Genomic DNA, 230686 nt, shown 5'->3' with positions numbered 1-230686 from the left:
TCTATAATATAATTAACAATAGATTCCTTTTTCAAAGAAGTCTTTGATTTCATCAATATTATTAGTCTTTCCAAGAGCTAAAATAAGTTTTATTCTAGCTTTTTGACCTGGAAGGTCTCCACCAAATATACATCCTATATTTTTTAAGTCTCTACCAGAACCAAAGTAACCATAACTATCAAATACTCTACCTGAATGGCATCTAGAAACTATAACAACAGGAAGTCCTTTTTCCCTTGCATATTCAACGCCAGAAAGCATTAGAGGAGGAATATTGCCTCTACCCATAGCTTCAATAACTATACCTTTATATCCACTATCAACAGCAAATCTTATAAAATCTGCATCTTCTCCAACATATGCTTTAAATAGTGCAACTTTAGATTCTACTTTATCAGTATCTATAATGGTTCTATTTACAATATCTCTCGTAAGAACAAGTTCGTTACAGTCGATTATTCCCAATGGACCACTAGTTAAAGATTTAAATGTATTTAAAGAAAGTGTATTTGTTTTAGTAGCTTCAGAAGCCAATAGCACTTCGTTGTTTAAAACTACAAGAACTCCTTTACCCATAGCATCTTTAGATACGGCAGTACAAACTGATGCAGATAAATTGCTTGAACCATCATAGCCAAGTTCAGAGCTACTTCTCATAGCACCTGTAACTATTACAGGCTTAATATTATCAATTGTAAGGTCTAGAAAATAAGCAGTTTCTTCTAAACTATCAGTACCATGTGTTATTACAACTCCTGTGATATCTTTTCTTGCTAATAAATCATTTACATAATTTTTTAATTCCATCATTCTACAAGGTGTTATGTGAGGTCCTGGAATTTCATCAAAATTAAAAACTTCAACATCTGCAACTTTATCAATATTAGTGACCATAGATAATATTTGTTCCCCAGATAAAGTTGGTATAGCAGCACCTACTTTATCATCTACTGTCATAGATATAGTTCCACCAGTAAAGACTATGGCAACTTTTTTCTTAATACTCATAATATTCTCTGCCTTTCACAAATAAAATTTATAATTCCGATAGGATTATATCAAAAAAAATTATTTAGGTCTATATAAATCCTTTTATTCACATAATTTAGACATTTCAGTGTAATAGGATTATTTTTTTGTTTTTTCCCATTCAGCAATATAACTATTCAATATTTCTCTTATGGCTTTCCCTATTTTAGTGTAGGCTTCATCATATAGATTTGCTAAAGATATTCTAATTGACCATTCAGGTCCATAGAATCCATTTCCACTAAGTAAGACTACTGAATAATCATTAGCCAATCTATAAAGTATATCTACTGGAGAGGCATTCTTACTTATAAATTTGAATAAATCTTCTCCATAGTTTATTTTAGCCCATTCTTCAATATCAAATTGAGTATAATATGCAGCATTATTTTTACTTTTATTAACTGGAAGCTCTAAAGCTTCAAACAATAGTTTTTGACGTCTATGACATATACTCATATTAAGTTTTTTGTAAGCATCAACTTTATCAATTAATGCAAAGGCAGAGAAAAATGACATTTGAACTTGTTGTGGAGTTGAAAGACCAGCAGTATGATTAAGAGCAACAAGTCTACTATCAGCAACAACTCTTTCCATAAATGAAAGACTAGAAGGATTAAGACTCATATCACTGTAACGCTTATCTACTGATTTCTTCAATTCTCCAGTTAAATCATTTATTTTTTTATCAAAAACATTCTTTTTATGAAGAGCGAATGTACCAAGTCTCCATCCTGTAACTCCAAAATATTTTGAATAAGAATAAACTCCAACAGTGTTATAAGGAAGTTTTGACATTAATGATGAGAAATCTTCTACAAAAGTCCCATATACATCATCTGATATTATCATTAAATCCTTATTATAATTTTCAATTACATCTATTAGATTATTACAAGATGTCTCATCCATAGCTATAGATGCAGGGTTGTTAGGATTAACAACAAATAAAGCCTTAATAGAATTGTCACGAAGCTTTTCTAATTCTTTTTTAGTATACTGCCATGTATGAGCACCTTTTTCATCAACTGCATTTGCGTTTATGTTTACAACTTTAAAATCATAGCGAGGAAGATTAGGTATCTCAAGATAAGGTGTAAATATAGGAGTCATTAAAGCTACTGTATCACCTTTTTTTAAAAGTTCATTTGCCATTAATGAATCAAATATATAACACATAGCAGCTGTAGCACCTTCAACAGCGAATATTTCTACATCACCATATTTACCTGATATATCATATTTCATTTCTTGAACTAAATAATCATGCACTATTTTTTCCATATGAGGCAACATTCTATCTGGAAGTGGATAATTATCACCAATAATCCCATCAGCTAGTTCATGAACAAATTCATCGCCATCAAATCCAAGTTCATTTATACCAAAATTTATAATATCTCTAGCTAAGTATGCTCCAGGCATATCTATATTTTCATTTATATATTTAAAGAATCTTTCTTTAATGCCCTTTTTTTGAGGCATACCAGCTAAATGTCCTAAATCCCAATTAGAACGTGTTTCAGTAATCGCAAAATGACCAAAAGTGAAAAAAGCTTCTCTAGCAGTTGAACAAGTCCAATTTGGATTTCCACGACCTGCATCAAGCAGTTCTCTATGATTTTCATTTGCAGTATGTTTCGCAATATCTATTAATTTGTCCTTAAATTCAAAAGGACTTATTTTTCCATATATGTTTTTGATTTCTTTATAAGTATTATTTTTCATGTTTAATTCCTCCTTATGTAATAAGTTTCACATTTTTATAATAAAATAAACAAGTTCCTAAAATGATTATACTTTAATTATAATAGGTTTATAGAAAAAGTAAAGTATAAAATTAAAATAATAACTCTATTTAGCTTTATAAAATGTATGTTAAAAGATAAAATACCTTTTAATAAAAAATGATTACTATATAAAATAAAACTCTAATTTAACTTGTATTTTATTTTTTTTGTTATATTTGTTGTAAAAGGTACAGTTTTATTATTATGAAAATGTATAAAATAAAACTTTTTTTATTTAATGTTGTTTATAAAAATATTTTAGGTTAGATGTGGTAATATTAATGTTATTAAAGAGAATAAAAAAACAATTTTTAATTAAGTAAAATAATATAAATATAAATTTTAATAAAAATAATAAAGAATAAACTGTTATTTTGATAAAAATGTAAAAATTATTTTAATATTATCATTTAGCGTAATCTAACTTAATTGAATAGATATGTTTATTGTATTCAATTGTTGTATTTTTAGTTTTTTTGTGATTAATTAAAAAATTATAAAAATCGTTTACATGTTGATTTTTAAAAAAAAAAGATATAGAATTATATAGAAAGTAATAAATAAAAATTGGATTTACGGGAGTGGAATAAAATGATAAATGTTACCTTAACAGATGTGAAAGAAGCTAGAGAGACCATTAAAGACATAGTTAAAAAAACTGATTTACTTGAAAGCGTTAAACTTAGCGAAAAAACAGGAGCGAATGTTTTCTATAAATGTGAAAACCTTCAAAAAACAGGGTCTTTTAAATTAAGAGGAGCTTGTAATAAAATAGCAAGTTTAACCGATGAAGAAAAAGCAAGTGGAGTAATAGCTTCAAGTGCAGGAAATCATGCACAAGGTGTCGCATTAGGCGCAAAAATGACTGGTATAAAATCTACAATAGTAATGCCAGCAACAGCACCATTGGCAAAAGTTAGTGCAACTAAAGGTTATGGAGCAGAAGTAGTTTTAAATGGTGCAGTTTATGATGATGCATATGCAAAAGCTGTTGAAATACAAAAAGAAACAGGAGCAACTTTCTTACATCCATTCAATGATAAATATGTTATAGCAGGGCAAGGAACTATATCTCTTGAAATTTTCGAACAATTAAATAATAAGGTTGATACTATACTATGCCCAGTTGGTGGTGGAGGAATAATATCTGGTGTTGCTGTTGCAGCAAAGGCATTAAATCCTAATGTAAAAATAGTTGGTGTTCAAACTGCAAATATACCTTCAATGAAAGAGTCAATTAAAAACGGAAAAGTAACAACAGCATTTAATGATAGTACAATAGCTGATGGTATAGCTGTTAAAACTCCTGGAGACTTAACTTTTGAAATAATAAATGAATTAGTTGATGAAATAGTAGTAGTTGAAGAAATAGAAATAGCTGAATCAATATTATTTATGATGGAAAGTCAAAAGATAGTTTCAGAAGGTGCAGGGGCTGTGTGTACAGCTGCAATATTAAGTGGTAAATATGCACCAGCAAAAGATGAAAATGTAGTGTGTATAATATCTGGTGGTAATATAGATATAAATACATTATATAGAATAATAGGTGTTGCTCTAGCTAAAGAAGGAAGAAGATATTCATTTAGTACAATTATGGAAGATAAGCCAGGAAACTTTGCTGAATTAACTAGAATAATAAGTGAGAATGGTGGAAATATTTTAAGTGCTAATCAAGGTAAATTATCAGCAGGTGAAGCTCTAGGAAAACAAAGTGCGGAATTTATATTAGAAACAATAGATTATGACCATATAGCAAAAATAAAGAACGCAATAGAAGAAAAAGGTTTTAAAATTATAGAATTATAATAAAAGTGTATATAATATACAAGAAAAATAGTATAATAGTGTATGAAGATACATTTTATGTATAGTAGATTAACCAATTAGGAGGATTTTAATATGAAACATGAAGTATTACATACTAATGATGCACCAGCAGCGTTAGGACCATATTCTCAAGCTATAAAAGCTGGAAACTTATTATTTGTATCTGGACAAGTTCCACTTGTGCCAGAAACTATGGAAGTAGTTGAAGGAGATGTACAAGCTCAAACTGCTCAATCTCTAAAAAATCTTAAAGCAATATTAGCTGAAAGTGGAGCTGATTTTTCAAATGTAGTTAAAACTACAGTATTTATAAAAGATATGAATGAATTTGGGTCTATAAACGAAGTTTATGCTGAGTATTTTGGAGAAAATAAACCAGCAAGAGCTTGTGTAGAAGTTGCTAGATTACCAAAAGACGTTAAAGTTGAAATAGAAGTAATAGCTGTATTATAAGATTACAATATTTTTCAAACTGAAAAAAAGAGATGTTTTAAGATTTTAATCTTAAAACATCTCTTTTTTTATTTTAACTTCTAACAGTTTGTCGCTCTTTTATAAAACATATTGATACAATTAATCCAATAAATGCAAGTGTAGCTGCTATTGAAAATGCTACATCTATTCCATGGATATTAGACAGGATAGCTGAACTCATGTGAGCTTTTTTAGTAGCAGTTGTCATTATAGTAATAAGTACAGCAGAGCCTATAGCACCAGATATTTGACGAAGTGTACTATTAATTGCTGTAGCATGAGATATAAGTTCTCTATCTAGTGTTTTAATTCCCCATGTAGTTAATGGCATTAGAACCATTGAAATACCAATCATACGAATACAATACATTAATGATATATGAATTAAAGATGTATCTTTGCCTAAAAACGCAAAAGATAAAGTTCCTAAAAATAAGCATCCAGTTCCTAATATTGATAGAGCGTGAGGACCATATTTATCTAGGTGACGTCCTGCAACTGGATTTAATGCAACCATTAGTATAGCACCAGGCATCATTAAAGAACCTGAAGCAAGTGCAGAGAATCCCCTTACAGATTGAATATATAGAGGTATCATTAATGTAGCAGACATCATTGAAGCATATACAATCATAATTAATAATGTAGAAATAAGAAATGGTTTATTTTTAAAAACTCTTAGTTCTAAGAATGGTTCTTTAGATTTTAATTGACGCCATGTAAACAAAATTAATGATACAATTCCTAATATTATTGGTAGATATGTTGCACTATTAGTCCAGCCATAATTACCTTGATTAGTAAACCCAATCAATAAACCACCAAAACCTAAAGAAGATAGTATTATTGAAGGTATATCCAGTTTTAGTTTCTGAGCTTCTCCAACATTTTTTAATAATATAAATGAAAGTATAACATCTAATATAGCTATAGGTGAAAGAAGCAAAAATAAACTATGCCAACCAAATGAATCTACTAACCATCCAGATAAAGTTGGTCCTATTGCTGGAGCAAATCCCACTGTAATACCAACTAGACTCATAGCTGTACCACGTTTTTCTATAGGACATAAATATAATATAATAACTTGTAAAAGTGGCATTAAAGAGCCAGAACCTACTGCTTGTAACACACGAGCAATCAACATAGTTGAAAAATCACGAGAGAAAAGTGCAATAACACATCCTAAAGAAAAGATAGTCATTGATGTAATAAATAATTTTCGAGTACTAAATCTATTTATCAAGTAAGCTGTTGTAGGAATAATGATACCTGCAATAAGTAGATAAATCGTAGTTAACCACTGACCAACATCAGCAGTAATTTTAAAATCTGACATTATATTGGGAAGTGCAGTTGCCAGTAATGTTTGACTAAGAGAGCTTATAAAAGCACCAGTCATTACGATTGCTATTATCAAATTTCCTTTTTTATTGTTTTTGCTATTACTTTGTATTTCCATAGTTTATAACGTCTCCTTTTTTAATTGATTTTTAATACTATTCAATAAAAGTACTTTTGGTCTCAAAATGTCTTCTTTTTCTAGATATGTAATCATTGCATCCATAATTAAAGAATCATATAGTTGATTTTTTCCTTCTTCATATAATTTTTTTGATGCTTCTAGTAACTTAGGGTTTTCAACAAGAGAAGTGTTTGTTTTGATTAGCTCTTCTATATCCTCTATTGTTTTAAAAAATAATGATTTACTATAAAGAGAAGAATAAGCTTCATCTTCTTGTTCATATAAAAACATTGATTTTTCAATTAAAGGATTTAGGTTATCCGCATTTTCTACAACTAAATCAAGCATTTGTATAGTAAATTCAGCAATAAAGTATACATTTATTTCTCTTTTTTGTATATGAATAATATATGTAAACTGGTGAATTAGAGCATCTAGTAAGAAAACTAAATCAAATAGAATGTTTTCTATTTTGTCGCCATAATTATCAAATAAACTCAGCTTATATTCATTTAATAAATTAGCTCGAGATTTTTTTTGTAACTTACTTGTCGTTTTACGTTGCACTTCAGAAAAATTTTCCCTAACATAAGTATTTATAGTAGTTCTAGAAAAAATATTTCCCCATACAGCTATTATTTTTCTTTTTAATTTTTCAGATGGATGAATATCATTGTTTTCATTAATAGAATGTATAATTTCTAAAAATTTTTCGTCATAATAATTAATTATTTCACAGATAAAACTTTCTTTAGTTTCAAAATGTTTGTAAAAAGTAGCTTTAGACATTTTACATTCTTTTACAATATCTAGTATTGAAGTATTTTGAAAACCTTTTTGGTCAAAGATTCTTTGAGCAATAGTTATAATAAATTTTTGTTTGTCAGTCAATTGGCTATCTCCTTTCATGTAAAAACGATAAGTACTAAGTAGTACTTTAAAGTTTCCATAAATACATTATACATCATTTGGAAAAAAAATCAATATCTGGACCTGTGATATAAAAAAATTGAAAAAATATTGTTAGTTTTAGTAACATAAAGAAGAATTTAAGAGTTTCTTAAGAATTGTTTAAAGAATTTGCAATAAATTAATGATATGATTATACTATGAAGTAAAATGTCTTTAAATTTTTTAGATATTAAATCTAAATTATGGGGGTGCAGTATATGAAAAAGAAAAGAGGCTTGATTATAGTTTTTGCATTTTTTCTAGTTTTCGCAAAAATGTTTATTAATATATCTAGTGGAGAAAATAAAATCATGGCATATGAAATAAGTAAGTATAGAAAAGGTGTGAACGTTTTATCAATAAATAATATTGTAGTAGCAAACAAAAAGTATAGCTTACCTGAAGACTATTCTCCACAAGAAAGTAATGAAGCAAAAGATGCTTTTTATAAAATGAATAAAGAGGCTCAAAAAGCAGGATTAAATCTAAAAGCCTTCAGTACATATAGAAGTTATAAATATCAAGAAAATTTATTCAACACATATGCAGAGAAACATGGTGAGAAGGAAGCAAACAGATTTTCAGCTAAGCCAGGAGAAAGTGAACATCAAACTGGACTTGCATTTGATATTGGAGGAGACGACCAATCTTGTTGGGCAAATAAAAAATTTAATAATACAAAAGAAGCTAAGTGGCTGTACGAAAATGCATATAAGTATGGATTTATACTTAGATATCCAGAGGGAAAAGAAAGCATAACAGGATACATGTATGAATCATGGCACTATAGATATGTTGGAACTGAACACAGTAAAAACTTTGCAATGAACAATCTAACACTAGAAGAATATTTACATATAGATTAAGCCATAATTTGTTAAATTTAGGTTAAAATAAAAAATAATCTAGACTATTAATTATGTAAGGTGTTATAATGTAAATACAATTAAAGATAACTACTCGAAGGGGAGTAGCTTACACGAAAGTGGTAATTAATCGTCAGGACAGTAGAGATACTCGGTTAATTAACAAGGAATTCCTTGATAGCAAGACCTTCAAAATAAGCATTAAGTATGTTTGTTTTGGGGTCTTTTTTTATTCAAGGAATTTTTTATTTAAAAAATTTAAAATTTCAAGTATACATAAGAGTCCCCAAACATAAAATAAATTTATTAAAGAGGAGGGCAACAAATGTCTTACAAAAGTACTTATCAAGAAATAATTAAAAATTTAGACTCAAGCTTAAATGGTTTGAGCAAGGAAAGAGCAGAAGAGCTATTAGAAAAAAATGGAACTAATGAATTAAAGGAAGCAGATAAGGTTCCTACGTATAAGCTTTTCTTAGAAAGTTTTAAAGACCCACTGGTAATAATTCTATTGATAGCTGCTTTAGTACAAATATTTTTAGGTGAAACTGTAGAGTCAATAATAATTTTTGCAGTTATTATTATCAACTCTGTTTTAGGAGTTGTACAAACAAAAAAAGCAGAAAGTTCATTAGAAAGTTTGAAAAATTTATCTGCACCAAATGCAAAGGTAATAAGAGATAATAAGAAAATGACAATTCCAGCAAAAAATTTAGTAGTTGGAGATATTGTATTTTTAGAAGCTGGTGATTACATACCAGCAGATGGAAGACTTATAGAAGCACAATCATTAAAGGTTGTAGAAGGGATGTTAACTGGTGAATCAGAACCAGTTCTAAAACATACAGAAAAAATAAGCGAAGATGTAAGTTTAGGTGACCAAAAAAACATGGTATTTAGTGGTGCTGTAGTCGTTTATGGTAGAGGTTCATTTGTAGTAACTGGAACAGGTATGAATACTGAAATGGGTAAAATAGCTGGTCTTTTAGAAACTGCGGAAAATAAGTTGACACCATTACAACAAAAAATAGAAGCTTTCAGTAAAAAGCTTGGTGTAGGTATTGTAGTACTTGCACTCTTAATATTTATAATTCAGGTAGCAAGAAATTATATGATGGCTGGAAATGGAGAAATGACACAAATTATTCTCGATTCATTCATGTTTTCTGTAGCAGTAGCAGTAGCAGCAATACCAGAAGCTTTATCATCAATAGTTACTATAGTGCTGGCTGTTGGAACAAACAGTATGGCAAAGAAACAAGCTATAATAAGAAAATTACCAGCTGTCGAGACTTTAGGTTCAACAAGTGTCATATGTACTGATAAAACAGGTACTCTTACACAAAATAAAATGACAGTTGTGGACTGTTATATGTATGGAACTAACAATGATGAGCTTAATAAAGAAAATATAAATTATTCTTATCATGCTAAATTGTTGACTATGGTTTCTACATTATGTAATGATTCTCATATAACTAGTGATGGAAAAGAAGTAGGTGACCCAACAGAAGTTGCACTAATAAATTATTCAAGCAAAAATGATTTAGATTATGATAGATTAAGAAGTAAATATATTAGAATAAATGAAATACCATTTGATTCAGATAGAAAGCTTATGTCTACAGTAAATAGTATATATGGAGATTATATAATGTTTACAAAAGGTGCTCCAGATATTGTATTTAGCAGATGTAAATATGCTTTAAAAAATGGCTCAAAAGTAGACATAACAGATGAGATAATAGAAGAATACAAGAATAAAAATGAAGAGTTTTCAAATAGAGCACTTAGAGTATTAGCATTTGCAATAAAAGATGTTCCAGAAGAAGGTTTTACACCTTCAATTGATGACGAACATGATATGATATTGGTTGGGATAATGGCAATGATAGACCCACCAAGAGAAGAAGTAATGGACGCAGTAAAAGAAGCAAAGAGCGCTGGCATAAAAACAGTTATGATAACTGGAGATCACAAAACAACCGCAGCAGCAATTGCAAAAGAAATAGGTATAATGGAAGATGGAGATTTAGCACTTACTGGAAAAGAGTTGGATGCATTAAGTGAAGAAGAATTAAATAAAAAATTAGAAGATATAAGTGTATATGCCAGAGTTTCACCAGAAAACAAAATTCGTATAGTAAAAGCATGGCAACATAAGAATAACATAACTGCTATGACTGGTGATGGTGTCAATGATGCACCAGCTTTAAAACAAGCAGATATAGGTATAGGTATGGGAAGTGGTACTGATGTAGCAAAAGATGCTTCTGCTATGGTCTTAGTTGATGATAACTTTGCAAGTATAGTAAATGCTGTTGAAGTTGGTAGAACAGTATATAGCAATATAATAAAAGCAATAACTTATTTATTTGCAGGAAACTTGGGTGCTATAGTGGCTATCTTGTTTGCAGTATTTGCAGGATGGTCGAACCCATTTACAGCTTTACAACTTTTATTTATAAACCTAGTAAACGACTCTTTGCCAGCAATAGCATTAGGATTTGAAAAATCAGAAAAAAATATAATGAATAAACCTCCTAGACATCCAGATGAAAGTATATTAGCAGGAGGAACATTAAAAGCAGTGGCTATAAGAGGTTGTATAATTGGTATAGTTACAATAATTGCACAATATATAGGATTACAAGTGTCACCAGAACTTGGTGTAGCGATGGCGTTTTCAACTTTAATATTAGCGAGAATAATGCAAACATTGCCTGCACGTTCTAATAATCAGACAATAGTAAAACTAGGCTTTTTTAGTAATAAATATGTTATAGGAGCAGTTTTAATATGTTTTGGACTTTACTCTTTAACATTAATGCCAGTTTTGAGAGGGATATTCTCTATACCAACAGTATTTGGTTTATATGAATTAGGAATTTGTTTAGGTTTAGCATTACTTTCATCAATATTGATGGAACTTAATAAATTAATGAATAGAAATATTGTAGAATAATTAAAAATACTAAACTAAAGGGACATATTGATTTTATCAATATGTCCCTTATATAGTTAGATTTATTCTAGATTATCGATTATTTGGAATGCTTTTATAACCTCAGGAAGTTCTTTTTCTTCAGGCATTCTAAATCTTATAAAGTTTTTATCAAGTCCAGTAAAATCGCTACCAGATATAACTCTTATTTTTAATTTTGCAAATTCTTGTTGTAAATTTATATCTTTATTTTTATGTTCAACTGTCATTATAGATACAGTATCACTAGTCTCAGCTATGTTAAGGTTTTTCCATGGAATCAATAGTTGATTTTTTATAGCTTTTGTTTTTTCTTTTAATTCTTCTATAAATTGAACATCATCTAATAAATTAGCTGCAATACTACGAGAGATTTCAGATACTTCGTAAGGAGTAGAAATCTTTTTAATAGGATTAACAAGTTGTTCAGGAAGGACTGCATATCCTGCTCTTAGTCCAGCCAAACCAAAACCTTTTGAGAATGTTTTTAGAACAATTACATTATCATAATCATTTAAAAGTTTTACAGCTGAATTTTCTTTTGGCATATATTCACCATAAGCCTCATCTATCATAACAGCTATATCATATTTTGCTGCCTCTTTTACTATATTTTCAATTGATGATAGAGGTATAATTTGTCCAGTAGGATTATTTGGGTTATCTATGTAAATTAATTTATATTCTGAATTTATTTTTTCAATAAATTCCTTTTCATTAAACTTGAAATTATTTTCTTTCTTTAAAAGAACATAGTCATAAGTAGCACCATGCATTTTTATATCTGTTTCATATTCTGAAAATTGAGGTGAATATCCTAAAACCTTATCTCCTTTTTCAATAAATAATCTATTTAAAAGATAAATAACATGTATAGAACCATCAGCTAGACAAATTCTATCAGTAGTTAGTGCTGTAAAGTCTTTCCAATAATCAACTATATTGTTTTTTAGACTAATTGAATGAGGGTATCCTCTTATCATATCAAATTCTAAAGCATTAAAAGCTTCTACAGCTTTATTTGAGAAAGATACTGTATTTATACCTTCGCCACAATCTATCTCAAATACATCTTCGCAATGACCAGATTCTATGGCATAACTTTTTTTCAACTGCATTTCAATAGCTTTGTTAATTTTTAATTTCATAGCTTATCACTCCTTATTTAGTCAATAATAAATGTTAAAAAAGTTGCTAGATTTAAAATATTGTGAAAATACATAATAGTAAAAAACAAATATAAATATTATAATAGCTCACTTTATTTAATATGATTATATATCATATATTGTAAAATTTCTAGCATTATAAGACTATAAATTGAAAATATTCAGAAAAATACTACAAGAAACGATTTATTTTGCCTTGATATGGAAGTATAGGAATGTTATTAATTTTATAAATTGGAATAGTTTAAGTGTAAAGTTATGATATAATTTAATAAGGGTAATTCTTTAAATTAGATTAAGGAAATATAAGTATACAATAAAATGTTATGGAGTTGGATGATGGGATATAAATTGATTGTAACAGATATGGATGGAACTTTATTAGGAAATAACCATAAAGTTACTGATGAAAATAAAATTGCACTGCAAAAAGTTATTAAAAGTGGTATTAATGTAACTTTAGCAACAGGAAGAACTTTCGATTCAGCTAAATGCAATGTAGATTTTCTTAAAGAAGATATGCCAATAATAGCTTGTAATGGCTCATTGATAAGGGAGCAAAATGGAAATATAATATATTCAAATAAAATTGATACAAAAACATGTCTAGATATTTTAGATGTGTTAGACAAATATAATATTTACTATCAATGTAATAGTATAGATTCCATGCTTTCAAAAAAAATAGAAGGGCGTGAAGATAGAATAAGTGTGTTTTTGGGCTCTGAAACAGAAGTAATTATAAGGGATGATTTAAGAGAAGAGATTTCTAAAAATGACATATTAAAGTTTGTAATAATAGAAGAAAAAAATCCAGCTATTTTAGACGAAATAAGAAAAGAATTAAAAAAAGTTCAAGGCATAAAAATAACTTCTTCTTGGCCAAATAATATTGAAGTTATGAATACTGGTGTTGATAAAGGCAATGCGGTTAAAATTTTAGCTGAAAAAATGAATATAGATAGAGAAGATATAATTGCATTTGGAGATAATTACAATGATATAGAAATGATACAATTTGCTGGTCTTGGTGTAGCTATGGGAAATGCAGAAGAATTGATTAAACAAGAGGCTGATTATGTGACAGATAGCAATCAAGAGAGTGGAGTTGCAAAAGCAATTTATAAGTTTTTTGAGTTAAAAGAGTCACTTAGTTCTTAAAAAAGGCATTTAAAGGAAAAAATAGGTTGACTATTTTATAGATAGTAATTATAATACAAATAGGTAAAATATAAAAATTTAGATTCAGTGAAGAAGAGAGTAGATATAAAGCAGGTCTCAGCGAGTTAGGGATGGTGTAAGCCTAATGATAATACTTTATATTGAATAGAGCTTTGGAGAATATTACTTGAAATTCAGTATGGTAATAGGTAATCTCGCCTTAAGAGAATAGAGTGGGTAAACATAGTTTATCAACTAGAGTGGTAACACGGAATATTTCGTCTCTTGGTCTTTTTGACCAAGAGATTTTTTATTTTTAGCTAAAGTAAAAATATTATAATTAAAATATAAAAAATTAAAATATGAGGTGAAAAATATGAAATTATGGGGTGGACGCTTTAGAAAAGCTGAAAATCAACTTATGGAAGAATTTAATAAATCTTTTGGGTATGACTGTATACTATACAAAAAAGATATCGAAGGAAGTATAGCACATGTCTATATGCAAGTAAAATGTGGGCTTTTAACAGATGAAGAGGGAAAAGCTATAACAGAAGGTCTAAATGGAATACTTGAAGATATTGAAAATGGGAAATTGGCATTAGATGGAGATTATGAAGATATACATAGTTTTACTGAGATAAACTTGATTCAAAGAATAGGTGATGTTGGGAAGAAACTTCATACAGCTCGTAGTAGAAATGACCAAGTTGCAGTTGATATGAGATTATATGCCAAAGAAAAGGCAAGTGATTTAGTGGGGTTAATATCTGGATTTAAAGAAACTATAAAAGATGTTGCTGATAAAAATTCAGTAATGATGCCAGGATATACTCATCTTCAAAGAGCGCAAGTGGTAACTTTTAAACATCATTTGATGGCATATTATAGTATGTTTGATAGAGATGAGAAAAGAATAAAAAATGCTATAGAAATATTAGATGAATCACCTTTAGGTTGTGGAGCTTTGGCAGGAACTACACATGATATAGATAGAAATATAACTTGTGAGCAATTAGGATTTAAAAAAGTTGTAGATAATTTTATGGATGGTGTAAGTGATAGAGACTATTTATTGGAACTAATGAGTGATTTTTCAATTATAATGATGCATTTAAGTAGACTTAGTGAAGAATTGATACTTTGGAGTTCTCAAGAATTTGGGTTTGTTGAAATAGATGATTTATATACTACTGGAAGTAGTATAATGCCTCAAAAGAAAAATCCTGATGGTGCAGAACTTATAAGAGGTAAGACTGGTAGAGTATATGGAAATTTATTTGGTCTTTTTACAGTGATGAAAGGTATACCACTAGCTTACAATAAAGATATGCAAGAAGATAAGGAAGGCTTCTTTGATAGTGTACACACTCTTGAAATGTGTATACAAATAATGGAGAGAATGATAGCTACATTAAAGGTAAATGAAGATAAAATGAAACAAGCAGTTAAAAATGGGTTTTTAAATGCTACAGAAGTTGCTGACTATCTAGTTAAAAATAATGTTGCCTTTAGAGATGCACATGGAATTGTTGGAAGTATTGTGATATATTGTGAAGATAATAAAAAAGCAATAGAAGATTTGACACTAGAAGAATTACATAAGTTTTCAGATGAATTTAAGGAAGATATTTATGACTTTATTAACTATGAAAGTATATTAAACAAAGGAATAAAAAAGAATTTAAAATAATATAGGATATTAAGTTTTAAAAGCTGTGAATTTTAATGAGTGGTATCATTAAAACTTACAGCTTTTTATTATATAAAACATTATTTATAATGCAATATCAATAACTTTTAGAGCCAATAAATTTAAATTTATTAACACTAAAAAGTTACTAAAAATAAAACCTTCTATTATTAAAATGATAATTAATATCAATAAGTATTGACAAAATTATTTTTAGATATTATTATATATAGTATAAATAATAATGAAAATCAATATCAAATAAGGCGGGAGGCAGTCTAATGAACTTATTAGTGATTGGTGGCCATGAAAGAATGGAAAAAGATTATATGGTTATGGCCAAGAAAAAAGGTTATAAAACAAAAGTATATACTACTATGTCATCTAAATTAAATAACTCTATAGGAAAACCTGATGCTGTTGTTATACTTACATCAACAGTTTCACATAAGATGTCTAGAACAGTTGAGTCTCAGGCTAAAAAACAGGATATACTAATTGTAAGACATAAAAATAGTAGTAAGGTAGCATTTAATGAATGTCTAGATATGGTTGATGAATGTCTAGGAAACTGTTCAAAATGTAAACTTAACGATAAGCAAAAACAGAAAAATACATAAATATATAATTTAATAAGTTTGAGAATACATATTCAATATGTGTTGAGTGTGTGAAATAAAGTGTGCATTCTTCCAAAAAGTTGTGATAGTAAAGATATCACAATATACAAGGAAGGAGCACATTTTTATTTTTTAACAAAAATAAAATGTTAAAGAGATTATTGAAAAATATTATTTTAATTATTTTTAAGTTAAGTGCATTTTTAGTAAAATAAGAAAACATAAATAAAAACATATTAACTTAATTTTTGTAGAATTAATTGTCAATTTTTTATTTAAATGGTAGAATATTCATGGATGGTATCTTGTTATAAGAACTATACTTTAAATGTTTTTAATTATTTTGTCTTATATAACTCATATCTTCATGAATGAGATTGGAAATTAAGATGTTGTATCACAAGTTGGAGGTGATACTATTAAAATAGGATTTATTGGTTCTGGAAAAGTTGGGACATCTTTAGCAAATTATTTTTTGTCAAAAGATTATTGTGTAACGGGCTTTTATGGAAGAAATCAATTATCTTTATTAGAATCAACAGATTTAACAAAAACAAAGATTTATAGTAACTTGAAAGACATTATTTATGAAAATGATATATTATTTATTACAACATCAGATGATTCTATTGAAATCATAGACAAAAAACTTTCCAAATTTAATTTAAAACATAAATACATTTGCCACACAAGTGGTTCTTTAAAATCTAGTATATTGTTCTGTTCAAAAAAAGCAGGTGCATTAATTTATTCTGTCCATCCTATATTTGCATTTTCCAATAAAAATACTGATATTAAAAAAATGAAAGACATTTGTTTTTCCATAGAAGGTGATAATGAAAAAGATGATTTATTTATTCAAAATTTTATAAATAGCTTAGGAAATCGATTTTTCATAAGAGATAAAAATACTTCATCCACTTATCATGTGGCCAATGTTTTAGTTTCAAATTTAGTGTTATCTTTACTATATGTAGGAGTAAGTTACTTTATTAAATTGGGTCTATCTGAAGAAGAAGTTTTAAAAGCTATAAATCCTTTGGTCAAAATAAATATAGAAAATATACTTGATAATGGATTTACTAAATCCCTTACTGGACCTGTTGTTCGTGGTGATATAACACCAATAAAAAAACATTTATCAGCATTAGATAAAAAAGATGAAGATATTTACAAAATACTCTCCTTAAATCTACTAAAAATAATAGCCTTGGAAAATGAAGATTCATTAAAATGTACAAAAAATATTTCTATAGAAAATGCAGTCGAAGATTTAATGAGTAAATCTGAAAAATATAAAGAGATTTACAAAATTTTAGGAGGAAAAAACAATGAAAAATACTATACTGACTTTTAAAAATGCTAAAAGTGATGGAAGGAAGCTATCTATGCTTACTGCTTATGATTACTCAATAGCAAAAATAATGGATGAATGTAATATAAATGGTATTTTAATAGGAGATTCATTAGGAATGGTCGTAAAAGGTGAAGAAAACACTCTATCTGTTACTATAGATGAAATTATATATCATACAAAAGCTGTAAAAAATGGTGCCAAAAATGCCTTAATTGTAAGTGATATGCCATTTCTATCTTACCATGTTTCTACAGAAGAGGCTGTTAAAAATGCTGGCAGACTTGTAAAAGAAGGTGGGGCACATGCTGTAAAATTAGAAGGTGGCTCAAACGTTATAGAACAAATAAAAAACATTGTAAATGCTCAAATACCTGTAATGGGCCATTTAGGACTAACACCTCAATCTGTAAATTCATTTGGTGGATTTAAGGTTCAAGGAAATACTAGTGAAACAGCAAAACAACTTATTGAAGATGCTAAATTAATAGAAAAAGCAGGAGCATTTTCTATTGTCCTTGAAGGAGTTCCTGCTAAAATAGCTGAGAAGGTGACTAATTCTATTTCAATTCCCACAATAGGGATAGGAGCAGGAATTAATTGTGATGGTCAAATTTTAGTTTATCAAGATATGTTGGGGATGTTTGGAGATTTTGTACCTAAATTTGTAAAGCAATACGCAAATATAGGAGATATAATGAAAGATTCAATTAAAAATTACATACTAGAAGTTGAAACTGGCGTGTTTCCACAAGAAAAACATAGCTTTTCAATAAATGAATCTGAATTAGAAAAATTATACTAAGATTAAGGATGGTACAAAATGCTTGTAAAAGAAATAAAATCACTAAGAAATATAATTAAAGATTGGAAAAAAACTGGCTATTCTATAGGACTTGTTCCTACTATGGGATTTTTACATGAAGGACATCAAAGCCTTATTAAAAAAGCTGTAAAAGAAAATGATAAGGTAGTAGTAAGTGTATTTGTAAATCCAACTCAGTTTGGACCAAATGAAGATTTTAACAGTTATCCGAGAGACATAGAAAAAGATTTTAAATACTGTATAGATAGTGGTGCATCAGTAGTCTTTAACCCATCATCAGAAGAAATGTATTTGAAAGGCAATTGTACTACCATAGATGTGTCTGGACTTACAGATTTTCTTTGTGGTTCTAAAAGACCTGTTCATTTTGGTGGTGTATGCCTAGTTGTTTCAAAACTTCTGAATATAGTAACTCCTGATAAAGCTTATTTTGGAGAGAAAGATGCTCAACAATTAGCAGTAATTAAAAGGATGGTCAAAGATTTGAATATAGACACAAAAATAATAGGATGCTCTATAATTCGTGAAAAAGATGGTTTAGCAAAAAGCTCAAGAAATACATATCTTTCAAAAGAAGAAAGAAAAACTGCTTTAGTTTTAAATGAAAGCCTAAGCTTGGCAAAAGAAGAACTGGCAAAAGGAAATCTAGATGTAAAAAAAATAAAAGAATTAATAACATCTAAAATAAATTCTGAAGATTCAACAAAAATAGATTATGTTGAAATTGTAGATAGTGAGACATTACAACCTGTTGAACATATAGAAAATTCTGTACTTGTAGCAAGTGCTGTTTTCATAGGAAAAACTAGATTAATTGATAACTTTACATTTCAATTTGATATATAGGTTGTTGTTTTATACAGTATAGATAATTAAAAAAATGATATTTTATAAAAAGAAAAATTTAAAAATTAGATTTGCTTAAGATTATGATTAATTGTAATTATATGGGAGGTCTCAAAATAAAAATTTGGGTATCTCCTTTTTTGTATAAAAAAGAAAAGGGATTCCTAAGAACTCCTTTTCTATGTGATAATTGTTCTTTAAAAAAACATTATAATTATAGCAGATAAGGGTGTTATAAATAAGTGGTATTGCTATTTTCTCATATTTCTTTTTCCTCTAGACTTTCTTTTATTATTCTTTTTAATATTTGAAGCTATTATAAATATAACTAGAAGTACTAAAATAGCCATAATAATTTTAATAGAAAGCATCAAAGTTTTATTTTCAGTTATAAATGGAAGACTACTATCAAGGTTATTTTTTGCAACTAAATCTATACTCTTTTCTAGCTTACCACTATTATATATATTTAAAGTACCAACCTTAGTACCTTTTTTTACAGGTAAATCAATTTTATCTAGTTCAGTTTTAGTATTGTAGTCACCTTGAGACTCATTTTGTCCTAAAGTTATCTTATAACTATATTTTGGTTCATAAATTAATTCATGTTGTTTTGTAAATAATACTTTTTTAGTATCAGTATATTTTTCTTTATCAACAATAGTAGCGCATTTAAAGTTATCAAATCCATAATCAATTAAGATGCGTGAATCTAAATATAAATCGTAATTAGTTGAATTAAATACAGCAGCAATGACTCTTCTTCCATCTTTTACTGCACTAGATAAAAGACATTTACCAGCAGCATCAGTATATCCTGTTTTTATACCATCAACTATATCGTATTTTATATCTATAGATTGACCTTTATATGTAATCTTATCATGTGATGTTAAAAATTTATTAGTATTTACAAAATATCTTTCATAAGGGTATGCTTTTGTAGCATCAAACTTAAGTGACTTAGTTTTTACAATCTGTCTAAAAACATCATTATTCATAGCTTCTCTGGCCATAAGAGCCATATCATGAGCTGTAGTGTAATGATTTGGGTCTGGTAATCCATGAGGATTGTTAAAATGAGTGCCAGTAGCTCCAATATCTTTTGCCTCAGAATTCATAAGGTCAACAAATTTTTGTACATCTCCTTCACCAACATATCTAGCTAATACAAAGGCAGCATCATTAGAAGAATGAATCAAAAGAGCGTTTAATAATTGTCTTACAGTGAAAGCTTCGCCTTCTTTCAAGTACATACTAGAACCCTCTATCTGAGGTAGGTTTTTAATTTCTATTACTTGATTTAAATTCTTAACCTTTTTCAGAACTAAACAAGCTGTCCATGCCTTAGTTGTTGAAGCTGGATAAAGCTTAGAATCTCCAGATTTATTATACAATATTTTTCCAGTTTCATAGTCCATTAAAACGGCATGTTTGGCAACTATAGCTGGTTCATCATCTGCAAAAGATATATTAGAACTTCCTAAAAATGAAGCAAATATCAAGAAACAGATTAATAAAAGTGATAAATTTCTTTTCATTGTGAGCCTCCAAAATTTAAATTCATCTTTTAGTATAGCATATTTTTGTCAATAATTAAAATGAAGGAGTGATTAATATATGAAAAAAAAGGTAAAAATTATTTTGTTTTCTATGGTATGTTTTTTAACATTGTCAGCAATAATCATTAATCGGTTAGATGTCTTCAAAGAAGATATTTATGTTGTAAGTAAAAATAATTCACATAATAAAAAAACAGATAAGGTAGACAAAATAGTTAAAAATGAAGTAAATAAGCATAATAAATATGAGGGGAAAATAGATAAAAATATTCAAATTAATAAAATAACTATATACATAAGTGGAGCAGTGAATAGACCAGGGATTGTAACTATAGAATCAGATAAGAGACTTTATGATGCTGTAGAATTATTAGGTGGAACAACAAAAGAAGCTGATTTAAATGGAATTAATTTATCACTAAAGTTAGAAGATGAACAACATTACATAATACCTAAAATAGGAGAAACAATATCTGTTACAAGCAACAGCGATTCTAATAAGCCAAGTCTAGAAAACGAACCTAAAAATGAATCTGAAAGTAAAAATAATAAAAATCTATCTGATAAATCAAAAATAAATATAAACACAGCAAAATTAGAAGAACTGGATGCTTTACCTGGAGTTGGAGAAGCTACAGCTAATAAAATTTTACAACATAGAGAAGAAAATGGACAATTTGATTCAATTGAAGATATAAAAAATGTGAATGGGATAGGAGATAAAAAATACGAAAATCTAAAAGATTTAATTTGTATAGACTAAAAATATAATACAAAACTCACTTATAGATATGGTATTATAAATATGTATGTATATGTGTGTATATGCGGAAATTTAGTAAAGGAGGTACTTTTATGAAGAAGGAACAAAAAAAACTTACAGAGATGACAACAGCAGGTGGATGAGCAGCTAAAATAGGGCCAGAGGTTCTGGCATCAGTTTTATCTCAACTGCCTAAAAATGATAATATAGAAAATTTATTAGTAGGATTAGATACAGCAGATGATGCTGCTGTGTATAAGTTAAATGATGATATGGCACTTATTCAAACACTGGATTTCTTTACACCAATGGTAGATGACCCATTTGTATTTGGTCAAATTGCTGCATCAAATTCACTATCAGATGTATATGCTATGGGAGGAAAGCCTTTAGTTGCAATGAATATTGTTTGTTTTCCATCATGTCATGATATGGATGTACTTGCAGAAATATTAAAAGGTGGATTTGATAAAGTAAAAGAAAGTGGTGCACTATTAGTCGGAGGGCATACTGTAGATGACCAAGAACCTAAATATGGTCTTTCAGTTTCTGGAATTGTAAATCCAAATAAAGTTTTATCAAATGCTACTGCAAAGCCTGGCGACAAGTTAGTTATAACAAAGCCAATTGGTGTGGGTGTATTAAATACAGCCATGAAAGAAGGTATGGTAGAACAACATGTATGTGACAAAGTAGTAGAAATAATGATACATTTAAATAAATATGCAGCAATGAGTTTTGATAAAATTGATGTAAATTCAGTTACAGATATCACTGGATTTGGTTTACTTGGGCATGCTTTAGAAATGGCTAAAGCTTCTGAAGTGAGTATTGAAATTGATTCAAAGCATGTTCCAATTATCGAGGGTGCTGTAGAAATGGCAGAAATGGGAATCATACCTGCTGGGATGTATAAAAACATGCATTATGTATCAAAAGATGTAGAAATTGTAGGAGATGTAGAAGTTGCAGTTCAAGATATTTTATATGACCCACAAACTTCTGGAGGGTTATTGATTTCTGTAAAAGAAGAATTAGCAGAAGAACTTGTAAGAGATATGAAGTTAAATGGAGCAATAGAAGCAAAAATCATAGGTTCTGTAGTGAAAAAAGGGGAAAAATATATTAAAGTTTTATAAAATATTATATGTAGAGAAAGAGTGATTATTTTGAGCAAAAGAGAATTATTTGCAATGTTACCTTCAGTTGATGAAGTATTAAGTGATAATAGAATAGTAGAAATAATAGAGGAATATCCTAGAAGTTTAGTTTTAGAATCTGTAAGAGAAGTGATAGATTTTAAGAGACAATTTATTTTAAGATTAAAAGAGGATGCATCTAATTCTGTAACAATAGAATTTGATGAGATAATAGAATCTTCAATAGAGAGAGTTAAATTAAATTACTCATTATCATTAAAAAAAGTTATAAATGCAACTGGTACAGTTATTCATACAAATTTGGGGAGGTCTTTACTTAGTGAAGATATAAAAGATGAATTATGGTGTGCTGCTTCAAGATATTCAAACTTGGAATATGATTTGGATAATGGAGAAAGAGGCTCAAGATATTCTCATTTAACTAATACAATAAAAAGACTTACTGGTGCAGAAGATGTACTAGTTGTAAATAATAATGCAGCAGCAGTGCTTCTTGTACTTAGTACAATGGCAAAAGGAGGAGAAGCAATTGTATCACGTGGAGAGTTAGTGGAAGTAGGAGGTTCTTTCCGAATTCCAAGTATAATGGCTCTTAGTGGTGCAGAATTAGTGGAAATAGGCTCAACTAATAAGACACACTTAAAAGATTATAAAGAAGCTATTACAGAAGAAACTAATGTATTGATGAAAGTTCATACAAGTAACTATAGAATTATGGGATTTACAGAGAGTGTATCTATCGAAGAACTAGTTAATTTGGGTAAAAAATATAAGTTACCTGTAATAGAAGACCTAGGAAGTGGAGTATTTATAGATTTATCAAAATATGGATTATCTTATGAACCAACTGTATTAGATTCTATAAGACAAGGTGCGGATGTAGTTACTTTTAGTGGAGATAAAATGCTTGGTGGGCCACAAGCAGGTATTATAGTTGGGAAAAAAGAGTATATAGAAAAAATGAAGAAAAATCAACTTACTAGAGCTCTTAGAGTCGATAAGCTTACAATATGTGCACTTGAAGCAACTTTAAGGATGTACCTAGATGAAACAAAGGCTGTAGAAAACATACCTACTTTAAAAATGTTGACATATAGCATTGGAGAATTAGAAGCAAAGGCAAATAAATTATTTGAAAAAATAACTGACTTAAATCTAAATGCTAAGATAAACATAGAAGATGGATTCTCTCAGGTAGGAGGAGGGTCTATGCCTCTTGAAACAATAGCCACAAAGGTAATAACAATAACTCCTGAGCATATGAATGTATCATCTTTAGAAAAAAAATTAAGACTCAGTGAAGCTCATATAATAGCTAGAGTATATGATAATAAATATGTTTTAGATGTAAGAACTATATTTGATGATGAATTTGATGTAGTAGTTGAGGAATTAAGAAAAGCCTTTAATTAACTAAATTTGATATAGTAATACTATTAATTTTAATTGAAAATTAAAAGCATTGAAGCTTTGATAGGGGGCAAAAAATGAAAAACGTAGTAATTGGAACAGCAGGTCATATAGACCATGGAAAAACAACTCTTATAAAAGCATTGACTGGAAGAGAAACTGATACCTTGGATGAAGAAAAAAAGAGAGGTATATCAATAAATTTAGGGTTTACTTATTTTGATTTACCAAACAATAGAAGGGCTGGTATCGTAGATGTACCAGGACATGAAAAATTTATAAAAAACATGCTAGCTGGAGCATCAGGACTTGATATAGTTTTACTTGTTGTAGCAGCAGATGAGGGTGTTATGCCACAGACAGTTGAGCATTTAGACATCTTAAGTTTTTTAAATATAAAAAATGGAATAGTAGTTTTGACTAAATCTGATACTGTAGACGAAGAATTTAGAGAACTAGTAAAAGAGGATGTTTGTGAAAAAATAAAAGGTACTTTTCTTGAAAGTGCAGAAATAATTGAAGTTGATTCTGTATCTAAAAAAGGAATAAATACTCTTATTGAAAAAATAGATAAGATGAGTGAGGCAATAGAAGATAAAAACGAAAATTCTCCAGCAAGACTTAATATAGATAGAGTATTTTCTATAAAGGGATTTGGTACTGTAATAACAGGTACATTAATAGAAGGAAAGATAAGTATAGAGGATGACTTGGTTATATATCCACAAGTATTAAAAACAAAGATAAGAAGTATACAAGTTCATGGGGAAAGTAAAGATACAGCTTATGCAGGACAAAGAACAGCAATCAACATATCAAATGTAAAGGTAGATGATATAAAAAGAGGAGATGTTTTGGCTGCTCCAAATTCATTAGAAGAATCAATGATGTTAGATGTGAAATTATCATTGGTAAATCATCTAGAAAAAGGGATAAAGCATTGGGATAGATTGAGATTGTATCATGGGACTAGAGAAATACTTTGTAGAGCAGTTCCACTAGATAAAGATTTAATTGAAAACGGAGAGAATGGATATGTTCAATTAAGACTTGAAGAAAGTATAGTATCTAAGAAGGGTGATACTTTTGTTGTCAGACGTTATTCTCCAATGGAAACTATAGGTGGAGGTGTGATAATTGACCCATCTCCTAAAAAGCATAAGAGATTTGATGAAAAAGTTATAGAGGGATTAAAAATAAAAGAAAAAGGTGAACTTAAAGATATAATAGAAGAATATTTAAAGAGAAATCTAAAAAATTATCCAAATCTAAAAGAAATAATGAGTTATAGTGGTGCTCATGAAGAGCATGTAAAAAAAGCTATTGAGATACTTATATCAGAAAATAAAGTATTGCTTATTGGAAACATGTACATGCATATAAATCAATACAATAAACTGAAGGAAAGTACAATAAATCTTTTAAGTGAGTACCATAAGAAGTATAGATTGAGAAAAGGTATGTTAAAAGAAGAAGTAAGGTCTAAGGTAGAAAGTAATTTTAAGACTAGAGAAATGGATATCTTATTAGAAAAATTATCTACAGAAAATATTATAAAAATAGAAAATAATATAATATCATTATTTGATTTTGAAGTTATCTTAAATGACAAACAAAGAGAAATAGCAAAAAAAATAGAAAAAAAGCTAAAATCATGTGGAGTTTCTTCAATATTGACAATAGATGAAGTTTCTGAAGGAAATCATAACTATGCTGAAGTATTAGAGTCAATGATAGGTAACAAGGTAGAAAAATTGGATGATTTGTATATAATGGATAAAGATATTTATGAAGATGCAAAGAATACTTTAATAAATTATATAAAAGAAAATAAGGAAATAACATTAGGAGAATACAGAGATTTGATAGATTCTAGTAGAAAAAACTGTATGATTATATTAGAAAACTTTGATAGAAACAAAATAACTAAAAGAGTAGAAAACAAAAGAATTTTGTTTTAGCGGAAAATGTCTGTTTTTGCTTTGAGGTATAAAGAAGGAATTATAATGTCGAGTATCGTATAAATTAATTAGTATAAAATATTAATTAAGAGGAAGTGTAAAGTATTGAAGAATATAATACCTGCTGTGAAACCAGATATAAAAGAAAGAGAAGACATGAGCCTTTTATTTATAATAATGGGCTCAGTGCTTTTGTTATTTATTATAAAAGATACAAATAAATATGAAATTTTACTGCATGCTGTATATGCTACATTCTTAATAGCTACAGGAATGATTATATTTAATACTACAAAATTTAAAGTAGATTCATTTTCTACATTTTTAGGATTAGTATTTGCAGCAACTGGAGTATTGGAGTGTATATATTTATTTAATTGTTTAGGTACTAGAGCAGAAGCTGTAATTGGAATTAACATTACAATATCAGCAATGACAGATTTATTTCCTATATTAGGTGTGTATTTAAGTTTTAAATTTGTTAAGGATAATAAACAAATTCATTCGAGCATAATTTTATTTGTAGTAACTGTAGTTTTAACAATATCATCTTTATTCATAATATCTGAAATTTGTAACTCTTTAGATAGAGGGACATTACACTATACTTTAGGGGTTGTTACATCTATATTTATGATAATTGTCTCTATTATGAGTGGAATTGAACTAAACTCAAGTTCAAACGCAAATAAATGGGAATATAGTGAGAAAAAGTTTTTTAATAGAATAATAATAATAACAATCTTATCAAGAGCTCCAAATTTACTACATATAGTAATTGGTAATATACATATAGAAGGTATGTTATCACAAATAACAATAAATGTAGCATTATATTATTTATATAATTATATAGTATCTAAGAATATTAAGAAAACAGCATTGGAATTACATGATACAAATGAAGAATTAACAATAAAAACGGAAAGTTTGAAAGAAAAAAATAAAAAATTAATATATGAAACAGAAAAAATAGAAGAACTTAAAGAAATACTTATAAAAAGAGAATTACGACTACAATCTACTTTAGATGTTGCTGTAAATAGTATAGTTGTGTTTAGTAAGGATGGAGAAATTACATATGCAAATAAAAGTTTTAGAAATATTTTTGGAGATTATAAAGAACAAGATAAATTAAGTTATAAAGTTAAAAATTTTAGTGATTTAATAGAAAGCATTAATTATGTATTTATCAATAAAAAAAATATAGAAAAATTTATTGATACAAGTGACAATAAGGTTTACCAAGCTATATTTGCTCCTTTAATTATAGCTACACAAATAGAAGGAGTCTTATGTGTATTAAAGGACAAAACTAAGAAAAAGGAATACGAACGAAAAGTTATTGAAGCAAATAAGAGAAGTGAAGACTTTTTGGAAAGTGTTGGAGATGGTATAGTAGTACTTGAAGGTAGTAATAAAATATATGTAAATAATGCATGTAGACAAATATTTAAAGAGACATTAGAAAACATCGATTTTTCCTCAATATGTAAAAGTGAAGAAAATATAGAAAAAAGGTATGTAATAGAGGGTGAAGTAAAATATGTAGAGATGAGTTTTTCTCATTATAATAATGAAGGAACTTATAAAACTATTATTGTAATACGTGATACAACTTCTCGAAAGATATCTCAAATAAAACTTGAAGAAAGTCAATCCTCTTATTCAAGATTTATAGATATACTACCTGATGGTATATGCTTGTTAAGAGAAGACTTAAGTGTAAATTATGCAAATAAATCATTTTTGGATATGCTATCTTTTACAAGTATAGATGATGTAAAAGATTCTAATATTAAGATATTAATGAATGCAAATACTGAAGAAAAAATGAAATTTACTGAAAATATGACTAAAGTTTTAAATGAAAATAAGAGTATACTTTTACTAGAATATGAATTAATAAATAATTATGATGATATAGTAGAAGTAGAATTAAGCGCCTTGCCTTTTTCGATATATAACACTAGATATATAATGCTTATTATAAAAGATTTAGCACATAAAAAATACTCTGAACAAGCTGAAAAAGAATTACTTGAAAGATTTAAAACAGATAAAATAAAAACTGAGTTTTTTGCAAATATGTCTCATGAGTTAAAAACACCATTAAATGTTATATCAAGTTCAAATCAATTGGTAGATTCTTTCTATAGAAGTGAAAAAATAAAAGACTATAATAATAATATTAAATCTCATGTTGATTTAGTTAGACAAAGTTCCTATAGACTTCAAAGATTGATAAATAATATTATAGATTTGACAAAGATGGAGTCAGGATTTTACACACTTAAACTTGCAAAATACAATATTGTATCTGTAATAGAAGATTTGTTTATGAATATAGAAGAGTATGCAAGCAGAAAAGATATAAGAATTCTATTTGATACAGAGCTTGAAGAAATCAATGTCTATGTAGACAAGGCTGAAATTGAGAGAATTATACTAAATCTATTATCAAACTGTATTAAATTTACTGATAATGGAGGATGGATATATGTAAACATCTACTATAAAATTGATAAAGTAATAATAAGTGTTAAAGACACTGGTGTTGGTATACCTCAAGATAAATTGGAGTTGATTTTTGAAGAGTTTTCACAAGTTGACAAGACTTTATCTAGAAATACTGAAGGAAGTGGAATAGGACTTGCTATAGTTAAGAACCTAGTAAGTCTTCATGGTGGAGATATAGAAGTAATAAGTGAAGTTAATAAGGGTACAGAATTTTTAATCTCACTGCCAATGAAAAGCTTTAGTAATGAGTATTATACAGAAGATAAGAGAATATACAATCTTCAAGAAAAAATAAAAATAGAATTTTCTGATATATATTATTAGAAAGTTATTAAATTGTAAAAGTAAAATAAAATATTCTATATTTAATAGAGTACATTATAAAAAGCTAGGCTATCATAAAAATAAGTTTTTATGATAGTCTAGCTTTTTTTGATGTTAATTGTATTTTGTATCTATATGTGAGAACATATGATTTCTAGATTACCTTCAAATCCAAAACTTCCAAAGTTATTTGGTAATATAAAATGCATACCTTTCTTTAAATCATACTCTATAGAATTGTGTATCAATTTACCAACTCCATCTAGGATACTGTACAAAGAAAAAGGTGTATTGTGAGTAAAATCACATTTTCCAAAAATATCTAATTTATAGACACTAAAAAATTCATTTGATACAAATGTTGTACATTTAAAGTTTGGTGTTGATACAATTTTATAATCAGTATCAAAATCTGTATGAGGAACATTTGTAACTTCTATTGATTTTTGAACATGAAGTTCACGTTTATTTCCTAAGTTATCAGTTCTATCATAATCATAAACTCTATAAGTAGTATCTGAGTTTTGTTGAGTTTCTAAAATTAATGTTCCCTTACATATAGCATGTATAGTTCCGCTTGGAACATAGAAAAAGTCACCTTTTTTTATATTAACTTTTCTAAGCAGTTTGTCCCATTCGTTATTATTTATCATTTCTATAAATTCTTCACGAGATTTTGCATTGTGACCTATTATAATTTCTGCATCATCAGAACAGTCTATTACATACCAGCATTCTGTTTTACCCAATTCTCCATTTTCGTTTTTTTGAGCATATTCATCATTTGGATGAACTTGAACCGATAAATTGTCATTGGCATCGAGTATTTTTGTAAGCAAAGGGAATTTATCTCCAGGTGTATTACCAAACAATTCTCTATTTTTCTCCCATAATTCAGATAGCTTTTTATTTTTATATTCTCCATTTTCTATCAGACAATCTCCATTTTTATGAGAACTTATAGCCCAACATTCACCTGTTGTAGGTGATTTTATCTCATAGTTAAATTTATCTTTAAGTGCAGTACCACCCCATATTCTATCCATAAAAATAGGCTTTAAAAATAATGGTTCCATAATCTTGTTCCTCCTATGATATTAAATTTATCCTACAAATAATTATATATAAATAGATTATAAAATCAATAGCAAAAAAGTTTTGTCCCTTGAAATGACATAAAGTATAAGGATTTATGAAACAAGATAAACTATGATATATAATATAAAGGTTTAAATTGGAGTGATAATCATGGAGAGATTTAAAGAAGAAAATCAAAAATATAAAAAAGAATTCTTGAAATTGTTGGAGGAATGGGTAAGTATACCTTCCTTTTATGATAAAAATACTGTATCTAAAGATATGCCTTTTGGAAAAGGTGTATATGATGCATTAAAGTGGTTTGAAAATTTAGGTAGAGAAAATAATTTTACTGTTAAAAATATAGATAATCATGCTGTTTATATTGAATATGGAGATGGTAAAGATTATATAGACATATTTGGGCATTGTGATGTTGTAAATCCAGGAGAAGGATGGGATAGTGAGCCATTTAAGCTAGATATTATGGGTGACAAATTAGTTGCTAGAGGTGTTTCCGACAATAAGGGCCCTATGATAGCAAATTTTTTGGCATTAAAAATGATAAAAAGTCTAAATATAGATTTAAAGAGAAAAGTTAGATTAATTGCTGGAGGAAATGAAGAAAGTGGATTTAAGTGCATAAAGCACTATTATAGCAAAGAGCCACATGGTGTATATGGATTTACTCCAGATGCTAAATTTCCTGTATTAAATGGAGAAAAGGGTGGAGCGATAATAAAGCTAATGCTGGATATAGATGATAAATATCTAGATATAAGTGGTGGAATAGAGTTTAATACAATTCCAGACAAAGTGTATATCAAAAATATTGAAAATTTAAGTAATGATTATATAAATTCTGATTTTAATAATGTTTCAATAAGTTTTAATGATGGTAAGTATATTGTGAATGGGAAAGGTGGACACTCATCTAAACCTGAAAAAGCAATAAATCCCATATTAGATACAATTAAAATTTTAGCAGAAAATCTTGATGAAGATTGGGCAAAAGATTTGTACAGGCTAATAAATAAAGATAATATAGATGGAAAACTGTTTGGCTTAAATGTTGAAGGAAAATGTGGAATTCTTTCAATGGTTCCAACAATAATAAATATAAAAGAAGGAAAGCTTGAAGTAATTTTAAGTGTTAGGTATCCTGAAGTATTGACAGTTGAAGAAATAATAGAAAAATTTGATTTGTATATAAAAATAAATAATATTAATAAATTTAAGTTTATTGGGGAAAATTTAAAGCAAGCAAATTATATAGATGAGAATTCGAAACTTGTAAGACGTTTACATGAGATATATGTAAAGTATTCTGGAGACTCAAAAAGTGTTGTTAGAGTAACCAGTGCAGGAAGCTATGCAGCTGAAATGAAGAATTCAGTAATATTTGGGTGTGAATTTCCTGATGGTAGTTTTGGAAATGTTCATAGTGCAAATGAATTTGCCAGTTTAGATAGGTTTATAACTGCGATAGGTATCTATGCGGAGGCAATAGTTACATTATGCAATAATATATAAATACAAAATGTCCCTTATATAGACATATTATATATACAACTAAAATTTTATTTGATATATAATTGAAATCAAAGAGAAGGTGATACAATGATAACTAAGAAACATGCAGTAATAGTAAAAAGTTTAAGCAATAAAGATGGATATATGACATCAAATGAACTAGCTATTAAATTAGATGTATCTACTAAAACTATTAAAAGATATATAGCAGATTTAAATGGTATTTTGAGTAAGTATGATTTAGAAATAGATTCTTCAAGAGGTATAGGATATAAGCTAAGTGGCTCTAAAACCAACATATCAAAAGCTGTAAAAGAAGCAAATAAATATATAAATGGTTTCTTGGATGATTCTGAAGAAGCAAGGATGTCAAATATAATATGTATGCTGATTAACAGAAATTATATGAGTATAGAAGTAATGGCAGAAGAATTAAATCTAAGTATAGCAGCCATAAATAAATTATCTAGTAAGCTTAAAAGAAAACTTGAAAAGTATGACTTAGTTATAAAATCTAAACCTTATTATGGAAGCTATATATATGGTGAAGAAATTAATATAAGACAGTTGATTACTGATTATGCAATAAAGTTGGATGAGAAGAGTAAAATCAAAGTATTTTTGGATGATATCAGTGAAAACGATATAAATTGCATAGAAAGTATTTTAGAAAAGCATTTAAGAGAAAAAGAAACAATAATTTCAGATAAAGACTTTAATCTTTTACTTTCAAAAATAATAGTTTCTGTGTTTAGAAGTAAGAGAGGTCATAGCAAAAATATAAATTTAATAGATACAGGATATAGATTTCATAATTACAGTTTTATAGAAAAGCTTATGAAAGAAATATCTGATAAAGTTGGATTTAAACTTATTGAAGATGAAGTAATTTATATTTCCAATTATTCTGGTGTAATAGCATATAGAGGTGCACAAGGAATAAAAAATGCAAGTGAAATTGAAGAAAGAATAAGTAGCGTTATAAGTAGTGCTCTTCAAGATATACTTCTTATTTCAGGAAGTGACTATACAAAAGATGAAGAGTTTATGATAGCGATATCTGACCATATAAAGAGGTTTTTAAATAGAGCAAAAGCTAATATAAAATCTAATAATCCTCTGCTTCATCAAATAAAAGAGAAATTTCCAATAGCTTTTAACTTAGCTGTGTTTTTATCAAATAAGCTAGAAACTGAATTTAATTTAAAATTAGATGAAGATGAACTTGGATATATAGCTATTCACTTTGCTGCTTCAAATGAAAGAATGAAAAAAAATACAAGTAAGAAAATTTGTATAGTTTGTCATTATGGTATAGGCACAGGTCAGCTTCTTTCTGAAAAATTAAAGCAGAATATAAGTGACTTAAATGTTGTAGGTGTTTATCCATTTAGATATCTTGATATGGCAATAGGTCAAGATGTTGATTTGGTAGTATCAACAGTTGAATTAAAAGGATATGAAAAGCCAGTCTTATATATAGAAAATATATTTGATGATAGCCTAATTGAAAACGTAAACAAAGCCTTTTATGAAAAGGAAGAAAGAAGAAAAATAATAAGTAATATGTTTGATGAAAGAGCTTTTTTCAGTATAAAAGCAAATACAAAAGAAGAAGTTATACTTTCGCTTTCAAACAAGTTAAAAGAAAGAGACTTTATAGAAGAAAGCTCAATAAAAAGTATAATAGATAGAGAAAATATTTCATCAACTGAAATAGGAAATCTAGTAGCTATACCTCACACAATAGTGAAGGGAGATAAAAAATCTATAATCGGAGTTGGAATACTTGAAAATCCAATAATTTGGGATAAGCAAGAAGTTCAACTAGTATTTATGGTATTTTTTAATACTAAAGAAAAACATAATTTTTCAATATTTAAATACCTTTACAATTTTATAAAAGATGAAGGTGGAGTAAGAGGAATTATTAAAATATGTGACTTTAATAAATTAATGGCACTGATAGGTAATTAAGGAGGAAATTAACAATGGGAACAAACATATTTAACAAAGAATATGTATTTTTAAATACTGAGGCTAAGTCTAAGGTTGAGGTTTTAAAATTTATAGCTAAGAAAGCTAAAGAATTAAATTTAACAGAAGATGAAAATCTAGTATACGAAGGCTTAGCAGCTAGAGAAGAGCAATTTACTACAAATTTGGGAGAATCTATAGCAATACCTCATACTAAAAATGATGCAATTGAAAATCCAGCAGTAGTGGTACTAAAGTTTAATGATAATGTTGTTTGGAATGAAGGTGAGGACAATGTCAAATTGGCAATAAGTTTGCTTATGCCAGGAAAAAGTAAAGAAAACATACACCTTAAATTATTATCGTCTCTTTCAAGAAAATTAATAAATAAAGATTTTAAAGATTCTCTTTTAAAGAGTGATAATGTGGAAGAAATCGCTAATTTAATAAATGAAGCTTTAGGTTTATAGATAAATACTAAAGTTAAAATAAAAACAATTAATTAAAGTAAATAGGAGGAATTTAAAATGAATAAAAAATTAGTAGCATTATGTGCTTGTCCAATGGGACTAGCTCACACTTTTATGGCAGCAGAAGCAATAGAGCAAGCTGCAAAGGCATTAGGTTATGAAGCAAAAGTTGAAACTCAAGGTGCAGATGGTGTGCAAAATGAATTAACAAGAGAAGACATATTAGGAGCAACTATGATAATACATGCAGTAGCAATAACACCAGAAGGTATGGAAAGATTTGATGGTTGTGAAGTTTATGAGGTTGAATTACAAGAGGCTATAAAGAATGCAGAAGGTGTTATAAAGGAAATAGAAGAGGATTTAGGAATATAATAAATTTACTGTGGAGGAAATAGAATGGCAATCAAGAAAAAAGTTATAAACAGTTCAGGTGCTTCTACAACAGGAGGCAATAACGCAGGAAAAACTACTCCATCTAATCCAACTCAATCAAAGGGAAATGGAAAATGGAAAGAAATTAGTAAACATATAATGACAGGTATATCATATATGATACCAGTCTTAGTAATGGGTGGACTTATAGGAGCTTTATCTCAATTAATACCATATGCAATATTAGGGCTTGACCCATCTGTAGGTATAGTTGATGCTATGAACTCAGGTGAATTTACAGGATTTAAACTTAGCCTTTTAAACATGGCACAATTAATGTCAAACTTCGGATTTACTCTGTTTGGATTTGCAATACCACTATTTGCAGCATTCTGTGCAAATTCTATAGGTGGAAAAACAGCCCTAATCGCAGGATTTATAGGTGGATATATAGCTAATAAACCTGTAGGTGTACCACAATTCGTAGATGGACAATGGACAGAAGTTGTACCAGTTGCATCAGGATTCTTAGGTGCCATATTAATCGCATTTATAATAGGATATTTTGTAAAATGGTTAAATAAATCTATAAAAGTTTCTCATAACTGGTTAGCTTTTAAAACAACATTTTTAATACCACTAATAGCATCATTAACTTGTATGGTATTGATGATATTTATAATAACTCCATTTGGTGGATTAATTAATGAAAGTATGAAAAACTTCTTAACAGCAGCAGGAGCAGCGGGAGAATATGTATATGCAACAGCTTTAGCAGCAGCTACAGCATTTGACTTAGGTGGGCCAATAAATAAAGCAGCAGGATTCGTTGCACTTGGTTTGACTACAGAAAATGTACTACCAATAACAGCAAGAACAATAGCTATAGTTGTTCCTCCAATTGGATTAGGACTTACAACTTTATTAGATAAAAGATTAGTGGGAAGAAGAGTATATGATAGACAATTCTATCAAGCAGGAAAAACTTCTATATTCCTATCATTTATGGGTATATCAGAGGGAGCAATACCATTTGCACTTGAGAGACCAGGTTTTGTTATACCTTTAAATATCGTAGGAAGTATAATAGGAGCTATTACAGGTATAGTTTTAGGGGCAATTCAGTGGTTCCCAGAGTCAGCTATATGGGCATGGCCTCTAGTAGATAACTTATTTGGATATGTAATAGGTATAGCAGTTGGTGCTATATTCATAGCTGTAGGAAATGTATTTTACAGAAATAAATTAATAAAGGATGGTAAACTTGTTGTAGATTATATTGATTAATTTATAAATTTTACTATCTATAATAACATTGGCTGGTAATATTGATTGAAACAATATTACCAGCCTTACCTATATGATTAATTAAGGGTGGTGAAGATAAAATTATGAATAAAATAGAAAAAATAAGAAAGTATCTTAAAGAGTATAATGTAGATGGAATTCTTATTAATAGTTCTACCAATAAGTTTTATATTGGAAATCTATTTAGTTCATCAGGCTATGTTTTTATAACGAAAGATAAACAATATATAATAGTAGATTTTAGATACTTTGAAGAAGTTAAAAGAAAATCAGATTTATTTGATGTTATATTAATGGATAAAAATAGAACGTATTTTGATATAATTAATGATATTTGCAGAAATCAAAATATAAAAGAAATTGGCTTTGAAGGAAGTGAAGTATCTTTTGACTCATATAAAAGTATGAATAACAAATTAAATGTAACTTTAAAATCAATTGATTTATCTACTTTAAGAAAAGAGAAAGATGAAGATGAAATAAAATATATAAAAAAAGCTTGTGAAATAGTAGATGCTACGTTTTATCATATAATTGACTTTATAAAAGTTGGTATGACTGAAAGACAAGTAGAAAATGAAATTGTAAGATTCATAAAAGAATTAGGCGGACAAAAAGAATCATTCGACACTATAGTTGCATCTGGTTTGAGAGGAGCCTTACCTCATGGAAAAGCTAGTGAAAAAATTATAGAATATGGAGATTTTGTTACATTCGATTTTGGAGCAAAGTATAATAATTATTGTTCAGACATTACTAGAACTATTTGTATGGGAACTACAAATAAAGAACTAGAAAAAATATATAATATAGTAAAGAAAGCTAATGAAGAGTGTATAAAGGTTTTAAAGCCAGGCATGACTGCTGGTGAAATAGATAAGGTTGCAAGAGATATAATTAGTTCATATGGATATGGTGATAATTTTGGACACAATCTGGGTCATGGTGTAGGTATTATGGTTCATGAGTATCCAGCATTAACTTCAGAATCAAATGAAGTATTAAAAGAAGGCATGGTTGTAACTATAGAGCCTGGTATATATGTGCCAGAACTTGGAGGAGTAAGAATTGAAGATGATGTACTTATAACTCAAGATGGGTGTATGAGATTGACTGTATCTACCAAAGATTTAATAGTTGTAAATTAAAAATAAATTGTAGCTAAGTATTTTTATAATAATAAGAAAAGACGAGGTAAATTTAAATGTATAATTTTGATGATAGACCAGATAGAGTAAGTGAAAAGTGTAGAAAGTGGGATTTAAATATTATAAGAGATAAATTTGGAGATATTAAAGAAGATTTTGTACCAATGTGGATTGCTGATATGGATTTTAAAATACCAACAGAAATAGAAAGTAAATTTATTGAAGCTGTAAAAAGAGGTGTATTTGGATATACATACTGTTATGATGAATTTTATGATTCAGTTATTGGGTGGCAAAATGATATGCATAAAGTAAATGTAGAAAGAGAATGGATTACATTGACTTATGGAACTGTGTCAACACTTCACTATGTAGTACAAGCTTTTTGTAAAAAAGGAGATAGTATAATATTAAATACACCAGTTTATGACCCATTTGAATCATCAGCTAAAAAGCAGGGTGTAAATGTAGTTTGTAATACATTAGATGTGATAAATGATAGATATTATATAAATTTTGATAGATTAGAATGTCAAATTAAAGAAAATAAACCTAAGTTAATGATGTTTTGTACACCACATAATCCATCAGGAAGAATTTGGTCAATTGAAGAAATGACGAAAGTAGCAACTATATGTAAAGAAAACAATGTTATTTTAGTTGCAGATGAAGTACATGCAGAGCATATTCATTATGGCGAATTTAATTCTATTCTTAAGCTTGAAAGAGAACTTTTAGAAAATATTATCCTATTGACATCACCAAATAAAGGGTTTAATCTTGGAGGATTAAAGACCTCTTATTCAATAGTTATAAATAAGGATATAAGAGATACTTTTAGAAAGAAACTAAAACAAAATTCTATAACTTCTCCAAATGTATTTGGAATAATAGGATTAATAACAGCTTATGATGAATGTAGAGAGTGGTTAAGGAACGTAAATGAGTATATAAAATCAAATTATGAACTTTTAGAGAATTGGGTAAATAAATATGAGAAGATTAAACTAATGAAGATGGAATCGTCTTATTTGGCTTGGATGGACATAAGCAATCTAGGACTAAGTGCAAGTGAATTTACAGATAGGTTAGCTGTCAATACAGGAGTGCTAATAGAAGATGGAAGTCACTTTGTAAAAGATGGAGAAAAGTATGTTAGGATAAATTTAGGAACTCAAAAAGAAAATGTAATTGAGGCATTAAATAGAATGGATTTGTTTGTAAAGTCGTTATAAAAAGTTAGTTGAGTTATTTATTAAAAATAAAAAAATGTAGGTTGTTTCAAAGATGTACTAAAAAAGATTAAAAAATAAGGTTTATAGACATCAAGATGTAATTCAATTATAAAATTAAATATGTTTAATGATAGGCATTTCTAATGAAATGTCTATTTTTATATATATTTTGTAAAGTTTCCTTTACAAAAATAAAAGCAAGTGGTATATTATAAATGTAAAGGAAACTTTACAAAAAGGAGGCAATCTTTTTGAAAAATCGTGTAGAGGATTTAAGAAAGAAAAAAGGTCTTAATCAAGAAGATTTTGCAAAAATTCTTAAGGTTTCAAGGCAGACGATTAGTTCTATTGAAAATGGAAAATATAATCCATCTTTAGAACTTGCATTTCAAATATCTGATTTTTTTGAAATGTCGATTGAAGAAATATTTTTATGGAAGGAGAAATAGTTCATGGAAAAGAAAAATTTAAGAATAGGAATTGTATTTGTAGTTTTAGGTGTTATTTTCTTGTTTCTTTGTTTAATGAATGGTGATAAGTTAGGTTCTTTGTTTGCTGGACTAGCAGGAGGCTTTGGATTTGGTGGAATTTCTGCCATTTATCGTTACTTTTACTGGAATAAGCATAAAGAAGAATACAAAGAAAAGCTCGAAATAGAAAACATTAATCTTCATGATGAAAGAAATGTTATGTATAGAGATAAAGCAGGAAGATATGCTTACATTGTATGTATGATAATAATTCCTATATCTGCTTTTGTTTTCTCTGTACTAAATGCATTAGATATATACAACTCATTGGTAATAATCAGATATTTATTTGTTTTGTGGATTGTTTTATATGTTGTAGGAGTTATTTATTATCGAAAGTTAAAGCGTAATGGGTAGTGTTTTATACAAATCAAGCTATAAATATGGTATATACATAAGTACAATTTGTTTTAGACTACTTAGTATATACCATATTTTATATAAAACTTAAATTTACATTAGTTATATTAGAGTTATTTAAATTTGTATGTATAAATTTGTATGCATAATAGATATAGTTATTATTTAAACTCATTATTTATTGAACTTTTTAATAGAAAAAGCTTTGTCTGTAAGTTTAAAATTATTTTGTATGCCATTAGTTAAATATACTTTTTTATCTTTGGTTATAAATATAGCATCTACATTATCAATACTATTAATTAAATCCATACCTTTTTCAAGTCCAAGTCCAAATGTAGAAGTGGATAAAGCATCACAATTAATAGATTTATCAGAGATTATTGTAACACTGCTTAAGTTGTTTTCAAAAGGGTATCCTGTAAATGGATTTAACATATGGTGATATATTTTACCATCTTTTTCTATAAATCTCTCATAAATTCCAGATGTAACAACAGATTTATTTGTAGTTTCTATATTCCCTATAGATTCTCCATTTTTGCTAGTTGGGTCTTGAATACCAATTTTAAAAGGTTTGTTATTTTTGCTATCTTCTAAAGTAAATATATTACCTCCCAAGTTTACTAAAGCTTTTTTTATACCTTCTGATTTCAAATAGCCTACGATTTTATCAGCAGCATATCCTTTAGCTATTGCCCCTAAATCAATTTTCATATCTTCTTTAGCTAACTTTATAGATTTATTTTTTTCATCTAATATAATATTTTTGTAATCAATGAGCGGCAGAAGTTCGTTTATCTCAGAGTCATTTGGGACTTTAGCCTTGTCTGTTCCAATTGCCCATAGATTGGATAGTGGACCAACTGTTATATCAAAGTATCCATTTGACAACTTAGAGTATTCTATAGCCTCTTGTACAACAAAAAATGTATCATCAGAAACTTTGACAAAATCTTTACCAGCATTATCATTTATTTTAGAAACATCGCTTCCTGGTATATGGGTACTCATCTTGTTATCAATATATCTTAAAATTGAATCACATTCATTTAAAATTTTATCACTTTTTGATTCTTTTATATTAAATATAGTAACTTCATTTACTGTACCAAGGTAATAGCTTGTCTTACTATATTTAGTATTTTGACTTGAACTCCTAAAAAATGAAAATAAAATTAATGCTAAAATCAATATCACAAAAATAAATGTGATTTTTTTCTTATTCATGGTATATTCCTCCTATGAAATTGTGTTATTATCTTATTATAGCATAATTTCATAGGAGGACAAAAAATGAAGAAAAAAGACATTCTTCTTATTTTAGGTGTTTTGATTGTTATCACAGCATGTTATGGAATAATAAATGTTATAAATTCTAAAAATGCTGGAAGTATTGAAATTTATGTAGATAATAAATTGTATAAGACTGTTTCAATAAATGCCAAAGAAGAATTTAAAATAGAAAATAGAGGAGGGTACAATATAGTTAAAATTCATGACAAAGGTGTGGAGATAATAGATGCTTCATGTCCTGATAAGGTGTGTGTACATACAGGTTTTATAAACAAACCAAGTCAAAGTATAGTTTGTATACCTAACAGAGTGAGCATAAAAATAAATACTAATGAAAAGAATGACAATCAAGAGGACATAATTTCTAAATAAAACAATAAATAAAAATAGCTGAAAGGAATTGGTGATAACTATGGTTAATTTAGGAAACGATTGGAATGAATTATTAAAGGAAGAATTTGAAAAAGAATATTATTTAAATTTAAGAAAATTCCTTATAGATGAATATAAGACACGTCAAATTTTTCCTAATATGCATAACATATATGAAGCTTTAAAACACACTTCATATAAAGATACAAAAGTTTTAATACTAGGACAAGACCCCTATCATGGAGATAATCAAGCTCATGGTTTAGCTTTTTCAGTTCAACCACAAGTAAAAACTCCACCATCTCTATTAAATATGTACAAAGAGTTGAAAGAAGATTTAGGATGCTTTATACCTAATAATGGATACTTAATGCCTTGGGCAGACCAAGGTGTGTTACTTTTAAATACAGCACTTACTGTTAGAGCACATGAAGCCAATTCTCATAAAAATAAAGGGTGGGAAATTTTCACAGATAGAGTGATTTCTATTTTAAGTGACCGTGAAGACCCAGTAATTTTTGTACTGTGGGGAAGTAATGCGCGTAAAAAAGTAGAATTGATTGATACAAGTAAGCATTATATTTTGGAAGCACCTCATCCAAGTCCATTATCAGCAAGTAAAGGTTTTTTTGGATGTAAGCACTTCTCTAAGATAAATGAAATTCTCGAAAAGCTAGGAAAAGAACCTATCAATTGGCAGATAGAAAATATATAAAGATAAAAGGTAACAAAATGATAACAAAACAACAATAAACAATGACATTGTTGTAACTAATAGAAATATGCTTCAATAGTTGAAAATACTATGTATGCATATTTCTATTTTTTTGTCAAGTTGACAACTCTTGAAAAAATAGTTACAATTTAGTTACACAAAAAACAAAAAAGAAATTTACGAAGCAGAAGATTACGAAGCAAAATATATAGTGTAAAAAATTTGAGGGAGGAAATTTTATATGAATTTAAAGAAATTGAGTAATGTTAAAGTCTCGGCAATGGCGGTTGTTTTATCAGTTGGAATTTTATCTGGATACTCTGCACTTAATAAACAAGTAACATTAGTAGTAAAAGGAGAAGAAAGAACTGTATCTACATTTAGTTCTAATGTAGGAGACCTTTTGGAAGCCCAAAACATTAGCTATGATGGAAATGATATAGTTAGTTTGGATGTAAATTCAAAGTTATCTAATGGAGATAAAATAGAAGTAATTGATGTTAAGGAAAAAACAGTTGTAGAGACTAAAGACATTCCGTTTGAAGTTACAGTTGTTGAAGATAACTCTTTGTCAAAAGGAGATTCTAAAGTTAAAGAAGAAGGAAAATCTGGTAAAAGTGAATTAGTATATAAAGAAACTTATCACAATGGCAAGAAAGTAGAAAAGGAATTTGTGAAAAAAGTTGTTACATCTGAGCCAGTTAATAAAGTTGTAAATAAAGGAACAAAAGTAGAAATGCAAGTAGCTTCATCAAGGGGAGAAAGTTCAAGAAGGATGGCTTCATCTTCTTCAAGTAGTAGCAGTAGTAACAATGGTAGAAGTATGAGAGTTGTAGCAACTGCATATTCTGGTCATAGTATAACTGCAACAGGAACAAAGCCTAAGTGGGGAACAATAGCTGTAGACCCTAAGGTTATACCATATGGAACGAAAGTATATATACCTCAATTTGATATGGTATTTACTGCTGAAGACTGTGGTGGTGCGATAAAAGGAAATAAAATTGATATATTTATGAATGACTCAAAGACAGTTTATAATTGGGGAAGAAAAACTATAGATATACGTATATTAAAATAATTAAATAATTTATATTTATACTGGAAATTGTATTTTGATTAAATAGAGGAAAAATTCTTTATAGATAATTAAAATATGGTTTCCAGTTTTTAAGTTTATAAATATAGTTATAAATATAATAAGAAGATATATAAATATTAATTGCTATAGATAAAAACTATTTAAAATATGATTTGCTATCAAATTAATCTATAAAAATTGTTGCAAAGAGTCAAAATATATGATATTATAGATTTCGTTGAGAAACGTTTCGTTATGGGAGTGGATGGGTGCCGGTGTGCCCTCTAGTCTTCAAAACTAGTATGAGGGGTTAAGAGCCTCTTAGGTGGGTTCGATTCCCACGCATTCCCGCCAGTATAAAAGGTATCTTTTAATATTAAAAGATACCTTTTTAAATTTAAAAATTATTTTGAGATAATTTAGTTTTAGTAATATATAATATCTAGTATTATATAATGTAAATTTTCTAATACTAATATTAGGTATATAAAAGTCTAGGAGAGTGGAAAAATGGAAAATAACTTTACAACGAGAACTAGTTTTCTAGTTGGAGATGATGGTATAGAAAAACTTAAAAATTCAAATGTAATAGTATTTGGAGTTGGAGGAGTAGGTAGTTTTACTGTTGAAGCTTTAGCAAGAGCTGGAGTGGGTAATCTCACTATTGTTGATTTTGATGATGTAGATATAACAAATATAAATAGACAAATACCAGCATTACATTCAACTGTGGGAAAATATAAAGTCGATGTTATGGAAGAAAGAATTTTAGATATAAATCCTAATATTAATATAAAAAAAATAAGAAATCTTTATAATAAAGATACTAGTAGTGAAATACTAACAGAAAGATATGATTATGTTGTGGATGCAATAGATATGGTAAGCTCGAAGATACATTTAATTGAAACATGTGAAAAAAGAGGTTTAAAAATAATAAGTTCTATGGGTATGGGAAATAAATTGGACCCAACTAAAATAGTTGTTACTGATATACACAAAACAAGTACTTGTCCTTTAGCTAAAGTCATGAGAAAAGAGCTTAGAGATAGAGGAATTAAAAAATTAAAGGTGGTATATTCAACTGAACAACCAATAGAACTTAAAAAGAAAGTCATGAATGGTAAAAAGGTAACACCAGGTAGTGTATCATTTGTGCCATCTGTTGGAGGTCTAGTAATTGCATCTGTAATAGTTAATGAATTATTAGGGTAATAATGCTAAATATTTTATCTATAAATTTTATGGACATATTTTAAAGGCTAAAAGCATCAATATAAAACCATTTTATGTTGATACTTTTAGCCTAGTTCTGTTATGTAGTTACAGTTTTATTTCTTATGTTAAGTGTCTATTTTATATTTGTGTTTTGTAAATATCATTTTACCATCACTATAAAAAACAATATCACCTATTTTATCTGTCCTATAAATTGATATATTGTTTTGTTTTAAATTATTGATAACTTCCTTATGAGGATGTCCATATTGATTTTTATATCCACACGATATTGCGGCTATATCTGGATGAATTTTTTCAATAAATTCTAAAGTAGTTGATGAATTGCTTCCATGATGACCGATTTTTATAAAATTGATGTTATCTAATTTAAAATAATGTAAAATTTCTTTTTCAATTGCTTCTTCAGCATCGCCCATAAATAAAAATGAGGTGTCATTAAAATTTAATTTAAAAACTATTGAGTTTAAATTAGGTTCTTCCTGTATATATGAAGGACTTAATACATATATATTTATATTGTTATCGATATTTAAAACATCATCTCTGTATAGATACTGTATAGATAGGTTTTTATCATTACAAGAACTTATTAGATTTTGATAAGCTTCACTTTCTGTTGATTGTTCAGGCATATAGATGGAGTTTACATTAAATTTTTTTATGACATTATCAAGACTTCCTATATGGTCTGAATCTGGATGCGTAGCTATTATTATATCAATGGTTTTTATTCTTTTTTGTTTCAAGTAACTAGTAACTATATTTCCACTATCTTCATCACCTCCATCAATTAATATATTTTTCTTTGTAGGTGTTTGAACTAAAAGACTATCACCTTGTCCAACATCTATCATATGTATAGATAGTAGAGATTTTTTGTCACAAGCACTTAAAAGTGATATTATAATAAGTATTAATAAAAAAATTTTATTTCTCAATAAAAAATCACTCCAGTCATTACATGTTTATATAATTTTATGATGGGTAATATAAGATATATGGGAACTATCCTATTTTATATTTTAGACAATATAAGTGAAATTAATACCATAACTAAATTGGAGTTTTTATAGATACAAAATAAAATTTTAAAAAATTAAGCAATAAAAAGGTAGGAGGATTTTATGTTTTTCAAAGATATTGAACTAAATTCAAAAAAGGAGCTAGACCCTTATTTTGATTTAGTAGATTATGAAGCTTGTGAGTACTGTTTTAGTACTTTATATATGTGGCAACATGTTTATAAGACAGGATACTATATAGGTGAAGATTTTGCTGTTTTAGTTGGTGAATATGAAGGAGATAGTTTCTCAATATTACCACTTGCTAAAAAAGACAAACTTCCAGAAGTTGTAGATTTTGTACTTGAGTATTTTTCACATAACAACAAAAAAATATACTTAAGAGGTATTACTACTGAAGTGGTAGAATTTTTAAAAGAAAAATACCCAAATAGATTTGAGTATATAGAAGAAAGAGATTTATTTGATTATATCTATGATGCAGAAAGTTTAAGAACGCTAGCAGGTAAAAAGAATCAAAAGAAGAGAAATCATATAAATTATTTCTTAAAAGAATATGCAGGTAGATATGAAGCAAGATTATTAGATAAAGAAAACTTCAATGAATGTTTAGTATTAATGAAAGAATGGGAAAGTAACAAAGAAGAAAATAACGAATTTGATGAAAGTATGGATGATGAATTAGTTGGTATCAAAAAGATATTTAACAATTATGATATTTTAAAAGATAAAGTAAAAGTATTTGGTGTATATGTGGATGGAAAATTAGAAGCATTTAGTATCGGAGAGCTTTTAAATAAAAACATGGCATTAATTCATATAGAAAAAGCCAATCCAGATATAAGAGGTTTATATCCATTTATAAACCAACAATTTTTAGTAAGTGAATTTAAAGATGTTGAGTTTGTAAATAGAGAAGAAGACTTAGGTATTGAAGGTCTGAGAAAAGCTAAACTTTCTTACCACCCTTGTAGATTTGTTGAAAAGTACAGTGTTAGGGAGGCTTAATAAACTATATGGAGATTAGGTATGCTAAAGAAGAAGAAATAGAAAGTATAAAAGAAATATGGAGTTATTGCTTTAATGATAGTGAAAGTTTTATGAAATACTATTTTAATGATAAATATAAATATGAAAATACTGTAATAGCTTTAGATGAAGGAAAAATTGTTTCCTCTCTTCAGCTAAACCAGTATAAATTAAGTTTAAATAGTAAGGTATACAATACATCGTATGTAGTAGGGGTTTCCACACTTCCTGAGGGGAGAGGAACTGGCTATATGAGTAAAGTTATTAAATTTACTTTAAATGAGTTGTATAAGAAAGGACAACTAGTATCTATATTAATGCCAATTGATTATAGACTTTATAGAAGGTTTGGATATGAGCATTGTTATGACCAAATTGAATATACTATCAAAACAGATGATTTAAAAACTTTCAAGGCAAATGGAAAAATGATAAAAGCTAATTTATCACAAATTGATGATTTAATTAAAATAGATAAAGTATTTTTAAATGAGGTTAATGGTAATGTGTTAAAAGATGAACATTATTATGAAAACTTATTTAAAGAAATCCAAAGTGAAGATGGACATTTATATATCCATGAAGATAGTGAAAAAGATGGATATGTAATTTATTTTCTTCAAGGAGATAAAATGTTTGTCAGAGAGCTATTTTATAAAAACATAGATGCTCTTAAATCAATGCTTAAATTTATATATAATCACAATACTCAATGTAAGATAGTTACTATAGCTACTCCTATGATAGATAAGATAAGGTTTATATTAGACAATCCTAAAGACTGTGAGATAAAAATAAAACCTTTTATGATGGGAAGAGTTATAAATGTAAAGCAATTTATTGAAGATATAGATATTGATAAGGATATTAATGGCTCTATAAAATTATATATAGAAGATAAATATATAGAAGAGAATAATGGACTATTCAAAATATCTATACAAAATAAAAAAGTAATGTTAGAAAAATTAAATAAAGAATGTACAGATGAGCTTCAAGAGTGTTTTGATATTAAATTAGATATAAATGCTTTAACACAATTGGCATTTTCTTATATAGACATTGAAGAAGCACTTTTATTAAATAATATAAAGGGTATTTCAAAAAAAACAATAGAAATACTTAATTGCATTTTTTCTAAAAAAGATAATTATATAAATGAATATATATAGAAGTGAAAATACGTCAAAAGATTTTAATAAATCTTTTGACGTATTCTTTTGTTTATAGAATAATTTCTTTTGTTTAAAAAATATTTATTTGAAAATAATCTAAATAATATGTTTTCTAGAGGAGTGATTATGATTCAAATAAGAAGACCTTTACTAATTATATTAATATTTGTGATAGCTGTATCTTTTATTATCACAAATAAGAAGAAAGAGGATGAAAAATTTAATGATAAGATAATAACTATACAAGGAACAGTTAAAGGAAGATTTGAAAAGCCTAGATATAATCAGTATAAAGTAGGCGCTTTCTTAATAAATGATTACACAAGAACTAAAAATTTGAAAATTGGTCAGAAAGTTAATATTACAGGCAAATTTAAAAGTTTAGCTAAAATGAAATATGAAGATTTTGATTATGGAAGGTATATAAAAAGCACTGGATATAAAGGTATAATATATATAAATAGCTATAAAATTATTGGTAAGAATAAAATATATGACTTAATAGGTAAAGTAAAGTTTTACATAAATAAAACGTATAGATATTTATATAAGAAAAATTCGGATTTTATAAATTCTATATTGTTAGCAGAAGTTGAAAATCTGACAGATGAGCAAAAAGAAATGTTCACCAGAACAGGAACTAGCCATGTAATATCTATATCTGGTCTTCATACAGGCATACTATGTGTTGTAATTGCTTTTTTATTAAGAGGTATAAATAAATTGTATAAATTATTAATATTGTCGATTTTTATATCTTTATATTGTATAATGGTAGGTGCGTCTCCATCTATAATTAGGTCTATAACATTTGTTATGGTTTTCTATTTATCAGTCTTTATTAATAGAAAAAAGGATGGAATATCAACACTGTCTCTAATAGGGATAGTTTTAATTATAAATAACCCCTATGTTATATATAATGTAAGTTTTCAATTATCTTTTTTAGCTACATTCTCTATACTAATATTTTACAATAAAATAAATAGTATTATAAAATTAAGTATGGTATCATTGACAATATCGTCAAATATATTAACCTTGCCTATAATATATTATACATTTAAAGGTATACCATTGGTTTCAATCATAGGAAATTTAATCATAGTACCATTTATAGGTATAATAATGTATTTGAGTATTGCAAGTTTAATAATATTTAAAATAAGTGTAGTAATAGCTAAAATAATAGCTTTATTTAACAGTACATTGATAGAAATCATATTTTTTTTACTAGAGAAACTCAGCAATTTAAATTTTACATATATTGATATAGATAACCCTAAACTTTATATTGTAGTGATTTATTACATAGGAGTATTTTTTTACATATTTTACATAGAAGGAAAAGAGATAAAGGAGCAAGAAAATGGATTACAAGGATATTATAAGGAATATAAAAGATAAAAAACTTGAGAAAATGTATCTTTTTTATGGCAGAGAGTATTATTTAATAGAAAATGCAATAAAAGTCTTTAAAGAGAATTTAAACGAAGGAATGCTCGATTTTAACTTAGATATAATAGATGGAAAGGAAATAGTCTTAAATCAGCTTATAAGCTCTATAGAGACACTTCCTTTTATGGATGATAGAAAAATAGTAATAGTAAAAGACTTTGAGTTACTAAAAGGAAAGAAAAAGAATTTTACAGATAGTGACGAAAAATACTTGATAGAGCATTTAGATAATACTCCAGACACTACTACCATAGTTTTTGTTGTATACGGAGATATTGACAAAAGAAAATCTTTAGTTAAAAAGATAAGTAATAATGGAATTGTTTTTAACTGTGACAAGCTTTCTGATATGGACTTATTTAAGTGGATAAAAAAATCTTTTGCTCTAAATGAAGTTATAATAGAAAACTCTCAGATAATGTATTTTATTGAACAAGAAGGATATAGAGATAAAAGTAGTGAAAAGACTTTATCAGACTTAGAAAACGAGATAAATAAAATTAGCTCATTTGTTGGAAAGGGAAATAGTGTAACTAATGATATAATAGATAAATTATCTCCTAAAAAGGTTGAAAATGATATATTTAAGTTAATTGATTATATTGGAGAGCAAAGTGCTTCTAATGCAATGAAAATATTGAATGATATGATACAGGAGGGCGAATCTGTTTTAGGTATATTTTCTATGATAGCTAGACAGTTTAAAATAGTTATGCAAGTAAGACAATTACAATTAGAGGGATACTCAGCAAAACTTATAGCAGATAAATTAAAAATTCATCAATTTGTAATAGGAAAAGCATTAAAGCAGGCTAAGAACTTTTCTGATGATATAATCATAGAAATTTTAAACTATATATTAGAAAGTGATTATAAAATAAAAACAGGTCTTATAAGGGATACCTTAGCAGTAGAAATGTTGGTTAGTAGATACTGTAAAAGACAAGCAGTGTAAAAAAATTATACATTAATAAAAAATAAATAGCAAGATATGTTATAGTTCAAAGTACAAGTAGGCTAGATTGAGTCTAAGAGTATATAATCTACTATAATATGTCTAACTATTTATTTTTTATTGTATAAATTTCCAAAATAAAAAACCCCTACATAGGGGTTATTATATATAAGAAATATAAACTGGTAATTAAGCGTTCATACCGTTTAACTTTTGAGCTAATTTAGCTACTTTTCTAGCTGCAGCATTCTTATGTATAGTTCCTTTAGAAGCTACTTGGTATATTCTTTTTTGAGCGTATTGGAACTTAACAACAGCATCCTCTCTGTTTCCAGCTGCAACAGCATCTTCGAATCTTCTTATTGCAGTTTTTATTTGAGATTTTCTAACTCTATTTAAAGCAGTTTTCTTTTCGATAACACTTATTCTTTTCTTAGCTGATTTTATATTTGCCACCGTGTTCACCTCCCTGTATTTTTTTCTCATATTCATCGTCAACATATTAGATTTTAACAGAAATAAATCTAAAAATCAAGGATTATTATTTATATATTTTAATAATGTTTTTTGTTTTGATTTTTTAGACTATAAATTATGTATAAATAATTTGAAATATTTTGTTTTTATGTTGATATATTTTGTTCTTTAAATATTTTAATAGATACAATTTAATATTTTATTTTTGTAACATATATCTTGAAATAATACAAATTATTAACATACATTTTGATAGTATTTCCAATAATTATAAGATAATACAAGAAATTACTCATTTTTATGGACTTAGTAATAAATTTTATAAAAATATGAATTTATATGGTTAATATGAAAGTTTTTCTATTAATTAAAGGTAATTTTTTTATTGTTGCAGATAAGCAGAACTATACTATCGCTATTTTTATTACTGTTGACTGTTTAATAGTTTTATATCATACTCTTGCATAGTCTAAAAAATTAGACTATAATAATTTTATGGATTAAAGAAAGGATTGATAAAGTGGATACAACAAAACTAATTTTAAATCCAGCTAGACTCCGAATTTTACAGTATATCAGAATTCATGGTAGTGTTCGTACATCTGATATTGTGAAGTATCTAAGTGATATTCCTCGTGCAACAGTTTACCACCATGTTAAAATTTTGGAAGATAACAATATGATTGAAGTAGTTAAAGAAAATCGTGTACGTGGTACAATTGAAAAAATTTATTCATTAAAGGAATATGCTTTGGATATGGAAGTAGATGCATCTGTTTCACTCTCTACAGCATTTCATATGGGTTTGATGCAAGAAATGAATGAGTATTTTAGTTTGAAAAATCAAGCCCATAAGAAAGACAATGTATTTTTCACTTCAGCATTGTTATATATAACTGATAGAGAATATGAAAATCTTCTTCAAAGTATAGTTGATTTATTAAAGCCATACATAGACCAAGAACCCAAATCAGATTTAAAACTCCGAAAACTCTCAATTATATCTTCTCCACCTGCAAAAAATGATGAGAAGAAGAAATAACAAACATTTTGTTTTTATAAGGAGGTATTATATATGAACTTTCATGAATTTGGGAATAAAAACAATCCACATATCATGCTGATTCATGGAGGTGGGAATGCATGGTGGAATTATTTACGACAAGCACGAGTATTGTCTGAATACTATCATGTAATACTTCCTACACTGGATGGTCATGGAGAAGAATACAAGACTGCATATATTTCTACAGAGGATACAGCAGATAAATTGATGAAATATATAGATGAAAAGTGTGGTGGTCATCTTTTTTCTCTGTGTGGAGTATCTCTTGGTGGACAGATTGTTATAGAGATTTTATCTCGAAAACCAGATATTACTGAAAAGGCAATTATTGATGGCAGTATTTGCTATCCTAGACCCAATATGGCACGAGCTTGTATGATGTCGATTCGATTTTTTAGAGGGCTTTTATTTAGTGAAAAAGCTTGTAGATTTCAAATTGCTATGATGTCAAAATTATTTCCAAAAAACATGCAATATCCAGATGAAATTAAGAACTATTATATGAAAGATATGCCACATGTCAGAAAAGAAACACTCTATGCTATGTATCGTACTTATATGATGAAGTACACACTTAAGGAGAGTTTAAGAGAAACTACAGCACAAGTGATGTATTGGTATGGTGAAAAGGAAATGAAATGTGTAAAAAACTCTGCAAAGATATTTCAGTCTTATGTACCTTCTTGTAAAATTTATGAAGCTAAGGGATATAATCATGGTTATCTAGCTATTTATTTGCCAAATGAGTGGTTGGAGATTGCTGAACCATTTTTTCAACAGAATGAAATGATATAGAAATTATAAAGTTATTTTGATAAAAAAGAAATGTATAATGAATGAAAATTTGACAGGAATTTGATAATATGAAATTGATAAATAGATTAAAAGGTAGCACCTATATAAATAGTTGCTACCTTTTTATATTTGTAAATAGATGATAGTTAAGGAAGTTTACTGACTATTTACTGACCAAACTCAATTTTCTTACATTGAAAGCCTTAATTTTACTTGTTTTAAATAAATTTATAGTTTTTTGTTATAAAATACTAAATTTTGTTAACAATTATAATTAGCATTTAATTTATACTGGAGGTTTATATGATTAATGTAAGAACAGATTTGGCTTTAGAAGCTAGTGAAATGTGTGAAAAATCTCAAGAAGGAAGTAGTATTCCTGGGGTGGAAATAGAAACTAAAGAATTAGAAAATTGTGTTGTAACAAAAGTTGAAGTAATAGATGAACAAGGTTCAGAGATAATGAACAAAGATATAGGAAAGTATATAACCCTAGAAAGTAATCTTATGAAGTTTGATGATGATGAGTCAAGAGAAGAGATGATAAATTATCTAAAAGATGAATTAGTAGATGTATTTGGACAAGACAAAAATAAAAAGACACTAGTAATTGGTCTTGGAAATAGAAATATTACTTCTGATGCATTGGGTCCCAAAAGTGTATCTAAAACACTAGTAACTAGACATCTCTTTAAAAATTACAACAAGGATTATGATGATGATTTTACTGAGGTATCAGCTCTAAGTCCAGGGGTTATGGGTGTTACTGGGATAGAAACTAGTGAAGTAGTGAAGTCACTAGTTGAGAAAGTTAAGCCAGATAGAGTAGTAGCAATAGATGCACTAGCATCAAGAAAAATGGAAAGAGTAAACTCTACTATACAAATATCAACAGCAGGAATATCACCTGGTGGAGGTGTTGGTAATACAAGAAAATCTCTCACTAAAGAAACCTTAGGAGTGGATGTTATTGCAATAGGAGTTCCAACTGTGGTTGACGCAGCAACTCTTACTATAGATGTTTTGGATATGGCAATAGATAATTTAATATCTCAATCAGAAGAAACAGAAAGTTTTTATAATATGTTGAAAAAACTTAAAGAGGAAGAAAAATATCATCTAATAAAAGATTCATTAGATCCATATGATAAGAACTTAATCGTAACACCAAAAGATATAGATGATACAATTGAAAATCTATCTATAATAATAAGTGAAGGTCTGAATAGGTCTTTACATCCAGGTAGATTGTAAAATAAGGAGGAGCAAATATGTTTAAAAAATGCATTAAAGTAGTAACCTTGACTTTTATATTAGCATGCATTTTACCAGGAAAATCATTGGCTTTAAATCAAGATGACTTTTTAAAGTTTTTAGTAAATTCATCTTATCCAGAAGCTAAAGTCGAAGGAAATAATACAGAAAATAAAAAGAGTGATAAAAATAAAGAAGCAAGTAAAGAAAGTAAAGATGAAAATAAAAAATCTGAGGATGTAAGTAAGTCCGACAATAAGAAAGAAAGCGAAAAAGAATATATAAAACTTTATGTTGGTAAAGAAAATGTTCCAGATATTGAGTCAAAAAACTCAGATACAACTGAAACTAGTACTGCGTCTAGTGCAGAGTATAAAGATGACTTAAGAGTGACTAAAGAAAATCCAAGAATTTTGATATATCATACTCATGGGTGTGAAACTTATTCAAACTCACCTGATGGAAATTATCATTCAAGAGATAAGAAAAATTCAGTAATGGAAGTAGGAAATGCATTAACTAGTGCTTTAGACAGTAAGGGATGGGGTGTAGTCCATACTACTAAATACCATGACTATCCATCTTATAATAACTCTTATGCAAGTAGTTTAAAAACAATAAAAAGTATACTCCCTAAATATAATACAGTGGACATAGCAATAGATTTACATAGGGATGCTAGGGATTTAACTAATCCAGCCACTAAAGAAAAAGACCATTTGAAATATACAACTATGATAAATGGAGAGAGAGTATCTAAATTCTTCTTTGTTGTAGGAGGAAAAAATGAAAATAAAGCACAACTTAGAGCTTTAGCAGATGATATAACTGCTTTTGCTGAAAAGAAATATCCAGGCTTGGTGTCTCCAATAGTAGAAAAAGACTATGCTAGATTTAATCAATTTGCAGTTAAAAATCACATGTTAATAGAAATTGGAAATAATGCAACGAGTATAGAAGAATCTAAGGCTACTACAAAGTATCTTGCTGAAATTTTAGATGAATATTTTAAACAAAAAAATTAGATTGTTTAGTGTAATTAGGAGCATGTTGAATGAGCCGATTAGAAAGAAATATAGAAGGTAAAAGTAAACAAAGAAAATATAAGTATATTATGAGAATTATATTTTTAGTTATTATGATTATAGGTACATCCATTTGTGTATTTATAGTTGATAGTAATGCTAAAAGTATGTTGGGAATAAAACAACATAATTATTTCTCAAGTATTAAATTTGATATTACAAAGTTTGATATACCAAAGATTGACATACCAGATTTTGATATACACAAAATCGTTGAAAAATTTAATAAGTAGGAAATAAGTGAATAAGGTTTATTGATTAAAATAAGCCTTATTTTAGTTATGTATCTTTAATTGTATAAAATAAAAACACATTAACTATATTTTATAGGATTTACTTTAAGTTTATGATATTATATAATATTTAGTGTTAGACTTGATAATCCACATATAATGTGGATAATTTTGTTTAATGCCAATTAGTTTATATTCAAAAATTTAAAATTTGATATATAAAAAGTTTTTATATAATATAAAATGATAACTATAAGAATAATCAAGAGGAGGGAATTTAAGGTGGACAATAAACAAAGTAGAACTAGAAATTTTAGTATAATTGCACATATAGACCATGGAAAGTCTACCTTAGCTGATAGATTAATACAACAAACGGGGCTTGTCAGTGAAAGAGACATGAAGAGTCAATTACTTGATAACATGGATCTTGAAAGAGAAAGAGGAATCACTATAAAGCTTCAAAATATAAGATTAATGTATAAGGCGAAGGATGGAAATGAATATTATTTAAATCTTATAGATACACCAGGACATGTAGACTTCAATTACGAGGTATCAAGAAGTTTAGTAGCATGTGAGGGAGCATTATTGGTAGTCGATGCAGCACAAGGTGTTGAGGCACAGACTTTAGCTAATGTGTATCTTGCAATAGACCAAGATTTAGAAATATTACCAATAATAAATAAAATAGATTTACCAAGTGCAAGACCAGATGAAGTAAAACATGAAATTGAAGATATAATAGGGCTTGATGCAAGTGAAGCACCTCTTATTTCAGCTAAAACAGGTTTAAATATAGAAGATGTTTTAGAAGATATTGTAAAAAATGTCCCTGCACCTAAAGGAGATAATGAAGCACCATTAAAGGCGTTAATATTTGACTCTTATTACGATGCTTATAAAGGTGTTGTAGCCTATGTTAGAGTGTTTGAAGGAACTGTTAAAAAAGGTATGACAATAAAAATGATGAATACTAAGAAAAAGTTTGAAGTAACTGAAGTTGGTGTTATGGCTCCAGGGCAAACTGAACTTAGTGAATTATCAGCTGGTGATGTTGGTTATATTGCTGCTAGTATAAAAGACATAAGAAGCTGTCGTGTAGGGGATACAATAACAGATTCAAATAATCCTACAGAAGAACCTTTACCAGGATATAAAAAAGCTACTCCAATGGTATATTGTGGTATATATCCAGGAGAAGGTGAAAAATATGAAAATGTAAGAGATGCTCTTGAAAAATTACAAGTAAATGATGCTGCCCTTGAATATGAGGCTGAAACTTCAGCTGCGCTAGGGTTTGGGTTTAGATGTGGATTTTTAGGTCTTTTACATATGGAAATAATGCAAGAAAGACTTGAGAGAGAATTTAATCTTGATATAATAACTACAGCACCATCTGTTATATACAGAGTTACAAAAACTGATGGAGAAGTTGTAATGATACAAAATCCTGCAAATTTGCCAGAAGTAGCTGAGATAAGAATGATAGAAGAACCTATAGTAAAAGGTGATATAATAGTTCCTAAAGATTATGTAGGTGTTGTTATGGAACTTTGCCAGGAAAGACGTGGAAATATGTTAAACATGGAATATATAGATGAGAGAAGAGTAATGCTTCATTACGACCTTCCTCTTAATGAAGTTGTTTATGATTTCTTTGATGCCTTAAAATCAAGAACTAGAGGATATGGTTCTCTTGATTATGAGATTAAGGGATATGTTGCATCTACTCTTGTAAAACTTGATGTTTTAATTAATAAAGAGCAAGTTGATGCACTTAGTTTTATTGTACATGAAACTCGTGCTTTCCCTAGAGGAAAGGCAATGTGTGAGAAATTAAAAGGCGAAATTCCAAGACATCAATTTGCTATACCTATACAAGCTGCTGTTGGTAATAAGGTTATTGCAAGAGAGACAATAAGTGCTTTAAGAAAAGATGTACTTGCTAAATGTTATGGTGGAGATATATCTCGTAAGAAGAAACTTCTTGAAAAACAAAAAGAAGGTAAGAAGCGTATGAGACAAATTGGCTCTGTTGAAGTTCCTCAAAAAGCATTTATGTCTGTACTTAAGTTGGATGAATAATTTATTAAATTTTTATAAATTTAGATAAATATACTTAAAAGCTAGAGTGATTTTAGAATTATTTCTAAATTAATCTAGTTTTTTTGTGGTATATTTTAATTAAACACATAGAGAATATAAGTAAGAGTATATTAAAGAAAAAATAAAAAAAGGTGATATTTATGACTAATATAGAAATTCCTAAAAAAGTGGATTATATAATTAAAGAATTAGAAAAGAATGGTTATGAGGCATATGTAGTTGGAGGATGTGTGAGGGATTGTTTATTAGAAAAAATTCCAAATGACTGGGATATAACAACTAGTGCAAGACCTGAAAAAGTGGTAGAGATATTTGAAAGGACTATTCCAACTGGTATACGACATGGTACTGTAACAGTCATGATTGAACATGAGCCATTTGAAGTGACAACATATAGAATAGATGGAAGTTATAGTGATGGTAGACATCCAGATTCAATAGAATTTACAAATGATATAGTTAAGGATTTGTCAAGAAGAGATTTTACTGTTAATGCAATTGCATACAATTCAAAGACTGGATTAGTTGACCCATTTAATGGTTGTGAGGATATACAAAATAAGTGTATTCGTTGCGTTGGAAATCCAGTAGATAGATTTGAAGAAGATGCACTTAGAATGCTTAGAGCGATTAGGTTTTCTGCACAGCTTAATTTTAAAATAGATGAAGATACTAAACAAAGTATCTACAGAAACGCAGATTTAATAAAATGTGTGTCTATGGAAAGAATTCAAGTAGAATTCAATAAAATGCTAATATCTGATTCATCTAAGTTAAATTTATTAATTTCAACAGGATTATTAAAATTTATAATTCCTGAAATATGTGACTTAGAAGATGTTATTCAAAATAATCCATATCATATTTATAATGTTGGAAAACATACATTGATAGCTACTGAAGTAATTGAAGATGAATTATATCTAAAGCTTACAATGTTATTTCATGATTTGGGTAAAAAAATTACTAAAACGACAGATAAAAATGGAATTGACCATTTTTATAGTCACAGTAGGGAGTCTGTCAAAATAGCAAAGCAAATTTTGAAGAGACTTAAGTATGATAATTATACTATTAATAAAGTTTTAATATTAATACAATATCATGATTATAGAATAGAACCAAAAAGAAAAATTATTAAAAAGTTATTAAATAAACTTGGAGATGTTGAACTATTTGAAGATTTAATAAAGGTTAATTGGGCTGACACACTTGCTAAAAACCCAAAATATGCAAAACAGAAAATATTAAACCTTATTGAGAGTGAAAAGGAATTTAAACATATAATAAGTCAAAATGAATGCTTTCATATTAAAGACTTAGCTATTAATGGAAACGATTTAATGTCTATAGGTGTTAAACCAGGTAAAGATATAGGGTATCTATTAAATAAGATGCTTGAAATTGTTATCAATAATCCAGAACTAAATGAAAAAGAAATTTTAAAAGGAAAAGTATTAGATATATACACATTTTAAGTTAAAAGATTAAACTTTAATTTAATTAATTTAAGATAGTAAATATAATTTACATTAAAAAAATAGACAGTCTTTATAAGGTTGAAATTATGAAGGTTGGTATTCTATAATTTTAAATGTATAGCAAATTAATATAAAGTTAGTAAGTTAATATAAAAAAAAACTTTGGGAATACTAAAACCATAAATTTATAAAATTAATATTTTATGCACTTATAAAACAGTAAGGAGGGACATCATGCGTACTCAACTACAAAAGACGATTGGTCTTTCAGCAGCTCTTTCTACTGTTGTAGGTATGGTTATAGGTTCAGGAGTTTTTTTTAAGCCACAGGCAATATATACCACAACTAATGGAGCTCCAGGACTAGGTATTATAGCATGGCTTTTAGGTGGATTTATAACAATAACAGCTGGACTTACAGCTACAGAAATATCAGCTGCTATCCCAAAAACTGGTGGTATGATGATTTATATTGAAGAAATATATGGAGAAAAATTAGGATTTTTAACTGGATGGATGCAAACTGTATTATTTTTTCCAGGTACGTCAGCAGCATTAGGGGTAATATTTGCTCAACAAGCATCTGAACTTTTAAATATGAGTCCAAACAATATGTCAGTTGTGCTTCCAATAGCAATTGGAGTAATACTGTTTTTATCATTACTTAATATAATAGGTTCATCATTGGGAGGAAAAGTTCAGACAGTAGCTACTATTGGAAAAATGATACCATTAGCTCTAATAATAATATTTGGATTTATTAAAGGCCAAAGTAGTGAGATATTAAATCCATTTGTAGGTGATGGAGTTAGTGTATCAAGCGCACTTGGACAAGTATTAATAGCAACGTTGTTTGCATATGACGGATGGATAAATGTCGGTGCTATCTCAGGAGAGATGAAATCTCCAGAAAAAGATTTACCAAGAGCAATAGTTGGTGGGCTATCATTAGTTATGGCAATATATATTATAATAAATGTAGCATATCTTTGGGTTGTGCCAGCAAGTGAATTAGCAACTGTTACTTCACCAGCAACATTAGTTGCAAAAAAATTATTTGGAAATTTAGGTGGAAAAGTAATAACTGTGGGTATATTAATATCAGTGTTTGGTACATTAAATGGATATTTATTAACAGGGTCAAGAATACCATATACATTAGCTGAAAAAGGAACTTTGCCTGCTTCTAAGGTTTTATTAAAAGTAAATTCTGGTGGGTCTCCTGTAAATTCAATACTGCTCATAACTGTATTAGCATGTATATATGCTTTATCTGGTCAATTTAATCTTTTGACAGATTTAACTATATTTTCAATATGGGTATTTTATGTATTGACTTTTGTTGGAGTTATAAGGCTTAGAAGAGAACAACCAGATTTACACAGACCGTATAAAGTTCCTTTATATCCAATAATACCAATTATAGCTATATTAGGTGGATTATTTGTAATAATAAATCAAATACTGACTTCAACAGCAGTATCTTTAGGTGGTATATTTATAACCCTACTTGGATTACCAGTTTATTATTATATGAAGAAAAAATAGTCATTTATTTTAAGTTGAAAAATTTGGATAAAAGTAAAAATCTACTTTTATCCAAATTTTTTATGATATTACATAGTGAAGATGCTTTATATGTTATTTGATGAGTTATTTTGTTTGATTTATAATTTAATAACTGATGCTTTAAGATAATTTTAAGAAATGAGGAATATAAAATGTTAGGACTTTATATACATATCCCATTTTGTGTGAAAAAATGTAAGTATTGTGATTTTAATTCTTATAAAATGGACCTAGATTCAAAAAAAAGATATATAGAAGATTTGAAAATAGAAATGGAGTTATACAGTAATAAATTAAATAGAGATGATAAATACAAAAATAAAGAAGATTTCAATATAGACAAAAACGATATAATAACAAGTATATTTATAGGTGGAGGAACACCTAGTATTTTGACATCTGAAGAAATAAGAGAAGTATTTGTAAGTGTAAAAGAAAAATTCAATATAGACAAAAACGCAGAAATAACCATAGAATGCAATCCTGGCACACTGACACTAGAAAAATTAGAAACTATGAAAGAAGTTGGTATCAATAGACTTAGCATAGGGTTACAAGCTGTCCAAGAAAAGCATTTGAACTTTATAGGAAGAATACATAGTTATAAAGAATTTGAGAAAAACTATATGGACGCACTGAGTGTAGGATTTAAAAATATTAATATAGACTTAATGTATAGTCTTCCCAATCAAACACTATGTGATTGGAAGGAAACTCTTGAAAAAGTTACAGATTTAAATCCAACACATATATCAGCATATTCTCTTATATTAGAAGAAGGTACTGAACTGTATAATATGTATGAAAATAATCAATTTGACCTTATAGATGAAAATATAGATATAGAAATGTATGAGTATACAATAAACTATTTAAAATCAAAAGGATACAATCAATATGAAATATCAAATTACTCACAAGAAGGCTATAATTGTAAACATAATATTTTATATTGGGAATGTGAACACTATATAGGTCTTGGAGCAGGAGCTTCTGGTTATATTGATAATAATAGATATAATAATTTAGAATCTTTAGAGGATTATCATTTAAGTCTGATTAAAGGAGAGAAGCCAATACAAGATAGTGAAAATCTTTCTATAAAAGATATGATAGAAGAAAAGATATTTATGGGCCTTAGAATGAATAAGGGAATAAAATTTAAAGATTTTGAAAAAAATTTTGGAATAGATTTTAGAAAAAAATACAGTAAGCAGATAGAAATGTTACTAGCTAGAGACCTTATAAACCAAAGCTTTGAGGGAATACAATTAACTCAAAAGGGAAGAGAAATATCTAATAGTATATTTATAGAATTTATGGAATGATTTTTAGGGTGTTGACAAAATAAATTTATAATGGTATATAATATATATAATCTTTTTAGCACTCGAACTTAGTGAGTGCTAACAGCTAGGAGGTATAATAATATGGAATTAAATGAAAGAAAATTAAATATCCTCAAAGCTATAGTTAAAGATTATATAGAAACAGCTGAAGCTATAGGTTCTAGAACAATATCTAAAAGGCATGATTTAGGTGTTAGTGCTGCCACCATAAGAAATGAAATGGCTGACCTTGAAGAATTAGGATATTTAATTCAGCCACATACTTCTGCGGGTAGAGTTCCATCTGAAAAAGGCTATAAGTTATATGTAAACTCTCTTATGAGTAAAAGTGAATTAGATGATAATGATAAGATTCTTATTGAACAATGTATGAATCATAACATAAATCATATAAAAGAATTAATTCATGAAACGTCTAAGCTATTATCTCAATTAACTAACTACACAACTGTAGCAGTTACTAAGAGTTTAATAAATCAAAGCGTCATAAAGCATATACAGTTAGTTGCTATGCATGACAATAATATTTTACTTATAGTTGTAACAGATAAAGGGGACTTAAAAAAAGCTAACCTTACAACTAATGTATATTTAGATCAATCTAAGTTAAATTTGATTTCTGATAATCTTACAAAGAAGCTCTTAGGAAAAAGTATAACAGATTTAGATGATAATCTGATTGCTTTTATTAAATATGAAATAAGTGAGTATTCAGGGTTTATAGATGAACTTTTAAATGCCCTAAACTCAAATATGGAAGAAGAAGATTTTTCTCTATCATTAAATGGAGCCACTAATATATTTAGTTATCCAGAATTCAATGATGTGTTAAAAGCAAAGTCATTTTTAAATATGTTAGAAAGAAAGGAAACAATAGCTGACATAATTAAATCAAAGGGAATACAAAAAGAAAATCTAAATATAATAATTGGTAGTGATAATGATTGTAAATTGGCACAGGATTGTAGTATAGTTACAGCAACTTATAATGTAGACAGAGACTTAGTTGGGCGAATAAGCTTCATAGGACCTACAAGAATGGATTACGCTAGAATTTACTCTATAATAAATTATATGAGTTTATTAATTAATAGAAAGTAAAGAAATTTTAAATTGAGGGGTGTAAAGTCTTGGATAAAAAAAATGAGCAACAAGAAGTAAAAGAAGAAAATGATACTTCTATTAACCAAGAATCTGAAACTCAAGTAGAGTTAGAAGATGAAGTTGTTAATGAAGAATGTGAAGAGTCAAGCGAAAAAACTGATGAAGAAAAAGCTGATGATGAAAATGTAACAGATATAAATTCTAAATTAGCAGAAAAAAAATTAAAAGATGAAGTAGATGAATTAAATGACAAATATCAAAGACTTCAAGCCGAATATGCAAACTATAGAAGAAGAACTCAACAAGAAAAAGAAACAATTGGTGTGTTTGCAAATGAGAAAATAATAACTGAGTTAATACCAGTTATAGATAGTATGGAAAGAGCCTTAGATGCATGTGAAGATAAGGAAGATACTATGTATAAGGGTATAAGCCTTGTACATAAACAATTAATAGATACTCTAGTAAAATTTGGAGTAGAAGAAATAGAAGCAGAATCTAAGGAATTTGACCCAAACTTACATCTAGCAGTTATGCAAGAGAGTGTAGATGGAGTAGAAGCAAATCAAATAGTGATGGTACTTCAAAAAGGATATAAGCTAGGAACTAAAGTTATAAGACCTTCAATGGTTAAAGTTTCTTGCTAAGTATATAAATTAAGGTTAAAATATTTAGCCTAATATAAAATACACAAATAAGTAAAATTTAATTATACAATTACTCAAGGAGGATTTTTAGTCATGGGAAAAATAATAGGAATAGATTTAGGAACAACAAATTCATGTGTTGCAGTATTAGAAGGTGGAGAAGCACAAATAATAGCAAATAATGAAGGTATGAGAACTACTCCATCAGTAGTGGCATTTACAAAAGATGGTGAAAGAATAGTTGGAGAACCTGCAAAAAGACAAGCAGTTACAAATGCAGATAAAACAATAACTTCAATAAAAACTCACATGGGAACTGATTACAAAGTGAATATAGATGGAAAATCATATACTCCACAAGAAATATCAGCAATAATATTACAAAAATTAAAATCAGATGCAGAAAGTTACTTAGGACAAACAGTAACAGAAGCAGTTATAACTGTTCCAGCATACTTTACAGATGCTCAAAGACAAGCTACTAAAGATGCTGGTAGAATAGCAGGGCTAGATGTTAAGAGAATAATAAACGAGCCAACAGCAGCAGCTCTTGCTTATGGTATGGATAAATTAGACCAAGAAAAGAAAATATTAGTATTTGACTTAGGTGGAGGAACTTTTGACGTATCTATACTTGAAATAGGTGATGGTACTTTTGAAGTTTTAGCTACAGCTGGTAACAATAGATTAGGTGGAGATGACTTCGACCAAATAGTAATAGACTATTTAGCAGATGAATTCAAAAAAGCTGAAGGTGTAGATTTAAGAAATGATAAAATGGCTCTTCAAAGATTGAAAGAAGCAGCAGAAAAGGCTAAGAAAGAATTATCATCAACAATGAATTCAAACATAAACTTACCTTTCATAACTGCTACAGCAGAAGGTCCAAAGCATTTAAATATAGATTTATCAAGAGCTAAATTTGAAGAATTAACTAGAGGTTTAGTTGAAAAAACTATGGAACCAACTAAGAGAGCTTTACAAGATGCAGGACTTTCTACAAGTGAAATAGATGATGTATTACTAGTTGGTGGTTCTACAAGAATACCAGCAGTTCAAGATGCTGTTAAGAAATTTATAGGAAAAGATCCTCATAAAGGTATAAACCCAGATGAATGTGTTGCAGCAGGAGCTTCTATACAAGCAGGAGTTTTAGCAGGAGATGTTAAAGACTTATTATTACTAGACGTTACTCCATTATCTCTTGGTATAGAAACTATGGGTAATGTAATGACTAAGATAATAGAAAGAAACACTACAATACCAACTAAGAAATCTCAAGTATTCTCAACTGCTGCTGATAACCAAACAGCTGTTGATATACATGTACTTCAAGGTGAAAGAAGTATGGCTTATGACAATACAACTTTAGGAAGATTCCAATTAACTGATATACCACCAGCACAAAGGGGAATACCTCAAATAGAAGTTACATTTGATATAGATGCAAATGGTATAGTTAATGTTTCAGCTAAAGATTTAGGTACAGGAAAAGAACAAAAAATAACTATAACATCAAATACTAATTTATCAGAAGCAGATATAGAACAAAAAATAAAAGAAGCTGAGATGAATGCTGAAGCTGACAAACAGAAAAAAGAGAAAATAGAAGCATTTAACCAAGCTGAATCTACTATATATCAAACTGAAAAAACTTTAAATGAACTTGGAGATAAAATAAGTGCAAGTGATAAAGAAGATATAGAAAAAGCAATAGCAGACTTAAAAGTTGTAAAAGATAATCAAGATGCTACAGCAGAAGAACTTAAGAAAGCTACAGAAGAAGTAATGACTAAGTTCCAAAAAGTATCTCAAGAAATGTACCAAAAGGCAGCTCAAGAACAACAAGCAGCACAAGGTGCAGAGCAAGCTCAAGATAATGGACCTAAAGATGACAATGTAGTAGATGCTGACTTTAAAGAAGTAGATGAAGATAAATAAGCTATATAATATAACATCAAATGATAATTGAAGAATAGATTATTTATGAAAATCATATAGATATTAAAGATATATGGACAATATACATCATAAAGAATATAATATATCATAGATTATATAACTTAAAGTAGAATATAAGAATTAATGATAGCTTGTAGTTTATTATTCTACAAGCTATCGTTTTGTAAAATGAAGGTGGTGTCAATTTTTGAGTACAAAAAGGGATTATTATGAAGTCTTAGGTATCAGTAAAGGTGCAGAAGCTCAAGAGATAAAAAAAGCTTACAGAAAGTTAGCAATGAAGTACCATCCAGATAGAAACCCTGGTGATGAAGAGGCTGAAGAAAAGTTTAAAGAAATAAATGAAGCTTATGAAGTACTTTCAGATGATACAAAGAGAAAGACTTATGACCAATTTGGACATGATGGGCTAAATGGTCAAGGAGGCTTTGGAGGCCAAGGTGGATTTAATGGCCAAGGCTTTGGTGGATTTGAAGATATGTTTGGAGATATATTTGGTGACATGTTTGGAGGGGGCTTCGGAGGTGGAAGACAAAGAAGAAGAGGTCCACAACGTGGTGCAGATATAAGACAAAATGTTACTATATCTTTTGAAGAAGCTGCATTTGGTAAAAAAATGTCTATAAAGCTAAATAGAAGTGAAGAATGTGATGAGTGTGATGGAACTGGAGCAAAACCAGGAACATCAAAGAAAACTTGTTCAACTTGTAATGGAACTGGTCAAGTTAGAACTGTTCAAAGAACTCCATTTGGAAATATAGCAAGCTCAAGACCTTGTAGTACTTGTAATGGAACTGGAGAAGTAATTGAATCTCCTTGTAGCAAATGTCATGGAACTGGAAACACAAGAAAAGTTAAGACTATAGAAGTAGATATACCTGCAGGTATAGATGATGGTCAAATGATAAAACTTGCTGGTCAAGGTGAAGTGGGAGAAAAAGGTGCTCCAAGAGGAGACTTATACATTGTAGTTAATGTAAAATCTCATCCATTGTTTACTAGAGATGGAAATGATATTTACTTTGAGATGCCAATTACATTTGTTCAAGCAACTTTAGGTGATGAAATAGAAGTACCTACTTTGGATGGAAAAGTTAAGTATAGTGTGCCAGAAGGAACACAAACTGGAACTGTATTTAGACTTAAAGAAAAAGGAATTCCTAGAATTAGAGGTAATTCAAGAGGAGACCAATATGTCAAAGTTGTAGTCGAGATTCCTAAAAAATTAAATGATAAGCAAAAAGATCTGTTAAGAGAATTTGCGAAGGAGTGCGGGTCGAACGTCCACGAAAAGAAAAAAACATTCGGACAGAAAATAGAAGATATGTTTAAGAAAAAGTAGTTAAAATAGCCAATATAATGTAATCATATTCTTTAGAATCTAAATTATTTAGTTATAAGATTTTGAATTAATATAATATGATTTTTATATTGGCTATTTTTAATTTATAAATATATAAAAATAGTTTTTCTCTAAAAAGATAAAACTGAATATAAATAATTTTCTGAAAAAATGCTTGTCCCTACATATCTAATATGCTATAATATAATCAAATAAGAGAAAGGGGTGATTCCAGTGGGAACGGATGTGGCACAGCCAAATGATGAAGAAAACTCAATTATAATCTATGAAATAAAGTTAGATGTTTTTAGTGCTATATTAAGTACTGGAAAAACTCAAAAGCTGGGATAATTATTGGAATTGCCTAGACTTAAAATTTTGGTAGTAAAATAGTCATATTGTATAGCCAAAGCATCTAAGTTTTAAAGTTATTTGTAAGAATTAAAACTTTTGCAAATTGCATATTTGCTTATAATTTAGTTAGAAAAATTTACGTGAAAAAGTGCTTTCGATATGTGCATATGTAAAGAAATATGTATGTATGGTTAGGTAATAGGCTAGATATGTATGTAAAGAAATATGTATTTAGTCAAATATATGTATATGTAAAGAAATATATATATTATGTGTATAAGATTTTTAGTATAGATTGGTGAATAATAAAAGCAACTTATTATGTTATGGAAAACTAATTTATGTTTGTAAAAAATATATTTAAGATTTGGTTGATATATAGTTGCAAAAATATTGTTTAGTACGAAAAAATAAGTCGAGATAAAAGTTTAAAATAATTGATTTAAATATAGTTTGTTTTGACATCTAATAAATTGAAATAATTTATAAAAATAGACATCTTCTCATAGTGAAAATATACTATGGGAAGGTGTTTTTGTTTTGTATTAAAGATATTATTAAAGATTTGCATGGTTTTACATTTTAATATAATATAGACATGATAATATATATATATTAATAAAATTTAAAAGAGAAAGGTGAGAAAGATGTATTATATAGGTGTAGACATTGGAGGAACAGGCATACAAGCAGGTGTGGTTGATAATCAAGGAAAGATACTTTTTAGAACAGAATGTAAAACTGTGGTTGAAAAGGGATTTGAAGGAATACTAGATGATATAAAAATAATGATTGATAAATTGTTAGAAGAAAACAATCTAAAGATGAAAGAGATAAAGTCTATTGGATTTGGAGTACCTGGGTTTATAAATAAAAAAGGTTTAGTAACTTGTGTAAACTTAAAATGGGATGGAGAAAGTTTTGAGAATGAACTAAAAAGAAGATTTCCAAATGTTGAAATTCATGGAGAAAATGATGCAACAGTAGCAGCACTTGGAGAATCAAAGTTTGGAAGTATGAAAGGTGCAGATGTTGGAGTTTTATATACTTTAGGAACTGGAGTAGGTGGAGGAATAGTAATTAATCAAAAAGTTTTTTCTGGAGCCCATGGATTAGGCTCAGAAATAGGGCATCAAGTAATAGGAGAAAACTATTTTGATTGCAATTGTGGAAATAATGGTTGTGTGGAAACTTTTTGTTCAGCAACTGCCATTATAAAATATTCTCAAAAACTTATACAAGAAGGTAGAAAAAGTATGATTTTAGATTTAGCAGAAGGAGATTTGAAAAAAATAAATGCAAAGATGGTGTTTGATGCACATAGAGAAAACGACACAGTTGCAATTGAAGTAATAACTAGATTTAAAACTTATTTAGCAAAAACATTTGCAAATACAATAAATACATTAGACCCAGAAGTGATATCAATTGGTGGAGGAGTTTCTAAAGCAAGTGATATAATACTTGATGGGATTGAAGAATTGGTAAGAAAGTTTGTTTTATACAAAAAAGAAGATATAGCAAAAATTGTATGTGCAACCCTAGGTTCAGATGCAGGAATTATAGGAGCAGCTTTTTTATAAGATAAATGAATCAAAAATATTGGGGGCATGATATATGAGTAAGATAAATGCTAAAAGAACTCTTTTTTTAGTGGCTATAGGCTCAGGAACTATGCTGAATCCTCTTAATTCATCTATGATTTCACTTGCATTACATAGTATACAAAACGATTTTAATATTAGTTTTACAACTGTGTCTTGGATGGTTTCAGCCTTTTATTTAGCTAGTGCTATTGCACAGCCAGTTTCAGGAAAGATTGGAGATTTAATAGGTAGAAAAGTTTTATTTTTAAGTGGTTTAATACTCGTAAGTTTTTCAGCATTTATGGTACCATTTACTCAATCATTCTTTATATTGATTTTTATAAGAGTAATTCAAGCTATTGGAACAAGTACATTGTATCCATCTGGAGTTGCTCTTATACAAAATAATATAAAGGAAAGACAATCTTCTGCATTAGCAGTTTTAACTATTTTTGCTTCAACTACAGCAGGATTAGGTCCAACTTTAGGCGGAGTATTGCTTGATTTAGGTGGATGGCATGCTATATTTCTTGTAAATATACCAATTGTTATGGTTGCCATTTGTCTAGGATATTTTTTATTTCCAAAAGAAATAAAAGAGAAAAAAAGTATAAAAGAGACTTTTAAGAATGTTTTATCAAGATTAGATGTTGTTGGTATAGTTTTATTTTCAATTGCAATGATTTTTATATTACTATTCTTATTATCAGTTAAGGAGTCTTTTAATTTAGAGCAATTTGTATTAGGATTAATTTTGATGTGCATTTTTATTTGGCATGAACTGAGAACGAGATTACCCTTTATAGATATTAAACTTTTTATGAGTAATCCTAAGTTATCAAAGGTATATTTACAGTTTATTATATTAAACTTCTTCAATTATATCTTATTTTTTGGTCTTCCAAGTTATTTTCAAGATGCACTACATTACAGTGCTAGGTCAACTGGTCTATTTATGTTGTTCATGTCTGGTATAGGAATTTTCATATCTCCATTGACTGGAAAATGGATAGACAAATCTGGAACTAGAGTACCTCTTATAGTGTCATCAATTTTTATGTTGATTAGTGCAATACTTCTTTCATTAATCTTTATTCAAATACCAGTAATAGGTAAGGGGATAATTTTATCATTAGCAGGTGTTAGTTATGGAGTTGGTAATGTAGCATTACAATCTTCAATGTTTAAAGAAAGTCCTCCTGAGAGCATAGGTACAGCCTCTGGTCTATTTCAAACTAGTCGTTATTTAGGTTCAATTTTTGCTACTGTACTACTTGGAATGGTATTTGAAGCAACTATAACATCAAGTCAATTTAAAATTTTAGGATATGTTATGGTGATTTTAGGTACAATAAGTTTTTTGCTAAACTTTGTTTTTACAAAACAATTAAAGCAAGCGAAATAATGTATTAAAGAAATAATAGATTCAATAAGATTAAAGATATTATTTATAAAAAAGGATATCTTATCAAATATTTACAAGTTTAAAGGAGAGAATATTTGATAAATAACATTTGATAAAGTATATAGTATTTTAACTTAAAATCAAGCAGAAATGTGAGTTAGCATTTCTGCTTGATTTAGCAGTTAATTTTTTTTATATAGAAAATAAGATTTTACACTTAGATAAAAAATCATTGCATTTTCAAAGTTTTTTAAATCAAGGTTGAGTATTTCATTAATTTTTTCCAACCTATATACCAGTGTATTTCTATGTAAAAACATATCACTAGATGTTTTAGAGATGTTTAAGTCATTATTTATAAATTTTATTCCTGTAGATAGAAGTTCTTCATCAATAGATTTTATTTTATTGAAGTCTATCAGTCTATTAAGTACATCGTCTTTGTTAATTAAGTCTAAAGTTTTATACCTAATAAGGTCAAATAAATTTAAAAATTTATCCTTAGCATTATCTTTTACAATATAAGATAGTAAATTAGAGCATAACTGCAATCTAAAATTAAAATCAGATTTGTTATCTAACTCACCAAGATAGAAAATATAAGTACTTTGATAAGTTTCAGTTTCAATTATATTTTGTGTAGTTACATTAATGTCTAAGTTATACTTAGAGTTTACTACAAAAAAACTACTATGTTGAATTGTATTTATATCATCATATAAGTTATAAAAAATACCTTTTAGATATTCAAAATCTATATGTGGCTGATAAATTAAATAAAAGTGACCATTTAGATTATCTAAGTTATTTTCATCTAAAAAATCAATAACATAAACAGTATCATTAAAAGTAACTAAATGACTATTGGCATCTAAACTTTGATTTTTATAAGGGTAAATATTTATTTTTTTATTGAGTTGTTTTTCAAAAAAACTTTTCAAGTCTTCCATAAAGTCTCCTTAGAAATAAGATTATACTCTTATCTTATAGCTAAGTCAGTTTCTTTGTCAAATAAGTGTACTCTATTATTATCAACTGAAAGAGTTAAATTATCACCAACATCAACTCTATTTTTGCTGTCAAATCGAATTGCTATTGTATTTACATCTAATTTTAAATGAGCATAGGTCTCTGCTCCCATAAGTTCTTTTATTTCAACTGTTGATTTAAAGCAAGTATCTTGATTAGATTTAACAAAAGTATCTTCTATATGTATATCTTCTGGTCTAATACCCATAATAACTTCTTTTTTAATATAGTTGTCTTTTATTAAATCATAGTGTTTTTCTCTATTTAATTTTATCTTAATGTATTCGCTTTTAGCATATATTTCTTCATTCTCTTCTATTAATGTAACATTAATAAAGTTCATCTGTGGAGCTCCAATAAATCCTGCAACAAACACATTAGCTGGATAGTCGTATACATCTTGTGGAGTTGCAATCTGTTGTACCACTCCGTCTTTCATTACTACTATTCTGTCAGCCATAGTCATAGCTTCAACTTGGTCATGTGTTACATAGATGAATGTAGTTCCAAGCTGTTGATGTAACTTAGTTATTTCTGTTCTCATGGCAGTTCTAAGTTTTGCGTCCAAGTTAGATAAAGGTTCATCCATTAAGAATACCTTAGGATTTCTAACTATTGCACGTCCTAGAGCAACTCTTTGTCTTTGTCCACCAGATAGTGTTTTAGGTTTTTTATCTAAAAGAGGGACTAAATCCAATATTTTAGCGGCTTCTTTAACTTTTTTATCTATTTCATCTTTTGGCATTTTTCTAAGTTTAAGTGCAAATGCCATGTTTTCATAAACAGATAAGTGAGGATATAAAGCATAATTTTGAAAAACCATTGCTATGTCTCTATCTTTTGGTTCTATATCATTGACAAGTTTATCTCCTATATATAATTCTCCAGAAGATATTTCTTCAAGACCAGCAATCATTCTAAGTGTTGTCGATTTACCACAACCAGATGGTCCCACTAAAACTATAAATTCCTTATCTTTAATATCTATATTTATATTTTTTACTGCATTAAATCCATTAGAATAAAGTTTTGATATATCTTTTAATATTACTTCTGACATTGTAATTCTCCTTAATAATTTAAATTTTAATTATATAATATCAGATGATTTTATTGTAGGAAACATATAAAATAACCAAAAATTTTTGTTTACAATGTATATCTTGCTAATTTGTATATAATAAATATAATGTGAACTATTTAAAATGTATTAAGGGAAAAGCATAATCAAATAAAGTGCTAAAAATAAGTTAGACAATTTATTATAAATTAAGTAAATTAACTATAATGTAGATATAAACTAATAAAAAATTTATAAAACAAAAAAGTATGATATTTGTGATATAATAAAAGTTATGGAAAAATAGGAAAATTAATATAGAAAAGAGAGGTAAACTTATGAATAATTGGATAGAAGTAACTATAAAAACAACAACAGAGGCAGTTGAGCCAATAACAAATATACTATATGAACAAGGTGCTGGAGGGGCTGTAATAGAAGACCCAAAAGATTTCTTATTTCAAAAGAAAAATGAATTAGATTGGGATTATGTAGAAGAAGAAGTATTTAAAAAGAATGAAGAAGATGGTGTACTGATAAAGACTTATGTGTCAGAAGAAAAAAATGTGATGGAATTTGTCGAAATAATAAAGCAAAAAGTTTTAGGACTAAGAGATTTTGGTATAGATATAGGTGAAGGAAGTGTGTCATTAGACCAAGTAAATGAAGCTGATTGGGCAAATGCATGGAAAGCATACTATAAACCAACAAAAGTAGGTCAAAAGGTAGTAGTAAAACCTACATGGGAAGATTACGATATGCAAGAAGGGGATTTGATAATAGAGCTTGACCCTGGTATGGCTTTTGGTACAGGAACACATGAGACTACTAGTATGTGTATTAGAGAATTAGAGAAATATGTAAATAAAGATTCTAAAGTATTTGATATTGGTTGTGGTAGCGGAATTCTTGCAATAGCAGCAGCTAAATTAGGGGCAAAAGAGGTTGTAGCTGTAGATTTAGACGAAGTTGCAGTGAAAGTTGCAAAAGAAAATGTGCTTGAAAATAAAGTTGAAGAGAATGTATCTGTAATGCATGGGAATTTAACAGATGTAATAAAAGATAAAGCTGATGTTGTAGTTGCAAATATAATCGCTGATATAATAAAAATACTTGCAAAAGATGTACAAAATTTTATGAAAGAAGATGCTATATTTATATCTTCAGGTATAATTTTGGACAAAGTAGAGGAAGTTAAAGAAAGCTTAATCGAAAATGGATTTGAAATAGTTGAGGTTCAAAAACTAGGTGAATGGTCAGCGATAGTTTCTAAACTTAAAAAGTAAAAGGCTGGGTGGAATATAATGGATAGATTCTTTGTTGAAAAAAATAATATAAATTTACAAGACAAAGCCTGCATTATAGAAGGTGAAGATGTAAAACATATTTCAAAAGTTTTAAGGTGTAAACTAGGAGAAAAACTTGAGATATGTGATAAAGATAATAATGAGTATATTTGCGAGATAACAAATATAGAAAAAAATATGGTTAATTTAAAAATTTTAGAAGAAGTTGATATAAATAGAGAATCTAAACTTAAGGTAAAATTATATCAAGGTCTTCCAAAAGCTCCAAAGATGGAGATGATACTTCAAAAACTAACTGAAGTTGGTGTAGATGAAATAATATTAGTTCAAACTAAGAGAAGTGTTGCTAAAGTTGATGATAAAAAAGAAGATAAAAAATTTGAACGTTGGGAAAGAATAATTTATGAAGCCGCAAAGCAAAGTAAAAGAGGTAAAATTCCAAATTTAAGAGGTGTTTTAAGTTTTAAAGAAGCTTTAGAAGATATGAAAAAAAATGATGTAAATATTTGTCCTTATGAGAACGAAAGAACTGTCTCAATAAAACAGGCACTTAAAAATTGTGATTCTAATATAGATAGAGTTGGAATTTTTGTAGGTCCAGAGGGTGGTTTTGCTGAGGAAGAAATAGAGCAAGTTCAAAAAGATAATTGCAGTACTGTATCATTAGGACCTAGAATATTGAGAACTGAGACAGCTTCTGTTGTAGCATCAACAATAGCTTTGTATGAGCTAAGTGATTTAGGAGGAGAATAATAAATTGAAAAAAGTAGCTTTTTATACACTTGGGTGTAAAGTCAATCAATACGAAACTGAAGCTATGCTAGAACTATTTGAAAAAGATGGATATGAACAAGTTAATAGTGAAGAATATGCAGACGTTTATGTTATAAATACATGTACCGTAACTCATATGAGTGATAGAAAATCTCGTCAATATATAAGACGAGTTAAAAAGAAAAATCCAGATGCAATAATAGCCGTTGTGGGATGTTATTCACAAGTATCGCCAGAAGAAATTTTGGATATAGAAGAAGTAAACCTAGTCATGGGTACAAATGATAGAAGGAAGATTGTTGAAGAGATTAGAAGGATAGATGCAAGTAAAAAAGTTAGCACAGTTGATGATATAATGAAGGTAAAAGCATTTGAAGAAATAGAAATTAGTCAAACTAATGGAAAGACTAGAGCATTTATGAAAATTCAAGATGGATGCGACAGATTTTGTACCTACTGTATCATTCCTTATGCCCGAGGACGTGTTAGAAGTAGGGATATTGATAGTATAGTTGATGAAGTGAAAAAATTGGCTAAAAATGGCTATAAAGAGGTGGTATTAACAGGAATACATGTAGCCTCTTATGGAAAAGATTTAAAAGATAAGGATATTAAACTTCTTGATGTAATAAAACAAATAAATGAAATAGATGCAATAGAAAGAATTAGACTTAGCTCTGTTGAACCGATTTTGTTTACTGATGAATTTGTGAATGAAGTTTTAAAGATGGAGAAGGTTTGTCCTCATTATCATCTATCTCTTCAAAGTGGATGTGATGAAACTCTAAAAAGAATGAATAGAAGATATACAACTGAAGAGTATAAGACTATTGTGGATAGATTAAGAGATAAAATACCAAATGTAGCAATAACTACAGATGTAATAGTAGGTTTTCCAGGAGAAACTAATGAGGAATTTAAACAAACATACAATTTCTTAAAAGAGATAGAGCTTTCACAAATGCATATTTTTAAATATTCGCCAAGAAAAGGAACTCCAGCTGCAACTATGGAAAATCAAATTGACCCTCAAATGAAACACTTTAGAAGTGAACAACTTTTAAATTTAAGTAAAGAAAACTTTAGTAAATTTGCAACTAAATTTATTGGTAGTGAATTAGAAGTCTTATTTGAACAAAATATAGAGGGCAATAAGTTTGAAGGACTGACTTCAAATTATATAAGAGTTGTTGTTGAAAGTGACAAAAACATACAAGGTCAGATATTAAAAGTAAAAATAAATGATGTAAAAAATGAATATGTAGAAGGAATTTTGCTATAACATGTAGAAATTATAATATTTATAAGATAGGAGGTGGAAGGAAATGGATTGTATATTTTGTAAAATAGCGAACGGAGAAATACCTTCAACTAAAGTTTATGAAGATGAAAGAGTATTGGCATTTAATGATTTGAACCCAGTTGCTCCATATCATATATTAGTTGTACCTAAAAAACATTATGATAGTGTAATTGATATTCCTGATATAGAAATGGATATTGTGTCACATATTCATGTTGTTATTAATAAAATAGCTAAAGAGAAAGGTTTTGACCAAACTGGATTCAGAATCATAAATAATTGTGGAAGCGATGGAGGGCAAGAAGTTAAGCATTTGCACTATCATATTTTAGCAGGTAAAAAGCTTCCTAATTACGAAGCAGAACAAAACTAAACTAAATTATTGAAAAATTGAGTTCCTTCTTGATAAAAATACTTGATAAAAGTAAAAATTTAGTTTATAATAAACAAAGTGTTAGGTTGTAATGCATATTATGCAAAAAGAACATAGTTACAGTCCCAGCATAATTGCGCTATTGGAGGGAGGGAAAAAGAAATGTCAGAAGTAAGAGTTAGAGAAAATGAAACATTAGACAGCGCTTTAAGAAGATTTAAGCGTCAATGTGCAATGTCTGGCATCATGTCAGAAGTAAGAAAAAGAGAGCACTATGATAAGCCAAGCGTTAAGCGTAAGAAAAAAGCTGAAGCAGCAAGAAGAAAAAACGCTAAAAAATAGTAGTAAATAAGAATAAAGAGGTGAAGGGGATGTCCCTTAAGCAAAAGTTACAAGAGGATTTGAAATCTTCGATGAAAAACAAAGATACAGTGAGAAAATCTGTAGTAACTTTAATAAGAGCTTCCATAAAGCAGTATGAAGTTGATAATAGAACTGAACTTGATGAAGATGGAATTATCGATGTAATAGCAAAACAATTAAAGCAACGTAGAGATGCATTAGTTGAATTTGAAAAAGCTGGAAGAGAAGACTTAGTAAAAGAAACAGAAGCTGAAATTGAAGTTTTAAAAGAGTACCTACCTCAACAATTAAGCGAAGAAGAGTTAGAAGAAATTGTAAAATGTACTATATCTGAAGTAGGGGCAACATCTATGAAGGATATGGGAAAAATAATGTCAGTTATTCAACCAAAAGTTAAGGGTAGAGCTGACGGAAAACTTATAAATAAGTTGGTAAAACAAAACTTACAATAGATTGATATAGCCTAGAGAGAAATCTCTAGGCTTTTTATAATTTTTGAGAATAACAAGTCATATCTGAGCATATCTATAATCAAAGAAAATTTTGAAAGAAGGGGAAAAATTTGATTATATCGGTAAGGGAAATTAGAAATTTTTTGATAAACATATCAATACCATTAATAATAGGTTATTTAAGTAGTATTTTGACCATGTTGATTAGTGGAACAGATATTTCAACGTACTATCTACAACTTACAAAACCAAGCTTTGCACCACCAGCTTTTATCTTCCCTATTGTTTGGACTATATTGTACATATTGATGGGTATATCTTCATACCTAATATTAAAAAAAGGTTACAACTTGCCTAAAGTAAGAGATGCAGTGTTTTATTATGGATTACAACTTGCATTAAATTTTGTCTGGAGTATACTATTTTTTGGATTTGGACTTAGATTTACAGCTTTAATAGACATAATAATAATGATTATGGTTTCTATAATAGTTATTTTAAAATTTTCTAAAATAGATAAGAGAGCTGGATATATAAATTTGGTTTATTTGATATGGCTGGTTTATGCTGGATTTTTGAATTATTTTATATGGTTTATTAATAAATAGAATGTAAAGGTTTTGTAAATTACCCCGTACTTTTAATAATATCATATCAAATAAAAAATGAATAGACTATTAAAAATAATCATTTTCATATACAATTATATTAATTTAAATATAATAAATGTATCAAAAATATATTTAAAGATTAACATATTAAAGTATTAGAATTGGAAAGGCTCGAAGGGAGAGGTTTTTATGCAAATAATAGTATCTGGAAGACAAATGAAATTAACTGACGGAATAAAAGGATACGTAGATGGAAAATTAAGTAGGTTAGAAAAATACCTTGATCCTGAATCAGAAGTGAAAGTAACAGTAAGTGCGAAAAAGGATAGACAGAAAGTGGAGGTTACAATAATTCCTATTAATGGTCAAATAATAAGGGCAGAAGACGTAGAAGAAGATTTATATGCAGCAATTGACATTGTTTGTGACAAATTAAGTAGACAAGTTGTAAAGTATAAGACTAAGGTTAAAGACAAAGTTCAAAATAATAAAAGCATAAGATTTGAAAATATTGACTTTATAGATAATAGTAGCGAATTTAATGATTATGACTATGATGATGAGGAAGATGAAAATATAGTTATAGAGAGAAGAAAGAAATTTAATGTAAAACCTATGAGTTCAGAAGAGGCAATTCTTCAAATGGAGTTGGTAGGACACAACTTCTATATGTTTAGAAATCAAGATAACTTTGAAATAAATATAGTATATAAGCGTAAAGCAGGTGGATATGGTTTAATAGAGCAAGACTAATAAAAAAATTGTATACTTTTTATATTTTATATACAAAAAAGTAAAAAGGTAATCATGTTGATTTTTATCAATATGATTACCTTTTTCTTGTTTAAATAATATATTAAATATTAGGTATTTACTGTCTAAAAAAATTTAAAACTACTCCATGATAGTATCAATAAAGTGCATAAATACCTATTTTAAGCATAAAATTAATTAAGGGGGTAATGCTTATGTTAGAAATATCCACTGATTTACAAGTAAATCAACCAGTTGTTACTGTTACAAGTAATACTTTTATGAGTATAGAAAATTATCTATCAATACTAGAATATGAAGTTGATTTAATAAAAATAAAGACTAAGGTAAAAACAATTAAAATATCTGGGGATAAACTTTCGCTTAAGTATATTACTGACAGTGAGATAGGTATAAAGGGAATTATATACAATGTGGAGTATGTTGATTAGGAGGAGATACACTTGATAAGTTTTATAAGGGGATACTATGTTATAGTTGTGGAAGGAGTAGGGCTTGAACAATTTTTAAATCATCTTATAAGAAATGGAATAAATGTTTACAATGTAACTAGAATAAAAAATACTAAAATCGAGTTTAATATAAATAGACAAGATATAAAAGAATTTAAGAATATTTATAGAGGAAGTAAGTTTGATATTAAGGTAAAACAAAAAACAGGAGTTCCTTTTATTATTAAAAGAATTTATAAGCACAAAGGTATGTGGATTTGTGCTATTGTTTCTTTACTTTTATTGATGTCAACATCACAATTTGTAACGGATGTATATATACAATCTCCAGAAGGTATAAAAAAAGAAACTCTTAGAAGTGAACTTTATAAAGTTGGAGTAAGACCAGGAGTATACAAAAAGAGTATTGACAGAAAAGAAGTTAGGGACCATATGATGTCAAAATTTAATGATGTCGCATATTTATCTATTAATGTAAAAGGAACCAATATATTTGTTACTGTTACAAAAAAGGCTGAATCCTTAAAATCTACAGACCAATCAAATTATTGTAATGTAATTGCTTTAAAAAATGGTATAATAGAAAAGGTAATCCCTAGAAGTGGTAAGTCTGTTGTTAAATCTGGAGATATAGTCCAAAAGGGCGCTGTTTTACTAAATGGTGCTAATACAAAATCAATACCCGAAGTATGGGCAAGTACTTTTTATGAATCTACTAAAAAGGCAAGCTATGTAGATACTGTAAATAAAAAAACTGGAGAAAAGAAAAAGGTACACACAATAAGTTTTTATGATAAAGAATTTACAATTAGAAAAAATATAAAATATAAAAATTATGTTGTTGAAAATAAAGAAAAAAGACTTTCAATGGGAGATTATACTTTCCCTATAAAAATAAAGACGAGTACTTTTTATGAAACCAAAAAAGTTGAAGTGAAAAAGAACAAAGAAGAGTTGAAAAAAGAATTATCTGAAAAAGCTTTAAAAGAATTAGAATACATAATACCAGCTTCGGCTAGAATAATAGATGTAAAACATAGCTATAAGGTTAATAAAAATATGTTAGAATATTTAATAACAGTTCAAACTAGTGAAAATATCGCTAAAATTTATCCTCTTAGTAAAGCAGAGGCAGAAAGATTTATAAAGGAAGATAGTAAACCAAAAGAGGGAGAAGAGGAAGTTCCTTCTAATCCACAAAAAAGACCAATAAATGATATAAGAAATGAGTTTAATGAGGATAATAAAGATAATAACGACCAAAATAATTCTGATGGAAATAATAGTAATCAAAATAGTAACAATAGTCAAAATAATAATAGTAACAACAATTAATAAAATTTAACCTAAAACTTGAGGAGGATTAATTCAATTGATAATACAAAAAAAATTTACAATAGCAGATGGCAATTTTGAAAGAGAGTTATTTGGCAACTTTGATGAAAATGTAAAATTGATAGAGAAAACTTTAAATATAGATGTAATACTTAGAGAAGGCAATATAATTTTAATAGGAGAAGAAAAAAATGTAGATTCTGCATTAAAACTTATGAATGAATTGCATCAAACTGTATCAAATGGTAAGCATTTAGATAAACAAAGCATTTCTTATTCATTATCTCTTTTACTTGAAGGTAGTGAGCAAAAGATAAAAGAACTTGAAGGTACAATTGTTATAACTCAAAGAGGTAAAGCTGTTCAACCTAAAACTTTAGGGCAAAAAGAGTATATAAAGCTTATAGAAAATAATGATATAACTTTTGGTGTTGGTCCTGCTGGAACAGGAAAGACTTATCTTGCTGTGGCTATGGCAGTGAAAGCTTTTAAAAGAGATGAAGTTAGTAGAATTATACTTACAAGACCAGCAGTAGAAGCTGGAGAAAGTTTAGGATTTTTACCAGGAGATTTAAAAGATAAAGTAGACCCATATTTAAGACCATTATATGATGCGTTATTTGAAATGTTGGGTGCTGATAAGTTTAATAAATATTTAGAAAGAGGTACTATAGAAGTTGCACCACTTGCATTTATGAGAGGTAGAACTCTTGATAATTCTTTTATAATATTAGATGAAGCTCAAAATACAACTTCTGAGCAAATGAAAATGTTTTTAACTAGATTAGGATTTGGTTCTAAGGCTGTAGTTACAGGTGATATAACACAAACAGATTTGCCTCAAAATAAAAAAAGTGGTCTTATACAAGCTACAGAGATTCTTAAGGGCGTTCAAGGGATAGGCTCTATAATGTTAACAGACAGAGACGTTGTAAGACATGAGTTAGTACAGAGAATAATAAGAGCTTATGAGAAGCATGATAAAAAAGAAGAATTTAAAAAAGAAGAGCGCAAAAAAATGAAAATACAGGAAAAGACTTTCAAAAGAAAGTAAAAGTGTAGTAATATAGATGTATAGCATTATTAATGAATAAAAAGTAGGTGTAATTAATGGATTTGATATTAGATGATAGACAAGATAAATTAGAAGTAAATGAAGAACTAATAGAAAAAATAAAAGATATAATTTTAGAGTGTTTGGATTATGAAGGATATGATGATAATTATGAAGTGAGTCTTTCTTTTGTAGATAATAAAGAGATTCATGAATTAAATAGAGAATATAGAGGAGTTGATAGACCAACTGATGTTTTATCATTTCCTCTTTTAAGTGATGATTTTGAAGATGTTGAATTGGAAGAAGAATCTTTAGGAGATATAGTAGTATCTCTTGAAAGAGCTTTAGAGCAAAGCATAGAATATAATCATAGCTTTGAAAGAGAAGTATGTTTTTTAATATGTCATAGTATGTTTCATCTTTTAGGGTATGACCATGATACAGATGAAAATACAAAAGAAATGAGAGAAAAAGAAGAATACATATTAAATAAGTTAAACATAACAAGGGAGTAATTCTTATGAAAACAGGAAAAACTCGTCAAGGTATAATTAAAGCTTTTAATGCAGCTATAGAAGGAATATTATATACATTTAAATTTGAAAGGAATATGAAAATACATTACTTAGGCTCAGTTGCTGTGCTTATAATAAGTTTATTTTTTAACTTTTCAAAATTGGAAATGATAATGTTACTGATGTCTATATGTTTAGTTGTAGTTGCTGAGATGTTTAATACAGCTATAGAAAAAGCAGTAGACCTGGTAACTGATGAATATCATGTACTTGCAAAAATAGCAAAAGATGTTGCAGCAGGTGGTGTACTAGTAGCAGCATTAAACTCAGTAGTAGTTGGATATATTTTATTTTATGATAAATTGACAGATATATCTGGAATGTTAATTTACAAGATAAGAGAATCAGAATTACATATAACCTTGATATGCATATTATTGGTTCTTATAGCTGTAGTAGTAGTAAAAGCATTGACTTCAACAGGGACACCTTTAAAAGGAGGTATGCCAAGTGGTCATGCTGCTTTAGCATTTGCTATAGCAACTGCAATTACACTTATGACAGAAAGAGTAGTTGCATCTACTCTTGCATATATAATGGCTGTATTGGTTGCTCAAAGTAGGATTGAGGGAAAAATACATACATTCTGGGAAACCATAGCAGGAGCTTTGTTAGGCGTGTTAATAGCAGTATTAGTATTTCAGCTTGGAATGTTTTATAATTAAAATGAATGTACATAAAATATTTAACAATGAAACAAATCTGTTACAATTAAATTTTTATGATATAATGTAGAGTATTAAATAAAAATAAATTCTAATAAGTGTATACAGGAGGAGATGTTGTGGACAACATAGAATTGTTAAAGTTGGCAGAAGATGCTAGACAACATTCTTATGCTCCTTACTCAAGTTTTAGAGTGGGTGCAGCTCTTTTGACTAAGAGTGGAAAAGTTTATACTGGATGTAATATAGAATGTGCATCATTAGGTGGAACAAATTGCGCAGAAAGAACAGCTATTTTTAAAGCTATATCAGAAGGTGATAAGGATATATATAAAATAGCAATAGCAAGTGATAACTCAGAAAATAATGAACAAACATATCCTTGTGGAATATGTAGACAAGTAATTATAGAGTTTGGTTCTGATATAAAAATAATAACAGGATATACTAAAGGAGAGGTGTTTGAGCATGATATAAAAGATTTGCTACCAAACTATTTCTCTGGAAATGATTTAAAATAAATTAAAAAACTAAAATAAATTTAAAGCAATTAAATACAAGAAGATAAAAGTTAGGAGACAGTTAATGTTCAAATCAGGATTTGTCAGTATAGTAGGTAGACCAAATGTAGGGAAATCTACTTTAATGAATAATGTAGTAGGGGAAAAGATAGCTATAATGAGTGATAAACCTCAGACTACAAGAAATACAATACAAGCAGTCTATACAGATGAAGAAACTCAAATAGTATTTTTAGATACACCAGGTATTCACAAACCTAAAAATAAATTAGGTGAATTCATGGTAAAGGCAGCAACAGAAGCTTTTAAAAATGTAGATTTAATATTATTTGTAGTTGATGATTCTAAAAAAATAGGTCCTGGAGACAGAAAAATAATAGAGGATTTAAAATCTGTTAAGACACCAATAATTCTAGTTGTAAATAAAATAGACCAACTAGGTCAAAAAGATGAATTATTTGATATAATAAAAATGTATGATAGAGAAGGTATTTTCAAAGAGATAGTACCAATATCAGCGTTAAAAGGAAAAAATACAGATACTCTAATAAAAGTTATACAAAATTACTTAGAAGAAGGACCAAAGTATTTTCCAGATTATATGATTACAGATCAACCAGAGAGAGTATTAATAGCAGAACTTATAAGAGAAAAAGTTCTTCATTATCTTAATGATGAAATACCTCATGGTGTAGCTGTTGAAATTGAAAAAATGAAAGCAAGAAATGATAAAGAAATAGTAGATGTATCTGCTGTAATATATTGTGAAAGAGATTCACATAAGGGAATAATAATAGGAAAGAATGGTAGGAAACTAAAAGGAATAGGTAAATCAGCAAGACAAGATATAGAATTACTTTTAGGTTCACAAATAAATCTCCAGTTATGGGTTAAGGTTAAAGAAAATTGGAGAAATTTACAAAATTATATAAATAATTTTGGATATAATGATAAATAAAGGTGGGTTATATGGATAGGAAACTGGATGCTTCCCAAGATTTATTATATGAAGTAAAATCATTAATTGATAATAATAAAGTATTGGAGTTAAGAGAATTAATAGAGGAATATCATATAATTGATATATTCGATATAATGGAAAATTTAGAGGAAGACATGAAAATTCAACTGTTTGAAGTACTTCCTCTAGATATGGCATCTTCTATATTAGAAGAAGGTAGTGTAGAGTTTTTTATTAGTATTTTATCTAAGTTAGATGTAGAACATGCAAAAAACATACTTGAACTTATGTCTCTTGGAGACATGGCAGATAAACTTAGTGAACTTGAAGAAGAAGAAAGAGAACATATAATAAATCTTTTAAATCAAGAAAACGCTGACTATGTAAAAGAATTATTATTCTATGATGAAGACTCTGCAGGTGGAACAATGACCACTGGATATATTTCTATAAATAAAGATATGACAGCTCTTGAGGCAATAGAACATATGAGAGAAGAAGCTGATGAAGCTGAGACTATTTATTATATATATGTAGTTGATGATGAAGAAAAGCTAGTTGGAGTATTATCTTTAAGAGAGCTAATAATAGCGAGAGATGCAAATATAGTAGAAGATTTAATGAGTGAAAATATAATTTCTGTTTATGTAGATGAAGATAGAGAAGAAGCGGTTAGGTTAGTATCGAAATACAATTTAATAGCAATTCCAGTAGTAGATAGACAAGAAAAGTTAAAAGGGATAATAACAGTAGATGATATAATAGATGTTATGGAAGAAGAAGCAACTGAAGATATGTATAAATTTGCAGGAAGTTCAGAGCATGAAAGAGAAGTTGCTGAAAAGGAAAATCCTACATTGAAAGAGCAGACAATATCAGCTCTTAGAGGTAGACTGCCATGGTTAATTATTACATTAATTGGAGGTCTATTGGCTTCTCTAATACTTTCTAATTTAGATTATATAATGAACCCTATATATGCTCCACTGGTATTTTTTATACCTGTAGTAATAGGTATGGGTGGTAATATTGGAACACAATCATCTTCTGTTACAGTAATAACACTGTCTAATAAAGATTTGAATTTTAGCAATGTGGTAAGAGAAGGTATTGTAGGAATTATTACAGGTCTTTTGTGTAGTATAATAACAGGTATTGTAATTTACTTTGTTATGAAAAAATTAGACATTGTATTAATTGTTTCAATATCATTATTTATAAATATGGTTTTGGGTGCAACAATAGGTGCATTTATGCCTGTTTTATTAAAAAAGATGGATGCAGATCCATCTACAGTTTCATCACCAATTATATCTACAGCTCTTGATATAACTGGTATAGCAGTTTATTTTATAATAACGACAGCGTTATTGTCAAAAATTGTTTAATAACTTTATGTATGATTTATCCTCTTCTTACTAAAAATATAAGTATAAATGTAAGAAGGGGGTTTTTTAAAAATGAACAATATCAGTTGGGAAGTTTTTAAAAAAACAGGCAGTATAGATGCATATCTATACTTCTGTGATTGCAAAAACCTAAGTGAAGAAGTCGAAGAAGTAAGGGAGAAAAAAGAAGACGATGATAATCCTGAACACCCAGGGGATAGTACTTAAAGCTATAAGGTACAAGGAAAGTGATATAATACTTACTCTGTTTACGAGAAAGCTTGGAAAAGTATCTGCAATAGCAAAAGGAGCTAAAAAAAATAAGAGCTCTTTACTTTCATCATCACAGTTATTTTCTTATAGCAATTTTACTTTAAAAAAACAAGGAAATATGTACAAGGTTACTCAAAGTGAAATCATAAAGAGTTTTTATAATATATCCTACGATATAGAGGCATTTTCTTATGCTACATATATTACAAAATTAGTTGAAAATTCTATACTTGAAAATCAGACTAATAATAGGTTATTTATATTACTTGCACAGACGCTGTATTTATATACACAAGAAAATACAGATAATAGATTTGTAACAGCTGCATTTGAGTTAAAGTTCTTGGACTATATAGGATTTAAACCAATAGTAAATAAATGTATTAATTGCGGAAGTAAAATTTTGCAAAATTCTATGTTTAATGTTTATGAAGGTGGTATACTATGTAGTAAGTGTAATACACTTTTTGATAATAATATAAAACTGGATTTAACAACTGTTAGTCTCATGGAATATGTATTAAGGAATGATATTTTAACATGTAGCAAAGCTAAAGTATCAAAATATATAACACATGAACTCGAAAATATACTAGAAAAATATTTGAAAGTTTATGTTGATAATATTAATCTAAAATCATTACACGTATTGCAAAGTGTAAAAAACAATAAGGGAGTGGATAATAATGAGTAGTAATATAACTATTGAAATGGTTGATTCAGTCTTTGAAAGAGTTCCAGGAGCAACTTATGCAGAAGCAAAAGAAGCATTAGTGGAATGTAATGGAGATGTAATTGAGGCAGTAATATATTTAGAAAATAAAAAGAATACTTGTAATTGTAAAGCTAAATCTGCTAAAGAAACTATGGAAGAAGTATTTGGTAAAGATGGAGAAAATATAAAATATCAATTAAAAGAACTTCTTAAAAAAAGTAGTGTTGTAAGAGTAATAGTTGAAAAAGATGGAAAAACTATGATGAATATTCCTTTAACAGTAGGAGTTGTTGGATTAGCTTTTGTACCATTAGCTACTCTAGTTGGTTTATCAGCTGCTGTTATAAGTAAATATCGTATAAAAGTTCAAAATGAAGAAGATGGTGAAGTTGTAGACTTAGGTGAATTAAATGAAGAAAAACTTCATGTTTTGAAGAATATGATAACTAATGCAGCCAAAGATGTAAAAGATGTAGTAGTTGATAAAAAAGAAGATGATAAAGATGTAACTGTTGATCTAATGAAAGAAGAATCTGAAAAGAATAATGAAAACGAAGACGAAAATAAATAGATATAAAGTGACTTTTAAAAAATGAAAAGAAGATAATTATAAGAATTATCACTAACATTGACAAATTTTATAGAATTTGATATTCTAAAAGTTGTAGAAGAACTATTAAAATAGCCTTTCGTGTAGACGAGAGGCTTTATTGTTATAGGAGGGATTTTTATGAATTTTCAAGAAATGATACTGGCATTGCAAAAATACTGGTCAAAGCAAGGTTGTATCATGATGCAACCTTACGATGTCGAAAAAGGTGCTGGAACTATGAATCCTAATACTTTTTTAAGATCATTAGGACCTGAGCCTTGGCAAGTATGCTATGTAGAGCCTTCAAGAAGACCAGCAGATGGAAGATATGGTGAAAACCCAAACAGATTATATCAACATCATCAATTCCAAGTTATACTAAAGCCATCTCCAGATAATATACAAGAATTGTATTTAGAGAGCTTAAAAGAAATTGGAATTGACCCAAGTGAACATGACATAAGATTTGTTGAAGACAACTGGGAAGCTGCCACAGTTGGTGCTTGGGGACTTGGATGGGAAGTTTGGTTAGATGGTATGGAAATAACTCAATTTACATACTTCCAACAAGTAGGTAATATTGAATGTGAGCTTGAGACAGGAGAAATTACATATGGGTTAGAAAGATTAGCTATGTACATTCAAGAAGTTGATAGTGTTTATGATTTAAAATGGAATGATAAAATAACTTATGGCGAAGTGTTTAATAAAGCTGAGTATGAAAATTCAGTGTATGCGTTTGAATTATGTGATGCAGATATGTTGTTTAATCTGTTTGATATATATGAAAAAGAAGCATTAAGACTTATGGAAAGTGGTCTTGTAATACCTTCATATGATTATGTATTAAAATGTTCTCATGCATTTAATACATTGGATGCAAGAGGAGCAATAGGTGTTAGTCAAAGAGCTTCATTTATAGGTAGAGTTAGAAATATGGCAAAAACTGTTGCAGAAACTTTTGTAAAACAAAGAGAAGAAATGGGATTCCCTCTTTTAAAGGACGGTGACAAATAATGAAAAATTATCTTTTATTTGAAATCGGTGTTGAAGAAATGCCATCAAGATTTATGGGTAGTACACTAGAACAATTAAAAAACAATCTTAATAAATTATTTGAGGAAAATAGAATATCTTTTAATAAAATAGATGCCTATGGAACACCAAGAAGATTGACTTTAGTAGTTGAAGGTTTAAGTGATAAGCAAAGTGATTTAGAAGAAGAAATAAAAGGTCCAGCTAAGAAGATTGCTGTTGATGAAGACAATAATTTCACAAAACCAGCTTTAGGATTTATAAAAAGTAAAGGATTAAGCGAATCTGATATATATTTTAAACAAGTTGGAAAAGATGAATATATTTTTGCTACTATAAAGCAAGCTGGGAAAGACACTTCAGAAGTGTTAAAAGAGATATTACCAGAAACTATAAAATCTGTAGTATTTCCAAAAGCTATGCGTTGGGGAGGAAAAAACCTAAAATTTGCAAGACCTATAAGATGGATAGTTACATTGTTAAATGATAAGGTATTAGAATTTGATTTAGAAGGAATAATATCTTCTAATGTAACAAAAGGGCATAGATTCTTAGGAGAAAGTACAATAGAAGTTAATTCTATAGAAGAATATTTTGAAAAATTAGAGAAAAATTATATAGTTTTAGACCAAAATAAGAGAAAAGAAATTATAAGAAAACAATGTATAGAAGTAGCCAATTCTTTAGGTGGCGAAGTTGAGTTTGATGAAGATTTACTTGAAGAAGTAACTTACTTAGTTGAATATCCAACTGCTTTTTATGGCGAATTTGATACAGATTATATAAAACTACCAAAAGAAGTTGTCATAACTCCTATGAAACAACATCAAAGATATTTCCCAGTTCTTAAAGAAGGAAAACTGTTACCTAACTTTATAGCTGTTAGAAATGGAGATTCTTACAGAATAGATAATGTTAAAGCTGGAAATGAAAAAGTTTTAGAAGCAAGACTTGCTGATGCTTTATTTTTCTATAGAGAAGATACTAAGAGAAACTTAGAAAGCTACATAGAAAAATTAAAAACTGTTGTTTTCCAAGTAAAATTGGGTACTATTTATGACAAAACTTTAAGACTTGAAAAACTAAGTGCTGATATACTTGATAGTTTAGGATTAGCAGATGAAAAGGCAGACACTATGAGAGCTGCTAAATTATCTAAAGCAGATTTAGTTACTGGAATGGTAGGAGAATTTGATGAATTACAAGGTTTTATGGGAAAAGAATATGCGAAGGTTGGAGGAGAAAATGATGTTGTAAGTGAAGCTATTTTTGAACATTATTTACCAAGATTTGCAGGAGATATTCTTCCTAAAACTAATGCAGGGGTAGCTTTATCAATAGCTGATAAATTAGATTCAATAGCAGGATTTTTTGCTATAGGAATACAACCAACAGGTTCTCAAGACCCATATGCTTTAAGAAGACAAGCTTTAGGTATACTTAGTATACTTATGGATAGAAAAGTAGCTGTAGACTTAAAAGTACTTATTGAACATGCTTTAGATAATTATTCTAACTTAGATTTTAATAAAGAAGATGTTGTTGAACAAATAATGAACTTCTTTAATGAAAGAGTAAAAAATCTATTTAAAGATTTAGGTATAAGATATGATGTTGTTGATGCTGTTTTAAGTTCTGATATAAATGATATTTCTGATATGCATATGAGAGCTTTAGAGCTTAATAATTGGCTAGAAAAAGATGAATTAGTGGAAATGCTTACTGCATTTAATAGAGTTTCTACTTTGGCTCAGAAAGCAGAATGTGATAAGGTTGATGAAAGTCTATTAAAAGAAGATGCTGAAATTAAGCTTTATAATGAATTTAAGCAAGTAAAAGTAAGAGTAAAAGAATTATTAAAAGATAAGAAATACGGTACTGCTTTAGATGAGTTTGCATCTTTAAGACCTGTAGTTGATAACCTATTTGATTCAGTTATGGTTATGGATAATGATGAAGCAATTAAAAATAACAGACTTGGTCTACTTAAACAAATATATGATACTATGTTAGAAATTTGTGATTTATCTAAAATAGTTTATAAATAGTATAAAAACATAAACGATTGTAAAAAATGAGATAGTTATAAGCTATCTCATTTTTTATAATCATTTATGTTAAGTCATATTTTATACTTATCAATTATTTTATTTAATAAATCATCATTTGAATCTATCCATTCATAAAAATTTTCTGATGAAACCTCAGCTATTTCATAAAGCATTTTAGGAATGTCACTAGCCTTAAAATCTCCTAGAGATTTTCCTAGTCTAGTCTTACCTATTTCAAAACTACCTCCAACAAATAATTCAAATGCATCAGTAGATACTCCATTGACATTTTTCTTTTTACCACATAATCCTATGCTACCAATTTGGTGAACACCACATGAATTTAGACATCCTGAAATATACAGTTTAGGAGCTTTACTTAAAACTTCTTCATTGTTTTGTAATCTAAAATAATCTATTATCTCATGTAATATTTTTTGGCTATTTTGTATACCCATCTGACAAATAGGAACACCTATGCAGGAGATACTCTGTTCTAATTGAGAGTTACAACTAATAGTCTTGCTTATTTCTAATATCCTTTTTGCCTCATTTCCATCTAAATTTAGAATGTACAAGCCTTCTGTCATACCTAATCTAATCATAGGATTTTTAATATTATCTAACTCTTGAAGTAAAAATTTTAAATCTTTAGTAGATAATAGACCTCCAATTGGATGTATATATACAGTATATAAGCCAGATTGTTTTTGATGGATTAATCTAGAGTCATGTAAATCTATCTTAATTCCAGGTTTAGAATAGTCAATTTGTTCAACATTAAGTTCAAGATTACCTTTTTCTTTTTCTAATTTATAGTATTCTTTAAATTTTTCTAAAAACATATTTTCTCCAAGCGTTTCAACCATATATCTAACCCTAGCTTTGTTTTTATTTTCATAATTACCATAAGCCATAAAGAATTTAATCATTCCTTCTACACAATATAATGCATCTTTAGGTTTTATAACTTCATCAAGTTCTAAAGCAACTTTAGGTTGTTTACCTAAACCTCCACCTAAGAAAACTCTAAAATATGGTTTGCCATTTTTTAGAGTAGCTACAAATCCTAAGTCTTGTATACTACAATGGGCAGAATCTGTGTAACAACTAGAATAGGAAACTTTTAGTTTCCTAGGTAAGTGATATGTAGTAGCATTTTTGATAAAATATTTATCAGTAGCAACTGCATAAGGGGTAACATCAAAAGCTTCGTCAGGGTCAACTCCTGATAATGGAGATAAGCCTACATTTCTAGGATAGTTACCACCACCGCCTCTAGTGAAGATATCATTTTTTATTCCCTCTTCCATAATATCAACTATAGAGTCTATAGACAAGTCATGTAATTGTATAGCTTGTCTAGTTGTTAAGTGTATCTTATCTAGCTTATGTTTGGTAGCCATTTGGTAAATTTTTTTAAGTTGAGATTTCGACAATACCCCAGCAGATACTCGAAGTCTTATCATAAATGATTTTTTGTCTCTTTGAGCATAAACTCCATATCCACCAGAAAATCCTTTGTATTGCATTTTATTTATTTCTCCATTTAATAATTTTAAAGAATATTCTTTAAAATTATCTAGTTCATTTAACAATGTCTCTTTTAAATTATCCATTATTTCACCTCATTATTAGACTTGTATAAAAATAAATATGCTGTATAATTATATATATATTATTATCTAGAGTTGGTAAAAATATAACAGTAGAGTACTATTAAAAGTCAAAATAAGGAACATATACTTAGTATGACTCTTTATTTTGTTAAATAAGTATAATATTTTTGTTTTATAAAATATAATTAAGATAAATAGATAATTTTGTAATTTTAATATATAATATTTAGTATAGTGTTGAATAAACGCTTAATATTCGCAGGAGGAGTACTTGTATATGGGAGAAATAATAAATGCATTAGATAGAGCCCTAGACATAATTTTGCTATTATATCATGAAAAGAGAGAAATGGGAATAACTGAAATAAGTAAGATTATGGGAGTATATAAGAGTACTATACATAGAACTTTAGTAACTCTTGAAAACAAAGGTTTTGTTATACAAAACACTGAGAATGGTAAGTATTGGTTGGGAATAAATTTATATGCAATAGGTATGGTTGTGGGAGAACAGATGTCATTGACTGAAATAGTAAAACCATATACGAAAAAATTAAATCAAGAATTTAACGAAGTGGTGAATGTGTCTATACTAGAAGAAAGAGCTCAAGATTCTCCAAGAAGTATCATAATACATAAAGAATATGGTTCAAATCAATTACTCTCAGTAAATCCGTCAGTTGGTTCTAGTAGCGAATGTTATTGTTCAGCGGTTGGGAAATGTCTTATGGCATTTAATGATTCTATAGATTTTGAAAAATACAGAAAAACTCCAATACACAAATATACAGAACATACAATTGATAATTGGGATGATATGATGATTTTTTTGGCAAAAATAAAAGAGCAAGGATATGCTCTAGATGACCAAGAACTAGAACATGGTTTAACTTGTATTGGAGCACCTATTTTGGATAAAAACAATAAAGCTATAGCAGCAATAAGTCTATCAGGTCCGACTATAAGGATGCGAGAAGGAGACTTTGAATATAAAATTAAAAGGGTTATAGAAACTGCAAAGAGCATATCTGAACTTTTTAGATAATTTTAAGAAATAAATTTGAATAATAAAAAGAGACTAAATTTAAATTGTTATTTGTAAATACCAGTTTAGATATGGTCTCTTTTTTATTGAATATAAAAATTAAATATTTTTAAAATTGAAAAAATTATTGAAATATATAAGCGAATGTGATATCTTTTAATTAAGCAATACAAAACAGAACAGTGTTCTAAAGAATAGAACAATAATAAAATATATATATAATAAACCCACATGAATATTATATATTTAAAATTAGGTAAAAAAATTACTACATAAGAGGGGAGATTTGAAAAATGGAAAAAGTCAAGTTGAGTGTTGAAAGATGTAAGGGGTGTTATCTTTGTATTGAAGCTTGCAAAAAAGAAGCAATAAGTCTTTCTGATTACACAAATAAAAAAGGCTTTGTAACAGTCAAAGTCGATGAAGAAAAGTGTGTTCAATGTGGCGCTTGTTATACAATGTGTCCTGATTTAGTATTTGAGATATTATAAATAACTTTTTATTGGAAGGGAGAAAACGTATGCAAAGTTTATTAATTAAGGGAAATGAAGCCTTAGCAGAAGGAGCTATACGTGGTGGATGTAGATTTTATGCAGGTTATCCAATAACACCACAATCAGAAATATTAGAAATGATGGCTTGGAGACAAAAAGAGGTTGGAGGAGTATTTATTCAAGGTGAATCTGAAATAGCCAGCGTAAATATGGTTATGGGGGCAAGTGCACTTGGAGCAAGAGCTATGACATCTTCATCTGGACCTGGATTTTCATTAAAACAAGAAGGAATTGCATATTGGGTATCAGCTGGTTTACCAGCAGTTGTAGCATGTGTACAGAGATATGGTATAGGAGATGGATTTATAGGAGCTGGTCAAGATAATTACTGGCAAGCTGTAAAAGGTGGAGGAAATGGAGATTATCATTTAATTGTATTAGCACCTAATAGTGTTCAAGAAAATATGGATATGGCATATGAGTCTTTTGAATTAGCTGAAAAATATATGCATCCAGTACTTATACTTTCTGATGCTACAATAGGTCAAATGGTAGAACCTTGTATAGCACCACCAATGAAAGAATATGATAAGGATAAAGCTCCATGGGCAGCAAAAGGAACTCCTGTTGGAGAAAAAAATAAAGTAATAACTGATATAACATATTTTGAGGACCAAGATACATGGCAAAAAGGTTATATAGAAAAAATGAGAAAAGTTCAAGAAAATGAACAAAGATGGGAAGAAATAGAGATAGAAGATGCAGATGTGGTATTTGTTGCATATGGAATTTCTTCAAGAATAGCAGAAGGCGCAGTTAGAGATGCAAGAGCAAGAGGTATAAAACTTGGATTAATAAGACCAAAAACATTGTGGCCTTACCCAAGAAAAGCTTTTAAAAAATTAAAAGATTCATTAAAAGGGCTTGTAACAGTTGAAATGAATATGATGGCACAAATGAAGGAAGATGTAATTATAGCATGTAATAATAGATTCCCAGTATATTCAGTAGCAACAGCTCAATATATGGCAGAAGTAAATCAATTAATAGATTTTGCTCAAGAGATTATAGATGGAAAAGCTAAGCAAGAGGAGGTATTTTAATTATGGCTAAAAAAGCACCAGCAATAATGATGTGTGAAAATATGTTCTGTGGAGGCTGTGGACACTCTATAGTCGATAGAATTATTGGAGAAGTATTAACAGAAATGAATATATGTCAAGATACGATTATATGCTCAGATATAGGATGTAATCATATGTTTCAATTTAGTATGAATGTAGATGTTGTTGTTCCTCCTCATGGTAAAATGGGTGCAGCTATGGCAGCTATGAAAAGAGTTAGACCAGATAAATATATATTTACAATAGCTGGAGATGGTGGAGCTTATGCAATAGGGCTTGGAGAAACTATGTCAGCTGCTACTAGAAATGATAATGTAATATTTTTAGTTATGAATAATAATATGTTTGCAATGACAGGTGGGCAAATGGCTCCAACTACTGTACAAGGTCAACATACAGCTTCTACTCCAGCAGGTAGAACATATGAAGACCATGGCTCAACATTTGATGTTGTAAAAGTTATGGGAAATTTAGATATAGCATATTTGGCAAGAGGAACAATAACTAACCCTAAAGAAATAAATACAACAAAAAGATATATCAAAAAAGCACTTGAAAAACAAAAAGATAAAAAGGGCTTTTGCTTAATAGAAATACTTGTACCATGTCCAACAAACTGGGGATTAAAGCCAGTAGATGCTATGAAGAGAATAGAAAACGAACTTGTTCCAAAGTATCCACTTGGAGAATTTATTGATTAGGGAGGAAATAATATGTTAAATGAAATTATATGTGCTGGTTTTGGAGGACAGGGAGTTCTTACAGCAGGAAAAATTATAATGTATGTTGCATATAAGGCAGAAAAGAAGATTACATGGTTCCCATCTTATGGAAATGAGATGAGAGGAGGAAGTGCAAATTGTAATGTTGTTGTAAGTGATGAAAAAATTGCAAATCCTTGTGTAAAAAATCCAGATATCTTATTGGGAATGAATAGTGTATCAGTAGATAAGTATGAGAGTTTAATGAAAGCAAATGGTTATATGTTTGTCAATGAATCACTAGTAAATAAGGATAGAAAATATAGAGAAGATATTAATGTTATAAAAGTACCTGTTACTGAAATAGCTCAAAATTTAGGTAATGAAAAATCTGCTAATATTTGTATGTTAGGTGCTATGGTGAAGAATTTAGATTTATTCACAAAAGAAGAATTTGAAAGTGGTATGTGTGAATACTTTGAAAATCAAGGTAAAGGAAAGTTTAATGCCAAAAATGTAGAAGCATTTGAAGCTGGATATGACTATGAGTGAATATTTTAAATATTTAAAATTATTATTGAAATACTCATTTTTATGTGTTAGTATTTAATTAATAAAATATAGAACGTCGTTCTGAGTAATAGGACGACGAAAATTTTAAAAAATTAACAGAACGACGTTCTACAGTATGAAACCGAGGAGGCGTTGAAGTGAAAATTTTAGTAATTAATCCTGGTGGTACATCTACAAAGATTTCTGTATTTCAAGATAAAGATGAAGTTTTGAAAAAAAATATAACTCATACAAGAGAAGATTTAAAAAAATTTTCCAAGGTATTTGATGAATATGATTATAGAAAGCAATTAATAGTGGATGTTTTAAGTAGTGAAAATCATGATATAAATTCTTTTGACGCAGTAGTGGGTCGTGGTGGACTTATGAAGGCTATAAAAGGTGGTACCTATATTGTAAGTAAAGAAATGATTGAGGACATGAGAAATGAAATAAATGGAGAACATGCATCAAACTTAGGTGCCTTGTTAGCTAAGACTATAGCAGATGAAATAGGAGTTCAATCATTTGTAGTAGACCCAGTTTCTGTAGATGAATTTGATGATGTATCAAGGATTACAGGTATATCAGATATAGAAAAAGCTAGCTGGCTGCATGCACTAAATCATAAGGCTGTATCAAGAAAAATAGCACAAAAACTAGGTGGAAAATATGAAGATTATAACTTTATTGTAGCTCATCTAGGTTCTGGAATATCAATTGTAGCGCATAAAAAAGGAAAAATGATAGATGGAAGTGGTGGAAGGTCTGATGGTCCATTTTCGCCAGAAAGAAGTGGAGGATTACTTGCATACCCTCTTATAGAATTATGCTACTCAGGAAAATATACTCACGATGAAATGGTTGCAAAAGTAAGCTCAATTGGGGGTATGTACGATTATTTAGGAACAAAAGATATGATAGAAATTGAAAATAGAATTAAAGATGGTGATGAAAAAGCTAAACTTATAATGGATGCATTCATCTATCAAACAGCTAAAGAAATTTCTATGTATGGAGCATCACTTTCTGGAGATATAGATAGAATTATTTTAACAGGGGGAATATCGCATTCGGAAATGGTGATTAAAGGAATAATGGAAAAAGTTTCATATTTAGCACCAGTAGAGATAGTGGCAGGTGAGATGGAAATGGAAGCACTTGCTCTTGGAGCTCTTAGAGTACTTAATGGAGAAGAAATGGCAAAAACTTATTAATATTTAGGAGAAAAAATATGTTAAAAGATTTTAATAATTTATTAGAAGAAGCTAAAAAGCTTGAACCTGTTATTGTAAGTGTTGCTGTTGCAGAAGATGAAGAAGTGTTAAAAGCTGTAAAATCAGCAACAGATTTAAATCTTATAAAACCAATTCTCGTAGGCAATAAAGATAAAATAGAAAATATATCAAAAGAGATTGGACTAAAGGGATATGAAATAATAGGGTGTCAAAATCCTGATGAATCAGTTAAAAAAGCTGTAGAAGTAGTTAAAAATAAGGATGCTAAAGTTCTTATGAAGGGGTTAGTAAATACAAGTGTTTATATGAGAGCTATATTAAATAAAGAGTTTGGTCTTAGAACAGGAAGACTTTTAAGTTTACTTGCAGTATATGAATTGCCTCAATACCACAAACTTCTTTATTGTACAGATAGTGGTATAAATGTATCTCCAAATTTAAATCAAAAAAAAGATATATTGATAAATTCACTTCTTACTATGAAGAGTATAGGTATGGAAAATCCTAAAACTGCGATACTTACTGCAAATGAAATGGTAGACCCCAAAATACAATCTACAGTAGATGCTAATTCACTTGTAGAGATGGTAAAATTAGGAGAAATACCAAATTGTATAGTAGAAGGTCCAATAGCCTTTGATGTTGCATTTGATGCATATGCAGCAAAGCATAAAGGTATCGAAAGTAATATTGCTGGCGATGTTGACTTACTTGTATTTCCAAATATAGAGGCAGGAAACATATTAGGAAAGTCATGGCTTAGATTCAATAAAGCTAAGTGGGCAGGGATTGTTTTGGGGGCAACAAATCCAATAATTTTAGGTTCACGCTCTGATACAGCCGAAATTAAAATAAATTCAATAGCACTAGCCTGCTTAGCATCACAATAAGAAATTATTTAAAAGGGGATGAATTATTATGAAATATGCAAAAAGAATGGATATGGTAAAGGCTTCAGCTATAAGAGACTCTCAAAAGAAGATAGCTCAAAAAGTGGCAAGTGGTGGAACTGTTATATCTTTTGCAGCAGGACTTCCTGACCCAAACTTATTTCCAATAAAAGAAATAAGTGAAGTAACTAAGCAAGTACTTGATGAAAGAGGAAAATTTGCTTTAGCTTATGGACCTACTAAAGGTGAAGATGAGTTGTTAGAAATAATAGCTAAGAGAATGAAAGAAGAAGAAAATATTGAAACAAAACCAGAAAATATTATAATAACTACTGGTTCACAACAAGGTATAGCTCTTAGTGCTATGATTTTATTAGAAAAAGGAGATATAGTAGTTACAGAAAATCCAAGTTACTTAGGTGCAATAAATGCATTTAGACCTTATGAATGTGATTTTTTAGGAGTAGATACAGATGAAGAAGGAATGGTAACAGAAGATTTAGATAAATTATTATCTGAAAATTCAAACATAAAGGTGATATATGTAATACCAACATTCCAAAATCCTACAGGAAAAACATGGTCTTTACAAAGAAGAAAAGATTTTATGGAAGTTGTAAACAAGTATGATGTCATAGTAATAGAAGATAATCCTTATGGAGAAATAAGATTTACACAAGAACCACTACCTACACTTAAATCACTTGATACTAAAGATAAAGTACTATATCTAGGGTCATTTTCAAAAGTGTTATGTCCAGGATTTAGAGTTGCTTGGATGTGTGGGAATATAGATATTATAGATAAAGCAGAACTTTTAAAGCAAGGTATCGATTTACAATCAAATCAATTTTCTCAAGTACAGGTAATAGAATACTTAAAGAAGTATAATTTAAATGAACATGTAGAAAAAATAAGAGCTGAGTATAAAAAAAGATGTTTCTTGATGTTAGAAACTATGAAAAAATATTTTCCAGAAGAAGCAAAATATACAGAACCAGATGGAGGTATGTTTATATGGGTTGAACTTCCTGAAAGTATAAATGTAGATAATTTACTAGATAAAGCTATTGATGCTGGAGTTGCCTATGTTTCTGGAGAATCATTCTTTGCAAATAATGGTCCAAAAAATACTATGAGACTTAATTATACAACAATGTCAGAAGAGCAAATAGTTGAAGGGATTAAAATACTTGCAGAAGTTATAAAAAAAGAACTCAATTATGCTTGTGAATAAATATTAAAAGTGAGGGCTTAATTATGGGAGAAAAAGGGAACGGGATAAAGTTTGGAAAGTTAATGATTCAACTTGTTATTATAGCTATATGTTGGGAATTAGTTTATATTATACCATTTATCCAATACACATTGTATGATCCAATTTTAAAAGCATTACAGTGTTCAAATACTCAACTAGGTTTTCTACTTACAATTTATGGATTAGGTAATATATTTGGAGCTCCTATAGGAGGATGGTTAGCAGATAGATTTGATTATAGAAAGATAATTTTAGGCTCTGTATTTCTTAATGGAATAGTATCATTTTTATTTGCATTTAACATGAACTATACATTTGCTGTCATAACTTGGGTAGGTTGTGCAATTACATCATTAGTTATGAACTACCCTTCTATGGTAAAGATACTTAGAGTTATAGGAAAAGAAAATCAAGGTAAAGTTTATGGATTTAATGAAGCTATGGTTGGAGTTTCTGGAGTAGTAATGGGAGCTATATTCTTATATATTTATACATTATTTTCAACTCCTGTTTTAGGTATGAGATGGGTAATGATATCTTTAGGAATATTATCTATAGTAATGTGTCCAGTATTATGGTTTGTAATTAAAGATGTAGATATTAGTGAAGAAAAAGAAGAAGGTAAAAGTGAAAAAATGGCTGCTAGTGACTTTATGGTAGTTTTAAAATCACCAAATACTTGGTTAGTAGGTATAAGTATATTCTGTGTATATTCATTTACAGTTACAATGTCTTACTTTACACCTTATATAACATCAGTACTTGGAGGTTCAGTTGCACTATCTGGAGCATTGGCTATAATAAGACAACATGGATTAAAATTATTTGGTGCTCCATTTGGAGGGTACTGTGCAGACAAAGTAAAATCACCTACTAAAGTGCTTTTACCAATATATGTACTTGGTATAGTAGTAATAGTTTTATTCTTAGTATTGCCTTCATCAACGCCAATGACTTTATTTATAGCATTAACATTTGTAGTAGGTATATTAGGTTATATGGGAAAAGGTATATACTATGCAGTTCAAGAGGAAGTAAATGTGCCAGTTAAATATTCAGCTACTACTATAGGTATAGCAGCAGCTTTAGGCTTTTCACCAGATGTATTCCAATTTGCATTAATAGGGCATTGGATAGATACTTATGGTAATAAAGGGTACACATATACATTTATATTCCAAATAGCTATTTTAGTAATAGGAATATTATCTTGTTTATATATATTAAAAGTTAAAAAGAAAAGATTAGAGAAGTTAAAAGCTTAAAAGTTTCATTTAATAAGAGAGTATTTTTTTCAGTATAATCTACTGACATAAATACTGTATAAAAAGTAATACTAAATTAAAACTTATAGTTATATTTGATGAATAAAGTGTGAAAAAATTAAAATGTTATCAAGTGTTTTTAGTATAGTTTTAGCATAAAGTTACCCCTAAAAGTATAAGATTGAGTAGCAATTATCACCTATTTGTATATTTACATAAGTTTGTTTAATATAAATTTTACATGGATTTTAGTAATAGATGATATTTGCACTCAATTTTATATCTAATGATGAATAAGAAAATTATGAAATCTAACTATATATTATCTAGCTACATATTAATAGTGTACTATTTATGTAGTAGTATTGGGCTTTTCCTTATATGTATTTCAATTTATATTGTTTGATTGTCTGTCAAGCACATATCGTTAAAAAATTTATACACTTATGTTCATGTATCAATTGATATTCTTAATTTTGGTAATAATTGTTGGAGTTTACATATTAAAAGATAGAAATAAGGTAAATAAAATAAAAAATGAGTCTATAAGATATGTTGAGTTAAATAAAGTTTATACAAAATATTAGTACATAGCTGTTTAAATTATTGTCTATAAATTAAAATGAATGGTGGTGAGTTGAGTGACCGATTTAGTTAACACCATTAATGGAATTGTTTGGTCACCTGTATTAGTTGCAATGTGCCTATGCATAGGATTGTATTTTTCATTGAAATTAAAATTTTTCCAAATAAAAGACATAAAAGAAATGTTTACCCTTTTACTTGAAGGAGATAGTTCTCAGGTTGGTATATCATCATTTCAAGGATTTGCTACATCAATGGCTGGAAGAATTGGAACTGGTAATATAGCTGGTGTGGCTGTAGCAATAGCAATGGGAGGGCCAGGAGCATTAGTATGGATGTGTATAATGGCTACCTTAGGCTCGGCGACTGCATTTGTAGAATCTACTCTAGCTCAAATATACAAAGATGAACATGATGGTCAGTACAGAGGTGGTCCTCCGTATTACTTTGAAAAAGGTCTTGGATGGAAAAGATGTTCAATTTTATTTTCAGTAGTTGCAATCATAAGTTATACATTTTTCATGCCTGGGACGCAATCAAATACTCTATACTTAGCAATGAATCAAGCATTTGGATTTTCAAGAATGACAATTGCAGTTACATCTTCTATTGCATTAGGAATAATAATTTTTGGAGGAATTAAAAGAATTGGTTTATTTGCTGAAAAGGTAGTACCTATAATGGGTGGAGCATATCTTATCATGACAATAGTGATAATCATAGTAAATATAGATTTAGTTCCAGGAGCTATTATAACTATGTTTAAATCTGCATTCGGATTTGGTTCAATGTTTGGAGGAATGTTAGGTGCAGCAATATCTTGGGGAGTTAAAAGAGGTATATATTCAAATGAAGCAGGTGAAGGTTCTGGAACTTATGGTGCAGCAGCAGCAGAAGTAAGTCATCCAGCTAAACAAGGATTAGTTCAAGCTTTCTCTGTTTATGTGGATACATTATTAATATGTATGGCTACAGGTATTATGATTATAATAACAGGAAAATACAATGTTACAGGAGTTTTAACTGTATTACCAGGTGTAGAGCCAGGTCCACAATATGTGCAGAGTGCAATAAATACATTACATCCTCAACTAGGTGATATTTTTATAGCAATAGTTTTATTATTATTTACCTTCACAACATTATTAGCATTCTCATATATGATGGAGACCAATGTATCTTATTTGGTAACTAGAATTAAAGCACAAAAACATGAAAAGCATATAATAAATGTCTGTAGATTTATGCTTATAATATGTGCAGCAATGTGTTGTTTTATAGAACCACTTACAAGTTGGGCATTAGGTGATATATGTATAGGCGTTTTAACATATATAAACTTAATTGCTATCTTTACACTTCAAAGGCCAGCTATAAAAGCATATTATGATTACCTAAGACAGAAAAAATTAGGAATAAAAAGAGCTGATAGAAATTTTAATCCTGTTGAATTGGATATAAAAAATGCTGAATTTTGGGAAAATAGATGCTTAAAAGAGAACGAGCAGAAGTTAAATTGAATTAATGATTTTTATAGTATTTTATATAGACGTTTTAATTGGACTTTCAAAATAGATATTAAAGTTATGTAAACTCAATATAATAAATTATAAATTTTTAATGCATATGTTTATATTTTTACTTATTAGTTATTTGGTTTATACATGTAGAAATACATATTTATATTCAAAACTGTTATTTTAAAGGTTAGTATATATAGTAAGATTATTTATTTTAATAGATAAAATAATGGATAGAAAAATTTTTACTGTTGAATAAGTCACTAGGTTTTACTATAAGTGTAGAAATAGTTTTAATGTAATAAATATAAGTTTGTTTTATCTTATATGAATAAATATATAAATTAATTTTAATGGGAGGTAAGATTGATATGAAGGAAAAAATAATACAAGTGGCGGATTTAAAGAAAGAAAAAATTTTGGAGCTATGTCAATCTTTGTATGATGAACCAGAAATTGCCCTACAAGAGTATAAATCTGCTAAAAAAATATCAAAATTTCTAAGAGAAGAAGGTTTTGAGGTTGAGGAAAATTTGGCAGGTATGGCAACAGCTTTTAAAGCAACAAAGAAAAATGGCGATGGTCCAAGAATAGCATTTATAGCAGAATACGATGCTCTTCCAGGTAATGGTCATGCATGTGGCCATCATTTGATAGCTTCCATGGGAGTTGGAGCTGGAATAACTCTTGCAAGTATACTAGATACTTACAAAGGAGAGGTAAGTATAATTGGAACACCAGCTGAAGAAACTGGGGATGGAAAACCTTACTTGATAGAACATGGTGTATTTGATGGTTATGATGCTGCAATGATGATACACCCAAACTCAAAGACTTGTGTAACTCCAGAAATTATAGCAATAGGAGGATTAGATTTTATATTTACTGGGAAAGCATCCCACGCAGGAGCTAAGCCATATAATGGAATAAATGCTTTGGATGCAGTAGTGTTATTATATAATAATGTAAATGCATTGAGACAACAATTGGTAGATGGAACTAGAATACATGGTATCATACTAGAAGCAGGAACTGCTGCAAATGTAATACCTGACATGGGGAAAGTAAGACTAGAAATACGAGCAAAAGAGCAAGACTACTTTGACGAGGTGGTTGAAAAAGTAAAAAATTGTGCTAGAGGAGCTGCAATAGCTACTGGCTGTGAACTTGAATTTTACCATTTTGAGCCAACTTGCCAAGGCTTAAATGCAAACAAGGTTTTAACAGGTATCTTTACAAACATTATGGAGGAATTTGGTATATATGATGACGATGAGCAGGTATTATTAGGTTCGACAGATATGGGAAATCTTAGTCAAATTATGCCATGTATACATCCTTTGATAAAATTCTCTGAAAATGGTGAAGAACTACATACAAAAGAATTTTTAGAAGCAGCTATAAAGCCATATGCAAAAGATAGAGTAATTGATGGAATAAAAGTATTAGCTTTGACAGGATTACGTTTATTTGAAGAACCAGAATTACTAAAAAAAATGAAAGAAGAGTAAATTCTAACAAAGGGGATTAGGCTATGACTAATAAGAGTAAAATCAAAAAGAAAAAATTAGCATTCCCGGATGCATATGTTTTGATGATAGGTTTAATTATATTTGCAGCCATAATGACCTACATTGTTCCTTCTGGAACATATAATAGAGTTGAAGATTTAAATACTGGAAATATGATTGTGCAAGCTGGAAGTTTTACATATGGAGAACAACATCCTGTCAGTATAATGGATGTATTCAGAGCTATACCAAGCGGGCTTGGAAAAAATTCTGTAACAGTTTTTTTTGTACTTATTATTGGAGGTGCATTTGGTATAGTAAATTCTACTGGCTCACTAGATGCCCTAATTGGTAGAGTTATCTCCAAAAGTAAAGGAAGTAAAAAAGGTGAGATTATAATTACATGTCTAGTATTGACTTTTGGACTAGCTGGTGGAGTTGTAGGAATGTATGAAGAATGTATTGCATTCTTACCTATATTGATGACCTTATGTATTGCTTTGGGATATGATGCATTAGTTGCTTCAGGAATTTTATTGTTAGGGCTTGCATCAGGTTATGGTTCAGCTACTATTAATCCTTTTACAGTAGGATTAGCACAAGGTATTTCAGGTTTACCACTTTTTTCAGGTATGTGGTTTAGATGGATATTTTGGATTTGTACAATGATTTTACTTTCTACATATATAATTTTTTATTGTAAAAAGATAAAAAAAGACCCAAGTAAAAGTTTGGTGTCAGACATTGATTATAGTCACTGGCAAATTGATGAGTCTTCTGTCGGGGATAAGTTATCTTCTGGAAATATTAGAGTATTAGTTACATTCTTTGGAGGAATACTGGTTCTGATGATATTGATTGTAAAATTTTCTTTAGGAATGTCGGATTTATCAGCTTATTTCTTTGCTCTAGGAATTTTATGTGGAATAGTCTATGGTATGAATCCAAATAAAATTGCCTCTGGATTTGTAAAAGGGATGCAAGAGATGGTCTATCCAGCTATTTTGATAGGATTTGCATCTAGTATAGTAGTTATATTAGAACAAGGGGTAATTTTAGATTCAATAGTTCATGGATTGTCATTAGTGTTAAATTATGTTCCTAGGATTTTTAGTGGAGGAGCAATGATGATTATGCAATCTGTAATCAATTTCTTTATACCTTCAGGTACAGGTCAAGCTATGGTAACTATGCCACTTATGGCTCCACTTGCAGATGTTATTGGAATACCTAGACAAGTTGCAGTTTTAGCTTACCAAATGGGTGATGGATTTGCAAATGGAATAGTACCAACGCTAGGCGTTCTTATGGCTGGAATATCTATTGCTCATATCCCTTATACAAGATGGTTTAAATTTGCATCAAAGATAATACTTATGGAATTAGCTTTAGGATTTATATTTTTGATGATTGCAGTACAGATTAATTTAGGTCCTTTTTAAAGTGTTAAAAAATACATTTATATAATTTTAAAATAAAATATATTGGGATTGAACATATTAAATTATAAAATTTATAATATAATAAATTACATTTAAGTATAGTCTCTAAAATAAAAGGTGAACTTTATATAGTTCACCTTTTTGATTTACTTTTTTAATTTATAAAAAAAGTTTTTAAAAAGACTTGACCTGAAGTTAACTTAAGGTTGTATATTAAAAAAAGATAATTATAAGGAGTGTGATGCTTATGACAATTAAAGAAGCCTCAAAACGTACTGGAATATCAGTCGATAATTTGCGTTATTATGAAAGGATTGGTTTGATTCCACCTATTCCTAAAAATAAATCTGGAATTCGTGATTATGATGAACGTGCTATTCATTGGATTGAGTTTGTGATGAAGTTTAAAAAAGCAGGTGCTTCTTTAGAAGCTATTATTGAATATGTACGACTTGCATGCTCTGATGATGATACAAAGGAAGTACGTAGAGAAATATTGGTGGAAGTAAAGGAAGATTTGACTACACAGATTAGTAAACTTCAAGAATGTTTAGATGTTGTTGAGTATAAAATTGAAAATTACTATAACCTGTGTGACCCTGTAACACAAAAAATGGTTAAGGAGTGGAAAGAAAAGCATGAATATAAAAAATAATGCTTGACCTTAAGTTGAGTTAAGGGAATACAATATAAAAAATAAAATAAAAGAGGTAATTATATATGAAAAAAGATTTAGGTTCTGTAATAGGATTATATCCTACACCATTAGTAGTAGTTGGAGTAGTAATTAATGAAAGACCTAACTGGATGTTAGTAGGACATTTAGGTATTATTGGACATGACCATATTATGGTAAGTTTAGCAAAATCACATTATACAAATAAAGGAATTAAAGAAAGCAAAGTGCTTTCTGTAAATATTGTAGATGAGTATATGTTGTCAAAAGCAGATTATGTTGGTTGTGTAAGTGGAAGTAAAATTGATAAATCAAAAGTATTTGAATACGAAATAGGTGATGAAGGTGCACCACTAATAAAAGAATCAAAACTAAACATGGAATGTTATGTGGATGATATTTATGAAACAAATGGATTTGAAAATTTTATCTTAAAAATAAGTCATACATATGCAGCTGAAGAAATTTTAAATGAAGAAAGCAAAATCGATTATGATAAATTAAAACCAATTTTATTTGAAATGCCTGGATATACATATTTAAAAACAGGAAATACATTTGCTAAATGTATGACACTTAGAAAGAATGAAGGGGAATGATTATAATGCACTAGTAAAACAAGCCCAACAAGAAATACAAAAAGGTATTATGCCTAGTATTAAAAAACATCATATGATTTAAATGATATAGAAACTTAAATAATCCTATATAAATCTGGTACTTATTAGACTTTTTAGATTTGTTAACTTATCATAGCAAAAAATATCATGAAAGGTTATAACTCTGATGATAAAATTAAATACAAGATATATGTAGGAGGAAACAATATGGAGACTTTAAAAGTAAGAACTTTCGAGTTATGTGGTACAAATTATGAAATAGGGTATGAGTTAGGAAAATCAATTGTAAATATACCAGAGTTGATAGGTGAACAAATTAATAAATCTAATGTTTTAACTAAAGAAGAAGAAAATCATATGGTGGAGTTATTTGATAAATATTGTCCAGGGCTTAATGAAGAATTACAAGGTTTTGCTGATGCTATTCATGTAAATCAGAATCAAATTTTATACTATACTATGACATACCTTAGACCAGGTTGTAGTCAAGTTGCATTAGCACCAGAATTAACTGAAAATGGTCATGTACTATTTGCACGTAATTTTGACTTTTCACACAAGATGGAGGATTTTGTGTTATGCAAAACTAAGGTAGCTGGTAAATATGCACATATTGGGACTACAGTAATGCAGTTTGGTAGAACTGAGGGAATGAATGTGGTTTAGGTGTGAGTCAGTCATCTTGTGGTTTACCTGTAGGTAATTCAGAGGGACTGAAAAAGCCAGCTGTTGTAGGTTTACAATTTTGGGCTGTTATTAGATATTTGTTGGAAAACTGTAAGGATGTAGAGGAAGCATTGGTATATATAGAAGACATGCCAATAGCATATAATATTAATTTATTGATTGCAGATAAGTCTGGAAATATTGCACTTGTAGAAACTTTAGATGGAAGAAAAGACATAAGTAGAATAAATAAGGCAGAAAGTGAAAGGGAATCATTTTTACATTCTACAAATCATGTCCATATTGAGGAACTTCATAAACTAGAACCACAATCAATGAGCAATTCTATTCATAGATATAAATTAATTAAAGAGTATATAGAAAGTTCTAAAAAGATTGGTGAGAAAGATTTAATCAATTTATTGACTTCAAAATATCCACAAGGTCTATCTTGTAATTATTATAATGATTTTTTTGGAACTTTAAAAAGTATAGTTATGGACCTAACTATGGGAAAATTTAATATTTTATGGGGTGGATTGGAAGACAATGGTTGGAATAGTTACTATTTAAATGATAACTTTAAGTATACAACACAACTTGTAAATATAAATATAGAGAAATCACCATCAGATTTTTTTAAATTAATTGAATAAGAAATACTCTGATTATCCTATGTAGTTATAGTATACAAAATAAAATGAAAGTACTAAACAATGTTGAATTGTTTATGATATTTTAGTATAGTAAACAAAATAGTGTTACTTGAAATATTATAATACTTGAGAATATTAAAGCGAATAGGGGGATAATCTTGGATTACTTAAAGTATTTTGAAAAAGCTATAATATATATTGAAAATAACTTAAAAGAAGATATAAGTGTAAATGATGTAGCAAAAGAATCTGGATACTCTTATTATCATTTAACACGTTTATTTAAGTCTATGTTTGGTGAGAGTGTAGGAAGTTATATAAAAAAAAGAAGATTAGTTAATAGTTCTAAAGAACTTTTATACAGTGATAAAAAGGTACTAGATATAGCAATTGATAGTGGTTTTGAATCTTCAGAAGCATTTAGTAGAGCATTTAAATCTATATACAAGGTCAGTCCCATAGAATATAGAAAAAATAGAATAGATGTATTTGTTGGAAAGAAGAAAAAATTAGAATTAGATTTTATGAAACATTTAGTTGAAAATGTAACAATCAAACCAGTTATAAAAGAGATAGATTCAATAAAAGTAATTGGTATAAGAGAAAAAGTAACACTAGAAGATGAGTCATTACCTAGTTTGTGGGAAAAATTTAGAGAAGTATACAATATGGTGCCAAACACTTTGCCATCAAACAGAGCATTTGGAATTTGTGAAGCAACTCCACAAATACATCTACTTAGTGAAACTATGGAATTTAACGAAATAATAGGGCTTGAAGTTAGTAGCTATGAAAATATACCAAGTTTATTTGTTTCAAAAAATATTGATGGAGGAAAATACGCTGTATTCACTCATACTGGTAGCTTGGACAAGCTAGATAAAACTTATGAATATATATGGGGAACTTGGTTCTTAAGCACAAAGGAAAAAATTGATATAAGAGATGATTTCGAGATATATGATGAAAGATTTTTAGGATCTGATAATGTAGATTCACAGATTGATATTTGTATACCTATAAAATAACTGTAGATAAAACTAAAAATAAGCTGAAATAGAAAGTAGATGCTCAGAAAAGAGCATCTATTTTTTTATTTATAGTAGCTATCGACAATTTCGATAATAAAATAAATAAAAACAAGTTCTTAAATTTCTAAGAAAAATTTAAAATATAGTCATAATAAAATTTGTATATTTCTGAAAATTCTAATTAGTACAACTTTTTCCTTTGCAAAGTTGAAAAAAGATGTATTAATTTATCAAAAATATTATATTAAAATGATATTAATCAAAGAAAAACATTTATAATAATAGTATATCTTACAGAAAAAGGATACAATTTGTAGAATTAAAGCTAGTCAATAAAATTAAAAATTTAAAGAAATTATAGGGAGGTTATAATCTTATGGAAAACGTTATTACAGGTCTAAGTAAAGGTGCAGAGTGGTTTATTGGTTTATTTCAAAAGGGAGGAGAACAATTTGTAGGTCTTATATCAGGGACTCTTCCAACATTAATCGTTTTAATGGTAGCTATTAACTCATTGATTAAAATAGTTGGTGAAGAAAGAGTAAATAAATGGGCTTCTAAACTTGGAAGAAATGCTTTTACAAGATATACTTTGCTTCCATTAGTGTCAGTATTTTTCTTAGGAAATCCTATGTGTTATACATTTGGTAGATTTCTAAAAGAGGAACATAAAGCAGGATTTTATGATGCAGCTGTTTCATTTGTACATCCAATTACAGGACTTTTCCCACATGCAAATGCAGGAGAACTTTTTGTATGGCTAGGTATATCAGCAGGTTTAACTACATTAGGTAAGGAAACAACTACATTAGCATTATGGTATTTTATAGTTGGTCTAATTGTGATTTTTATAAGAGGTGTAGTAACAGAAAAAATGTACGCATTTTTAACAAGAAAAAATAAAGCAACAAATAAGGCTTAGGAGGGATTTAAAATGGATGAAAATAGAGTATTAAAGATAGAAAAGGGAACTTCTGGTTGGGGAGGACCTTTATACATAAAAAAAGAAGCAACTAGAAATAAAATATTGTCAATGACTGCTGGTGGTATTCATGAAGTGACATTAAAAATAAAAGAATTATTGGATTGTGAGGTTATAGATGGATTTAAAACTGGGATTCCTGATGAAGAGGTGGCAGTAGTTATTATTGATTGTGGTGGAACAGCAAGATGTGGGGTTTATCCAAAGAAGAAAATACCTACAATTAATGTAAATCCAGTGGGAAAAACAGGCCCTTTAGCAAAATTTATAACTGAAGAATACTATGTATCAGATGTTAATATTAATTGCATAAGTATTTTAGATGGTGAAGAAACACAAAAAAAATCTCAAGAAAATAAAAATGAAAGTCAAAGTTCTATTAGAAAGCCTGATAATTATAATGAAGTAAAATCAAAAGCTCAAGAAGAATATGCTAAGAAAAACATAATACTTTCTATTGGACAAGGAGCAGGACAAGTAGTATCAAAGTTTTATGATGCGGGTAGAGATACTATCCAAATGATAATGAATAATGTAATACCATTTATGGCATTTGTAAGTATGCTTATGGGAATTATTTTGGCATCTGGGTTAGGTGATTGGATTGCAAAGGTAATATCACCACTTGCAGGAAACATTGGTGGTTTGTTAGTTATATCAATAATTTGTACACTTCCATTTTTATCACCTATATTAGGTCCTGGAGCAGTTATAGCACAGGTAGTAGGTACTCTTGTAGGAACACAAATTGGTCTTGGTGCAATACCAGCATATTTAGCACTTCCTGCTTTATTTGCAATAAATGGGCAAGCTGGCTGTGACTTTGTCCCAGTAGGATTAAGTTTAGGAGAAGCAGAACCAGAAACCGTGGAATATGGCGTACCAGCATTATTTTACTCTCGTTTAATAACTGGGCCAATATCTGTAATTATTGCGTATGGCGTTGCAATATTTGCATTAAGATAGTATTTTATGTTGTTATGAGATTTAAACTTAATTAATAAAATTGTAAATGTAAACTTAAGCTAGTCAAAATTTTAGTTAATGAAAGACTAGCTTTTGTAGTATTAATTAGGAGTGATTATTGATTTGGATTAATACTAAATTTTCCTCTAGCAAAGTGAAATTTTATGTATTAATTTGGTTTCAAGTTTGTACTAGAATGAAATCAAGGAGGAGATGCAAAATGAATGTAACTGAGAAAATTCCTTCTATTGACCGTAAAATATTCAAGATATTGATTATGTGTAGTAAAAAAGAGTTTGTAAGTATTGATTCAATAGCAGACGAATTGAATGTTACAACCAGAAGTGTCAGAACATATATAAAGCAATTGAATAAAGATTTAGGAAGTAACATAGCAATAATAAAATATATAAAAGGTCAAGGCTATAAACTAGAGATAAAAGATAAGCAAATACTCAATAAGATTATTGATGTGAATAAAAAAAGTGTATTTTCATTAAATTCAAAGGAAGAGAGGGCAGAGTTTATACTAAATTATTTGATAGAACTAGATGGATTTATTACACTGGATAGTCTAGCAGATGAGATGTGTATAGGAAGAACTACACTAGTAAATGACTTTCAATATGTAGAAAAGGTATTAAATTCTTATAATTTGAATTTAGTAAAAAAGCAAAATACAGGAATGAAATTACATGGTAGTGAACTTGATATTAGGTTACTTATATTAAATCAGCTGTATAAAGATTCAAGAAAAGATTTAAATAATTCTAAGTACTTTAAATGTATCAAAAAAGAAGAAATTGTAAGTTTAGAAGAAGAATTATTGACTTTATTTAAAAATAATAATTTTTATGTTACAGATGAAATGCTCAGAGAAGTTTTTAATTACATAGTAGTTTTGATGTATAGAGTAAAAGAACAGAAGATAGTAAAAGAGTACGATGTAAAATTTGATTTACTTAAGTCATATGATGAGTATCTTATTGCTGGGGAAATAAAGAATATTTTATCAGAAAAATTTGAATATATTTTAAATGATGAAGAAATTATTTATTTAACTATACCATTAGTAAGTGGAAATGCACCAGCATCAGAATGTGCTTTAAATAGTAGTAGAATAAATAAAAATATTGATGATTTAATGGAAAGCATATTCAATCAGATATATGTTGATATGGGTATTTTTATAAATGAGGATGAGTTAAGGGTAGGACTTGGATATCATCTTAGTTTTACACTGAACAGGCTATTATTTAATATAAAATTAAAAAATGTATTGTTAGAAGAAATCAAACAAAACTATATACTTCCATTTAAGCTGGCACAAATAGCAGGAAAAGTAATAGAGAAAAAATATAATCTAGAAGTTTCTGAGGATGAAATTGGTTATATAGCAATTCATTTTAGTGGATACTTAGAAAGAAATAGTAGTAGATTTTATTCAATTAAGAAAATAGCAATTATATGTGGGACAGGTCTTGGAACAGCAAAACTATTAAAAATAAGAGTTGAAAAATTGATAGGAAATAATCCTAAAATTGATACTCTTTCAAGTTTTAATTTGAGAAACATTAATTTAGATGAATACGATATAGTTTTTACAACTATTGATTTAGATACATCAAATATAAATACAATAGTATTAAAAATCAATACAATATTTGATGAAAATAAATTGAGGGAACAATTAAAGACCGTATTATGTTTAAGAGAAGGCAACATAGATACTACTGATTCTCCAAATTTACTAATAAATAATTTGTTAAATGAAAATAAATTTATGATATTAAATGAAAAAACGATACTTGATTCATTAGAAAAAATGATGGACAATCTTATGGATTTGGGATGTATTGATGATAATTTTAGAAAAAATATAATCAAAAGAGAAGAAAAATCTCCTACAGTTTTTGATAAAGGTTTATTATTTCCTCATGCTGTAAATGAAAAGTCAGATAAATTTTTAATGGCAGTTGGGGTTTTAGAAGAGCCAATATTTTATGCAAATAGAAGTATAAAAATAATACTTATGACAATGTTTCCATGTGAGGATAAGGTGGATTCAGATTTATTGGTAAAGATTTATGAAGAAGTTTTAAAGATAGGACAAAATGTAAAATTAACAAATAAGATAAGTAAATGTAGAAGCTTTGTAGAATTTAAAAAAGTATTGATTGAGAATATTATATAAGTTTTGTATAGGACTAAAAAAACAAATTAATTTATGAAAGGTGTGTAAATATGAAACTACTTATAATTTTATTTGTTGTTTATGTTTTAAATACTTTGTTTGTAATGAATCAGAATAAACTATATTTCAAAGCCTTAAATAAAGCTAAAAAAATGGGCGATATAGTGTCTACAGGAAAAAAGAAAAGTTATTTTTCTAAAGGAAGTATAGCTATTATATCTTCAGATTCAGAGGGATTTATAAAGTGTGGAGAAATTTTAAAAGGTCGCACAGTGATGGCTAAGTTTAAAGAGATTGAAGATATAAAAGGATTGGACATATATAGTGCAGAGCAAAAATTTAAAGATGAAGAAAGTATTGTACAAGCTATAAAATTTATAAAAGAAAAAATAAATGTTTCTTTTAATTAATCTAATATAAATTATCAGGAGGGATATCATGAAGTATGAAGTTAAGATAAGTGGGATAGGCAGTTTAGTTGAAGAATTAATAAATGAAAGCAACTGTCTTATTATATACGATGAAACTATTAATGATGAAGATTTGAAAGATATATCTGTAATTCATTCAATATCAACATTAAAAAGTAATGTTGAAATAGGGGATACACTTACAATAGGAAATCGAGATTATTGTATAGTTTCAGTTGGTGATATTGCTCAAAATACTCTTAGAGAAATTGGTCACTGTACAATTAAATTTGATGGAGAAGATAAAGTAAATTTACCTGGAGAAATACATGTAGAAATTGGAAAACCAGATATAAAGATTGGAGATTTAATAACTATTTATTAATTTGAAAAATAAAATTATTATAACAGGAGGAATTGATATGTTAGATTTAAACAGAAAACTTGCAAAGCTAGAAGAAGAAGGTAAAAAAATAAAAGTAGCTCTTATAGGTGCTGGTCATATGGGTAATGGAATGGTAAGTCAAATGGCAAATATGAAAGGAATGGAAGCATCTATTGTTGTAGATATAAATCTAGAATTAGCTCGTAAAGCATTTACTGATGCAGGTATAGAAGAAGAAATCATAGATAATGTAACAAATGAAACAGATGCAGAATTAAAATTACAAGAAGGAAAAGTATTAACATGTAATGACTTTCTTGTGGCTTGCAAAACAAAGTCAATAGATGTAGTTATAGATGCAACAGGAGGTATTGCAATTGGTGCAGAAATAGCACTAAATGCTATTTTAAATAAAAAACATATAGTAATGTTAAACGCTGAAACTGATTGTGTTGTTGGTCCAATACTTAAAAAATTAGCAGATGACGCAGGAGTAATATTTACAGGTTCTGCAGGAGATGAACCAGGGGCAGTAATGGGTCTATTTGATTTTGCAGATGCAATGGGATTTGAAGTTAGAGTAGTAGGTAAAGGTAAAAACAATAAACTAGATTTAGACTGTAATCCTGATACTGTAAAAGAAGAAGCAGAAAGAAAAGGAGCTTCACCTCATATGATAGCTTCTTTTAAAGAAGGTACTAAAACAATGGTAGAAATGGCTTTAATGTGTAATGCAACTGGATTTGTACCTGATGTAAGAGGTGGGCATGGTATTGAAGCTACAGTTAATGAAGTACCTAAGAAATATGCATTAAAAAGCGAGGGTGGAGTATTAGATAATTATGGTGTAGTTGATTTTGTAAATGGTATAGCACCTGGTGTTTTCGTTGTAGTTGCTCATAAATTAAAAGCAGTTAATGATGAATTAAAATACTTAAGTATGGGTGATGGACCTAATTACATATTATATAGACCATATCATTTATGCAGTTTAGAAACTCCTTTATCAGCAGCAATGGCAGTTTTAGAGCATAAGGCTACAATAGTGCCTAAAGCTGGATTAGTTGCAGAAGTTATGACTATAGCTAAGAAAGACTTGAAAAAAGGTGAGTATATGGATGGATATGGTGCATATACATGCTATGGCACTATAGAAAAATATGATGTTGCAAAAGAAATGAATGCTGTACCTATTGGTTTAATCAGTAAAAAGACTAAAGTTATTAAAGATATTAAAAAGGGTGAAGTTATAACATATGATATGGTAGAGATAGAAAAAGATACTACTTTATATCATTTAAGACAATTACAAGAAAAAATATTTGGATAAAATTTATTGTATAATAATATAATATAGATGTTATTTAAAAGAGGGTTGATGGTTATTTTAAAATCAGCCCTTTTAAATTTTTTTATATTTTTTGAGAGGGTGTTTTGATAAATCTTATTTTATAGTTTGTTTACAGTTAAAAATCTTACTAGTAGGTTTAATTTAAATTAATTTTGCAATTTTATATTCATATTTAAGATAATATGATTAAAAATTTTAATATAAAATGAATTAAAATAGCCAATTATGTATTATAATATTAACTGTAATACTAATATAGTTCTATTAATTAAAGAAATATCCCCCATTAATATACAATAAATATCTTTAAGCAAAAGAACTTGGTAAAAAATATATCGTATTCAATAAAAAATCTGTTTACAGAATGGTATATATAGTTATATAATATACTATATAAGATACGAAAAGATAAAAAGTATAGCACAATGAAAGAAGGTGATTATTATTCAGCTTAATGAAAGACAACTAAAAATAATAGATATAGTTAAGGAAAATGAACCAATAACGAGTGAAAGTATTGCCTCCAGCTTGAATGTGACTCGTGCTACACTTAGATCTGATTTAGCTATATTAACAATGACAGGAATACTAGACGCAAGACCAAAAGTTGGATATTTTTATTCAGGAGTTAGTGAAATTAATTTAATTGGTAAAAGTATAAAAGAAAAAACAGTAGAAGATATAATGAGCATGCCTGTACTAGCTAAGAAAGACGAAAGTATATATGATGTAATAGTCACTATGTTTTTATCTGATGTAGGGAGTATAGTTATTATAGATGAAAATGAAGAATTATGTGGAGTTGTTTCTAGAAAGGACTTATTAAAAGCAACTATAGGAGGTTCTGATATAAATAAGATGCCAATAGGTATGATAATGACAAGAACTCCAAATGTAGTTACTCTGACTAAGGGAGCAAGTGTTTTATTGGCTTCAAAAAAAATAATAGAACATGAAGTAGATTCGATTCCAATTGTTGAATATAAAGAAGAAGACAAAAATCATATGAGAGTTGTTGGGAGAATATCAAAAACCAACATAACTAAGCTATTTTTAGAAATAGTTGACAATTAAGGAGGTATGCTGGTGAAAAACCTAATTATATATGCAGTATCAGACTCAGTAGGGGAGACTGCACAACAAGTTGCAAAAGCATGTATGTCACAATTTTATGTAAATGAAACTTATGAAATAAAAAGATTTCCATATATGATTAATAAGGGAGTATTACTTGAAACACTAGAAAATGCAAAAGCTGAAAACGCTTTGATTGTATATACATTAGTTGATGAAGAGCTATGCAGTATTGTTGAAAGATATTGCGAAAGAGAAGGTCTTAGTTGTATAGATTTGATGACAGATATATTAAGGGAAATAAGTAAAAGAACTGGAAGAAAACCTAAAAGAGAAGCTGGTATAATCAGAAAATTAGATGAATCTTACTTTAAGAGAGTTGAGGCTATAGAATTTGCAGTAAAATATGATGATGGAAAGGACCCTAGAGGAGTTCTTCAAGCAGACATAATTTTAGTGGGAATATCAAGAACATCTAAAACTCCTTTAAGTATGTATTTAGCTAATAAAAATATAAAAGTAGCTAATGTACCATTAGTTCCAGAAATACCAATTCCTAAAGAAGTATTTGAAATAGAAACTAAGAAGATAATAGGTCTTACTAATTCACCTGAAAAGTTGAATGAAATAAGAACTCAAAGATTAAAAGCTTTAGGGCTATCTAGTAAAGCTAATTATGCTAACTTAGAAAGAATACTTCAAGAATTAGACTATTCAGAAGAAATAATGAAGAAAATTGGATGCCCAGTAATAAATGTTTCAAATAAAGCAATTGAAGAAACTGCAGGTATAATTTTAGACATAATGAAGGAAAATGGTCTAAAAATATATAAAGAAATAGAAATTTAATAAAATGTTTAATAATAAAAATGATATAAATTAAAATAAAAAAGATTAATGGGGGATTTAACAATGGAAACTAAGTATGTTTATAGTTTTGGTGAAGGAAGCAAAGACATGAAATCTTTACTAGGAGGTAAAGGTGCCAATTTAGCAGAAATGACTAAGATAGGCTTACCTGTCCCTCCTGGATTCACTATAACAACAGAGGCATGTAATGACTACTATGTTAATAATGAAAGTATAAGAGCAGAAATAATAAAAGAAATAGAAGCACATCTAGCTACTTTAGAAAAAGATTTAAACAAAACATTAGGATGCAATAAAAATCCACTACTAGTATCAGTTCGTTCTGGTGCAGTATTCTCTATGCCAGGAATGATGGATACAATACTTAACTTAGGTCTTAATGACAATAGTGTTATTGGTCTAGCAGAAGCTACACAAAATGAAAGATTTGCATATGATAGTTACAGAAGATTCATACAAATGTTTTCTGATGTTGCTATGGAAGTGCCAAAATACAAATTTGAAAATGTACTAGATAGAGTAAAAGAAGCAAAAGGATACACAGTTGATACAGAACTTACAACTGATGACTTAAAAGAAATAGTAAAAGAATTTAAAGCAATATACAAAAAAGAAATAAAAAGTGATTTTCCACAAGACCCAAAAGAGCAATTAATGCTTGCTATAGAGGCAGTGTTTAGATCATGGAATAACCCTCGTGCAATCGTATACCGTAGATTAAATGATATAGCTCATAATTTAGGAACAGCAGTAAATATTCAATCAATGGTATTTGGTAATATGGGAGAAACTAGTGGTACAGGTGTTGCATTTACTAGAAATCCAGCTACAGGAGAAAATAAATTATTTGGTGAATTCTTAATGAATGCTCAAGGTGAAGATGTTGTTGCAGGTATAAGAACTCCTCAAAATATATCAACTCTTGCTGAAGTAATGCCAGCTGTATTTGATGAATTCGTAAAAATTACTCATATACTTGAAGGTCACTATAAAGATATGCAAGATATAGAGTTTACTATAGAAAATGAAAGATTATATATATTACAAACTAGAAATGGTAAAAGAACAGCAGCAGCAGCAATAAATGTAGTAGTTGATTTAGTTGAAGCTGGAATAATAGATGAAAAAGAAGCTATAATGAGAATTGAGCCTAATCAATTAGACCAGTTATTACATCCAAAATTTGAAGATAAAGCTTTAAAAGAAGCTAAAGTTATAGCAAAAGGTTTACCAGCATCACCAGGTGCAGCAAGTGGTAGAGTTTACTTCAATGCTGATGATGTAGTAAAAGCAAATGAAAAGGGAGAAAAAGTAGTTTTAGTTAGACTAGAAACATCTCCAGAAGATATAGAAGGTATGGTTAAGGCTGAAGGAATTCTTACAGCTAGAGGTGGAATGACATCACATGCAGCAGTTGTTGCTAGAGGTATGGGTAAATGTTGTGTTGCTGGATGTGGAGAAATAAAAGTTGATGAGTTTAATAAAGAAGTAAGAGCTCTTGATGATATAGTTATAAAAGAAGGAGAGTACATTTCTATAGATGGTTCTACAGGAAATGTTTACTTAGGAGATGTTAAGAAAACAGAAGTTTCTTTAACTGGAAACTTTGAAAAATTAATGCAATGGGTAGATAAGCATAAATGTATGATGGTTAGAACTAACGCAGATAATCCTAGAGATGCTCGTGCAGCTATAGAATTTGGTGCTGAAGGTATAGGTCTATGTAGAACTGAGCATATGTTCTTTGATGAAGACAGATTACCAGCAGTTAGAGAAATGATATTGTCTAATACAGTAGAGCAAAGAGAAAAAGCTCTTGAAAAAATATTACCAATGCAAAGAGAAGATTTTGTAGAGTTATTCAAAGTTATGGATGGAAAGCCAGTTAATATAAGATTACTAGATCCACCACTACATGAATTCTTACCTCATGATGATGAAACTATAGAAGAACTTTCAAAAACTATGGGAATAAAAGTAAGTGATATTAAGAAGAGAATAGTTGATTTAGATGAATTTAACCCAATGCTTGGGCACAGAGGATGTAGACTTGCAATAACTTATCCTGAAATATGTGTAATGCAATCTAAGGCAATAATACAAGGTGCTATAGAAGCAATAAGAGCAGGTGTTAAAGTTTCTCCAGAAATAATGGTTCCATTAATTGGAGAAGTAAATGAGTTAAAGATAATAAGAAAAATGATAGTAGAAACTGTTGATGCTATAATCAAAGAAGAAGGAGTAGAAGTTCCTTATACTGTAGGTACTATGATAGAAATACCTAGAGCTTGTTTAACAGCTGATGAAATAGCACAAGAAGCAGACTTCTTCAGTTTTGGTACTAATGACTTAACTCAAATGGCATTTGGATATTCAAGAGATGATGCTGGTAAATTCTTAGGTCAATATGTAGATGAAGAAATATTAGAAAAAGACCCATTCCAAGTACTAGACCAAAATGGTGTTGGTAAGTTAGTTAAGATGGGAGTTAAATTAGGTAGAGAAGTTAAACCAGAATTAAAACTAGGAATATGTGGAGAACATGGTGGAGAACCATCTTCAGTAGAGTTCTGTTATAATGTAGGACTTAACTATGTATCTTGTTCACCATTTAGAGTGCCAATTGCTAGACTTGCAGCAGCTCAAGCATCTATAAAAAACCCTAGATAATAATATATTATAAATATATATAATTAAACTAAAATATTATATCTCCTATATATCAATGTATCAAATAGAGTATTTGTAAATTGAGTATAGGGGATTTTTATTTTATATTATTATAAAAAAACTAATTTATATTATAGTAGGTGAAACGTATTTAATTATGTTGCATACATTATTGTAAGAGAGAAATTTCAACCAATAATTAAATTGAGTTTACTGGAGGGGATAAAGTTGACAAAGTGTCCTAAATGTGGAAAAGAAGTATCATCACGTCCAGGTAGTATATGCCCACGATGTGGATTTAAAGTAGTAGAAGAGAGTCTTAAAATGAGATGCCCAGAACCTAGCTGTAGAGCATTAGTATCTAGGAAGTTGGACTATTGTCCTAAATGTGGATGTAAGCTGAAAGGATATAATATTTCAGAATTTGTTAATATGGTCAGATGTAAAATAGATGAAACATTTGATAAGAAGTAATTAAATTAAGCTTTAGACTTTATTTTGTAGTGAAGAATATATGTGTTCTTAGAATCAATAATATTTTAGTAAATAGAAAAAGAGTTGAACTAATAATAAGCCAACTCTTTTTCTATTTTATTGAGCAAATTTATTTTAGTAAATAAATGCTTTTATACAACAGTATTATTTTTTGCCTCCATCGCTAAGTATCCATGGCTTTTCTATACCATTTTTTAATGAATTATAGTTTACAATAAGTGTATCATAGCTATTTTTAGCATCTTCATTGCTTACTACTTGTTTTTTATAGTCAGTTAGAGTAATCAATCCTAAGTCATATCTTAGCTTAGTATTTTTTAATTGTTTTTCCGATAATTCAAGCTGTTTTTTAGTTGTTCCAATTGTATCTTCTAAAGCAAGTAATTGTGCATAGCTATCAATCAAGCCTTTTTTTAGAGCTTTTTTACTATCCTCTAGTGTAACTAAGCCATTTTCAGTATTATATTTTTGTTGAAGATAATTTGCATATGTAGTAAGTCCAGATGCATAAGTCTGTCTTTCAAGATTGTATGCTTCAACTGCTTTTTCATATTGCTCATAATCTTTATCATATTTCTTCTTAAGAACTTCATATTCAGCATCAGTTAAACTACCTTGTTCTGGTTTTGTAGGAGCAACTGGTCTTGTAAGATTAGGTCTATCTGGTAAATCTGCCTTATTTTCATCGTCATCATTAAAACTTTCTTCTGTACGTTCTAAAATCAATTGGTCATACTTTAAGTATTCATTAACCTTACCTTCCATGTATGAATCAACTGAACCACCTACTCTAAAAGACTCAAAACGGTATTCTTTATCTAATTGATAGTTGTCTAAATTTATATTAGTCAACAACTTAAAATAATCTTGATTATTTTTTAGTTCTTGAAGTTTAGATTTTTGAGTATTTTGTAGCGTCTGAAGTTCAAGCTCAGCTGACTCAGTTTCCAATGATGTCACTAGACCTAAATCCTTTTTTAGCTTCATATCTTTAATTTCTTTAGTTTTTATCTCAAGATTATTTTTTATTTTATCTAACTCATTTTCTCTTGATACTAAATCATTATACTTATTAGTAATATCATTTGCTATTTGGTCTTCCATAAAATATTTTGCCTGTTCGCTTTGATTTTTAAGAAGTCCAATTTGGTCATATGGAAATGAGTTGTCACTTCCAGTAAAACTATCAAATTCATCCTGTACTTCTAGTTTTTCTTTTAACATTTTTATTTCTTCTGATTTCATTTTTAATTTTTCACTATTTTTAATTGCTGCACTGACAGCATCTCTAGCAGTTAAAAGTTCTTTTTCAGCCGTTCTTTTAGTCGAGTCACTTAAGGTAGCATTATCAACTTTATTTATAGAAGAAGTATTATCATTTGCATAGGCTGGCATTAAATTAGCTGTTATTATACCAACACCACATCCAATTGCAATTATTTTACTAACTTTTTTCTTCAATACAATCGCCCTCCATTTATATTTAAATTTTAGCTTTTAATTTTGGTTTCTTAAATATTTTTCCTTTTATATCTCCTATTTTATCTGTTATTTTACCAAATATTTTAGGCATCCTATCTGAAAACTTATTTTCCCACTTATCAAATATTAAATATATAGTAGGGATAAGTACTAGTGTTATTAGTGTAGATACAGTAAGCCCACCCATTATAACTACGGCTAGTGGTTGCATTGTTTCTCCACCTTCACCAAGAGATAATGCTGTTGGTAACATACCTAGAATTGTTGTTGCAGTTGTCATTAAAACGGGTCTTAGTCTCGCAGCACAACCAATTGAAACCAATCCAATTAAATCATTACTACTATTTGCTTTTCTAAGTTGTTCTATGTAGTCAATAAGAACTATACCATTGTTAACAACGATACCGATAAGTAAGATTATACCTAACATACCTACAGTACTTAAACTTTGACCAGTTACCAAAAGAGAAAGTACAACTCCAACAAATGCAAATGGCACACAGAACATTATTATAAATGGTTTACTAAATGATTCAAATTGAGCTACCATTACCATATAAACAAGTGCTATGGCTATAACCATTGAGAATCCAAGACTGGCCATAGATTCATTCATCATTTCTGTTTCTCCACCAACACCAATAGAGTAGTCTTTAGGGATTAGCATCTTATTAGTTTTTTCTAATGCTAATTTTGTAGCTGTACCAGCATCTAAATTATCAAGTGTTGCAGTTATATTTACAGAAAAATCACCATCAGTTCTTGATATGGACTGTAAACCATCTACCATTTTTATATCCGAGAAAGCTCCAAGAGGTACTTCATTTCCAGTTGTAGAATTTACTTTTAACTGTTTTATATCTTCTAGATTATCGATACTATCTGCTTTAAACTTTAGATTTACATCGACTTTGTAGTCATCAATAGTAGCAGTAGTAACTGAATCACCATTTATTGCAGTACGCAATAATCCTGCAATTTCTGCTGTATTTACACCGTATTCTTGAGCTCTATGTTTGTCTATTGTAAATTGAGCTTCTTGTGTTGTATCTGTAAGGGAAGTCTCTACATTTCTAAATCCTTTTATAGAACTGAATTCTTTTTCAACTTCTTTTCCTAATATCTTTAATACATCCAAATCAGGGCCCTTCATCTCTAATGTGAAGTCTGCTCCTGAAGTTCCACCCATAACACTACTATTTTGACTTACATTTATTTTACAATCTGGAACAGTAGCAACTCTATCAATTATTTCTTTTTCTATTTCATCGGTAGTTCTTTTTCTATTTTTTTGAGATTCCAATTCAATTGCTATACTTGCACTATTATTATTTGAGTCTGATGTCAAACTTGTTATCAATGTCTTGATTTCTGGAATATCTGAAACTTTTTTCTCTGTCATAGAAACATAATAATCATTAGCTTCTAAGCTAAGACCCTTTGGAAGTTCTATAGAAATAGCCAATTCTCCTTTATCTGCTGCAGGCATAAAGTCCATACCTATAAAGCTCATTCCGAATAGAGAAGCTACAAATATAAGTAAACTTGATATTACTACTAATTTCTGATGTCTTAAGCATACACTTAGTAATCTTTTATATCCTTCACTTACCTTATCAAATATAGGGCTATCTTTTTCCTTCATTTTTTCACTACTTTTACCTCTACTTAGTTTTGCAAATACACTAGGAACAAGAGTAATTGCACCTATAAAAGAGAAGGCTAGAGAAGCTATAAGTGTTTTACCTAAAGCCCCAAATGTTATTTTGGCTATACCTTCTGTAAACATAATAGGTAAGAATATAGCTATAGTAGTCAATGTTGATGCTAGTATTGCATTGGTGACAGTTCTTGTACCTTCAATAGCACAATCATCAATGCTCAAACGACCACTTTTCCTGTATTTAAATATGTTTTCAATTACAACTGTAGCATTATCAACGACCATACCAACTGAAATTACCAATGAACTTGCAGTGATAAGGTTTAAACTTTCGCCTGTAAAATAGAGAACAGCTATTGCTCCTATTATAGAAATTGGTATTGCCACTGCAACAACTAATGAAGCTCTTACACTTTTTAAGAAAGCAAATATTACTACAAATGCAATAACTGCACTTATAAGTAAATTGCTCATTACGCTGTTTATTGATTCGCTTATGTAAGCACTTGTATCATTGGCAATTTTAATTTTAAATTGTGGATTTTCTTTATTCAATTCATCTACATATTTATATGCATCTTGCATAACTTTTACAGTATTTGCATCTTGTTGCTTAGAAATATCTATTACTAAACTGCTTTTTCCATTGTATCTATAAATACTATCTTTGTCTGCAAATCCATAATCTACACTACAAAGAGTATCTAAGTTAACAGTGTTTCCTCCTTTTACAGGAATTTGAATCTGTTTTATATCATCCAAAGATTCTAATTTATCAATTGATCTTAAGACTATCTTATCTTCACCTTGAGTAATTGAACCATAAGGGAATGTTTTATTACTAGATGATAAAATACCTTTTATAGTTGATAAACTAACTCCATAATTTGAAAGAACTGATGGGTCAGCTATTACATTAACTTGAGCTTTTTCTCCACCTTTAATGTCTGCTGATGTAGTACCATCTATAGATTCTATTTTAGGCTGAATTACATCTTCAGCGTATTTTCTTAGTGCTTGTGCATTATTATTTCCACCAGATATAACAAGCTGACCTATAGCTTGTGCATTCATATCTAATTTTAGTACTGTTGGCTTAGCTGCATCATCTGGTAAACTAGTTTGTAATGCATCTACTTTAGATCTAACATCGTTCATTATTTCATCTAGGTTGGTTCCAAATTCAAATTGAGCTACGACCATAGAAACACTTTCTTGTGAACTTGATATAGTTGAGCTTACATTTGAAACAGATGATAAACTTTCATCAACTTTTTGGCTAACTTGTTCGTCAACGTCTTGAGGACCTGCACCTGTCCAAGTAGTCATAACCATTACAACAGGTATTTCTATATCAGGCATTAGATTTATTGACATTTTTTTATATCCAATACCACCAAAAACTATTAATACTAAGAAGACCATTATGATTGTGAGAGGACGCTTAACGGAAGTATGTGTTAAATTCATAATACTATTTCTCCTTTTCTACAGGAAATATCTTAGTTCCATCAGAAATAAGACTTATCCCCCCAATAACCACTGTATCTTTTTCACTTACACCACTTTTGATTGCTATTTTATCCTCTGTTACAATTCCAGTTTGAACTAATGTTTTCTTTGCTATGTTATCTTTAGTTGCTATGTATACATATTTTTTTCCATTTTCTTCAAATATTGCTTTTTTAGGTACTGTAACAGCTCCATTTTCTTTTTCAACGCTTAAGTTTACTTGTGCAGACATTCCTGCTTTAAATTTGTTGTTAGTATTAGTAACAAGTATTTTAACAGGATATAAAGATGTCTGAGGGTCAACTACTGAAGGAACATAATCTATCTTTCCTAAAACTCTTTGGTCTTCAATAACAACATCTACATTACCATCCTTTTTAAATTTAGCTATATCTGCTTCTGCTACATTTAAGCCTACTTCTAATATATTAGGATTAGAAATAACAAAGGCTGGTTGTGATTGTGTTATCATCTCTTTTGAGTCAAAGTTTTTGGCTGTGATTGTTCCATCCACTGGAGCTTTTAATGTCAGCTTATCTAAGTTACTCATTGCTAAGTTATATGATACTTGAGCTTGGTCAAGTTGTTTTTTAGCAAGTGATTTAGCTTGAGGTATACTTTTTGAAGTTGCTGTATTGTATGCTCTTTGTGCAGAATCTAGTTGTTGTTTTGATTGTTCTAAAGCAACTTCTATTTTTTTAAATTGGTCTAAACTAATTACTTCCTGCTCATAAAGAACCTTGTTATTGTCATAATTTCTTTGGGATTCATCATATTGAAGTTTTGCGCTATCAAGAGCTGTTTTTGCTTGATTCACTTGAGCTTCTAATGCACCCCCAGTAGCACTTGCATAACTTGCTTTTGCTAAATCTAGTGATGCTTTAGACTGTTTTACACTGTTTTCTAAATCTTCACTAGTTATACTCAATAAATCATCACCTTTTCTTACATTTTGGCCAAGTTTCACATAAACTTCTTGAACTGTGCCAGCAGTTTGAGCAGTAACTGATGTCTCATCTTTAACTTTTGTAGTTCCTGAGAAAGCATTTGTATTTTCTATTTCTCCACCTACTGCCTTTTGAACAGAGACTGCTATAGGTTTTTCTGGTTCAGGTTCATCTGTTTTTCCACATCCAACTAAGAACAGTGAACTACACATTAAAAAAACTACTAAATATCTTTTCATATCTCCTCCTATTATATTTTACACTAGCTTGTTGTAGAATTTAAAGTGTCTTATAATTTAAGTTTAGTTTTAGGCTAATTAAAAAACTTCCCTTTTTTGGCATTTTATAATTCTCTAATTTGATTATAAATTTATAATTATTATGAGTCAATAACTTTTTCTTGTTTTAAATTTATTAATAGTTTATAATTTATACTATAATAAGTAATGAATATTTTATTACAGTATTTATTGAAGGGATGTTACAAATATGGATAACGATAATATACTTAAAATAGCAGACTCTTTTTTAGACTTTTTATTTGTACTTCAAAATAATATATTCAAAGAAAACGATTTGTTAAAAAAATTTCAAAACAACTCAGATATGATGAAAGAGTATTTTGGAGAGTGTCCAATGGCTCCATCACATGCAAAGGTAATTCTTTATCTTATGACATCAAACTCATCATCAATTTCTCAAATAGCTTCTAATTTAGGAATACTAAAATCAAATATGACACCAATTATTGATAGATTGGTAGAGCATAATTTAGTAAATAAATTTCCTGACCCAAAAGACAGAAGAGTTCTTAGAGTTGAATTGACAGATAAAGCATTTGAATTATTTGATATTGTACAATCTATTCTTAAAGAGTCTATAGTAAAGAAACTATCAAATCTTTCTGATGAGGAACTAACTTTATTAGATGAACATACACTTAAACTATCAGAAATAGTAAAAAAATTAGTTTAAATGTACATATGAGAAGTTATTATATAAAGTTAAATTTTTACACAAAGCAGAAATAGCAGTAGTATAATATATTTAATATTATACTACTGCTATTTCTGCTTTTATGAATATTATTTAATTATCAAATTCTATTTTCCAGTTGAAGTAGCCAGTATCTGGATTTTTATTATATTTTAATGTAGCATCAAACTTGTTTCCATTTTTAGAAGTTAAAGATTTTACTTTTGTCTCACCTTTTTTTAAAATATTTTTGACCATAGTTTTATTAACTTTCTTTTTGTAGAGGCTTAAGTATTTGTCATTTTTCCAAATAACGAACTTACACTCTTTATGATTTTTACAAGCAAATCCTTTATCAAACTCAAGAACATCACCTTGACAAATAGGACATTTACCAAGAGACGTATTTTCATTATTGGTTTTATTTTCTTTTTTAATATCTGTATCTTTTGATACAGCAATTTCCTTTTCAGAATCAGTTAAACTTTTTTTTGAATCCTTTGCTTTTACTTTAGTAAATTTTTTAGTTTTTGAATCAAAAGTATAAGCCTCTGTATTTATATTTTTTGAAGCATCCTGTTTTATAATATTAACATTTTGATATATAAAACTAATAATATGAGTAAGATATTCTTTTCTAGTGTATTTACCTTTTTGAATATCACTTAAACTTTTTTCAAGTTTACCAGTGTAATCTACATCAAATAAGTCCTTAACAGGAAAAATTTCAACTAAATTTTTTCCAAGGTCTGTTATAAAGTAAGATTTGCCTTTTTTCTTTACATAGCCCACTTGACTTATTTTTTTTAGTACATCAGCACGTGTGGCTGATGTTCCTATTGAATACCCTGAAAGTACAGTTGTGTCTTCTTCAGGTACATTTTTACCACAATTTTTCATAGCTTTTAAAAGTGTATCTTCAGTATATGATTTAGGTGGTGTTGTTTGTTTGGTTAATGGCTTTATCTCTAAGACATCAACAATATCATCCTTGTTTACAAAAGGAAGTAAATCGTTTTTTTCTTCCTTATTATACACCTCAAGGTATCCCTTTGATTTAAGTACTTTTCCTTTTGTTAAAAAAGTGCAATCATCTACTTTAGTTTTAATTTCTGTATTCTCATATTCAGCAGGAGGCATAAAATTTGCTACAAATCTATCTTTTATAGCATCATAAACCAATTGTTCATCTTTAGATAAATTTTTTGGTATTATGTAAGTAGGAATTATAGCACTATGTGAATCTACTTTGGATGAATCAAAGACCCTTTTTGTTTTGGAGAATTTAATTTTATTTTCATATTCAAGACCGACTTTTAATTTTTCTAAAGTTTGAGAAGCCTTTGAAGTTAAACTTTCTTCTAAAAAAATAGAATCGGTTCTTGGATAAGTTATATACCCACCTTTACCATTACCCTCATAAAGAGATTGACATACATTTAAAACTTTATCAGAGGTAAAATTAGAGTACTTAGAAGTTATATATCCTTGAAGTGATGTTAAACTAAAAAGTTTTGGTGCATATTCTTTTGACATAGTAACTTTTTTATCTAGTATTTTACCAGTTTGAGATGTAATTGAAGCTATGATTTTATTTGCATCTTCAAGTGTGTCAAATTTACTTTCTTTACCTTTAATATATTTACCTTTATATTCACCATTTTCAGCTTTAAAATGACCTTCTACTTCATAATAAGTTTTGGGAACAAAATTCAGTATTTCCATATCCCTATCATAGACTAATTTGACTGTTGGAAGAATTACTCTACCTATATTTAATAATTTTCCATTTCCATATTTTAATGTAGCAACGGAAGTGAAGTTTATTCCAATTAGCCAATCAGTAATAAGTCTTGTATATCCAGCAGCTTGAAGATTTCTCATTTCATCTTCATCTTTTAAGTTTTTTATACCTCTCGTAATGTCTTCTGGAGTCCATTCATTTACCAAAATTCTTTTTACTGGTTTCTTATTTTTTGCAAGTAAAAATATTAAAAATGCTATAAGTTCTCCCTCTCTGTCATTATCAGTGGCATTTATTACATATTCCACATCTTTTCTGTTTAAAAGTTTTTTTACAGTATTGAATTGTTTGGTTTTAGAACTATCAATTTTGAATTTAAACTTATTTTCAGGCACAAATGGAAAGTTATTCATTTTCCAAGAGCCAGAATACTTATCTTTATCATAATCTTTCATATCATATAATGATACTAAGTGTCCAACTGCATAAGTAATTATATAGTCATTTCCTTCAAAGTAACCATCTTGTCTAGTCTTTGCACCTAAAAACGATGCTATAGTTTTTGCAACAGATGGTTTCTCAGCAAGTACAAGTTTCATAAAAAATCCTCCTTTAAAACACTAATAATTATATTACCACAAAAAAATAAAAAACTTCAAGAGGCTGAAATTTAAGTTATAATATTTATAGGAAATTGAAAGGAGATATAAAATGTACAATTTAAAAGTAAAAAAATTAAATGACGACGCTATAATACCTAATTTTGCTCACAAAGGTGATGCTGGTATGGATTTGTATTCTATAGAGGAGGTTGTAATACCTTCTGGAGAGACTAAACTTATTAAAACTGGAATATGTATAGAACTTCCTGTTATGACAGAAGCGCAAGTAAGACCTAGAAGTGGACTTGCTTTAAAACATTCAATTACTGTGTTAAATACACCAGGAACTATTGATGAGGGATATAGAGGAGAGCTTAAAATCATATTAATAAATCATGGAAAAAATGATTTTAAAGTTGAAAAACATATGAAGATTGCTCAAATGGTAGTAAAACCTATATATGAGATTAATATAGAAGAAGTTAAAGAATTAAGTGATTCCGAAAGAGGAAAAGGTGGATTTGGTTCAACAGGGTTATAAAAGTTACAAAAAAGTTAAAAAATATAAAATTGTTTAATAAGATATAGTTTGGCTATATGACTGAGTTTTAACCTCTCTATGATTAAAAAACATTTATGGTAATTTATGGTATAGAATTATTACTATAGACAAATAGTTACAAATTTGTAATAATATTAATATAAAAGAAATAATTGATATTTAAAAATAGTGTCAATTATTTCTTTTATGTTAGAAATAAAAAAATAAATCTACTAGAAAAGAGGAGATGAGTGGAAAGTTATGAATTTTAATCAAAAGAGAGTAGCAGCCAGTATAATGGCCACAGCGATAATAATGCCTACAATGGGGAATTTAGCATATGCTAATGAGTCTGAAATAGAAAGTTCAACTGTAGAAAGTAGAACAATAACAGGGAATGCAGTAAATTTTAGAAAAGGACCAGGTACAAATAATGCATCTATAGGAAAGTTCTACAAAGGTGATAAAGTTGAGTACATAGGAAAAGATGGTTCTTGGGTAAAAGTTAAATATAATGGGAATACAGGTTATGTGCATGAAAAATATTTATCAATAAATAGCCTAGGAAATAGTAATGAAAGTAATGATGCTTCAGTAAAATCAACAAAAGTTGTTACAGCAAAGGGATTAAATTTTAGAACAGGTCCAAGTACAGGAAGTTCTAAAATATCTACTTTGGGATATGGTACTGAAGTTGGATACATATCTGAATCAAATGGATGGTCAAAAATAAGTTCTAATGGTAGAGTTGGTTATGTTTCAAGTAAATACTTAGGAACTAACTTAAGTGATTCTGCAAATGGAAATGATGGAAGCAGTTCAAGTGATATTGTAAAGGATACAAAAGTTGTAACAGCAAAATCATTAAACCTTAGAACAGGACCAGGAACAGGACACTCTAAAGTGGCTACGTTAAGTTATGGTACTGAAGTTGGAAGTATCTCAGAAGATGGTGGATGGACAAAAGTAAATCACGATGACCAAACAGGATATGTATCAAGTCAATATCTTGCAGAAAAAGGTTCTGTTGATACTTCAACTCCATCCGATTCAACTAATTCTCCAAGTCAGGGAGCTGATAGTGTAATAGGCTTTGCAAAGACACTACTTGGAAAACCATATGTATGGGGAGCAGAAGGTCCAAATAGTTTTGACTGTTCTGGATTCACACAATATGTTATGAAAAAATCTGCTGGAGTTAGTATACCAAGAGTATCTAGAGACCAAAGTAAGTATGGAACATATGTAAATAGAGGAGACCTTAGAAGCGGAGATTTAATATTCTTTGATACACAAGGTTCAAATAATGGCTCTGTAAGTCATGTTGGAATATATATGGGAAATGGAGAGATGATACACGCATCTTCAGGTTCATCAAAAAAGGTAACAATATCTAATATAAATAGTAGTTACTATTCAAGTAGATATGTAAATGCAAGAAGAGTTTTATAATCATTTAAATTTAATGATAAAACTTTATAAATAGATATTTCTTTATTGCTTATAAAATAAAAGCAGGTATGGTGTCAATAGTATTGTAGATTACTATCTATTATTACTGTTGATTCAGTACCTGCTTTTTGTTGTTTATTTATTCTATCTGTGTATAGAAAATGGACAATTCTTTATAGTTTTTTATATTTTTAAGCTAATTTAAGCGAAAAAGTAAGTTAGTAAATTAGTAAATAATTGTAGTTTTATATATAAAGAAGAATTTTAGAATATTTTTTGACATTCCTCTAATTCATAAGCATCCATTAAAGCTTCACCAAATCTTTGATAGTGAATTATTTCTCTTTGACCTAAGAATTTTAGTACGTTTATAACATCAACATCATCTGTTAAGTTTATAAGTTGATAATATGTTGCAAGTGCTTTTTGTTCAGCAGCCATATCTTCATGTAAATCAGTTACAGGATTTGACATAACTGCGATAGGTCTTACATCAAATGGAACTCCATTTGAATCTGTTGGATAAATTCCATATCCATTTTGTGCATAGTTTGAGCCAAGACCAGCAGCTTTTAATTCTTCTGGGCTTACATCAGAAGTTAACTGATAAACCATAGTACATATAAGCTCAACGTGAGCTAGTTCTTCTGTACCAATATCTGTTAAAAGTGCACGCATATTACCAGTAGGCATTGTATATCTTTGACTTAAATATCTTAAAGATGCAGCAAGCTCTCCATTTGGTCCGCCAAATTGAGTTATAAGAAACTTAGCCATTCTTGGGTCACAAGTTTTTATATTAACTGGGTGTTGTAAAGTTTTTTGATATATCCACATGAATTTTCAATCCTCCAATACTTGATGTCTAATAATTAAATTCTCTGTCCCAAGGCCAAGGTTGCTCAGCCCATTGCCAAGGGCATCTACTTGGAGCATACCCAAAGTTAGTTAAAGGACCATATTTATTTTCGTAAGCGTATCTAGCCTGTGCAAATTGGTTACATAATGAATTGTAAGTGTTGATAGCATTTTTATCATCAGGATGAGTGTCTAAATATAAGTTCATATCAACACATGCAAAAGATGTTTCCTGAATTTTTCTCATAAGTTCAGCTCTAGATGAATCTTTCATTATCTTCTACCTCCTCTTAATTTTTTTGGCTTAGCATATAATTCTTTGTTGTACATTTCAGATTCTAATAAATTTAGTTCTGGAAATATAGTTCCAAATTTTAATGCATCAGAAAGGCAGTACATTTCTGTGAAAATTTGATTATTAATATATGGTCTAGCCAAAGATGAACCACAATTTTTTTTAATATCTCTAGTTTTATTTTCCAAGATGAAAACCTCCTTGTTGTAAATAGATAGGTAAGTCTATCTAGTGTATAATATTCATACATTTAAAAATCGTTACTCATAATAAAATATTAAATGAGAAAAATAAAAAAGATAATAAAAGAAAGGCTTTATTTATGTTATTATAAGTTTATGTGTTATTGTAAACTATAAAGTATTTATTAAAATTAAAGTAAAACTATAGTATTTTATAGAAGTAGGTAGACTTTTTTGTAAAATATTATTAACATAAATATACGAGGTGATTAAATGAGTGAGCTATCAGGAAAAGGCTGTGAAATTATAGTTCCTTTTGAGGAAAGACTTTCACTAAGGGATATAGAAAAAAGTATTATAAAAAAATATAGAAAACATTTATGGTCTAAGTTTATAAAGGCAATAAGAGATTATAAACTAGTTGAAGAAGGGGATAAAATAGCTGTAGCAATATCTGGAGGAAAAGATAGTATTCTTATGGCTAAAATGTTTCAAGAATTAAAGAGACATGGACAAGTTAATTTTGATGTTGAATTTATTGCTATGGACCCTGGATATCATGCAAATATAAGGCAATTACTTATAGATAATTGTGAGTATTTAAATATTCCAATACATTTATTTGATTCAAGAATATTTGAAATAGCTGATGAAATTGCAAAAGATTATCCATGTTATATGTGTGCAAGAATGAGAAGAGGAGCATTATATTCAAAAGCAGAAGAATTGGGGTGTAATAAACTTGCATTAGGTCATCATTATGATGATGTAATAGAAACAACTATGCTTAATTTGTTGTGTGCAGGAAATTTTAAAACTATGCTTCCTAAGCTTAATTCCACTAATTTTGAAGGAATAAAAATTATAAGACCACTTTACTATATAAGAGAAGACCACATTATAAGATTTATCCAAAATAGTGGTATATGGCCTTTAAATTGTGCGTGCATGGTTGCTGCTAAAAAAACTGGAAATAAAAGATATGAAATAAAAGATTTAATAAAAAGTTTAGAGCCAAATTTTAAAAATGTAGAAAAATCTATATTTAAAGCAGCAGAAAACGTAAATCTTGATTCGGTACTAGGGTGGCAAAAAGATGGGGAGAAACATTCTTTCTTAGAAAATTATGAATAAAAGTAATTAAAAGAATCACTATAAACAATTGGAAAGGGTGTTTATATTGAAGAGAGTATATATAGATTTTGAGATGAATATGCCAAATTCTAAATCAAAGAGAGATATATTAAATTCAGATATAATTGCAATTGGAGCAGTTATGTATGATGAAAAGACAAAAAATATTGATAAGTTTAAATCTTTAATAAAGCCAGTAAGTAATGCCCAGTTGTATCCTCATATACAAGAGTTGACTCATATATCTTCAGAAGAATTAAAGTATGCACCAAGCTATGAAGAGGTCATGAGAAAGTTTAAAAAGTGGTTAGGCATATTTTCTGAGATTGAAGGAATATATACTTTTGGTAATTTAGATTTAACATGTTTCAATAACACTGATATGAGAAGTTCTAAAAAAAACAATCATCCAAGGTTCGTAAACAACATTAGAGAGTTATTTGTGGATATAAAAGAGAAATATATAGAGTGTGGTATAAAATGTATGAACTATATATCACTAAAAAATTTACTTGAATTTGCTAACTTAGAGTTTAGTGGAGATGCACATGACCCATTAAATGATGCATATAATTTATTTATTTTGGATGAGGCAATTACAAATAATGTAGATATACAAAATCTTTTAATAATGCTAGATATAATAAGACCTCCATTTAATAACATAAATCCAGATTTAAATGATTGTTTTGATAAATTTAAAGAATCACTTTATAAAAAAGAAGGAAATTATGATATTGTAGATTTTTCTATTGAGATAATAAAAACTGTGAGAATGTACTTATTGACAATTATAAATATAAACATACAAAACATAGAAGTTATAAAAGATATAGATAAAAAATTGGATACTATAGATAAATTAAAGAATATAGAAGATGGATATTTTTATTTATTAGAAGATGTGTATTTTGATATAAAAGATTTATTAGAAGATTTAATGCTTTATAGAGTACATGAAGATGAATACAAAAACGAAATAGAAAATATAATAAAGATGTTTGATGAAGATTTAGATAGTGAGAAAATATATATTGATAAGAATAATAACTTAAATGTTATTAATAAAGTATAAAAAGTTACAATTAATAGAACAAAATTTGGTGATTATGATAGTTTTTGAACAAAACTAGATTTAAATGGAACTAAACTACTATAAAAATATATAAAATAGTAATAAGTGTAGAAAGTATATATGCTTTCTACATTTTTAATATTATAGTATTCTAAATTTAATAAATGTATTATATATTTTATAATTAATATATTTTATTGACATTTTATGATTAAAAAATATAAAAACTACTTCTTGCGAAAGTAATTGATTTGTTGTATTATAATTTACATGAATATGGAAAATAATCTTGAAAGCTGTATTATAAAAGTGCATATATTTAAATTTTTAACAAATGACTTATTTATTAAAAGATGAAGGGTAGGATGATGTTATGGGATTTAAAGAAGTAAAAATTGAAGAACTACAGTTTAATCCATTCACTAAAATTGGTAAAGAGTGGTTACTTATAACAGCAGGAAACTCAGATAAATTTAACACAATGACTGCAAGCTGGGGTGGTGTTGGAGTGTATTGGAGTAAAAATGTTGTAACAACTTACATAAGACCACAGAGATATACAAAAGAGTTTGTAGATAATAATGACACATTTACAATTGCATTTTTTGATGAAAAATACAGAGAAGCTTTAAATATTTGTGGTACTATTTCTGGTAGAGATACAAATAAAGTAGAAAAAGCAGGACTTACACCATATTTTATAGATGATACAGTAGCCTTTGAAGAAGCTAATATGATTATGGTTTGTAAAAAATTATATCATGATACAATGCCACCAGAAAACTTTGATGCTAAAGAAAATGATGAAAAGTGGTATCCAAAGAAAGATTATCATACTATGTATATATCAGAAGTTGTAAAAGTTCTTATAAAAGAATAGATAAAATAAATTAAAAAATATTTTTAATAGTAAATAGGTATTTTCTTTTAATTACTATTAAATAGATATTTTTTTATTAAAAGATGAACTCTGTTTTCTAGGGTTCATCTTTTTTATTTCTTTGTATAGAAATATTTATATGAAGTATTCAAGGATATTTCATACATATCTATTAATTATCTGTGTTTATTGTACTTAGTTTATTTTAAGAGAGATTCTTTTAAAATGAGATTTACTTAATATATAGTCTTAAAAGTATAAATGCCAACTAATAAAAATATATATTATATTAGGTATTTTAAATAAATTTTTATAGTAAAAGGGTGATTTTTATGGAAAATATAACTAGTTATTTTAGAACAATAGTATGTGTGTTTATATGTTTATCATCTGCATTTATATTTATTCAATTAGCTAGAGTTTTTATTAATAAGAAAAAAACTAGTATAAAAAATAAGTCAAAAAAAGGTTTTCGTTATGATAGAGATTTAATTGAGACAAGGAGAGAAAAAACATATACACAAGATAGAAATAGCGATAAAAATAAGAATATTGATAAGAAATTAAAGGGAGAAAAAGTATTCAAATATGATAATGGAGACTTATATAAAGGTGAGTTTATTGATGGGAAGAAAAATGGATTTGGAACATATATTTTTTCAAGTAAGGAAAGGTATGAAGGGTTATGGAAAGATGATAAGATGCATGGAATAGGTAAATATACTTATAAAGATGGTTCAATATATACAGGGGAATTTAAAGATGGTTTTAAAAATGGTCTAGGAAAATTAACTTATCCAAATAATGATATATATAAAGGTTATTTCTTAGATAATAAGAAAAATGGCAAAGGTGTATTATATAAAAGTGATGGAAATAAGCAGGCAGGAATATGGGAAAATGATGAACAATGTAAAAGTTTAGATTTTAAAGAATTAAGCAATAAAAAATTAAATAATAATGTTTATCAAAATAGATTAAATGATAATAAGATAAAAATTTAATTATTATAGTAAAATAATCTTTATTTATAATGGAATATCTGCTGTATATTTAGTAAAATTTGTAAAAATTTCATATATCATATAAAATTAAGTATTGATTAGTATATTGCATAAATATAGAATATAAATATATCCATTTGATAATAAGGAGAAGAGATATGAGAGAATATGTAGTTGTAGATTTAGAAACTACAGGATTAGATCCATATAAAGGTTGTGAAATAATAGAGATAGGTGTAACAGAAATAAAAAATGACGAAATTGTAAAAAACTATTCAAGGTTAATAAAACCTAAGGGTATAATTTCTTCATTTATAACGGAATTGACACACATAAGTAATGAAATGGTAGAAAAAGAGGAGTCTTTAGAGTTGGTTTTACCTAGATTTAGAAAATACATAGGTGATAGAACTATAATTGCACATAATGCAAAATTTGATTTAAAGTTTTTAAATTACTATCTTAGAAAGTTGGATTTAGAGCCAATAAATAATTATATATGTACACTAGAATTATTAAAAAAATGTAAAAGTTATAAAGGAAAAAATAAGAAGCTTGAAACAGCTTGTGCTTATTATAATATAGAGAATATAAATGCTCATAGAGCTGATAGTGACACTTTAGCAACTGCAAAGCTATTTTTAAAAATAAAAGATGAATATTAATCGCAAATATAGAGAAAATTAGTGAAAATATCCTTTATAAAATTGACCCTTAAACTTACAATTTTGTTCTTTGATTTATTTTGTGGAACAATGTATAATGTACCTTATATAAAGAAGGGAGACTAAAATGGGTTATTACAATGATGATGATAATAATAAAATAAGACGTAAAAAAGTTAGTAATAATAAAGATAGTAATAAAAAATCTAAACATTCTTATACTTCAACAAGTAAAAAAAATAAAAATTCTCAGACAGCCTCTAGTAAAAGAATGAGTGAAAAGGTAGATTCACAAAATATTATAAAAAGAGATAGTTTTACAAGAGATAATGTAAGACCTTTAAATACAGATTATAGTCAGAGAGATAGACGAAGAGTTGAGTACAAGCAAAGAGATAGAAAATTAAAAAGCAAAAAAAGAAGAAAGCAAAAGAGAATTAAAATAGCTAGAGCATTATTATCTGTTATGTTAGTGGCACTTATTATATTTTCAGTGGCAGGTGCAATTTTTACAGTTTCAGCTATAAAAGGTTCACCTGAAGTCACTAAAAAATTAATTAAGTCTAAATATATAAGTAGTGAGGTTGTCAGTATAAAACAAATGCCAAAGGACTTAAAACAGGCTATAGTTTCAATAGAAGATGAGAGATTTTATAAGCATAAAGGAGTAGATGTTATTTCCTTAGCTAGGTCAGTACTTAATAATGTGTTTACAGACACAACACAAGGTGGAAGTACTATAGACATGCAAGTTTCAAAAAATCTGCTTACAAGTGATGATAAAACTATGAAGAGAAAAATAAGGGATATGTATAATGCAAAGCAGATGAATAAGATTATGAGTAAAGATGAAATCCTTGAAGCGTATCTAAATAATATGTACCTAGGAAAAAATGCATATGGAGCTGCAAAAGGAGCTGAAGTGTATTTTGGTAAAAAAGTTGGAGAGTTAAACCTAGCTGAGTGTGCTATGCTTGCGGGTATGACCAATAATCCTGCGAGGTATATTGACCATGGAGAGGCTAAGAAGAGACAGTTGACTGTGTTGTATAAAATGCATGAACTTGGTTATATAACTGATAAAGAATACAGAATAGCAAAAGCTGATGACACTCCATTTAAGTCAGAAATTGATTAAAAATATAAAGAATGTAGCGTTTTCAAGGTCTTGAATAACTAAAAATGTAACAAAATAGGTGATTTGCCACCCATTTGCCACCATAATTACAATCTGGTGGCAAATTACTTTATAATTCCTTCAAAAATATTCACTGTTTCAGTCTTCATTTTATCAGTTACATGAGAATAAGTGTCCATAGTAGTGGCAATTTTATTATGACCTAGTCTTTTTTGTATATCTTTTATATTTGCTCCTGCTTCAAGAAGCATAGTGGCATGGGTATGTCTTAAGCTATGAAAATTAAAATCTATTCCTAATTCTCTATTTATAGTTCGTGACATGTTTTTTAAGTTATGTAATGTTATTTGAGAACCATTTTTTTTGGTACAAACCCAATCTGAATCAAAGTACCTAGGAATTTTGACATAAAGCATAGGATTTTCCTTTATAAATCTGTATGGATGGACAGCCATCTTAAAAGAATTATTTAAAACACCCTTGATTACTCTTATAGTGCCACTAGAATAATTTTCTTTAGATTTATCGTTCAAAAATTTTTGAATAATCATGGGTGTTATAAGTTTTAATCGGTACTTTCCTAAATTTGGTTTTATATGATTTTCTATTGCACGTTTATAATTATTTTGAGTCTGAAATTTACAATTAAGCATTACATATTCTTTGTACCAAAAATCTAAAAAATCGGATACGCTAATATTATTCTCGTCAAAAACATTTCCACAATCTTCATATTCATTTAAAGCTATTCTAAGAGCTGGCTGAGCCTCTTTTTTAGTATCTCCACCTACACGTTCTATTTTCTTTCTTTTTCCTTCTACAATGGCTAATTTAAAGTAACAATACCATTTATTACCACGTTTTCTTACGCCACCTTTCGTAAAGTTTTTCCTCTCAAAATTAAATAATATGGTTAAAGTAAAATACTTCAATTATATTATAATAATTATATATATTATAAAGAATAAGATTATAAGAAAATAATTTATTCTAATGTTATTTAATGTGGTTAATTGAGTAGAAATAGTTTGTACTTTCGACAACATATAATATATGTTTGTTATACAATTTGATTGAGAGACATGAAAAAAGGGGGAGATATTTTGAAATCAAAGAAATTATTATCATTAGGGTTAGCTATGTCAATGTTTGTTGCTGGTTGTCCTGTATCTGCAAATGCACTTGATAAAATTGATAAAATTCAAGGAGCAGATAAATATGAAACTGCTGGGATTATTGCAGATAAACAAAGTTATACTACTGCAATACTTGTAAATGCAGATAGTACTATGGCTGATGGTCTAAGTGCAAGTGGACTTGCAGGAGCTACAAATGCGCCAATTCTTTTAACTAAAAAGAATAACATACCAAATGCAACTCTTAAGAGAGTAGAGAAAGCTAACAAGGTGTATATAATTGGTGGAGAAAGTTCTATTGATAAGGCAACAGAAACCTTTCTAAAAGATAAAGGAATAGAGACTAAAAGACTTCAAGGAAGCAATAGGATTAAGACAAGTTACAATGTAGCAAAAGAAATAAATTCTATTAATAAAGTAAGTGAGGTAATATTAACTAATGCTTTCAAAGGTGAACCAGATGCTATGAGTATTGCTTCTGCGGCTGTTAGAGATAAAGCACCCATAGTATTGACTGATGGGAAAAGTGTACCATTTAATACTACTGGAATAGAAAGTTATGCGATAGGTGGTACTTCATCAATGAATGATAACTTAGTAAATGATACTAATTCAACTAGATTGGGTGGAGTAGATAGATATGATACTAATAAGAAGATAGTAAATAAGTTCTATAATGGGACAAAAGAATTTTACATAGCAAGTGGAACCGATTTAGTGTATGCGCTTGTTGGTTCTACAATAGCTCAAAATACTCCAATAGCGTTAGTTGATATTGGAAGTAATAAAGATATGCTTAAAAACGCTACAAAAGTAACAGGGATAGGAAATCTAAGTGATAAAATTATGTTAGAGTGTGAAAATACAATTAATAACATTAGCCTTCCAGCCTCAAATAAGAATATAATATGTGGATTAAAGATTGATTTTGATTCGAATCACATAATTTGGAAAGATAAAGGAAGCTATCTTGAATGTTACGATGAAAACCTTGAATATTATACTGAAGAATATAAAGACCCAACTGTTCCTATAAATGTAGAAAATACAAGTACACAAAATTTAGATATAACAAAATTAAAGGTTTATGGAGAAGCTAATTCAACATTATATATGGAGCAATATGCTAAAATAAAAATGGATTTTAATAGTTTTAGTATATTAAAACCAGGAGAAAAATGTACTATTTATTTAGATATAATTTCATTAGACCCATCAAGAAGTATGTCATTGACGTTTTCTTATGTAGGTGATAAAGAAAACTATAAATATGAACAAGGATTGGCAAGTAGAATATTATTTTATAACCAAGATGGAGAAGATTATTTTGAATATAAATAACTATTTGGTATACAAATTAATAGATGTTGAGGATGTCAATATTATTTGTGCCATCATAGAAGAGGACTTTTTATAATGGCGTAGATGGAATAAATTAACTTGTTACAATTTAATTCAAGAATTCAAACAAAAAGATTGTTCGCACAAGTTCTTTTTGTTTGAATATATTTAATCTAATTTATTATGTAATTCTTGTATTTAATAGAACTTCTTTTATGGTACAATAAATATATAGAGATTTTGCAGTGTTCGTTTTTTTTGATGGTTTGTTCGCAGTCGTTGAATTTACTGTACTATATAGGTTTTTTGTGAAGTGTCAAAAAACACTATTACTCGCTCACTGCAATTTTAAAAGGATTATGTGACTTAAAGTTTTGAAAGTGCTCAATCTATTTTGGGGTTTTATATTAACTATGTGGTATGTAAATTTGTATTTATTGTTATAAAAATACGACAATCATCCTGCGTTTTATATTAACTAAGTAGATAGCATAGTAGTTTAAACTACTATGTTTCCTACAATTAAAATTTAAAAATAAATTATTAATAATGTTAAAAAATTTGTTTTCTATGAGTAATTTAATCAGCGAACTAAAATTCTGATTATAGAAACTATGATATAATAAATATATAAATGTGCAGTGACTGATATTTTGAAAATAAATACTGTAAGGATTGTAAATACTAAGTTATAAGTAATATTTTTTGAATTTATTTTGAGCTTTTACATTAACTAAGTGAAATGTAAATAAGATAATAATAGGAGTGGTTTTCAATGCTGATAAATTATCTTGATAGAGGTTATTTTAAACAAATATATATTATAAGTATTCTTGTAATAATATTTTCAATAATATGTGCATTCAAAGTAACTTTTCTATTCTTATTTCTTGCAGGTTTTTATATTGAACAAACATATAAGTTTTTAATAAAGTATAAAAATAAACTTTATATTTCAATTACAGATGATGATATTTTGATTGATGATAAATATATTTTTAGAAGTAAAAATACTAAAAATCATATCAAATTTAAAGATATAGTAAGTGTAAATAAACAAGATAATATTATCGAAATTTTTACGAATGAAAACTCTTATTGTGTATATTTGAAAGCTTTAAGCATTGAGAGCGAAAAATATCTAATAAATATATTAAAGTCATTTTGTTGATTTAATGTATTCTAAAAAAATAATATTAATATGCTTCATATTAACTAAGTGGATAGAAGAGTAGTTGAACTGAACCCTACTTAGTAGACAGTTTTTAATAAGATAGTTATTTTTAAGCAGCACGCTTATATTCTATAGGTGTGTTGCTATTTAATTTAGATTGTAATCTATCATAGTTATACCAACGTATATAGCTATGAACAGCAGTTTCTAGATCATCTCTTGAAGTATACGAATTTAAGTAGATCTCTTCACTTTTAAGATGACCAAAGAAATTTTCCATATAGGCATTATCATAACAATTTCCTCTTCTAGACATACTTTGAGTAATATTATTTATTTTCAAGATATTTTTATAATCCCAGCAAGTGTAGTGAAACCCTTAATCACTATGAATTAATAGTGACTTCTTATCTGAATCAGAAAGGTTATTTATAGCCTTAGTAACTGTATCTAGTATAAATTTAACATCTAAAGTAGAACTCATTTCATATGAAATGAGTTCATTATTGTATAAATCTTTTATAGCAGATAAATAAATTCTCTGAAGAGATTTTCCATAGTACAAATATGTTATATCTGTGACCCATTTAGTAGAATTTTACAGTATATTGTTTACTGTGTCTACTAAATAGGGTGCTGTTCAAGATAGCTGCTACCTTCTTTTTAGTGATTTTTAGAATTTTTTAGTTTTTCTGGTGTTTTTGGTTGATATACATGCCACAGAGAAGTTGTGTTTGCAGATAAAAATGCTACAAACATAGCTAATACACCACATACTTTCATAAAATGATATAGAATTTTTTTCATGTTAACATCTCCTTATATTATTTTTTTATTTATAACGATTTGAATAATTAGCAATAAATTTATCCAAAATAGAGCTAAAAAAGTGTATACAACATAATTGTAAATAGATAAGTATCTGCATCCTAGAAGAATAGTCAAGAATAAAGTTATAGATATAATTCTTGACATTAACTTATTTTTTTTATATTTTATTTCATTCAGTGGATTGTTAGCATGGCATACTGGAGCAAAAATAAAAATGCCTATAAAGTTAAAACTAGACAATATCACTAAAAATAATGGAATAGGATTAGAATTGTTTAAAATTATTCCCAAAACCATAGAGATAAAAAAAATACTATTGAAAATTAGGATACAGTTTTTATTGCTATTTGCATGATAGCCACCTGAAAATTGTCTTATTATGCAAAAAGATATTAAGAATACTATAGAATAAATCAATTTACCTAATACCAAACCTATCATTAATGAAGCTAAAGTATTTATTATAGAAGATAGTAAAATCTCTAACCCATATGAACAGATTTCTAAATCATCTTTTTCTATTACTTGATTTAAAACAAACAAAAAAGCTATTTTATCAGCACAAGATTTTATCATTTAACTTTCTCCTTAAATAATTTTATTAATAAATTATGGATATCAACTATTCTCATATGCAATATTTGAATCTTTTTGTGATTTTCCAATTGGTATCATCATATTTAAATAAAATAAATTTTCAGAGAAATTTATAGAAATTGCACCACCATATTTTTCTAAAGAATTTTTTATACTTTTTATTCCTAATCCATGAAATTCTTTATCTTCTTTTGTAGTTAAAAAAGTATTCTTTTTCAATAAAATATCATTTGATTTTGTATTAGTAATTTTTATTACAAAGAATCTATTTACTATCATTCCCTGCAATTTGATTTTTTTATCACCATTTTTAATCTTTTCACAAGCTTCGATTGCGTTATCTAATGCATTTGCAAATATAGAACATATATCTTCTTCTTTAATAAAATTACAATCACTAAAGTTTATATTAATTCTAAAATCAATTCCTTTTTCTATACAAAGTTCTTTTTTTTCTGATAATATAATGTTTAAAGTAATATTTCCTGTATCAAATACAGTACTATATTCATCAAGCTTTTTTTCTATGTTATTTATGTAATTACTAGTATCAATATTCTTTTTATTCATTTCCTTAATACAAATAAGATGATTTTTCATATCATGGTTTAGTTCTTTTGTTTTAATGTAATATTTTTTTATATTACTATAATATTTATTTTCAGCATTTATTTTTTCCTGTAGTTTAGTTAATTCAATATATTTTTTATTACTTTTTAATATTTTAACTAGGCTAGAAATCAATGCTATATTAGAAAATGTTAATAATAGTACCATAATTAAGATATCTAATCTGGTAGTAGAAGAAATATCTAGAAGTTTTAAGATATATTTATAAAATATAAAAAATGATATCATATTTGCTACTATTGGTATGCACATATAAATTTCTCTTTTAGTCACTTGCAAATCGTTAGATATGAATTTATAAATGTACAATAGAGCAATAAGAACTATATTTCCTAAAACTATAGTTTCATATCTATAAAAATTATCATTTAATAAAATATTCATAGAACTCAAATTATTTATTGAAACTATCACTATCATACTTAATGCATTTATGCACACCAATATTGCCCAGTAAGAAAACAAAACTATTAAACATTTGGATATATTAACCTCATAATTTAATTTATAAAAAATAAACATTACAAAAATGCATATTAATATTCTATTATCAGCACCAACATTAGTATAGAAAGTAGAAATAATAATAAAGGTTGAAATTAAAAAATATAAATTTATTAAACTAGTTTTTACTTTACTTGTGTAATCAAACACTTTTTTGCACACCCAAATTTCTATAACAGAAGAAATAATTGTTATAAACATATCTAACATAATAAAACTCTCCATAACTTAAGTAATTTTGAATAAATTTCATTTAACAATACGAAAATGATTTGAAATTTTATAATAATTATATCATAAAATAAATTATCATTGGATAAAGTCGCTAAATATTATATATATATTTGATTATTAATCTAAATGAGTAAAACTATAATACATATTGTAATATTAAAACGAACAAAAATTATCATACTAAAACATAAGACAAGTTATAATTGTATTAGATATATACATTAACATACACTAAAAGTACTCTTTTTATATGAGTGCTTTTAGTGTATATTTTTTTACTTTGTCGAATGATTTTTGTCGTATGAATATATTATGAATAAGACTTTATGATAAAATAAGTTTAGAGAAGTGTTTTTATATTAAAAATTAATGTTTTGAATATTTAGAATTTATAAAAAATTCAGGGGATAAAGCTGATGTTGTTAAAAGAAGAAATTGAGTTGAATTTAGAGCCAAGTGATTTAATAAATTCTATACCATACTTTAAATCTGAATATTCAGATTTATGTGGTTTAGATGCGAATTTTATAAAGGAAGAGTTATTGAAAGCTAAAAATATAGAATATAACAAAAGTTTGATTTGTCACCATATTGCTACTATAAGTTGTAATTTGGTGGCAAATTATTTTATATATTCTTGAAAATATTTATAGTTTTATATTCTACAGTCAATCTATTAATAAGAAATTAGTTGGAGAAATGAGGAAATTTTTATTTAGAGTGTTATTTTAACAGCTAGATTTATATACATCTATTTTTTCTTAAGAAATATATATTATTTCTCAAAAAGTAAAAAGTCATTCTTAGTGAAAGAGCGATTTTTAGCTTGATATAAAAATTGAGTGTTATAAAAAAAATAACTTACTATGATTGGTTATGAAACTTCACTCTAGAGCAATAGATTGTAGTTTCTTTTTTTGTTTTTGATGTTATTTTACATCTTCATTATATCGAATTTTATAAAAAATAAATATATTTGAATTAAATTTGTATCATTTATTGTAAGACTATTTAAAAGTAGATAAAACTAAAAAGGATTTTCTAGAAAATAAAATCTATCTAATTGTACTTATTTATTAAGAACATCACTTGGTATAAATATGATTCTACTACATTTTCTCCGTACTCTAGCATAAAATCATCTAACTGTGTATCTATAAAATTACAATAATCATGTGAACTACTAATATAAGCAGCTAATACATGTGTACACGTATCTATTTTCTCCATAAACATTTTACATCCCCCTAAAAAACTTTCATAAAAACAAAAAGAAAATATCTTTTTGGCAACTGGCTGACATAACTCATAAGATACTTTATAAGTCTTAGTCCCTATAGCTTTGCGTCACTAAATTTCTCTAGTTTTGCCGATTTAGTTTTATTCTACACCTATATAATACTAGAATATAATCCATTATTCAATATTATTATGAGAAAATAAAAAATATTTTAAATTGTGAAATAAATTTTGCTCAAAAAAATAAAATGAATGGATAAATTATATGGAAATACTTCTATATGGTTGTGTGTTAAAAAGTGCCTATTATTAATTTAGGCTAGAAAAAGCTTTAGGAAATGATAGGATATGAAAAAAGAAGAATTTTAAAAAGCTTATATGGTAAAAATTGGATGAAAAGGTTTGCTTTAATTCTCTTGCATATAAGACTCTATTGAGATAGAATTTATTTATGCATAAATTGACTTACACTATAGTGTGGTAATAAAACAAAGAAAGTATTTTAGCTTTGAAACAAAAGCTTTTTAAAAAATATACATAAAAATTTAATATCAAAAGTGATTTAAAGATTAGTCTAGTTTATTTCCCAAAAAAGTATTATAATGTTCTTTATGTGTAAAAAAGAATATTCATAATTAGATACTACTCAAGATAAAAAATATTAATATATTGTCGTTATTAATAATATAATAAAAATTTAATGAATTATATTATTAAATCTAACTTATAATATTTTAAAAAAGATTAGAAAATTAACATAAAATGTAAAAATTCACAATTTTTTCATAAAGTATTTGACTAAAAAATTCTCTTGTTGTAGAATTATGTTAGAAAGAGTTTTGGGGGAGGTGTAAATCATGATAAAAAAAATACCACAAGCAGAACTGAAAGTAATGAAATTTATTTGGAGAGTAGATGCTACAGTGACATCAAAAGATGTTATTGAAGCAATGGAGCAAGAATATGGATGGAAACAAACTACAACACTGACACTTTTATCAAGACTAGTAAAAAAAGAATTCTTATATGCTCAAAAAATAGATAGATATACACATTACACAATAGTGGTTAAGCAACAGGAATACTTAAACTTTGAGACGAAGGATTTCCTAAGTAATATACATAATGATTCTTTGGTCAGTTTAATTTCAGCTTTACATGAGGATGAAGCTATAGATAAAAATAAGCTGGATTTTCTAGAAAATTACTTTGATAATTTAAAGGATGAATAGTTATATGATACAAGTTTTTGAAAATCTTATACAGACAACTATTGTATGTAGTCTTGGTATTTGTCTATTATTATTTTTGAAAAGATATTTATTTAAGAATTTTAGTAAAAAGTTCAATTATTATATTTGGTTAGTAATAGTCTTTAGAATGTTGCTTTTTTTGTTTAACTATACAATAATACATGATTCAAAGACATATAGAGGAAATTCATTTCACAATAATATTTCTAATATTTATGATCCAATAAATGACAATATTATGCTGTATTTAGCTTATTTATGGATATTTGTAACTATAGTTATTGTAGTTTACACTTTTATAAAGTATACAAAATTTAAAAATTTTGTTGTTGATGTGTCTTATGATATAGAAGATGATGATGTTAACTGTATGTATAAAGATTTATTGAAAGAGTTAAATATAAAAAAGAAAGTTGAATTAAGAGGTTCTGATGAACTGATAAGTCCAGCAGGTATGGGATTGTTTAAATCGTACATATTCTTACCAGATTATCCTTATAGTAAGGATGAGTTAAATTGGATTTTAAGACATGAATTGATGCACTTTAAAAACAAAGATATTTTAATAAAGTTTTTAGTACTGTCTGTGAAAATAATATATTGGTTTAATCCACTTGTTTATATAATGAGTAATAGATTAAATATCGATTGTGAGTTATGTTGTGATGAAAGTGTTTTGTCTGATTCTTCTTTAAAAGAGAAGAAAGAATATGCATTAGCACTTATAAAGTCTATCAAGCTAAGTAAAAATTATCAGAATGGGATTTTAACTACAGAATTTAATAAGACGAATCTTGAGAGAAGGTTAGATAGTATAATTGATAGAAAAACTAAAAAAGGTATTTTTTTAATAGTGATCTTATGTTTGCTTTCTGCTTCTACCTTTTTAAAATTTGAGTCAATTGATTTTATTAATTCAAATGTGTTTTCAAATTTGCCAGATAAAGCAAGTAGAGGATTTACAAGAGGAATAGGATATGATTATGAGTAATAAAAATCTTTAAAATAAGATTTTTATAAATATTTAATAAAAATATATCAATTAAGGAGGTTTTATGTTAAAAAGATTAAAAAAAACTTTAGTTATTACAAGTATATTAGTACTTGCTTTTAGCAGTATTTCGTTTGCTAGCCCTGTTGATGAAAATAATGTAAATTATGAAGAGTTAGGTGAACCTGTAGCGAGTGCTACAATTAGAGGTTATGATTTTACATATGAAAATGCACCTCAAAAAGTAAAAGAAGAATATGAAGAAACATGTAGAGAATTAAATATTACTCCTAAGGCTGATGATGACATATTTATTCCTGAGCAACTTGCGAGTACTTATCTTATTACAAGAAGTACGTATGGATATGTTTATGGAGAGTATGTGCTTGATTACTATGTGTCTAGTTTTAGAGTAACTGGAAAAAAATCATATACTGTTTCAACTGAAAAAACAGTTGGTTATGGACACACAACAAGTGGTAATCCAGTACATCTAACACAACTTTTAGTAGGTATTAGAAATCACCCTGTAAAAACAGATAGTGCATTTGGAAATGATACATATAATGCTGTTAAAACTTGTCAAAGAGAATTTGGAATATCTGCTGATGGCATAGTTGGAAAATCAACTTGGAGTGCATTTGGAGTACGTCTATAGTAAATATTAAATTTTATTAAAATTTCCTAATTAATATAGAATTAAATTATATTAATTAGGAAGTTTTCTTATTAAATGAAAAATAAACTCTATAGAAGTATATGAATACATAAGATAAATATAAAAAATTTTACTATATTTTCTAGCATTGTAGATACTAACAAAATTATTACCACTAATAGCTAGTTGGAATTTTATTTATTGAAATATCACTTCCATATAACCCTACCATCAATGTCCTTAACCTCTTGACAACCAGTCAAAATCATAGTCTCACATAACTCATTCCTAACCTTATCTATAAAAAACTCAACACCATCAAGACCTCCACCAAAAGAAGCAGTAACAAAAGGTCTTCCCATCAAAACAGCATCAGCACCCAAACCTAGCATCTTAACCACATCAACACCAGTTCTAACACCACCATCAGCAAGTATAGTTATCTTTCCTTTTACAGCCTTAGCTATATCTGGAAGCACCTCACAAGTACCAGGAGTATAATCAAGAACTCGTCCACCATGATTTGAAACAACAATAGCACTAGCTCCAGACTCTACAGCCATCAAAGCATCATCCACAGTCATAATCCCTTTTATTATAAAAGGCAATCTAGTCGCTTCAACCAACTCTCTAATCTCTTCAACTGTCTTAGGTGAAAAAGGATTTTCTTGAAGCTGATTATTAATTAATCCACAAGCATCAAGGTCTACACCAACTGCAAAAGCACCAGCCTCTTCAGATAATCTAATTTTTTCTATTATCTTTGAATTTTTCCAAGGCTTTATAAATACAATTCCATCTCCATCACTATCTTTTAAAACGCCTAAATTATCCAATAAAAAAGTATCTACATTGGTATCGCCAACCATGGCATATATTCCAGAGTTAGAGCAACCTCTAACAACAGGTTCTATGTATTCTTTTTCAGAAATCTTACCACCCATATTTAACATAGTCCCTGATACAGGTGCAGCAAATATAGGAGCACTCATTTTTTTACCAAATAACTCGATAGTAGTATCTGGATTTGAAACATTATGTATTACTCTCATATTTATTTTTACTCTTTCCAAGCTTCTTCTATTTTCTATAAAAGAAGAGCCACTTCCTTTTCCTCCCATGCCAGGAACATTTCCAGCACAAGCTAATCCATTACAAATCTTACAGACTTTACACTTTCCATTAAAGTTATCTCTAGCAGATTCTAATAATTCATTATAGTTCATATCAAATTCTCCTTTTCATTATATTAAAATTGAGTATTACTATATTGAAAATATCTTAATTGTAAATGAAGAGATGATATTGTGATTAGTTAAACTGAGTAATACATATTAGATATTTTTATTATTGTAGGTAAGTAAATTATAGCATATTAGATAAATAAACTTAAATTGTTTTTGTTGATATAGTATATATATAGGATATTTATTAAAATTCAAAAAGGCCATATATAGATTTTTTTAATCTATATATAGCCTTTAAATTTATGTCAATTTCTTTTTTATCAATGAATAAATAATATAGAATACAATATACAAAAAAGTTGCTCGAAATGTTAGGCTAATCCCCATTTACAAAGCAACATCATTATGCTATGTAAATTTGAATCAACAATGTTTTCACCATACTTCACCATAAAGTCATCTAATTGTGTGTCTATAAATGAATAATATCCACTTATGCTATCAATATATGCAGTCATTAAGTGTATACATTCATCACTTTTATCTTTATACATCTGTATCTCCCCCTATACAATATATAAAATTTGATACTAAATCGTATCTTATAAAATAGTTAAGTGTGTTACATCTATATTCAATCTCTGTATTCATATACTTATATTAATAGGTAAAGTGAATTTTGACAATAGGTTTTGAAAAACTGGATGTTCAAAACGTAAAGTTGGGTTTTAAGATAATTAAGTAAATTATATGTATACAATATATGTATATAACTTACTTAATAAGAAATATTATAAAATTATATAACAATTACTTTTATTAAGAATGTTTAAGTGGTAGAATAACTTGGGAGATTAATAATTATTAGGAGGATATAATATGAGTTTGTACAAGTTTATATATGAAGACAAGGAATATTTATTAAAAGAAGATAATTGCAGTGCTTTAATAAATGATGAGGAAAGTCCAATTCAAGGAATAAGCATTCCAAAAATAATTGAGATACTTAATGAATCAGAAGATGTTGATTTTGATATAGAATACTATCAAGAAGCATGCCCATTATGCTTGGAGGGTGTAAAAGAAAAGAAAAAATTCTTTCCGTTTTTAGAATATCATTTTTATATTTTTAGTAAGGATGGAAAATATGTAATAAGTAATATATCTAGTGATTATAAAGGGATGTCTTTTAATAAATTATCAAGAGCAAATAAAGTTGATAATAGTTACATTGTAAGTGTGATAATTTGCGAAAATTGTCAAGATTATATAATTCAAATAGAAAATTGTATAGTTTAGTGTAATTTATGTCTTAATTTAGGAGAAATTTCTAAATTAAGACACCGACTTTTTTTAAAAATAGTATGGAAAATTACTAAATTTGTGAGATAATGAAAGTCGGAGGTGGGTTACAATATATAATAAATATTTGGAAGATATAGATAGTATAATTTTAGATTCAATGTTTAAGCTGACCTTGAATGAAAAACTATTAAATAATGATAACTTTTTTGAAAAAAGAATTGATGAAATTAACAATTCAATTAATTCCTACAAAACTGAACAAAGTAGTTTAATGTTATTAAAATTAAATTTTTTGCTAGCTTTACTGTATGGTATTCAAGGATTTAGTGAAAAAATGAAAAAGTATATTTTGATTTCCTGTAAATATATTGAACAATACTTACCTAAAGATTATGTGTTTTTAGCACGATTTTATTCACAAATAGCCATTTTAAGTTTAAAGAATGAAGATGTAAATAGAGCAGATCTATATATAGATAAATTTAATCTTATTTGTAAGGGGAGCAATTTTTTAGTGGAAGAAATTATCTTTGAATCTCAATTGATTTATATTAAAGCAAGTAAATGTATTGATTCTTCTATAATAATTAAGGAAATAGAAGACTTATATATAAAAGTAAAAGAAACTAATGATTTTAATTGTAAAAAAATATATTTTTTTATAATTGGTAAGATATATTTTTTGTTTTTAGATGATGCATTAATTGCTAAAATGAATTTCTTAAAAGCAAGAAAATATGCAGAGTTATCAAAAGATATAGAAGTATGCTCACTATGCGATATAAAGCTAGGGGAATGTGAATGTTCCTTTGAAAATTATGAAGGAGCAAGAGGATACTTTAATGAAGTAATAAAGAATAAGAAATATACAAACGTAAATATAATTCAAAAGTATAGAGCATCAAATAACATAACTAAATTATTAATAAAAACTAAAGACTATTCAGGTGCTATAAATAATTTAGCAAAATCTGAAGTATATTTGGAAAAATTTAAGAATCAAGATTTAAAAGAAGTAGAAAAATTAGACTTATGTATAAATCTAGCTATGTACTATGCAGAAAGTAATGAAAAATCATTTGAGAAATCAACTTGTTATTTAAATCGGGCTAAAAGTTTATTAAATAACATAAATAATGTAGAAGAGTATATAATATATGATTTAGAAGTGATTTATCATCAGATTAATATATATTATATATTTGAAGATTATGAAAAGTCCTTGATTACAAGTAAAAAACTTCTTGAAAAGGCTAAAGAAGCTAAAAATTATAATTATGTGAAAGAAGCATATAAAACTATACACATGTGTTTTGAGAAGATACAAGATTATGAAATGAGTATGAGATACTTTAAAATGTACTATGAGTTAAAACAGATGTATATGAAAGCTAGGAATAGAAATTATATAGACTCCTTAAATTATAGACATGAACATATCGAAAAAGAAATAAATAATATGAAAAAAATAAAACTCGATTTAGATAAGAAAAAATACATCGACCCTTTGACAAATGCTTATAATAGAGCATATTTAAATAATTTCTTAGAAAAACAAGAGATTAGTGAGTACAGTTCTGCATTTATGATAGATGTAGATTATTTTAAGGAATACAATGACACTCATGGTCATTATAATGGAGATATTGCTCTTAAAAATATAACTATGATAATAAAAAAATATTTAAAAGAGGACATGTCTGTTATAAGGTATGGAGGAGAGGAATTTTTAATATTGTCTATATGCAAAGATTATAGAAAAAGCAAAGTATTTGGAAAAAAGTTATGTAAGGTTGTAAAAAAATTCTTAAATGATGATTTGACGATTAGTATTGGTATTGATACTTGTAAAAATAGTAGTATAGATATAAGTGAAATAATTGAAAATGCGGATAAAGCCTTATACAAAGCAAAACAAACTGGAAGAAATAGATGTTTGCATTATTATGATTTTAAGAATTTTTAACTCTTGAAATAGGATTGGTGATTTACTTGAAAGGGAGTTTAATAGAAGATTTAAAGAGAAATATAAAAAAGATAGAATATGATATGTTGACTAAGTTCTATCTGAATTTGACCGATTTAAACTACATCTTGGATTATCACAAAGACCTTTTAAATACAAAAATAGATGCTAAAGATAGAGTCTATATTTTATATTTAATTAGTCTAATAAACTATGTAAAAAAAGATAGAGAAGCATCGTATAATTATTTGATAGTTTCACTAAAAGATATTAAACAATTATCACTAAAAGATGATGCAGATATAATATCTAAGATTTATATTTATCTTACTCTATCTGCTATTTCTATAAAAAAATACGATAAAGCAAATCATTTTTATTTTTTAGCCAAAAAAATTATAAAACAACAACGTTTGAATGAATTATTGGTTTTGTTTAATATGAGTTTATGTGTAGAAATAAGTGCACTATATAAAACTAAATCTGAAGTAGTACTCTTAGTAGAGGAAGTATCTTTTTTTAAAAAATTAAAAAATAAAGTTCTTGTAAGTAGAGCAAATTATATATTTGGTAGGGTATATCTATACTTATTTAACAACTTTATAAAAAGTATGGAGTATTTGATTGAATGTCTAAGATTAGCCCAGGAAAATAATCTATATTCTATAGAAGCTTTTTGCAAATGTATAATAAGCCTCTGTTATTTAGAAAGTGGGAATAACAGAGAAGCCATAAAGTATATAAAAAATGCACTAGATGTTGCACATAATAATAATTCAGTATGTTTAACTGAAAGAGTAGCAATAAAAATAGACCTTATATGGGCATATTTAAAAGAAGATATGAATAAAGAAGCAGAAGTTGTTTTAGAAAAAACTATAGAACTGATGGATGTTGTTGAAGGCGTATATAAAGATTATTTGTACTCATTCATATTTTTATATTCAGCCGAAATAGAGTTAAAGAAAGATACTTGTAATTTTGAAAGAGTAAATGCATATTTGATTTTATCAAAAAACATATATAAAAGTTTTGGAGATGTTTTTATATATAATTCTAAATTAGATTATATTTATAAGTTATATGGAGATTTATATATAAAATTTAACAATGTAGATGAAGGAATAAGATATTATTTGAAAGGTTTAAACTTAGTTAAAAAAAGTTCATTAAATCCTAAAAAACTGTCGATATTTTATGGCCTAATAGCAAAAGGATATGAATTGAAAAAAGAGTTCAAACTAGCGATTGAATATTATAAAAGTATGGATTGGTATTCAGATAAGTGGGAAAAAAACAATTCTTATAAAACATCACAAGGTATTCATAAACAATATGAATTAAGACAAAAACAAGAAAGTTTAAGATTACTTGTAGATAATAATAAGAAATTGGAAAATGATATTCTAACTGATGGACTAACTCGACTATATAATAGAAGATACTTAGAACAACAATTGAATTTATTCAATGAAGATAGAGATAAAAATATGATGGCAATATTGATTGATATAGATTATTTTAAAAGCTATAATGATAACTATGGTCATCCAGCAGGAGATAAAGTTATAATTAAAGTAACTGACATTATAAAAAATGTATTTATAGATATTACTGAACACATAATTAGATATGGAGGAGAGGAAATCTTAATACTAGTAGATTCTATAAAATCAATAAATGTTGAAGAGATTGATAAGATAGAAATATATATTAAAAGAATTTTTAAACTTCTTGAATTTGAAGGAATTGAACATATATACTCTAAAGTAGAAAACTATGTGACTATAAGTGCTGGAGTAAGTATAAAAAGATGTCGTAGTAGAAAAGATGTCGAGATATTAATTGAAGATGCAGACAAAAACCTATATAAATCAAAAAAAGCAGGTAGAAATCAGTATATACTATAATTTAAAATTGAGGTGATTTTATTGCAAAAGAAGATAGGAATTATAGCCTCTGATATTGAATTAAAAGAAAGAATAGAAGAATTATATAGAGAAGATGTAGAAAATGGAACTATAATAATCGACATACTTAATCTTGATTTAATGGAAAATCAAGGACGTATACTTGTTGAGAAAGGTGCTCAAGCTATAATCGGTAGAGGAGGAGGTTATAGTTTAGTAATAGACACAGTAAGTGTACCTGTAATACCCATGAATATGAAATCAACCGACCTTCTAAGAGCAATAGAAATGGCAAAGCGATATTCTAAAAAAGTAGTATTAATACTTGGAGATAATGAAGTTTCTTTTGATTATGTTGGTTGGAGAAATGTCATAAGTACTGAAATAACTGAAGAATGGTTTGAATCTAAATACGAAATAAGAAGTAAGGTTGTAAAGTATATAGACCAAAAAGATGAAGTTGTAATAGTTGGTGGAGGTCTAGCATGTTCTTTTGCGAGACAATATGGTATTGATAGTGTATTTGCAACTGCCAGTGACGAATCTATAAGAGAAGCTGTTGAGTATTGTAAGAAATTATTAGATACATTAGGCGAGGAAAAATTTAATAATGAAGTATTAAGAAATATATTAGATGGTATAAAAGATGGAGTAATTGCTATAGATAGTAATGGAAGTATAATTTTGTATAATGAAAGTGCAAAAAACATGCTTAAAGTAGAAAGAAAATGCGCGCTTAATAAATATATTCTAGATGTATTTCCAAAAATGGGATGGCTATTAGATTGTCTACATGAGAAAGATGATGTAGAAGATAGGAAGATAAGAAATATAAACAACTTGATTGTTAATACTAGAACAACATTAATAAAAGTAGATGATAGCACTTATGGAGTTTTAGGAATAATACAAGATATAACTAAGCTACAAAATTTAGAAAGAAAAATAAGGTTTGATTTAAATCAAAAAGGTCTATATGCTAGATATACTTTTGATGATTTTTTATTTAAAGATAAATTAACAAAGGAATTTATTGAAGAAGCTAAAAAAATTGGGAAAAGTGATTACACAACACTACTTTATGGAGAAAGTGGGTCTGGTAAAGAAATTATAGCCCATAGTATACATAATATAAGCAAAAGAAAAGACAGGCCTTTTGTGGCTATAAACTGTGCTACTATAGCAGAAAATTTACTTGAAAGTGAGCTTTTTGGATATGAAGAAGGTGCATTTACAGGTGCTAGGAAAGGTGGAAAAAGAGGGTTATTTGAACTTGCTCATGGAGGAACTCTTTTTCTTGATGAAATAAACAGTCTCTCATTTAATATTCAGACAAAACTATTAAGAGTAATAGAGGAGCGACAAATAATGAGAATTGGCTCTGACTACATAATACCTTTGGATATTAGAATCATAGCAGCTACCAATGAATCTTTAACAGAAAAAATAGTTATGGGTACATTTAGAGCTGACTTATTCTATAGATTAAGTAGTTTAGAGATAAATATCCCTCCTTTAAGAGATAGAAGAGAAGATATAATACCATTGTTTAATAATTTTGTAAATGAAGTTTTAAAGGATGATGGTTTACATGGAATAAACAGTATAGATGAAAATTTTGCTCTAACTAAGGATGAGATAAATGCGCTATATAATTATAGTTGGCCTGGAAATGTTAGAGAGCTAAAAACAATAGCTCAAAAGTATGTTGTGACAGGGAAAATTAAATTAAGAAAAGAGCAAAACTTTAAGGCTAAAGAAGCAGTACCTAGTTCCAGTGTAGAAGAATTTAATGTTGAAACAACAGCAAGTATGGAAACTACAGATAAAGTCATAGATATAAGTAAGATAAATGATGGTAAGGTAAGTATAGATATAAAAGAAGTAAATAAGTATGTTGAAGAAAAAATAATAAGCATGCTTTTTGCTCAGGGGCTTTCCAAAAATGAAGTTGCACAAGTTCTTGGAATAAGTAGAACATCTCTATGGAAAAAGTATAATAAAAATATTTGACATAATTACATATAAATTATTTTGAGGTGATGTTAATTTTTCAAAACGAATGTTAAGAAAAATTAACATTATTTTTTTGTAGAATTTTATTTTTTCAGACAAGCACATAGATTTGTAAGAAAAATAACTTAAACACTTAATTTTAGTAGTGAAAAAAATCAGAATTCTAAACAAAAGTAGTTTTACATAAAGTTAAATTTGTTGGCATGCTAATTGCTTAATATAAATGTGAGAGTAAATACAATTTTAGGGGTGATGGTATGAGTCAAAGTATGGTTGGTAAGCATGCAATGTGGCCAAAAGAAAATGATGTTATATTTAGCTTATCTGGAAGAGCTCAAGCAGCAGAAAAAGCTTTAGGTATGGATAATGTAATAAATGCAACAATAGGCGCTCTAATGGATGACTCAGGAAAATTAATAACAATGAAAACTGTATATGATGAATATAAAGCATTAGATAACTGTGATATAGGTGCATATGCAGCCCTTGAAGGTCAGCCAGACTACTTAGAAGCAGTTAAAAAAGTATTTTTTAGAGATTACTTACCAGAAGGACATATAAGAGTATTAGCTTCACCGGGAGGAAGTGGTGCAATAAAACTAGCTGTATGGAATTATACAAATGAAGGTGACGAAGTTTTAACATCTGATTGGTTTTGGAGTCCATATGTTAGTATAGCTGAAGAAGCTAATAGAAAAGTAGTAAACTACCAATTGTTTGATGAAAATAGAAAATTTAATTTTGATTCATTCAAAGAAAATTTTGTGAATATAGCAGAAAAACAAGGAAGAGTTTTTACAATTATAAATACACCAGCTCACAATCCAACAGGATATAGTGTTGCAGATGATGAGTGGGATAAAATATTAGACTTATCAAAAGAAGTTGCACAAGATAAAGACAAAAAGATAATATTTTTCGTAGATTCAGCATATATTGACTTTGCAGGTGATGATGATGTATGTAGAAAATTCTTTAAGAAATTTTCCAACTTGCCTGAAAACGTTCTTATATTAGTTGGTTTTAGTATGTCAAAAGGATTTACAGCTTATGGAATGAGAATGGGAGCTATAATTTGTATATCTTCAAGTGAAGATGTAGCAGAAGAGTTCCATTATTCATGTGTTCATTCATGTAGAGCAAACTGGTCAAATTGCAATAGAAGTGCTATGGCAGTTCTATCTAATATTGTAAATGACCCTAAAAAATTCAAAGAATATGAGGAGGAAAAAGAAGTATACAAAAAAATGCTGACTAGAAGAGCAGATGTATTTGTAAAAGAAGCTGAAAGAGTAGGATTAGAAATTCTTCCATATATAGCAGGTTTCTTTGTAAGTATACCATGTGATAATCCAAGAGAAGTATGTGAAGAATTAACTAAACACAATGTATTTGCAATTCCATTGAAGATGGGATTAAGATTTGCAGTTTGTGCAGTTTCAGAAGAAAAATGTAAGAAAGCACCAAGTATTATAAAAGAAGCACTTGAAAGTTTAGAAGTAAAAATAAATAATTAATTTCATTGAACAAATTGGGTGGACTATGAATTTAATAATTGTAGATGGAGGGAATTTTATATGAAACAATTGATGACAGGTAATGAGGCAATTGCACGTGGAGCCTATGAGGCTGGTGTTAAATATGCATCTGCATATCCAGGTACTCCAAGTACAGAAATACTAGAAAATTTAGCAACATATAAAGATGCAATAGTTGCAGAATGGGCTCCAAACGAAAAGGTAGCACTTGAGGCTGCTATAGGGGGTTCAATTGCAGGAGCAAGAACTATGGCTTCTATGAAACATGTTGGTGTAAATGTTGCAGCGGATCCAATATTTACTTATGCATATACAGGCGTAAATGGTGGTATGGTACTTATTACTGCAGATGAACCGGGAATGCATTCATCTCAAAATGAACAAGACAATAGAATGTATGCAAAGTTTGCAAAGATACCTTTATTTGAACCATCAACTAGCCAAGAAGCTAAAGATATGATAAAAGAAGCTTTTGAAGTAAGTGAAAAATATGATACACCAGTTTTATATAGAGTTACAACAAGACTCTGTCACTCAAAAGGTTTAGTAGAGTGTTATGATAGAGAAGAAGTTGAAATTAAAGAGTATGTGAAAAATGCTAAAAAAATGGTTACTGTTCCAGCAAATGCTCAAATAAGAAGAGGCGTTGTTGAAGAGAGAATGGAAACTCTTAAAAAATTCTCAAATGAAACTGAATTAAACTACTATGAAATAAATGATACAAAAATAGGTGTTATAGCTTCAGGTATGTGTTGTAATTTTGCTAAAGAAGTATTTGAAAAAAATGCATCATATATGAAGTTAGGATTTACAAATCCATTACCTTATGAAAAAATAAAAGAATTTGCAGACAAAGTAGATAAAATATATGTAATAGAAGAAAACGACCCATTTATAGAAGAACAAATAAAAGCGTATGGAATAGATTGTATTGGAAAAGATGTAATACCTCCATATGGAGAAATGACACCAGATGTTTTAAGAAAAGCTATATTTGGAAAAACAAATGACACTATAGAATATAAAACTGAATTAGTAACACCAAGACCACCAAGTTTCTGTGCAGGATGTCCACATAGAGGATTCTTCTATGAACTTGGAAAGAGAAAAAATTTAATAGTTGGTGGAGATATAGGATGTTATACTCTTGGATTTGCTCCTCCATATAATGGAATAGATTATGTTGTTTGTATGGGTTCTGCCTTTGGAACTGCACATGGTGCTCAAAAAGTTCTTAACATGAAAGAAGGAAATGAAAAGAGATTAGTAGGTGTACTTGGAGATTCAACTTTCTTCCATACAGGAATAAATGGTCTTTTAGATGTAGTTTACAATAGAGGTAATTCTATATCAGTAATATTAGACAATAGAATAACTGGAATGACAGGACATCAAGAAAATCCAGGTTCAGGATATACTTTACAAGGTGATAAAACTAAAGATGTTGACATAGAAGGATTAGTCAAAGCTTGTGGAATAGAACATGTAAGAGTTATAGACCCTAATAATCTAAAAGAAGTAAATGAAGCATTAGATTGGGCTTTGGCTATAGAAGATGAACCATCTGTAATAATCACAAGATGGCCATGTGTACTTAAAAAATTCTCTAAAGAAGATATAGAAGAGTTTAATAATCCATTTAAAACTAAGTGTAAGGTTGACCATGATAAGTGTATAGGATGTAAATTATGTTTAAAAACTGGATGTCCAGCACTATCATTTGATAAAGAAAATAAATTATCAAATATAGATAGAAATCAGTGTGTAGGATGTGGAGTATGTTCACAAGTTTGTCCAAAACAAGCAATAGTTAAGGAGGAAAAATAATATGACTAAAAGTATACTTTTGGTAGGTGTAGGAGGTCAAGGAACTATACTTGCTAGTAAATTATTAACTATGGGATTGATGGAAGCTGGATATGATGTAAAAATGAGTGAGATACATGGTATGAGCCAAAGAGGAGGTTCAGTTTCTTCACAAGTTAGATATGGAGATTGTGTTCATTCTCCAGTTATAGAAATTGGAGGAGCAGACATTTTAGTATCTTTTGAAAAGATGGAAGCTTTAAGATGGTTTAATTATCTAAAGCCAGAAGGAAAAGCTTTAGTAAATAATCATAGAATAGACTCTATGACTGTTTTAATCGGAGGAGCTGAATATCAAGAAAATGATATAGATGCAGAATTAAATAGATTAAATGCAAAAGTGATAAATGCAGCAGATAAAGCTGAAGAATTAGGAAATGCAAAGATAATGAATGTTATTTTATTAGGATGTCTAGTTAAATCTATGGAACTAGAGTCTATTGACTGGGAAAAAATTATAAGTGAAAATGTTAAACCAAAATTTGTCGAGTTAAATATAAAAGCTTTCCATGAAGGTATGGAAATGGTTGGCAAATAGTTTATAATATATATAAGATAAACTATAGAAATTAATGCGAAAGGAAGAAAAGTATGACTTATAGAATATTAGCCATAAATCCAGGTTCTACTTCTACAAAAATAGGAGTATATGATGGAGAAGAACAAATTTTTGTGAAGACGATAGACCATCCAGTAGAGGAGATTGCAAAATATAATACAATTCAAGACCAATTTGAAATGCGTAAAGAGGCAGTTTTAAGTATTCTTGAAGAAAACAATATAGATTTAAAATCTCTTAGTGCAATAGTTGGAAGAGGTGGAGTTTTACCACCAGTAAAATCAGGGGCATATTTAGTAAATGAAGAAATGATTGATGTACTTAAACATAGACCAGTACTTGAGCATGCTTCAAATTTAGGAGCAGTTGTTGCACATGCAATATCAGAACCACTTGGAATAAATTCATATATCTATGATTCTGTTGCAGTAGACGAACTTATAGATATAGCAAGAGTATCTGGGCTTTGTGGAATGGATAGATCAAGTGCAGGGCATGCACTAAATACTAGAGCAATGGCTTTAAAATATGCTAAAGATAGAGGTAAAGATTACAAGGGTTTAAACTTAATAGTAGCTCATATTGGTGGAGGAGTAAGTATTTATCTTCATGAAAAAGGAAGAATGGTTGATATGTTATCTGATGATGAAGGGCCATTTTCACCAGAAAGATCAGGAAGAGTTCCTGCTACAAAATTAGTAGCTGCTTGTTATTCAGGTCAATGCTCAGAAAGAGAAATGACTAAAAAGATAAGAGGTAAAGGTGGTATAGTTTCATATTTAAATACTGTAGATGCTAGAGAAGTTGAAAAGATGATAGCAGAAGGAAACGAAGAAGCCAAAATTATTTATGAGGCAATGGCATATCAATTGGCAAAAGGAATTGGAGAATTAGCAACTGTAGTAGATGGAAAAGTTGATGCTATAATTATAACAGGTGGAATTGCATATTCTGAAATGTTTACTTCAATGGTTAAAAAGAGAGTTGAATTTATAGCGCCAGTAGAAATTATGGCAGGAGAAAATGAGTTAGAATCACTTGCTTTTGGAACTCTTAGAGTGCTAAATGGAGAAGAAGAAGCTAGAATTTATAGTGAAAATTAATTAAATTAACTAAAAATGTTTAAATATTAGAAAAGTGGTATATCTATTTTTACACTAAAGCTTAGAATATAGGTGAAGACGTGTAAAATATGGATTGCCACTTTTTTTATGATTGAAATTCTATATTAAAATAATGAAAAATTTTGTAAAACTTTGTACTTATATATATATTTTATTGGTATTTATTGTTATTATTATTATGAGGAGTGATTTTTAATGGGAAAAATTAATTTAAAAAGTATGATAAGGTTGTTTTCAGGTTTTTTTATATTTGCAATTTCTTCTGTGCTTATGGTTAATGCACATGTTGGTCTTATGCCTTGGGATGTGCTTCATCAAGGTTTATCTATAAAATTAGGTATAACTATAGGTCAGGCGTCCATATTGGTAGGTGTTATAATCGTTATATTGGATGCAGTTTTTGGTGAAAATATAGGATGGGGTACATTGCTAAATATGACATTTATAGGAATTTTCATTGATTTAGTAATATTTTCAGGTGTGATACCTCATGCAAGTAATACTTATATAGGAGTATTCATGGTTGTTATAGGAATCATCTTAGCTGCTATAGCTAGTTTTTTGTATTTAGGAGTTTGCCTTGGAAGTGGGCCAAGAGATGGTCTTATGATTGCTCTTCAGAAAAAAACTAATAGGTCTGTACGTCTTGTTAGAACAGTTCTTGAAATATTAGCACTCGTTGCTGGTTGGTTATTAGGTGGTTCTGTAGGAATTGGTACACTTGTAAGTGCTTTAGGTTTAGGGTATGTATTACAAATAGTGTTTAGAATGTTTAAATTTGATACAAAATCTCTTAAACATAGATTCATTATAGATGATATAAAAGAGTGGAAAGAAAAGAAAAATGATGAACATAAATGTAAATCAAGCATTGTAATAAAAAATGAACAAAATTAATTATACTAAAATGTATCTATATTTTAGTTAACTTTATAAGGAAAGTAAGGAGATTTGAAAGTGGAATTATGGGATTTGTATAATGCTGATGGAATTAAAACAGGAAATGTTATAGAGCGAGATAATTCTATTGAAGAAGGATATTATCATTTAGCAGTTGAAGTGTGGATTGTAAATAGTAATTTTCAGGTTTTAATTCAGAAAAGGTCTGAAAATAAAAAGACACTGCCAAATATATGGGGGATGACAACTGGATGTATTGTTTCTGGAGAAGAAAGTTTAGATGGTGCAATTCGTGAGGCTAAGGAAGAAATAGGAATTGATATATCCAAAGATGAGATAAAGATTTTTAGAAGTATGATTCATGGAGATACTTTATGGGATGTATATTTAGTTAAAAAAGAGTATGATGTATCAAATGCAATTTTACAAAAAGAAGAAGTAAGTGATATAAAATGGGTAAGTACAGGTGAAATAAGACAATTATTAAAAAAGGGCTTATTTTTTGAATATCCAGAGATATATGATTTACTATCTGATATAGATAATAATGATTTAAATATATAATGTAGGCAGAATTAGATATAAGTATGTATTATCTAAAATTATCTTCTCTAAAATTTAATGTTGTATTAGGAAGAATTAATGCATTATTTTTAATGTTCTCCTAATTAGATTTTAGAATTAGAGTAATAAGTTTGATTGTTAAGTAGTAAAAATCTGGGGAGGATTACGCTGTGGAGAATAATAAAGAATTGACACCCGATAGTTCAAAATATAAGATTGTTTCTATATCTGTGGTAGTGATTATTTTAATTACATTTTGGTATATGTTAAATATGGTGCTTTTAACATTTATAATGACTTTTGTTTTTTATAATTTATTAGTTTCCATAAGAAAAAGAATTAGGAAATTATTTTCTTTCTATGTTCCTGATTCATTAATAATTATAGTATTATATTCGTTATTTGCTATATTATTAGTACTAATTAGTTATGCAGTTGTGCCAATAATTATAGTTCAACTTACAGAGTTAAGCAGGATTTTAAGTGATTTTGATGTAAATCAATTTGCTCAATCTTTAGGGCCAAAGATTTATCCTATTGTTTCAAAGTTGGATTTTAATAAATATATTTCACAGGCAGGATTGTTAATAGCATCAGCAGCAACTAAAGTTGGAAGTTTTGGGATAAATATATTACTAGCTTTTTTACTTAGTTTACTGCTTTTACTTGAAAAAAATGATATTAAAAAATTTGGAAATAAACTTGCAGAAAGTAAAATTTCTTTCATCTATAATTCTCTTGTATTTTTTGGAAAAAGTTTTGTGAAAAATTTTGGTGATGTAATGAAAGTACAAGTAATGATTGCATTTATAAATTCTATTGTTTCTATGATTTTTTTAGGATTTATGGGTTTTCCTCAAATATGGGCTTTAGGGCTTATGATTTTTGTTTTGGGTCTTATTCCAGTAGCTGGAGTTATAGTGTCTCTAATTCCATTAACAGTAATAGCCCTTAATATAGGAGGAATAGCAAAAGTATTTGGCGTTTTGGCCATGATTTGTATAGTGCATGCAGTGGAAACATATATATTAAATCCTAAGTTGATGTCAAATAGAACAAAACTTCCAGTTTGTTTTGTTTTCATTATTTTACTTGTAGGAGAGCATTATTTAGGTGTATGGGGATTATTAATTGGAGTTCCAATATTTATGTTTCTTATGGATATATTTGGTGTAAAATTTAGTTCAAGATGATAACTTATAATTACATTTACTTCCTAATACATAATGCTTTAATTGTAAAAAAGAACCTATAATAGATATCTTTTAAAAGGTATCTGTTTTATAGGTTCCATTTTATTTTTTATAAATACTAAATAGTTAAGTATCAATGAAATTATTTCATTTCAAAAGTTTCACAGCTTGCATTTCCTGAGTTTATATGAACTTTTTCAGCCTTGCAAAGTTCATTCTTGTTGTATTTACATTTTACAGCTTCACAATGAATATTATCTGTATCAACTTGGTTAGTGTCATTAGAACGACTAGTTATACCAGATGTATATTTGTCTTCAAAAGAAGCACAGTAAGTATTTCCTGTAGTAGTTGCTTGCATTCCATCTACTTTTATGCTACCAGCATAACAATATCCACTAGTATTATAAGCACAGTTAGTAGCATCACAATTTAAATTATTATTTTTCATAAATAACCTCCTAAGTTTTTTATTTAAACTTATTATGTGAAGTTATTTGAATTTTATACACTTATTTACAATTACATTTCTTACATTTAACAATTATATCTTCAGAAGTTTCTCTTCCTAAATTTTTATTAATATGATACACATCAATATTTTCAGTTGAACCACATATAGAACATTTAAAGTTGTTCTCTAGTAAAGTTCTTTCTCTAAACAACTTCCAGTACATAGAATTAATATAATCATTATAGTTTACCTTAAGGCATGTCTCAAGAAAGTTTATGTATAGATTGTCTAAATCTCCTGTATTTAAGTCTGTATATTCTGGCTCAAAATATTCACAACATCCTCTAAAATCAGGTTTGGTATCTGAAATAACACATTTAATATCATATCTGTAATCTAGGCTAGGCCCCTTCAATGAAAGGTGTGTACAAAAAGAACAAGATGTTTCTGGTAAATTTTTTTCTAGTTCATGTAATTTATTATTCATAAGTATTCCTCCAAAAAATTATTTTGAGTATATAAACAATGTAGATTATTTTAAATCTTTTATTTATTTATATTAAATATATAGGATAAATATTCCAATAAAAGGTGGCTGTTTATTTATTAATGTATTTAATAAGAAAGAGGCTAATCTCTATTTTGAGACAGCCTCTTTTTATTGAGTTATTTAAAATTAAAAGTTTTAATAAAAATCTAATAATATTTATATTTAGCTAGCTAGATTTGTATCCGTTTTGCTTTTTAGTTTTCTGCCATAGTATACAGTTAAAACAGCATACAAAACAGTAAAAATGGTAGCTAAAATATATGATATATTTATACTTAAGTTAAATCCAATTTGAGCATTGAATATATAACTAGAAATTACAAAAGAATAAAACATACCTGGGATTAAGCTTATGATATAATTTTTTTCTTTTATTATAAGATAAACTGTAATCATAGCAAAGGCGAATATAGCAATAGTTTGGTTACTCCAAGAGAAATATCTCCATAATATATTAAATCCAGAAGTGCTAAGTTTTGCAAATATAAGGATGGCTATAACAGGAATAAATATACAGATTGATAATATAACACGATGTTTCTTTTCTTTTTGGTCATAATGGAAATAATCTGCAAGCATTAATCTTAAAGATCTTAAAGCTGTATCTCCAGAAGTTATTGGTAAAACAATAACACCTATTATAGCTATAATACCACCAACAGAACCAAGTAAGTCTCTAGCAACTAAACCTATTACATCAGGAGAACCTATTAATTCACTAGGTATTCCTTTATTGTAAATACCCATAGCAGCTGCCGCCCAAATCATGGCAATTAAACCTTCCAAAATCATCATATTATAAAAAGTGCTTCTACCTTCTTTTTCATTTGAAACTGATCTTGCTATAAGAGTAGCTTGAGTTGAGTGGAATCCAGAAACAATACCACAAGCAACTGTAACAAAGAATGTAGGGATAAGAGGAATTCCATTAGGATGGATACCTTTCCAATTTGCTAGGCTTAAATTGGCTAAGTCATAACCCTGTGTAAATATTCCAATTCCAACACCAGCAGCAGATAAAAGTAGAATGGCTCCAAATATTGGATATATTTTTCCTATTATTTTATCAATTGGAAATAGTGTTGCACATAAATAATATACAAAGATGATTCCATAAACTATCCAAACGACTGGATTATTGATAGTTGATTTCATATTTAGAATTTGAGTAACTACCAAATCTCCAGGTGTATAAATAAAAACTGCACCAACCAAAAGCATTAATAAGCAAAGGAAGATATTATAAACTTGAAAGACCTTATTACCTAAAAATCTGCTGATAAGAGAAGGCATCTGTGCTCCTTTTTCTCTTATACTAATCATTCCACTCATATAGTCATGTAAAGCTCCTCCTAATACACAACCAATAGGAATTAGTATAAACGCAATTGGACCAAATAAAATACCTTGTATAGGTCCTAAAATCGGTCCTGTACCAGCTATATTAAGCAACTCAATAAGACTATTTTTCCATTTTTTCATTGGAACATAGTCTACTCCATCACTCTGAGCAAGTGCAGGTGTTTTTCTGTCATCTGGGCCAAATACTTTTTCACAATAAGCGCCGTATAAAGCACCTCCTATTAGTAAAATAGCCAAACCAATTAAGAATGTTGTCATAACATCACCCCATTTATAAATTTTTTTGGATTCTGTATACATATTGTCTGAATGTGTAAGTTTTTATAAGATTTTATACTTAAAACACTTACAAATTCTATAAAGTATTAAAACTAATATAATTTCAGAAATAAATACATATACATAATCATGCACTTAGTATACAGGTATTTGGAAAAAAATTCAATATTATAACAAGAAAGAATATAAAAAATATTCTGATAATATTCTACAAAAAATTAAAAAATACAAAAAAAATAATTTAAATAGAGGTAAAAAAATGATAAATTAATTGATAGTGTAAGTGTCTATATCTTAACAATATTAAGAGGTCTAAAATTCTTGAAGAAAAAATAGTCAAGTGATATAATGAATTTACAGGTGTATATACACTAGTACATATAGAAAGCGGTGCAATTATGGATAAAGATTTAACATATCAAATCAAAGAGCTAAAGAAAGAAAAAAATGCAATAATACTTGCTCATTTTTATCAACCACCAGAAATACAAGAATTAGCAGATGCAGTTGGAGATTCGTATTACTTAAGTGAAATTGCTAGAGATTGTAAAGAAGAAGTGGTTGTATTTTGTGGTGTGAGATTTATGGGAGAAAGTGCTAAGATATTATCACCTGAAAAAACTGTATTGATGCCAGTAAGTAACGCTGGATGTGCTATGGCAGATATGGTAGATGAAGAAGGCGTGATAAAACTAAAACAACAGTATCCAAATGCTTTGGTTGTATGTTATATAAACTCTACAGCTAAAGTTAAAGCACATTGTGATGTTTCAGTTACATCATCTAGTGCAATTAAAATATTAGAAAACATAGATAATAAAGAAATTATATTCCTCCCAGACAAGAACCTAGGAGGATATATTGCAGAAAAATTCCCTAATAAAGAATTTATATTTTGGGATGGATATTGTAAATATCACAACAATATAAAAGTTGCAGAAATAATTGAATTAAAAGAAAAGTATAAAGATGCAGAAGTATTGGTACATCCAGAATGTAAAAAAGAAATAAGAGACTTAGGTGATTATGTAGGTAGTACATCAGGAATAATAAAATATGCTACTAACAGCAAAAATACAGATTTTATAATAGCAACTGAAGAGGGTATCTTACATGAATTAAAGAAAAACAATCCTAATAAAAATTTTTATATTCCTGGTGGAAGAATACTATGTACAGATATGAAAAAAACAACATTAGAGAATTTGTATAGTACTCTTAAAAATATGGAAAACGAAGTTATTGTAGAAGATGAAATTATGGAAAAGGCTTTAAATTCACTGCTTAATATGCACAGATTAGCAGAAGGATAGAGGGATAGACTTATGAATTTAGAACAGGATGTTTTAATAATTGGAAGTGGTGTTTCGGGACTATATTGTGCATTAAATTTGGATAAAAATTTAAATGTGTTAGTAGTATCAAAATCTACAATTGAAAACAACAATACATATCTTGCACAAGGAGGAATTTCAACTGCTAGAAATATTGATGATATAGAATCTTTTGTAGAAGATACAATGAAGGCTGGTCAGTATAAAAATAGGGTTGAAGCAGTCAAAGTTCTTGCAGATGAATCTATAGAAAATGTAGGTCAAATAGTAGACTATGGTATGCCTTTAGACAAAGAAAATGGAGAGATAGACTATACAAGAGAGGGAGCTCATAGCGTAAATAGAATAGTTCATAGCAAAGATAATACAGGAGAAGTTGTTTTTAAGACTCTATTAAAAGAAGCTAAAACTAGGGAAAATATAACTCTTATAGAAGATGCTTATCTTTTAGATATATTAAAAGATGGTAATAAGTGTATAGGAGCTAGAATTTTTAAGTCTCAAAAAGAAATTCATATCTTTTCAAAGGTAGTAGTTTTAGCTACAGGTGGAATTGGTGGACTTTTTAAAAATTCTACGAATCAAAGACACCTTACAGGAGATGGAATTGCTATAGCATTAAGAAATAATATTAAAATAGAAAATTTAGAATATATTCAAATACACCCAACAGCTTTCTATGAAGAAAATAGTGAAGGTAGAAGGATGCTTATATCTGAATCTTTGAGAGGAGAAGGGGCTAAACTTTTAAACAAAAACAAAAAAAGATTTGTAGATGAACTTCTTCCAAGAGATGTAGTTTCAAAAGCTATTTTTGAACAAATGGAAAAAGATGATTTGCCTTATGTATATTTAGATGCAACACACTTAGATAGTGAATATTTAATCAATAGATTTTCTTTTATATACAATGAATGTTTAAATAGAGGAACAGATATAACCAAAGAATATATAAAAGTATCTCCTGCACAACATTATTTTATGGGAGGGATACATGTTGATTTAGATTCAAAAACATCTATGGAGAACCTATATGCAGTGGGTGAAATTAGTTGTACAGGTGTTCATGGAGCTAATCGACTAGCAAGTAATTCACTACTTGAAGGTCTTGTATTTTCAAAAAGAGCAGCTAAAAATATAAACTCAGTTATAGGTAGTATAGAAGTGAAGTTTATAGAAGTACCAAATATAGAGGTGGATGTAGAAAAAATAAAGGAAGAGAATAAAATATTAGTTATAAAAGAAATAGAAAGAACAAGTGAGGATTTTGGCGATGAATTATTTGATTATTGATAAAATGATACAAGATGCTTTAATAGAAGATGTTCCAAGTGAGGATATAACAACTAATTCTATTGTAGATGAAAATTCGAAGTCTACTGTAGATTTAATTTGTAAACAAGATGGTATAATAGCGGGTTTAGGTGTGTTTAAAAGGGTTTTTGAAATACTTGGAGATGTAGAGGTAGAGTTATATAAAAATGATGGCGATAGGGTAAATAATGCAGAAAAGATAGCTGTATTAACTGGAAATACTAGAAACTTACTTGTGGGAGAACGTGTAGCGTTAAATTATTTACAAAGAATGAGCGGAATAGCTACTGCTACAAGTATGTATGTGGAAAAACTTGAAGGTACAAATACTAAACTATTGGATAGTAGAAAAACAATACCTAATCTTAGAATTTTAGACAAATATTCTGTAAAAGTAGGTGGAGGATGCAATCATAGATTTAATTTATCTGATGGAATATTACTTAAAGATAATCATATTGGAGCTGCAGGTGGCGTCAAAAACGCAGTTGAATTAGCTAGAAAAAACACATCTTTTGTCAGAAAAATAGAGGTAGAAGTGGAAACTCTAGAAATGGTAAAAGAAGCTATAGAAGCTAAAGCAGATATAATAATGTTAGATAATATGAATTTGGAGACAGCAAAAAAGGCTATAGAAATGATAAATGGGAGAGCAGTTGTAGAGTTTTCTGGAAATGTAAATTTAGATACAATAGAATCTATAGGAAAAATTGGTGTTGATGTTGTCTCTGTGGGAGCGCTTACACACTCAGTGAAAGCACTTGATATAAGTATGAAAAACTTAAGAAATATATAAGACAGGACTAAAATAAATTTAATAAAAAAGTATTGAATAGATTTAATTTAATAATGTGATAAATAATTAAAATAGATTACTTAAATAAGCTAGATAAATTTAAGTAATCTATTTTTTATTTATTAAAGTTAACCAAAATGATGAAATAATCAAAAAATAATTAAATAAATATAGAAAAACACTATATTTCTATTGGATAATATTGTTATTATCTATTTTACAGATAAATACGAATAAACTTATAATATAATTACATATGTAAAATTTTGTATAAAATTTAGATAAAAAAGTATAGGGGGAATAAAAATGAAAGTAGCTTATATTTTTAGTAGTACTAACGCACATAAAATTCTAGACAAAATGATAATACCACAATTAGAACAAGGAACTCATGGAGTAGATGTCCTAGGTATGTTTTTCTTTATGGATAATACCTTATTTTTGTCTAAAGGTAACCCAGTGGGAGAAAGATTAAGTAAATTACATGAAAAGACAGATATGATAATAATGGCTTGTGACCAGTGTGCTATAGAAAGAGGGATAGAGGATAATTTGGTCGATGGAGCTACAATTGGATGTTTCCCAAATTTATATGCTTGTTTAGGTGGTGCAGGTGTAGACCAAGTTATAACATTATAAAATCTTGCGGAATACAATCCATAGAAAAAATTTTTCTGTGGATTATTTTAAGTAAAAGATAAATTGTTTAGAGTAGGGGATGAACAAATGTCTAAAATTTTAGTTGAATTCATAAATACTTGACCATCTTGTGATGAGCATGGAGTGTTTATAAAAAAAATTTCTGAGAAGTATACTGACAAGTTAGAAGTAAAACTTTACCAAGCAGGTAAAGATTTCTCATATGTCAAGAAGTATGGAATCATAACAAAAGGAACCTTAATAATAAACCAAAAAAAGAAGTACGATAGATTAAACAAAGATAACATTGAAAAGGCAATAGTAGAAGCTATAAATAATAGTTAAAAGTTTAAAAATTAGGAGCAGTAAAAATGAATATATTAGAAATTGTTTTAAGTGGAGTGAAAAACACTGTGGTAGCTTCTATAGTTACACTAAATGGAGCATCAGGATGGCTTATGATAAGTTTTATATTGGCAGGAGTTCTTCACAATGTTTTAACACCAAAAAGGTTTCAAAAGCAACTTGGAAATAAGAAGTTTTCTTCTCTGATTAAAAGCACTATTTCAGGAATGTTTTTACCAATTTGTAGTTGTGGCGTAATACCATTGGGCATAAGTATGTACTATTCCGGAGCATACTTAGGGCCAGTACTTGCCTTTATGACATCAACTCCAATAATAAATCCAATAGCTGTAGTTCTTTGTTTAGGTCTTTTGGGACCTAAAATTACAATCATTTATCTTATATCTGGATTTTTAGTACCATTTTTAGTAGGAGTTTTGGGGAATACCTTTGGAAAAGAAGAATTATTTTTGCAAAATGACTCAGATGAAGAAGCTATAGAATTAGAAGAAGAAAAGAGAAGCTTTATAGAAAATATGGTTGATGGGCTTAAATGGTCCTTTGGAGAGTTAGCACTTACTATTAGTAAATATGTAATAATGGGAATGCTTTTTGCGGGATTTATAACAACAATTTTTCCAAATAGTATAATTCAAAAATACTTAGGAAATCCAGGTTTACTATCTCTTGGAAGTATATCAATACTTGCATGTGTTATGTATGTATGTGCTGTAGGACATATTCCATTTATAGCAGCCCTTGTTGCAAGTGGAGCATCTCCTGGGATAGCGATAACATTTTTGATAGCTGGTGCAGCGACAAACTTACCAGAACTTATAAGTATGTGTAAACTTATTGGAAAAAGAACAGTTGTTATATACTCAGTTACACTAACACTCTGTTCAATAATAATAGGTTATATAACCAATTTACTTTTGGCAAACAACAATACTGTGAATTTAGAGACAACAAATTCTTCAATACAATTAGCAAATAAACTAATGTTAAATATACCAGATAGTTTTGAATATATATGCACTATTTTGATTATTTTATTTGCACTTAAAGCAGTAATACCAAAGATGAAAGAGGTCATAGGAAATCATGCTTAAAAAGGTAGTTATAATATCATGTGTAGTAATTGCATTAATAGTCTTATCAAGGGTAGTAGATGATAACCTTAAACAAAATGACTCTATTCCAAATGTAAATCAAGAAACATTAACATATTTCAAGAAAAATCATAAGGAAGATATAATAACCTGTGCTGAAGAAGACTTAAATAATGATGGAAAAAAAGATTTAGTAGTTATATATAAAAAAGGTAATAATTCAAATGAAATGGCAGTGGTAGTTTCTGATGAGGAGAGCCATTATATAACAAAACCAATACCAGCACCTATAGAGAATCAAACTATAACTTTTAAAAATATTGATGAGAAGCTACCAATAGAAGTAATAGTGTCAGGTTCTAAAAATGGCAATGTAGGATACGCTATTTATAGAGTAGAGGGTAAAAAACTTGTCGATTTATTTGGAGAAGATATGGACAAGTGTTGCTAAAAATAAAAATAATACATAAAAGAGGGGAAATTGAAATGAAAGTATCTAAAAAGATTCAAGCATTAATCTTAGTTAGTGCAGTGGGGGCATTTATATTAACTGGATGTAGCAGTAAACCAAAGGAAGAGGATGAAAAATCTGGAAAAGATGATTATGCGATAACAGTAGGGTATTATAATTGTGACCATATGACAGCTGGACCAGTAGCAGAAGCAGCAGGAATATATAAAGATTTAGGTCTTAATGTAAAAACTGTTGGGAATGGTAAAGTTCCTGAAGCCATGGCAGCAGGTAAGATGGATGCTGGTTATATAGGAACAAAGGGTCTAGTAGGAGCTATACCTAAAGGTTCACCAATAACAATAGCAGCAAATAATCACACTGGTGGGTCTGAATATTTAATAGTTTCAAATGATATAAAAGAACCTAAGGATTTAGTGGGCAAAAAAATTGCAACAGATATGAGTGATTTCTTATGGATAAGTGATTATGGTCCAGAAACAGGTTTACCAACTGACCCATCAAAATATGAAGTTGTAAATATGGATTCAGATAAAGATAAATATTTAGCTCTTAAAACTGGAAAGATACAAGCATTTACATCTTGTGACCCTTGGGGTTCTGTAGCTGAAAATGATGGAGTAGGAAAAATAATAGCATCAACTCAATATAAAGAAAAAGCTAATAATAAAGAATATAACTGTTGTTCATTCTCATTAAATAAAAACTTTATAAAAGAGCACCCAGACTTAGCAAAAAAATTGGTTTTAGCTCATACTAAAGCAATAGAATATATATATACAAATCCAGCAGAAGCAGCTAAAATATTTGCAAAATATTATAATGTAGAAGAAGAAGTTGCACTTAGAACTATTTATAAAAAGACAGTTGGAGAAGGTAGAACGCTTACTTGGAAAGTTACAGGAGAAGAATACAAAAACAATTTACAAATGTATAAAGATTTAAAGGCATTAGATGAGATACCTAAGTATGAAGATACAATTGATACAAGCTTATTAGATTCTTGTGGGGCAGACGACTTTGATAAGTTTATAAAAGAAAAAGTTAATCCCAAATTTCCAGAAGGTATGAGTTATGAAGATTGGAAAGCAAAGGTATTATAAATAAATGGAGAGAATAAAAAATATAATAATACTTTTTGTCATTATTTTAGGAAGTATATTTATAATATTTTTTAATTTTGAAGATAAAGAAGAAATAAAAGGAAAATTAAGAATAGGGGTATCTGATGATACCTCTGGTTTTGTAATAAATTATATGATAAACAAAGATTACTTTGAAAGCATAAAAGTAAGTGATGTAATGGAGACTTTTACAATTAATGATTGCTGAGCAAGTACAATGCAATGGGCTCTGAGTTCAGAGGAAATAGATATAGCAATCATATGTAAAGATGCAGCAAAACAGTATATAAATGCAACTAGTGAGTTTGAAATTGTTGGTACAGTAGTTCAAAATTCAGATATATTTTTATTAAAGAAGAACAATCCTCAAAAAATAGGAATAATTCAAAATAGAAATTATCAATCTGAATTAGTAAAAAAATACTATGAAAATATAAAAGTTTCTCCATTATTAGGGACAGCACTAGCATATGGGCTAGAAAGTAATTTAGTAGATGGTGTTGTAATAGACTGTATAAAAGCAATTGGATTAGAAGGCGAAAAAAAATCTACAGCTAAATTAGGTGACTATGATACCTATGTATTAGTTGTGAATAAGGAGTTTGAGAAAAGCAAGTCGTATAGTGATTTTATAAAACTATACAATAAAAGTGTTGATAATTTAAGGAAAGAAACTATATTTAAAAAAGCATTAAAAGAGTATAAGAATATAAGAAATATAGATATGGAGGAAATAAGAAGTTGGAAATTAAAATTTCTAAAGATAGAGGAGATACAATAGCTAAGAAAAAATCTAAAAGTAGTATGGACATTTTATATAAAATAATACTTTTAGTTAGTATATTTTTAGTCTGGCATTTTGCAGCAAAAGATATAGGGAGTTCTTTATTACTCCCAATGCCAGTAGATGTAATAAAAGGTTTCTTTTACTGTGTGACAGATGTAGAGACAGTGACTAATCTGTTTATAACATTGCAAAGAGTGCTTAAAGGATTTATGTATGCATTATTGTTTGGACTTCCAATAGGATTTATTATGGGATTTTCTAAGACTTTTGAAAAGCTTTTATCTCCAGTAGTAGATTCTGTAAGACAAGTTCCTATAATGGCGTGGGTTCCTCTTACAATAGTATGGTTTGGTATAGGGGATGGTCCAACAATATTTTTAATAGCTTTTTCAGGAGTTTTTCCTATAATTTTAAATACTATTCAAGGTGTAAGAGCAATATCAAAGGATTATTATAATGCAGCTAGAAGTATGGGGGCATCGCCAATTGTAATATTTGCAAATGTAATAGTACCAGCATCTCTTCCAGATATATTGACTGGTTCAAGAATTGCCATAAGTACAGGATGGATGTCTGTTATCTGAGCCGAGTTCATAGCTACGAGTGCCGGTCTCGGTTACTCCATGGTACAAGCTCAGACATTGATGCATACAGATGTATTAATTGGGCTTATGATATTTGCAGCTTTAATAGGATTTATAATAGATAGAGTACTAAAATTTATAAATAAAATCCTTTGTAGATGGAGGTTTGCAGATTAATGAAATTAAGTGTGAGAGATATAAATAAAACATTTGTAAATAGCAAAATACATACAAAGGTTTTGGAAGATATAAGTATAGATATAGAAAATGGTCAATTTGTTTGTCTTTTAGGACCCTCAGGATGTGGAAAAACAACTTTACTTACTATAATAGGTGGATTTCAAAAGGCAGAAAGTGGAGATGTCTTTATAAATGATAAAATAGTTAAAAAACCAGGTATAGATAGAGCTTTCATATTTCAAAACTACGCTCTATTTCCTTGGAAGACTATAAGGGGCAATGTTTTATTTCCTATGAAACAGCAGAAAATACCGAAAGAAAAGAGAGAAGAAATGTTGGAAGAGCTTTTGGTTATGTCTGATTTAAAAGGGAAAGAAAATCTGTTTCCTCATCAATTGTCTGGAGGAATGAAACAAAGAGTTGCTATGATAAGAGCTTTAGCATGTAATCCTGAAGTATTATTAATGGATGAACCACTAGGAGCAGTTGATTTTCAAATGAGACAAAACTTACAAGAAGAACTTGAAAGAATATGGACAAAAAAGAAAATAACTGCATTAATGGTAACTCATGATGTTGATGAAGCTGTATATATGAGTGATAGAGTTATAGTAATGTCAAGGGATAAGGGAAGAATTCTTGACGATATAAATATAGACATTCCAAGACCTAGGGCTAGAGGGAGCCAAGAATATGAAGAATATAAGAATAAATTAACTGACATTTTGTCAAAATGTTATGATGTTTAAAGAGGAGTAGAAATGAGTCAAATAGAAAAATACAATAGTTTAAATGACACACAACGAAAGATAAGAATATCTATTATGGATATGATAATAGATAATTGTTCTAGTGTTACACTTAAAGAAGTAATTGAACATATAAGTATAAATTTAAGCTTAGAAAAAGAATATCTAGAAACTACACTGAACCATTTTATTGATAAAAATATAATGGTTGTTGATGGAGATAGCATAAATTTTATATATCCAGTATCAGCATTACCTACTAATCATAAAGTTACATTAAGTGATAATAGAAGCTTCAGTGCAATGTGTGCTATAGATGCAATAGGAACTTCTTGCACATTTAATCAAGATGTAAGAATAAATTCTATTTGTAGTGCCACAGGTAAAGAAATAGAAATATTTATAAAAGATGAAAAAATTGAATATGTAAACAATCCAGATTTAAGAGTGCTTCATATAAACCTTGATAAGCATTCAAATTGGGCAGCAAGTTGCTGAAATGTAATGAATTTCTTCTGGACGAAGAATGATTTTGATGCATGGACAAAAGAAGCTGGATTATCAGATGATGAAGATATATATTGCTTGGACATTAATGAAGCAATAGTAGAATCGTATAAAATATTTAAACTTGAACAAAAAGTATTAGTATAGGAATGTACCTATCAAAAACTAAAAATATCCTTTAGACAAAATATCCATACAATATACACTATTAGTATTTAACATATATATGAGATGGATTTAAATCTAAAGGGATATTTTTAGTTTTTATAGATATTTAGATAGCTTTATTAAGTATATATTTGTTTATAACCTTTGCAACTCCATTTTCATTGTTGGTATCAGTAACATAATCAGCAATTTCTTTTATGCTACTACGTGCATTTCCCATAGCCACACCAAGCCCTGCATATTTTATCATATGTTGGTCATTTTCTTCATCACCAACAGCAATAGCATTTTCTATAGGTATATTTAGATTATTACATAATGTTTGAAGTGCAGTACCCTTATTAGTAGTTTTACCTAAAAATTCTAAATAAAAGGGAGCAGACCTTACTATAGTATATCTATTGAATAAATTCTTAGGAAGTTGTTTTATAATTTCTTCTAATCTTTCTGGTTCATCAACTATCATAACCTTACAGATTTTAATAGATTTATCAATTTTATCTTTATGTATATATTTAACTTCTATATCATTCAATTTAGCTTCATGAAGTGTGTACTTACCAGGAATTTCGTTTGGAGTAACTAAATTTGTCATGGTATTTATGTGTATTTTGGTATTATATTTTTTGCAAACATTGTTGTATATAAAATCAAAGTCGTCTAAAGTCATCTCTACATTATGTATTATTTTTTCACTTTTAACCTCTTGAATCATAGCTCCATTGAAGCATATAACATAATCACCTTCATCTGTTAGATTTAATTGATTTAAAAGTCCTTTGACACCAGGAAGGGGTCTACCTGTTGTTATAACTACTTTAGCTCCAGCTTTCTTTGCTTCTTGAATAGATTCAAATACTTCAGGAGTAACTTTTCTTTTTGTATTTAATATTGTTCCATCAATATCTAGTGCGATTAATTTGTACATATCAACCTCCAGTAATTTATATCCTCAATTTCCTAATGAAAACGTTGACACAACTAGTGTTGAACAAAATTTCAGTAGAAAATTTAATGTGTATATTATTATACCAAGAGATAAGCAATTTAGAAAGTTTAATAGTATTAATTTTTTGATAAAATTATTACTTATATAACATACTTATGTAAAATTGTATCTTTTATGAGTGTATAAAAGTTAACTATAAAAAATGGCATCGTTTGCATTTTGATGTAGAGATAAGCTTATACTATAAAGGTTAATAGTTTTATATGAAAGCTTTATTAAAGTTTGTATAGTAATTAGTTTTATTCTATAAAATATTGTAATTACAATAATCATATGTTATTATTCAACATGATTATAATGTAAATATTACTCAAAATAATAATTTATAAAGTCATAGTAGTATGTAATACATGTAAATAATAGCATGTAATGCATATAAAACTATATTTATAAATAAAGAACAAATTTATAAAGGAGAGTTTTAAATGAAGTTTTCAGAGTTTAAGTATGAAAGACCAAATTATGATAGTATAAAAAAAGAGTTTTTAAAGTGTGTAGAGGAAATAGATAATTCTTGTTGTTATGATGAACAACAAGAAAATATACATAAAATTAATTTTTTGAGAAATAAAATAGAAACGTTGTCAAACATAGCATCTATAAGATACAGTATAAATACTCTTAATAAACTCTATCAAGAGGAAAAAAAATATTGGGACGAATACATGCCTTTATATGAAGAATTAAATTCATATTTTTATAATGTTATAGTAAATTCTAAATTTAAATCTAATTTAAAAAAAGAATTTGGAGAACAATTTTTTACAATAGTGGATTATTCTTTAAAAAGTTTTTCTAAAGAGATAATAAAGGAATTACAAGAAGAAAATAAATTGTGTTCAGAGTATACTAAACTTTTAGCATCTGCACAGATAATGTTTGAAGGAGAAGAGAGAAACTTATCTGGAATGGGAATGTTTATGTGTTCTAAGTCTAGAAAAACAAGGGAATTAGCGAATAAGGCATATTATAATTTCTTTGAAGAAAATGAACCTAAATTTGATGATATATTTGATAAATTAGTTAAACTGAGAGATAAAATAGCAAAAAAACTAGGTTTTAAAAACTTTGTAGAGCTTGGATATATTAGAATGATGAGAAGTAATTACAGAGAAGATAGGATTGAAAATTTTAGAAAACAAGTATTAAAATATATTGTACCACTGGCTGATGAACTTTATGAAAAGCAAGCTAAGAGAACCGGTCTAGAATCTTTGAGTTACATAGATGAAGGCTTAGAATTTTTAACAGGAAATCCAACGTTAAAGGGCAATTCAGAATACATAATTGAAAATGGAAAAAGAATGTATGCTGAATTATCTAAAGAAACTGGTGAATTTTTTAATTTTATGTTAGAAAACGAACTTATGGATTTAGAAACAAAGAAAGGAAAAGGGGCTGGCGGGTACTGTACTTATATACCAGACTACAAGGCGCCATTTATTTTTTCTAACTTTAATCAAACATCTGATGATATAGATGTATTGACACATGAGGCAGGTCATGCATTTCAATTGTATATGTCCAGATGGATTGAAATGCCAGAGATTAATTTTCCTACACTGGATAGTTGCGAAATTCATTCAATGAGTATGGAATTTATAACATGGCCATGGATGGAGTTATTTTTTAAGGAAGACACAGATAAATACAAGTTTACTCATTTATCATCTGCAATTAAATTTATACCTTATGGAGTAGTTGTTGATGAATTTCAGCATTATATTTATAAAAATCCTAATATTGACAAATCAAAAAGAAAAGAAATATGGAGGTTTTTAGAGAAAAAATACTTACCACATAGAAAGTATGATGATAATTCTTTTTTAGAACGAGGTTGCTGGTGGTTTAAACAAGGTCACATATTTAAAAATCCTTTTTACTATATAGATTATGCATTAGCTCAAATTTGTGCATTACAATTTTGGAAAAAAATGATTAAAGACAAAGACTCTGGATGGAATGACTATATAAACATCTGTAAAGTAGGTGGAACAAAGTCATTTTTAGATATTGTAAGTATAGGAAATCTATATTCTCCATTTGACAATGATTGTATAAAATCTGTTATAGGTGATGTGAAATCATGGTTTGATGAAATAAATGACATCAATTTGTAAAAAATTATGAGAAATTTGTTTTCCCAGCTTAAGAATTAAAAACATATATCTTTCTTACAAAAATGATTATGTTTTTAATCAATATGAAATAATAAACCAAAAAAGATTTGTACTTAAAAAAAAAAGAAAATACAGGAAATATGTAATATCAACATTTGGAAAAAAAAGTAAAAATGTATACAAAATACATATAAAAAAACTATTGCAAATTTTATAGAATGTTTATATACTTAAGTCAACAGAGATAGAAAAAAGCTATTTATAAAAATAAAAAGATAAATTGCTAACTTTTCAATTTTCTGAAAATATAATAATCCGGGGGAAGAGTATGGGAGACTGCTTTATAAAAAGCGACCGAAGGGACAAATTTAATCTTACATACCCAGAAGATTAAATGAAATTCTCAGGTAAAGATGACTGTACTTGGACGGGTCTCTGAAAATGATTTTAACAGGGAAGACAAATTGGGAGATTTGTTTTTCCTGTTTTTTATTTATCGAGCAATAAATAAAAATTTGAAAGAGAGTAAAAAAATGATAATAATCACAAATAATCCAAAAGTAAAAGAAGAAGTTCAAGACAGAGAAGTTTTATTTAAAGATACAACTTATATTGGAATCTTAGAAACAAGTAGAGATTTGATACATGAAGGATATGAACTTTTATCTCATCCACTATATGGGAGTGTAAAACCAAATGAGACACCTTATAGAACAGTTATACTAAAACAAGGAAATCGTTTGGATATAAACTCTTTAACCTTAATTGAAGAAGCAATCATAACTGCAAGTAAATTTCAGAATAATAAAAAGACTCCAGCATGGACAGAAAGCGTTCAAGATGACTTTAGAGTAATCGATTATGACATATTTTATAATACAATACAAAGAATGCAGTATGAATAAATGAATTTGTTAAAAAGTTATTAAAATAGCATAAATATTAAATCTGATTTAATATTAAATAAAAATTAAGAAATTTAATTGGGGAGGATAAGTCAAAATGGAAAATGTGTATGACTTAGTAATAATTGGTTCAGGACCAGCAGGGCTTGCAGCAGGTCTTTATGGAGCAAGAGCAAAGTTGAAAACTCTAATCCTAGAAAAAGATAAGACTGGTGGGCAAATTGTAATAACACATGAAATTGCAAATTATCCAGGGTCAGTTCCAAATGCAACAGGACCAAGTCTAATAGCTAGAATGGTTGAGCAATGTAAAGAGTTCGGAGCAGAAATGTTAAGAGACAACATTGTAGATACTGAACTAGATGGAGATATAAAAGTTTTAAAAGGACAAAAGGCAGAATATAGAGCAAAAGCAGTAATAATAGGAACAGGAGCAACACCAAGAAAAATTGGTTGCCCAGGAGAAAAAGAACTTACTGGTAAAGGGGTTTCATATTGTGCAACTTGTGATGCAGATTTCTTTGAAGACTTTGAAGTCTTTGTTGTAGGTGGAGGAGACAGTGCATTAGAGGAAGCAATGTATTTAACTAAGTTTGCTAGAAAAGTAACAATTGTACATAGAAGACAAGGATTTAGATGCGCTAAAAGTGTTGAAGAAAAAGCAAAGGCTAATCCAAAGATAGAGTTTTTACTAGATACAGTAATAGAAGAAATAAAAGGTGATGGAATATTAGAATCAGTTGTATTTAAAAATAAAGTTACTGGAGAAACTCATGAATACTTTGCAGATGAAGAGGATGGAACAATGGGAGTATTTGTTTTCGTTGGATTAGATGCTCAAACTGATTTATTCAAAGGCAAAGTTGATATGGATGAAAAAGGTTACATAATAACTGATGAAGACATGAGAACTAATATACCAGGTGTATTTGCAGCAGGTGATTGCAGATCTAAGACTCTAAGACAGGTTGTAACTGCAACTAACGATGGAGCAATTGCATCTATAGTAGCTGAAAAATATATTGATGAAAAGTTTGAAAACTAAAAAGTTATAAAGTAAAGTTAATGAATAATATTTAAAATATTAAAATAAAATAAAAATTTCAAGGGGGAACATGAAAATGTTAGATTTAGATAAAAGTACTTTTGATGAAGAAGTTTTAAACGCAGAAGGTTTTGTATTTGTTGATTTCTGGAGTGAAGGTTGTGAACCTTGTAAAGCTTTAATGCCAGATGTTCATAAATTAGCTGAAACTTATGGGGATAAAATAAAATTCTGTAAAATGGATACAACAAAAGCTAGAAGATTAGCGATAAAACAAAAAGTATTAGGACTTCCAACTATGGCTATATACAAAGATGGAGAAAAAGTAGACGAAGTTACTAAGGATGATGCTACAATTACTAATATAGAAGATATGATTAAAAAATATCTTTAATACATTGATACAATATTAACAAAAAACAAAGAAAAAATCGATTTAAGTCTAGAAGTAAAATAAAAAGGATTTTTATGTCTTAGTTTGTTAAAAAAATAATTTTGGATAAAATATTTTTTTTACGATAAAGAATTTTTAGTAATAAAACAAATATCAAGACATAAAAACACAATATGAAAACATCTTTAAAATAAGTTAGAAAATATTGATATAACTTTGAGAAAAACTCAAATGCATATATACAAAATTAAATAACAGGAGGTGCAAGTATGCGTCTTGAATTAGGGAAAATCTTTATAAAAGATATTCAATTTGGTGATGTAACAGAAGTGAAAGATGGAGTATTATTCATCAATAAGCAAGAGATGCTACAAGAAATTGGTGGAGATGAGCATATTAAGTCTATAGATATAGAATTAGCTCGTCCAGGTGAAAGCATAAGAATAACACCTGTAAAAGATGTTATTGAGCCAAGAGTAAAAGTTGAAGGTAATGGGGGAATATTCCCAGGTATCATGTCTAAGGTTGACACTGTAGGAGAAGGAAAAACTCATGCTTTAAAAGGTGTAGCTGTTGTAACTACTGGAAAGATAGTAGGTTTCCAAGAAGGTATAGTAGATATGACTGGAGAAGGGGCTAAATACACTCCATTTTCTAAATTAAATAATGTAGTAGTAGTAGCTGAACCTATTGATGGTTTAAAACAATACGCTCATGAGAAAGCTGTTAGAATGATAGGATTCAAAGCAGCAATGTATTTAGGAGAAGCAGCAAGAAATCTTACTCCAGACGAAGTTTCAGTGTATGAAACTAAACCTCTTCTTGAGTCAATAAAAGAGTATCCAGAACTTCCAAAAGTAGGATATGTTTACATGCTTCAAACTCAAGGATTATTACATGACACTTATGTATATGGTGTAGATGCAAAACAAATAGTACCAACTTTATTATATCCAACAGAATTAATGGACGGAGCAATTGTAAGTGGTAACTGTGTTTCTGCATGTGATAAAAATCCAAGTTATGTTCATATAAACAATGGAGTTGTTGAAGACTTATATGCAAGACATGGTAAAGATATAAATTTTGTAGGTGTAATTATAACTAATGAAAATGTTTACCTAGCAGATAAAGAAAGATCTTCAAACTGGACTTCTAAGTTATGTAAATACTTAGGATTAGACGCAGTTATAGTTTCACAAGAAGGTTTTGGAAATCCAGATACTGACCTTATAATGAACTGCAAAAAAATAGAAATGCAAGGTGTAAAAACAGTTATAGTTACAGATGAATATGCTGGACGTGATGGAGGTTCTCAATCACTTGCAGATGCAGATGTAAGAGCAGATGCTGTTGTAACAGGTGGAAATGCTAACCAAGTTGTAGTACTTCCTAAGTTAGATAAGGTAATTGGACACTTAGAAGTAGTAGATGTAATAGCTGGTGGTTCTGATGGAAGTTTAAAAGCTGATGGAACTATTGAAGTTGAAATACAAGCTATAACAGGTGCAACTAATGAAACAGGATTTGGTCATTTAACTGCTAAAGGATATTAAGAGTTATTTCATTAAACGATTTAGTAATATCATGATTGAGTAATATCAATTAAAAAGATTGTAAATAAATCTATCAAAACATAATGAATGTTATGGATATATAAATAATTAGAAATATAATGAGGAGGATTATTATGAGTTTACTTAGTAATAAAAAGGTTCTTATAATAGGTGACCGTGATGGTATACCAGGACCTGCAATAGAAGAATGTGTAAAAACAGTAGAAGGAGCAGAGGTTGTTTTCTCATCTACAGAATGCTTTGTCTGAACAGCTGCTGGGGCTATGGACTTAGAAAATCAAAACAGAGTTAAAGAAGCTGCTGATAAATTCGGAGCTGAAAATGTTGTGATTTTACTAGGTGCTGCTGAAGCCGAAGCTGCAGGTCTTGCAGCCGAAACAGTAACTGCGGGGGATCCAACTTTCGCTGGACCACTTGCTGGAGTTGCTTTAGGATTAAGTGTTTACCATGTTGTAGAGGAACAAATGAAAGAATTATTTGATGAAACTGTATATGAAGATCAAATAAGTATGATGGAAATGGTTTTAGAAGTTGAAGAAATAGCAGAAGAAATGTCTGGTATAAGAGAAGAATTTTGCAAATTTTAATGCCTAAAAGCAAAAGGGGTGAAACTAAGAGATGGGAAAACTAAGAGTAGTGCATTATATTAATCAGTTCTTTGCTGGTATAGGTGGAGAAGAAAAAGCTGATACTAAGCCACATGTGGCAGAAACTTTACCTCCAATAAGTTTACAACTTGATAAATTATTAGGTGAAGATATTGAAGTAGTTGGTACAGTAGTGTGCGGAGACAGTTATTTCAATGAAAATATAGATAGCGCAAGTGAAGAAGTTTTAGCAATGATAAAAGGTTTTGAACCACAACTTTTTATAGCTGGGCCTGCCTTTAATGCTGGTAGATATGGGGTTGCTGCTGGAACAATAACTAAAGTTGTAAAAGATGCTTTAAGTATACCAGCTTTAACAGGTATGTACATTGAAAATCCAGGTGCAGATATGTTCAAAAAGGATGTTTATGTAGTAGAAACTTCTGATTCTGCAGCGGGTATGAGAAAAGCACTTCCTAAGATAGCTAAACTTGCAATAAAACTTGCTAAAGGTGAAGAAATTGGAACTCCTAAAGAAGAAGGATACATAGCTAGAGGAATAAGAGTTAACTACTTCCATGAAGACAGAGGTTCTAAGAGAGCTGTTGACATGTTAATTAAGAAAATAAAAGGCGAGTCATTTGAAACTGAATATCCAATGCCAAATTTTGATAGAGTTGACCCAAGTAATCCTGTAAAAGACTTATCAAAATGCAAAATAGCTTTAGTTACTTCTGGTGGTATAGTTCCTAAAGGAAATCCAGATAGAATAGAATCTTCTTCAGCTTCTAAATATGGAACTTATTCTATAGCAGGAGTTATGGATTTAACAGAAGAAACTTATGAAACTGCACATGGTGGATATGACCCAGTATATGCAAATTTAGATGCAGATAGAGTATTACCTGTTGATGTTCTTAGAGACTTAGAAAAAGAAGGTGTAATAGGAAAATTACATGAAACTTTCTACACAACTGTAGGTAATGGTACATCTGTTGCAAACTCTAAAAAATATGCTTCTGAAATTGGAGCAGCGTTGGTAGCTGATGGTGTAGATGCAGTAATCTTAACTTCTACATGAGGTACTTGTACTCGTTGCGGTGCAACGATGGTAAAAGAAATAGAAAAAACTGGACTTCCAGTAGTTCATATGTGTACAGTAGTACCTATTTCGTTAACAGTAGGGGCTAACAGAATAGTTCCAACTATAGCAATACCTCATCCACTTGGAAATCCAGCACTTGACCCTACAGAAGAAAAAGCCCTAAGAAGAGGCCTTGTAGAAAAAGCATTAAACGCTTTAACTACAGAAGTTGATGGTCAAACAGTATTTGAAAAATAAAAATAACACACACATATATTATATAGATAAAAATATAAACACACACTAAAAATAAAAAATAACTATACACAAAAAAATAATATAGATTTCATGAATGGGTAAATGTGAGTTATTCATTCATGAAATCTTAAAAAATACCAAAATACATAAAAAAAGAATAAAATAAAATATACAATAAAATAAAAATATAATAATTGAAGTCTTTAATGAAATTAAAATTAGGTGTTCATAAAATTTATGGAGGTGCACAAAATGACTTATCCAGTTTTAAAAGGGGCAGGCTATGTACTTATTCATACTCCAGATATGATAGTGCAAAATGGAAGTACTTGTACAGTTGAAAGAGCAACAAATCCAGATTCAGAATTTTTACAAGAAGTAGGTAATCATATAAGAAGTTATGAGGATGTAGTTAACTACATGCCAAATCAAGTTTACATAGGAAACAGAAGACCAGAAGAATTAAGAGATTTGCCAATGCCATGGTGTGAACAAAAAGTTGAGGGAACTAGAAATGGTAAATTTGGTGAAATAATGCCTCAAGATGAGTTTATAGCTTTAATGCAAATAAGTGATGCATTTGACTTAGTAAAGTTATCGCAAGAATTTATTGATGAAGTAAAACCAAAAATCGAAAATAACTACCCTGAAATTGCACCATTTGTAGGAAAATTAAAGGGTGATGATATAGAAGAAGGTAAGGAATTAGTAGCAACACACATAGCAGAAGGATTATACCATGATGGAAAATTCGTTGGCTATGTAAAAAGAGCACATGACGTAGATGTTAACTTAAATGCTCATACAATGTTTGAAAATTTAGTAGTAAAAGCATCTGGAGTTTTATCTGCTATTCAAATGCTAAGACATAGTAAAATAGACCCTGCTGAAATAGATTATGTTATTGAGTGTTCAGAAGAAGCTTGTGGAGATATAAACCAAAGAGGTGGAGGAAACTTTGCTAAATCAATAGCTGAAATAGCTGGACTTCAAAACGCAACTGGTTCTGATACAAGAGGATTTTGTGCAGCACCAACACATGCATTAATTCAAGCTGCAGCTTTAGTAAAATCTGGGATACACAAAAATGTAATGGTAGTAGCAGGTGGAGCAAGTGCTAAACTTGGAATGAATGCTAAAGACCATGTTAAAAAAGGCCTTCCTGTACTTGAAGATGTTGTTGGAGGATTTGCAGTACTTGTATCTGAAAATGATGGTGTAAACCCAGTTATAAGAACTGATTTAACAGGTAAGCATACAGTGGGAACTGGTTCTTCACCTCAAGCAGTTATGACAGCACTTATAACTTCAGGTCTTGATAGAGCTAATTTAAAAATAACAGATGTTGATGTATATTCAGTTGAAATGCAAAATCCAGATATAACTAAGCCAGCAGGAGCAGGAGATGTTCCAGAAGCAAACTACAAAATGATAGGTGCACTTGCTGTTAAGCGTGGAGACTTAGAGAAGAAAGAATTAAAAGATTTTGTGACTAATAAAGGATTACCAGGATGGGCACCAACTCAAGGACATATACCATCAGGAGCTCCTTATATAGGATTTTTAATAGATGATTTAACTACAGGAGATAGAAATAGAGCTATGATAGTTGGAAAAGGTAGTTTATTCTTAGGAAGAATGACTAATTTATTTGATGGAGTATCTTTTATAGCTGAAAGAAATACAGGTGTTACTGAAGAGACTTCAGGAATATCTAAAGATGAAATTAAGAAGATAATAGCTGAATCTATGAAAAAACTAGCATTAGATATGTTAGAAGAATAGGGGTGAGGATATGTCAAAAAAAGTAATCGCAGATGTATTCTTAGAAGTAGCTAATGCAATAGAAAGCGGCGAATTTGGCAAAAAAATAAGAATTGGTGTGACTACACTTGGAAGTGAACATGGTGTAGAGAACATGGTTAATGGTGCACACTTAGCAAAATCTAACTTATTTGATATAGTACTTATTGGTCCAAAAGTGGAAACTGACCTTGAAGTAGTTGAAGTTAATGATGAAAAAGAAATGCATGGAAAAATGGAAGAATTATTAGATTCAGGATATATAGATGCTTGTGTTACTATGCATTATAATTTTCCAATAGGAGTATCTACAGTAGGTAGAGTAATAACTCCAGCAAAAGGAAAAGAAATGATACTTGCAACAACAACAGGAACAAGTGCTACTAATAGAATAGAAGCAATGGTAAGAAATGCTATTTATGGTATTGCTACAGCTAAATCAATGGGAAATAAACATCCAAAAGTTGGAATACTTAATGTTGATGGAGCTAGACAAGTTGAAAAATGTTTAAAAGAGTTAAAAGATAATGGATATGATATAGAATTTGCAGATTCAATTAGAGCAGATGGTGGATGTGTTATGAGAGGTAATGATTTACTTGTAGGTGCACCTGATGTTATGGTTACTGATACATTATCTGGAAATATATTTATGAAAGTATTTTCTTCATATACTACAGGTGGAGACTATGAAGCCCAAGGCTTTGGGTATGGTCCTGGAGTAGGAGAAGACTATGATAGAAGAGTACTTATAGTATCAAGAGCATCAGGTTCTCCAGTAGTAGCTAATGCATTAAAATATGCTTATGATGTTGTAAAAGGAGAAATAAATAATATTGCAAGAAGTGAATTTACAAAAGTTAAAAGTGCAAAATTTGATGATATTATAGCTTCTCTTACTAAAAAAGAAGTTAAAGCTGAAAAAGTAGAAGTTAAAATGCCAGATAAAGAGGTTGTTACTCGTCAAATAGCTGGTGTTGATATAATGGACTTAGAAGATGCAGTATCTGAATTATGGAAAAATGGAATCTATGCTGAAAGTGGTATGGGTTGTACAGGGCCAATAGTTCTTGTAAATGATGCTAAAGGTGATTTAGCTGTTGAAACTTTAATCAAGGCTGGATACACTGCAAAATAAATATAAATTATACATGTAAATGAATAACATATAGTTATAGCCTTCTACGCTATAACTATATGTTATTTTTGTTACTCAACTTATATTATTTTTATTATCAAAGTAAGTATATAAAGATAATTAAATATTTATAACTGATAAAACAGAAATAGGAAGGGTTTTTATCATAGTAATATTTTTTTACTTATTTGTTGTTACTTATACTAAGTAAAAAATTAGTGGAAATGTATAAACAATATTAATAACATATGAAAAAATTTTAGAAATAAAGCATCTATAAGATAAAAAATAACATTATTAGTGATATAATATAACTAAAGCAAAAATTATTTTTTGGAGGCAAAATCATGAGTAAAGTAGAAAAAGTAGTAGAATTGTTAGAAGCTAAAGGACTTGATGCATTATACTTAACAAAAAAAACAAATGTAAATTACATAAGTGGCTTTCCTGATGAAGAAGCATATGCAGTTATTTGTAAAGATGGAAATTTTTTAGTTACTGATAGTAGATATATGGAGCTTGCTGAAAATGTTTGTAAAGGTTTTGAAATTATAAACTGGCATAATTTTGATAGAAGTGTGGCAAAAGCTGTAAAAAGTGTGTGTGATAAAGTATGTATAAAAAAGCTTGGATTTGAAAGCACAAATATAATATTTGATAAATATGAAGAACTTAAAAATTTAGTTGAACAAGATGGAGGGGAATTGATACCTACAGAAAATATTGTAGAGACTCTTAGATATGTAAAGGATGAAGAAGAAATTAAAAATACAAGAAAAGCTTGTGAAATAGCTGATAAAGCATTAGAAGAGTTAGTTCCACATATAAAAGCTGGAGTTACTGAAATAGAATTAGCTACAAAACTAGAATATTTTATGAAAATGAATGGAGCTCAAAATATAGGATTTGAAACTATATTGATATCAGGAGCAAAAACTTCATTGCTTCATGGTAAACCAAGTGACAAGGTTATAGAAAATGGTGACTTTGTACTTGTAGATTATGGAGCTATGTACAATGGATATATTTCTGATACAACTAGAACTTTTATAGTTGGAGAAGCATCTGAAAAACAATTAGAGATTTATAATTTAGTTAAAGAAGCACAAGATGTTGGAGTTGAAAACATGAAGGCTGGTGTACATGCTACAATTCCAGATGCAGAAATAAGAAAAGTTGTTAAGAAATATGAAGATTACTATTATCAAGGGATAGGACATGGGGTTGGAAGAGATGTTCATGAAGAACCTTTTATTGGTAATTATGGTGATAAAACAATAGAAGAAGGATGTATAATAACAATGGAACCAGGTATTTATTTCCCAGGATGGGGAGGAGTTAGAATAGAAGATACTGTTTTAATTACAAAAAATGGACCTGAAAGATTAACTAAATTCCCTAAAAATTTGATGATTTTAGACAAATAATTTAATTTTTATATAATTTTTTACACAAAATAATATTGTAATCTCACCATTAAGCTCTCTCTACATATCTTAGTAAAGAGGGCTTAATTTTATTATGTGAGGTGATAATATCTATGAATAAAAAACATAAGTTTATGAAAAACATAAAAAAAGCCTGGTACAAAATTAAATTGATAGATAGATGTCTTATAATTGTTATGGCAATACTCATGTTTGAATCTATATACACATTGTTTGTCAATGAAGTTAACTCACAAGATACTACTACTATTGATGTAGTGATAAGAACTACTTCAGCAGCAATATTTGGATACTTTTTAAGTGCTAATTTTATAAGTAGAACTTCAAGAAAAGTTACAAATACTGATGCATATTCAAATATTTTTATAGATGATAATTCTTCTAATAACGGTCAAGTACCAAGTCAAAATAATATAATGAATGTGAAAAATACTATTGGATTTGAGTTAGAAAGTGACAATTATCAAAATAATGATAAAAAAGTGACTGTTAATAATGATGAAGAGATTGAAAAAGGAGAAACTAGTGAATTGCAAATTGTTATAGCTACTGTGATTTGTATAGTAGCATTAATAGTACTTTTTATTGTAAGAAATTTTACAACACCAGCAACAGCATCTATAGGAACTATTTCACAGATGAGAGATTTTGTCTCTGGATGCGTGGGTTTCTTGCTAGGTTGTCCAAGTAAACCCAATTAAAAATATGAGTATTAAAATAGGTAAAATTAATATTAAAGGTATCAGTATAATAATATTTAAGTTATGAATGTATATCATTGTAATTCTTTTGAGATAATATATTTTATTGTTATACTGATACTCAAAAATATTTATAATATTTATCAAAATATATATAATGCTGTATTTACATAATATGTAGAAATATTAATTTATATGAATAGAAGCCATATATTCAATAAAAAGTTTCATACTATGAGATATATATTGATGTTTTCTCCAAAGAACACCAATATTGGCAGTAATTGCACGTTCTAAAGGAATTGAACAGAGATTTTCGGTATTCTGGAATATTTCTTTATATAGTATCGTTGAAGCTAAATCATTTTCTAATAAATAACGAATAGTAGAAAGTTGATTTGAGTGTAAAATTATATTTGGTTTAACCTTCTCAAGTCTTTTTGTAATAATTTTGTAGTGATAAGAACCTTCAGATAGTATGACAAAAGGAATATTTTTCAACATATAGTTTGAAATAATGGACTGTTTTGCTAATTCATTTTTAGGATTTGTAACTAAATATAATTCTGTTTTATATATTGTTTTTGAATCTATATCATCATAAATATCACTATCAATTATACCAATGCAAAAATCAAGTGTAGATTCTTCAATCATTTTGGCACCCACAAAGGTTGGGACTTCAAAAATTTTAAGCTCAATATCTGGATAAATTACATTAAATCTAGGTAGTATTTTTGAAAGTAAAAAAGTACCTAAAACTGTAGGAATTCCTATTTTTAGAGATGCTTTTCTTTTTTTTCCTAAATCTAGTGCATCACTTTGAAAATCCTCAAATTGTCTCGTGAAATTTATTGCCTTATCTAAGAAAATCTTACCTTCAGGAGTTAAATCTATTTTATTACCTATTCTAAAAAAAAGTTCAAAACCGAGTTCCTTTTCTAATTCTTTAATAGCTAAGGTTATAGATGGTTGAGAAATATGAATACTTTCTGCTGCTTTAGTCATGTTTTTATATTTACAAACAGTTTGGAAATAATATAGATAATTTATGTTCATTGGTTAATAGTTCCTTTCATTTATGTAATTAGTGACAAGTATATAATTAACAACAATATAAGTTTTGTATATTATTGTAGAAAAATAGAATAGTTTTAAACTATCATATCATAAGTTTTTGATATTTTCAATCTATTAAGAATAGTGCTATTATTAAATTAACAAAAGATAATAGCTGACATAATTTAGGTAACAACTATTTAAAACCTAGTTATATCAATGAATATTAAAAATTTAACTATCTAAAAATAATTAGTATTTATGTAATTTAACTGTTAACTAAATTGTAACATAAAAAACTAATGTTAGAGGGATGAAATTTTTTTAATTAGAAATGTTAATTTAATAACAAAATATAATTTTGCAAAGTTTGCAAAGAGGGGAGAGATATATTTTTTAATAAATATCGTTAATTTAATAACAAAATATGAAAGGGAGTGGTTTGGTGAAATTTGAGTTAATGGATTTTTTAATGAACCCTTTTGTCCTTATGTTCGCTGCTGTAATTACAGGAATATTATTTGGAAAAATTAAATTTGGGAAGTTTAATTTTGGAGTGTCAGGAGCGTTATTTACAGGATTATTTATTGGATGGCTTGTGTATAGCTTAGGAAATTCAGTAATAGCAAAAGGAGAGACAGCAGCAGGGTATAAGGCAGCAACTATCATGATGGGCAATGGAATTATTTCTTCTGATTTCTTTGATTTTTTTCTAATTATATTTGTTGCAGCAGTTGGTTTATTGGCTGCTAAGGATATGAAAGCTGTACTTAAGAAGTATGGAGCTAGATTTGTAGTTTTAGGAGTGCTTATAACTTTTATAGGAGGCTCTATGACTTATGCAATGACTTTGCTATCAAGTAATAAAGGAAGTAGTGCATATGAGGTTTCTGGTGTTTATACAGGAGCACTAACAAGTTCTCCTGGTCTAGCTGCTGCTCTAGAAACAGCTGGTAAACATGCAGAAGATGTATCAAAAGAGTTTGAGAAAGCATCAATAAAAGATAAAAAAGAAATATTAAAAGTAGTTGATCCAGAGGGAAAATTGGATGTAGCTACAACTACATCACTAACTCAAGAGCAAATAGATAAGTATATCGCATATGCTGAAGCAGGTGTTGGTATAGGGCATGCAGTTGCCTATCCTTTTGGAGTATTAATAGTGATTTTAGGAGTAAATTTCCTTCCTAAAATATTTAGAATGGACCTTAGAGAAGAAAGAAGAAAATATGAAAAAGAAATGAAAGAAGCTAGAGATAGTGTTGGTGGTAAAACGATACCAGAAGTTCCATTTAATATAATAACATTTTTCTTAACATGTCTTGCTGGATATTTAGTTGGAGGAATACACGTGTTCATGGGACCATTAGGATACTTTACATTAGGGGCAACTGGTGGTTCTTTAATTGTATCTCTAATACTTGGATATATAGGTAAGATAGGTATAGTAAATTTCAGAATGGAAGAAAAAGTATTAAATATTCTAAAACAAATAGGTCTAGTATTTTTCTTAGCAATAGTTGGATTAAGATATGGTGGTAAAGTTGTTGATTCAATTATGACATCTGGGATGCATCTAGCTTTAGTAGCTATAGTAGTAGGAATTACAGCTATGATGATTGGATTTTTAGTTGGTAAGTATGTATTCAAACTAAATTGGATTTTGTTATCTGGAGCTGTCTGTGGTGGTATGACATCAACACCAGGTCTTGGAGCTGCTGTTGATGCTCTTGATAGTGATGACCCAGCAGCGGGGTATGGTGCTACCTATCCATTTGCACTGTTAACTAAAGTTATATTGGTTATAGTTTTACACAAACTTCCAATGTAAATAAGATTTTATATGGGGGGATATTTATGAATAATGAAGGAGTATTTGAAGAATTAAGCGAAAGATTAAGAAATAAAAAGTTATGTGATTTAATTATGAATGCAGATGAAGCTGCTAAACTTATAAATAATGGGATGGTTGTTGGACTTAGTGGATTCACACCTTCAGGTTACCCAAAAGCAGTACCATTAGCGGTTTCAGAAAGGGTAAAAAGTGGAGAGAAGATAAAATTGACTGTATATTCAGGAGCATCTTTAGGACCAGAAGTAGATGGAGCATGGGCAGAAGCAGGAATAATTGAAAGAAGACTTCCTTATCAAACTAATTCAATACTTAGAAACAGTATTAATAAAGGTGATGTTAATTATATAGATATGCATCTAAGTCATTCTACTCAATTTTTAAACTATAAAACTATACCTAAAGTGGATGTAGCGATAATAGAAGCACTTGCCATAACTGAAAATGGAGATATTGTACCAACTAGTGGGATAGGAAATTCACCATCTTTTGTAAAAAGTGCAGACAAAGTAATTGTTGAAATAAATCTGGCAAAACCAATGGAGATGGAAGGTATGGCAGATATATATATTACAGAAAATCCGCCAAACAGGAAACCAATAGAAATAAATCATCCTAAAGATAGAATCGGAACGACATATATACCTTGTGGTTTAGATAAGATTGCAGGAATAGTAATCACTAATATGCAAGATAAAACACGTCCATTGGGTGTTGTAGATGAAGCTTCAAAAAAAATATCAAATAATATTATTGCATTTCTTAGAGAAGAAGTAAAATCAGGTAGATTGTCAAAAAATTTACTTCCTCTTCAATCTGGTGTAGGAAGTGTAGCAAATGCAGTTTTATATGGACTATGTGAATCTGAATTTGAGAATTTAACTTGTTATACAGAGGTTGTGCAGGACTCTATGTTGGACTTAATAAGAATGGGTAAAGTTACAATGGCATCAACTACATCTGTAAGCCCATCACCAGAAGGATTAATAAAATTTGAAAATGATATAGATTTCTTTAAAGATAAGATTATATTGAGACCTCAAGAGATTAGTAACAACCCAGAAATAGCTAGAAGAATTGGTGTAATTGCAATGAATACTGCAATTGAGGTTGATATTTATGGAAATGTAAACTCAACTCATATCATGGGTTCAAAGATGATGAATGGAATCGGTGGTTCTGGTGATTTTGCTAGAAATGGAGCCATAACTATATTTAGTACTGAATCAATTGCAAAAAATGGTGATATATCATCAATAGTACCTATGGTATCTCATGTAGACCACACTGAACATGATGTAATGGTAATTGTAACAGAACAAGGATATGCTGATTTAAGAGGTCTTGCACCTAGAGAAAGAGCTATTAAGATAATAGAAAATTGTGTTCATCCAGATTATAAAGATCAACTTATGGATTACCTAAATAGAGCATGTCAAAATGGAGCAAAACAAACTCCTCATATATTAGACGAAGCTTTATCATGGCATAGTAAATTTATGAGTACAGGTACAATGAAGAAGTCAGAAACTTTTGAAAGTGCACTATAAAAATATTTAATAAATTGGAGGAATATTAAAAATGGAAAAAGCAGTAGAAAACTTTGAAGATTTAAGCAAAGAATATATTAATGGATACATTGAGAGGGCTAGAAAAGCTCAAAGGGAGTTTGAATGTTATACTCAAGAACAAGTGGATAAAATAGTGAAGATAGTTGGAAAGGTAGTATACTATAACGCCGAATATTTAGCTAAACTTGCAGTAGAAGAAACTGGAATGGGTGTATATGAAGATAAAGTAGCTAAAAATAAAAGTAAAGCGAAAGTTATATATAATAATTTAAAAGATAAGAAATCAGTTGGTATAATTGATATAGATAGAGAAACAGGAATAACAAAAGTAGCTAAACCAATTGGAGTTGTAGCAGCAATAACTCCTTGTACAAATCCAATAGTTACACCTATGAGTAATGCTATGTTTGCATTAAAGGGAAGAAATGCAATTATTATAACACCACATCATAAAGCAATTGGATGTAGTACTAAGACTGTTAATATGATTAATGAAGAATTAGAAAAAATAGGAGCACCAGAAAATCTAATACAAATACTTGACCAACAATCAAGAGAAAATACGAGAAATTTAATTTCATCAGCAGATGTAGTAATTGCCACTGGTGGAATGGGAATGGTAAGAGCTGCATATTCAAGTGGAAAACCAGCTCTTGGTGTAGGAGCAGGAAATGTCCAATGTATTATAGACAGAGATGTAGATATTAAAGAAGCAGTACCTAAAATCATAGCTGGAAGAATATTTGATAATGGTATAATTTGCTCAGGTGAGCAATCAGTGATAGTGGCAGAAGAAATGTTTGATAAAGTAATGGATGAATTTGAAAGTAACAAAGGATTTATAGTTAGAGATAATGCACAAAAAGAAGCTTTTAGAAATGCCATGTTTGTCAATAAATCTATGAATAAAGATGCAGTAGGACAATCAGTTCATGCAATTGCAAACATTGCAGGAGTTGAAATACCAAAAGATACAAAAATAATAGTAATAGAAGCAGATGGACCAGGTGAAGAAGACATACTTGCAAAAGAAAAAATGTGTCCAGTTATATCTGCATATAAGTATAAAGACTTTGAAGAAGGAGTAGCTATTGCAAAAGCAAATCTAAATGTAGAAGGAAAAGGACATAGTGTATCTATACATTCAAATACAATTAAGAACATAGAATATGCAGGAGAAAATATAGAAGTATCAAGATTTGTAATTAATCAATGTTGTGCTACAAGTGCTGGAGGAAGCTTCTTTAATGGTCTTGCACCTACAAATACCTTAGGTTGTGGTTCTTGGGGAAATAATAGTATTTCTGAAAATCTTGATTACAAACATTTAATTAATATTTCTAGAATTGCTTATTATATGCCAGAAAATGAAGTACCTACAGATGAAGAACTTTGGGGATAAAATTCAAATATAAAAAAGTATTCATTCTAAATTAAAATAGAAATATATTTTAATTTAGAATGAATCTAAACTAAAAATGAATTTAATTTAAAATATTGAAGTGAATTTAGAAGATTGAAAGACGAACAAAAGAAGGAAGTATTATAAATTAACATAAATAAAAATTATTATAAAAGAGAAGGAGTGGTTTTATTATGGCATTAATGACAGGAGCTCAATATATTGAAAGTTTGAGAAAATTAAATACTAAAGTTTATATGTTTGGTGAAGAGGTTAAAAATTGGGTTGACCATCCAATGATTAGACCATCTATAAATTGTGTAGCAGCTACTTATGATTTGGCACATGACCCAGAATATGCAGATTTAATGACAGTTACTTCAAATATTACAGGAGAAAAAATAAATAGATTTGGTCATCTTCATCAAAGTACTGATGATTTGATAAAAAAAGTTAAAATGCAAAGACTATGTGGCCAAAAAACAGCTTCTTGTTTCCAAAGATGTGTAGGTATGGATGCTTTTAATGCGGTATATTCAACAACGTTTGAGTGCGACAAAGCGCATGGAACTAATTATCATGATAATTTTGTAAAATACTTAACTTATATACAAGAAAACGATTTAGTAGTTGATGGAGCTATGACTGACCCTAAGGGAGATAGAGCATTATCACCTAGTGCTCAACCTGACCCAGATATGTTCCTTCACATAGTTGAAAGAAGAGAAGATGGAATAGTGGTAAGAGGAGCAAAAGCACATCAAACTGGTTCAATAAATTCACATGAACATCTTATAATGCCTACTATAAGCATGACTGAAGCAGATAAAGACTATGCTGTATCATTTGCAGTTCCTTCAGATGCTGAAGGTGTGTTTATGATTTATGGAAGACAATCTTGTGATACTAGAAAATTAGAAGAGGGAGCAGATGTTGACTTAGGAAATAAAGAGTTTGGAGGTCAAGAAGCTCTAGTAGTATTTGATAATGTATTTGTTCCAAATGATAGAATCTTCTTATGCGGAGAGTGGGATTTCTCTGGTATGTTGGTAGAAAGATTTGCTGGATATCATAGACAAAGTTATGGTGGATGTAAAGTTGGAGTAGGTGATGTAATAATAGGAGCAGCAGCTTTAGCAGCTGATTACAATGGAGCAAACAAAGCTTCTCATATAAAAGATAAATTAATAGAAATGACTCACCTTAATGAAAGCTTATATTGTTGTGGTATAGCATGTTCATCAGAAGGACATAAGACAGAGGCTGGAAACTATCAAATAGATTTACTTCTTGCAAATGTATGTAAACAAAATGTAACTAGATTCCCTTATGAAATAGTGAGACTTGCAGAAGATATAGCTGGTGGGCTTATGGTTACTATGCCTTCAGAAAAAGACTTCAAGTCAGATTTAAAAGTTGGAACAAGTGGAATGACAATAGGTGAAGTATGTAATAAATATTTTAAAGCTTCTTCAGTAGCTTCAACAGAAGAAAGAATGAGAATATTAAGATTCTTAGAAAATATATGTCTTGGCTCATCTGCTGTTGGTTATAGAACTGAGTCAATGCATGGAGCAGGTTCACCACAGGCACAAAGAATAATGATTTCAAGACAAGGAAATATAAATCAGAAGAAAGAATTAGCTAAGACAATTGCAGGAATAAAAAAAGAAAAAGCTCTAAATTTATAAAAAGTTAATATATAAAAAAGTTGATATATAAATGGGAAAATATATTGACTTATACTAATTAATGAAAAAATATATCGTATAAGAATGATTATAAAGTAGTAGTTTGAGTTATAAAAAGAGATTTTAGAAGGAGAATTTACACATGACCTGTGGAGTTAGATTTTGTGGGGGCTGTAACCCTAGATACGAAAGAGGGAAGGCTCTAGCAATAATCAAAGAGCACTTCAATGGTAGAGTAGATTTTAGCGTAGCAGAAGAAGATGTAGAATATGATTTATTACTTATAATTGGAGGATGCACAACTTTATGTGCATCCTACCAACAATATAAAGTTAAGAAATCATATATTAAAATTTGGGATTTTAGTCATATAGAAAGAGCTATAAATATAATAGAATCAGCGATTTGTGAGGCTTAAATAAGAGTTAGATGGGGTGATTTCATTGAATTGGCGAGAATTGTATCAAAGTAAGTTATGTACTGCTATAGAGGCTGTAAAGCATATTAAAGATGGGGATACAGTAGTATTTGCACATTGTGTAGGTGAGCCTCCTGCACTAGTAGAGGCAATGATTGAAAATGCAAAACAGTATAAAAATGTTGAGATTAAGCATATGGTAAGTCTAGGCAGTGGTGGATATACTGGTGAGGGAATGGAAACTCACTTTAGAGTAAATCCAATGTTTGTAAGTGGAAATGTAAGAAAGGCAATTGAAAATGGAGATGGAGATTTTACTCCTGCATTCTTTCATGAAGTACCAAAATTAATTAGAGAGAAAAGATTAAAATGTGATGTTGTTTTAGCTCAGGTAACTCCACCAGATGAACATGGGTATTGTAGCCTAGGAACATCAGTTGATTATACTTATGAGGCTATTAAAACTGCTAAAACAGTAATTGTTCAAGTAAATGACCAATTTCCTAGAACTTATGGTGAAGTAGTTCATGTATCAGAGTTTGATTATATAGTTGAAAAGTCACAACCTTTATATGAACTGCAACCTGCTAAGATTGGAGAAGTAGAAGAAGCAATAGGTAAAAACTGTGCTTCTCTAATTGAAGATGGTTCTACTTTACAACTTGGAATTGGTGGAATTCCAGATGCAGTTATGTTATTTTTAACAGATAAAAAAGATTTAGGAATTCATTCAGAAATGATTTCAGATGGAACCCTAGCTCTCTATGAAAAAGGTGTTATAAATGGTAAATATAAAAATTTTGATAAAGAAAAAATGACAGTTACATTTTTAATGGGAACTAAAAAATTATATGATTTTGCTAATAATAACCCAGTAGTTGAAGTGAAACCTGTAGACTATGTAAATCATCCAGCAGTTATAATGAAACAACATAAAATGGTGTCTATAAATTCTGCTATACAAGTTGATTTGATGGGACAGGTAGTTGCAGAGGCAATGGGTCTTAGACAATTTAGTGGAGTTGGAGGTCAAGTTGACTTCATACGTGGAGTATCTATGGGAGAAGATGGAAAGGCAATTATAGCAATGCCTTCAATAACTACAAAAAAAGATGGGACAGTAATTTCAAAAATTGTCTCTATTGTGGATGAAGGTGCTCCTATAACAACATCTAGAAATGATATTGACTATGTTGTAACTGAGTATGGTATAGCAGAACTAAAAGGGAAATCTCTTAGAGAAAGGGCAAGAAATTTAATCAATATTGCTCATCCAAGTGTAAGAGAAAATCTAGCATTAGAGTTTGAAAAACGATTTAAGGAGAAATATTAATAGTAGAGGGGTGTTAAGTATGGAAGCACTTAGAGTAGTTCCAAAAATATTTTATTTTGATACATTTAAAGAATTCAATGAAGAATTTAAAATAGGAAAAAATGATTTAGTAATTACAAATGAATTTATATATGAACCATATATGAAACCTCTTGGAATAGATACCAATTTAATTTTCCAAGAAAAATTTGGAACAGGTGAACCATCTGATGAAATGATAGATTCTATGACAAAAGAAATGAAGAAATACAATTTCAATAGAATTATCGCTTTTGGAGGAGGTACAATAGTTGATATATGCAAGATATTAGCACTTGATGTTCCAGAGAAGTCTATTGACTTATTTGAAGGAGAAGTAGCACCTAAAAAAGTAAAAGAATTGGTGGTAGTTCCTACAACATGTGGTACAGGAAGTGAAGTAACAAATGTAGCCATTGCAGAGTTAAAATCTAAGCATACTAAAAAGGGTCTTGCAGTAGAAGAAACTTATGCAGATTATGCAGTATTAATTCCAGAGTCAGTAAAAGGATTGCCTTATAAATTTTTTGTAACAAGTTCAGTGGACGCTCTTATACATGCTATTGAGTCTTATCTATCTCCAAAAGCAAGTCCATTTACAGAAATATATTCTTTACAGGCTATAAAAATGATTATGGATGGATATAAAAAGATTGTGGATAAAGGAGAAGAAGAGAGATTCAATCATCTTAAGGACTTTGTACTTGCATCAAACTATGCAGGAATTGCTTTTGGAAATGCTGGTTGTGCAGCAGTGCATGCTTTATCTTATTCGATAGGTGCAGCTTTCCATGTTGCACATGGGGAAGCAAATTATCAGTTCTTTACTGAAGTATTTAAGATGTACTCTAGAAAAAATCCTAATGGAAAGATTACGCAATGTACAAAAATTTTAGCAGATGCTCTTGAATGTGACTCTAATTGTGACGTTTATGGAGAATTAGAGAAATTCTTAAACAAATTAATAACTAAGAAAGCTCTAAGAGAGTATGGAATGGTAGAAAGTCAGATAGATGAATTTACTGATAGTACGATAGCCAATCAACAGAGATTACTTGCCAATAATTATGTAGAACTTAGTAGAGAAGAAATAAGAGAGATATTTGCAAATCTTTATTAATATAATTTTTTATTTGGATTAAGTATAGATGAGATAAATAATGATAATTATATAAATATAAAAAATGAGAGGGCTTAAATTTACTTAAAATTAAGTTCTCTTATTTTTGTATAGCATTAAATGTAAGTACATTTTTAGTTAGAAAATGTACTTACATTTAAGTCTATTACTTCATTTGAAATAATTTGTAGAATTTCAAATTCCTTGACAGTAATAAGTAAGTAATTGTATAATCAAACTGAAATATAATAATAATATTAGTAAAAATGAAAGGATATAAATCATGTATAAACCAGAGAATTTTTCTAAAAAATCTGTATTAATAAATTCGTTTTTAAGTAAGTTTTTGAAGATCGTTGGATGGGGTCTAGTAGGCTTATTTACACTATCAGCCTTAGTATTGTCAACTATTTCAATTATAATTGGATGGGCAGTTATACTTCCTATTCAAGTATGTGCTTTATTCTTAATAATAGGTGGAGTTTGTATTTTTAAAGGTAAAAGATTAGGAGACCAAATTTCTCGTTATAAAAAATACTGTACAATCATAAGTAATAAAAATATTATTCCAGTAGAACTTATTGCAGAAAGTACATCTAAATCACTAAAATTTATAATAAAAGATGTGCAAAAGATGATAGATAAAAATTACTTTATAAATACTTATATTGATAAAAGAAATAATCAAATTGTATTGACAAATGAAGATGGAGTTCCACCAACATATGAAGATATAGTATATGAAGTTGAAGAAGATGAAGTTGAGAATAGCAATGAAGCTGATATGATTATTAAAAAGGGAATGGACTATTTGAGACAAATAAAAGAGGCTAATGAAAATATTAAATCAGAATCAATGTGCAAGAAAATTATACAAGTAGAAGATGTTACAAGTAAAATATTTGATGTTGTAAAACATGACCCATCAAAACTTATTCAGATACAAAAATTTATGGATTATTATATTCCAACTACTTTAAAGCTTTTAAATTCATATCATACATTGGAAGAACAAGGAATAGACAGAGAAAATATAACAACAACTATGGAAAGCATTGAAAGTACAATGAGTACAATTGTAGTGGCTTTTGAAAACCAACTGGATTCTCTATTTGAGGATGAAGCTATTGACATATCTACAGATATTACTGTTTTAGAAAATATGTTAGTTCAAGAGGGATTAACAGGTGGAAAGTTTTAACTGTAATATAAAAAATATTCTGTTATTTTTGAACAGTTAAGTAGTTATGAAGGATAAAAATATGTAAGATATAAGTATATAATTAGTACTTTATGAAGGAAGAGGAGAGAACTATAGAATGAATAATTTAGATGATATACCAGTTATGCCAACACTAACACTTGACCCATTTGGTGAAGAAACAAAAACAAATGATATAAATAATTCTGACCTATTAATGAAAAAGAATGAAAAAGACCCAGAAGAAGAAAAACTATCAGAAGCTGAGCGTAAAATGGTAAAAGAGTTTGCAGAAAAAATAGATATTACAAATACAAATATGATTTTGCAATATGGAGCTGGGGCTCAAAAAAAGGTAGCAGGATTTTCGGAAACCGCTTTAAAGAGTGTTAAAACTAGAGATTTAGGCGAAGTTGGTGATATGCTTACAAATCTAGTTACTGATTTAAAATCATTCTCAGCTGACGAAAAAGAACAAGGTGGTTTTTTAGGAATTTTTAAAAAGGCAAATAATAAAATTTCAAATTTAAAAACTAAGTATGATAGCGCAGAAGTAAATGTAGACAAAGTAAGTAAAGAACTTCAAAAGCATCAAGTTAAAATATTGAAAGATATAGCAATGCTTGATAAAATGTATGAATTAAACTTAGCTTATTCAAAAGAGCTTACAATGTATATTATAGCAGGGAAACAAAAGCTAAAAGATATGAAAGAACTTGAGATGCCAAAATTAAGAGAAAGAGCAAGTTTGTCTGGTTCAACAGAAGATGCTCAATCTGTAAACGATATGGTTTCACTTTGTGACAGATTTGAAAAGAAGATTCATGACTTAGAATTAACTAGAATGGTATCACTTCAAATGGCTCCACAGATAAGATTGGTTCAAAATAGCAATAATCTAATGGCAGAAAAAATTCAATCTACTATAGTAAATACTATTCCATTGTGGAAAAATCAAATAGTACTTGCTCTTGGAATATCTCATTTGAATCAAGCTATGAAAGCACAGCGTGAAGTTAGTAATATGACAAATGAACTTCTACTAAAGAATGCAGAGACATTGAAAATGGGAACAATAGAAACAGCCAAAGAATCAGAAAGAGGAATTGTAGATATAGATACAATTAAGAAAACTAATCAATCTTTAATATCAACTATTGATGAAGTAGTTAAGATACAGAATGATGGTAGAATAAAGAGACAGGAAGCAGAAGTTGAATTATCAAAAATAGAAAATGAACTTAAAAGTAAGCTTCTTGAATTTACAGTTAAATAATAACTCATAAATAATAGCTTATATTAAAATAAAAAGTGTAGTTGATTTTACAATTAACTACACTTTTATTTATATTATAAGTTTCTGTTATCTTTTAGCATAACATCATGAGCTCCACCTTCAACGATACTAGTAGAAGATACAAGTGTTAGCTTAGCATTTTTTTGAAGTTCAGGAATACTAAGAGCACCACAGTTGCACATAGTAGAACGAACCTTACTTAGAGAAAGTGTCACATTGTCTTTTAAAGAACCAGCATAAGGAACATAAGAGTCAACACCTTCTTCAAAAGAAAGTTTCTTATCTCCACCAAGGTCATATCTTTGCCAGTTTCTAGCACGTGCAGAACCTTCTCCCCAATACTCTTTCATGTAACTACCATTTATATTAACCTTATTAGTTGGACTCTCATCAAAACGAGAGAAATATCTACCAAGCATTATAAAATCAGCACCCATAGCTAAGGCTAAAGTTATATGATGGTCATAAACAATACCACCATCAGAACAAATTGGAATGTAAATACCTGTTTTTTCAAAGTATTCATCTCTAGCTTGAGCAACTTCAATTATAGAAGTAGCTTGTCCACGTCCTATACCTTTTTGTTCACGAGTGATACATATAGAACCACCACCAATACCAACTTTAACGAAGTCAGCACCAGCTTCAGCAAGGTAAAGGAATCCTTCACGGTCAACTACATTCCCAGCTCCAACCTTAACCGTATCACCGTATTTTTCACGAATAAAATCAAGAGTTATCTTTTGCCACTCAGAAAAACCTTCTGAAGAGTCTATACATAAAACATCAGCACCAGCTTCAACTAAAGCAGGAACACGCTCAGCAAAGTCTCTAGTATTGATACCAGCTCCAACTACATATCTTTTAGAAGAATCTAAAAGTTCAAGTGGATTTTCTTTATGAGAAGAGTAATCTTTACGGAATACCATATATACAAGATTACCATTGTCATCAAGTACAGGAAGAGAATTAAGCTTATGGTCCCATATAATATTGTTTGCTTCTTTTAAAGTAACATCTTTGTTAGCATAAACTATGGATGACATAGGAGTCATAAACTCACTAACTTTAGTGTCTAAGTCCATACGACTTATACGATAATCACGACTTGCAACAATACCTAATAATTTACCAGTTGAAGTACCATCTTCAGTAACTGCAACCGTAGAATGACCAGTTTTCTCTTTTAGTTCAAGTATGTCTTTTAATGTATTGTCAGGTTTAATATTTGAATCACTCACAACAAATCCAGCTTTATGAGATTTAACACGTGCTACCATAGCAGCTTCACTTTCAATAGATTGAGAACCATATATAAATGAGATGCCACCTTCTTTAGCAAGTGCAATAGCCATCTTGTCATCAGAAACAGATTGCATAATAGCAGAAGTTAAAGGTATATTCATATGAATATCTGCTTCCTCGCCCTTTTTAAATTTAGTAACAGGTGTTTTTAAACTTACATTAGCAGGTATACAGTCAGTAGAAGAGAAACCTGGTACAAGTAGGTATTCACTGAAAGTATGTGATGGTGTATCAAAATAAAACGCCATTTTTTAATCACTCCTTATATTTTTATACTTTATTATAATTGATAGTATTAATTATAACTTATTCTTTAATTTTATTAAAGTATTTTGTCAGATATTGAGATTTTTGAAAAATTTAAACTATTTTAACTGAATCTGTTTAATATATGTTGCTTTATACAATCAAACTGTATATTAAATAATGTTTTATTTAATGTGGTAGCTAATTTGAAGTTAATTCTTATTATATAATATCTTACATTATATCTATATACTCCTGTTGTTAATATTAAGTATATAGTATTTTTTACTGAAAGTATAAGTCAATTAAATCTATATTAGTATGTCCAAAAGTGTCCCTAAAAAATTTATTTCATTAAATTCTTAATTTAAAATACTACATAAATAAAACTAAACAAAAACTAAAGTGACAAATGTCATTATCTTAAGTGACATAGAAACGATTTCTTAAAGTTGTTACTATAAAATATAAACTCTATAATAAAAGTATAACAAAAGGGAATCATATCGATATAGAATATAATTCAAATGGAGGTAAAATTATGAGCAGTTCTAATCAATCGACAATAAAGACATCTATACAGCGAGTAGGAAAGTTTTTAAGTGGGATGGTAATGCCAAATATAGGAGCTTTTATAGCATGGGGTCTTATAACAGCATTATTTATACCAACAGGGTGGATGCCAAATGAAAAATTAAGTACTATAGGCGATCCGATGATAAAATATCTTTTACCACTATTGATAGCATATACTGGTGGTAAAGCTATAGCAGGGCAAAGAGGCGGAGTAATAGGTGCAGCAGCAGCGATGGGAGTAATCGTTGGAGCTGATATACCAATGTTTATTGGAGCAATGATAATGGGACCATTTGCAGGATGGGTAATCAAGAAGTTTGATAAACTTGTAGATGGTAAAATACCAACAGGATTTGAGATGTTAGTAAATAACTTTTCAATAGGTATAATAGGTATGCTTCTTGCAATATTAGGTTTTTATGCAATTGGACCAGCTATAGTAGCAGGTACAGCTCTTATAGAATCAGGAGTGCAATTTATAGTTAGCAAAAGTTTATTACCTTTAGTTTCGGTATTTATAGAGCCTGGAAAGGTACTGTTCTTAAACAATGCAATAAATCATGGTATATTAGGTCCTATAGGTATAGCTGAAGCAAAAGAAGCAGGTAAATCTATAATGTTCTTATTAGAAAGTAACCCTGGACCAGGTTTAGGTGTTCTATTAGCATATTGGATGTTTAGTAGAGGAAGTGTAAAACAATCAGCACCAGGAGCAGTAATAATACATTTCCTTGGTGGTATCCATGAAATTTACTTCCCATATATATTAATGAATCCAGTTTTAATATTAGCTACAATGGCAGGTGGAGCAGCAGGAATATTAACTTTTTCAATATTAGGAGCTGGACTTGTAGCAGCACCATCACCAGGAAGTATATTTGCACTTATGGCACTAGCACCAAAAGGAGGATTACTTCCAGTATTAGCAGGGGTTGCAGTTGCGACAGTTGTATCATTCTTAGTGGCAGCACCATTTGTTAAGAGAGCTTCAGCAAACCAAAGTGAAGAAGATGGTACTTTAGAAGAAGCTAAAGCAAAGATGAGTGATATGAAATCTGCAAGCAAAAGTTCAGAACAAAAAGTTAAAGAAAAGCAACTTGAATTAAATGAAATTAAGAAGATTGTATTTGCATGTGATGCAGGAATGGGTTCTAGTGCAATGGGAGCTTCTAGATTTAAAAATAGAATAAAAAACTTGAATTTAGATATAGAAATTACAAATTCATCTGTTGATAATCTTCCAGATGATACACAAATAGTAGTAACTCACAACACATTAGTTGAAAGAGTTGCCAAAAACAATTCAAATGTTGAGATAGTATCAATAAATAACTTTTTAAATGACCCCAATTTAGATATACTGTTTAAAAGATTAGAATCTAAATAAAAAATAAAAAGTACCACTGATTAGGAGTGGATAATTTGAAAAAAAAGAAGATTACATCTAGACAAAAAAAGATAATACTCATGATAGTAGAAAATTCTAAAAAAAATATTCCAATAACTGTTTCTGAAATTGCAGGAGAGTTAGAGTTAAGTTCAAGAACTGTACTTAGAGATATGTCAGGAATTGAAAAATGGTTTGATGAAAATGATTTTAATTTTGTAAAAAAACCAGGTGTAGGTTTGATTTTAGAAGAGAATACAGAAAATCAAAATTTTATAATTGAGTTGTTAGAAGAGGAAAAAATAGAAAAAGAATATAACAAAGAAGAAAGAAACTTAATTATATTATCAAAGCTACTAGTTTCTAATGAGCCAGTAAAATCTTACTACTTTGCAAAAATATTAAAGGTATCTGAAGGAGTACTAAATAATGATTTTGCACTAGCAAGTAAATGGTTAGAAAGATTTGATATTGAGCTTATTAGAAAACCAGGGCTTGGTGTGTATCTCAAAGGTCAGGAAAAAAACTTTAGAGAAGCATATGTAAACCTTATATATGACTCATTTAATGAAAAAGAAATATTGGATATGGTCAGAAATATAAGTGAGAATATACAAACTGATAAAGCAATAGAGATTTTAAGTGAAAATAGACTTTTAAATTTAATGGACAAGTGCATAATAAGAAAAGTTGAAAGTACATTAACAAAGAAGCTTTCAGAGTTAGATGTAAATTTAGCTGATAGTGCATATATAGGGCTTGTAGTTCATATTTCATTAGCTTTACAGAGGATAAAAAATGGTGAAAATATAACTATGGAGAAAGATTTTCTAAAGGAATTATCTTTAACCGAAGAGTTTAAATTAGCTCAGGAAATCGTAAAAGGTATGGCAGTTGATTTTAGTATGGATATACCATTAGATGAAGTTGGATATATAACTATGCACATTAGAGGTGCAAAGCAAAGGTCATCTTCAAGTCATAAAGAGTTAAACTTAGATGACATAGAAGTAATGGACATTACAAATAAAATGATAGATTTGGCAGAAGATGAATTTAAGATAAGTCTTAAAAATGATGAAAGATTATTTAAAGACCTAGCAAACCATCTGGGACCTTCCATAAACAGATTGAATATGGGACTAGAAATAAGAAATCCCCTTTTAGATGAAATAAAAACTAAGTATTCATATGCTTATAATGGAGTCGAAAAGGTTTCTAAAGTCATAAAAGATAAGCTAAATATAAATTCAATACCTGAATCTGAAATAGGATATATTGCAATGCATTTTGCATCAGCCATAGAAAAAAATCTAATGATGCATGCTAATATAAATATTGTTGTAGCATGTCCTACTGGAATAGGAACTTCAAGGTTTTTATCGACTAAAATTGAAAATAAATTTCCAAATCTAAATATACTTGAAACTATTTCAGCTATAAACATAGATGAGGAATATTTAAAAGAAAAAGAAGTCGATTTAATTGTATCTACAGTAGAATTAAATACAAACTTAGATTATATATGTGTAGGTCCATTTATGAGTTCAGATGATGAGCTGATAATCAAAGAAAAAATAAAGTCTATAGCTCAAAATAAATTAATGGATTTAAAAGTAAAAGATGATACTAAAAATAAAAATAAAGTATATGAACAGATAACAGAAAGTATGAACATAGGAAGAGATATTCTTCAGTTTTTAGATGAAATTCAATTTAAAAAATTTAAAAGTAAAAACTTAGATGAACTTATTATGGATTCATCAAAAATATTTGTAAAATCTAGTGAAGATGTAATATCTATAAAAGCATCCTTAGAAGAAAGATTAAAAATATCAATTCCATATATAGAAGAATCAAGGATTTTATTATTACATTGTATGAGTGAAAGAATAGATATTATGAAGTTAGCAATAATAAGATTAGAAAATAACATAAAGCTAAATTCTAAGGAAGAAATTGAGAATGTGGTTTTTATGTTACTTCCTAAAGATTCACCAAATTATCAAAGACAAATAATGAGTGAAGTAAGTGGCTCATTAATAGATAATTTTGTTTTTACTAATAAAATAAACAAATTTTCTATACAAGAGATGACATTAGAAATAAAAGATATAGTTTTTAATTTTTATACAAATAAATTAAAAACATTAATAGATAAATAAAATTTACATTAAAAAAAGGAAGGTTGATATTATGAGTAAAGTATTAAATGAGAATAATATATTTTTAGGATTAGATAGTGTTTCAAAGGAAGAAGCTATAACTTTAGCAGGAAGAAAACTATTTGAAAATGGATATGTAAAAGAAGAATATATACCAGCAATGTTGGAAAGAGAAAAGGTAATGACTACATACATGGGCATGGGTGTTGCTATTCCACATGGTGTAAATGAAGCGAAAAAAGAAATATTATCTTCTGGAATAGTTATACTACAATTCCCTAATGGTATAGATTTTGATGGAGAAAAGGCATATTTATTAATAGGAATAGCTGGTGTTGGAGATGAGCATTTAGAGATACTATCTAATATAGCAATAGTTTTAGATGATGATTTAACAGAGAGACTAAAAAATTCAAATGACAAACAAGCTTTTATGGAAGCTTTTGCCAACTAATCTTAGGAGGAACTTAAAATGAAAAAGGCAATCCAATTTGGAGCAGGAAATATTGGAAGAGGATTTATTGGAGGTTTGTTAGTTAAGTCAGGTTATCATGTTGTATTTGCTGATGTTAATGAAGAAATATTAAATTCAATAAATAAAGATAAAAAATATACTATACACATAAGAGATGTAGAATGTGTAGATGAGATAATTGACAATATAAGTGCAGTTTCATCTATAAAAGAAGAAATAATAGATGAGATTGTAGAAGCTGAAATAATAACTACAGCAGTTGGCCCTTTGGTTTTAACTAAAATAGCCCCTACAATTGCTAGAGGTATAAAAACTAGAAAAGAAAAAGGATTAACAAATAATTTAAATATAATAGCTTGTGAAAATGCAATATATGCAAGTTCTTCTTTAAAAGAGGAAATACTTAAGTGTCTAAATAAAGAAGAAGAAGACTATTTAGAGAGCTATATTGGTTTCCCTAACTGTTCAGTTGACAGAATAGTTCCTCCTGGTAAAAATGAGAATCCTCTTGATGTAACTGTTGAAAATTTTTATGAGTGGAATGTTGAAAAACAAGGATTTAAAGGAGAAATACCTAATATAGTTGGAATGAATTTAGCTGATAACCTTATGGCTTATATAGAACGTAAGTTATTTACACTAAATACAGGCCATGCTATAACTGCTTATATAGGGTACTTAAAGGGATACAAAACAATAGAAGAAAGTATAAATGATGAATATATTTGCAATATAGTGAAAAATGCAATGACAGAAAGTGGAGAAGGATTAATTAAAAAATATAATTTTGATTCAGAAGCACATTATAAATATATTGATAAGATTTTAAATAGATTTAAAAATCCATATCTTAATGATGATGTAGTCAGAGTTGGAAGAGAGCCACTTAGAAAATTAAGCGATAAGGATAGATTGATTAAACCTCTAATGACTGCAAAATCATATGGCTTAACAGTTGATAACTTAATTCTTGGAATAGGTGCAGCACTTCATTATAACAATAGTGAAGATGCTCAAAGTGTAGAATTACAAGAACTAATAAAGTCTAATGGAGTAAAAAAAGCTATTGCTAAAATAGCTAATATAAACAAGGATGAAGTACTTCTAGATAATATAGAAAAAAGTTATATCTTTATGGAAAATCTATAAGTTTACTTAAAAAGGTTGAATTTTGTCAAGTAACTAGTGAATGTTTTATTCTACACAGTTTGAATTATTTGTTGAATAATAGAGAATTATAATATATAATTAAAAAGAATAAATTAATATGTTTACCTGTATACTTTTGATAATATGGTTCAAATGTTTCTACTAAGCTACCAATAATAGCTTAACTACAGGAGTGAAGATGATATAGTTTATACTTATTTTAAATTATATATTAAGTTGGTTACTTTGAATTTTAAGCTCCTGTCTATGATATAGACAGGAGCTTTTTTAGTATTCTAAGATAAAATACAAGCAATGTAGAGAGTAAAATTAAAGAGAATATAATTTTTTTTATTAAGATTAATATAATTTAGAAAGGTTTAGGTGGGAGTACAATGAAGGCTTTAGAGGAAAAGATATTAAGAGAAGGTAGTGTTTCAGGAAATGATATACTAAAAGTCGATAGTTTTTTAAATCATCAAATTGATGTAGCTTTTTTAAATGAAATAGGAAAAGAATTTAAAGAGAGATTTAGTGGAGAAAAGGTAGATAAAATATTTACAATAGAGGCTTCAGGAATAGCTATAGCATCAATTGTTTCACAATACTTTGACAATGCACCTGTAGTTTTTGCGAAAAAATCAGAATCTAAAAACTTAGATACTGATGTGTATGAAACTAATGTATATTCATTTACTAAGGCAAAAGAATATGCAGTAAAAGTTTCTAAAAAGTATATAAACGAAGGTGAAAACATATTGGTAGTAGATGATTTTTTAGCTAATGGAAGAGCCGCTCTTGGTCTTAAAGATTTAATTGAACAAGCAAATGCAAACTTAGTTGGAGTAGGGATTGTTATTGAAAAAGGATTCCAAGCTGGAGGAGCACTTTTAAAGGCCAATGATGTAAGATTAGAATCTTTAGCAGTAGTTGAATCTATAGATAATGGAACTGTAAAATTTAGATAATTTATGATATTATATACTTGTGTTTAGCACATATTCTAATTATGGAGGATTTTTTAAATGAGATTTTTTATAGACACAGCTAATATTGAAGAAATAAAGGAAGCAAATGATTTAGGTGTAATATGTGGAGTTACTACAAATCCATCTCTAATAGCTAAAGAAGGTAGAGATTTTATAGAAGTAGTTAAGGAAATCAGTGAGATAGTAGATGGACCAATAAGTGCAGAAGTAATAAGTTTAGAGCACAAGGGTATGATAGAAGAAGCAGAAAAATTATCTAAGATACATAAAAATATAGTTATAAAAATACCTATGACAGCAGAAGGTTTAAAGGCAGTAAAAGTATTATCTAGTAAAGGTATAAAAACTAATGTTACACTTATATTCTCTGCTGGGCAAGCTCTTTTAGCTGCTAGAGCTGGAGCTACATATGTAAGTCCTTTTGTTGGAAGATTAGACGATATATCACAAAATGGTCTTGATTTAATTGAAGAAATTGTTGACATCTTCAGTGTAAATAGTATTGAGTCTCAAATAATAGTTGCTAGTGTTAGAAATCCAATACATGTTTTACAAGCTGCTAGAATGGGAGCTGATATAGCAACAGTTCCTCTTAAAGTTATAAACCAAATGATTAAGCATCCTTTGACAGACAAAGGAATAGATAGCTTTATGAAGGATTGGGAAGGTGCTTCTTTAAAATTATAATCATATAGTTATGGTTATAATTTTAATAGAAGTTCTTATGGAAATTCTAAGTAATAAGGCTAGGCTATTTTGCCTAGTCTTATTTTGGTGTATAATATATTGAAATAAACTAAAATTTAAAGTAAGGAGGCGAAATATGGATAAAATATTAAGAGAGATACAAAGAGAAGACAAGAAAAATCCATACACTGACCAAGAACTTGCTGAAATATTAAATGTAGCTAGGTCTGAAGTAATAGCGGTTAGAAAAAAGAATAATATTTTAGATTCAAGAGAAAGAAGAAAACAAATATTAATAAAGGATATATCTAAGATTGTAAATGAGAATCCTCAAATGTCTGAAAGAAAAATAACTGAAATTTTAACCGAAAATGGCTATAATATATCAAGAAGTGCAGTATCAAAATTACTAAAAGAAGAAAACTTAAGTCAATCGAAAGCTGAAATAAAAGATAAAGAACTAGTATCATCTGGAAAACATGTAAAAGTTAGTAAAGCTGTAGAAGAAGATGGGTTTGAAGAATTAATAGGTATAAAAGGCAGTTTGAAAGAAAAAGTAAACCTAGCTAAATCAGCAATAATGTATCCTCCTAATGGTCTTCATACTATAATATATGGAGAAACAGGTGTAGGTAAGAGTGAGTTAGCTACATGTATGTACAAATATGCTGTGAAAAATAATATCAAAGAAGAAAATAGTCCATTCATAGTATTTAACTGTGCAGATTATGCAGAAAATCCTAATCTATTGATAGCTCAGCTATTTGGAGTAGTAAAAGGTGCATACACAGGTGCAGATGCAAATAGAGAGGGTCTTGTAGAGCAAGCCAATAATGGAATTTTGTTTTTGGATGAAATTCATAGATTACCTGCTGCTGGTCAAGAAATATTATTTTCTTTAATAGATAGAGGTGAATTTAGGAGGTTAGGAGAGAGTAATTCTAATAGAAAGGCAAATGTTCTCATAATAAGTGCTACAACAGAAAATCCAGATTCTAATTTACTTCAAACATTTAGAAGACGTATACCAATGGTAATAAACTTACCAAATATGAGTGAAAGACCAAAATCTGAAAGATATGAAATAATAATAAAATTCTTTGAAAGAGAAGCAAAAAGAGTAAATAAAAACTTTATAATAACTAAAGAAGTGATGTGTGCACTTATGAATTATAAATGTACTGGGAATATAGGACAGTTAAAGAGTGATATACAAGTAACTTGTGCTAGAGCTTTTAGTAAGGCAATATTTTCTAGTGACAAGGTAATTATAGATTTAGATAGCTTGAGAGATTATATAAAAAGTGGATATTATGATTGTAATTGTGAAGATGAAAAGTATTCTGAGTTTTCAGTTGAAGATATATATATAGATATTAGTGAATTAGTAAGTGGGAAAAATAGAATTTTGTCTGATAATGAGATAAGTGAAATATACAATTATGCAGAAAAAGAATTAAAGGTTCTAGAAAGTAAGTGTTTTTCAGAAGAAGAGTTAAAAAATGCATTTATAGAAAAGTTAGACAATAAATTTAATGCTATTAAAAACAATAAAAACTTGTCTGATAGAAGAAGTCGAATAGACTGGGGTGGACAGTTAAAAGAATCCACGCTAGAGATAATGGACAAAGTAATTGTATTTATTAAAGAGCAGTTTAAGCATGTAAATCAGGGGCTGTATTTAGCTTTAGCAATTCATATTGAGCATGCTATAGATAGAATAAGAGATGGAAAAACTATAATAAATCCAAGTTTGGATAAGATAAAAGCATCAATGCCAATGGAATATGAATTATCCAGATATGTAATGGGAATAGTGGAAGATTTAACACAAGTTACATTCCCAGAGGATGAACTTGGATATTTAGCATATTATATAAATAAATTTTGTTACAATGAAGAAAGTATAAAAGATAAAGTAAAAGTAGTTATAGTTACGCATGGTAAAGTTGGAATTGAAATGTCTAATGTTGTAAATCACATTCTTGGTATAGAATGTACACTGGGTATAGAGATAGCACTTACAGATTCACCAGCAGAAGGAATAGAACATGTATTGGATGAACTTAAAAAGATAGAAGCACAGAAAGGAATTTTGGTTCTAATTGATATGGGTTCTCTAGTAATCCTTGGTGATGAGGTTGAAAAAAGACTTGGTATTAGGTGTAAGACTGTAAACAGGGTGGATACATTATTAGCAATGGAAGCAGGAAAATTGGCGACAATTGAAGGAAAAAGTTTAGATGGTATAATAGCAGATTTAAAGAAAAATAAAAATTATGCTATGGTAAATACGAATAAATTTAGTTATAGAAAAAATGAATATGGAAAGAAAAATGTAATTATTACATTATGTTTAAGTGGGGTAGGTACAGCTTTAAACTTAAAGGAACATATAGAAAAGCAAATTGAGGAATATGATGCTTCAATTGAAGTAAAGCCAATTGCTTTTTTAAATAATAATTTAGAAGATGAATTAAATGACATTGAAGCTGAATATAATATTATTGCTATTTGTGGCACAATTGATATAGATTATAAAAATGTACCTTTTATTTCTTATAATGAGGTACTTGGAAAAAATGGAATTAACAAGGTATTAGAACATTTAAATAATAAACAACCATCTTTGAGTAGCGATAATCAATTGGATAATTTAATACATGAAGATTTGATTTTATATGATTTTGAAGGAATCTCAAAGGAGTATATAATCGACACTCTTGTATCAAAGCTTGAAGAAGGTGGGTATGTAGACTCAAAATATATATTAAGTGTGTATAAAAGGGAAGCTATGGGAAGTGTTGTAATGGCTTCAAAAGTTGCTGTACCACATGGGCTTCCAGAAAATGTTATAAAACCAGCAATAGCTATAGCAAGATTAAATAAGCCCATAGTGTGGGATAATAAATTTATGGTAGATTTAGTGGTTTTATTAGCACTTAAAGAGAATAATAAAAAAGAAATACGAAGCTTATTTTCAAAGATTAATGACCAGCATACTTTGGAAATTTTATTAAATACTGAAGATAAAAATGAAATAAAAAAGATATTAAGTTAATTTTCAACATGAAAAATAATATAAAAAATTAAATAGAAAAATTTATTTTAGCACAAGTTTTAAGGTAAGTTCAATTGATAGATAGTTAATTGTTTAATATAAGGTTAATACCATAAGATTGATTTATTTAATTTTATAGTATTAGCCTTTTTTATTTGTAGATAGCAAACATACAAAATAATAATAATTAATGATTTTATTTTTTATAGACTTGTTATAAATTATTAAAAAGCAAATATATTGCTAAAATACAGGGCTTTTTTTATATTAATTTATGAAATTTTAGAATCATAAAGATTTGTATATGCAGATACTAAGAAAGAGCAGTAATAAAAGATGGAATATGTATTATAATAATTTATACATATACCAAATAAATAGAAATATCTAGTAGAATATAAGAAATTAAAAACAGTAGTCAGGAAAATATCAAATATGTTGGTGTTATAGTGATTTTCTAATATCAAAGCAGGTGTTATAGAAACATAAAAGTTCGCACCTGCTTTTTATATTAAAATTAAGGAAAATAATAACCCTGCAAGTAAAAATAATAGATTTATTTTCCTTGCAAGATTTGTATTAATTAAAATTGATATTTTATTTTAAGATAAGTTTTTTATTGAATTTTATAGCATCTATACATACTTTCACCACTCTTAAAGGAGAATCTGAAATAAACTTTATCATTAGAAAAATCTTTTTCCATAGCTACTAAATCTTGCTTTTCTCCAGCCTTTCCACCAGTTCCAACTAAGAATACATCTTTTTCACTATCTATTTCTTGAACTGAACCCATATATTTGTAATAGTCATTTATGTCATATGAGCGATATTCAGTAACTTTTTTATTTTCTTCATCCAATTTTATTTTAATAACTCTTGTAGATTTATTTTTTACACCATTATCATATAAGGTTATATATCCATCATCTGTAATTCTAGCATTATGCTGTCTTGAGAATTTTTGATTATCTGTTAAATTGAACTCATCACCCAATCCTCCTAGGGTCCAAATAATTTCTCCTGTTTTTCTATCTAATTTAATAACTTCATCTAAATTTCTAAATGAACAGATTAGATTTCCGTCTTTGGGGTCAATAGTCATAGAATTGAAATGTACATAGTCTAAGGATGTATCACTTTTTTCGCTAAAATTATTTTGTTCAACACTTTCTTCATATAGTTTTTCATGGTCAATACTTTCCCACTGCCATACAACTTTACCATCTTTTATTTCTTGTAGTACACTATTTACCACATAAGGTGAATTTCCTTTATTCAAGTTTGAAGGAATGTTTGTTGCCTTAGATTTTTGATAACTAGAAACGATATAGTGATTATCATTTATGTATATAAAGTCATGGTTTTCTAACTCAGTACCAGATTCTATGTTTTTATTTTTTTCCATAGTAATTTTATTTATTTCATTATAATTTTCATCTAATATAACAAGATATGTTGGTGAGTATCCAACAGAACTTATTCGTTTTGTTGAGTCTTTATCTTGAAGTAAATATCCATATCTAACTTTACCATCATCTGTAGTGATTTTTTTAAAATCAAAAGGATTTGATTCGACTTCCTTGTAAAAAACTATATTTCCTTTGTTATTTAATTTAAATACAAAATTATATTCTTCATTGTGTGTAGTAAGATAATAATCACCATCATAAGGGCTATTTGCAGTAACAGTATACTTTGGAAAATCTTTTGAAAGAGAATTTATGTAATAATTTCTATATGAATTCTCACCACTATACATTACAGATATTTTTATTTTAGAAGAGCTACTGATTTCTTTCAATTTAAAAGTTGATTTATCATTTACATTAATTTCTTTATCATCTATTTTGACACTGTTTACACTTTTAGAGTTTTTTATTGTTATACTATTTTGATTTGTTGAATTAAGTTGCTTTACGTTTTGACTATTAAAAATTCCCTCTTTAGATAGTGTTACATCATAACCATTTACAGTTATAGTAAGTGTTTTTTTCGACTTACTTTGAGATGCAAAGACTTGCTTTGCGAAAACACCAGAAACAAATAAAATACTACATAAAAATACTATCTTTAATAAATTTTTTCTTTTCATTCTTATCTCCTTTTCATATTAAGTTTTATATATTTTCATATTGATTTTATTATATAAATAAAAACATACTATGAATTTAATTATGCGTAACGTGAATTTTGATAGACAATTATATGAAAATTCATTCACACTGAAATAATTAAACAATAAATACGAAAATTAATGTTGTTTAGATTGAATAATTTTATAAAATAGCTAAGAAACAGAAAAAACCACCCATAAAAAATAAAAAAACCATTTCTATAACAAAAAAAACCACGAAAATATAAAAATATATGGATAGTTAAGTGCTTAACAAGTGAAAATTAAAATAAAAATTAAAAAAAATTTATCTATGAAAGTTGGCTAAAATCCTGCAATTGAACATTATTTCAAGGAAAACATTTTCTTCTATTTCACAAAAAAAGCCACTTTTTGGCACGGCATATGCTTTATATAAAGACAAGAAAAACAAGATATGAGATAAGAGCAATTAGGAGGTGCAAATATGGAGTTTATAAATTTTGTAAGTGATAAAGTTATAAACCTTAAAATGGATTGTAAAACAAAAGAAGATTTCTTTAAGGAAATACATAATAAAGTTTTTGAATTAGGCTTTGTAAAAGAAGAATTTGGAGAAAAAATACTAGGAAGAGAAAATGTATTTCCAACAGGTTTAAACTTAGGTGATTATGGAGTAGCTATACCACATACAGATGCAGAATATATTAAAGAACAATTTATAGCAGTCTGTACTTTTAATGAACCAGTAGTATTTAGTTCTATGGAAGACCAAGATGAAAAAGTACCTGTAAATTTAGCTTTCGTTTTGGGGCTTAATCAACCACACAGTCAATTGTCTGTATTAACAGAATTGATGGGGATTATGCAAAATAAAGAATTAGTTGAGAAGCTAATGGATTCTACTGATAAAGAAGAAGTTTTAAAGACAATAAAGTCTTTATAAAAAATAAAAGAATAAAAGATACTAACAACAAAAATAAGAAAATAAAAATTATTAGGAGGAAATAAAAATGAAAAAAATATTAGTAGCATGTGGAGCAGGAATAGCAACATCAACAGTAGTTTGTGATAAGGTAGAAAGATTAGTTAAAGAAAATAATATACAAGCAGAAGTTATACAATGCAAAATAGCTGAATGTGCAACAAAGCAAGATGGAGCAGATTTAATAGTATCAACAACTATATTACCAACAACTTATAATATACCAGCAATAAAAGCAACAGCATATATAACTGGAGTTAATACAGCAGCATTAGATAAAAAAATATTAGATGCTTTAAAATAATCCTATCATAAATAAATTGAAATCATATTAAAAAAACAGAAAAAGGAGGATTTATAAATGGATAAATTATTAGCAGTAGTACAGTACATTTTAAACATGGGACCAACAGTAATACTACCAATAACAATTGTAGTCTTAGGAATGATATTTAGAATTAAATTTACAAAAGCTTTAAAATCAGGTCTTACAATTGGTATAGGGTTTGTGGGTATAAACTTAGTTGTAAACCTATTAACTTCAACACTAGGGCCAGCAGCTCAAGGAATGGTTGAGAGATTTGGACTTAATTTAACAGTAATAGATGTTGGTTGGCCAACAACAGCATCAGCAACATGGGCTTCACCAGTTGCACCAATATTAATACCAGTTTGTTTATTAGTAAACTTACTATTATTATACTTCAATAAAACAAAGATATTAAACGTTGATATATGGAATTATTGGCACTTTATAGTAGCAGGTGCAGTTGGATATATAGTAACAGGAAGTTATATCTGGGCTATATTCTGTGCAATATTAATGGAATTATTAGTACTATTTATTGCAGAAAAAACAGCCAAGAATGTTCAGGAGTTTTATGATTTAGAAGGTATAGCATTACCAACTGGTTCAACAGCTTCATTTGCTCCACTTGGATATTTAGTAGGTAAATTTGTTGAAAAAATACCAGGAATAAATAAAATACAAGCAGACCCAGATTCTATACAAAAAAAATTCGGTATATTTGGTGAACCAATGATGATGGGTATTATACTAGGGATAATACTTGGAGCTCTTGCTGGATACGATGTAGCAGGAATATTCAATGTAGGTATATCAATGGGTGCAGTAATGTTACTTATGCCTAGAATGGTTAGAATATTAATGGAAGGTTTAATTCCAATTTCAGAATCAATAAGAGATTTCTTACAAGCAAAATATGGAGATAGAGAACTTTATATAGGGCTAGATGCAGCAGTAGCAACTGGACATCCAGCAGTTATATCAACAGCTCTTATACTTGTTCCTATAACTCTATTCTTAGCAGTTATATTACCAGGAAATAAAGTTTTACCATTTGGTGACTTAGCAACAATACCATTCTATATGGCATTTATAGTATGTTTTAGAAAAGGTAATATAGTTCAATCAGTTATAACAGGAACTATAGTAATAGCTATATCACTTTATATGGCTACAAATTTTGCAGATGTTCATACGCAATTATTACAACAAGCAAATATGATGCCAGAAGGAACAACAATGGTTACAAGTATAGATACAGGTGGTAACTTACTAAAATGGGGAATATTGAAATTATCTCAATTAGTTTCTTCACTTGGAATATTCTAATATTTAGTTAATAGAGATTACTCTTTTTTAGTAAAGTATGCGAAAATTTAACATTTAGCAGCTACTAGAAAAGAGTAATATTTTTTATAAATTTTTAAAAAATACAAAATACAAAAGGAGGAGATTTATCGTGAAAGCAGCAGTATTACATGGCACAAATGATATGAGATTTGAAGATATAGAAATAAAACCATGTGAAAGTGATGAAGTAAAAATAAAAGTTATGGCAGCAGGAATATGTGGGTCAGATCCTCCAAGAGTATTAAAACATTGGAAATATCCAGTTCCAGCTATACCAGGACATGAATTTTCTGGAGTAATTGCAGAAGTTGGTAAGGATGTAAAAAATGTAAAAGTTGGAGATAGAGTAGTTGCGATTCCTTTTATACCTTGCAATGAGTGTGAATATTGTAAGAGAGGGTTATTTTCATTATGTGATGACCATGGTATGTTAGGAGCTAAAACTTTTGGAGCTTTTGCAGAATATGCAAATATAAAAGCTACAAATGTTTTACCAATAGGAGACATGGATTTTGAAGATGCCGCTATGATAGAACCACTTGCAGTTGCTATGCATGGAGTACTTAATATAGGTATCCAAGTTGGAGATACTGTAGCTGTAATGGGTAGTGGAACAATGGGTCAACTAGTAATACAAGGACTTAAGATAGCAGGAGCTGGAACAATTATAGCAGTTGATATATCTGATAATAAATTAAGAGAATCAAAAGAATTAGGTGCTGATATAATAATTAATGCTAAAGATGTAAACCCAGTAGAAAAAATAAAAGAACTTACTGGTGGAAAAGGTGTTGATATAGCACTTGAATGTGCAGGCTCTAAAATAACTCAAGAACAATGTTTACTTATAACTAAAAAGAAAAGTAAAATAGGATTTTTAGGAATAGCATATTCAGATATAACTTTATCTGAAGAAGCATTTGAAAATATATTTAGAAAAGAACTAGAGTTAAAAGGTTTCTGGAATTCTTATTCTGCACCATTCCCAGGACAAGAGTGGACTAAAGGAATCACTCTAGTTAATGAAGGAAAAATAAAATTAAAAGAAATGGTATCTCATAGATTTTCACTTGAAGATACTTATAAAGCATTTGAAATGATAAGAGATAGAAAAGAAGAATTTAATAAGATATTAATTTTACCACAAGGGGTTGAAAAATAAATGAAGGCAGTAGTTAAAACTAAACCAGGTTATGATAATGTAGAAGTATTAGAGGTAGAAGAGCCAAAAGCTACAGGAGATAAAGTTAAAATAAAAGTAGAATACAGTGGTATATGTGGTTCAGATATACATTCATTTAAAGGAGAATATGCAAATATAAAAGCTCCAGTAACTTTAGGTCATGAATTTTCTGGAATTGTCGTAGAAATTGGTGAAGATGTTAAAAATATAAAAGTAGGAGATAGAGTTACATCAGAAACTACTTTTGCAACTTGTGAAAAATGTATATATTGTGCAACTAAAGACTACAATTTATGCCCAACTAGAAAAGGTATTGGTACTCAAGCAGATGGAAGTTTTGCTGAATATGTATTATCAAGAGAGGAAAGCATACATGTACTTCCTGAAAATGTATCTTTATTATCAGCAGCTCTTACAGAGCCACTAGCTTGTTGTGTTCATGCAGCTCTTGAAAAAACTACTATAGAAAGTGATGATACAGTATTAATAATAGGACCAGGACCAATAGGTTTACTATTAGCTCAAGTTGTTAAATCTCAAGGTGCTACAGTTATAATGTCTGGTGTTACAAAAGATAAAGAAAGATTAGAAATAGCTAAAAATCTTGGAGTAGATAGAACTGTAAACGTAATGGAAGAAAGTCTAGCAGATGTAGTAAATGAAATGACTGATGGAAATGGAGTAAATAAAGGATTTGATTGTTCTGGATTTATGCCAGCAGTTAATGAAGCTTTAAGATTACTTAGAAAGAAAGGAACTTTCGTACAAGTTGGGATATTTGCCAAAAAACTAAATGAAATGGATCAAGAAGCAATAATTCAAAGAGAGTTACAATATATTGGAAGTAGATCACAAAAACCAAGTTCTTGGATTATAGCATTAGATTTAATGGCTAGTGGAAAAGTAAATACAGAAGCATTAGTTACAAGAACTGTTGGTTTAGACGAATTTAAAGAGGGTATTACAGCCTTAATGAACGGAGAAGAAATAAAAGTTGCAGTAAAATCTTAAAAAAACATTTGTATTATTTTAAAAAAAATTGTAAAATCTACTGTAGGATAAGAAAATGTAAGGTCTTAAAAAATAACAGGAGGAAAAAAGTATGAGCACTCTTAGAGATCATTCTAATAATATTAGAAAAAACATAATAAAAATGGTTGCAGAAGCTAAAAGCGGGCATCCAGGTGGTTCATTATCAATAGCTGACATGTTAACAGTGTTATATTTTGATAAAATGAACATATGTGTAGAAAATCCAAAAATGGATGATAGAGATAGATTTGTTCTATCAAAAGGTCATGCAGCACCAGCTTTATATGCTACATTAGCAGAAAAAGGATTTTTCCCAGAAGAAGAATTATTGACACTTAGAAAGTTTGGTTCTAAGTTACAAGGACATCCAGACATGAAAAAAGTAGCAGGAGTAGATATGTCTACTGGTTCTCTTGGACAAGGTTTATCTGCTGCAAATGGTATGGCACTAGCTGGAAAATTAGATAATAAAGACTATACAGTGTATACTATATTAGGTGATGGAGAAATCCAAGAAGGTCAAATATGGGAAGCTGCAATGACAGCATCACATTATAAATTAGACAACTTAATTGCATTTGTTGACTTAAATGGATTACAAATAGATGGTTCTAATGAAGAGGTAATGAATGTTAGTCCAGTAGATGACAAATTTAAATCTTTTGGATGGAATGTAATAGTAATAAATGGACATTGTTTTGATGAAATAGGAAATGCAATAGATGAAGCTAAAAAAGTTACAGGAAAACCAACAGTAATAATAGCTAAAACTGTAAAAGGTAAGGGTGTTTCATTTATGGAAAATAATGCTGCATGGCATGGAACAGCTCCAAATGCAGAACAAGCAGAACAAGCATTGAAAGATTTAGAAGGAGGTCTATAGGAATGGGAATAGCAACTAGAGAAGCTTACGGACAAGTGTTAAAAGAACTTGCAGAAAATAAAGATATAGTAGTATTGGATGCAGACTTAGGAAAAGCTACAAAAAGTATATCATTTAAAGAAGTTGCTCCAGATAGATTTTTTGATATGGGGATAGCAGAAGGTGACATGATTGGTACAGCAGCAGGTCTTGCTACTTGTGGAAAAATACCTTTTGCAAGTACTTTTGCAATATTTGCAGCAGGAAGAGGCTATGAGCAAATAAGAAACTCTGTAGCATATCCAAACTTAAATGTTAAAATAGCAGCTACTCATGCAGGAGTAACAGTAGGAGAAGATGGAGGAAGCCATCAAGCTATAGAAGATATATCTTTAATGAGAGGTATACCAAATATGGTTGTGTTAAATCCAGCAGATGCTTTAGAAGCAAGACAAGCAATATTTGCATCTATTGATTATAATGGACCTGTATATATAAGACTAGGTAGAGCTGCAACTCCAGATGTAAACAGTGAAAACTATAAATTTGAAATAGGAAAAGGAACTGTTTTAAGAGAAGGTTCTGATATAACAGTGATAGCTACAGGAATAATGGTAGCAAAAGCATTAGAAGCAGCAGAAGAACTTGCTAAAGAAGGTATAAATGTAGAAGTTGTTAATATATCTACAATAAAACCTTTAGATGAAACATTAATAAAAGAAAGTGCTAAGAAAACTGGAAAAGTAGTTACAGCAGAAGAGCATAGTATAATTGGTGGTTTAGGTTCAGCTGTATGTGAAGCTTTAGCAGAAACTAAAGATGTAGTAGTTAGAAGAATTGGTGTTAAGGATGTATTTGGTCAATCAGGTACACCAGCAGACTTATTAAAACATTATGGATTAACTACTGAAGATATAGTAAAAAATATAAAAGAATTATTATAGATGTAAATATCATTGAATAATAAATTGGTTTGATATAAATCAATTAAAGCTGTCTTAAAAATAGAAAGAAATTTCTACAATGGGACAGCTTTATTTTTACGATAATTATAAAATTTTATATAAAGAGGGGTGCTTTTTAATGAAAATATCTATTGGATGTGACCATGGTGGTTACGAGTTAAAGGAATTTATAAAAGAAAACTTAATAAATAAAGGTATAGAAGTTGAAGATGTAGGAACAACTTCAAAAGAAAGTGTAGATTTTCCAATATATGCAAAAAAAGTAAGTCAAAATGTTCAAAGTAAAAAATCAGATTTAGGTATACTTTGTTGTGGTACAGGAATAGGCATGTCTATTGCTGCAAATAAATTTAAAGGAATTAGAGCAGCAGTTGTGTCAGATTGTTTTTCAGCTAAAGCCACGAGAGAACACAATAATACAAATGTACTTTGTTTAGGGGAAAGAGTTATTGGAAAAGGATTAGCAATGAGAATTGTTGAAGAATGGTTAAATTCAAGTTATAATGGAGAAAGACATACAAGAAGATTACAAATGATTGATGATATAGAAAATGAAAACTTATAAATAATGAAAATTTATATCTAAGGAGGAGAGTTATGTCTATTATTTGTGCTTCAATAATGTGTGCAGACCAAATGAATTTAAAAAAAGAACTAGAATCTCTTGAAGAAGCTGATGTAAAATTGCTTCACTGTGATGTTATGGATGGAATATTTGTCAAAAACTTAGCTATGGGACCAGAACTATTAAAATCAATAAGTGAAAATACAACTATACCTTTAGATATTCATTTAGCTACAGAAACTCCAAATAAGTATATTGATATGATGTCTTATATAAAACCAAAGTATATTTCTTTTCATGTGGAATCAAGCACAGATGTAAAAGCTGATATACAAAAGTTGAGAGAATATGGAATAGGGCCAGTATTAGCGATAAGTCCTCAAACTAGTGTAGATAAAATAGAAGAATATATAGGTTTAGTTGAGGGTATCTTAGTAATGACAGTAAATCCAGGATTTGCAGGTCAAAAATTTAATCTATCTGTTTTAGATAAGTTAGATAAGCTTACGGAGATATTAAAAGATTATGATAATCCTCCATTTATAGAAGTTGATGGAAATATAAATAAAGAGACCATTAGACTTATGAGTGGCAAAAAAGTCGATATATATGTTGTAGGTACTTCAGCTTTATTTAATGATAAGCCTCCAATTTCATATAAAGAGAAGATAAAAGAATTAAAAGAAAGTATAAAATAGTTAATAATAAAATTATAAAATATGCATATTTAAATAATGTAAACTTTAAATAAGTTAGGAATTTTATAATCTTTAATAAAAATTTTAATTGAGTAAGGAGAATGTTTATGGGTGACATATACAAGCTGCAAAATGGAACAGATATTAGAGGAATAGCATATAAAAATGATTCTAAGGAAGTTAATTTAACTGTAGAAGAAGTAAAAAAAATAGCTAAAGCATTTCATATTTGGTTAAAAGAAAAAACTAAAAAAGATAAAGTAACTGTTGCAATAGGAACTGATTCTAGAATAACAGGGAGTCAATTTAGAAATACTGTTATTGAAACTTTGATTAATGATAATTGTGATGTAATTGATTGTGAGATTGCTACAACACCAGCAATGTTTATGACAACTATCATGGATGGATACCACTCTGATGGCTCAATTATGATTACAGCTAGCCATTTACCTTATTACTATAATGGGTTAAAGTTTTTTACAGAAAATGGTGGTCTAGAAAAAACAGATATAAAAGAAATGTTAGATATAGCTGTTAAAAATGATAGTGTACAGTCTGAAGGAGTAGACAAAAAAGGAACAGCTGTAGTAAAAAATTTAATAGAAGATTATTCTAATTTATTGATAGATAAAATTAGAACAGGTGTAAATTCAAGTAAAAACTATGAAAAGCCTTTTTCTGGACTTAAAATACTAGTTGATGCAGGAAATGGAGCTGGAGGGTTCTTTGCTGAAAAAGTTTTACACATACTGGGAGCAGATACAACAGGTAGTCAGTTTTTGAACCCAGACGGTATGTTTCCAAATCATATACCAAATCCTGAGAATAAAGAAGCAATGGAAAGCATCTGTAAAGCCGTATTAGATAATAAGAGTGATTTAGGAATAATATTTGATACAGATGTAGATAGAGCTGCTATTGTAGGTAAAAATGGGAAACCAATAAATAAAAATGCTCTTATAGCTGTTATATCATCAATAATATTAGAAGAACATCCAAATACAGCCATAGTAACTGATTCTATTACTTCAGAAGGTCTTGCTAAATTCATAAGTGAATTAGGAGGAAGACATCATAGATTTAAAAGAGGATATAAAAATGTAATAAATGAAGCTATAAGATTAAATAGTGAAGATGAAGAGTGCCATTTAGCTATAGAGACATCTGGACATGCTGCTCTAAAAGAAAATTATTTTTTAGACGATGGAGCATATTTAATAGCTAAAATTTTAATAAAAGTTGCAAAACTGTCTTTAGAGGGAAAAACTATAGAAGAATTGATAGAAAACCTTGAAGAAGCAAAGGAAGAAAAAGAAGTTAGAATAGGAATCAATAAAGAAGATTTTAGACCATATGCAGAAGGTATACTAAAAGAATTAGATTCTCATGTTAATAATGTTGATGGATGGTCTGTTGCACCAAATAACTTTGAAGGTATAAGAGTCAATTGTAATGAAGCAAATGGAGATGGTTGGTTTTTACTTAGAATATCATTACATGAGCCATTGTTAGCTTTAAATATTGAATCAAATAAAGTTGGTGGAGCAGAAGAAATTTACTCTGAATTAAAACTTTTCCTAGAAAAATATGACTTAAAAGGTCTTTAGTGTTAATAAAAAACATATACTATATTAAAGAATGGATGTAAATTTATACCTAAGATTACAAATATTACAAAATTGTAATCTTAGGTAACAGAGATGTAACTGATTATGGAAACTCTATGTGATATTATAAATACAGAGAGATGAAATACATGATGATTTATAGAGAAATATAATTTAAAATGTATTAATATCGCACTAAAAGGTATAATCAAATAAATATGTAAATATAAACCCCAACATTTAGAAAGAGACCTCCAAGGAGGTTTTTTTCTTGTTTACTTCTAAAAAAGCATAAAAAATATATTATGTATAGATATAAATTTTTTTCTTTAAACAAATACACAATGTCATGATATAATAACTTTATTAGAACGATAAGGGGATAATAATATTATGTTTAAGAACAAATATGTTGAACGTGTTGAGCAGTTTATAAATGCATATTTTGTAGATAGGGATGTGAAAAAATGTATGTCTTTTTTTCACAAAAATATATGTTGGATTGGTACTGGAAAGTTTGAGGTAGGGAATAGTATTGAAGAGGTAGAGTATTTATTAGAAGAGTATGTAAAACAATCACCAGATAGTTTTATTTTAGAAAAGTTATGGCTAGATAGTAAAGAATATTCAAAAAATTCACATACTGTATTTGGAGAGTATCTAGTTTGTAAGAAAACTAAAAAAGGCTATAATTTTCAAGTAGAAATAAGAATAACATACTTATGTGTTGAATATGAGGGAGAAATACTAATAAGTAGTGTTCATAATTCTGTTGCAAATGATTTACAAAAAATAGGTGAGTATTTTCCTATAAGTTTAATGGAAGCTGAAAATAATAGACTAGAGGCCATTATTAATGAAAAAACAAAAGAAATAGAAGAGCAAAGAGTTATGTTGTTAGAGGCAAACAGAAAACTTCAGCAACTGGCTATTACGGATGAATTAACTGGTTTATTAAATCAAAGAGCCATTATGGGAAATATAAAATATACTGTTAAAGATAATTCTAAAAATTATGCAATAATGATAATCGACATAGATAATTTTAAACATGTAAATGATAATTATGGGCATCTAGTGGGAGATGAGGTTATAAGAGTGATGGCTTACATCATTCAATCATTTAAAGATTACTATCTATTTGCTGGTAGATATGGTGGAGATGAATTTATTGTTTTGACAGAAAATATAGAAAAAGCAATTCATATTGAATCTAAAGTTCATAATAGTCTACTTAAATATAATTTTAAAGAACTTCAATATAAAATAACTGTAAGCATTGGAATTTCTGAATGGATAGACTTTGATTCCTTTGAAGCATTTTTAAGCGAGGCAGATAAAAAATTATATAAAGCTAAAAAATCAGGAAAAAATAAGACTATATATTAGAGCAAGTATATAAAAATAAGTATATATGTATATTAAAAATAGTTTTATGATTTTAATAAGGTTGTAAATTACAAGTTAACTATTTATAGCATGTAATTTAAAATAAAAATTATTTTGCAATTTACAACCTTATATATTTAATATTAATTAATTTTTTTAAAAGCAAGGGTTACCTTAAATAAATCAGCATCTATAATTATTTCCATAGTTGCATTTTGTAATTCAATTATATTTTGAGAAATTGATAAGCCCAGACCAGAGCCATCTGTATTTCTGGATATATCACCTCTTCTAAATCTTTCTATTAATTCTTCTGGTTTTAGATTTAATTTATCATTTGAAATATTTTTAAAGGTTACTATTATATTTTCATCTTTTATAAACATATCTATGTAAACTCTAGTATTTTTCATAGAATATTTTAGTATATTACCAATTAGGTTTTCAAAGACCCTCCAAGTCTTTTTTCCATCTATCATAGTAAATACAGAGTCTTCTGGTGTTTCTATTATAAAATCTAAATTACTGTTTTGAATTTTATCTTCAAGTTCTACTATACTTTGAATTAAGAGTTCTTTTATATCAGTCTTTGTTATATTAAATTCAACATCACCACTACTAAGTTTAGAAGCTTCGAATATATCTTCTATCAATAATTTTAATCTTTGTGATTTTTTATGTAAAATATTTATATAGTCGTTTATAGTTTCTTTATCAAGGTCGTTATTTTTTAACATATCTACATAACTTAGTATAGATGTAAGTGGAGTCTTTAAGTCATGAGATACATTTGTTATAAGCTCAGTTTTCATTCTTTCACTTTTTATATTAGCATCTACAGCAGCTTCAAGACCATCTGTTATATTATTTATGCTTTTAGATAAAGCAGATATTTCATCATCTCCTATCACTTCCAACTTATATTTTAGATTTCCATTTTCAATGTTTTTTATATTTTTTGAGATATTATTTATGTAATTAAACTTAGTAGATAAAAAGTTGTATATATAAGAACAAGCAATTATACTTACAAGTGTAAATAAAACCTCTATAACTATAGCATTAGCGTAATATATACGCATAAATAATACTAAAGCTATGTACTGAATAACTGCTTGTATAACTATAGAGATTAAAAATGCTATAGCTAGTTTCTTATTTATAGTTTTTCTATTATATCTGCTAACAAGATCTGAAAAGAATCTACATGTTATAGACATATCTTTTGGATTGTAGCCACCATGCTTTATGTTTTCATATATTATATAAATTACAGATAGAATAATAAAATTAAATACAATTAAATTTGTATTGTAGAACATTTTAGTGTTTGTAAATATGTAAAATCGTAATGTTAAAAGTATTAAAATTAATATAAGTGTAAACTCAATCTTTACATTGGAAAAGAAAGTGATAATGTTTTCTAAGAATTTAACTTTATTTTGGTTATTTTTTTTATAGAATATAAAAAATAATATAGCCAATATACAACTTAATAATGCAATACCTTCACAAATAAATTTCAAATTTGTTTTTGATAAATACAAAGGAGGCCCAAAGTAGTAAAAGCAAGGTATAGCTACCTCATTGTATAAATATTTAAATTCATTAATATCAATAAAGTTATTATTTAAATCGTATATTGTCTCAAATAATATAGAAAGCGATAGAAATAATAGTAATAATAAAATAAATTTTGCTCTTGAATCATTAATAATTAAGTTTTTCAATTTTGTAACCAATACCCCACACCACCTTTAAATATTTTGGTTCTTTTGAATTTACTTCAATCTTTTCTCTAATTCTTCTAATATGAACAGCAACAGTTCTTTCGCAGCTATAAGCATCTTCGTTCCAAACTTTTTCATAAATCTCATGAGAAGAGAATATTTTTCCTTTTCGTGATAGGAGAAGAACAAGTATTTTATACTCAAGAGGTGTCATTTTAACTTCTTCACCATCTAAAGAAACTATTTTTGTATCTGTATTTAGCTCAAGACCTCCACTTTTTAAAATATAATTAGTATCATTTGAATTGTTTGTATTACTAAAATCTCCTAAGTT

At 28.5% G+C, this 230686-nt stretch carries 207 protein-coding genes, 1 tRNA gene, 1 pseudogene, 3 riboswitches and 1 other annotated feature (1 of these 213 only partly in view); of the genes and pseudogenes, 171 read left to right on the top strand and 38 right to left on the bottom strand.

Annotated elements, in window-relative coordinates; translation table 11 throughout:
* Nucleotides 1–12: 12 nt before the first annotated feature.
* On the bottom strand, nucleotides 13–1008 hold the full coding sequence (locus IC758_RS13795) for an asparaginase (RefSeq protein WP_227432524.1): 996 nt from the start codon (nucleotides 1006–1008) through the stop codon (nucleotides 13–15).
* A gap of 120 nt (nucleotides 1009–1128) precedes the next feature.
* Nucleotides 1129–2757: an aspartate 4-decarboxylase gene (gene aspD / locus IC758_RS13790; protein WP_227432525.1), complete on the bottom strand. Its 1629-nt coding sequence runs from the start codon at nucleotides 2755–2757 to the stop codon at nucleotides 1129–1131.
* Between the two features lie 653 nt (nucleotides 2758–3410).
* On the opposite strand from aspD, the gene ilvA reads away from it, so the two are divergent.
* Both ilvA and IC758_RS13780 read left to right on the top strand, forming a co-directional pair.
* Nucleotides 3411–4628, top strand: a complete 1218-nt coding sequence (gene ilvA / locus IC758_RS13785; RefSeq protein ID WP_227432526.1) for a threonine ammonia-lyase — start codon at nucleotides 3411–3413, stop codon at nucleotides 4626–4628.
* 93 nt (nucleotides 4629–4721) lie between these two features.
* Nucleotides 4722–5102: a RidA family protein gene (locus IC758_RS13780; protein ID WP_227860533.1), complete on the top strand. Its 381-nt coding sequence runs from the start codon at nucleotides 4722–4724 to the stop codon at nucleotides 5100–5102.
* Between the two features lie 73 nt (nucleotides 5103–5175).
* Here the strand turns inward: IC758_RS13780 and IC758_RS13775 are convergent, their stop codons facing one another.
* Together IC758_RS13775 and IC758_RS13770 are read right to left on the bottom strand one after the other, a co-directional pair.
* On the bottom strand, nucleotides 5176–6585 hold the full coding sequence (locus IC758_RS13775; RefSeq protein ID WP_227432528.1) for an MDR family MFS transporter: 1410 nt from the start codon (nucleotides 6583–6585) through the stop codon (nucleotides 5176–5178).
* A 3-nt stretch (nucleotides 6586–6588) separates the two neighbouring features.
* The gene (locus IC758_RS13770) at nucleotides 6589–7479 is read right to left on the bottom strand and encodes a TetR/AcrR family transcriptional regulator (RefSeq protein ID WP_227432529.1); all 891 of its coding nucleotides are present in this window, start codon (nucleotides 7477–7479) and stop codon (nucleotides 6589–6591) included.
* 278 nt (nucleotides 7480–7757) lie between these two features.
* On the opposite strand from IC758_RS13770, the gene IC758_RS13765 reads away from it, so the two are divergent.
* Together IC758_RS13765 and IC758_RS13760 are read left to right on the top strand one after the other, a co-directional pair.
* Entirely contained in the window at nucleotides 7758–8405 is a 648-nt protein-coding gene (locus tag IC758_RS13765) for a D-alanyl-D-alanine carboxypeptidase family protein (protein ID WP_227432530.1), read from the top strand.
* Between the two features lie 325 nt (nucleotides 8406–8730).
* Entirely contained in the window at nucleotides 8731–11370 is a 2640-nt protein-coding gene (locus IC758_RS13760) for a cation-translocating P-type ATPase (protein WP_227432531.1), read from the top strand.
* A gap of 62 nt (nucleotides 11371–11432) precedes the next feature.
* Here IC758_RS13760 and IC758_RS13755 read toward each other — a convergent pair whose 3' ends face one another.
* Complete coding sequence (locus IC758_RS13755) at nucleotides 11433–12536, bottom strand: pyridoxal phosphate-dependent aminotransferase (protein WP_227432532.1); 1104 nt, start codon at nucleotides 12534–12536, stop codon at nucleotides 11433–11435.
* Nucleotides 12537–12896: 360 nt separating this feature from the next.
* On the opposite strand from IC758_RS13755, the gene IC758_RS13750 reads away from it, so the two are divergent.
* The 6 genes from IC758_RS13750 to panC all read left to right on the top strand — a co-directional run bounded on the left by IC758_RS13750 (nucleotide 12897) and on the right by panC (nucleotide 19057).
* Nucleotides 12897–13718: a Cof-type HAD-IIB family hydrolase gene (locus IC758_RS13750; protein WP_227432533.1), complete on the top strand. Its 822-nt coding sequence runs from the start codon at nucleotides 12897–12899 to the stop codon at nucleotides 13716–13718.
* A gap of 78 nt (nucleotides 13719–13796) precedes the next feature.
* Nucleotides 13797–14007 (top strand) — a binding site (T-box leader).
* 87 nt (nucleotides 14008–14094) lie between these two features.
* Entirely contained in the window at nucleotides 14095–15411 is a 1317-nt protein-coding gene (gene argH, locus IC758_RS13745) for an argininosuccinate lyase (protein ID WP_227432534.1), read from the top strand.
* Nucleotides 15412–15692: 281 nt separating this feature from the next.
* Complete coding sequence (locus IC758_RS13740) at nucleotides 15693–16031, top strand: DUF2325 domain-containing protein (protein ID WP_021385441.1); 339 nt, start codon at nucleotides 15693–15695, stop codon at nucleotides 16029–16031.
* A 418-nt stretch (nucleotides 16032–16449) separates the two neighbouring features.
* Nucleotides 16450–17388 carry a DUF2520 domain-containing protein gene (locus tag IC758_RS13735; protein ID WP_227860997.1) on the top strand — a complete coding sequence of 313 codons (939 nt, stop codon included), beginning with the start codon at nucleotides 16450–16452 and terminating at the stop codon, nucleotides 17386–17388.
* The gene (gene panB, locus IC758_RS13730; RefSeq protein WP_227432535.1) at nucleotides 17363–18190 is read left to right on the top strand and encodes a 3-methyl-2-oxobutanoate hydroxymethyltransferase; all 828 of its coding nucleotides are present in this window, start codon (nucleotides 17363–17365) and stop codon (nucleotides 18188–18190) included. The genes IC758_RS13735 and panB overlap by 26 nt, the downstream gene beginning before the upstream one ends.
* An 18-nt stretch (nucleotides 18191–18208) precedes the next feature.
* Nucleotides 18209–19057, top strand: coding sequence for a pantoate--beta-alanine ligase (panC, locus tag IC758_RS13725; protein WP_227851507.1), 849 nt, complete (start codon nucleotides 18209–18211; stop codon nucleotides 19055–19057).
* 251 nt (nucleotides 19058–19308) lie between these two features.
* Here panC and IC758_RS13720 read toward each other — a convergent pair whose 3' ends face one another.
* Complete coding sequence (locus IC758_RS13720; RefSeq protein ID WP_227432537.1) at nucleotides 19309–20598, bottom strand: D-alanyl-D-alanine carboxypeptidase family protein; 1290 nt, start codon at nucleotides 20596–20598, stop codon at nucleotides 19309–19311.
* A 79-nt stretch (nucleotides 20599–20677) separates the two neighbouring features.
* Between IC758_RS13720 and IC758_RS13715 the strand changes: the two genes are divergently transcribed.
* From IC758_RS13715 to IC758_RS13695, 5 genes are all read left to right on the top strand, one after another.
* Nucleotides 20678–21382: a DUF655 domain-containing protein gene (locus IC758_RS13715; protein ID WP_227432538.1), complete on the top strand. Its 705-nt coding sequence runs from the start codon at nucleotides 20678–20680 to the stop codon at nucleotides 21380–21382.
* A 92-nt stretch (nucleotides 21383–21474) separates the two neighbouring features.
* Nucleotides 21475–22521: a selenide, water dikinase SelD gene (selD, locus tag IC758_RS13710; protein ID WP_227432539.1), complete on the top strand. Its 1047-nt coding sequence runs from the start codon at nucleotides 21475–21477 to the stop codon at nucleotides 22519–22521.
* Nucleotides 22522–22575: 54 nt separating this feature from the next.
* Entirely contained in the window at nucleotides 22576–23955 is a 1380-nt protein-coding gene (gene selA / locus IC758_RS13705) for an L-seryl-tRNA(Sec) selenium transferase (protein WP_227851583.1), read from the top strand.
* 74 nt (nucleotides 23956–24029) lie between these two features.
* Nucleotides 24030–25913 (top strand): selenocysteine-specific translation elongation factor, encoded by a 1884-nt coding sequence (gene selB / locus IC758_RS13700; RefSeq protein WP_227432540.1) that lies wholly within the window; start codon nucleotides 24030–24032, stop codon nucleotides 25911–25913.
* 105 nt (nucleotides 25914–26018) lie between these two features.
* The gene (locus IC758_RS13695; RefSeq protein WP_227432541.1) at nucleotides 26019–28757 is read left to right on the top strand and encodes a PAS domain-containing sensor histidine kinase; all 2739 of its coding nucleotides are present in this window, start codon (nucleotides 26019–26021) and stop codon (nucleotides 28755–28757) included.
* Nucleotides 28758–28888: 131 nt separating this feature from the next.
* Here IC758_RS13695 and manA read toward each other — a convergent pair whose 3' ends face one another.
* Nucleotides 28889–29833 carry a mannose-6-phosphate isomerase, class I gene (gene manA, locus IC758_RS13690; RefSeq protein WP_227482861.1) on the bottom strand — a complete coding sequence of 315 codons (945 nt, stop codon included), beginning with the start codon at nucleotides 29831–29833 and terminating at the stop codon, nucleotides 28889–28891.
* Between the two features lie 172 nt (nucleotides 29834–30005).
* Between manA and IC758_RS13685 the strand changes: the two genes are divergently transcribed.
* From IC758_RS13685 to IC758_RS13645, 9 genes are all read left to right on the top strand, one after another.
* Nucleotides 30006–31367, top strand: coding sequence for a Sapep family Mn(2+)-dependent dipeptidase (locus tag IC758_RS13685; RefSeq protein ID WP_227432543.1), 1362 nt, complete (start codon nucleotides 30006–30008; stop codon nucleotides 31365–31367).
* Nucleotides 31368–31454: 87 nt separating this feature from the next.
* Nucleotides 31455–33344, top strand: coding sequence for a BglG family transcription antiterminator (locus IC758_RS13680; protein ID WP_227432544.1), 1890 nt, complete (start codon nucleotides 31455–31457; stop codon nucleotides 33342–33344).
* Nucleotides 33345–33358: 14 nt separating this feature from the next.
* Nucleotides 33359–33814 carry a PTS sugar transporter subunit IIA gene (locus IC758_RS13675; protein ID WP_227482860.1) on the top strand — a complete coding sequence of 152 codons (456 nt, stop codon included), beginning with the start codon at nucleotides 33359–33361 and terminating at the stop codon, nucleotides 33812–33814.
* A 57-nt stretch (nucleotides 33815–33871) separates the two neighbouring features.
* On the top strand, nucleotides 33872–34189 hold the full coding sequence (locus tag IC758_RS13670) for a PTS fructose transporter subunit IIB (RefSeq protein ID WP_227432546.1): 318 nt from the start codon (nucleotides 33872–33874) through the stop codon (nucleotides 34187–34189).
* Between the two features lie 24 nt (nucleotides 34190–34213).
* Nucleotides 34214–35476 carry a PTS fructose transporter subunit IIC gene (locus IC758_RS13665; RefSeq protein WP_227432547.1) on the top strand — a complete coding sequence of 421 codons (1263 nt, stop codon included), beginning with the start codon at nucleotides 34214–34216 and terminating at the stop codon, nucleotides 35474–35476.
* Nucleotides 35477–35580: 104 nt separating this feature from the next.
* Nucleotides 35581–36645, top strand: a complete 1065-nt coding sequence (locus IC758_RS13660) for an aminopeptidase P family protein (RefSeq protein WP_227824186.1) — start codon at nucleotides 35581–35583, stop codon at nucleotides 36643–36645.
* A 56-nt stretch (nucleotides 36646–36701) separates the two neighbouring features.
* A complete protein-coding gene (locus tag IC758_RS13655; protein WP_227860532.1) occupies nucleotides 36702–37880 on the top strand; it encodes a MalY/PatB family protein in 1179 nt (392 codons plus the stop codon).
* 251 nt (nucleotides 37881–38131) lie between these two features.
* A complete protein-coding gene (locus tag IC758_RS13650; protein WP_227432550.1) occupies nucleotides 38132–38329 on the top strand; it encodes a helix-turn-helix transcriptional regulator in 198 nt (65 codons plus the stop codon).
* 3 nt (nucleotides 38330–38332) lie between these two features.
* Entirely contained in the window at nucleotides 38333–38767 is a 435-nt protein-coding gene (locus IC758_RS13645; protein WP_227860531.1) for a tellurium resistance protein TerC, read from the top strand.
* Nucleotides 38768–38944: 177 nt separating this feature from the next.
* Here the strand turns inward: IC758_RS13645 and IC758_RS13640 are convergent, their stop codons facing one another.
* A complete protein-coding gene (locus IC758_RS13640) occupies nucleotides 38945–40000 on the bottom strand; it encodes an FAD:protein FMN transferase (protein ID WP_227432552.1) in 1056 nt (351 codons plus the stop codon).
* A gap of 66 nt (nucleotides 40001–40066) precedes the next feature.
* On the opposite strand from IC758_RS13640, the gene IC758_RS13635 reads away from it, so the two are divergent.
* The 5 genes from IC758_RS13635 to IC758_RS13615 all read left to right on the top strand — a co-directional run bounded on the left by IC758_RS13635 (nucleotide 40067) and on the right by IC758_RS13615 (nucleotide 43449).
* Nucleotides 40067–40438: a NusG domain II-containing protein gene (locus tag IC758_RS13635; protein WP_227432553.1), complete on the top strand. Its 372-nt coding sequence runs from the start codon at nucleotides 40067–40069 to the stop codon at nucleotides 40436–40438.
* Between the two features lie 40 nt (nucleotides 40439–40478).
* Nucleotides 40479–41153, top strand: a complete 675-nt coding sequence (locus tag IC758_RS13630) for a uracil-DNA glycosylase (protein ID WP_227432554.1) — start codon at nucleotides 40479–40481, stop codon at nucleotides 41151–41153.
* Between the two features lie 241 nt (nucleotides 41154–41394).
* Entirely contained in the window at nucleotides 41395–42234 is an 840-nt protein-coding gene (locus IC758_RS13625) for a G5 domain-containing protein (protein ID WP_227432555.1), read from the top strand.
* 257 nt (nucleotides 42235–42491) lie between these two features.
* Nucleotides 42492–42588 (top strand) — tRNA-Sec (locus IC758_RS13620).
* A gap of 156 nt (nucleotides 42589–42744) precedes the next feature.
* Complete coding sequence (locus IC758_RS13615) at nucleotides 42745–43449, top strand: ThiF family adenylyltransferase (protein ID WP_227432556.1); 705 nt, start codon at nucleotides 42745–42747, stop codon at nucleotides 43447–43449.
* Nucleotides 43450–43577: 128 nt separating this feature from the next.
* Here the strand turns inward: IC758_RS13615 and IC758_RS13610 are convergent, their stop codons facing one another.
* Nucleotides 43578–44414 carry a ComEC/Rec2 family competence protein gene (locus tag IC758_RS13610; RefSeq protein ID WP_227432557.1) on the bottom strand — a complete coding sequence of 279 codons (837 nt, stop codon included), beginning with the start codon at nucleotides 44412–44414 and terminating at the stop codon, nucleotides 43578–43580.
* 186 nt (nucleotides 44415–44600) lie between these two features.
* On the opposite strand from IC758_RS13610, the gene IC758_RS13605 reads away from it, so the two are divergent.
* The 4 genes from IC758_RS13605 (at nucleotide 44601) to holA (ending at nucleotide 49115) form a co-directional block, all read left to right on the top strand.
* On the top strand, nucleotides 44601–45506 hold the full coding sequence (locus tag IC758_RS13605; protein WP_227432558.1) for a DUF2156 domain-containing protein: 906 nt from the start codon (nucleotides 44601–44603) through the stop codon (nucleotides 45504–45506).
* Nucleotides 45507–45514: 8 nt separating this feature from the next.
* A complete protein-coding gene (eis, locus tag IC758_RS13600; protein ID WP_227482854.1) occupies nucleotides 45515–46699 on the top strand; it encodes an enhanced intracellular survival protein Eis in 1185 nt (394 codons plus the stop codon).
* Between the two features lie 129 nt (nucleotides 46700–46828).
* The gene (locus tag IC758_RS13595; RefSeq protein ID WP_227860530.1) at nucleotides 46829–48109 is read left to right on the top strand and encodes a ComEC/Rec2 family competence protein; all 1281 of its coding nucleotides are present in this window, start codon (nucleotides 46829–46831) and stop codon (nucleotides 48107–48109) included.
* The gene (gene holA, locus IC758_RS13590) at nucleotides 48072–49115 is read left to right on the top strand and encodes a DNA polymerase III subunit delta (protein ID WP_227432561.1); all 1044 of its coding nucleotides are present in this window, start codon (nucleotides 48072–48074) and stop codon (nucleotides 49113–49115) included. The genes IC758_RS13595 and holA overlap by 38 nt, the downstream gene beginning before the upstream one ends.
* A 189-nt stretch (nucleotides 49116–49304) precedes the next feature.
* Here the strand turns inward: holA and rpsT are convergent, their stop codons facing one another.
* A complete protein-coding gene (gene rpsT, locus IC758_RS13585) occupies nucleotides 49305–49571 on the bottom strand; it encodes a 30S ribosomal protein S20 (RefSeq protein ID WP_227432754.1) in 267 nt (88 codons plus the stop codon).
* A 541-nt stretch (nucleotides 49572–50112) separates the two neighbouring features.
* On the opposite strand from rpsT, the gene IC758_RS13580 reads away from it, so the two are divergent.
* The 15 genes from IC758_RS13580 to IC758_RS13510 all read left to right on the top strand — a co-directional run bounded on the left by IC758_RS13580 (nucleotide 50113) and on the right by IC758_RS13510 (nucleotide 68933).
* Nucleotides 50113–50634: a helix-turn-helix domain-containing protein gene (locus tag IC758_RS13580; protein WP_227855362.1), complete on the top strand. Its 522-nt coding sequence runs from the start codon at nucleotides 50113–50115 to the stop codon at nucleotides 50632–50634.
* 33 nt (nucleotides 50635–50667) lie between these two features.
* Complete coding sequence (locus tag IC758_RS13575; protein ID WP_227860529.1) at nucleotides 50668–51453, top strand: alpha/beta fold hydrolase; 786 nt, start codon at nucleotides 50668–50670, stop codon at nucleotides 51451–51453.
* Nucleotides 51454–51756: 303 nt separating this feature from the next.
* On the top strand, nucleotides 51757–52707 hold the full coding sequence (gpr, locus tag IC758_RS13570) for a GPR endopeptidase (protein ID WP_227432564.1): 951 nt from the start codon (nucleotides 51757–51759) through the stop codon (nucleotides 52705–52707).
* Between the two features lie 17 nt (nucleotides 52708–52724).
* Nucleotides 52725–53732: a stage II sporulation protein P gene (gene spoIIP / locus IC758_RS13565; protein WP_227432565.1), complete on the top strand. Its 1008-nt coding sequence runs from the start codon at nucleotides 52725–52727 to the stop codon at nucleotides 53730–53732.
* A 29-nt stretch (nucleotides 53733–53761) separates the two neighbouring features.
* Nucleotides 53762–54025 carry a hypothetical protein gene (locus IC758_RS13560; RefSeq protein ID WP_227830755.1) on the top strand — a complete coding sequence of 88 codons (264 nt, stop codon included), beginning with the start codon at nucleotides 53762–53764 and terminating at the stop codon, nucleotides 54023–54025.
* Nucleotides 54026–54307: 282 nt separating this feature from the next.
* Nucleotides 54308–56113: a translation elongation factor 4 gene (lepA, locus tag IC758_RS13555; RefSeq protein WP_227482848.1), complete on the top strand. Its 1806-nt coding sequence runs from the start codon at nucleotides 54308–54310 to the stop codon at nucleotides 56111–56113.
* A 161-nt stretch (nucleotides 56114–56274) separates the two neighbouring features.
* Complete coding sequence (locus tag IC758_RS13550; protein WP_227860528.1) at nucleotides 56275–57612, top strand: CCA tRNA nucleotidyltransferase; 1338 nt, start codon at nucleotides 56275–56277, stop codon at nucleotides 57610–57612.
* Nucleotides 57613–57849: 237 nt separating this feature from the next.
* On the top strand, nucleotides 57850–59163 hold the full coding sequence (locus tag IC758_RS13545) for an APC family permease (protein WP_227432569.1): 1314 nt from the start codon (nucleotides 57850–57852) through the stop codon (nucleotides 59161–59163).
* 173 nt (nucleotides 59164–59336) lie between these two features.
* Nucleotides 59337–60512, top strand: a complete 1176-nt coding sequence (gene hemW, locus IC758_RS13540) for a radical SAM family heme chaperone HemW (RefSeq protein WP_227835330.1) — start codon at nucleotides 59337–59339, stop codon at nucleotides 60510–60512.
* Nucleotides 60513–60614: 102 nt separating this feature from the next.
* A complete protein-coding gene (gene hrcA, locus IC758_RS13535) occupies nucleotides 60615–61634 on the top strand; it encodes a heat-inducible transcriptional repressor HrcA (RefSeq protein ID WP_227432571.1) in 1020 nt (339 codons plus the stop codon).
* 29 nt (nucleotides 61635–61663) lie between these two features.
* The gene (grpE, locus tag IC758_RS13530; RefSeq protein WP_227432572.1) at nucleotides 61664–62284 is read left to right on the top strand and encodes a nucleotide exchange factor GrpE; all 621 of its coding nucleotides are present in this window, start codon (nucleotides 61664–61666) and stop codon (nucleotides 62282–62284) included.
* Nucleotides 62285–62377: 93 nt separating this feature from the next.
* On the top strand, nucleotides 62378–64225 hold the full coding sequence (gene dnaK, locus IC758_RS13525) for a molecular chaperone DnaK (protein ID WP_227432573.1): 1848 nt from the start codon (nucleotides 62378–62380) through the stop codon (nucleotides 64223–64225).
* A gap of 208 nt (nucleotides 64226–64433) precedes the next feature.
* On the top strand, nucleotides 64434–65588 hold the full coding sequence (gene dnaJ, locus IC758_RS13520; protein ID WP_227432574.1) for a molecular chaperone DnaJ: 1155 nt from the start codon (nucleotides 64434–64436) through the stop codon (nucleotides 65586–65588).
* Nucleotides 65589–66589: 1001 nt separating this feature from the next.
* Nucleotides 66590–67525 carry an ROK family protein gene (locus IC758_RS13515; protein WP_227835334.1) on the top strand — a complete coding sequence of 312 codons (936 nt, stop codon included), beginning with the start codon at nucleotides 66590–66592 and terminating at the stop codon, nucleotides 67523–67525.
* A gap of 34 nt (nucleotides 67526–67559) precedes the next feature.
* Nucleotides 67560–68933, top strand: a complete 1374-nt coding sequence (locus IC758_RS13510) for an MFS transporter (protein WP_227432580.1) — start codon at nucleotides 67560–67562, stop codon at nucleotides 68931–68933.
* Nucleotides 68934–69115: 182 nt separating this feature from the next.
* On the opposite strand, the gene IC758_RS13505 is transcribed toward IC758_RS13510, so the two are convergent.
* Together IC758_RS13505 and IC758_RS13500 are read right to left on the bottom strand one after the other, a co-directional pair.
* Entirely contained in the window at nucleotides 69116–69883 is a 768-nt protein-coding gene (locus IC758_RS13505) for a PucR family transcriptional regulator (RefSeq protein ID WP_227482841.1), read from the bottom strand.
* 29 nt (nucleotides 69884–69912) lie between these two features.
* Nucleotides 69913–71022: an ABC transporter ATP-binding protein gene (locus IC758_RS13500; RefSeq protein WP_227835335.1), complete on the bottom strand. Its 1110-nt coding sequence runs from the start codon at nucleotides 71020–71022 to the stop codon at nucleotides 69913–69915.
* 338 nt (nucleotides 71023–71360) lie between these two features.
* Here IC758_RS13500 and prmA point away from each other — a divergent pair, with 338 nt between their 5' ends.
* The 21 genes from prmA (at nucleotide 71361) to glyS (ending at nucleotide 88596) form a co-directional block, all read left to right on the top strand.
* Entirely contained in the window at nucleotides 71361–72308 is a 948-nt protein-coding gene (gene prmA, locus IC758_RS13495; protein ID WP_227432583.1) for a 50S ribosomal protein L11 methyltransferase, read from the top strand.
* A gap of 18 nt (nucleotides 72309–72326) precedes the next feature.
* Nucleotides 72327–73082, top strand: a complete 756-nt coding sequence (locus tag IC758_RS13490; protein WP_227432584.1) for an RsmE family RNA methyltransferase — start codon at nucleotides 72327–72329, stop codon at nucleotides 73080–73082.
* A gap of 4 nt (nucleotides 73083–73086) precedes the next feature.
* Nucleotides 73087–74385, top strand: a complete 1299-nt coding sequence (gene mtaB, locus IC758_RS13485) for a tRNA (N(6)-L-threonylcarbamoyladenosine(37)-C(2))-methylthiotransferase MtaB (RefSeq protein WP_227432585.1) — start codon at nucleotides 73087–73089, stop codon at nucleotides 74383–74385.
* Nucleotides 74386–74428: 43 nt separating this feature from the next.
* Nucleotides 74429–74779, top strand: coding sequence for a histidine triad nucleotide-binding protein (locus IC758_RS13480; RefSeq protein ID WP_227432586.1), 351 nt, complete (start codon nucleotides 74429–74431; stop codon nucleotides 74777–74779).
* Nucleotides 74780–74941: 162 nt separating this feature from the next.
* Nucleotides 74942–75121, top strand: a complete 180-nt coding sequence (gene rpsU, locus IC758_RS13475; protein WP_003416618.1) for a 30S ribosomal protein S21 — start codon at nucleotides 74942–74944, stop codon at nucleotides 75119–75121.
* 29 nt (nucleotides 75122–75150) lie between these two features.
* On the top strand, nucleotides 75151–75594 hold the full coding sequence (locus IC758_RS13470; RefSeq protein ID WP_227432587.1) for a GatB/YqeY domain-containing protein: 444 nt from the start codon (nucleotides 75151–75153) through the stop codon (nucleotides 75592–75594).
* 110 nt (nucleotides 75595–75704) lie between these two features.
* Entirely contained in the window at nucleotides 75705–76202 is a 498-nt protein-coding gene (locus tag IC758_RS13465; protein ID WP_227860527.1) for a TspO/MBR family protein, read from the top strand.
* A 192-nt stretch (nucleotides 76203–76394) separates the two neighbouring features.
* The gene (gene hpf, locus IC758_RS13460) at nucleotides 76395–76958 is read left to right on the top strand and encodes a ribosome hibernation-promoting factor, HPF/YfiA family (RefSeq protein ID WP_227432589.1); all 564 of its coding nucleotides are present in this window, start codon (nucleotides 76395–76397) and stop codon (nucleotides 76956–76958) included.
* 215 nt (nucleotides 76959–77173) lie between these two features.
* Nucleotides 77174–77410 (top strand): YabP/YqfC family sporulation protein, encoded by a 237-nt coding sequence (locus IC758_RS13455; protein ID WP_227432590.1) that lies wholly within the window; start codon nucleotides 77174–77176, stop codon nucleotides 77408–77410.
* A gap of 12 nt (nucleotides 77411–77422) precedes the next feature.
* A complete protein-coding gene (gene yqfD / locus IC758_RS13450; protein ID WP_227432591.1) occupies nucleotides 77423–78766 on the top strand; it encodes a sporulation protein YqfD in 1344 nt (447 codons plus the stop codon).
* A gap of 37 nt (nucleotides 78767–78803) precedes the next feature.
* Nucleotides 78804–79820 (top strand): PhoH family protein, encoded by a 1017-nt coding sequence (locus IC758_RS13445; RefSeq protein WP_227482837.1) that lies wholly within the window; start codon nucleotides 78804–78806, stop codon nucleotides 79818–79820.
* A 56-nt stretch (nucleotides 79821–79876) separates the two neighbouring features.
* Nucleotides 79877–80338, top strand: coding sequence for an rRNA maturation RNase YbeY (ybeY, locus tag IC758_RS13440; protein ID WP_227432593.1), 462 nt, complete (start codon nucleotides 79877–79879; stop codon nucleotides 80336–80338).
* A gap of 5 nt (nucleotides 80339–80343) precedes the next feature.
* On the top strand, nucleotides 80344–81063 hold the full coding sequence (locus IC758_RS13435; protein WP_227432594.1) for a diacylglycerol kinase: 720 nt from the start codon (nucleotides 80344–80346) through the stop codon (nucleotides 81061–81063).
* Between the two features lie 119 nt (nucleotides 81064–81182).
* Nucleotides 81183–81584: a cytidine deaminase gene (locus IC758_RS13430; protein WP_227432595.1), complete on the top strand. Its 402-nt coding sequence runs from the start codon at nucleotides 81183–81185 to the stop codon at nucleotides 81582–81584.
* Nucleotides 81585–81648: 64 nt separating this feature from the next.
* On the top strand, nucleotides 81649–82542 hold the full coding sequence (gene era, locus IC758_RS13425; RefSeq protein WP_227432596.1) for a GTPase Era: 894 nt from the start codon (nucleotides 81649–81651) through the stop codon (nucleotides 82540–82542).
* Between the two features lie 11 nt (nucleotides 82543–82553).
* Nucleotides 82554–83933: a magnesium transporter gene (mgtE, locus tag IC758_RS13420; RefSeq protein ID WP_227432597.1), complete on the top strand. Its 1380-nt coding sequence runs from the start codon at nucleotides 82554–82556 to the stop codon at nucleotides 83931–83933.
* 72 nt (nucleotides 83934–84005) lie between these two features.
* Complete coding sequence (locus tag IC758_RS13415) at nucleotides 84006–84161, top strand: YqzL family protein (protein WP_227432598.1); 156 nt, start codon at nucleotides 84006–84008, stop codon at nucleotides 84159–84161.
* A complete protein-coding gene (gene recO, locus IC758_RS13410) occupies nucleotides 84127–84900 on the top strand; it encodes a DNA repair protein RecO (RefSeq protein WP_227432599.1) in 774 nt (257 codons plus the stop codon). The genes IC758_RS13415 and recO overlap by 35 nt, the downstream gene beginning before the upstream one ends.
* The gene (locus IC758_RS13405) at nucleotides 84893–85492 is read left to right on the top strand and encodes a DUF4342 domain-containing protein (RefSeq protein ID WP_227860526.1); all 600 of its coding nucleotides are present in this window, start codon (nucleotides 84893–84895) and stop codon (nucleotides 85490–85492) included. Before recO ends, IC758_RS13405 begins: the two co-directional genes overlap by 8 nt.
* A 159-nt stretch (nucleotides 85493–85651) precedes the next feature.
* Nucleotides 85652–86530 (top strand): glycine--tRNA ligase subunit alpha, encoded by an 879-nt coding sequence (gene glyQ / locus IC758_RS13400; RefSeq protein ID WP_227432601.1) that lies wholly within the window; start codon nucleotides 85652–85654, stop codon nucleotides 86528–86530.
* The gene (gene glyS, locus IC758_RS13395; RefSeq protein ID WP_227824173.1) at nucleotides 86530–88596 is read left to right on the top strand and encodes a glycine--tRNA ligase subunit beta; all 2067 of its coding nucleotides are present in this window, start codon (nucleotides 86530–86532) and stop codon (nucleotides 88594–88596) included. The genes glyQ and glyS overlap by 1 nt, the downstream gene beginning before the upstream one ends.
* A 74-nt stretch (nucleotides 88597–88670) precedes the next feature.
* On the opposite strand, the gene IC758_RS13390 is transcribed toward glyS, so the two are convergent.
* Nucleotides 88671–90218, bottom strand: coding sequence for a nitrite/sulfite reductase (locus IC758_RS13390; RefSeq protein ID WP_227432603.1), 1548 nt, complete (start codon nucleotides 90216–90218; stop codon nucleotides 88671–88673).
* Between the two features lie 277 nt (nucleotides 90219–90495).
* Between IC758_RS13390 and IC758_RS13385 the strand changes: the two genes are divergently transcribed.
* The 26 genes and pseudogenes from IC758_RS13385 (at nucleotide 90496) to IC758_RS13260 (ending at nucleotide 118868) form a co-directional block, all read left to right on the top strand.
* On the top strand, nucleotides 90496–91263 hold the full coding sequence (locus IC758_RS13385; protein ID WP_227432604.1) for an IclR family transcriptional regulator: 768 nt from the start codon (nucleotides 90496–90498) through the stop codon (nucleotides 91261–91263).
* 293 nt (nucleotides 91264–91556) lie between these two features.
* The gene (locus tag IC758_RS13380; protein WP_227432605.1) at nucleotides 91557–91754 is read left to right on the top strand and encodes a 4Fe-4S dicluster domain-containing protein; all 198 of its coding nucleotides are present in this window, start codon (nucleotides 91557–91559) and stop codon (nucleotides 91752–91754) included.
* Nucleotides 91755–91783: 29 nt separating this feature from the next.
* The gene (vorB, locus tag IC758_RS13375; RefSeq protein ID WP_227432606.1) at nucleotides 91784–92860 is read left to right on the top strand and encodes a 3-methyl-2-oxobutanoate dehydrogenase subunit VorB; all 1077 of its coding nucleotides are present in this window, start codon (nucleotides 91784–91786) and stop codon (nucleotides 92858–92860) included.
* A gap of 2 nt (nucleotides 92861–92862) precedes the next feature.
* Nucleotides 92863–93582, top strand: coding sequence for a thiamine pyrophosphate-dependent enzyme (locus IC758_RS13370; RefSeq protein ID WP_227432607.1), 720 nt, complete (start codon nucleotides 92863–92865; stop codon nucleotides 93580–93582).
* A gap of 12 nt (nucleotides 93583–93594) precedes the next feature.
* A complete protein-coding gene (locus tag IC758_RS13365) occupies nucleotides 93595–94134 on the top strand; it encodes a 2-oxoacid:acceptor oxidoreductase family protein (protein WP_227432608.1) in 540 nt (179 codons plus the stop codon).
* A gap of 158 nt (nucleotides 94135–94292) precedes the next feature.
* Nucleotides 94293–95351: a butyrate kinase gene (gene buk / locus IC758_RS13360; protein ID WP_227482834.1), complete on the top strand. Its 1059-nt coding sequence runs from the start codon at nucleotides 94293–94295 to the stop codon at nucleotides 95349–95351.
* A 17-nt stretch (nucleotides 95352–95368) separates the two neighbouring features.
* Nucleotides 95369–96262, top strand: coding sequence for a bifunctional enoyl-CoA hydratase/phosphate acetyltransferase (locus tag IC758_RS13355; protein WP_227830746.1), 894 nt, complete (start codon nucleotides 95369–95371; stop codon nucleotides 96260–96262).
* A 28-nt stretch (nucleotides 96263–96290) separates the two neighbouring features.
* Nucleotides 96291–97499 carry a PLP-dependent aminotransferase family protein gene (locus IC758_RS13350; protein WP_227432611.1) on the top strand — a complete coding sequence of 403 codons (1209 nt, stop codon included), beginning with the start codon at nucleotides 96291–96293 and terminating at the stop codon, nucleotides 97497–97499.
* A gap of 23 nt (nucleotides 97500–97522) precedes the next feature.
* Nucleotides 97523–98785: an MFS transporter gene (locus IC758_RS13345; protein WP_227432612.1), complete on the top strand. Its 1263-nt coding sequence runs from the start codon at nucleotides 97523–97525 to the stop codon at nucleotides 98783–98785.
* A gap of 641 nt (nucleotides 98786–99426) precedes the next feature.
* On the top strand, nucleotides 99427–100890 hold the full coding sequence (locus IC758_RS13340) for an alanine/glycine:cation symporter family protein (RefSeq protein WP_227860525.1): 1464 nt from the start codon (nucleotides 99427–99429) through the stop codon (nucleotides 100888–100890).
* Between the two features lie 371 nt (nucleotides 100891–101261).
* Nucleotides 101262–102401: a M20 family metallopeptidase gene (locus IC758_RS13335; protein ID WP_227824172.1), complete on the top strand. Its 1140-nt coding sequence runs from the start codon at nucleotides 101262–101264 to the stop codon at nucleotides 102399–102401.
* A gap of 23 nt (nucleotides 102402–102424) precedes the next feature.
* On the top strand, nucleotides 102425–103843 hold the full coding sequence (locus IC758_RS13330; RefSeq protein ID WP_227432615.1) for a YfcC family protein: 1419 nt from the start codon (nucleotides 102425–102427) through the stop codon (nucleotides 103841–103843).
* Between the two features lie 247 nt (nucleotides 103844–104090).
* Nucleotides 104091–104498 (top strand): MerR family transcriptional regulator, encoded by a 408-nt coding sequence (locus IC758_RS13325; protein ID WP_227432616.1) that lies wholly within the window; start codon nucleotides 104091–104093, stop codon nucleotides 104496–104498.
* A 65-nt stretch (nucleotides 104499–104563) separates the two neighbouring features.
* Entirely contained in the window at nucleotides 104564–105118 is a 555-nt protein-coding gene (locus IC758_RS13320; RefSeq protein ID WP_227835340.1) for a flavin reductase family protein, read from the top strand.
* 168 nt (nucleotides 105119–105286) lie between these two features.
* A pseudogene (locus IC758_RS21245) lies at nucleotides 105287–106461 on the top strand (C45 family autoproteolytic acyltransferase/hydolase).
* Between the two features lie 158 nt (nucleotides 106462–106619).
* Nucleotides 106620–107489 carry an AraC family transcriptional regulator gene (locus IC758_RS13310; protein ID WP_227860524.1) on the top strand — a complete coding sequence of 290 codons (870 nt, stop codon included), beginning with the start codon at nucleotides 106620–106622 and terminating at the stop codon, nucleotides 107487–107489.
* A gap of 379 nt (nucleotides 107490–107868) precedes the next feature.
* Nucleotides 107869–108414, top strand: coding sequence for a PTS glucitol/sorbitol transporter subunit IIC (locus tag IC758_RS13305; RefSeq protein ID WP_227432620.1), 546 nt, complete (start codon nucleotides 107869–107871; stop codon nucleotides 108412–108414).
* A gap of 12 nt (nucleotides 108415–108426) precedes the next feature.
* Complete coding sequence (locus IC758_RS13300) at nucleotides 108427–109440, top strand: PTS glucitol/sorbitol transporter subunit IIB (protein ID WP_227432621.1); 1014 nt, start codon at nucleotides 108427–108429, stop codon at nucleotides 109438–109440.
* Nucleotides 109441–109660: 220 nt separating this feature from the next.
* On the top strand, nucleotides 109661–111634 hold the full coding sequence (locus IC758_RS13295) for a BglG family transcription antiterminator (protein ID WP_227860523.1): 1974 nt from the start codon (nucleotides 109661–109663) through the stop codon (nucleotides 111632–111634).
* A gap of 50 nt (nucleotides 111635–111684) precedes the next feature.
* Complete coding sequence (locus tag IC758_RS13290; protein WP_227432623.1) at nucleotides 111685–112044, top strand: transcriptional regulator GutM; 360 nt, start codon at nucleotides 111685–111687, stop codon at nucleotides 112042–112044.
* 28 nt (nucleotides 112045–112072) lie between these two features.
* Nucleotides 112073–112429, top strand: coding sequence for a PTS glucitol/sorbitol transporter subunit IIA (locus IC758_RS13285; protein ID WP_227432624.1), 357 nt, complete (start codon nucleotides 112073–112075; stop codon nucleotides 112427–112429).
* A gap of 37 nt (nucleotides 112430–112466) precedes the next feature.
* On the top strand, nucleotides 112467–113759 hold the full coding sequence (locus tag IC758_RS13280; RefSeq protein ID WP_227432625.1) for an NAD(P)H-dependent oxidoreductase: 1293 nt from the start codon (nucleotides 112467–112469) through the stop codon (nucleotides 113757–113759).
* A 456-nt stretch (nucleotides 113760–114215) separates the two neighbouring features.
* Nucleotides 114216–114854, top strand: a complete 639-nt coding sequence (locus IC758_RS13275; protein ID WP_227432626.1) for a helix-turn-helix transcriptional regulator — start codon at nucleotides 114216–114218, stop codon at nucleotides 114852–114854.
* A gap of 6 nt (nucleotides 114855–114860) precedes the next feature.
* Nucleotides 114861–115703 (top strand): pyruvate, water dikinase regulatory protein, encoded by an 843-nt coding sequence (locus IC758_RS13270; protein ID WP_227432627.1) that lies wholly within the window; start codon nucleotides 114861–114863, stop codon nucleotides 115701–115703.
* Between the two features lie 63 nt (nucleotides 115704–115766).
* The gene (ppdK, locus tag IC758_RS13265) at nucleotides 115767–118394 is read left to right on the top strand and encodes a pyruvate, phosphate dikinase (protein ID WP_227432628.1); all 2628 of its coding nucleotides are present in this window, start codon (nucleotides 115767–115769) and stop codon (nucleotides 118392–118394) included.
* Between the two features lie 228 nt (nucleotides 118395–118622).
* Nucleotides 118623–118868 (top strand): hypothetical protein, encoded by a 246-nt coding sequence (locus IC758_RS13260; RefSeq protein WP_227432629.1) that lies wholly within the window; start codon nucleotides 118623–118625, stop codon nucleotides 118866–118868.
* 165 nt (nucleotides 118869–119033) lie between these two features.
* On the opposite strand, the gene IC758_RS13255 is transcribed toward IC758_RS13260, so the two are convergent.
* Genes IC758_RS13255 through IC758_RS13245 form a run of 3 tightly spaced genes read right to left on the bottom strand, consistent with a single transcriptional unit; the run spans nucleotide 119034 to nucleotide 124732 of the window.
* A complete protein-coding gene (locus IC758_RS13255; protein ID WP_227432630.1) occupies nucleotides 119034–120350 on the bottom strand; it encodes a TolC family protein in 1317 nt (438 codons plus the stop codon).
* Between the two features lie 22 nt (nucleotides 120351–120372).
* Complete coding sequence (locus IC758_RS13250) at nucleotides 120373–123504, bottom strand: efflux RND transporter permease subunit (RefSeq protein WP_227432631.1); 3132 nt, start codon at nucleotides 123502–123504, stop codon at nucleotides 120373–120375.
* 4 nt (nucleotides 123505–123508) lie between these two features.
* Nucleotides 123509–124732: an efflux RND transporter periplasmic adaptor subunit gene (locus IC758_RS13245; RefSeq protein WP_227432632.1), complete on the bottom strand. Its 1224-nt coding sequence runs from the start codon at nucleotides 124730–124732 to the stop codon at nucleotides 123509–123511.
* Nucleotides 124733–124982: 250 nt separating this feature from the next.
* On the opposite strand from IC758_RS13245, the gene IC758_RS13240 reads away from it, so the two are divergent.
* Nucleotides 124983–125468 carry a MarR family winged helix-turn-helix transcriptional regulator gene (locus IC758_RS13240; protein ID WP_227432633.1) on the top strand — a complete coding sequence of 162 codons (486 nt, stop codon included), beginning with the start codon at nucleotides 124983–124985 and terminating at the stop codon, nucleotides 125466–125468.
* A gap of 114 nt (nucleotides 125469–125582) precedes the next feature.
* Here the strand turns inward: IC758_RS13240 and IC758_RS13235 are convergent, their stop codons facing one another.
* Complete coding sequence (locus IC758_RS13235; protein WP_227835343.1) at nucleotides 125583–127811, bottom strand: type IA DNA topoisomerase; 2229 nt, start codon at nucleotides 127809–127811, stop codon at nucleotides 125583–125585.
* Nucleotides 127812–127923: 112 nt separating this feature from the next.
* Between IC758_RS13235 and dut the strand changes: the two genes are divergently transcribed.
* The gene (gene dut / locus IC758_RS13230; RefSeq protein WP_227432635.1) at nucleotides 127924–128355 is read left to right on the top strand and encodes a dUTP diphosphatase; all 432 of its coding nucleotides are present in this window, start codon (nucleotides 127924–127926) and stop codon (nucleotides 128353–128355) included.
* Nucleotides 128356–128616: 261 nt separating this feature from the next.
* Nucleotides 128617–129807, top strand: a complete 1191-nt coding sequence (locus tag IC758_RS13225; RefSeq protein ID WP_227824163.1) for a C40 family peptidase — start codon at nucleotides 128617–128619, stop codon at nucleotides 129805–129807.
* Nucleotides 129808–130071: 264 nt separating this feature from the next.
* On the opposite strand, the gene IC758_RS13220 is transcribed toward IC758_RS13225, so the two are convergent.
* From IC758_RS13220 to IC758_RS13210, 3 genes are read right to left on the bottom strand one after another with little or no spacing between them, the layout of a single operon-like run.
* A complete protein-coding gene (locus IC758_RS13220) occupies nucleotides 130072–130644 on the bottom strand; it encodes a manganese catalase family protein (RefSeq protein ID WP_227432637.1) in 573 nt (190 codons plus the stop codon).
* A gap of 28 nt (nucleotides 130645–130672) precedes the next feature.
* Nucleotides 130673–130939: a spore coat protein CotJB gene (locus IC758_RS13215; protein WP_021385274.1), complete on the bottom strand. Its 267-nt coding sequence runs from the start codon at nucleotides 130937–130939 to the stop codon at nucleotides 130673–130675.
* On the bottom strand, nucleotides 130939–131148 hold the full coding sequence (locus IC758_RS13210) for a spore coat associated protein CotJA (RefSeq protein ID WP_227432638.1): 210 nt from the start codon (nucleotides 131146–131148) through the stop codon (nucleotides 130939–130941). Before IC758_RS13210 ends, IC758_RS13215 begins: the two co-directional genes overlap by 1 nt.
* A gap of 267 nt (nucleotides 131149–131415) precedes the next feature.
* Here IC758_RS13210 and IC758_RS13205 point away from each other — a divergent pair, with 267 nt between their 5' ends.
* The 6 genes from IC758_RS13205 to IC758_RS13180 all read left to right on the top strand — a co-directional run bounded on the left by IC758_RS13205 (nucleotide 131416) and on the right by IC758_RS13180 (nucleotide 137038).
* Entirely contained in the window at nucleotides 131416–132276 is an 861-nt protein-coding gene (locus IC758_RS13205; protein ID WP_227835344.1) for a tRNA 2-thiocytidine biosynthesis TtcA family protein, read from the top strand.
* A 46-nt stretch (nucleotides 132277–132322) separates the two neighbouring features.
* Nucleotides 132323–133351 carry a 3'-5' exonuclease gene (locus tag IC758_RS13200; protein WP_255619340.1) on the top strand — a complete coding sequence of 343 codons (1029 nt, stop codon included), beginning with the start codon at nucleotides 132323–132325 and terminating at the stop codon, nucleotides 133349–133351.
* Nucleotides 133352–133724: 373 nt separating this feature from the next.
* On the top strand, nucleotides 133725–134231 hold the full coding sequence (locus tag IC758_RS13195) for a flavin reductase (protein WP_227824161.1): 507 nt from the start codon (nucleotides 133725–133727) through the stop codon (nucleotides 134229–134231).
* A 332-nt stretch (nucleotides 134232–134563) separates the two neighbouring features.
* Complete coding sequence (locus IC758_RS13190; RefSeq protein ID WP_227835345.1) at nucleotides 134564–135235, top strand: MORN repeat-containing protein; 672 nt, start codon at nucleotides 134564–134566, stop codon at nucleotides 135233–135235.
* A 158-nt stretch (nucleotides 135236–135393) separates the two neighbouring features.
* Entirely contained in the window at nucleotides 135394–135900 is a 507-nt protein-coding gene (locus tag IC758_RS13185; RefSeq protein ID WP_227432643.1) for a PolC-type DNA polymerase III, read from the top strand.
* Nucleotides 135901–136027: 127 nt separating this feature from the next.
* Nucleotides 136028–137038 (top strand): biosynthetic peptidoglycan transglycosylase, encoded by a 1011-nt coding sequence (locus IC758_RS13180; protein WP_227432644.1) that lies wholly within the window; start codon nucleotides 136028–136030, stop codon nucleotides 137036–137038.
* A 104-nt stretch (nucleotides 137039–137142) separates the two neighbouring features.
* Here the strand turns inward: IC758_RS13180 and IC758_RS13175 are convergent, their stop codons facing one another.
* Entirely contained in the window at nucleotides 137143–137970 is an 828-nt protein-coding gene (locus IC758_RS13175; RefSeq protein WP_227860522.1) for a site-specific integrase, read from the bottom strand.
* Between the two features lie 171 nt (nucleotides 137971–138141).
* On the opposite strand from IC758_RS13175, the gene IC758_RS13170 reads away from it, so the two are divergent.
* Together IC758_RS13170 and IC758_RS13165 are read left to right on the top strand one after the other, a co-directional pair.
* Nucleotides 138142–139515, top strand: coding sequence for a cell wall-binding repeat-containing protein (locus IC758_RS13170; protein WP_227824158.1), 1374 nt, complete (start codon nucleotides 138142–138144; stop codon nucleotides 139513–139515).
* Nucleotides 139516–140290: 775 nt separating this feature from the next.
* Nucleotides 140291–140686 (top strand): hypothetical protein, encoded by a 396-nt coding sequence (locus IC758_RS13165; protein WP_227824157.1) that lies wholly within the window; start codon nucleotides 140291–140293, stop codon nucleotides 140684–140686.
* 112 nt (nucleotides 140687–140798) lie between these two features.
* On the opposite strand, the gene IC758_RS13160 is transcribed toward IC758_RS13165, so the two are convergent.
* From IC758_RS13160 to IC758_RS13140, 5 genes are all read right to left on the bottom strand, one after another.
* Nucleotides 140799–141005, bottom strand: a complete 207-nt coding sequence (locus tag IC758_RS13160; protein WP_227824156.1) for an IS3 family transposase — start codon at nucleotides 141003–141005, stop codon at nucleotides 140799–140801.
* 63 nt (nucleotides 141006–141068) lie between these two features.
* On the bottom strand, nucleotides 141069–141254 hold the full coding sequence (locus IC758_RS13155; protein WP_227860521.1) for a hypothetical protein: 186 nt from the start codon (nucleotides 141252–141254) through the stop codon (nucleotides 141069–141071).
* A 98-nt stretch (nucleotides 141255–141352) separates the two neighbouring features.
* Complete coding sequence (locus IC758_RS13150) at nucleotides 141353–141496, bottom strand: cyclic lactone autoinducer peptide (RefSeq protein WP_227824155.1); 144 nt, start codon at nucleotides 141494–141496, stop codon at nucleotides 141353–141355.
* Nucleotides 141497–141508: 12 nt separating this feature from the next.
* Nucleotides 141509–142096 carry an accessory gene regulator ArgB-like protein gene (locus IC758_RS13145; protein ID WP_227824154.1) on the bottom strand — a complete coding sequence of 196 codons (588 nt, stop codon included), beginning with the start codon at nucleotides 142094–142096 and terminating at the stop codon, nucleotides 141509–141511.
* 42 nt (nucleotides 142097–142138) lie between these two features.
* Entirely contained in the window at nucleotides 142139–143461 is a 1323-nt protein-coding gene (locus IC758_RS13140) for a sensor histidine kinase (RefSeq protein WP_227824153.1), read from the bottom strand.
* 440 nt (nucleotides 143462–143901) lie between these two features.
* Between IC758_RS13140 and IC758_RS13135 the strand changes: the two genes are divergently transcribed.
* Nucleotides 143902–144126 carry a hypothetical protein gene (locus IC758_RS13135; protein WP_227824152.1) on the top strand — a complete coding sequence of 75 codons (225 nt, stop codon included), beginning with the start codon at nucleotides 143902–143904 and terminating at the stop codon, nucleotides 144124–144126.
* 418 nt (nucleotides 144127–144544) lie between these two features.
* On the opposite strand, the gene IC758_RS13130 is transcribed toward IC758_RS13135, so the two are convergent.
* The gene (locus IC758_RS13130; RefSeq protein ID WP_227824151.1) at nucleotides 144545–144721 is read right to left on the bottom strand and encodes a hypothetical protein; all 177 of its coding nucleotides are present in this window, start codon (nucleotides 144719–144721) and stop codon (nucleotides 144545–144547) included.
* A 48-nt stretch (nucleotides 144722–144769) separates the two neighbouring features.
* Nucleotides 144770–144866, bottom strand: a riboswitch (cyclic di-GMP riboswitch).
* Between the two features lie 715 nt (nucleotides 144867–145581).
* Here IC758_RS13130 and IC758_RS13125 point away from each other — a divergent pair.
* The 3 genes from IC758_RS13125 (at nucleotide 145582) to IC758_RS13115 (ending at nucleotide 147626) form a co-directional block, all read left to right on the top strand.
* Complete coding sequence (locus IC758_RS13125) at nucleotides 145582–145956, top strand: BlaI/MecI/CopY family transcriptional regulator (RefSeq protein ID WP_255612849.1); 375 nt, start codon at nucleotides 145582–145584, stop codon at nucleotides 145954–145956.
* On the top strand, nucleotides 145949–146968 hold the full coding sequence (locus IC758_RS13120; protein ID WP_227860520.1) for a M56 family metallopeptidase: 1020 nt from the start codon (nucleotides 145949–145951) through the stop codon (nucleotides 146966–146968). The genes IC758_RS13125 and IC758_RS13120 overlap by 8 nt, the downstream gene beginning before the upstream one ends.
* A gap of 64 nt (nucleotides 146969–147032) precedes the next feature.
* Complete coding sequence (locus tag IC758_RS13115) at nucleotides 147033–147626, top strand: peptidoglycan-binding domain-containing protein (RefSeq protein ID WP_227860519.1); 594 nt, start codon at nucleotides 147033–147035, stop codon at nucleotides 147624–147626.
* Nucleotides 147627–147835: 209 nt separating this feature from the next.
* On the opposite strand, the gene IC758_RS13110 is transcribed toward IC758_RS13115, so the two are convergent.
* Together IC758_RS13110 and IC758_RS13105 are read right to left on the bottom strand one after the other, a co-directional pair.
* Nucleotides 147836–148852: an alpha-hydroxy-acid oxidizing protein gene (locus tag IC758_RS13110; RefSeq protein WP_227860518.1), complete on the bottom strand. Its 1017-nt coding sequence runs from the start codon at nucleotides 148850–148852 to the stop codon at nucleotides 147836–147838.
* A 332-nt stretch (nucleotides 148853–149184) separates the two neighbouring features.
* Entirely contained in the window at nucleotides 149185–149367 is a 183-nt protein-coding gene (locus IC758_RS13105; protein ID WP_227432649.1) for a hypothetical protein, read from the bottom strand.
* A 325-nt stretch (nucleotides 149368–149692) separates the two neighbouring features.
* Between IC758_RS13105 and IC758_RS13100 the strand changes: the two genes are divergently transcribed.
* From IC758_RS13100 to IC758_RS13050, 11 genes are all read left to right on the top strand, one after another.
* Complete coding sequence (locus tag IC758_RS13100) at nucleotides 149693–150112, top strand: DUF3785 domain-containing protein (protein ID WP_227835353.1); 420 nt, start codon at nucleotides 149693–149695, stop codon at nucleotides 150110–150112.
* 130 nt (nucleotides 150113–150242) lie between these two features.
* Complete coding sequence (locus IC758_RS13095; protein WP_227860517.1) at nucleotides 150243–152084, top strand: GGDEF domain-containing protein; 1842 nt, start codon at nucleotides 150243–150245, stop codon at nucleotides 152082–152084.
* A gap of 83 nt (nucleotides 152085–152167) precedes the next feature.
* Nucleotides 152168–153994: a diguanylate cyclase gene (locus IC758_RS13090; protein ID WP_413926664.1), complete on the top strand. Its 1827-nt coding sequence runs from the start codon at nucleotides 152168–152170 to the stop codon at nucleotides 153992–153994.
* Nucleotides 153995–154015: 21 nt separating this feature from the next.
* Nucleotides 154016–156007: a sigma 54-interacting transcriptional regulator gene (locus IC758_RS13085; protein WP_255625598.1), complete on the top strand. Its 1992-nt coding sequence runs from the start codon at nucleotides 154016–154018 to the stop codon at nucleotides 156005–156007.
* Nucleotides 156008–156267: 260 nt separating this feature from the next.
* Nucleotides 156268–157527 carry a pyridoxal phosphate-dependent aminotransferase gene (locus IC758_RS13080; protein WP_227482820.1) on the top strand — a complete coding sequence of 420 codons (1260 nt, stop codon included), beginning with the start codon at nucleotides 156268–156270 and terminating at the stop codon, nucleotides 157525–157527.
* A 60-nt stretch (nucleotides 157528–157587) separates the two neighbouring features.
* Nucleotides 157588–159375, top strand: a complete 1788-nt coding sequence (gene iorA, locus IC758_RS13075) for an indolepyruvate ferredoxin oxidoreductase subunit alpha (RefSeq protein ID WP_227482819.1) — start codon at nucleotides 157588–157590, stop codon at nucleotides 159373–159375.
* A 1-nt stretch (nucleotide 159376) separates the two neighbouring features.
* Nucleotides 159377–159952, top strand: coding sequence for an indolepyruvate oxidoreductase subunit beta (locus tag IC758_RS13070; RefSeq protein ID WP_227432656.1), 576 nt, complete (start codon nucleotides 159377–159379; stop codon nucleotides 159950–159952).
* A 53-nt stretch (nucleotides 159953–160005) separates the two neighbouring features.
* Nucleotides 160006–161076: a butyrate kinase gene (buk, locus tag IC758_RS13065; RefSeq protein WP_227860516.1), complete on the top strand. Its 1071-nt coding sequence runs from the start codon at nucleotides 160006–160008 to the stop codon at nucleotides 161074–161076.
* A gap of 216 nt (nucleotides 161077–161292) precedes the next feature.
* Complete coding sequence (locus IC758_RS13060; protein WP_227432658.1) at nucleotides 161293–161994, top strand: YczE/YyaS/YitT family protein; 702 nt, start codon at nucleotides 161293–161295, stop codon at nucleotides 161992–161994.
* Nucleotides 161995–162054: 60 nt separating this feature from the next.
* Nucleotides 162055–162561: an NUDIX hydrolase gene (locus IC758_RS13055; protein ID WP_227432659.1), complete on the top strand. Its 507-nt coding sequence runs from the start codon at nucleotides 162055–162057 to the stop codon at nucleotides 162559–162561.
* A gap of 170 nt (nucleotides 162562–162731) precedes the next feature.
* Nucleotides 162732–163754 carry an AI-2E family transporter gene (locus IC758_RS13050; RefSeq protein WP_227860515.1) on the top strand — a complete coding sequence of 341 codons (1023 nt, stop codon included), beginning with the start codon at nucleotides 162732–162734 and terminating at the stop codon, nucleotides 163752–163754.
* 142 nt (nucleotides 163755–163896) lie between these two features.
* Here IC758_RS13050 and IC758_RS13045 read toward each other — a convergent pair whose 3' ends face one another.
* From IC758_RS13045 to IC758_RS13035, 3 genes are all read right to left on the bottom strand, one after another.
* Nucleotides 163897–164205: a DUF1540 domain-containing protein gene (locus IC758_RS13045; protein WP_021385244.1), complete on the bottom strand. Its 309-nt coding sequence runs from the start codon at nucleotides 164203–164205 to the stop codon at nucleotides 163897–163899.
* 61 nt (nucleotides 164206–164266) lie between these two features.
* Nucleotides 164267–164695 (bottom strand): hypothetical protein, encoded by a 429-nt coding sequence (locus IC758_RS13040; RefSeq protein ID WP_227432661.1) that lies wholly within the window; start codon nucleotides 164693–164695, stop codon nucleotides 164267–164269.
* A 225-nt stretch (nucleotides 164696–164920) separates the two neighbouring features.
* Nucleotides 164921–166378, bottom strand: coding sequence for a carbon starvation protein A (locus IC758_RS13035; protein WP_227432662.1), 1458 nt, complete (start codon nucleotides 166376–166378; stop codon nucleotides 164921–164923).
* Between the two features lie 419 nt (nucleotides 166379–166797).
* Here IC758_RS13035 and nadA point away from each other — a divergent pair, with 419 nt between their 5' ends.
* From nadA to saoL, 12 genes are all read left to right on the top strand, one after another.
* Nucleotides 166798–167712 carry a quinolinate synthase NadA gene (gene nadA / locus IC758_RS13030; RefSeq protein ID WP_227830724.1) on the top strand — a complete coding sequence of 305 codons (915 nt, stop codon included), beginning with the start codon at nucleotides 166798–166800 and terminating at the stop codon, nucleotides 167710–167712.
* Nucleotides 167713–167724: 12 nt separating this feature from the next.
* Nucleotides 167725–169026, top strand: a complete 1302-nt coding sequence (locus tag IC758_RS13025) for an L-aspartate oxidase (protein WP_227482814.1) — start codon at nucleotides 167725–167727, stop codon at nucleotides 169024–169026.
* On the top strand, nucleotides 169007–169843 hold the full coding sequence (gene nadC, locus IC758_RS13020; protein WP_227432665.1) for a carboxylating nicotinate-nucleotide diphosphorylase: 837 nt from the start codon (nucleotides 169007–169009) through the stop codon (nucleotides 169841–169843). Before IC758_RS13025 ends, nadC begins: the two co-directional genes overlap by 20 nt.
* 306 nt (nucleotides 169844–170149) lie before the next feature.
* Nucleotides 170150–170482, top strand: a complete 333-nt coding sequence (gene saoD, locus IC758_RS13015) for a DsrE-related protein SaoD (protein WP_227830721.1) — start codon at nucleotides 170150–170152, stop codon at nucleotides 170480–170482.
* An 87-nt stretch (nucleotides 170483–170569) separates the two neighbouring features.
* The gene (gene saoT, locus IC758_RS13010) at nucleotides 170570–170827 is read left to right on the top strand and encodes a thioredoxin-like (seleno)protein SaoT (RefSeq protein WP_255613171.1); all 258 of its coding nucleotides are present in this window, start codon (nucleotides 170570–170572) and stop codon (nucleotides 170825–170827) included.
* Nucleotides 170828–170853: 26 nt separating this feature from the next.
* Nucleotides 170854–171939: an efflux transporter SaoE gene (gene saoE, locus IC758_RS13005; RefSeq protein ID WP_227482810.1), complete on the top strand. Its 1086-nt coding sequence runs from the start codon at nucleotides 170854–170856 to the stop codon at nucleotides 171937–171939.
* A complete protein-coding gene (gene saoC, locus IC758_RS13000; RefSeq protein ID WP_227860514.1) occupies nucleotides 171932–172390 on the top strand; it encodes a Cys-Cys-COOH (seleno)protein SaoC in 459 nt (152 codons plus the stop codon). The genes saoE and saoC overlap by 8 nt, the downstream gene beginning before the upstream one ends.
* Before the next feature lie 35 nt (nucleotides 172391–172425).
* Nucleotides 172426–173514, top strand: a complete 1089-nt coding sequence (gene saoX / locus IC758_RS12995) for an ABC transporter substrate-binding subunit SaoX (protein WP_227860513.1) — start codon at nucleotides 172426–172428, stop codon at nucleotides 173512–173514.
* A gap of 4 nt (nucleotides 173515–173518) precedes the next feature.
* Nucleotides 173519–174316 (top strand): ABC transporter substrate-binding (seleno)protein SaoB, encoded by a 798-nt coding sequence (gene saoB / locus IC758_RS12985; protein WP_255612854.1) that lies wholly within the window; start codon nucleotides 173519–173521, stop codon nucleotides 174314–174316.
* Complete coding sequence (saoP, locus tag IC758_RS12980) at nucleotides 174277–175083, top strand: ABC transporter permease subunit SaoP (RefSeq protein ID WP_255606496.1); 807 nt, start codon at nucleotides 174277–174279, stop codon at nucleotides 175081–175083. The genes saoB and saoP overlap by 40 nt, the downstream gene beginning before the upstream one ends.
* Nucleotides 175083–175835 (top strand): ABC transporter ATP-binding protein SaoA, encoded by a 753-nt coding sequence (gene saoA, locus IC758_RS12975; protein WP_227482806.1) that lies wholly within the window; start codon nucleotides 175083–175085, stop codon nucleotides 175833–175835. The genes saoP and saoA overlap by 1 nt, the downstream gene beginning before the upstream one ends.
* Before the next feature lie 12 nt (nucleotides 175836–175847).
* The gene (gene saoL, locus IC758_RS12970; RefSeq protein ID WP_255606497.1) at nucleotides 175848–176489 is read left to right on the top strand and encodes a MerB-like organometallic lyase SaoL; all 642 of its coding nucleotides are present in this window, start codon (nucleotides 175848–175850) and stop codon (nucleotides 176487–176489) included.
* Between the two features lie 127 nt (nucleotides 176490–176616).
* On the opposite strand, the gene yidA is transcribed toward saoL, so the two are convergent.
* Nucleotides 176617–177438: a sugar-phosphatase gene (gene yidA / locus IC758_RS12960; protein ID WP_227432677.1), complete on the bottom strand. Its 822-nt coding sequence runs from the start codon at nucleotides 177436–177438 to the stop codon at nucleotides 176617–176619.
* A gap of 506 nt (nucleotides 177439–177944) precedes the next feature.
* Here yidA and IC758_RS12955 point away from each other — a divergent pair.
* The 11 genes from IC758_RS12955 to IC758_RS12905 all read left to right on the top strand — a co-directional run bounded on the left by IC758_RS12955 (nucleotide 177945) and on the right by IC758_RS12905 (nucleotide 190579).
* A complete protein-coding gene (locus IC758_RS12955; RefSeq protein ID WP_227432678.1) occupies nucleotides 177945–179639 on the top strand; it encodes a M3 family oligoendopeptidase in 1695 nt (564 codons plus the stop codon).
* Nucleotides 179640–179958: 319 nt separating this feature from the next.
* Nucleotides 179959–180069: riboswitch (glycine riboswitch) on the top strand.
* Nucleotides 180070–180172: 103 nt separating this feature from the next.
* Entirely contained in the window at nucleotides 180173–180544 is a 372-nt protein-coding gene (locus IC758_RS12950; RefSeq protein ID WP_227432679.1) for a GrdX family protein, read from the top strand.
* Nucleotides 180545–180641: 97 nt separating this feature from the next.
* Nucleotides 180642–181589, top strand: coding sequence for a thioredoxin-disulfide reductase (gene trxB, locus IC758_RS12945; RefSeq protein ID WP_227432680.1), 948 nt, complete (start codon nucleotides 180642–180644; stop codon nucleotides 181587–181589).
* 76 nt (nucleotides 181590–181665) lie between these two features.
* On the top strand, nucleotides 181666–181983 hold the full coding sequence (trxA, locus tag IC758_RS12940; RefSeq protein ID WP_227432681.1) for a thioredoxin TrxA: 318 nt from the start codon (nucleotides 181666–181668) through the stop codon (nucleotides 181981–181983).
* Nucleotides 181984–182252: 269 nt separating this feature from the next.
* On the top strand, nucleotides 182253–183539 hold the full coding sequence (locus IC758_RS12935) for a glycine/sarcosine/betaine reductase component B subunit (protein ID WP_227482802.1): 1287 nt from the start codon (nucleotides 182253–182255) through the stop codon (nucleotides 183537–183539).
* A gap of 134 nt (nucleotides 183540–183673) precedes the next feature.
* On the top strand, nucleotides 183674–184147 hold the full coding sequence (grdA, locus tag IC758_RS12930) for a glycine/sarcosine/betaine reductase complex selenoprotein A (protein WP_227432683.1): 474 nt from the start codon (nucleotides 183674–183676) through the stop codon (nucleotides 184145–184147).
* Nucleotides 184148–184178: 31 nt separating this feature from the next.
* A complete protein-coding gene (gene grdB / locus IC758_RS12925) occupies nucleotides 184179–185489 on the top strand; it encodes a glycine reductase complex selenoprotein B (RefSeq protein WP_227432684.1) in 1311 nt (436 codons plus the stop codon).
* 252 nt (nucleotides 185490–185741) lie between these two features.
* The gene (gene grdC / locus IC758_RS12920; protein WP_227432685.1) at nucleotides 185742–187274 is read left to right on the top strand and encodes a glycine/sarcosine/betaine reductase complex component C subunit beta; all 1533 of its coding nucleotides are present in this window, start codon (nucleotides 185742–185744) and stop codon (nucleotides 187272–187274) included.
* Between the two features lie 10 nt (nucleotides 187275–187284).
* Nucleotides 187285–188430 carry a glycine/sarcosine/betaine reductase complex component C subunit alpha gene (gene grdD / locus IC758_RS12915; RefSeq protein WP_227824134.1) on the top strand — a complete coding sequence of 382 codons (1146 nt, stop codon included), beginning with the start codon at nucleotides 187285–187287 and terminating at the stop codon, nucleotides 188428–188430.
* A 347-nt stretch (nucleotides 188431–188777) separates the two neighbouring features.
* Complete coding sequence (locus IC758_RS12910; protein WP_227824133.1) at nucleotides 188778–189857, top strand: M24 family metallopeptidase; 1080 nt, start codon at nucleotides 188778–188780, stop codon at nucleotides 189855–189857.
* Nucleotides 189858–189970: 113 nt separating this feature from the next.
* Nucleotides 189971–190579, top strand: a complete 609-nt coding sequence (locus IC758_RS12905) for a hypothetical protein (RefSeq protein WP_227432688.1) — start codon at nucleotides 189971–189973, stop codon at nucleotides 190577–190579.
* A gap of 186 nt (nucleotides 190580–190765) precedes the next feature.
* Here IC758_RS12905 and IC758_RS12900 read toward each other — a convergent pair whose 3' ends face one another.
* Nucleotides 190766–191638, bottom strand: coding sequence for a LysR family transcriptional regulator (locus tag IC758_RS12900; RefSeq protein ID WP_227432689.1), 873 nt, complete (start codon nucleotides 191636–191638; stop codon nucleotides 190766–190768).
* Nucleotides 191639–192065: 427 nt separating this feature from the next.
* Between IC758_RS12900 and IC758_RS12895 the strand changes: the two genes are divergently transcribed.
* The 9 genes from IC758_RS12895 (at nucleotide 192066) to IC758_RS12855 (ending at nucleotide 203520) form a co-directional block, all read left to right on the top strand.
* Nucleotides 192066–193469, top strand: a complete 1404-nt coding sequence (locus tag IC758_RS12895) for a hypothetical protein (RefSeq protein ID WP_227482798.1) — start codon at nucleotides 192066–192068, stop codon at nucleotides 193467–193469.
* A gap of 26 nt (nucleotides 193470–193495) precedes the next feature.
* Complete coding sequence (locus IC758_RS12890; RefSeq protein WP_227482797.1) at nucleotides 193496–195040, top strand: acetyl-CoA hydrolase/transferase family protein; 1545 nt, start codon at nucleotides 193496–193498, stop codon at nucleotides 195038–195040.
* Between the two features lie 31 nt (nucleotides 195041–195071).
* Nucleotides 195072–196463, top strand: a complete 1392-nt coding sequence (locus IC758_RS12885; RefSeq protein ID WP_227860512.1) for an aldehyde dehydrogenase family protein — start codon at nucleotides 195072–195074, stop codon at nucleotides 196461–196463.
* A gap of 194 nt (nucleotides 196464–196657) precedes the next feature.
* On the top strand, nucleotides 196658–198154 hold the full coding sequence (abfD, locus tag IC758_RS12880) for a 4-hydroxyphenylacetate 3-hydroxylase family protein (RefSeq protein WP_227432693.1): 1497 nt from the start codon (nucleotides 196658–196660) through the stop codon (nucleotides 198152–198154).
* A 142-nt stretch (nucleotides 198155–198296) separates the two neighbouring features.
* Nucleotides 198297–198572: a hypothetical protein gene (locus IC758_RS12875; protein ID WP_227432694.1), complete on the top strand. Its 276-nt coding sequence runs from the start codon at nucleotides 198297–198299 to the stop codon at nucleotides 198570–198572.
* 25 nt (nucleotides 198573–198597) lie between these two features.
* Complete coding sequence (locus IC758_RS12870) at nucleotides 198598–199905, top strand: acetyl-CoA hydrolase/transferase family protein (RefSeq protein ID WP_227432695.1); 1308 nt, start codon at nucleotides 198598–198600, stop codon at nucleotides 199903–199905.
* A gap of 19 nt (nucleotides 199906–199924) precedes the next feature.
* The gene (locus tag IC758_RS12865; RefSeq protein ID WP_227482795.1) at nucleotides 199925–201043 is read left to right on the top strand and encodes a 4-hydroxybutyrate dehydrogenase; all 1119 of its coding nucleotides are present in this window, start codon (nucleotides 199925–199927) and stop codon (nucleotides 201041–201043) included.
* Nucleotides 201044–201326: 283 nt separating this feature from the next.
* A complete protein-coding gene (locus IC758_RS12860; protein WP_227830714.1) occupies nucleotides 201327–202244 on the top strand; it encodes a 5-bromo-4-chloroindolyl phosphate hydrolysis family protein in 918 nt (305 codons plus the stop codon).
* A 118-nt stretch (nucleotides 202245–202362) separates the two neighbouring features.
* Complete coding sequence (locus IC758_RS12855; protein WP_227482794.1) at nucleotides 202363–203520, top strand: toxic anion resistance protein; 1158 nt, start codon at nucleotides 202363–202365, stop codon at nucleotides 203518–203520.
* A gap of 74 nt (nucleotides 203521–203594) precedes the next feature.
* Here the strand turns inward: IC758_RS12855 and IC758_RS12850 are convergent, their stop codons facing one another.
* The gene (locus IC758_RS12850) at nucleotides 203595–205094 is read right to left on the bottom strand and encodes an IMP dehydrogenase (RefSeq protein WP_227860511.1); all 1500 of its coding nucleotides are present in this window, start codon (nucleotides 205092–205094) and stop codon (nucleotides 203595–203597) included.
* A 539-nt stretch (nucleotides 205095–205633) separates the two neighbouring features.
* On the opposite strand from IC758_RS12850, the gene IC758_RS12845 reads away from it, so the two are divergent.
* The 7 genes from IC758_RS12845 to IC758_RS12815 all read left to right on the top strand — a co-directional run bounded on the left by IC758_RS12845 (nucleotide 205634) and on the right by IC758_RS12815 (nucleotide 215581).
* The gene (locus IC758_RS12845) at nucleotides 205634–207055 is read left to right on the top strand and encodes a PTS mannitol transporter subunit IICB (RefSeq protein ID WP_227432700.1); all 1422 of its coding nucleotides are present in this window, start codon (nucleotides 205634–205636) and stop codon (nucleotides 207053–207055) included.
* 26 nt (nucleotides 207056–207081) lie between these two features.
* Nucleotides 207082–209220, top strand: coding sequence for a BglG family transcription antiterminator (locus IC758_RS12840; RefSeq protein WP_227860510.1), 2139 nt, complete (start codon nucleotides 207082–207084; stop codon nucleotides 209218–209220).
* 31 nt (nucleotides 209221–209251) lie between these two features.
* Nucleotides 209252–209674, top strand: a complete 423-nt coding sequence (locus IC758_RS12835; protein ID WP_227432702.1) for a PTS sugar transporter subunit IIA — start codon at nucleotides 209252–209254, stop codon at nucleotides 209672–209674.
* 18 nt (nucleotides 209675–209692) lie between these two features.
* The gene (locus IC758_RS12830) at nucleotides 209693–210844 is read left to right on the top strand and encodes a mannitol-1-phosphate 5-dehydrogenase (protein WP_227830712.1); all 1152 of its coding nucleotides are present in this window, start codon (nucleotides 209693–209695) and stop codon (nucleotides 210842–210844) included.
* Nucleotides 210845–210950: 106 nt separating this feature from the next.
* Nucleotides 210951–211052, top strand: a riboswitch (purine riboswitch).
* A gap of 187 nt (nucleotides 211053–211239) precedes the next feature.
* Nucleotides 211240–211812: a xanthine phosphoribosyltransferase gene (locus IC758_RS12825; RefSeq protein ID WP_227432704.1), complete on the top strand. Its 573-nt coding sequence runs from the start codon at nucleotides 211240–211242 to the stop codon at nucleotides 211810–211812.
* Nucleotides 211813–211869: 57 nt separating this feature from the next.
* Nucleotides 211870–212520 (top strand): fructose-6-phosphate aldolase, encoded by a 651-nt coding sequence (gene fsa / locus IC758_RS12820; RefSeq protein WP_227432705.1) that lies wholly within the window; start codon nucleotides 211870–211872, stop codon nucleotides 212518–212520.
* 136 nt (nucleotides 212521–212656) lie between these two features.
* Nucleotides 212657–215581 carry a sigma 54-interacting transcriptional regulator gene (locus tag IC758_RS12815; RefSeq protein WP_227860509.1) on the top strand — a complete coding sequence of 975 codons (2925 nt, stop codon included), beginning with the start codon at nucleotides 212657–212659 and terminating at the stop codon, nucleotides 215579–215581.
* A gap of 616 nt (nucleotides 215582–216197) precedes the next feature.
* Here IC758_RS12815 and IC758_RS12810 read toward each other — a convergent pair.
* The gene (locus tag IC758_RS12810) at nucleotides 216198–217676 is read right to left on the bottom strand and encodes an arylsulfotransferase family protein (protein WP_227830705.1); all 1479 of its coding nucleotides are present in this window, start codon (nucleotides 217674–217676) and stop codon (nucleotides 216198–216200) included.
* 487 nt (nucleotides 217677–218163) lie between these two features.
* Here IC758_RS12810 and IC758_RS12805 point away from each other — a divergent pair, with 487 nt between their 5' ends.
* The 11 genes from IC758_RS12805 to IC758_RS12755 all read left to right on the top strand — a co-directional run bounded on the left by IC758_RS12805 (nucleotide 218164) and on the right by IC758_RS12755 (nucleotide 228622).
* A complete protein-coding gene (locus tag IC758_RS12805; protein ID WP_227824129.1) occupies nucleotides 218164–218622 on the top strand; it encodes a PTS sugar transporter subunit IIA in 459 nt (152 codons plus the stop codon).
* 67 nt (nucleotides 218623–218689) lie between these two features.
* Nucleotides 218690–218965, top strand: coding sequence for a PTS sugar transporter subunit IIB (locus tag IC758_RS12800; protein ID WP_021385190.1), 276 nt, complete (start codon nucleotides 218690–218692; stop codon nucleotides 218963–218965).
* Between the two features lie 57 nt (nucleotides 218966–219022).
* Nucleotides 219023–220297, top strand: coding sequence for a PTS galactitol transporter subunit IIC (locus IC758_RS12795; protein WP_227482790.1), 1275 nt, complete (start codon nucleotides 219023–219025; stop codon nucleotides 220295–220297).
* A 130-nt stretch (nucleotides 220298–220427) separates the two neighbouring features.
* A complete protein-coding gene (locus tag IC758_RS12790; protein WP_227432710.1) occupies nucleotides 220428–221480 on the top strand; it encodes a galactitol-1-phosphate 5-dehydrogenase in 1053 nt (350 codons plus the stop codon).
* Nucleotides 221481–222512, top strand: coding sequence for a zinc-binding dehydrogenase (locus tag IC758_RS12785; RefSeq protein WP_227432711.1), 1032 nt, complete (start codon nucleotides 221481–221483; stop codon nucleotides 222510–222512). It begins immediately after the preceding gene.
* Nucleotides 222513–222603: 91 nt separating this feature from the next.
* Nucleotides 222604–223416, top strand: a complete 813-nt coding sequence (locus IC758_RS12780) for a transketolase (protein ID WP_227432712.1) — start codon at nucleotides 222604–222606, stop codon at nucleotides 223414–223416.
* Nucleotides 223417–223418: 2 nt separating this feature from the next.
* On the top strand, nucleotides 223419–224339 hold the full coding sequence (locus IC758_RS12775; RefSeq protein ID WP_227432713.1) for a transketolase family protein: 921 nt from the start codon (nucleotides 223419–223421) through the stop codon (nucleotides 224337–224339).
* Between the two features lie 139 nt (nucleotides 224340–224478).
* Nucleotides 224479–224925 carry a ribose 5-phosphate isomerase B gene (gene rpiB, locus IC758_RS12770; RefSeq protein WP_227835368.1) on the top strand — a complete coding sequence of 149 codons (447 nt, stop codon included), beginning with the start codon at nucleotides 224479–224481 and terminating at the stop codon, nucleotides 224923–224925.
* Between the two features lie 32 nt (nucleotides 224926–224957).
* On the top strand, nucleotides 224958–225623 hold the full coding sequence (locus tag IC758_RS12765; RefSeq protein WP_227432715.1) for a ribulose-phosphate 3-epimerase: 666 nt from the start codon (nucleotides 224958–224960) through the stop codon (nucleotides 225621–225623).
* Nucleotides 225624–225730: 107 nt separating this feature from the next.
* Nucleotides 225731–227233, top strand: a complete 1503-nt coding sequence (locus IC758_RS12760; protein WP_227835369.1) for a phosphomannomutase/phosphoglucomutase — start codon at nucleotides 225731–225733, stop codon at nucleotides 227231–227233.
* Between the two features lie 393 nt (nucleotides 227234–227626).
* Complete coding sequence (locus tag IC758_RS12755) at nucleotides 227627–228622, top strand: GGDEF domain-containing protein (RefSeq protein ID WP_227830703.1); 996 nt, start codon at nucleotides 227627–227629, stop codon at nucleotides 228620–228622.
* A 143-nt stretch (nucleotides 228623–228765) separates the two neighbouring features.
* On the opposite strand, the gene IC758_RS12750 is transcribed toward IC758_RS12755, so the two are convergent.
* Nucleotides 228766–230364 carry a sensor histidine kinase gene (locus tag IC758_RS12750; protein WP_227860508.1) on the bottom strand — a complete coding sequence of 533 codons (1599 nt, stop codon included), beginning with the start codon at nucleotides 230362–230364 and terminating at the stop codon, nucleotides 228766–228768.
* On the bottom strand, nucleotides 230333–230686 hold the end of the coding sequence (locus tag IC758_RS12745) for a response regulator transcription factor (protein ID WP_227432719.1). It continues 363 nt past the right edge of the window; only the last 354 of its 717 coding nucleotides appear in the window; its start codon lies off the right edge, out of view — the gene reads right to left on this strand; it ends in the stop codon at nucleotides 230333–230335. Before IC758_RS12745 ends, IC758_RS12750 begins: the two co-directional genes overlap by 32 nt.

The sequence above is a fragment of the Clostridioides sp. ES-W-0016-02 genome (assembly GCF_020641035.1).
GTDB lineage: Bacteria > Bacillota > Clostridia > Peptostreptococcales > Peptostreptococcaceae > Clostridioides.
This window is presented reverse-complemented; position numbering and strand designations above follow the sequence as displayed.

Coding starts and splice junctions, on each gene's coding strand:
- IC758_RS13240 (WP_227432633.1), top strand. CDS start 124,983: ATGGATAACGATAATATACTTAAAATAGCAGACTCTTTTTTAGACTTT.
- gpr (WP_227432564.1), top strand. CDS start 51,757: ATGATTAATGTAAGAACAGATTTGGCTTTAGAAGCTAGTGAAATGTGT.
- IC758_RS12780 (WP_227432712.1), top strand. CDS start 222,604: ATGAGCACTCTTAGAGATCATTCTAATAATATTAGAAAAAACATAATA.
- IC758_RS13625 (WP_227432555.1), top strand. CDS start 41,395: ATGAATTTAAAGAAATTGAGTAATGTTAAAGTCTCGGCAATGGCGGTT.
- IC758_RS13025 (WP_227482814.1), top strand. CDS start 167,725: ATGAATTTAGAACAGGATGTTTTAATAATTGGAAGTGGTGTTTCGGGA.
- hrcA (WP_227432571.1), top strand. CDS start 60,615: ATGGAATTAAATGAAAGAAAATTAAATATCCTCAAAGCTATAGTTAAA.
- rpsU (WP_003416618.1), top strand. CDS start 74,942: ATGTCAGAAGTAAGAGTTAGAGAAAATGAAACATTAGACAGCGCTTTA.
- ppdK (WP_227432628.1), top strand. CDS start 115,767: ATGGAAACTAAGTATGTTTATAGTTTTGGTGAAGGAAGCAAAGACATG.
- IC758_RS13135 (WP_227824152.1), top strand. CDS start 143,902: ATGTTGTTAAAAGAAGAAATTGAGTTGAATTTAGAGCCAAGTGATTTA.
- manA (WP_227482861.1), bottom strand. CDS start 29,833: ATGGAACCATTATTTTTAAAGCCTATTTTTATGGATAGAATATGGGGT.
- IC758_RS13455 (WP_227432590.1), top strand. CDS start 77,174: ATGTTAGAAATATCCACTGATTTACAAGTAAATCAACCAGTTGTTACT.
- IC758_RS13165 (WP_227824157.1), top strand. CDS start 140,291: ATGCTGATAAATTATCTTGATAGAGGTTATTTTAAACAAATATATATT.
- IC758_RS13575 (WP_227860529.1), top strand. CDS start 50,668: ATGAACTTTCATGAATTTGGGAATAAAAACAATCCACATATCATGCTG.
- IC758_RS13480 (WP_227432586.1), top strand. CDS start 74,429: ATGGATTGTATATTTTGTAAAATAGCGAACGGAGAAATACCTTCAACT.
- IC758_RS13560 (WP_227830755.1), top strand. CDS start 53,762: ATGAGCCGATTAGAAAGAAATATAGAAGGTAAAAGTAAACAAAGAAAA.
- spoIIP (WP_227432565.1), top strand. CDS start 52,725: ATGTTTAAAAAATGCATTAAAGTAGTAACCTTGACTTTTATATTAGCA.
- hpf (WP_227432589.1), top strand. CDS start 76,395: ATGCAAATAATAGTATCTGGAAGACAAATGAAATTAACTGACGGAATA.
- IC758_RS13515 (WP_227835334.1), top strand. CDS start 66,590: ATGTATTATATAGGTGTAGACATTGGAGGAACAGGCATACAAGCAGGT.
- IC758_RS13500 (WP_227835335.1), bottom strand. CDS start 71,022: ATGTCAGAAGTAATATTAAAAGATATATCAAAACTTTATTCTAATGGA.
- IC758_RS13195 (WP_227824161.1), top strand. CDS start 133,725: ATGGGATTTAAAGAAGTAAAAATTGAAGAACTACAGTTTAATCCATTC.
- IC758_RS13390 (WP_227432603.1), bottom strand. CDS start 90,218: ATGGATAATTTAAAAGAGACATTGTTAAATGAACTAGATAATTTTAAA.
- IC758_RS12900 (WP_227432689.1), bottom strand. CDS start 191,638: ATGAACATAAATTATCTATATTATTTCCAAACTGTTTGTAAATATAAA.
- IC758_RS12875 (WP_227432694.1), top strand. CDS start 198,297: ATGACCTGTGGAGTTAGATTTTGTGGGGGCTGTAACCCTAGATACGAA.
- saoX (WP_227860513.1), top strand. CDS start 172,426: ATGAAAGTATCTAAAAAGATTCAAGCATTAATCTTAGTTAGTGCAGTG.
- IC758_RS13300 (WP_227432621.1), top strand. CDS start 108,427: ATGGATGAAAATAGAGTATTAAAGATAGAAAAGGGAACTTCTGGTTGG.
- IC758_RS13145 (WP_227824154.1), bottom strand. CDS start 142,096: ATGATAAAATCTTGTGCTGATAAAATAGCTTTTTTGTTTGTTTTAAAT.
- IC758_RS13215 (WP_021385274.1), bottom strand. CDS start 130,939: ATGAAAGATTCATCTAGAGCTGAACTTATGAGAAAAATTCAGGAAACA.
- IC758_RS13635 (WP_227432553.1), top strand. CDS start 40,067: ATGAAGAAAAAAGACATTCTTCTTATTTTAGGTGTTTTGATTGTTATC.
- IC758_RS13060 (WP_227432658.1), top strand. CDS start 161,293: ATGGGAAAAATTAATTTAAAAAGTATGATAAGGTTGTTTTCAGGTTTT.
- IC758_RS13615 (WP_227432556.1), top strand. CDS start 42,745: ATGGAAAATAACTTTACAACGAGAACTAGTTTTCTAGTTGGAGATGAT.
- IC758_RS13125 (WP_255612849.1), top strand. CDS start 145,582: ATGATAAAAAAAATACCACAAGCAGAACTGAAAGTAATGAAATTTATT.
- panB (WP_227432535.1), top strand. CDS start 17,363: ATGAAAAATACTATACTGACTTTTAAAAATGCTAAAAGTGATGGAAGG.
- IC758_RS13335 (WP_227824172.1), top strand. CDS start 101,262: ATGAAGGAAAAAATAATACAAGTGGCGGATTTAAAGAAAGAAAAAATT.
- IC758_RS13245 (WP_227432632.1), bottom strand. CDS start 124,732: ATGAAAAGATATTTAGTAGTTTTTTTAATGTGTAGTTCACTGTTCTTA.
- IC758_RS12755 (WP_227830703.1), top strand. CDS start 227,627: ATGTTTAAGAACAAATATGTTGAACGTGTTGAGCAGTTTATAAATGCA.
- IC758_RS13405 (WP_227860526.1), top strand. CDS start 84,893: ATGAGTAGTAATATAACTATTGAAATGGTTGATTCAGTCTTTGAAAGA.
- IC758_RS13665 (WP_227432547.1), top strand. CDS start 34,214: ATGGCAATCAAGAAAAAAGTTATAAACAGTTCAGGTGCTTCTACAACA.
- IC758_RS13110 (WP_227860518.1), bottom strand. CDS start 148,852: ATGAACTATAATGAATTATTAGAATCTGCTAGAGATAACTTTAATGGA.
- glyQ (WP_227432601.1), top strand. CDS start 85,652: ATGAATTTTCAAGAAATGATACTGGCATTGCAAAAATACTGGTCAAAG.
- IC758_RS12835 (WP_227432702.1), top strand. CDS start 209,252: ATGAGTAAAGTATTAAATGAGAATAATATATTTTTAGGATTAGATAGT.
- yidA (WP_227432677.1), bottom strand. CDS start 177,438: ATGTACAAATTAATCGCACTAGATATTGATGGAACAATATTAAATACA.
- rpiB (WP_227835368.1), top strand. CDS start 224,479: ATGAAAATATCTATTGGATGTGACCATGGTGGTTACGAGTTAAAGGAA.
- IC758_RS13040 (WP_227432661.1), bottom strand. CDS start 164,695: ATGAATAATAAATTACATGAACTAGAAAAAAATTTACCAGAAACATCT.
- buk (WP_227860516.1), top strand. CDS start 160,006: ATGACTTATAGAATATTAGCCATAAATCCAGGTTCTACTTCTACAAAA.
- holA (WP_227432561.1), top strand. CDS start 48,072: ATGGATTACAAGGATATTATAAGGAATATAAAAGATAAAAAACTTGAG.
- IC758_RS13490 (WP_227432584.1), top strand. CDS start 72,327: ATGGATAGATTCTTTGTTGAAAAAAATAATATAAATTTACAAGACAAA.
- aspD (WP_227432525.1), bottom strand. CDS start 2,757: ATGAAAAATAATACTTATAAAGAAATCAAAAACATATATGGAAAAATA.
- IC758_RS13655 (WP_227860532.1), top strand. CDS start 36,702: ATGTATAATTTTGATGATAGACCAGATAGAGTAAGTGAAAAGTGTAGA.
- era (WP_227432596.1), top strand. CDS start 81,649: ATGTTCAAATCAGGATTTGTCAGTATAGTAGGTAGACCAAATGTAGGG.
- IC758_RS13795 (WP_227432524.1), bottom strand. CDS start 1,008: ATGAGTATTAAGAAAAAAGTTGCCATAGTCTTTACTGGTGGAACTATA.
- IC758_RS13380 (WP_227432605.1), top strand. CDS start 91,557: ATGGAAAAAGTCAAGTTGAGTGTTGAAAGATGTAAGGGGTGTTATCTT.
- iorA (WP_227482819.1), top strand. CDS start 157,588: ATGAAACAATTGATGACAGGTAATGAGGCAATTGCACGTGGAGCCTAT.
- saoE (WP_227482810.1), top strand. CDS start 170,854: ATGAATATATTAGAAATTGTTTTAAGTGGAGTGAAAAACACTGTGGTA.
- IC758_RS13545 (WP_227432569.1), top strand. CDS start 57,850: ATGCGTACTCAACTACAAAAGACGATTGGTCTTTCAGCAGCTCTTTCT.
- IC758_RS13280 (WP_227432625.1), top strand. CDS start 112,467: ATGTTAGATTTAAACAGAAAACTTGCAAAGCTAGAAGAAGAAGGTAAA.
- IC758_RS13325 (WP_227432616.1), top strand. CDS start 104,091: ATGACAATTAAAGAAGCCTCAAAACGTACTGGAATATCAGTCGATAAT.
- IC758_RS13330 (WP_227432615.1), top strand. CDS start 102,425: ATGACTAATAAGAGTAAAATCAAAAAGAAAAAATTAGCATTCCCGGAT.
- IC758_RS13160 (WP_227824156.1), bottom strand. CDS start 141,005: ATGTCTAGAAGAGGAAATTGTTATGATAATGCCTATATGGAAAATTTC.
- IC758_RS13290 (WP_227432623.1), top strand. CDS start 111,685: ATGAAACTACTTATAATTTTATTTGTTGTTTATGTTTTAAATACTTTG.
- IC758_RS12765 (WP_227432715.1), top strand. CDS start 224,958: ATGTCTATTATTTGTGCTTCAATAATGTGTGCAGACCAAATGAATTTA.
- trxB (WP_227432680.1), top strand. CDS start 180,642: ATGGAAAATGTGTATGACTTAGTAATAATTGGTTCAGGACCAGCAGGG.
- IC758_RS13670 (WP_227432546.1), top strand. CDS start 33,872: ATGAATAAAAAATTAGTAGCATTATGTGCTTGTCCAATGGGACTAGCT.
- saoD (WP_227830721.1), top strand. CDS start 170,150: ATGAAAGTAGCTTATATTTTTAGTAGTACTAACGCACATAAAATTCTA.
- IC758_RS13715 (WP_227432538.1), top strand. CDS start 20,678: ATGAAAAAAAAGGTAAAAATTATTTTGTTTTCTATGGTATGTTTTTTA.
- recO (WP_227432599.1), top strand. CDS start 84,127: ATGATAATCCTGAACACCCAGGGGATAGTACTTAAAGCTATAAGGTAC.
- dut (WP_227432635.1), top strand. CDS start 127,924: ATGTACAATTTAAAAGTAAAAAAATTAAATGACGACGCTATAATACCT.
- IC758_RS12775 (WP_227432713.1), top strand. CDS start 223,419: ATGGGAATAGCAACTAGAGAAGCTTACGGACAAGTGTTAAAAGAACTT.
- IC758_RS12855 (WP_227482794.1), top strand. CDS start 202,363: ATGAATAATTTAGATGATATACCAGTTATGCCAACACTAACACTTGAC.
- IC758_RS12865 (WP_227482795.1), top strand. CDS start 199,925: ATGGAAGCACTTAGAGTAGTTCCAAAAATATTTTATTTTGATACATTT.
- selA (WP_227851583.1), top strand. CDS start 22,576: ATGTTACCTTCAGTTGATGAAGTATTAAGTGATAATAGAATAGTAGAA.
- IC758_RS13720 (WP_227432537.1), bottom strand. CDS start 20,598: ATGAAAAGAAATTTATCACTTTTATTAATCTGTTTCTTGATATTTGCT.
- saoA (WP_227482806.1), top strand. CDS start 175,083: ATGAAATTAAGTGTGAGAGATATAAATAAAACATTTGTAAATAGCAAA.
- IC758_RS13185 (WP_227432643.1), top strand. CDS start 135,394: ATGAGAGAATATGTAGTTGTAGATTTAGAAACTACAGGATTAGATCCA.
- abfD (WP_227432693.1), top strand. CDS start 196,658: ATGGCATTAATGACAGGAGCTCAATATATTGAAAGTTTGAGAAAATTA.
- mgtE (WP_227432597.1), top strand. CDS start 82,554: ATGGATAGGAAACTGGATGCTTCCCAAGATTTATTATATGAAGTAAAA.
- IC758_RS12935 (WP_227482802.1), top strand. CDS start 182,253: ATGCGTCTTGAATTAGGGAAAATCTTTATAAAAGATATTCAATTTGGT.
- panC (WP_227851507.1), top strand. CDS start 18,209: ATGCTTGTAAAAGAAATAAAATCACTAAGAAATATAATTAAAGATTGG.
- ilvA (WP_227432526.1), top strand. CDS start 3,411: ATGATAAATGTTACCTTAACAGATGTGAAAGAAGCTAGAGAGACCATT.
- IC758_RS12815 (WP_227860509.1), top strand. CDS start 212,657: ATGGATAAAATATTAAGAGAGATACAAAGAGAAGACAAGAAAAATCCA.
- saoC (WP_227860514.1), top strand. CDS start 171,932: ATGCTTAAAAAGGTAGTTATAATATCATGTGTAGTAATTGCATTAATA.
- IC758_RS13470 (WP_227432587.1), top strand. CDS start 75,151: ATGTCCCTTAAGCAAAAGTTACAAGAGGATTTGAAATCTTCGATGAAA.
- IC758_RS13345 (WP_227432612.1), top strand. CDS start 97,523: ATGGGAGAAAAAGGGAACGGGATAAAGTTTGGAAAGTTAATGATTCAA.
- IC758_RS12890 (WP_227482797.1), top strand. CDS start 193,496: ATGAATAATGAAGGAGTATTTGAAGAATTAAGCGAAAGATTAAGAAAT.
- IC758_RS13355 (WP_227830746.1), top strand. CDS start 95,369: ATGTTAAAAGATTTTAATAATTTATTAGAAGAAGCTAAAAAGCTTGAA.
- eis (WP_227482854.1), top strand. CDS start 45,515: ATGGAGATTAGGTATGCTAAAGAAGAAGAAATAGAAAGTATAAAAGAA.
- IC758_RS13435 (WP_227432594.1), top strand. CDS start 80,344: ATGAAAACAGGAAAAACTCGTCAAGGTATAATTAAAGCTTTTAATGCA.
- IC758_RS13140 (WP_227824153.1), bottom strand. CDS start 143,461: ATGTTAGATATGTTTATAACAATTATTTCTTCTGTTATAGAAATTTGG.
- IC758_RS13595 (WP_227860530.1), top strand. CDS start 46,829: ATGATTCAAATAAGAAGACCTTTACTAATTATATTAATATTTGTGATA.
- IC758_RS13680 (WP_227432544.1), top strand. CDS start 31,455: ATGATAACTAAGAAACATGCAGTAATAGTAAAAAGTTTAAGCAATAAA.
- IC758_RS13205 (WP_227835344.1), top strand. CDS start 131,416: ATGAGTGAGCTATCAGGAAAAGGCTGTGAAATTATAGTTCCTTTTGAG.
- argH (WP_227432534.1), top strand. CDS start 14,095: ATGAAATTATGGGGTGGACGCTTTAGAAAAGCTGAAAATCAACTTATG.
- IC758_RS12805 (WP_227824129.1), top strand. CDS start 218,164: ATGGAGTTTATAAATTTTGTAAGTGATAAAGTTATAAACCTTAAAATG.
- IC758_RS13415 (WP_227432598.1), top strand. CDS start 84,006: ATGAACAATATCAGTTGGGAAGTTTTTAAAAAAACAGGCAGTATAGAT.
- trxA (WP_227432681.1), top strand. CDS start 181,666: ATGTTAGATTTAGATAAAAGTACTTTTGATGAAGAAGTTTTAAACGCA.
- IC758_RS13660 (WP_227824186.1), top strand. CDS start 35,581: ATGAATAAAATAGAAAAAATAAGAAAGTATCTTAAAGAGTATAATGTA.
- selB (WP_227432540.1), top strand. CDS start 24,030: ATGAAAAACGTAGTAATTGGAACAGCAGGTCATATAGACCATGGAAAA.
- IC758_RS12905 (WP_227432688.1), top strand. CDS start 189,971: ATGAATAAAAAACATAAGTTTATGAAAAACATAAAAAAAGCCTGGTAC.
- IC758_RS13605 (WP_227432558.1), top strand. CDS start 44,601: ATGTTTTTCAAAGATATTGAACTAAATTCAAAAAAGGAGCTAGACCCT.
- grdC (WP_227432685.1), top strand. CDS start 185,742: ATGACTTATCCAGTTTTAAAAGGGGCAGGCTATGTACTTATTCATACT.
- IC758_RS13780 (WP_227860533.1), top strand. CDS start 4,722: ATGAAACATGAAGTATTACATACTAATGATGCACCAGCAGCGTTAGGA.
- IC758_RS13080 (WP_227482820.1), top strand. CDS start 156,268: ATGAGTCAAAGTATGGTTGGTAAGCATGCAATGTGGCCAAAAGAAAAT.
- IC758_RS13740 (WP_021385441.1), top strand. CDS start 15,693: ATGAACTTATTAGTGATTGGTGGCCATGAAAGAATGGAAAAAGATTAT.
- IC758_RS13225 (WP_227824163.1), top strand. CDS start 128,617: ATGAATTTTAATCAAAAGAGAGTAGCAGCCAGTATAATGGCCACAGCG.
- IC758_RS13750 (WP_227432533.1), top strand. CDS start 12,897: ATGGGATATAAATTGATTGTAACAGATATGGATGGAACTTTATTAGGA.
- IC758_RS12895 (WP_227482798.1), top strand. CDS start 192,066: ATGAAAGGGAGTGGTTTGGTGAAATTTGAGTTAATGGATTTTTTAATG.
- IC758_RS13350 (WP_227432611.1), top strand. CDS start 96,291: ATGAAATATGCAAAAAGAATGGATATGGTAAAGGCTTCAGCTATAAGA.
- IC758_RS13180 (WP_227432644.1), top strand. CDS start 136,028: ATGGGTTATTACAATGATGATGATAATAATAAAATAAGACGTAAAAAA.
- nadA (WP_227830724.1), top strand. CDS start 166,798: ATGGATAAAGATTTAACATATCAAATCAAAGAGCTAAAGAAAGAAAAA.
- nadC (WP_227432665.1), top strand. CDS start 169,007: ATGAATTATTTGATTATTGATAAAATGATACAAGATGCTTTAATAGAA.
- IC758_RS12830 (WP_227830712.1), top strand. CDS start 209,693: ATGAAAAAGGCAATCCAATTTGGAGCAGGAAATATTGGAAGAGGATTT.
- IC758_RS13100 (WP_227835353.1), top strand. CDS start 149,693: ATGAGTTTGTACAAGTTTATATATGAAGACAAGGAATATTTATTAAAA.
- IC758_RS12850 (WP_227860511.1), bottom strand. CDS start 205,094: ATGGCGTTTTATTTTGATACACCATCACATACTTTCAGTGAATACCTA.
- IC758_RS13295 (WP_227860523.1), top strand. CDS start 109,661: ATGAATGTAACTGAGAAAATTCCTTCTATTGACCGTAAAATATTCAAG.
- IC758_RS12845 (WP_227432700.1), top strand. CDS start 205,634: ATGAGCAGTTCTAATCAATCGACAATAAAGACATCTATACAGCGAGTA.
- IC758_RS13150 (WP_227824155.1), bottom strand. CDS start 141,496: ATGAAAAAAATTCTATATCATTTTATGAAAGTATGTGGTGTATTAGCT.
- IC758_RS12950 (WP_227432679.1), top strand. CDS start 180,173: ATGATAATAATCACAAATAATCCAAAAGTAAAAGAAGAAGTTCAAGAC.
- IC758_RS13755 (WP_227432532.1), bottom strand. CDS start 12,536: ATGAAATTAAAAATTAACAAAGCTATTGAAATGCAGTTGAAAAAAAGT.
- IC758_RS13675 (WP_227482860.1), top strand. CDS start 33,359: ATGGGAACAAACATATTTAACAAAGAATATGTATTTTTAAATACTGAG.
- IC758_RS13385 (WP_227432604.1), top strand. CDS start 90,496: ATGGGAGAAATAATAAATGCATTAGATAGAGCCCTAGACATAATTTTG.
- IC758_RS12810 (WP_227830705.1), bottom strand. CDS start 217,676: ATGAAAAGAAAAAATTTATTAAAGATAGTATTTTTATGTAGTATTTTA.
- IC758_RS13765 (WP_227432530.1), top strand. CDS start 7,758: ATGAAAAAGAAAAGAGGCTTGATTATAGTTTTTGCATTTTTTCTAGTT.
- IC758_RS12860 (WP_227830714.1), top strand. CDS start 201,327: ATGTATAAACCAGAGAATTTTTCTAAAAAATCTGTATTAATAAATTCG.
- IC758_RS13070 (WP_227432656.1), top strand. CDS start 159,377: ATGACTAAAAGTATACTTTTGGTAGGTGTAGGAGGTCAAGGAACTATA.
- IC758_RS13630 (WP_227432554.1), top strand. CDS start 40,479: ATGGTTAATTTAGGAAACGATTGGAATGAATTATTAAAGGAAGAATTT.
- IC758_RS13645 (WP_227860531.1), top strand. CDS start 38,333: ATGGAAAAGAAAAATTTAAGAATAGGAATTGTATTTGTAGTTTTAGGT.
- IC758_RS13640 (WP_227432552.1), bottom strand. CDS start 40,000: ATGAATAAGAAAAAAATCACATTTATTTTTGTGATATTGATTTTAGCA.
- IC758_RS13775 (WP_227432528.1), bottom strand. CDS start 6,585: ATGGAAATACAAAGTAATAGCAAAAACAATAAAAAAGGAAATTTGATA.
- IC758_RS12785 (WP_227432711.1), top strand. CDS start 221,481: ATGAAGGCAGTAGTTAAAACTAAACCAGGTTATGATAATGTAGAAGTA.
- IC758_RS13190 (WP_227835345.1), top strand. CDS start 134,564: ATGGAAAATATAACTAGTTATTTTAGAACAATAGTATGTGTGTTTATA.
- IC758_RS13365 (WP_227432608.1), top strand. CDS start 93,595: ATGTTAAATGAAATTATATGTGCTGGTTTTGGAGGACAGGGAGTTCTT.
- grdD (WP_227824134.1), top strand. CDS start 187,285: ATGTCAAAAAAAGTAATCGCAGATGTATTCTTAGAAGTAGCTAATGCA.
- vorB (WP_227432606.1), top strand. CDS start 91,784: ATGCAAAGTTTATTAATTAAGGGAAATGAAGCCTTAGCAGAAGGAGCT.
- IC758_RS13250 (WP_227432631.1), bottom strand. CDS start 123,504: ATGAATTTAACACATACTTCCGTTAAGCGTCCTCTCACAATCATAATG.
- dnaK (WP_227432573.1), top strand. CDS start 62,378: ATGGGAAAAATAATAGGAATAGATTTAGGAACAACAAATTCATGTGTT.
- hemW (WP_227835330.1), top strand. CDS start 59,337: ATGTTAGGACTTTATATACATATCCCATTTTGTGTGAAAAAATGTAAG.
- IC758_RS12910 (WP_227824133.1), top strand. CDS start 188,778: ATGAGTAAAGTAGAAAAAGTAGTAGAATTGTTAGAAGCTAAAGGACTT.
- IC758_RS13685 (WP_227432543.1), top strand. CDS start 30,006: ATGGAGAGATTTAAAGAAGAAAATCAAAAATATAAAAAAGAATTCTTG.
- IC758_RS13550 (WP_227860528.1), top strand. CDS start 56,275: ATGACTAATATAGAAATTCCTAAAAAAGTGGATTATATAATTAAAGAA.
- IC758_RS12885 (WP_227860512.1), top strand. CDS start 195,072: ATGGAAAAAGCAGTAGAAAACTTTGAAGATTTAAGCAAAGAATATATT.
- ybeY (WP_227432593.1), top strand. CDS start 79,877: ATGGATTTGATATTAGATGATAGACAAGATAAATTAGAAGTAAATGAA.
- IC758_RS13505 (WP_227482841.1), bottom strand. CDS start 69,883: ATGGAAGACTTGAAAAGTTTTTTTGAAAAACAACTCAATAAAAAAATA.
- prmA (WP_227432583.1), top strand. CDS start 71,361: ATGAATAATTGGATAGAAGTAACTATAAAAACAACAACAGAGGCAGTT.
- IC758_RS13510 (WP_227432580.1), top strand. CDS start 67,560: ATGAGTAAGATAAATGCTAAAAGAACTCTTTTTTTAGTGGCTATAGGC.
- IC758_RS13235 (WP_227835343.1), bottom strand. CDS start 127,811: ATGAAACTTGTACTTGCTGAGAAACCATCTGTTGCAAAAACTATAGCA.
- IC758_RS13370 (WP_227432607.1), top strand. CDS start 92,863: ATGGCTAAAAAAGCACCAGCAATAATGATGTGTGAAAATATGTTCTGT.
- IC758_RS13285 (WP_227432624.1), top strand. CDS start 112,073: ATGAAGTATGAAGTTAAGATAAGTGGGATAGGCAGTTTAGTTGAAGAA.
- IC758_RS13105 (WP_227432649.1), bottom strand. CDS start 149,367: ATGTATAAAGATAAAAGTGATGAATGTATACACTTAATGACTGCATAT.
- IC758_RS13045 (WP_021385244.1), bottom strand. CDS start 164,205: ATGAAAAATAATAATTTAAATTGTGATGCTACTAACTGTGCTTATAAT.
- IC758_RS13035 (WP_227432662.1), bottom strand. CDS start 166,378: ATGACAACATTCTTAATTGGTTTGGCTATTTTACTAATAGGAGGTGCT.
- IC758_RS13130 (WP_227824151.1), bottom strand. CDS start 144,721: ATGTTTATGGAGAAAATAGATACGTGTACACATGTATTAGCTGCTTAT.
- IC758_RS13305 (WP_227432620.1), top strand. CDS start 107,869: ATGGAAAACGTTATTACAGGTCTAAGTAAAGGTGCAGAGTGGTTTATT.
- IC758_RS13760 (WP_227432531.1), top strand. CDS start 8,731: ATGTCTTACAAAAGTACTTATCAAGAAATAATTAAAAATTTAGACTCA.
- IC758_RS12795 (WP_227482790.1), top strand. CDS start 219,023: ATGGATAAATTATTAGCAGTAGTACAGTACATTTTAAACATGGGACCA.
- IC758_RS12800 (WP_021385190.1), top strand. CDS start 218,690: ATGAAAAAAATATTAGTAGCATGTGGAGCAGGAATAGCAACATCAACA.
- IC758_RS13115 (WP_227860519.1), top strand. CDS start 147,033: ATGTTAAAAAGATTAAAAAAAACTTTAGTTATTACAAGTATATTAGTA.
- IC758_RS12825 (WP_227432704.1), top strand. CDS start 211,240: ATGAAGGCTTTAGAGGAAAAGATATTAAGAGAAGGTAGTGTTTCAGGA.
- fsa (WP_227432705.1), top strand. CDS start 211,870: ATGAGATTTTTTATAGACACAGCTAATATTGAAGAAATAAAGGAAGCA.
- IC758_RS13270 (WP_227432627.1), top strand. CDS start 114,861: ATGCTGGTGAAAAACCTAATTATATATGCAGTATCAGACTCAGTAGGG.
- IC758_RS13120 (WP_227860520.1), top strand. CDS start 145,949: ATGAATAGTTATATGATACAAGTTTTTGAAAATCTTATACAGACAACT.
- IC758_RS13220 (WP_227432637.1), bottom strand. CDS start 130,644: ATGTGGATATATCAAAAAACTTTACAACACCCAGTTAATATAAAAACT.
- IC758_RS12760 (WP_227835369.1), top strand. CDS start 225,731: ATGGGTGACATATACAAGCTGCAAAATGGAACAGATATTAGAGGAATA.
- IC758_RS13320 (WP_227835340.1), top strand. CDS start 104,564: ATGAAAAAAGATTTAGGTTCTGTAATAGGATTATATCCTACACCATTA.
- glyS (WP_227824173.1), top strand. CDS start 86,530: ATGAAAAATTATCTTTTATTTGAAATCGGTGTTGAAGAAATGCCATCA.
- IC758_RS13090 (WP_413926664.1), top strand. CDS start 152,168: ATGTTGACTAAGTTCTATCTGAATTTGACCGATTTAAACTACATCTTG.
- IC758_RS12955 (WP_227432678.1), top strand. CDS start 177,945: ATGAAGTTTTCAGAGTTTAAGTATGAAAGACCAAATTATGATAGTATA.